The organism is Shinella sp. AETb1-6 (assembly GCF_009826875.1).
Lineage (GTDB): Bacteria > Pseudomonadota > Alphaproteobacteria > Rhizobiales > Rhizobiaceae > Shinella > Shinella sumterensis.
In genome coordinates this window covers 112615-343300 of the sequence record NZ_WUMM01000003.1, presented here as the reverse complement: position 1 = coordinate 343300, position 230686 = coordinate 112615, and the positions used below count along the sequence as shown (strand labels likewise).

At 62.9% G+C, this 230686-nt stretch carries 213 protein-coding genes, 2 pseudogenes and 2 riboswitches (1 of these 217 cut by a window edge); of the genes and pseudogenes, 95 read left to right on the top strand and 120 right to left on the bottom strand.

Going from position 1 to position 230686, the window contains the following annotated elements; genetic code table 11:
• Positions 1-299, bottom strand: the start of a protein-coding gene (locus GR158_RS07250) for a 5-oxoprolinase/urea amidolyase family protein (RefSeq protein ID WP_160870540.1). The gene continues 1294 nt to the left of window position 1, outside the view; the window shows 299 of its 1593 coding nt (coding positions 1-299); its start codon is at positions 297-299; its stop codon lies beyond the left edge, outside the window.
• Positions 300-349: 50 nt separating this feature from the next.
• Positions 350-1117, bottom strand: a complete 768-nt coding sequence (locus GR158_RS07245) for a LamB/YcsF family protein (protein WP_160870539.1) — start codon at positions 1115-1117, stop codon at positions 350-352.
• Positions 1118-1235: 118 nt separating this feature from the next.
• Here GR158_RS07245 and GR158_RS07240 point away from each other — a divergent pair, with 118 nt between their 5' ends.
• The gene (locus GR158_RS07240) at positions 1236-1898 is read left to right on the top strand and encodes a GntR family transcriptional regulator (protein ID WP_160870538.1); all 663 of its coding nucleotides are present in this window, start codon (positions 1236-1238) and stop codon (positions 1896-1898) included.
• Between the two features lie 108 nt (positions 1899-2006).
• Here the strand turns inward: GR158_RS07240 and GR158_RS07235 are convergent, their stop codons facing one another.
• On the bottom strand, positions 2007-3056 hold the full coding sequence (locus GR158_RS07235) for a D-alanyl-D-alanine carboxypeptidase family protein (protein ID WP_160870537.1): 1050 nt from the start codon (positions 3054-3056) through the stop codon (positions 2007-2009).
• A gap of 190 nt (positions 3057-3246) precedes the next feature.
• A riboswitch (cobalamin riboswitch) is annotated at positions 3247-3475 on the top strand.
• A 158-nt stretch (positions 3476-3633) separates the two neighbouring features.
• On the opposite strand from GR158_RS07235, the gene GR158_RS07230 reads away from it, so the two are divergent.
• The 9 genes from GR158_RS07230 (at position 3634) to GR158_RS07190 (ending at position 13799) form a co-directional block, all read left to right on the top strand.
• A complete protein-coding gene (locus GR158_RS07230) occupies positions 3634-4650 on the top strand; it encodes an ABC transporter substrate-binding protein (RefSeq protein ID WP_160870536.1) in 1017 nt (338 codons plus the stop codon).
• The gene (locus GR158_RS07225) at positions 4647-5687 is read left to right on the top strand and encodes an iron ABC transporter permease (RefSeq protein ID WP_160870535.1); all 1041 of its coding nucleotides are present in this window, start codon (positions 4647-4649) and stop codon (positions 5685-5687) included. The genes GR158_RS07230 and GR158_RS07225 overlap by 4 nt, the downstream gene beginning before the upstream one ends.
• Positions 5684-6448 carry an ABC transporter ATP-binding protein gene (locus GR158_RS07220; protein WP_160870534.1) on the top strand — a complete coding sequence of 255 codons (765 nt, stop codon included), beginning with the start codon at positions 5684-5686 and terminating at the stop codon, positions 6446-6448. Before GR158_RS07225 ends, GR158_RS07220 begins: the two co-directional genes overlap by 4 nt.
• Before the next feature lie 3 nt (positions 6449-6451).
• Positions 6452-7225, top strand: coding sequence for a class I SAM-dependent methyltransferase (locus tag GR158_RS07215; RefSeq protein WP_160870533.1), 774 nt, complete (start codon positions 6452-6454; stop codon positions 7223-7225).
• Between the two features lie 110 nt (positions 7226-7335).
• Complete coding sequence (locus GR158_RS07210) at positions 7336-9744, top strand: glucan 1,4-alpha-glucosidase (protein WP_160870642.1); 2409 nt, start codon at positions 7336-7338, stop codon at positions 9742-9744.
• A 44-nt stretch (positions 9745-9788) separates the two neighbouring features.
• A complete protein-coding gene (gene gnd / locus GR158_RS07205) occupies positions 9789-10796 on the top strand; it encodes a phosphogluconate dehydrogenase (NAD(+)-dependent, decarboxylating) (protein WP_134648737.1) in 1008 nt (335 codons plus the stop codon).
• Positions 10797-10817: 21 nt separating this feature from the next.
• Complete coding sequence (zwf, locus tag GR158_RS07200; RefSeq protein WP_160870532.1) at positions 10818-12233, top strand: glucose-6-phosphate dehydrogenase; 1416 nt, start codon at positions 10818-10820, stop codon at positions 12231-12233.
• Entirely contained in the window at positions 12214-12915 is a 702-nt protein-coding gene (locus tag GR158_RS07195) for an ROK family protein (RefSeq protein WP_160870531.1), read from the top strand. Before zwf ends, GR158_RS07195 begins: the two co-directional genes overlap by 20 nt.
• A 122-nt stretch (positions 12916-13037) precedes the next feature.
• Positions 13038-13799, top strand: a complete 762-nt coding sequence (locus GR158_RS07190; RefSeq protein ID WP_134648835.1) for a DeoR/GlpR family DNA-binding transcription regulator — start codon at positions 13038-13040, stop codon at positions 13797-13799.
• Positions 13800-13809: 10 nt separating this feature from the next.
• On the opposite strand, the gene GR158_RS07185 is transcribed toward GR158_RS07190, so the two are convergent.
• Positions 13810-14679: a LysR family transcriptional regulator gene (locus GR158_RS07185; RefSeq protein ID WP_160870530.1), complete on the bottom strand. Its 870-nt coding sequence runs from the start codon at positions 14677-14679 to the stop codon at positions 13810-13812.
• A 93-nt stretch (positions 14680-14772) separates the two neighbouring features.
• On the opposite strand from GR158_RS07185, the gene GR158_RS07180 reads away from it, so the two are divergent.
• A complete protein-coding gene (locus tag GR158_RS07180) occupies positions 14773-15762 on the top strand; it encodes a bile acid:sodium symporter family protein (protein WP_134648733.1) in 990 nt (329 codons plus the stop codon).
• 27 nt (positions 15763-15789) lie between these two features.
• Here GR158_RS07180 and GR158_RS07175 read toward each other — a convergent pair whose 3' ends face one another.
• Positions 15790-16746, bottom strand: coding sequence for a LysR family transcriptional regulator (locus GR158_RS07175; RefSeq protein WP_160870529.1), 957 nt, complete (start codon positions 16744-16746; stop codon positions 15790-15792).
• A 130-nt stretch (positions 16747-16876) separates the two neighbouring features.
• Between GR158_RS07175 and GR158_RS07170 the strand changes: the two genes are divergently transcribed.
• The 10 genes and pseudogenes from GR158_RS07170 to GR158_RS25300 all read left to right on the top strand — a co-directional run.
• On the top strand, positions 16877-18277 hold the full coding sequence (locus GR158_RS07170; RefSeq protein ID WP_160870528.1) for an amidase: 1401 nt from the start codon (positions 16877-16879) through the stop codon (positions 18275-18277).
• A 54-nt stretch (positions 18278-18331) separates the two neighbouring features.
• Positions 18332-19627: an ABC transporter substrate-binding protein gene (locus tag GR158_RS07165; protein WP_246665562.1), complete on the top strand. Its 1296-nt coding sequence runs from the start codon at positions 18332-18334 to the stop codon at positions 19625-19627.
• A gap of 74 nt (positions 19628-19701) precedes the next feature.
• Positions 19702-20502, top strand: a complete 801-nt coding sequence (locus GR158_RS07160; protein ID WP_246665561.1) for an ABC transporter ATP-binding protein — start codon at positions 19702-19704, stop codon at positions 20500-20502.
• On the top strand, positions 20499-21224 hold the full coding sequence (locus tag GR158_RS07155; RefSeq protein ID WP_134648728.1) for an ABC transporter ATP-binding protein: 726 nt from the start codon (positions 20499-20501) through the stop codon (positions 21222-21224). The genes GR158_RS07160 and GR158_RS07155 overlap by 4 nt, the downstream gene beginning before the upstream one ends.
• A 5-nt stretch (positions 21225-21229) precedes the next feature.
• Positions 21230-22117, top strand: a complete 888-nt coding sequence (locus GR158_RS07150; RefSeq protein WP_134648727.1) for a branched-chain amino acid ABC transporter permease — start codon at positions 21230-21232, stop codon at positions 22115-22117.
• Between the two features lie 9 nt (positions 22118-22126).
• On the top strand, positions 22127-23197 hold the full coding sequence (locus GR158_RS07145; RefSeq protein WP_160870525.1) for a branched-chain amino acid ABC transporter permease: 1071 nt from the start codon (positions 22127-22129) through the stop codon (positions 23195-23197).
• 9 nt (positions 23198-23206) lie between these two features.
• Positions 23207-24790, top strand: a complete 1584-nt coding sequence (locus tag GR158_RS07140) for a GMC family oxidoreductase (protein ID WP_160870524.1) — start codon at positions 23207-23209, stop codon at positions 24788-24790.
• Between the two features lie 12 nt (positions 24791-24802).
• Positions 24803-26308, top strand: coding sequence for an aldehyde dehydrogenase (locus GR158_RS07135; protein ID WP_160870523.1), 1506 nt, complete (start codon positions 24803-24805; stop codon positions 26306-26308).
• Between the two features lie 11 nt (positions 26309-26319).
• A complete protein-coding gene (locus GR158_RS07130; RefSeq protein ID WP_160870522.1) occupies positions 26320-27426 on the top strand; it encodes a class II histone deacetylase in 1107 nt (368 codons plus the stop codon).
• Positions 27427-27432: 6 nt separating this feature from the next.
• Positions 27433-27634 (top strand): annotated as a pseudogene (locus GR158_RS25300) (L-2-hydroxyglutarate oxidase); the annotation flags it as partial.
• A gap of 53 nt (positions 27635-27687) precedes the next feature.
• Here GR158_RS25300 and GR158_RS07125 read toward each other — a convergent pair.
• Positions 27688-28920: an acyl-CoA dehydrogenase family protein gene (locus tag GR158_RS07125; RefSeq protein ID WP_160870521.1), complete on the bottom strand. Its 1233-nt coding sequence runs from the start codon at positions 28918-28920 to the stop codon at positions 27688-27690.
• A gap of 492 nt (positions 28921-29412) precedes the next feature.
• Here GR158_RS07125 and GR158_RS07120 point away from each other — a divergent pair, with 492 nt between their 5' ends.
• Genes GR158_RS07120 through GR158_RS07110 form a run of 3 tightly spaced genes read left to right on the top strand, consistent with a single transcriptional unit; the run spans position 29413 to position 32787 of the window.
• Positions 29413-30444 carry an amino acid ABC transporter substrate-binding protein gene (locus GR158_RS07120; RefSeq protein WP_134648721.1) on the top strand — a complete coding sequence of 344 codons (1032 nt, stop codon included), beginning with the start codon at positions 29413-29415 and terminating at the stop codon, positions 30442-30444.
• 16 nt (positions 30445-30460) lie between these two features.
• Positions 30461-31732, top strand: a complete 1272-nt coding sequence (locus GR158_RS07115) for an amino acid ABC transporter permease (RefSeq protein ID WP_246665560.1) — start codon at positions 30461-30463, stop codon at positions 31730-31732.
• The gene (locus GR158_RS07110) at positions 31729-32787 is read left to right on the top strand and encodes an amino acid ABC transporter permease (protein WP_160870520.1); all 1059 of its coding nucleotides are present in this window, start codon (positions 31729-31731) and stop codon (positions 32785-32787) included. The genes GR158_RS07115 and GR158_RS07110 overlap by 4 nt, the downstream gene beginning before the upstream one ends.
• A 40-nt stretch (positions 32788-32827) precedes the next feature.
• Here GR158_RS07110 and GR158_RS07105 read toward each other — a convergent pair whose 3' ends face one another.
• The 10 genes from GR158_RS07105 to GR158_RS07060 form a co-directional block, all read right to left on the bottom strand.
• Positions 32828-33604 carry an ABC transporter ATP-binding protein gene (locus tag GR158_RS07105; RefSeq protein ID WP_160870519.1) on the bottom strand — a complete coding sequence of 259 codons (777 nt, stop codon included), beginning with the start codon at positions 33602-33604 and terminating at the stop codon, positions 32828-32830.
• Between the two features lie 49 nt (positions 33605-33653).
• Positions 33654-35003 (bottom strand): ABC transporter substrate-binding protein, encoded by a 1350-nt coding sequence (locus GR158_RS07100; protein ID WP_134648717.1) that lies wholly within the window; start codon positions 35001-35003, stop codon positions 33654-33656.
• Between the two features lie 54 nt (positions 35004-35057).
• Positions 35058-36386: an ABC transporter substrate-binding protein gene (locus GR158_RS07095; protein ID WP_160870518.1), complete on the bottom strand. Its 1329-nt coding sequence runs from the start codon at positions 36384-36386 to the stop codon at positions 35058-35060.
• Positions 36387-36402: 16 nt separating this feature from the next.
• On the bottom strand, positions 36403-37455 hold the full coding sequence (locus tag GR158_RS07090; RefSeq protein ID WP_134648715.1) for a branched-chain amino acid ABC transporter permease: 1053 nt from the start codon (positions 37453-37455) through the stop codon (positions 36403-36405).
• A 3-nt stretch (positions 37456-37458) separates the two neighbouring features.
• A complete protein-coding gene (locus tag GR158_RS07085; RefSeq protein WP_134648714.1) occupies positions 37459-38340 on the bottom strand; it encodes a branched-chain amino acid ABC transporter permease in 882 nt (293 codons plus the stop codon).
• On the bottom strand, positions 38337-39131 hold the full coding sequence (locus GR158_RS07080) for an ABC transporter ATP-binding protein (protein WP_160870517.1): 795 nt from the start codon (positions 39129-39131) through the stop codon (positions 38337-38339). Before GR158_RS07080 ends, GR158_RS07085 begins: the two co-directional genes overlap by 4 nt.
• A 123-nt stretch (positions 39132-39254) precedes the next feature.
• Complete coding sequence (locus GR158_RS07075; RefSeq protein WP_160870516.1) at positions 39255-40661, bottom strand: LLM class flavin-dependent oxidoreductase; 1407 nt, start codon at positions 40659-40661, stop codon at positions 39255-39257.
• A 189-nt stretch (positions 40662-40850) separates the two neighbouring features.
• A complete protein-coding gene (gene ribB / locus GR158_RS07070; protein ID WP_134648711.1) occupies positions 40851-41486 on the bottom strand; it encodes a 3,4-dihydroxy-2-butanone-4-phosphate synthase in 636 nt (211 codons plus the stop codon).
• A gap of 84 nt (positions 41487-41570) precedes the next feature.
• A riboswitch (FMN riboswitch) is annotated at positions 41571-41717 on the bottom strand.
• A gap of 54 nt (positions 41718-41771) precedes the next feature.
• Positions 41772-43106: a DUF4038 domain-containing protein gene (locus tag GR158_RS07065; protein WP_160870515.1), complete on the bottom strand. Its 1335-nt coding sequence runs from the start codon at positions 43104-43106 to the stop codon at positions 41772-41774.
• A 29-nt stretch (positions 43107-43135) separates the two neighbouring features.
• Complete coding sequence (locus GR158_RS07060; RefSeq protein ID WP_160870514.1) at positions 43136-44335, bottom strand: glycosyltransferase family 4 protein; 1200 nt, start codon at positions 44333-44335, stop codon at positions 43136-43138.
• A 216-nt stretch (positions 44336-44551) separates the two neighbouring features.
• Here GR158_RS07060 and GR158_RS07055 point away from each other — a divergent pair, with 216 nt between their 5' ends.
• From GR158_RS07055 to GR158_RS07045, 3 genes are all read left to right on the top strand, one after another.
• Positions 44552-45790, top strand: a complete 1239-nt coding sequence (locus GR158_RS07055) for a polysaccharide pyruvyl transferase family protein (RefSeq protein WP_160870513.1) — start codon at positions 44552-44554, stop codon at positions 45788-45790.
• A gap of 130 nt (positions 45791-45920) precedes the next feature.
• Positions 45921-47378, top strand: coding sequence for an oligosaccharide flippase family protein (locus tag GR158_RS07050; protein WP_160870512.1), 1458 nt, complete (start codon positions 45921-45923; stop codon positions 47376-47378).
• A gap of 3 nt (positions 47379-47381) precedes the next feature.
• Positions 47382-48353, top strand: coding sequence for a glycosyltransferase family 2 protein (locus tag GR158_RS07045; RefSeq protein WP_160870511.1), 972 nt, complete (start codon positions 47382-47384; stop codon positions 48351-48353).
• Between the two features lie 3 nt (positions 48354-48356).
• On the opposite strand, the gene GR158_RS07040 is transcribed toward GR158_RS07045, so the two are convergent.
• The 6 genes from GR158_RS07040 to GR158_RS07015 all read right to left on the bottom strand — a co-directional run bounded on the left by GR158_RS07040 (position 48357) and on the right by GR158_RS07015 (position 55458).
• Complete coding sequence (locus tag GR158_RS07040; protein ID WP_246665559.1) at positions 48357-49613, bottom strand: polysaccharide biosynthesis/export family protein; 1257 nt, start codon at positions 49611-49613, stop codon at positions 48357-48359.
• 12 nt (positions 49614-49625) lie between these two features.
• A complete protein-coding gene (locus GR158_RS25565) occupies positions 49626-51809 on the bottom strand; it encodes a polysaccharide biosynthesis tyrosine autokinase (protein ID WP_160870509.1) in 2184 nt (727 codons plus the stop codon).
• Positions 51810-51835: 26 nt separating this feature from the next.
• Positions 51836-52636 (bottom strand): response regulator transcription factor, encoded by an 801-nt coding sequence (locus GR158_RS07030; RefSeq protein WP_134648703.1) that lies wholly within the window; start codon positions 52634-52636, stop codon positions 51836-51838.
• Between the two features lie 67 nt (positions 52637-52703).
• Positions 52704-53357, bottom strand: a complete 654-nt coding sequence (locus GR158_RS07025; RefSeq protein WP_160870508.1) for a PIG-L deacetylase family protein — start codon at positions 53355-53357, stop codon at positions 52704-52706.
• Positions 53354-54166 carry a glucose-1-phosphate cytidylyltransferase gene (locus GR158_RS07020; RefSeq protein WP_134648701.1) on the bottom strand — a complete coding sequence of 271 codons (813 nt, stop codon included), beginning with the start codon at positions 54164-54166 and terminating at the stop codon, positions 53354-53356. Before GR158_RS07020 ends, GR158_RS07025 begins: the two co-directional genes overlap by 4 nt.
• Positions 54163-55458 (bottom strand): class I SAM-dependent methyltransferase, encoded by a 1296-nt coding sequence (locus tag GR158_RS07015; protein WP_160870507.1) that lies wholly within the window; start codon positions 55456-55458, stop codon positions 54163-54165. Before GR158_RS07015 ends, GR158_RS07020 begins: the two co-directional genes overlap by 4 nt.
• A 288-nt stretch (positions 55459-55746) precedes the next feature.
• On the opposite strand from GR158_RS07015, the gene rfbC reads away from it, so the two are divergent.
• Complete coding sequence (gene rfbC, locus GR158_RS07010; protein ID WP_160870506.1) at positions 55747-56292, top strand: dTDP-4-dehydrorhamnose 3,5-epimerase; 546 nt, start codon at positions 55747-55749, stop codon at positions 56290-56292.
• Here the strand turns inward: rfbC and GR158_RS07005 are convergent.
• The 4 genes from GR158_RS07005 to GR158_RS06990 all read right to left on the bottom strand — a co-directional run bounded on the left by GR158_RS07005 (position 56283) and on the right by GR158_RS06990 (position 60942).
• The gene (locus tag GR158_RS07005) at positions 56283-57602 is read right to left on the bottom strand and encodes a DUF4910 domain-containing protein (protein ID WP_160870505.1); all 1320 of its coding nucleotides are present in this window, start codon (positions 57600-57602) and stop codon (positions 56283-56285) included. The genes rfbC and GR158_RS07005 overlap by 10 nt on opposite strands.
• 9 nt (positions 57603-57611) lie before the next feature.
• A complete protein-coding gene (locus GR158_RS07000) occupies positions 57612-58682 on the bottom strand; it encodes an NAD(P)-dependent oxidoreductase (protein WP_160870504.1) in 1071 nt (356 codons plus the stop codon).
• A 131-nt stretch (positions 58683-58813) separates the two neighbouring features.
• Positions 58814-60190, bottom strand: coding sequence for a glutamate-1-semialdehyde 2,1-aminomutase (locus GR158_RS06995; RefSeq protein WP_160870503.1), 1377 nt, complete (start codon positions 60188-60190; stop codon positions 58814-58816).
• Positions 60191-60294: 104 nt separating this feature from the next.
• Complete coding sequence (locus GR158_RS06990) at positions 60295-60942, bottom strand: response regulator transcription factor (protein WP_230639961.1); 648 nt, start codon at positions 60940-60942, stop codon at positions 60295-60297.
• A 364-nt stretch (positions 60943-61306) separates the two neighbouring features.
• Between GR158_RS06990 and GR158_RS06985 the strand changes: the two genes are divergently transcribed.
• Complete coding sequence (locus tag GR158_RS06985; RefSeq protein WP_160870502.1) at positions 61307-64597, top strand: response regulator; 3291 nt, start codon at positions 61307-61309, stop codon at positions 64595-64597.
• Here the strand turns inward: GR158_RS06985 and GR158_RS06980 are convergent.
• Both GR158_RS06980 and gmd read right to left on the bottom strand, forming a co-directional pair.
• Positions 64588-65577, bottom strand: coding sequence for a GDP-L-fucose synthase (locus GR158_RS06980; protein ID WP_134648693.1), 990 nt, complete (start codon positions 65575-65577; stop codon positions 64588-64590). The two genes, GR158_RS06985 and GR158_RS06980, sit on opposite strands and share 10 nt — an antisense overlap.
• On the bottom strand, positions 65561-66631 hold the full coding sequence (gmd, locus tag GR158_RS06975; RefSeq protein WP_134648692.1) for a GDP-mannose 4,6-dehydratase: 1071 nt from the start codon (positions 66629-66631) through the stop codon (positions 65561-65563). Before gmd ends, GR158_RS06980 begins: the two co-directional genes overlap by 17 nt.
• 272 nt (positions 66632-66903) lie before the next feature.
• Between gmd and GR158_RS06970 the strand changes: the two genes are divergently transcribed.
• From GR158_RS06970 to GR158_RS06960, 3 genes are read left to right on the top strand one after another with little or no spacing between them, the layout of a single operon-like run.
• Positions 66904-68166, top strand: a complete 1263-nt coding sequence (locus GR158_RS06970; RefSeq protein ID WP_160870501.1) for a glycosyltransferase family 4 protein — start codon at positions 66904-66906, stop codon at positions 68164-68166.
• A complete protein-coding gene (locus GR158_RS06965; protein WP_160870500.1) occupies positions 68163-69395 on the top strand; it encodes a glycosyltransferase family 4 protein in 1233 nt (410 codons plus the stop codon). The genes GR158_RS06970 and GR158_RS06965 overlap by 4 nt, the downstream gene beginning before the upstream one ends.
• A complete protein-coding gene (locus GR158_RS06960; protein WP_160870499.1) occupies positions 69392-70588 on the top strand; it encodes a glycosyltransferase in 1197 nt (398 codons plus the stop codon). Before GR158_RS06965 ends, GR158_RS06960 begins: the two co-directional genes overlap by 4 nt.
• A 13-nt stretch (positions 70589-70601) precedes the next feature.
• On the opposite strand, the gene GR158_RS06955 is transcribed toward GR158_RS06960, so the two are convergent.
• The 4 genes from GR158_RS06955 to GR158_RS06940 all read right to left on the bottom strand — a co-directional run bounded on the left by GR158_RS06955 (position 70602) and on the right by GR158_RS06940 (position 74510).
• A complete protein-coding gene (locus tag GR158_RS06955) occupies positions 70602-71195 on the bottom strand; it encodes a putative colanic acid biosynthesis acetyltransferase (RefSeq protein WP_160870498.1) in 594 nt (197 codons plus the stop codon).
• Entirely contained in the window at positions 71192-72472 is a 1281-nt protein-coding gene (locus GR158_RS06950) for a hypothetical protein (protein ID WP_160870497.1), read from the bottom strand. The genes GR158_RS06955 and GR158_RS06950 overlap by 4 nt, the downstream gene beginning before the upstream one ends.
• A gap of 117 nt (positions 72473-72589) precedes the next feature.
• A complete protein-coding gene (locus tag GR158_RS06945) occupies positions 72590-73423 on the bottom strand; it encodes a glycosyltransferase family 2 protein (protein ID WP_160870496.1) in 834 nt (277 codons plus the stop codon).
• A 10-nt stretch (positions 73424-73433) separates the two neighbouring features.
• A complete protein-coding gene (locus tag GR158_RS06940) occupies positions 73434-74510 on the bottom strand; it encodes an MraY family glycosyltransferase (protein WP_160870495.1) in 1077 nt (358 codons plus the stop codon).
• Positions 74511-74561: 51 nt separating this feature from the next.
• Between GR158_RS06940 and GR158_RS06935 the strand changes: the two genes are divergently transcribed.
• The 8 genes from GR158_RS06935 to GR158_RS06900 all read left to right on the top strand — a co-directional run bounded on the left by GR158_RS06935 (position 74562) and on the right by GR158_RS06900 (position 79468).
• Entirely contained in the window at positions 74562-74765 is a 204-nt protein-coding gene (locus tag GR158_RS06935; RefSeq protein WP_160870494.1) for a hypothetical protein, read from the top strand.
• 219 nt (positions 74766-74984) lie between these two features.
• A complete protein-coding gene (locus GR158_RS06930; RefSeq protein WP_134648684.1) occupies positions 74985-75194 on the top strand; it encodes a cold-shock protein in 210 nt (69 codons plus the stop codon).
• A gap of 131 nt (positions 75195-75325) precedes the next feature.
• Positions 75326-75550: a hypothetical protein gene (locus GR158_RS06925; RefSeq protein ID WP_134648683.1), complete on the top strand. Its 225-nt coding sequence runs from the start codon at positions 75326-75328 to the stop codon at positions 75548-75550.
• A gap of 36 nt (positions 75551-75586) precedes the next feature.
• Positions 75587-75967 (top strand): DUF6481 family protein, encoded by a 381-nt coding sequence (locus GR158_RS06920; RefSeq protein WP_160870493.1) that lies wholly within the window; start codon positions 75587-75589, stop codon positions 75965-75967.
• Positions 75968-76045: 78 nt separating this feature from the next.
• Positions 76046-76855 carry a transglutaminase family protein gene (locus tag GR158_RS06915; RefSeq protein ID WP_160870492.1) on the top strand — a complete coding sequence of 270 codons (810 nt, stop codon included), beginning with the start codon at positions 76046-76048 and terminating at the stop codon, positions 76853-76855.
• A gap of 112 nt (positions 76856-76967) precedes the next feature.
• Positions 76968-78041, top strand: coding sequence for an AI-2E family transporter (locus GR158_RS06910; protein WP_160870491.1), 1074 nt, complete (start codon positions 76968-76970; stop codon positions 78039-78041).
• Positions 78042-78233: 192 nt separating this feature from the next.
• On the top strand, positions 78234-78971 hold the full coding sequence (locus GR158_RS06905) for a cytochrome c oxidase assembly protein (RefSeq protein ID WP_160870490.1): 738 nt from the start codon (positions 78234-78236) through the stop codon (positions 78969-78971).
• Positions 78968-79468 (top strand): CopD family protein, encoded by a 501-nt coding sequence (locus tag GR158_RS06900; protein WP_160870489.1) that lies wholly within the window; start codon positions 78968-78970, stop codon positions 79466-79468. The genes GR158_RS06905 and GR158_RS06900 overlap by 4 nt, the downstream gene beginning before the upstream one ends.
• Here the strand turns inward: GR158_RS06900 and GR158_RS06895 are convergent.
• The gene (locus GR158_RS06895; RefSeq protein ID WP_370340779.1) at positions 79446-79946 is read right to left on the bottom strand and encodes a DUF2231 domain-containing protein; all 501 of its coding nucleotides are present in this window, start codon (positions 79944-79946) and stop codon (positions 79446-79448) included. The two genes, GR158_RS06900 and GR158_RS06895, sit on opposite strands and share 23 nt — an antisense overlap.
• Before the next feature lie 78 nt (positions 79947-80024).
• On the opposite strand from GR158_RS06895, the gene coxB reads away from it, so the two are divergent.
• Genes coxB through GR158_RS06880 form a run of 3 tightly spaced genes read left to right on the top strand, consistent with a single transcriptional unit; the run spans position 80025 to position 83490 of the window.
• The gene (gene coxB / locus GR158_RS06890; RefSeq protein WP_160870488.1) at positions 80025-80678 is read left to right on the top strand and encodes a cytochrome c oxidase subunit II; all 654 of its coding nucleotides are present in this window, start codon (positions 80025-80027) and stop codon (positions 80676-80678) included.
• The gene (ctaD, locus tag GR158_RS06885; protein ID WP_160870487.1) at positions 80675-83176 is read left to right on the top strand and encodes a cytochrome c oxidase subunit I; all 2502 of its coding nucleotides are present in this window, start codon (positions 80675-80677) and stop codon (positions 83174-83176) included. The genes coxB and ctaD overlap by 4 nt, the downstream gene beginning before the upstream one ends.
• Positions 83173-83490 (top strand): hypothetical protein, encoded by a 318-nt coding sequence (locus GR158_RS06880; RefSeq protein WP_160870486.1) that lies wholly within the window; start codon positions 83173-83175, stop codon positions 83488-83490. Before ctaD ends, GR158_RS06880 begins: the two co-directional genes overlap by 4 nt.
• Positions 83491-83505: 15 nt before the next feature.
• Here the strand turns inward: GR158_RS06880 and GR158_RS06875 are convergent, their stop codons facing one another.
• From GR158_RS06875 to GR158_RS06850, 6 genes are all read right to left on the bottom strand, one after another.
• Positions 83506-84570 (bottom strand): ABC transporter ATP-binding protein, encoded by a 1065-nt coding sequence (locus GR158_RS06875; protein ID WP_160870485.1) that lies wholly within the window; start codon positions 84568-84570, stop codon positions 83506-83508.
• Positions 84567-85490: a PfkB family carbohydrate kinase gene (locus GR158_RS06870; protein WP_160870484.1), complete on the bottom strand. Its 924-nt coding sequence runs from the start codon at positions 85488-85490 to the stop codon at positions 84567-84569. Before GR158_RS06870 ends, GR158_RS06875 begins: the two co-directional genes overlap by 4 nt.
• Entirely contained in the window at positions 85491-86507 is a 1017-nt protein-coding gene (locus GR158_RS06865) for an SIS domain-containing protein (protein ID WP_371731625.1), read from the bottom strand.
• 2 nt (positions 86508-86509) lie between these two features.
• A complete protein-coding gene (locus tag GR158_RS06860; RefSeq protein ID WP_160870482.1) occupies positions 86510-87355 on the bottom strand; it encodes a carbohydrate ABC transporter permease in 846 nt (281 codons plus the stop codon).
• Positions 87355-88239, bottom strand: a complete 885-nt coding sequence (locus tag GR158_RS06855) for a carbohydrate ABC transporter permease (RefSeq protein WP_160870481.1) — start codon at positions 88237-88239, stop codon at positions 87355-87357. Before GR158_RS06855 ends, GR158_RS06860 begins: the two co-directional genes overlap by 1 nt.
• A 67-nt stretch (positions 88240-88306) precedes the next feature.
• The gene (locus tag GR158_RS06850; protein WP_160870480.1) at positions 88307-89545 is read right to left on the bottom strand and encodes an extracellular solute-binding protein; all 1239 of its coding nucleotides are present in this window, start codon (positions 89543-89545) and stop codon (positions 88307-88309) included.
• A gap of 197 nt (positions 89546-89742) precedes the next feature.
• On the opposite strand from GR158_RS06850, the gene GR158_RS06845 reads away from it, so the two are divergent.
• On the top strand, positions 89743-90948 hold the full coding sequence (locus tag GR158_RS06845; protein WP_160870479.1) for an ROK family transcriptional regulator: 1206 nt from the start codon (positions 89743-89745) through the stop codon (positions 90946-90948).
• A 120-nt stretch (positions 90949-91068) separates the two neighbouring features.
• Here GR158_RS06845 and GR158_RS06840 read toward each other — a convergent pair whose 3' ends face one another.
• The gene (locus tag GR158_RS06840; RefSeq protein ID WP_160870478.1) at positions 91069-91968 is read right to left on the bottom strand and encodes a LysR family transcriptional regulator; all 900 of its coding nucleotides are present in this window, start codon (positions 91966-91968) and stop codon (positions 91069-91071) included.
• A 159-nt stretch (positions 91969-92127) separates the two neighbouring features.
• Between GR158_RS06840 and GR158_RS06835 the strand changes: the two genes are divergently transcribed.
• From GR158_RS06835 to GR158_RS06805, 7 genes and pseudogenes are all read left to right on the top strand, one after another.
• Positions 92128-93738, top strand: a complete 1611-nt coding sequence (locus tag GR158_RS06835) for an ABC transporter substrate-binding protein (protein WP_246665558.1) — start codon at positions 92128-92130, stop codon at positions 93736-93738.
• An 89-nt stretch (positions 93739-93827) separates the two neighbouring features.
• On the top strand, positions 93828-94802 hold the full coding sequence (locus GR158_RS06830; RefSeq protein ID WP_160870476.1) for an ABC transporter permease: 975 nt from the start codon (positions 93828-93830) through the stop codon (positions 94800-94802).
• A complete protein-coding gene (locus GR158_RS06825; RefSeq protein ID WP_160870475.1) occupies positions 94802-95752 on the top strand; it encodes an ABC transporter permease in 951 nt (316 codons plus the stop codon). Before GR158_RS06830 ends, GR158_RS06825 begins: the two co-directional genes overlap by 1 nt.
• A gap of 11 nt (positions 95753-95763) precedes the next feature.
• Positions 95764-96744 (top strand): ABC transporter ATP-binding protein, encoded by a 981-nt coding sequence (locus GR158_RS06820; RefSeq protein ID WP_160870474.1) that lies wholly within the window; start codon positions 95764-95766, stop codon positions 96742-96744.
• Positions 96741-97571 (top strand): annotated as a pseudogene (locus GR158_RS06815) (ATP-binding cassette domain-containing protein); the annotation flags it as partial. The gene GR158_RS06820 and the pseudogene GR158_RS06815, both read left to right, overlap by 4 nt.
• Before the next feature lie 98 nt (positions 97572-97669).
• The gene (locus GR158_RS06810; RefSeq protein ID WP_160870472.1) at positions 97670-98893 is read left to right on the top strand and encodes a M20 aminoacylase family protein; all 1224 of its coding nucleotides are present in this window, start codon (positions 97670-97672) and stop codon (positions 98891-98893) included.
• Position 98894: 1 nt separating this feature from the next.
• The gene (locus GR158_RS06805) at positions 98895-99764 is read left to right on the top strand and encodes a shikimate dehydrogenase (protein ID WP_160870471.1); all 870 of its coding nucleotides are present in this window, start codon (positions 98895-98897) and stop codon (positions 99762-99764) included.
• A 25-nt stretch (positions 99765-99789) separates the two neighbouring features.
• Here the strand turns inward: GR158_RS06805 and GR158_RS06800 are convergent, their stop codons facing one another.
• The 3 genes from GR158_RS06800 to GR158_RS06790 all read right to left on the bottom strand — a co-directional run bounded on the left by GR158_RS06800 (position 99790) and on the right by GR158_RS06790 (position 102172).
• Positions 99790-100668 (bottom strand): nitrilase family protein, encoded by an 879-nt coding sequence (locus GR158_RS06800; protein WP_160870470.1) that lies wholly within the window; start codon positions 100666-100668, stop codon positions 99790-99792.
• A 27-nt stretch (positions 100669-100695) separates the two neighbouring features.
• The gene (locus GR158_RS06795; protein WP_134648657.1) at positions 100696-101466 is read right to left on the bottom strand and encodes a glutamine amidotransferase; all 771 of its coding nucleotides are present in this window, start codon (positions 101464-101466) and stop codon (positions 100696-100698) included.
• A gap of 97 nt (positions 101467-101563) precedes the next feature.
• Positions 101564-102172: a cupin domain-containing protein gene (locus GR158_RS06790; protein WP_134648656.1), complete on the bottom strand. Its 609-nt coding sequence runs from the start codon at positions 102170-102172 to the stop codon at positions 101564-101566.
• Between the two features lie 170 nt (positions 102173-102342).
• Between GR158_RS06790 and GR158_RS06785 the strand changes: the two genes are divergently transcribed.
• Genes GR158_RS06785 through GR158_RS06765 form a run of 5 tightly spaced genes read left to right on the top strand, consistent with a single transcriptional unit; the run spans position 102343 to position 106996 of the window.
• Positions 102343-103656 (top strand): Zn-dependent hydrolase, encoded by a 1314-nt coding sequence (locus GR158_RS06785; RefSeq protein WP_160870469.1) that lies wholly within the window; start codon positions 102343-102345, stop codon positions 103654-103656.
• Entirely contained in the window at positions 103653-104648 is a 996-nt protein-coding gene (locus tag GR158_RS06780; RefSeq protein WP_160870468.1) for an ABC transporter substrate-binding protein, read from the top strand. Before GR158_RS06785 ends, GR158_RS06780 begins: the two co-directional genes overlap by 4 nt.
• 16 nt (positions 104649-104664) lie before the next feature.
• Positions 104665-105381 (top strand): M24 family metallopeptidase, encoded by a 717-nt coding sequence (locus GR158_RS06775; protein ID WP_160870467.1) that lies wholly within the window; start codon positions 104665-104667, stop codon positions 105379-105381.
• A 21-nt stretch (positions 105382-105402) separates the two neighbouring features.
• Positions 105403-106191: an ABC transporter ATP-binding protein gene (locus GR158_RS06770; protein ID WP_160870466.1), complete on the top strand. Its 789-nt coding sequence runs from the start codon at positions 105403-105405 to the stop codon at positions 106189-106191.
• A complete protein-coding gene (locus GR158_RS06765; protein WP_160870465.1) occupies positions 106184-106996 on the top strand; it encodes an ABC transporter permease in 813 nt (270 codons plus the stop codon). The genes GR158_RS06770 and GR158_RS06765 overlap by 8 nt, the downstream gene beginning before the upstream one ends.
• Before the next feature lie 38 nt (positions 106997-107034).
• Here the strand turns inward: GR158_RS06765 and GR158_RS06760 are convergent, their stop codons facing one another.
• A complete protein-coding gene (locus tag GR158_RS06760) occupies positions 107035-108348 on the bottom strand; it encodes a four-carbon acid sugar kinase family protein (protein WP_160870464.1) in 1314 nt (437 codons plus the stop codon).
• Between the two features lie 2 nt (positions 108349-108350).
• Positions 108351-109607 carry a 3-oxo-isoapionate-4-phosphate decarboxylase OiaX gene (gene oiaX, locus GR158_RS06755; RefSeq protein ID WP_160870463.1) on the bottom strand — a complete coding sequence of 419 codons (1257 nt, stop codon included), beginning with the start codon at positions 109605-109607 and terminating at the stop codon, positions 108351-108353.
• A 150-nt stretch (positions 109608-109757) separates the two neighbouring features.
• Here oiaX and GR158_RS06750 point away from each other — a divergent pair, with 150 nt between their 5' ends.
• Positions 109758-110504: a transcriptional regulator NanR gene (locus GR158_RS06750; protein WP_160870462.1), complete on the top strand. Its 747-nt coding sequence runs from the start codon at positions 109758-109760 to the stop codon at positions 110502-110504.
• Here GR158_RS06750 and GR158_RS06745 read toward each other — a convergent pair.
• The 16 genes from GR158_RS06745 to GR158_RS06670 all read right to left on the bottom strand — a co-directional run bounded on the left by GR158_RS06745 (position 110477) and on the right by GR158_RS06670 (position 127524).
• Positions 110477-112339: a hypothetical protein gene (locus GR158_RS06745; RefSeq protein WP_160870461.1), complete on the bottom strand. Its 1863-nt coding sequence runs from the start codon at positions 112337-112339 to the stop codon at positions 110477-110479. The two genes, GR158_RS06750 and GR158_RS06745, sit on opposite strands and share 28 nt — an antisense overlap.
• Positions 112336-113370 carry a Gfo/Idh/MocA family protein gene (locus GR158_RS06740; RefSeq protein ID WP_160870460.1) on the bottom strand — a complete coding sequence of 345 codons (1035 nt, stop codon included), beginning with the start codon at positions 113368-113370 and terminating at the stop codon, positions 112336-112338. Before GR158_RS06740 ends, GR158_RS06745 begins: the two co-directional genes overlap by 4 nt.
• A gap of 2 nt (positions 113371-113372) precedes the next feature.
• Entirely contained in the window at positions 113373-114440 is a 1068-nt protein-coding gene (locus tag GR158_RS06735; RefSeq protein ID WP_160870640.1) for an ABC transporter permease, read from the bottom strand.
• Entirely contained in the window at positions 114440-115984 is a 1545-nt protein-coding gene (locus GR158_RS06730) for a sugar ABC transporter ATP-binding protein (protein WP_160870459.1), read from the bottom strand. Before GR158_RS06730 ends, GR158_RS06735 begins: the two co-directional genes overlap by 1 nt.
• 1 nt (position 115985) lies before the next feature.
• Positions 115986-116624, bottom strand: coding sequence for a DUF2291 family protein (locus tag GR158_RS06725; RefSeq protein WP_160870458.1), 639 nt, complete (start codon positions 116622-116624; stop codon positions 115986-115988).
• Positions 116625-116694: 70 nt separating this feature from the next.
• A complete protein-coding gene (locus tag GR158_RS06720; protein WP_134648642.1) occupies positions 116695-117636 on the bottom strand; it encodes a D-ribose ABC transporter substrate-binding protein in 942 nt (313 codons plus the stop codon).
• 122 nt (positions 117637-117758) lie between these two features.
• Positions 117759-118586, bottom strand: coding sequence for a phosphogluconate dehydrogenase C-terminal domain-containing protein (locus GR158_RS06715; RefSeq protein WP_134648641.1), 828 nt, complete (start codon positions 118584-118586; stop codon positions 117759-117761).
• A 473-nt stretch (positions 118587-119059) separates the two neighbouring features.
• Positions 119060-119485, bottom strand: a complete 426-nt coding sequence (locus GR158_RS06710; RefSeq protein ID WP_134648640.1) for a heme-binding protein — start codon at positions 119483-119485, stop codon at positions 119060-119062.
• Positions 119486-119624: 139 nt separating this feature from the next.
• A complete protein-coding gene (locus tag GR158_RS06705; RefSeq protein ID WP_160870457.1) occupies positions 119625-120761 on the bottom strand; it encodes a mannitol dehydrogenase family protein in 1137 nt (378 codons plus the stop codon).
• Between the two features lie 55 nt (positions 120762-120816).
• Complete coding sequence (locus tag GR158_RS06700; protein WP_160870456.1) at positions 120817-121812, bottom strand: Gfo/Idh/MocA family protein; 996 nt, start codon at positions 121810-121812, stop codon at positions 120817-120819.
• Entirely contained in the window at positions 121809-122690 is an 882-nt protein-coding gene (locus tag GR158_RS06695; protein ID WP_160870455.1) for a sugar phosphate isomerase/epimerase, read from the bottom strand. Before GR158_RS06695 ends, GR158_RS06700 begins: the two co-directional genes overlap by 4 nt.
• A 52-nt stretch (positions 122691-122742) precedes the next feature.
• Positions 122743-123576, bottom strand: coding sequence for a carbohydrate ABC transporter permease (locus GR158_RS06690; RefSeq protein WP_134646725.1), 834 nt, complete (start codon positions 123574-123576; stop codon positions 122743-122745).
• The gene (locus tag GR158_RS06685; protein WP_134646723.1) at positions 123573-124496 is read right to left on the bottom strand and encodes a carbohydrate ABC transporter permease; all 924 of its coding nucleotides are present in this window, start codon (positions 124494-124496) and stop codon (positions 123573-123575) included. Before GR158_RS06685 ends, GR158_RS06690 begins: the two co-directional genes overlap by 4 nt.
• A 74-nt stretch (positions 124497-124570) precedes the next feature.
• Positions 124571-125770, bottom strand: a complete 1200-nt coding sequence (locus GR158_RS06680; RefSeq protein WP_160870454.1) for a sugar ABC transporter substrate-binding protein — start codon at positions 125768-125770, stop codon at positions 124571-124573.
• Positions 125771-125794: 24 nt separating this feature from the next.
• Positions 125795-126694, bottom strand: coding sequence for an alpha/beta hydrolase (locus GR158_RS06675; RefSeq protein ID WP_246665557.1), 900 nt, complete (start codon positions 126692-126694; stop codon positions 125795-125797).
• Positions 126695-126774: 80 nt separating this feature from the next.
• Positions 126775-127524 (bottom strand): GntR family transcriptional regulator, encoded by a 750-nt coding sequence (locus tag GR158_RS06670; protein WP_230639956.1) that lies wholly within the window; start codon positions 127522-127524, stop codon positions 126775-126777.
• A gap of 28 nt (positions 127525-127552) precedes the next feature.
• On the opposite strand from GR158_RS06670, the gene GR158_RS06665 reads away from it, so the two are divergent.
• Positions 127553-128629 carry an ABC transporter ATP-binding protein gene (locus GR158_RS06665; RefSeq protein ID WP_160870452.1) on the top strand — a complete coding sequence of 359 codons (1077 nt, stop codon included), beginning with the start codon at positions 127553-127555 and terminating at the stop codon, positions 128627-128629.
• Between the two features lie 102 nt (positions 128630-128731).
• Here the strand turns inward: GR158_RS06665 and GR158_RS06660 are convergent, their stop codons facing one another.
• From GR158_RS06660 to GR158_RS06640, 5 genes are all read right to left on the bottom strand, one after another.
• Positions 128732-130531, bottom strand: a complete 1800-nt coding sequence (locus GR158_RS06660; RefSeq protein WP_160870451.1) for an NAD(P)/FAD-dependent oxidoreductase — start codon at positions 130529-130531, stop codon at positions 128732-128734.
• A gap of 65 nt (positions 130532-130596) precedes the next feature.
• Entirely contained in the window at positions 130597-131670 is a 1074-nt protein-coding gene (locus tag GR158_RS06655) for a 2,3-butanediol dehydrogenase (protein WP_160870450.1), read from the bottom strand.
• Positions 131671-131835: 165 nt separating this feature from the next.
• Positions 131836-133707, bottom strand: coding sequence for a sigma-54-dependent Fis family transcriptional regulator (locus GR158_RS06650; RefSeq protein WP_160870449.1), 1872 nt, complete (start codon positions 133705-133707; stop codon positions 131836-131838).
• An 87-nt stretch (positions 133708-133794) separates the two neighbouring features.
• Positions 133795-134157 (bottom strand): ribbon-helix-helix domain-containing protein, encoded by a 363-nt coding sequence (locus GR158_RS06645; protein ID WP_134646710.1) that lies wholly within the window; start codon positions 134155-134157, stop codon positions 133795-133797.
• A 95-nt stretch (positions 134158-134252) separates the two neighbouring features.
• Positions 134253-134813 (bottom strand): DJ-1/PfpI family protein, encoded by a 561-nt coding sequence (locus GR158_RS06640; RefSeq protein WP_134646708.1) that lies wholly within the window; start codon positions 134811-134813, stop codon positions 134253-134255.
• Between the two features lie 238 nt (positions 134814-135051).
• Here GR158_RS06640 and GR158_RS06635 point away from each other — a divergent pair, with 238 nt between their 5' ends.
• From GR158_RS06635 to GR158_RS06625, 3 genes are all read left to right on the top strand, one after another.
• Positions 135052-135513, top strand: coding sequence for an MgtC/SapB family protein (locus tag GR158_RS06635; RefSeq protein WP_134646706.1), 462 nt, complete (start codon positions 135052-135054; stop codon positions 135511-135513).
• A 104-nt stretch (positions 135514-135617) separates the two neighbouring features.
• Positions 135618-135839 (top strand): hypothetical protein, encoded by a 222-nt coding sequence (locus GR158_RS06630; RefSeq protein ID WP_134646704.1) that lies wholly within the window; start codon positions 135618-135620, stop codon positions 135837-135839.
• Positions 135839-136636, top strand: coding sequence for a Ku protein (locus tag GR158_RS06625; protein WP_134646702.1), 798 nt, complete (start codon positions 135839-135841; stop codon positions 136634-136636). Before GR158_RS06630 ends, GR158_RS06625 begins: the two co-directional genes overlap by 1 nt.
• Positions 136637-136638: 2 nt before the next feature.
• Here the strand turns inward: GR158_RS06625 and ligD are convergent, their stop codons facing one another.
• Positions 136639-139191 carry a DNA ligase D gene (ligD, locus tag GR158_RS06620; protein ID WP_160870639.1) on the bottom strand — a complete coding sequence of 851 codons (2553 nt, stop codon included), beginning with the start codon at positions 139189-139191 and terminating at the stop codon, positions 136639-136641.
• Positions 139192-139193: 2 nt separating this feature from the next.
• Entirely contained in the window at positions 139194-140045 is an 852-nt protein-coding gene (locus GR158_RS06615; protein WP_160870448.1) for a Ku protein, read from the bottom strand.
• A 122-nt stretch (positions 140046-140167) separates the two neighbouring features.
• Here GR158_RS06615 and GR158_RS06610 point away from each other — a divergent pair, with 122 nt between their 5' ends.
• From GR158_RS06610 to GR158_RS06575, 8 genes are all read left to right on the top strand, one after another.
• Positions 140168-140863, top strand: coding sequence for a DUF72 domain-containing protein (locus GR158_RS06610; RefSeq protein WP_160870447.1), 696 nt, complete (start codon positions 140168-140170; stop codon positions 140861-140863).
• Positions 140863-141435 (top strand): DNA-3-methyladenine glycosylase, encoded by a 573-nt coding sequence (locus GR158_RS06605; protein ID WP_160870446.1) that lies wholly within the window; start codon positions 140863-140865, stop codon positions 141433-141435. The genes GR158_RS06610 and GR158_RS06605 overlap by 1 nt, the downstream gene beginning before the upstream one ends.
• Before the next feature lie 245 nt (positions 141436-141680).
• Entirely contained in the window at positions 141681-141767 is an 87-nt protein-coding gene (kdpF, locus tag GR158_RS25600) for a K(+)-transporting ATPase subunit F (protein ID WP_370340835.1), read from the top strand.
• Between the two features lie 14 nt (positions 141768-141781).
• Entirely contained in the window at positions 141782-143491 is a 1710-nt protein-coding gene (kdpA, locus tag GR158_RS06595) for a potassium-transporting ATPase subunit KdpA (protein WP_160870445.1), read from the top strand.
• A 10-nt stretch (positions 143492-143501) separates the two neighbouring features.
• Positions 143502-145553, top strand: a complete 2052-nt coding sequence (kdpB, locus tag GR158_RS06590; RefSeq protein WP_160870444.1) for a potassium-transporting ATPase subunit KdpB — start codon at positions 143502-143504, stop codon at positions 145551-145553.
• A 2-nt stretch (positions 145554-145555) separates the two neighbouring features.
• Entirely contained in the window at positions 145556-146125 is a 570-nt protein-coding gene (kdpC, locus tag GR158_RS06585; RefSeq protein WP_160870443.1) for a potassium-transporting ATPase subunit KdpC, read from the top strand.
• A gap of 7 nt (positions 146126-146132) precedes the next feature.
• Complete coding sequence (locus GR158_RS06580; protein ID WP_160870442.1) at positions 146133-148820, top strand: sensor histidine kinase KdpD; 2688 nt, start codon at positions 146133-146135, stop codon at positions 148818-148820.
• Positions 148820-149509, top strand: coding sequence for a response regulator (locus GR158_RS06575; protein ID WP_160870441.1), 690 nt, complete (start codon positions 148820-148822; stop codon positions 149507-149509). Before GR158_RS06580 ends, GR158_RS06575 begins: the two co-directional genes overlap by 1 nt.
• 39 nt (positions 149510-149548) lie before the next feature.
• On the opposite strand, the gene ehuA is transcribed toward GR158_RS06575, so the two are convergent.
• The 11 genes from ehuA to GR158_RS06520 form a co-directional block, all read right to left on the bottom strand.
• Positions 149549-150328, bottom strand: a complete 780-nt coding sequence (ehuA, locus tag GR158_RS06570) for an ectoine/hydroxyectoine ABC transporter ATP-binding protein EhuA (RefSeq protein ID WP_160870440.1) — start codon at positions 150326-150328, stop codon at positions 149549-149551.
• Positions 150325-151017, bottom strand: a complete 693-nt coding sequence (ehuD, locus tag GR158_RS06565; RefSeq protein ID WP_134646682.1) for an ectoine/hydroxyectoine ABC transporter permease subunit EhuD — start codon at positions 151015-151017, stop codon at positions 150325-150327. Before ehuD ends, ehuA begins: the two co-directional genes overlap by 4 nt.
• 12 nt (positions 151018-151029) lie before the next feature.
• Positions 151030-151695 carry an ectoine/hydroxyectoine ABC transporter permease subunit EhuC gene (ehuC, locus tag GR158_RS06560; protein WP_134646680.1) on the bottom strand — a complete coding sequence of 222 codons (666 nt, stop codon included), beginning with the start codon at positions 151693-151695 and terminating at the stop codon, positions 151030-151032.
• A 61-nt stretch (positions 151696-151756) separates the two neighbouring features.
• Complete coding sequence (ehuB, locus tag GR158_RS06555; RefSeq protein WP_160870439.1) at positions 151757-152608, bottom strand: ectoine/hydroxyectoine ABC transporter substrate-binding protein EhuB; 852 nt, start codon at positions 152606-152608, stop codon at positions 151757-151759.
• Positions 152609-152669: 61 nt separating this feature from the next.
• Complete coding sequence (gene doeB, locus GR158_RS06550) at positions 152670-153683, bottom strand: N(2)-acetyl-L-2,4-diaminobutanoate deacetylase DoeB (protein WP_134646790.1); 1014 nt, start codon at positions 153681-153683, stop codon at positions 152670-152672.
• A gap of 7 nt (positions 153684-153690) precedes the next feature.
• Entirely contained in the window at positions 153691-154869 is a 1179-nt protein-coding gene (doeA, locus tag GR158_RS06545; protein WP_160870438.1) for an ectoine hydrolase DoeA, read from the bottom strand.
• A complete protein-coding gene (gene eutC / locus GR158_RS06540; RefSeq protein WP_160870437.1) occupies positions 154866-155879 on the bottom strand; it encodes an ectoine utilization protein EutC in 1014 nt (337 codons plus the stop codon). The genes doeA and eutC overlap by 4 nt, the downstream gene beginning before the upstream one ends.
• Positions 155876-156895 (bottom strand): hydroxyectoine utilization dehydratase EutB, encoded by a 1020-nt coding sequence (gene eutB / locus GR158_RS06535; protein WP_160870436.1) that lies wholly within the window; start codon positions 156893-156895, stop codon positions 155876-155878. Before eutB ends, eutC begins: the two co-directional genes overlap by 4 nt.
• 68 nt (positions 156896-156963) lie before the next feature.
• The gene (locus tag GR158_RS06530; RefSeq protein WP_160870435.1) at positions 156964-158412 is read right to left on the bottom strand and encodes a PLP-dependent aminotransferase family protein; all 1449 of its coding nucleotides are present in this window, start codon (positions 158410-158412) and stop codon (positions 156964-156966) included.
• 188 nt (positions 158413-158600) lie between these two features.
• Entirely contained in the window at positions 158601-159257 is a 657-nt protein-coding gene (locus tag GR158_RS06525) for a hypothetical protein (protein WP_160870434.1), read from the bottom strand.
• Positions 159258-159300: 43 nt separating this feature from the next.
• Entirely contained in the window at positions 159301-159534 is a 234-nt protein-coding gene (locus GR158_RS06520) for a hypothetical protein (protein ID WP_160870433.1), read from the bottom strand.
• Positions 159535-159844: 310 nt separating this feature from the next.
• Between GR158_RS06520 and GR158_RS06515 the strand changes: the two genes are divergently transcribed.
• Complete coding sequence (locus GR158_RS06515; protein ID WP_160870432.1) at positions 159845-161059, top strand: MFS transporter; 1215 nt, start codon at positions 159845-159847, stop codon at positions 161057-161059.
• Between the two features lie 95 nt (positions 161060-161154).
• On the opposite strand, the gene GR158_RS06510 is transcribed toward GR158_RS06515, so the two are convergent.
• The 17 genes from GR158_RS06510 to GR158_RS06430 all read right to left on the bottom strand — a co-directional run bounded on the left by GR158_RS06510 (position 161155) and on the right by GR158_RS06430 (position 178825).
• Positions 161155-161952 carry an aldolase/citrate lyase family protein gene (locus GR158_RS06510; protein WP_160870431.1) on the bottom strand — a complete coding sequence of 266 codons (798 nt, stop codon included), beginning with the start codon at positions 161950-161952 and terminating at the stop codon, positions 161155-161157.
• Positions 161949-163373 carry an FAD-binding oxidoreductase gene (locus GR158_RS06505; RefSeq protein ID WP_160870430.1) on the bottom strand — a complete coding sequence of 475 codons (1425 nt, stop codon included), beginning with the start codon at positions 163371-163373 and terminating at the stop codon, positions 161949-161951. The genes GR158_RS06510 and GR158_RS06505 overlap by 4 nt, the downstream gene beginning before the upstream one ends.
• Before the next feature lie 75 nt (positions 163374-163448).
• A complete protein-coding gene (locus tag GR158_RS06500) occupies positions 163449-164456 on the bottom strand; it encodes a DctP family TRAP transporter solute-binding subunit (protein ID WP_160870429.1) in 1008 nt (335 codons plus the stop codon).
• Positions 164457-164511: 55 nt separating this feature from the next.
• The gene (locus GR158_RS06495) at positions 164512-165789 is read right to left on the bottom strand and encodes a TRAP transporter large permease (RefSeq protein ID WP_160870428.1); all 1278 of its coding nucleotides are present in this window, start codon (positions 165787-165789) and stop codon (positions 164512-164514) included.
• The gene (locus GR158_RS06490; protein ID WP_160870427.1) at positions 165786-166307 is read right to left on the bottom strand and encodes a TRAP transporter small permease; all 522 of its coding nucleotides are present in this window, start codon (positions 166305-166307) and stop codon (positions 165786-165788) included. Before GR158_RS06490 ends, GR158_RS06495 begins: the two co-directional genes overlap by 4 nt.
• The gene (locus GR158_RS06485; protein WP_160870426.1) at positions 166304-167026 is read right to left on the bottom strand and encodes an SDR family NAD(P)-dependent oxidoreductase; all 723 of its coding nucleotides are present in this window, start codon (positions 167024-167026) and stop codon (positions 166304-166306) included. Before GR158_RS06485 ends, GR158_RS06490 begins: the two co-directional genes overlap by 4 nt.
• Entirely contained in the window at positions 167023-167883 is an 861-nt protein-coding gene (locus GR158_RS06480; RefSeq protein ID WP_160870425.1) for an oxaloacetate decarboxylase, read from the bottom strand. The genes GR158_RS06485 and GR158_RS06480 overlap by 4 nt, the downstream gene beginning before the upstream one ends.
• A gap of 4 nt (positions 167884-167887) precedes the next feature.
• Entirely contained in the window at positions 167888-168580 is a 693-nt protein-coding gene (locus tag GR158_RS06475; RefSeq protein ID WP_160870424.1) for a GntR family transcriptional regulator, read from the bottom strand.
• Positions 168581-168841: 261 nt separating this feature from the next.
• Positions 168842-169510 (bottom strand): class II aldolase/adducin family protein, encoded by a 669-nt coding sequence (locus GR158_RS06470; RefSeq protein WP_160870423.1) that lies wholly within the window; start codon positions 169508-169510, stop codon positions 168842-168844.
• Between the two features lie 8 nt (positions 169511-169518).
• Positions 169519-170559 carry a 2-hydroxyacid dehydrogenase gene (locus tag GR158_RS06465; protein ID WP_160870422.1) on the bottom strand — a complete coding sequence of 347 codons (1041 nt, stop codon included), beginning with the start codon at positions 170557-170559 and terminating at the stop codon, positions 169519-169521.
• Positions 170556-172115 carry an FGGY-family carbohydrate kinase gene (locus GR158_RS06460; RefSeq protein WP_160870421.1) on the bottom strand — a complete coding sequence of 520 codons (1560 nt, stop codon included), beginning with the start codon at positions 172113-172115 and terminating at the stop codon, positions 170556-170558. The genes GR158_RS06465 and GR158_RS06460 overlap by 4 nt, the downstream gene beginning before the upstream one ends.
• 1 nt (position 172116) lies before the next feature.
• Positions 172117-173241 carry an ABC transporter ATP-binding protein gene (locus GR158_RS06455; protein WP_160870420.1) on the bottom strand — a complete coding sequence of 375 codons (1125 nt, stop codon included), beginning with the start codon at positions 173239-173241 and terminating at the stop codon, positions 172117-172119.
• Positions 173238-174356: an ABC transporter ATP-binding protein gene (locus GR158_RS06450; RefSeq protein ID WP_160870419.1), complete on the bottom strand. Its 1119-nt coding sequence runs from the start codon at positions 174354-174356 to the stop codon at positions 173238-173240. Before GR158_RS06450 ends, GR158_RS06455 begins: the two co-directional genes overlap by 4 nt.
• 4 nt (positions 174357-174360) lie before the next feature.
• Complete coding sequence (locus GR158_RS06445) at positions 174361-175218, bottom strand: carbohydrate ABC transporter permease (protein ID WP_160870418.1); 858 nt, start codon at positions 175216-175218, stop codon at positions 174361-174363.
• 10 nt (positions 175219-175228) lie between these two features.
• Positions 175229-176152, bottom strand: coding sequence for a carbohydrate ABC transporter permease (locus GR158_RS06440; protein ID WP_160870417.1), 924 nt, complete (start codon positions 176150-176152; stop codon positions 175229-175231).
• A gap of 139 nt (positions 176153-176291) precedes the next feature.
• Positions 176292-177734: an extracellular solute-binding protein gene (locus GR158_RS06435; RefSeq protein WP_134646631.1), complete on the bottom strand. Its 1443-nt coding sequence runs from the start codon at positions 177732-177734 to the stop codon at positions 176292-176294.
• A gap of 122 nt (positions 177735-177856) precedes the next feature.
• Positions 177857-178825 carry a sugar-binding transcriptional regulator gene (locus tag GR158_RS06430; protein WP_160870416.1) on the bottom strand — a complete coding sequence of 323 codons (969 nt, stop codon included), beginning with the start codon at positions 178823-178825 and terminating at the stop codon, positions 177857-177859.
• 385 nt (positions 178826-179210) lie between these two features.
• On the opposite strand from GR158_RS06430, the gene GR158_RS06425 reads away from it, so the two are divergent.
• The 5 genes from GR158_RS06425 (at position 179211) to catE (ending at position 186177) form a co-directional block, all read left to right on the top strand.
• On the top strand, positions 179211-179990 hold the full coding sequence (locus GR158_RS06425; RefSeq protein ID WP_160870415.1) for a hypothetical protein: 780 nt from the start codon (positions 179211-179213) through the stop codon (positions 179988-179990).
• A gap of 172 nt (positions 179991-180162) precedes the next feature.
• Positions 180163-182154 carry a BCCT family transporter gene (locus tag GR158_RS06420; RefSeq protein WP_160870414.1) on the top strand — a complete coding sequence of 664 codons (1992 nt, stop codon included), beginning with the start codon at positions 180163-180165 and terminating at the stop codon, positions 182152-182154.
• Positions 182155-182377: 223 nt separating this feature from the next.
• Positions 182378-183280 carry a hypothetical protein gene (locus tag GR158_RS06415; RefSeq protein ID WP_160870413.1) on the top strand — a complete coding sequence of 301 codons (903 nt, stop codon included), beginning with the start codon at positions 182378-182380 and terminating at the stop codon, positions 183278-183280.
• A gap of 145 nt (positions 183281-183425) precedes the next feature.
• Entirely contained in the window at positions 183426-183932 is a 507-nt protein-coding gene (locus GR158_RS06410) for a ferritin-like domain-containing protein (RefSeq protein ID WP_134646621.1), read from the top strand.
• Between the two features lie 94 nt (positions 183933-184026).
• Complete coding sequence (gene catE, locus GR158_RS06405) at positions 184027-186177, top strand: catalase C (protein WP_160870412.1); 2151 nt, start codon at positions 184027-184029, stop codon at positions 186175-186177.
• 59 nt (positions 186178-186236) lie between these two features.
• On the opposite strand, the gene GR158_RS06400 is transcribed toward catE, so the two are convergent.
• The gene (locus GR158_RS06400; RefSeq protein ID WP_160870411.1) at positions 186237-187568 is read right to left on the bottom strand and encodes an NAD(P)/FAD-dependent oxidoreductase; all 1332 of its coding nucleotides are present in this window, start codon (positions 187566-187568) and stop codon (positions 186237-186239) included.
• A gap of 136 nt (positions 187569-187704) precedes the next feature.
• Between GR158_RS06400 and GR158_RS06395 the strand changes: the two genes are divergently transcribed.
• The 5 genes from GR158_RS06395 (at position 187705) to GR158_RS06375 (ending at position 191442) form a co-directional block, all read left to right on the top strand.
• Entirely contained in the window at positions 187705-188343 is a 639-nt protein-coding gene (locus GR158_RS06395) for a sigma-70 family RNA polymerase sigma factor (RefSeq protein ID WP_160870410.1), read from the top strand.
• Entirely contained in the window at positions 188340-188993 is a 654-nt protein-coding gene (locus GR158_RS06390) for a ChrR family anti-sigma-E factor (protein ID WP_160870409.1), read from the top strand. The genes GR158_RS06395 and GR158_RS06390 overlap by 4 nt, the downstream gene beginning before the upstream one ends.
• Positions 188994-188996: 3 nt before the next feature.
• Positions 188997-189812, top strand: a complete 816-nt coding sequence (locus GR158_RS06385) for a DUF1295 domain-containing protein (protein ID WP_160870408.1) — start codon at positions 188997-188999, stop codon at positions 189810-189812.
• Complete coding sequence (locus GR158_RS06380; RefSeq protein ID WP_160870407.1) at positions 189809-190846, top strand: cyclopropane-fatty-acyl-phospholipid synthase family protein; 1038 nt, start codon at positions 189809-189811, stop codon at positions 190844-190846. The genes GR158_RS06385 and GR158_RS06380 overlap by 4 nt, the downstream gene beginning before the upstream one ends.
• A gap of 77 nt (positions 190847-190923) precedes the next feature.
• The gene (locus GR158_RS06375; protein WP_371731624.1) at positions 190924-191442 is read left to right on the top strand and encodes a hypothetical protein; all 519 of its coding nucleotides are present in this window, start codon (positions 190924-190926) and stop codon (positions 191440-191442) included.
• Here GR158_RS06375 and GR158_RS06370 read toward each other — a convergent pair.
• Entirely contained in the window at positions 191407-191808 is a 402-nt protein-coding gene (locus tag GR158_RS06370) for a DUF2177 family protein (protein ID WP_160870406.1), read from the bottom strand. The genes GR158_RS06375 and GR158_RS06370 overlap by 36 nt on opposite strands.
• Positions 191809-191929: 121 nt before the next feature.
• Between GR158_RS06370 and GR158_RS06365 the strand changes: the two genes are divergently transcribed.
• Together GR158_RS06365 and GR158_RS06360 are read left to right on the top strand one after the other, a co-directional pair.
• The gene (locus GR158_RS06365; RefSeq protein ID WP_160870405.1) at positions 191930-192310 is read left to right on the top strand and encodes a DUF2147 domain-containing protein; all 381 of its coding nucleotides are present in this window, start codon (positions 191930-191932) and stop codon (positions 192308-192310) included.
• A 22-nt stretch (positions 192311-192332) separates the two neighbouring features.
• A complete protein-coding gene (locus GR158_RS06360) occupies positions 192333-193157 on the top strand; it encodes a DUF1365 domain-containing protein (RefSeq protein ID WP_160870404.1) in 825 nt (274 codons plus the stop codon).
• A 9-nt stretch (positions 193158-193166) separates the two neighbouring features.
• Here GR158_RS06360 and GR158_RS06355 read toward each other — a convergent pair whose 3' ends face one another.
• Complete coding sequence (locus tag GR158_RS06355) at positions 193167-193547, bottom strand: response regulator (RefSeq protein WP_160870403.1); 381 nt, start codon at positions 193545-193547, stop codon at positions 193167-193169.
• Between the two features lie 221 nt (positions 193548-193768).
• Positions 193769-195217 carry a PLP-dependent aminotransferase family protein gene (locus GR158_RS06350; protein ID WP_160870402.1) on the bottom strand — a complete coding sequence of 483 codons (1449 nt, stop codon included), beginning with the start codon at positions 195215-195217 and terminating at the stop codon, positions 193769-193771.
• Between the two features lie 189 nt (positions 195218-195406).
• Between GR158_RS06350 and GR158_RS06345 the strand changes: the two genes are divergently transcribed.
• Together GR158_RS06345 and GR158_RS06340 are read left to right on the top strand one after the other, a co-directional pair.
• A complete protein-coding gene (locus GR158_RS06345; RefSeq protein WP_160870401.1) occupies positions 195407-196990 on the top strand; it encodes an ABC transporter substrate-binding protein in 1584 nt (527 codons plus the stop codon).
• Positions 196991-197048: 58 nt separating this feature from the next.
• On the top strand, positions 197049-197888 hold the full coding sequence (locus GR158_RS06340) for an alkaline phosphatase family protein (protein WP_134646596.1): 840 nt from the start codon (positions 197049-197051) through the stop codon (positions 197886-197888).
• Between the two features lie 106 nt (positions 197889-197994).
• On the opposite strand, the gene GR158_RS06335 is transcribed toward GR158_RS06340, so the two are convergent.
• From GR158_RS06335 to GR158_RS06280, 12 genes are all read right to left on the bottom strand, one after another.
• Positions 197995-198900, bottom strand: a complete 906-nt coding sequence (locus GR158_RS06335; RefSeq protein WP_134646594.1) for a homocysteine S-methyltransferase family protein — start codon at positions 198898-198900, stop codon at positions 197995-197997.
• Positions 198901-199182: 282 nt separating this feature from the next.
• Complete coding sequence (locus GR158_RS06330) at positions 199183-200610, bottom strand: aldehyde dehydrogenase family protein (protein ID WP_160870400.1); 1428 nt, start codon at positions 200608-200610, stop codon at positions 199183-199185.
• A 44-nt stretch (positions 200611-200654) separates the two neighbouring features.
• On the bottom strand, positions 200655-201812 hold the full coding sequence (locus GR158_RS06325) for an FAD-binding oxidoreductase (RefSeq protein WP_160870399.1): 1158 nt from the start codon (positions 201810-201812) through the stop codon (positions 200655-200657).
• Entirely contained in the window at positions 201809-203275 is a 1467-nt protein-coding gene (locus GR158_RS06320; RefSeq protein WP_160870398.1) for a 2Fe-2S iron-sulfur cluster-binding protein, read from the bottom strand. Before GR158_RS06320 ends, GR158_RS06325 begins: the two co-directional genes overlap by 4 nt.
• Before the next feature lie 20 nt (positions 203276-203295).
• The gene (locus tag GR158_RS06315; protein WP_160870397.1) at positions 203296-204402 is read right to left on the bottom strand and encodes an ABC transporter ATP-binding protein; all 1107 of its coding nucleotides are present in this window, start codon (positions 204400-204402) and stop codon (positions 203296-203298) included.
• Entirely contained in the window at positions 204399-205178 is a 780-nt protein-coding gene (locus GR158_RS06310) for an ABC transporter permease (RefSeq protein WP_160870396.1), read from the bottom strand. The genes GR158_RS06315 and GR158_RS06310 overlap by 4 nt, the downstream gene beginning before the upstream one ends.
• 1 nt (position 205179) lies before the next feature.
• On the bottom strand, positions 205180-206070 hold the full coding sequence (locus GR158_RS06305; protein ID WP_160870395.1) for an ABC transporter permease: 891 nt from the start codon (positions 206068-206070) through the stop codon (positions 205180-205182).
• A 69-nt stretch (positions 206071-206139) separates the two neighbouring features.
• Positions 206140-207150: an ABC transporter substrate-binding protein gene (locus tag GR158_RS06300; protein ID WP_160870394.1), complete on the bottom strand. Its 1011-nt coding sequence runs from the start codon at positions 207148-207150 to the stop codon at positions 206140-206142.
• Between the two features lie 54 nt (positions 207151-207204).
• The gene (locus GR158_RS06295; RefSeq protein ID WP_134646578.1) at positions 207205-207558 is read right to left on the bottom strand and encodes a RidA family protein; all 354 of its coding nucleotides are present in this window, start codon (positions 207556-207558) and stop codon (positions 207205-207207) included.
• Positions 207559-207575: 17 nt separating this feature from the next.
• Positions 207576-208424 (bottom strand): IclR family transcriptional regulator, encoded by an 849-nt coding sequence (locus GR158_RS06290; RefSeq protein ID WP_202402171.1) that lies wholly within the window; start codon positions 208422-208424, stop codon positions 207576-207578.
• A gap of 109 nt (positions 208425-208533) precedes the next feature.
• Positions 208534-209889 (bottom strand): FAD-binding oxidoreductase, encoded by a 1356-nt coding sequence (locus tag GR158_RS06285; protein WP_160870393.1) that lies wholly within the window; start codon positions 209887-209889, stop codon positions 208534-208536.
• 349 nt (positions 209890-210238) lie between these two features.
• Complete coding sequence (locus GR158_RS06280) at positions 210239-211135, bottom strand: LysR family transcriptional regulator (RefSeq protein ID WP_160870392.1); 897 nt, start codon at positions 211133-211135, stop codon at positions 210239-210241.
• Between the two features lie 105 nt (positions 211136-211240).
• Here GR158_RS06280 and GR158_RS06275 point away from each other — a divergent pair, with 105 nt between their 5' ends.
• The 6 genes from GR158_RS06275 to GR158_RS06250 all read left to right on the top strand — a co-directional run bounded on the left by GR158_RS06275 (position 211241) and on the right by GR158_RS06250 (position 216114).
• Positions 211241-212323: a 4-oxalomesaconate tautomerase gene (locus GR158_RS06275; protein WP_160870391.1), complete on the top strand. Its 1083-nt coding sequence runs from the start codon at positions 211241-211243 to the stop codon at positions 212321-212323.
• A gap of 40 nt (positions 212324-212363) precedes the next feature.
• Positions 212364-213365: an ABC transporter substrate-binding protein gene (locus GR158_RS06270; RefSeq protein WP_160870390.1), complete on the top strand. Its 1002-nt coding sequence runs from the start codon at positions 212364-212366 to the stop codon at positions 213363-213365.
• A gap of 65 nt (positions 213366-213430) precedes the next feature.
• Positions 213431-214198, top strand: a complete 768-nt coding sequence (locus GR158_RS06265; protein WP_160870637.1) for an ABC transporter ATP-binding protein — start codon at positions 213431-213433, stop codon at positions 214196-214198.
• On the top strand, positions 214185-214961 hold the full coding sequence (locus GR158_RS06260) for an ABC transporter permease (RefSeq protein ID WP_134646568.1): 777 nt from the start codon (positions 214185-214187) through the stop codon (positions 214959-214961). Before GR158_RS06265 ends, GR158_RS06260 begins: the two co-directional genes overlap by 14 nt.
• 24 nt (positions 214962-214985) lie before the next feature.
• Positions 214986-215243, top strand: coding sequence for an FCD domain-containing protein (locus tag GR158_RS06255; protein WP_160870389.1), 258 nt, complete (start codon positions 214986-214988; stop codon positions 215241-215243).
• A gap of 199 nt (positions 215244-215442) precedes the next feature.
• A complete protein-coding gene (locus GR158_RS06250) occupies positions 215443-216114 on the top strand; it encodes a LysR substrate-binding domain-containing protein (protein WP_160870636.1) in 672 nt (223 codons plus the stop codon).
• A 65-nt stretch (positions 216115-216179) separates the two neighbouring features.
• On the opposite strand, the gene mtnA is transcribed toward GR158_RS06250, so the two are convergent.
• Both mtnA and mtnK read right to left on the bottom strand, forming a co-directional pair.
• The gene (gene mtnA, locus GR158_RS06245; RefSeq protein ID WP_160870388.1) at positions 216180-217274 is read right to left on the bottom strand and encodes an S-methyl-5-thioribose-1-phosphate isomerase; all 1095 of its coding nucleotides are present in this window, start codon (positions 217272-217274) and stop codon (positions 216180-216182) included.
• Positions 217271-218542 (bottom strand): S-methyl-5-thioribose kinase, encoded by a 1272-nt coding sequence (gene mtnK, locus GR158_RS06240; RefSeq protein WP_160870387.1) that lies wholly within the window; start codon positions 218540-218542, stop codon positions 217271-217273. Before mtnK ends, mtnA begins: the two co-directional genes overlap by 4 nt.
• Before the next feature lie 146 nt (positions 218543-218688).
• On the opposite strand from mtnK, the gene GR158_RS06235 reads away from it, so the two are divergent.
• The 5 genes from GR158_RS06235 (at position 218689) to GR158_RS06215 (ending at position 223100) form a co-directional block, all read left to right on the top strand.
• On the top strand, positions 218689-220203 hold the full coding sequence (locus tag GR158_RS06235) for a sugar ABC transporter ATP-binding protein (protein ID WP_160870386.1): 1515 nt from the start codon (positions 218689-218691) through the stop codon (positions 220201-220203).
• Positions 220200-221246, top strand: a complete 1047-nt coding sequence (locus GR158_RS06230; protein ID WP_371731623.1) for an ABC transporter permease — start codon at positions 220200-220202, stop codon at positions 221244-221246. Before GR158_RS06235 ends, GR158_RS06230 begins: the two co-directional genes overlap by 4 nt.
• A gap of 50 nt (positions 221247-221296) precedes the next feature.
• Positions 221297-222340 (top strand): substrate-binding domain-containing protein, encoded by a 1044-nt coding sequence (locus GR158_RS06225; RefSeq protein ID WP_160870385.1) that lies wholly within the window; start codon positions 221297-221299, stop codon positions 222338-222340.
• A 101-nt stretch (positions 222341-222441) separates the two neighbouring features.
• Entirely contained in the window at positions 222442-222687 is a 246-nt protein-coding gene (locus tag GR158_RS06220; protein WP_134646556.1) for a type II toxin-antitoxin system VapB family antitoxin, read from the top strand.
• A complete protein-coding gene (locus GR158_RS06215) occupies positions 222684-223100 on the top strand; it encodes a type II toxin-antitoxin system VapC family toxin (RefSeq protein WP_202402183.1) in 417 nt (138 codons plus the stop codon). Before GR158_RS06220 ends, GR158_RS06215 begins: the two co-directional genes overlap by 4 nt.
• Before the next feature lie 6 nt (positions 223101-223106).
• On the opposite strand, the gene GR158_RS06210 is transcribed toward GR158_RS06215, so the two are convergent.
• From GR158_RS06210 to GR158_RS06185, 6 genes are all read right to left on the bottom strand, one after another.
• Entirely contained in the window at positions 223107-225161 is a 2055-nt protein-coding gene (locus GR158_RS06210) for a bifunctional aldolase/short-chain dehydrogenase (protein ID WP_160870383.1), read from the bottom strand.
• A gap of 55 nt (positions 225162-225216) precedes the next feature.
• On the bottom strand, positions 225217-226212 hold the full coding sequence (locus tag GR158_RS06205; protein WP_160870382.1) for a sugar-binding transcriptional regulator: 996 nt from the start codon (positions 226210-226212) through the stop codon (positions 225217-225219).
• A 107-nt stretch (positions 226213-226319) separates the two neighbouring features.
• Positions 226320-227120 carry an ABC transporter permease gene (locus GR158_RS06200; RefSeq protein WP_160870381.1) on the bottom strand — a complete coding sequence of 267 codons (801 nt, stop codon included), beginning with the start codon at positions 227118-227120 and terminating at the stop codon, positions 226320-226322.
• 1 nt (position 227121) lies between these two features.
• Positions 227122-227985, bottom strand: coding sequence for an ABC transporter permease (locus GR158_RS06195; RefSeq protein WP_160870380.1), 864 nt, complete (start codon positions 227983-227985; stop codon positions 227122-227124).
• A complete protein-coding gene (locus GR158_RS06190) occupies positions 227972-229063 on the bottom strand; it encodes an ABC transporter ATP-binding protein (RefSeq protein WP_160870379.1) in 1092 nt (363 codons plus the stop codon). The genes GR158_RS06195 and GR158_RS06190 overlap by 14 nt, the downstream gene beginning before the upstream one ends.
• Before the next feature lie 79 nt (positions 229064-229142).
• Positions 229143-230294, bottom strand: a complete 1152-nt coding sequence (locus tag GR158_RS06185; protein WP_160870378.1) for a PotD/PotF family extracellular solute-binding protein — start codon at positions 230292-230294, stop codon at positions 229143-229145.
• Between the last annotated feature and the right edge of the window lie 392 nt (positions 230295-230686).

Genomic DNA, 230686 nt, shown 5'->3' with positions numbered 1-230686 from the left:
AGACCCGTCAGTTCCGCGACATCGGCAAGGTCTTCGCCATCATAGTGCACAGGGATCTCGACCAGATGCCGGGACGGTTCGATGCGGGCCGACAGATCGCGCCGGCCGACCTGTTCGGCAAGCGCCGCCGGAGAAATCACCTCGGGCCGGAAACGGATCATCAGCGTACGGGCGGCCGGCACCATCTCCTCGACGCCGTCGATCGGCTCAGCCTGCAATGCCGCGAAGAGTGCGAGCGTCTCGTCGAGATCGGCAAGTTCGACGAGAACCGTGGTCAGGCTGACGGGGAGAACGCGCATCGGAGCCTCGCGAAGGCGATGTTTCAGGACAGTCCCGGCGAGGACGACGTTCAGGCCGGTTCGGCAAAGGAACGGATGGCAATGCCTTCCGCCTCGAAACGACGCCGGATCTCACGCGCGATGGCAACGGCGCCCGGGCTGTCGCCGTGCACGCAGATCGACTGCGCCTCGATCTGGATCGTGCTGCCGTCGATGGCCTGAAGCGTTCCGCCGCGGGCAAGCTGCACCATCCGGTTTGCGATGACGGTCTCATCATGCAGAACCGAGCCGGCTTCGCGACGCGAGACCAGTTCGCCCTTCGGCGTATAGGCTCGGTCGGCAAAGGCCTCGGCAACGACGGAAAGGCCCGCGCGTCGGGCGAGATCAAGGATCGGGGCATTGGCGAGCCCCATCAGGATGAGCGAGGGATCGACCGCAAGAATGCCATCGATCACCGCCTGCCCCTGCCCGGCATCGTAGGCAATGCGATTGTAAAGCGCTCCGTGCGGCTTCACATAGCGGACCGTCGTCCCCGCCGCCGCCGCGATGCCCTTCAGCGCGCCGATCTGGTAGATGACGTCGGCGGCCAGGTCTTCCGTGGTGATATCGAGATCGCGCCGTCCGAATCCGACGCGATCAGGGTAGGAAACATGGGCGCCGACCACCGCACCATTCGCGGCGGCAGCCTTCACCGTGCGATAGATGCCGGCGGGATCGCCCGCGTGGAACCCGCAGGCGATATTGGCGGAGGAGACGATGGCAAGCATCGCAGCGTCGTCACCCATGCGCCAAGCGCCGTAGCCCTCGCCGAGATCGCTGTTGAGATCCATCGCCGTCATGTTCCCTCCATGGGTATCTTTCAGATATGGAGACTTTACATGAAAGAACAAAAACATCAATATTGTTCAACAATCAATCCTTAGTGAAGAGCGACATGATGGGGCGAGGAAACACGCAATGACAGAGGATGGACCGGGCCTGCCGCTTGCCGACCGCCTGGCGCGGCGTATTCGCGCACTGCTGATCGCCGGAGAGCTTTCGCCCGGCCAGCGCCTGTCCGAGGCAGCATTCAGCGAGCGCTTCGACGTATCGCGCAATTCGCTGCGCGAGGCGTTCCGCCTGCTGACCAAGGACGGCCTTCTGCGCCACGAGGCCAACCGCGGCGTCTTCGTCGCGGTCCCGACCATGGCCTCCGTCATCGACATATACCGCGTGCGGCGCATGCTGGAATGTGCTGCCCTGCGCCAGGCCTGGCATCAGCATGCGGCCATCGGGGCGATGCGCGATGCGGTCGCCGAAGGACGCGAGCGGCGCGACGCCGGTGACTGGACGGGCGTCGGCAGCGCGAATATGACCTTCCACGCCGCCATCATCGATCTCGCGGACAGCACGCGCATCAGCGAATTCTACGAGCGCATATCAGCGGAATTGCGGCTCTGTTTCGGGCTGCTGAAAGACCCGGCGCACCTGCACGCGCCCTTCGTGGACATGAACGGCGAGATCGCGACGCTGCTTGAACAGAACAAGCGCGAAGAGGCCGCCGCGCAGCTCGATGCCTACCTCAACCTGGCGGAACGGACGATGCTGAAGACGCTGGAGCGCGCCTCCGAGCCATCATGACGCCGGACTAGAGCATTTCCAGCCGAAGCGAATTCGCTTTGGCGTCGGATAATGCGGTAAAACAAAACCTAAAGCATTTCCGGTGAACCAGAGTTCACCGGAAATGCTTTAGGACGGCCGGCGTGCCGGTATCGGCACATCCACGGCCGTATCGTCCGCCCATGTGCTGATGGTGTGAACCTCGCCTTTCGTCTCGCCCTGCAGATAACTCTCGTGGCCGGGCAGCCCCATCGGGTAGAGCGCGTCGCGGCTTGCCTCGTAGGCTGCGCTCTGATCGGTGCAGAGGCGAACGCGCATGTCCTGCGGGGCGACATCCTTGCGGTTCGCCAGGTCCTCTACGCGTGTCCCGCCGGAAAGCCGCCCCTCGAAGGCCTGGGTCATGTATTGGGCGGAGCGTTCGTTGCGCTCACGCTCTGTCGTCGCCCCCAGAATGACCACCATCACCCGCTTGCCGTTTCGCGCGGCGAGCCCGACGATATTGCGGCCGGATGCGCACAGGAAGCCCGTCTTCATCCCCGTCGTGCCCGGATAGCGGGTCAGCAGCAGATTGTTGGACTTGATCTCCTTGCCGTCGATGGTGACCGACGACGCGAGGAAGAAGCGTCGGTATTCGGGAAACTGCCGATCCACTTCCATGCCGAGGATCGCGAGGTCCCGTGCAGTCGTATAGTTGGTCTTGTCGAACAGACCGTTCGGGTTGGCGAAATGGGTGCCGGTCAACCCCAGACGCGCCGCCGCGTCATTCATGCGCTTGACGAAGGCGGCCTCGTTGGGCGCGACCGTCTCGGCGACGGCGACAGCGACGTCGTTGGCAGAGGCGGTGATCATGGCGAAAAGCGCATCCTCGAGCGTCATCGCCCGGCCGAAGGTCAGCCCGGATTCGAGGAACGCCTGCTTGGTCGCGTTGCGCGTCATGGTCACGGGCGTCGTCAGCGTCACCTCGCCCGCCTTCAGCGCTTCGAACGTCACGAAGGCCGACATCAGCTTGGTCGTCGACGCCGGATACCACGGCACGCCGGCATCCTCCTCGTACAGCACCTGATGGCTATCGGGATCGACGACGAGAACGGGCGTGGCACTGGCGGCGCTCGCCATGAACAAGGACGCCGCCACTACCAGACATTTCCACGCTCGCCCGAGCACCGTGCTTTCCGCCATGTATTCGTCTCCAGAAATCAAGCTATTCTAATGGCATGGCATCGCCTTGAAGGGCAAGATGCCGATGCGACGCACGCTCGCGCAGCAGGCGAAGCCATCCATCGCGGCCTGCATACGTCCCGTTTTCGACGAAGACGCGGCAGTGTCTTTTGCAAGCGAGCATCTGCGCCTTGACGCGGGTATGGGCGCATCATAAGGGGAATGCGACGGTTCCCGGAAGACGACTCCGAAGGGATTAATAGGGAACACGGTGCGGACGACCCAAAAGGGACCAAGACCGTGGCTGCCCCCGCAACTGTAAGCGGATTGTCGACCATCCCCGGGCCTTAAGGGCCATGCCACTGCGAAACATCGCGGGAAGGCAGATGAGCGACAGACATCCGTGAGCCAGGAGACCTGCCGTCGAACACGATCCAATCAACCGGGCGGGGATGCCTGGAAAGGAGCAGTATGTCTGACCTGAACCTTCTCCGTATGACGGCATCCATCCGCCTCGATTGGGCTTTCCGCGCGAGCTGACACTCACGTCGCCCGCTGCGCTTCGCAGCGCTCGCCTTCTCCCGGAATCGAGGTTTCCATGCGCCAGATCATCGCCACCGTTTCGTTCGCCGTCGGCCTGACCGCCCTAGCCGGTACCGGCTTCGCCGCCACCCAATATCCGCTCACCATCAACAATTGCGGCCAGCAGGTCACCTTCACCAAAGCCCCCGAAAAGATCGTCTCGATCGGCCAGGGCATGACCGAGGTCCTGTTCTCGCTCGGCCTCGCCGACAAGATTGCCGGCACCGCCGTGTGGGTCGGCCCGGTTTTGCCCGCCTATGCCGAAGCCAACGGCAAGATCAAGCGGCTTGCCGACAACGATCCGAGCTTCGAATCCGTCGTCGGCGAGGAACCGGATCTGGTAGCCGCCGAATTCGAATGGCATGTCGGCGTGCAGGGCGCGGTCGGCAAGCGCGAACAATTCGCCGATCTCGGCATCAACACTTACATCGCGCCGGCCGATTGCGTCGCCAAGATCAACACCGACGGCGGCGACGGCGTTCGCAAGGAGTTGTTCACGATGGACCTGATCTATCAGGAAATCGCCGAACTCTCCGAAATCTTCGACATCAAGGAGCGTGGCGACGCCCTGATCGCCGACCTGAAGAAGCGCGAGGCCGACGCCGTCGCCTCCATCGAGGGCGCCGCCGGCAAAAACCTTCCCGTCGTGTTCTGGTTCTCCAGCAAGGAGGTGAGCGGGGACGCCTTCATCGCCGGCAAGAACAGCGCACCGGCCTATATTCTCAAGACGATCGGCGCGAAGAACGTCGTCACCACCGAAGAGGAATGGCCGCTGGTGGGCTGGGAAACCATCTCCCAGGCAAATCCCGCCGTCATCGTGCTCGCAACGATGGATCGCCGCCGCTATGCGGCCGACGACCCGCAGACGAAGATCGACTTCCTTGAGAACGACCCTGTCACCAAGGAACTCGATGCGGTGAAGAACAAGCGCTTCGTCATGATGGATGCCCAGTCGATGAACCCGACGATCCGTACGATCGACGGTATCGAGACGCTGGCGGCCGGCATCAAGTCCTTCGGCCTGTCGCAGTGAGGGCTGCCGTATCCAGGCAACATCGCTGGTGGGCGCTTGTAGCGCTCACCGTTGTCGCCGTCGTCCTGCTCGCGATCATGATCAGCCTCGCCGTCGCGATCGGCGAGATCGCCATTCCCCTGTCCACGACGGCCAGAGCGGTGTCGAACCGGATCTTCGGCACGTCCTTCGAACTCAACCGCATTCATCAGGGTATCGTCTGGGATTACCGGCTCAGCCGCGCGCTCGTTGCCGCAAGCACCGGCGCGTCGCTTGCCTTGTGCGGCGTCGTGCTCCAGGCAATGCTGCGCAATCCGCTTGCCGAACCCTATGTGCTCGGCATCTCGGCGGGCGCCTCGACGGGCGCTGTCTGCGTCATGATCCTCGGCCTCGGCTACGGCGCGCTGACCCTTTCGGGCGGCGCCTTCATCGGCGCGATCGTCGCCTTCCTGCTCGTTGGTGTCCTTGCGGCCGGTGCCGGCCGCTCGAGCGAGCGCATCATTCTGTGCGGTGTCGCCGGCTCCCAACTCTTCAACGCACTCACCTCCTATATCGTCACCACATCCGCCAATGCCGAGCAGGCGCGTGGCGTGCTGTTCTGGCTGCTCGGCTCGATGAGCGGCGTACGCTGGTCCGACGTCTATCTCTCCGTACCGGTCGCCATTGCCGGATATCTCGCCTGCCTGTTCCACGCCCGCGCGCTGGATGCCTTCGCCTTCGGCACGGATGCCGCCGCCGCACTCGGCATCGCCGTGCGGCGCGTTCAGGTCGTATTGTTCGGCATCACCGCGCTGATGACGGCCGCCGTCGTCAGCATGGTCGGCTCCATCGGTTTCGTCGGGCTCGTCATCCCGCATGCCGCGCGCTTCATCGTCGGCCCTTCGCACCACCGTCTCCTGCCGGCAACGGCGCTGGGCGGAGCGATCTTCATGGTTTTCGCCGACATCGTCTCGCGCATCATCATCCCGCAGCAGATCCTGCCCATCGGCGTTGTCACCGCGCTGTTCGGCGCGCCGGCCTTCGCCATCATCCTCTTTCGTGCCCGGAGAAGCGTGTGAGTATCGCCGTCGAAAACGTCGCCTATGCCGCCGGCAAGACCATCGTCGTCGACGGCATCACGCTGGCGGTCGAGCAGGGCAAGGTGCTCGGCCTTCTGGGACCGAACGGTTCGGGAAAATCCAGCCTGCTCAGGCTGATCTGCCGACTGCGCAAAGTCGACAGCGGCATCATACGCCTTGCCGAACAGGATATCGCCGCCATCCCGCGCGCAAATCTCGCGCGTCGCATCGCCTTCGTGGAACAGCAGGCGACGACCGATACCCAGCTGACGGTGCGCGACGTCGTCCAGCTCGGGCGAACGCCGCATCGCGGCCTTCTGTCACCCTGGGGCGTGGATGACGACCTCGCCGTCGAAGACGCGCTGGCGCGGGTGGACATGGCCCATAGGGCGGACCAGTTCTGGCACACGCTTTCGGGCGGCGAACGTCAGCGGGTGCACATCGCGCGGGCACTGGCACAGACGCCGAGCGAACTTCTGCTCGACGAGCCGACCAACCACCTCGACATCCAGCACCAGCTGGAAATCCTGTCGCTCGTCACCCGGCTCGGCGTCACGTCGATCATCGCCCTGCATGATCTCAATCTCGCGGCGATGTTCTGCGACAGTCTCGCCGTCCTTCAGAACGGCAAGGTCGTGGCCGCCGGCGCCCCGCAGGAGGTGCTGACCGAGCACCTTATCGCCCGGGTGTTCGGCGTGCGTGCGCATATCGAGCGCTCCGCCGTGCACGGCCGCTACAATATCCAGTACGCGATGGGCTGACGGATGGACGGCCGGAACTTCGATCTCAAGGAAGAAATACGGGACTATTGGTCGAGACGATCCAGGACGTTCGATCTCGCCTTCGGTCACAGGATTCCCGCCGGGCCTGAGGCCGACGCCTGGCAACGGCCGATCCGGGACCTGCTGGGGCCGGCGCCGAAACGCGTTCTCGAGCTTGCCTGCGGCACCGGCGAGGTGACGCGCCTGATCCATGACCTCGGCCACGACGTCACCGCCCTCGACTTCTCCGAGGCCATGCTGGCGGTCGCGCGCGCCAAGCATGCAGGCAAGACCAGGCTTCGCTTCCTGCTGGCGGATGCCGAAAACACCCTTGAACCCGATCAGTCCTATGACGCCATCATCTGCCGGCACCTCGTCTGGACGCTGACACGGCCGGAAGAAACCTTCCGCGAATGGTTCCGCCTCCTGTGTCCAGGGGGGCGGCTGCTCGTCTTCGACGGCGACTGGGCCACGCCGAAATTCACCGGGCGCGTGGCCGGCCTGCTGATCTCGCTCATAGACCGCATCATCGGACCCGATACCAATTACGACGGCGCCATGAGCGAGCGCCATGCGGCTATCATGAACGCCCTGCCCTTCGGCGCAGGACTGCGGCCCGCCACGATCGAGCCCTTGCTGGCATCCGCCGGCTTCCGCGACATCGCTCTGCATTCGCACGGACCGATCGCGCGGGCACAGCGCCGGAACGCCAATCTGCGCAACCGGCTTCGAACCTTCGTGTATCGCCGCTTCATTCTGACCTGCCGCCGGTCCTGAGCGCGACCGAATGGCGCACCGTCCTGTCGCGCCGCGCCCTCTGGCCAAGCAGTTGCAATACCCTACATTAGGGATAGCATCAGCCGCCGCGTGTGGAGCAGAACGTGGACATAGCCGCCAGCCATAATCCCGCCCCCGGTGCGCCGGGAATTGATGCCCGGTGGACATCCAGCGCCAAGAGTGGAGTGGGAACGGCATTGACCGCGGCCTCACGCACCTGGTTCACCATCAGCCACGGCATCCTGAACGAGGTCTACCATCCGCGCCTCGATCACGCCTGCACACGCGATCTCGGCCTGATGGTGACGCGTGACGACGGTTACTTTTCCGAAGAGAAGCGCCACGCGGCACATGATGTCGCCTGGTTTGCGGACGGCGTTCCGGCCTTCCACCTCACCAACACCGCCCTCGACGGCGCCTACCGGATCGAGAAGCGCATTCTCGCCGATCCCCTGCGGCCGACGGTCCTGCAGGACATCCGGTTCACCGCGCTTTCCGGCGCTGCCTCGGACTATCATGTTTACGCCCTGCTTGCGCCCCACCTCGTCAATGCCGGGATGGGCAATTCCGCATGGATCGGCGAATACAAGGGTGTAACGATGCTCTTTGCCAGCGGGCGCGGGGAGTTCCTGGCACTCGCCTCCTCGCTGCCCTGGAGGGAGGCGTCCGCGGGTTATGTCGGCGTGTCGGACGGCTGGCGCGCCCTGACGGCTTCGGGCAGGCTCGACACCCAATATACCAGCGCTCCGGATGGCAATGTCGCGCTGACGGGCGAAATCGGCTTTACCCCGACGCAGGACCTCGCCCTCCTTGCACTCTCCTTCGGACCGAGTGCCGATGAAGCAGGCTACAACGCCCTTGCCAGTCTCAATGCGGGCTTCGACAGCGCAGCACGCACCTATGTCGCCGGATGGCACGACTGGCAGAAGGACCTTCTGCCCCTCGACCAGCCCGGTCACAAGGGCCCCAACCTCTACCGCACCAGTACGGCCGTGCTGGGCACGCACCGCTCATCGAGCTTTCCCGGGCCCGCCATCGCCAGTCTCTCCATCCCCTGGGGCTTCAACAAGGGCGACGACGACCTCGGCGGCTATCATCTCGTCTGGCCGCGCGATCTCGTCGAAACGGCCGGCGGTTTTCTTGCCGTCGGTCTGGTCGACGATGCACTGGAAATTCTAGCCTATCTCCGCACCATTCAGGAGGCCGACGGCCACTGGCCGCAGAATGTCTGGCTCGATGGCACGGCCTACTGGAACGGCATCCAGATGGACGAATGCGGCTTTCCGCTGCTGCTGGCCGATGCGCTGCATCGCGCGGGCGCGCTTTCGGGCGAAATGCTCCTCGCCTACCTGCCCATGGTGGAGCGCGCCACAGCCTATCTCGTGAAAAACGGCCCCGTCACCGGCGAGGACCGCTGGGAGGAGGACAGCGGGTACTCCCCCTTCACGCTGGCCGTCGAAATCGCCGCCCTGCTTGCGGCCGCCGATGTCCTCGACGCGTGCGACAGGCGGGAGGCAGCGCACTTCGCTCGTGAGACCGCGGACTGCTGGAACGACCAGGTCGAGAAATGGACCTATGCCAGCGGAACGGATACGTGCGCGGCGCTCGGCGTATCCGGCTATTATGTGCGCATCGCTCCGAGCGATCTTTCCGGCGCGGCCTCTCCCCGCGACGGTTTTGTTCCCATCAAGAACCGCCCGCCCGACGACGCCGACCGGCGGCCCGACCTCATCGTCAGCCCGGATGCGCTGGCGCTGGTGCGCTTCGGCCTGCGCGCGCCCGACGATCCCCGCATCGTCGATACGGTCAAGGTCATCGACGCATCGCTGCGCGCCGACCTGCCGCAGGGGCCGGTCTGGTATCGCTACACCGATGACGGCTATGGCGAACACCCCAATGGCGGCCCCTTCGATGGAACGGGCCAGGGACGACCCTGGCCCCTGCTGACCGGCGAGCGCGCGCATTACGAACTCGCCGCCGGCCGACGGCAGGCCGCGTTCGATCTTCTCGGCACCTTTGCCGCCTCCGCCGGGCCCGGCGGATTGCTGCCCGAACAGGTGTGGGACGGCGCCGACATGCCGGAGCGGGAACTGCTGCACGGCCGCCCGTCCGGCAGCGCCATGCCGCTGGTCTGGGCGCATGCGGAATATGTCAAGCTGCTGCGCTCGCTGCGCGACGGCCATGTCTTCGACATGCCGCCGCAGGGCCCGGCGCGCTATATCAAGAACCGGACCACCGCACCGTTCCGCTCATGGCGCTTCAACAACAGGATCCGCACACTCGCGGAAGGCAAGATGCTGCGGCTCGAGCTTCTGGCTGCCGCGACCGTTCGCTGGAGTGCCGACGCCTGGATGACTGTCGAGGAAAGCACCACGCGCGAAAATGCCTTCGGCGTCCATGTCGTTGACATTCCCGTGTCGCATCTGAGCGTCGGCCAGGGTGTCGAATTCACGTTTTTCTGGCTTGACGCGCAGCACTGGGAAGGCCGCAATTTCGGCGTGATCGTCGCGCCGGAATAGCGGTTCGACCATGCCAAACCATTCTTTCAAAAAAGGACTTAGCAATGCAGATCGGTATGATGGGTTTGGGGCGCATGGGCGCCAACATGGTGCGACGCCTGATCAAGGACGGCCATGACTGCGTGGTCTACGATATCAATCCCGATGCCGTGGCGGCGCTCGTTGCCGAAGGCGCGACCGGCGCGACGTCTCTCGAGGATCTCGTCGCGCGGCTCGCCAAACCCGCCTGCCTCTGGCTGATGTTGCCCGCGGCCATCACCGGCAAGGTCGCCAAAGAGGTTGCCGCAGAGATGCAGCCGGGTGACATCATCATCGACGGCGGCAATTCGCATTATCAGGATGCCGTGGATCTGGCCGCAGAGCTTTCCGGCCGCGGCATCAGCTTCGTCGATGTCGGGACGAGCGGCGGCGTCTGGGGGCTGGAGCGCGGCTATTGCCTGATGATCGGCGGTCCCGAGGCGGCGGTACGCCACCTCGACCCCATCTTCGCCACGCTCGCGCCCGGCGCGGACAAGGGCGCGGTGCCGTCCGCCGAACATGGCACCGCCCCTTTCGGCTATCTCCATTGCGGCCCGAGCGGTGCGGGGCACTTCGTCAAGATGGTGCACAACGGCATCGAGTACGGCATGATGGCCGCCTATGCCGAGGGCCTGAACATCCTCAAGGCAGCCAATGCCGGCAATAGACCGCGCACCACCGATGCGGAGACGAGCCCGCTGAAGAACCCGGAATACTACCGCTTCGACATCGATCTGGCTGCGGTAACGGAAGTGTGGCGGCACGGCAGCGTCATCGGCTCCTGGCTGCTCGACCTGACGGCAGGCGTTCTCAAGAACGACCAGACGCTTGCGGGCTATGGCGGGCGCGTCTCGGATTCCGGCGAGGGACGATGGACGTTGAAGGCTGCGATCGACACCGGCGTGCCCGCCCCCGTTCTTTCCTCGGCCCTCTTCGACCGCTTCACGTCGCAGGGTGAATCGGCCTTCGCCGACAAGCTGCTGTCGGCCATGCGCTTTGCCTTTGGCGGCCATGTCGAGAAGAAGGCGGAGTGATATCCGTCCAGGGAGGCTTTCATGACGACCAACCGTTCGGATGCCCTTGTGCTCTTCGGCGCAACGGGAGACCTCGCGCACAAGAAGATCTTTCCCGCGCTGTACCGCATGGTGGCGCGCGGGACGCTTGCCGAGCCGATCATCGGCATCGCCTATGACGACTGGCCGCGCGAAAAGCTGGTCGAACGCGCCCGGGACGGTATCATCACGGCCCTCGGCACAATCGACGAGGCCGTCTTTGCCCGATTGGCCGGCCTCATGAACTATGCCAGTGGCGACTACCGCGAGCCCGGCACCTTCGAAACGCTGAAGACTGCGCTTGGCGGCGCCCGCAGGCCCCTGTTTTACCTCGCCGTGCCGCCCAGCATGTTCGAACCGGTGGTACAGGGCCTGCAGCATTCGAACCTCGCAAAGGGCGGACGGTTGATGGTGGAAAAGCCGTTCGGCCGCGATCTCCAGTCCGCCCGGCAGCTCAACGCCATCCTGCATACGGCCTTCGCGGAGAAATCGATCTTCCGCATCGACCACTATCTCGGCAAGGAGGCGATCCAGAACCTGCTCTATTTCCGCTTCGCCAATTCCTTCCTGGAGCCGATCTGGAACCGCGATCACGTCGAAAGCGTCGAGATCACCATGGCGGAAGATTTCGGCGTGGAAGGCCGGGGCAAGTTCTACGACGAGGTCGGATGCCTGCGGGACGTGATCCAGAACCACCTGCTCAACGTCCTGCTGCTGCTGGCGATGGAACCGCCGGCCGGCCGCACGGTCGATGACCTGATCGATGAAAAGGTGCAGGTGTTGAAGGCCGTGCGCACGCTCAAGCCCTCCGATGTGGTTCGTGGACAGTTCAAGGGATATCTCGACGAACCCGGCGTGCGGCCGGGCTCGACCGTCGAGACCTTCGCGGCGGTGCGCTTCCACGTCGATACCTGGCGCTGGAAGGACGTGCCGTTCCACATCCGCGCCGGCAAGAACCTCCCTGTCCATATGACGGAGGTCGTGGTGCGGCTGAAACGACCGCCCATCGATGTCTTCGACACGATCCGTCGCGAAGACGCCAACTATCTGCGGTTCCGCATCTCGCCGCAGGTCGCGGTCGCACTGGGTGCACGACGCAAGGCGGCCGGCGACGCCATGGTCGGCGAGCCTGTCGAACTCCTGGCGGTCGATGACGATACGGGCGACATGACACCCTATGAGCGCCTGATCGGCGATGCCATGAATGGCAATGCCCAGCTGTTCACGCGCCAGGATGCAAGCGAGATCGCCTGGCGCATCGTCGAGCGCGTTCTCGAAAACCCGTCGCCACTCCATGGTTACGATCCCGGCACATGGGGTCCGCCGGAGGCCTCGAACGGTTTCGGTCCGCCCGGCGGTTGGTACGCTATGCTTGCCCCTGACAGTGAGGAGGGCCGCCATGACGACACGAGAGGATGACGCCTCACCGGCCGATCCGGTCGTTCTGTCGATCGATGTCGGCGGCTCGCATGTAAAGATCATGACGAGCACGCATGTCGAGGAACGACGGGTGGAATCCGGTCCTGCGATGTCTGCGGCACAGATGGTCGACGCGGTCCGCGACCTTGCCAGGGGCTGGTCCTATGACGTCATCTCCATCGGCTATCCCGGTCCCGTCAGGGAAAACAAACCGTCGCGGGATCCCGCCCATCTCGCGAGCGGATGGGTCGGCTACGATTTTGCGGATCATTTCGGCAAGCCCGTCAAGGTTGTCAACGACGCCCTCATGCAGGCGATCGGCAGCTATGAGGGCGGGCGCATGCTCTTCCTCGGTCTCGGCACGGGGCTTGGCACGGCCATGATCCTCGACAATGTCTGTCATCCCCTGGAGGTGGGCCACCTTCCCTTCCGGAAAGGCGGGAGCTTCGAGGATTATGTCGGCGAGCCCGCCCTGGAGAAACGCGGAAAGAAGAAATGGCGCAAGGCCGTCGCCGCGGTGACGGAATGCCTGAATGCCGCCCTGCTGCCGGATTACATCGTCATCGGCGGCGGCAATGTCGCACATCTCTCCGACCTGCCTGGCAACAGCGTGCGCGGCGACAATACGCGTGCCTTCGCGGGCGGCTTCCGGATATGGAAGGATGCTCAACTTCGCCTGTGAGGCGATGGCGCCACTGCTTGGGGGTGTGGCTTTTTCTGTTTTTGTGACCGTTCATGCGGCTTTTCTTGTCAGCGTGCACCGAACGGATTATGGAAGCAGGAAAGCACCGCGGAATGACTGCCATGAACCCTTCCAAGCGCCACAGCGACATTCTTCGCCTTCTCCAGCAGGACGGCACCGTGACGATTGCCGAACTCGCCAGCAAGCTCGGCGTTTCGCTCGAAACCGTGCGCCGGGACATCAAGCCGCTGACGTCGAACGGCAGTGTCGTGAAGATGCACGGCGCCGTGGCACTGCCTTCCACCGTCGGCGAGGCGCCCTTCGAAAAGCGCATGCGTGAGAACAGCGAGGCGAAAAAAGCGATCGCCGCCGCCGTGGCCCTGACCATTCGTGATGGCGATTCCGTCATGCTCGATACGGGCACGACCACGAGCTATCTCGCCCGCGAGCTGCTCGGACACCGGCGACTCACCGTCATCACGAACTCCTCGGATATCGCCCGCACGCTCTCGACGGTCAATGACAACCGGGTCTACATGGCCGGCGGCGAACTGCGCAGCGACAACGGTGCGGCTTTCGGCGTCTCGGCGATCGATTTCGTCAGCAACTTCACCGTCAGCCACGCCGTCATCACCACGGGCGCGATCGATGCCTCTATCGGGATCATGGATTACGATTTGGAGGAAGCGGAGTTCGCGCGAACGGTGATCTCCCGCGGCAAGCGTGCGATCGTCGTGACCGACCACAGCAAATTCGGGCGGCAAGGGCTTGTCAGGGTCTGCGCGTTCAACGCGCTGACCGACCTGTTCACCGACAAGGCGCCACCACGCGATATCGCCTCGGCGCTGAAGACCGCCGGCGTCAGCCTGACCCTGGCCGGTTAGGCGACAGGCTTCAGACGGCATTCCCAACCGAAACGAAGCCTTTTCCAAACCGCTCCCGCACCCGTCGCGAGAAGGCGGAGACGGTGGCGCGGTTGGCGGACGCCGATGTCACGAGCACGAATTCGACGTCCTCCAGAACCGGAAGATGCGGCGGTGCGATCTCGCGCAGACCGGCGGGCGCGAGGCTGCGGGGTTGCACGAGCACGCCCATGCCGGCACGGGCGGCGGCCGTCAACCCGCTGAGGCTGGGGCACGAGCAGACAATGCGCCATGCCGTACCGCTTCGCTCAAGCGCCTCCATGAGCAGCACGCGCGTCAGGCTCGGCGGCGGAAAAACGATCAGCGGCAGAACGGGTTTCGCCAGCACGGTCTCGGGATCGCTCGCCAGCCAGACCAGAGGCTCGCGCAGCACGCTATCGCCTCGCTTGTCGCCGATGCGACGCTTGGCCATGACGAGATCGAGCTCACCACGATCCTGCATCTCGCCAAGCGTCCTGGAAAGCGCGACCGAAAGCTGGAGGTCGACGGAGGGATAGTCCGCGATGAAATCCTCCAGAAGGCCTGGCAACTGCGCGCTCACGAGGTCCTCGGAAACGCCGAGCCGGAACGTGCCGCGCGGGGTCTCCGTCTCGAATTGCGCAATCGCCTGGCGCTCGAGGGCCAGTAGCTGCCGGGCATGCGGCAACAGCGCTTCGCCATCCGGCGTCAACCGCACCGAGTGCGTGTCGCGATGGATGAGCCGTCGCCGTAGATCGCGCTCCAGGCGCTGCACATGCTGGCTGACCGTCGACTGGCCGAGTTGAAGACGTTCCGCGGCAAGCGTGAAGCTTCTGGCCTGGGCCACCGTCAGGAAACTGCGCAGCTGCACGAGATCAAGCATATCACGATCCTCGATAACTGTTATTTCTTGCATCTCGATTCAGGATATCCAAGATCGCGCGATAGTCGAGACCCGATCGATCTGGATGCTCCCGTGAAGAACCTTCTGCCTGATACGTTCACCCTGCTGCTTCTCGCAGCCGTTGGCCTGGCCTCTGTCCTGCCGATTTCCGGCGAACCGGCGGATTGGTTCGGCATCGCGACGATGCTTGCGATTGCCGGGCTGTTCTTCCTGCACGGCGCGCGTCTCTCCACCGATGTGGTGATCGCAGGCTTCCTGCACTGGCGGCTTCAGCTGTTCATCCTGGTCACCACCTTCGTGATCTTCCCGCTGCTGGGCCTCGGGCTTGGCGTGCTTTCGCCCTGGCTCATTCCGCAGCCGCTCTATCTCGGCCTGCTGTTCCTCTGCGTTCTGCCTTCGACGGTGCAGTCGTCGATTGCATTCACCTCGATTGCGGGCGGCAACGTGCCGGCGGCGATCTGCGCCGCCTCGACCTCGAACATTCTCGGCATCTTCCTCACCCCGGTCCTGGTCGCCATGCTGTTTTCGGCCGGCGGCCATGTCGGTGTTTCCTTCGATATGGTGTGGAAGATCATGCTGCAGCTCTTCCTGCCCTTCGTGGCCGGCCAACTGCTGCAGCCGTTCATCGGCAACTGGGTGCGTGCCCGCAAGGCGCTGCTCACCCCTTTCGATCGCGGCTCCATCCTGATGGTGGTTTATCTCGCCTTTTCCGAAGCCGTGGCGCAGGGCGTCTGGCATCAGCTGGACGGAAAGGACCTGGCGCTGCTCGTTCTGATCGACGTCCTCCTGCTGGCGACGGTGCTGCTGATCACCAGCCTGGGCGGCAAGCTTTTCGGCTTCAACCGCGAGGACCGGATTACCGCGCTGTTCTGCGGCTCCAAGAAGAGCCTGGCGAGCGGCGTGCCTATGGCGGGCGTCATCTTCGCCGGCCAGTCCGTCGGCGCGATCGTGCTGCCCCTGATGCTGTTCCACCAGATCCAGCTCATGGTCTGTGCGTGGCTGGCCCGGATCTACGCCCAGAGGAAGGCCGAGGCCGTACCGGAACCCGCCCCTGCATCGTGACGGCCGCACTGGCAGCCTTGCTTTCGGCTAGTTGAAAATCAGGGACGGGTGCCGCTCCTCGACGCAGACGGAAAACCCAGACGGCCCGACCTCGCGGAAGAACCGGCGTATGATTTCGATGAACAGCCGCACGAAAAGCGGCTTGGCATTGCCATAGAGGTCCAGGACGATAACGGATGGCGGCGGAAGCTCGTCGAGGATCGGCCGTCGCACGATACCCTGCCCGTCAGATGTCGCCCGGCCGATCGGCCGCATGTTGAGGATCGACATGCCGAATCCGGACGCCACCGCGGAACGGACCGTCTCGTAGGAGCGCGTGTGAAAGCGCACGTCCGGTCGTTTCGCGAGGATATCGAACAAAGTCAGCAGGTAAGTGGCCGTCTGCGGCATGTCCAGAAGCACGAATGGGCGCGTCGCGATCTCCGACAACCAGACGGCATCCCGGGCCGCCAGCGGGTCATCGACGTGCAGGAGCGCATGCGCCGGTACCTTGCAGATCTTCGTCATCGTGCCGGTCGTGATCGAACCGATATCGTAGAGAACGGCCAGATCGATCAGCCCTTCGCCGAGCCAGGTTTGCAGCTGCACCTGGTCGCCTTCCAGAAGGTCGATTTCGACATCTGCCACATTGTCGATGTACATGCGCAGCATTTCCGGCATGAACAGCGCCCCGAACGGCTCGAAGCAACCGATGCGCAGCACCTTCGGCACGCGGTCGGCGAGGTCGCCGATCGCCCTGTCGAACTCCGTGGCAGCCGACAGCATGATGCGGGCGGCGCTGATGAAGCGCTCGCCTGCGGGCGTCACCTGCACCCCGCGCGCCGGGCGCCGCTCGAAGATGCGTGCGCCCATTTCCCCTTCGGCAAGCGTGATGGCCGCAAGAATGGATGATTGCGAGATATGCAGTGATTTCGATGCGGCCTGTACGCTGCCGAGGTTCGCCACTTCGCAGACATAGCGAAGCTGCCGGATTGTCAGGTTCATCGCACCGCGCTCTCCACAAAATGTATGAAGTTATGCGAGAGAATACATTTTGTGCGTTGGAAGGAAAGGTCCATTCTGCCTGCAACAAACCGCCTGCCGCAAAGATGCAGGGAACCAGGGGAACGAGCGAATGCCTTTACAGAACCCGCTCGAAGGGGCGGCGGAGCTGTGCCGTCTGGACGCCGCCGCGCTGACGACTGCTTATCGCAACCGCACGCTTTCGCCGGTCGAGGTCGCCAAGGCCGCGATGGCGCGCGCCGAGGAGGTCAACCCGGAGCTCAACGCCTTCACCTTTATCGACCATGACGGCGCGCTTGCGGCGGCCGGCGCCTCCGAGAAGCGCTGGGCGGAGGGTGCGCCTCTCTCGCAGGTCGATGGCGTCCCGACCACGCTCAAGGACATTGTATGGGTTAACGGGTGGAGCGTTCGCTACGGCAGTGCCACCACGCCTGCACGTCCTTACAGCGAGGACGCGCCATCCGTGGAACGGTTGCGCAGGGCGGGCGCGGTCTTCATTGCACAAACCACGACCCCGGAATTCGGCTGGAAAGCCGTCACCGACAGCGCGCTTTTCGGCGTGACCCGCAATCCCTGGAACACGCAGAAAACCCCCGGTGGTTCATCCGGCGGCGCGGCCGTGGCCGCAGCGGTCGGCGCGGGCGTGTTCCATCTCGGAACCGATGGCGGCGGGTCGATCCGTGTTCCCGCATCCTTCACCGGGATCGTCGGTCACAAGCCGACATTCGGCCGGGTGCCGGCCCATCCGGCGAGCGCCTTCGGCACCGTCGCCCATATCGGGCCGATGACGCGAAGCGCGAGCGATGCCGCAGCCATGCTGCAGGCGATGTCCGGCAGGGACATCCGGGATTGGGCGCAGGGTGCCGGCCAACTGGCAAGCCTCGACCGACCAGCAGAAATCGATCTTGCCGGCAAACGCATCGGATACTGGTCGACGCCGGCGAGCGGCACCGTCGACCCTGACATTGCCGCGGTCGTAGACGCCGCGGTCGCACGCCTGTCTTCCGCAGGCGCGCACGTGGAGCCGATCACGCTGCCGGCAGAGGGCCTTCTCGACCTCTTCCATCATCACTGGTTCACCGGGGCCGCGGCGCGTCTCTCCGCGATCCCCGAGGCCGACCGCGCGTCGATCGATCCGGGCTTTCTGGAAATCGCCCGCGCCGGTGCTGCCTACAGCTCGACTGCGCTCGTGCTCGCACAGGTGCGGCGTGGCGACTACGGCGCGGCGATGGATCGGCTGCTCGCCGAATACGATTTCGTGGTGTCGCCCGGCACGGCGCTACCGGCCTTCGATGCAGGACTTGAAATACCTGCGGGAAGCGCCTTTGCACGCTGGACGGAATGGGCCGGCTTCAGCTTTCCCATCAACCTCAGCCAGCAGCCCGCCTGCGTCATACCCTGCGGGTTCACGCCGGGTGGCCTGCCGGTCGGTTTCCAGATCATCGGAGCGCGCGGCGCAGATGCCGGCGTTCTTTCCGCCGCTGCCGGCCTGGAGGTGATCTTCTCCAGATAAGCATCGATACACGCATGACGAACACAACCAAATATAAAAGGGGTAACCGTTATGATGAACAGACGTGCAATGCTTCAGGGCGCCCTGGGAGCCGGCGCCGCCGGCGGAATGCTTCTCGCCGACATGAACAGGTCCGCCAAGGCGCAGGATACCTCGCCGATCGCAGTGGGCTCGGCACTGCCGATGTCCGGCATCGCGGCGGCTGACGGCATCGAGTTCAAGAACGGGCTCGACCTTGCCGCCGAGGAGATCAATGCCGCCGGCGGCATTCTGGGGCGGCCTGTCGAGATCCACATCGAGGACACCAAGGAAATGGGGGCAGACCTCGTGTCCCAGTCCATGCAGCGGCTGATCGACCGCTTCAACACCCCGGTTCTCATCAACGGCTATAATCTCGGCACCAACATGATCGAGATGGACGTCGCGGCCGACAACGACGTCATCATGATGCACTACAACACGCTCATCTCGCACAATGAGAAGTTCAAGACCGATCCCGAACGGTATTATGGTTCGTTCCAGGGCGATCCGCCGGAATTCTGGTACGGGCCGGGCTGCCTGAACTTCCTGAAGTCGCTTTCGGACGCCGGCACGTGGAAAGCGCCGAACAAGAAGATAGCCATCATTCCCTCGGCAAACGAGTATTCGATCGTCATCGCCAACGCGATCCGCGATCAGGCCAAGGATTACGGTTTCGAGGTGAGCCTGTTCGAGACCGTGCCGTTCCCGACGAACCAGTGGGGCCCGACACTGGCAAAGCTGCGCCAGGACCCGCCGGCTGCCATTATCGTCACGCACTTCCTGCCTCAGGACCTTGCCCAGTTCATGGTTCAGTTCCTCACGCAGCCGACCAACAGCCTCGTCTACATGCAGTATGGCCCGTCCCTTCCCGCGTTCCGCGAGATCGGCGGCGAGATGATCAACGGCGTCATCTATTCGACGGTCGTCGGCTGCCTGCCGGACGACTTCTCGAAACCGTTCCGCGAGTCCTATCGCGCGAAATTCGGCCCCAACTCCGCCTATATCACGGGCTCGCAGACCTATGACGGGCTGTGGATGTGGGCGATAGCCGCTGCCATCGCAGGGGGGCCGGGCGAGCCCTTCAACAAGGAGCAGGTCAGCAAGGTCGCCGCCGTCATGCGACGCAACGTCTATCGCGGCGTCAACGGAACCTACCGCGCCGATCCTGCCGGCCAGTCGGCCTATTGCTACCCGACACAGACCGCCGATCCTTCGCTGGGCATGCCGCACCAGTTCCTGCAGCATCAGGACTACAAGACCGATCCGAAGCTCATCGCACCGGCGCTCTACGCAACAGACACGTTCCTCCTGCCGCCCTGGATCAAATAGGTCCCGGCAGCGCAGCCCTGAACGGGGTATCGGCCGTCGGAGCGGCCGGTACCGATGGCGAAAGGAGCGGAATGATGGAAAGCAGCGGGACAACCTTGCTGGAATGCGAAAACGTCGTGAAGCGCTACGGCTCGCTTGCGGCGGTCGATGGCATGTCGCTGACCGTGAACCGCGGCGAGATCGTCGGCATCGGCGGCCCGAACGGTGCGGGCAAGACGACCTTCTTCGATGTGGTGACGGGCGTGACCCCCGCCACCGAGGGCCGGATGGTTTTCGACGGCCACGACATTTCAAAGCTTGGCGCCGACAGCATTTGCCAGCATGGCATCGCGCGCACATTCCAGCTCAACGCCGCCTTCGAAAGCCTGACGGTGCGCGAAAACATCGACGTCGCCGCCTATTTCGGCAGGAGCCGAAGGGCGATCCCGGGCCTGAAGCTCGGTCAGGATGTGCGCCGACAGACGCAAGAGGCATTGGCTTTTGTCGGTCTTGCCGACAAGGCGGATGCCACGGTGGGGCAACTTCCCGTGCTCGACCGCAAGCTGCTGATGATTGCCGGCGCGATCGCGACACGGCCCAAACTGCTTTTCCTGGACGAGCCGGTCGGCGGGCTCAATTCCAGCGAGATCGATCACATCATCGGTCTGGTCGAACGGCTGAAAGCGAACGGGATGACCGTCGTTCTCATCGAACATGTCATGCGTTTCCTGCTGGCGCTCTCCAGCCGCGTCATCATCATGCATCACGGCAAGAAAATCTTCGAAGGCCCGCCACAGGCGGTGGCGGAAGACCCCGTGGTCGTGGACTCCTATCTTGGAGAAGGCACCCGCAAGCGGCTCACGACATATTTTGCCGAAGGCGAGGTACAGCCGTGAGCGCATCCACTCAACCGCCTGTCCTCAGCCTTTCCAACGTGGTTTCGGGCTACAAGGGACTGCAAGTCCTCAAGGGCATATCCTTCGACATTGCCGCCGGCGACTTCGTGACCGTCGTCGGCCCCAACGGCCATGGCAAGTCCACCCTGCTGAAGACCATTTCCGGCCTCGTGCCGCTGACGTCAGGCGCGATCCGCATCAACGGCGAACCGGCGCCGGGAAAGCCGCATACCATCGCCGGGCTGGGTGTTGCCCACGTGCCGCAGGGCGACATGCTGTTTCCGGAAATGAGCGTGCTGGAAAACCTGCTGATGGGCGCCTATCTCGCGCCCTCGAAAGCCGAGATCGACCGGCGGCTGGACGAGGTCTATACGCTCCTTCCCAAGCTTTCGGATCGCCGCGACCAGGTGGCCTCGTCTCTTTCGGGAGGCGAGCGACGGATGGTCGGCATCGGTCGCGGGCTCATGATGGGCGGGCAGATCCTGCTGATCGACGAGCCGTCTCTGGGGCTCGCACCGCTGATCATCGAGCAGATCTACGGCGTCATAACGGAGCTCTCCAGAAGCGGCAGGACCATATTGCTCGTCGAGGAAAATCCGGCCCGTGTCGCCGACCTCGCCGACCATCTTCATCTGCTGGATGACGGCATCATCGTGTGGTCGGGCCCACCGGCGGAACTGCTTGCCCGCGATGAACTCCTCGCAACCTATCTCGGAGGCTGACGATCATGCTCGACATCCTGACCGCCATCCTCATCGCCGGCCTGACGACAGGCGCGCTCTACGCGCTCGCGACCGTCGGCCTCTCCCTCGTCTGGGGTTCCATGGGCATGCTCAACATGGCGCATGCCGCCATGTTGACGCTCGGCGGCTACTCGGCCTTCACGCTCTGCACCGTGCTCGGACTTCCCGTCATCGCCGGCTTTGCCGGCGCGATTCTGGTCGGCGCCGTCGCGGGCGGACTGCTCTACGTGCTGATCGTGCGCAACCTGCTCAAAACCGACAAGGCGACATTCGAATCCAACGTGATGATCGCGACCGTCGGCATCGGCATCGCGCTCGAAAACGCCATTCTCCTGACCTATGGCGGCCAACCGTTGAAGCAGCCGATCTCCGCGACCGGATCGTTCATCCTCGGACCGGTCAGCCTGCCCTATCAGAACATGCTCATCGTGCTGGTCGTCATCGCGCTCATGGCCGTCATCGCACTGCTTCTCGGCAGGACGCGCATGGGTCGCGCGATCCGCGCGACGGCGCAGAACCGCGAGGCGGCCCAGCTGATGGGCGTGGCCGTCAACTCGGTCTATTTCCAGGTTCTCGTCCTGTCGGGCGCCATCGCCGGCATCTGCGGCGTCATGGTCAGTTCCATGACCCAGCTTTCGCCGCCGCTCGGCAACGACCCCATGCTGAAGGCCTTCATCATGTGCGTGGTCGCAGGCCTCGGCAACCTTCCGGGCGCGGTGGCGGCCGCCTTCGGGCTCGCCCTGCTGGAAGCCTTCGTCCAGTACGTCGCGGGCGCGCGCTGGGGTTTCCCAACCCTGCTCTTCGTGGTCATCGCTGTTCTGATATGGCGGCCCGCCGGCCTTTTCGGCCGTGTCCAAATCCGTCGTATGTGAGGTGGCGCCATGAACAAGACTTGCAACTCCAAGGGCATGTCCGGCGACGCCCGGATCGACCTCTTCGTCAGCCTGCTGCTGATCGCAGCCGCGATCGCGCTCCCCTTCATGATCGACAGCCGCTACGTGCTCGGCCAGATCGTGCTGGCGCTGTTCTACGCCACCATCGCTTCGCAGTGGAACCTGCTGTTCGGCTTTGCCGGCGTCTTCTCCCTTGCCCAGATGGCGATGTTCGCCTTCGGCGGCTATGCGACCGCGATGATCTGCTTCTACTTCGGCTGGAATGTCTGGGCGGCCTTGCTCCCGGGTGCCTTTTCCGCCGTCGTCTTCTCGCTGGTCGTCGGCCTCGCCTGCCTCCGCCTCACCGGTGTTTACGTGGCGCTGCTCACGCTTGCCATCGCGCAGACCATGTATCTGCTGATCGTCACGGATACCGAATGCTTCACGATGGTCGGCTCGATCTGCCGGCAGTTTACCGGCGGCGCGGTGGGCTTCGCCCGCTTCGGCGATCTTGGCACGCGCGCCCTCCTCAAGGGCCAATGGCTCGTCGGCAACTATGCCATCATCGCAACGCTCTTCGCCATCACGATGATCGTCACCTACATCATCGTCAAAAGCCCGATCGGCCTTGCGTTTCGCGCCCTCAAGGACAATCCCGGCTATGCGGTGGCCCGCGGCGTCAACCGGTTCCAGGCGCAGCTTCTGGTGTTCGGCATCTCGGCCTTCTTCACCGGCCTTGCCGGCGGTTTCTACGCCGCGCATTTCCAGGCCATCGGCCCGGGCATCCTGTCGATGTCGCAACTGATGTTCATCATCGCCATCACGGTGGTCGGCGGCGTCGGTACATTCTGGGGGCCGCTCGTGGGCACCATCGTGCTGGTGGCGGCTGACGAACTGATGCGTGAAGCCGGCGAGTTTCGCACGCTCGGGCTTGGCCTCATCATCGCGCTGTCGATCCTGCTCATGCCGAAGGGCCTCGTCGGACGGCTCGGCGATCTCTTGTCCTGGCTGCGCCACCGCAACCGCGCCGCCGCATCTGCCATCACGTTTCAGGAAAAGCCGGCAACCACCGGGAAGTGAGGAGTTTCCATGTACGACACGATCATCATCGGCGCCGGTTCCGCCGGCTGCGTGCTTGCAAACCGGCTGAGCGCCGATCCGAACCGCAAGGTCCTGGTGCTGGAGGCCGGGCGGGCGGCCCCGCTGGCCTCGGATATTCCGTCCGACTGGGTGACCATGTTCAACACGGGTGCCGACTGGGGCTATTACACCGAGCCTCAGGCGGGCTGCCGCGGTCGCCGCATCTTCTGGCCGCGCGGCAAGATGGTCGGCGGCTCCGGTGCGCTCAACGCGATGATCTACATCAGAGGGCTGCCGTCCGACTACGATGCATGGGAAGCGATGGGTTGCAGCGGCTGGGGCTGGAAGGATGTGTTCCCGGTGTTCCTCTTTTCGGAAGCCAATGCCGATATCAAGGACAGCCCCTATCACGGCAACGACGGCCTCCTGCATATCGGCAATGTGCCCTATGTCGACAAATATGAGCGCATGTGGATCGAGGCCGCCGAGGCGGCGGGTTACCCCTACAACCCCGATTACAACGGCGAAAGCCAGGAAGGGGTCGGTCTTTTCCAGTTCACCATCAGGAATGGCGAGCGCTGGGGAACCGGCAAGGCCTATCTGCGGCCGGCCCTCGAACGTCCCAACCTCACCGTGGAAACCGGCGTTCTCGTCACGAAGCTCGTCGTCGAGAACGGTCGCGCGAAGGGCGTCAGCTATCTCATCGACGGTGTTGCGCACACGGCCTATGCCGAAAGCGAAGTGGTGCTCTCGGCGGGTGCGATCGCCTCCTGCCAGCTGCTGATGCTGTCGGGTATCGGTCCGGCGGACGAACTGAAGGCGGTCGGCGTCGATCCCATCCATGACCTTCCCGGCGTCGGCAAGGATTTGCAGGACCACCTCAACATTCCCATCACCTTCTACACCAAGGAACCGCTCGGCATCGGTGCCTGGACCGACGAGGTGATCGCAGACAGCTTCGAGGAATGGCGCGACTACCGTACCGGCATCCGCTCGTCTCCCTGGGTCGCGTCCGGCGGACATGTGTGCAGCCGACCCGGTGTCGAGCCCGACCTGCAGCTTTACGGCGCGATGAGCCCGCATCGCGATTATGCCCGCTTCCTGGGCGGCCAATCCGGTATCACCGCGCATTGCACGCTTCAGCGCCCGAACAGCCGGGGTGAGATCAGGCTCCGCTCGGCCAACCCGATCGAATACCCGTCGATCGACCCCAAATATTTCGTGAGCGACCCGGATGGGCTCGACCTCGCCACCATGGTGGAAGGTGTGAAGATCAACCGCCGCATCATGGAACAGTCGCCGATCCGCGAGCTCGTCGATTACGAAGTCAGCCCCAGCGCCGAGTGCAAGACGGACGCCGAAATCGCCAACTACGTCCGCGGCCACATGACGACGCTCTATCACCCGTCTTCATCATGCCGCATGGGGACCGATGCGATGGCCGTCACCGATCCCTCGACCCTGAAGGTGCACGGTCTCGAAGGCCTGCGCGTCGCAGATGCATCGGTCATCCCGAAGATGGTTTCGGGCAACCTCAATGCGCCGACGATCATGGTCGCCGAGCGTGCCGCCCAGATGATCCTCGCCGGTTAAGGAGACGCATCCATGAACATCGCCCCATCCACAGGCAGCTGGCACGACAGGGCCGCGAAACTCTCTTTCGAAGGAAGGCTCTTCATCGACGGCGACTACCGCGAGGCGGTTTCCGGTGCGAAATTCGAGACGGTCAATCCGGCGGATGACAGCATCATCGCGGCGGTGTCGCGCGGCGACGGCGCCGATATCGACCTTGCCGTATCGTCCGGGCGCAAGGCCTTCAAGTCGGGCGTCTGGTCGCGCATGGCGCCGCGTGCCCGCATGGCCGTCATGCTGCGGTTCGCCGACCTTGTCGAACAGCACGCGGGCGAATTCGCTGTTCTCGACACCCTCGATATGGGCAAGCCCATCCAGGAGATGCTGGCCGTCGATATCCCGCTGGCATTGACCTGCCTGCGCTTCACGGCCGAATGCATCGACAAGATCGAAGGCAGCGTCGGCGCGACGGCAAGCGACGTGCTGTCCTATGTCATCCGTCAGCCGCTCGGCGTCGTCGGCTGCATCGTTCCATGGAATTATCCGCTGCTGATGACGGTGTGGAAAATCGCCCCCGCCCTTTCGGCCGGCAATTCCGTCGTGCTGAAGCCGGCCGAACAATCCCCGCTTTCGGCGCTGCTGCTTGCGCGGCTCTTCATGGAGGCCGGCGGGCCGGCGGGCGTGCTGAACGTCGTCAACGGCTTCGGCGCAGAGGCCGGCAAGGCGCTCGCCTTGCACGACGGCATCGACAAGATCGCCTTTACCGGCTCGGCAGAGGTCGGCAAGCTGATGCTGATCTATGCCGGCCAATCCAACATGAAGAAGGTCGCGACGGAGTGCGGGGGCAAATCTCCGCATATCGTCCTGGCGGATGCGGAAAACCTCGAAAAGGCGGCCTGGTGGGCGGCCATGGGCATCTTCGGCAACCAGGGAGAAGTGTGTTGCGCCGGTTCGCGCATCATCGTGGAAAAGTCCGTTGTCCCCGACTTCATCGATGCACTGTCGGCGCAGGCGAAATCCGGCTACGTGCCCGGCGACCCGCTGGACGAGGCCACCACGATGGGCCCGCTCGTTACCCGGGAACAGCAGCAGCGCGTGCTGAACTATATCGACATCGGTCGCCGGGGCGGCGCGGACTGCATCCTCGGTGGCGGCGTGCCCGACGGTCTGGAGCACGGCGCCTATGTCGCCCCCACCATCTTCACCGGCGTCGATAATAACATGACGATCGCGCGCGAAGAGATCTTCGGACCGGTCGCCAGCGTCATTCCGGTGTCCGGTTACGAGGAGGCGGTCGCCATCGCCAATGACAGCCCGTTCGGTCTCGCCGCCGGCATCTGGACGAGCGATCTGGGCAAGGCGCATCGTTTCGCACGCGATGTCGAGGCCGGCATGGTCTACGTGAACAGCTACATGAATGGCGACATGCAATTGCCGTTCGGGGGCTGGAAGGAAAGCGGCAACGGCCGCGACAAATGCATGGATGCGATCCTCTCCTACACGCAGAGCAAGGGCGTGTGGGTCACGGTCGGCGAATGACGAGAACAGAGATGACGAAGACCGGATGGAATTTTCATGAACTCTACCTCTGGCACGATACCGGCGCGGCCGCGCAGTTCTTTCCGGCCAGCCTGACCGTCGAACCCGGCGAGCATGCGGAAAACGCCGAAACGAAGCGGCGTTTCCGCAATCTCATGGAGGTCTCCGGGCTCACCGAGCAGCTTACGAGCGTCAAGTCGGTTCCGGTAGACGAGGACGACCTCGCGCTGTTCCACACCCGCGACTACATCCGGCGCATCAAGGCGCTCAGCGACGATCGCGGCGGCGATGCGAGTTATCTCACGCCGTTCGGGCGTGGCAGCTACGAGATCGCCTGCCTTGCGGCCGGCGGCACGTTTGCCCTTATGGACAAGGTGCTTTCCGGCGAGCTCGACAATGGCTATGCACTGGTCCGTCCGCCGGGCCACCACGCGGAAAGCGACAAGGGCATGGGCTTCTGTCTGTTCGGCAATGTCCCGGTGGCCATCCTCAAGAACCGGAAAAAGCACGGTTTCGAGCGTGTGGCGACGGTGGATTGGGACGTCCACCATGGGAACGGCACCCAGGCCGCGTTCTGGACCGATCCCGCCGTGCTGACGATCTCGCTTCACCAGGAGCGGCTCTATCCGCATGACAGCGGCGACCGCGAGGAACGTGGCGCCGGTGCGGGTCTCGGCTACAACCTCAACATTCCGCTTCCGGCCGGCAGCGGGCACGGCGCCTATATCGCGGCCTTCGAACAGGTCGTGCTTCCGGCATTGAAGACCTACAAGCCCGACCTCATCGTCGTTCCCTCGGGTTTCGACGGTTCGGGCGCCGATCCGCTCGGCCGGATGATGCTGCACAGCGATACCTATCGCGAGATGACCCGGATGCTGATGGAAGCGGCCGCTGACCTGTGCGGCGGGCGTCTCGTGATGTCGCACGAAGGCGGCTATTCCGCCGCCTATGTGCCCTATTGCGGCCTCGCCGTGCTGGAGCAGCTTTCGGGCATCAAGACCCATATCGACGATCCCTTCCTGCCCGTGTTTCGAAATTACGCGGGCCAGGAGCTCCGCCCTTGGCAACAGGAGGCGATCTCGGCCGCCGCCGAACTTCTGGCCGGCATTCGCCCATAGCGCTTCATCGAGAAGGAGGACGCGCTCGGCCGGCACCAGACCGGCCATGACAGCGGCGTCATCCATGCAGGCATCTCCTATCCGACGGGCAGTCTCAAGGCCGAACTGTGCCGCGGCCACAAGGGCGTTCTGCCAGGAAAACGGCATTCCTTTCGGGGTCGGCGGCAAGCTGCTGGTCGCGACGTCCGCCATACCCGTTGGCGAGATGATAAGGAGCCGGCTGGAGGCATAGCCGGCCCCGCAGGACTGCCGTTCCGCTTGTCAGCCTGGCGCCGCGCCGATACGCCACTGGTAGGGCGGCGGCGTGCCGTTGACGGCGAAATCGCCGATGATCCGGTGTTTGTAGATGCGCGGATTGTGCGAGGCGAGCGTGCGGGCGTTGCGCCAGTGACGGTCGAGGCCAGCGGGCTTCTTGGTGGCGGAGGCGCCGAGCGCATCGAAGAGCAGCGTCGAGGCTTCGAGGATCAGATCGGAAACGACCGTCTGGGCCTGTGCCGCTTCGAGTTCGGCTATCGCATTGGCTTTCTCCTCGGCAGCCTCGTCGTCCGCGAAATGTGCGTCGAAGGCCCGCTGAAGGCTCGCTGCGGCCTGGAGCGTGATCGCCGATGCCGCATAGGCAGCGGCCCGGATGCGCCCGACAACCTGCAAGACCTGCGGGTCCTCGCTGGAGCGCGCCGCGGCGGCGTGCGTGTAGGTCCGCCGCCGCTCGGCCACCGCCTTGGCGACATCGGCCGTAATCGCGCGGCCGATGCCGGCAAGCGTTGCGAGATGAACGAGCTGGTAGAAGGCGGCCGAGTATCGGAAACGCGCCTCGTCGACGACGATGTCTTCCGGCGTCACCACGACATCGCGGAAGGTGGTGGTGCCGCTTGCCGTCAGCACCTGGCCGAAGCCGTCCCAGTCATCGACGACATCGACGCCTTCGGCGTGACGACGCACCGCCACCGAAATGCCCTCGCCCTCGGCGTTGGAGGCCCCGACGTCGATCCAGTCGGCGAAGAGGGAGCCGGTCGTGTAGTACTTTGCACCGTTCAGGACGAGCCTGCCGTCCTTCTCGGCGACATGGGTGGCGAAGCGGTCGAGTGCGGCACCCGCACCGATCTCGCTCCAGGCGTTGCCCGTGATCTCGCCGCCGCCGATACGCCCCAGCCAGAGCGTGCGGCGCGCGGCATCCCGGGTGTTCAGGATATCTTCCGTAAAGCCGAAATGCCCGCGCAGCGCCTGCGTGATATTGGAGTCCGCCGCCGAAAGCTCGATCAGCAGGTTGAAGAACTGCGGCAGGCTCGCGCCTTTGCCGCCCGCTTCCACCGGAAGCCGCACGGCACCGAAACCCGCCTCCTTCAAGTCGCGGATCGCCTCATGCGGCAGGTCGCGCCCCAGGTCCCGCGCAATCGCGTTTTCAGCGATCCGCGTAAAGATTGGCCGGAACGGCGCGGCAATGGTCTCGTAATCCTCTCCGGGGCCAGCGCCCCAGGCATTCTCGATCTGCGTCATCTATCCTGCTCGTTGCTATCGTGCCGACCATCGCCGGTCACGCTTGGAATTGCCGCGAGGGTAGCTGCGCCAGATATGAAATAAAGAAATTCCATATCTTTTATGTACTATTCGGCAAAATGCTGTTCCGCCTTCGGCTGAAAAAAGCGCAACCGGAAAACGGACGGCAACGGCTTATGCCGTTCGTTCGGGGAAATGACGATACGAGCCGGGCACGCATTGCCTGTTCAGAAGGCGCGGCAGGTCGCGTATCAAACTGTCCCGGTCCCTTCGAAACCGGACGGCCATCAATAGGTGTCAATGTCAACGCGGCCCATGACTTGACCTGTCTTTCCGCGGCGCGCTGGTAGCAATTTTCGTGTCTTTGCCGAAATTTGGAACATCCATTTCTTAAATATAGTAATTTTATAGATAATATGAAAATTACTTTCACTGCCCGGCAGAGTCTCGCTGTGGTGGAAGCTCTTTTTTCGAGAATGGGGACATTTCCATATGAGTACACAGACCACCTTCCGGCGGGCCGTACAGTCCGTCGCCGCCGCTGCCTTCCTCGCCACGACCATGCTATCGGGCCTGGCTCACGCCGGCCCGACGCTCGACAAGATCAACCAGCGCGGCACCATCAAGGTCGGCGTCGGCACCACACCGGGCTTCTTCACGCCCGACAGCAACGGCAAGTGGCAGGGCTTCTTCATCGATTACGGCCGCGCCCTGTCGATCGCGGTCTTCGGCACCCCCGACAAGGTGGAGTTCACGTCGTCCTCGCCGCAGCAGCGTCTTCCCGCCCTTCAGAGCGGTGAATTCGACATCCTGCTCTCGGGCGTCACGGTCACCGCCACCCGCGCCTTCAAGCTCGGCTTCCATTTCGGCCCGACGGTCTTCTATGACGGCCAGGGCATCCTGGTCCGCAAGGACCTCGGCGTAACGAAGGCCGCGGATCTCGACGGCGCGACGATCGGGGCGCAGAGCGGTACGACGGGCGAACTGAACGTGGCCGACTTCTTCCGCAAGACGGGCAAGACCTTCACGCCCGTGACCATAGAGGATACCGGACAGTTCATCGACGCACTGGAATCCGGCCGCGTCGACGCGATCACGCAGGACTCCTCCGATCTCGTCGGCAAGCGCACCCAGCTGAAGAAGCCGGATGACTATGTCCTCCTGCCGGAACGCCTTTCGAAGGAGCCGCTCGCACCGGCTATCGCCGGCGGCGACGATCGGTGGCTCGAACTTGTGAACTGGACCGTGAATGCGACCATCCAGGCCGAAGAATGGGGCATCACATCGGCAAATGTGGACGAGTTCCTCAAATCGGAAGACCCGGCAATCCAGCGCTTCCTCGGCGTCGATCCGTCCTTTGCCAACGATATCGGGCTCGATCCGAAATGGGCCTATAACATCATCAAGACGGTCGGAAACTACGGCGAGATCTTCGACCGCAACCTGAAACCGCTTGGCTGGGAGCGCGGTTACAACAGTCTGTGGACCGACGGCGGCCTGCTCTATTCGCCGCCCTTCCGCTAAGCCGTGATGATGACGAATGACCACCTGTCTGGAATTGCGTAAAGGCGAGGACATGGAGCATTTTCGCGATTCCGGGCGAAACGCGCCGGTTGCAGGTCGACGCGTTTTCCACATCGTCCTGTCGGGCCCGCCGCGGCCCGGCCTGGCCGCGAAAATCCAGGCATGGTGGGGCGGCTGGCCATGGGGCCAGCTTGCCCTTCTGGCCGTGTTTGCGGCTTTGGGCACGCTGTTCATCGGCAATGTTCTGGAGAACATGGCACGCATCGGCATCCTGCCGGGTTTTGCCTTTCTTTCGAGTTCCGCCAATTTTGAAATCGGCGAAAGCCCGATCGCCTTCCGCGCGGGGGATACCTATCTGCGCGCGCTCGTTGCGGGCCTTCTCAATACGCTGAAGGTTTCCCTGCTCGGCTGCCTTCTCGCGACGATCCTCGGTGTCGCGGTGGGCGTGGCGGGGCTCTCGCGCAATTTGCTGCTCTCCCGCCTCGTGCGCTGGTTCATCGAGATCACCCGCAACACGCCGCTCCTGCTGCAGCTGTTCTTCTGGATGGCGCTTGCGAAGGCGTTCCCGGCGCCACGCCAGGCATCGGGCGTGTTCGATGCGGTCTTCCTCACCAACAGGGGTGTCTACATACCCTCGCTCTACTTTGTGGGCGGTCCCTTCGGCATCGTCGCAGCACTCGGAATTGCCGCGATTGCAACTCTGGTCCTCATCGTCCTCCTGCGGGCCACCGGCCGGCTGACGCGTCGTTCCGGCATGGTCGCCACCGGGCTCGCCGTTGCCGCCCCCTTCGCCTTCCTTCTTCTGGTTGGTGCACGGCCGGCGGCGGAACTGCCGGCGCTGTCAGGCTTCAACATCAGAGGCGGCCTCAACCTCTCCCCGGAATTCGCCGCACTGCTGACCGGCCTCGTGGTGAAGTTCGCGGCGTTGATCGCGGAGATTGTCCGCGCAGGCATACAATCGGTCGGCAAGGGTCAGTGGGAGGCGGCGCGGGCGCTCGGGCTGCACGACGGCCATATCATTCGCCTCGTCGTGATGCCGCAGGCACTGCGCGTGATAACGCCGCTGACGACATCGAGCTACCTGGACCTCACCAAGGATTCGAGCCTGGCCGTCGCCATCGGCTTTCCCGACCTGGTCAGTATCGTCAACACGACCGCCAACACGACCGGCCAGTCCATGGAGGCGCTGATCATTCTCATCGGCGCGTTCCTCACCATCAATCTCGCGCTTTCGGCCCTGATGAACATCTACAACAACCGTGTCGCGCTCAAGGGAAGCAGACGATGACCACACGCCTTGCCCGTGCGCTGCCTGGCCTGCGCGCCGGCCTCTTCGGAACGCGCGCCAATACACTCGTCACGCTGGCGACACTCCTTCTGCTGTGGCAGACCGTTCCGCCGCTTTTGCGCTGGGCGGTGCTCGACGCCACCTTTACCGGTGACGCGAATGCGTGCACGCGGGCGGGCGCCTGCTGGGCCTTCGTGACGGCGAAGCTCCGCTTCATCCTCTTCGCCTTCTATCCGCCGGACCTGCAATGGCGGCCACTGCTGGTGATCGTGTTGCTGTGCGCGATCCTTGCGGCAAGCGCCCTTCCGCGCTTCTGGGGACGTGGGCTCATCCTTGCCTGGCCGCTGACGATCGTTGCCTGCTGGCTGCTCATGCAAGGCGCCTTCACGGCAACGCCCATTCCTTCCAACCAATGGGGCGGCCTGCCGGTAACGCTGTTCGTCTGGGCCTTGTGTTTTGCCGCCGCGACGCCCATTGCCGTGCTGCTGGCGCTTGCCCGCCGCTCGAACCTCGGAGGGCTGCGCACCTTCGCCGTCCTCTATATCGAACTCATGCGCGGCACGCCGATGGTCGCCATTCTCTATGTCGCCATGCTGATCCTGCCGATGGCGCTGCCGGACGGGCTTTCCATCGACAAGATGCTGCGCGCGATCATCATGGTGACGCTGTTCTGGGCCGCCTACATTGCCGAGGTCATCCGCGCCGGGCTTCAGGCCGTGCCGAACGGCCAGGCGGAAGCGGCGACGGCGCTAGGGCTCGGATACTGGCGCATACAGGGCCTCGTCATCCTGCCGCAGGCCTTTCGCATCGTTATCCCCGGCATCGTGAACCTCGCCATCGGCTTCCTGCTGGCGACCTCGTTGCTCGCCGTCATCGGGATATTCGACCTCCTGAACGCCGCCCGCGCCTCCGCTGCCGATCCGCAATGGCTCGGCTTCTACAACGAGGCATACATCGTCGTGGCCGTCATCTACTTCGTGATCTGCTTTGGCGCCTCGCGCTACAGTCAGTGGCTCGAGCGCCGGCTGGGAAATAACGGGGCGACCCCCGCATAGGCGCCACCCCGCCGCCCACAAACTGCCGAACCCTTGGCGCTCAGGCCCCGGACCCCAGATAGATGTGATGCAGATCGTCACGCTGGGCGAGGTCTTCCGCCTTGCCCTCCAGCGCCACGCGACCGCTTTCGAGAAAATAGGCGCGGGAGGCATGGGCAAGGGAAAGCGCGGCGTTCTGCTCGGCAAGCAGGAAGGCCACCCCCTTCTCGCGGTTGAGCCGGACGATGATCCTGAAAATCTCCTGGACGATGGTCGGCGCCAGCCCCATCGAGGGCTCGTCCAGCAGGACGAGGCGCGGCTGCGTCAAGAGTGCGCGACCGATCGCGAGCATCTGCTGCTCGCCGCCGGAGGTAAGCCCTGCCAAAGTTCGCCTCTTGTCCTTCAGGCGGGGGAACCAGGCATAGATGTCGTCCAGCTGGCGCAAGAGTTCGCCCCGCGCCGGCTTGTGAAGAAACGCGCCCGACAGCAGGTTTTCCTCGACCGTCAGATGCGAGAATACCCGCCGGCCTTCGAGCACATGCACGATGCCGCGTTTCGTCAGGCGGTTTGCCGCCGTCCTCAGGATGTCCTGACCGTCAAAACGCACATGTCCTTGCCGCACCGTCGCCCTGTCGGCAGCCGCCAGCCCGGATATCGCCTTGAGCACCGTACTCTTGCCCGCACCATTGGCGCCGAGCAGCGCGACGATCTCGCCCTGGCCGACGGTCAGTGAAACATCCGCGACCGCCAGGATGGCGCCGCCATAGACGACCTCTATGCCCGACACGTCCAGAAGACGACGGTCGGCGACGACAGGCAGTTCAGACTGAAGGGTCATTTTTCTCTCCTTGTGGGACCGGGGCGGCTCCTGCCCCGGTCCTGATGGATCAATTGGTGCCGACGTCGCGCGGCGTGATGCCGTGCTCCTTGGCATAGGCGGCGGACTTGGCATCGATCAACGGGCGCAATGCCTCGCGGTCGGCCTGAACCCAGTCGCTGACAAGATTCCAGTTCTGGCCGGTCCACTGCTGGACACGCACGGCGCCGCCACCCTCGTGGTCGGCAGGCGTCAGTTGGAGGTTCTGGACGAGACCGAGGAAACCGGCCTTATCGAGTGCGGCGTCGTCAAGCTTGAGGTGTTCCAACGCCCACTGACCTTCCTCACCCGTGATCGGCCTGTTGCCGAATTTCGCCTGCGCCTGCCGGACGATTTCGACCGAGATGAGCGCATCGACGAGGCCGGAATTGTAGTAGACGCTGCCGAACGCCTTGGTGTCGCGCAGATCCGACTTGCCGGTATCGATGATGTGCTGCTTGAGACGCTTGTGGATCTCGAAATCGGCGCCGGCCGGATAGGGCGTCAGCGCGAGATAGCCTTTTGCGGCATCGCCGGCGGGAATGACATCTTCTTCCGAGGATGCCCAGACATCGCCGATGATGCGGTCAGCCGGGAAGCCGAAGCGTTGCGCCGTCTTGATGGCGACCGGCGTGGAAACGCCCCAGGTGCGCAGGAAAACCCAGTCCGGCTTCTGCTCACGGACCTGGCGCCACTGCGAGGACTGCTCGCTGCCCGGATCCGGCACCGGAATCTGGATGTTCTCGAAACCGTACTTCTCGGCAAGCAGCGCCAGCGGATCGAGCGTTTCTCGGCCATAGGCGCTGTCATGGTAGACGGTGGCGATCTTCTTGCCCTTGAGCTTGTCAAAGCCGCCTTCCTTCTCGGCGATGTAGTTCACGACGGCCGAGGCCTCGCTGTAGAACGTCACCATGACCGGGAAGATGTAGGGAAAGACGCGTCCGTCGGTCGCTTCGGTGCGGCCATAGGCCAGCGTCACCAGCGGAATCTTGTCCTGCGCCGCACGGTCGGACAAAGCATAGGCGGCCGGTGCGCCGTTGGGGAAATAGGCCGAGACCGGCGCGCCGTTCAGGCCGCGCTTGAAGCGCTCGTAGCATTCGATGCCCTTTTCGGCCGTCCATTCCGTCTCGCATTCCTGCCAGACGATCGGCACGCCGTTGATACCACCCTCCACTTCATTGATGTAGCGGTAGTAGTCGATGCGACCCGCCCAAATCGACGCGCCGGAGGCCGCATAGGGACCGACGCGATAGCTGGCGATCGGGAAGAACTGCTTGTCGCTGTCCGGTCCAGGTGTCGTGTCGATTGCCTGTGCGGAGCCCGCAAGCACCAGCACGGAAGCGGCTGCGACGATCGCGCCGCGCAGAAATGTCTTGAACATACCCATCTCCTGTTGGGGGTCGAGACGTGGCACCCGCCACGCCCCGCCATGGAATCAATTGGTTTCGGTTTCCGGCGTGCGCGGCGTGATGCCGTTGTCCTTGGCGTAGGCCGCGGCGCCCTCCTTGATCAGCGGATTGAGAAGCTCGTGGTCGGCCTTGATCCAGTCGGTCTGGAGCACCCACTTCTCGCCGTCCCAGCTCTGGATGCGGGCCGCCCCGCCGCCCTCGTGATCGGTGGGCGTGATCCTGATCTGCTGAAGCAGGCCCTTGAAGCCGATTTCCTCCAGGCGCTTGTCATCGATGGTCAGGTGTTCGAAGGCCCAGCGGCCCTCCTCGCCATTCAGCGGGCGTGCGCCGAAATGCTTGTAACCGGTGCGCAGCGCCTCCACGGCGAGCGCCGCATTGACGAGGCCGATATTGTAGTTGACGGCACCAAACAGCTTCTGGTCCCGCAGGTCGGACTTGCCCTTGTCGAGGATCTCGGCCTTCAGGCGCTTGTGAATCTCGAAATCCGTTCCGCCCGGATAGGGTGCGAGCGCCGAATAGCCGATGGCCGCGGTGCCCGCGGGAATGGCGTCGGATTCCGACCCCGCCCAGACGTCGCCGATGATATGATCGGCCGGGAAGCCGAAGCGCTGCGCCGTCTTCAGCGCAACGACCGTCGAGACGCCCCAGGTGCGCAGGAAGACCCAGTCGGGCTTCTGCTCGCGGATCTGGCGCCACTGCGGCGACTGTTCGTTGCCGGGATCGGCGACGGGGATCTGGATATTCTCGAAGCCGTACTTCTTGGCGAGCGCCTCGACGGCCGGCTGGCTGGCGCGGCCATAGGCGCTGTCATGATAGACGGTCGCGATCTTCAGGCCCTTGAGCTTGTCGAATCCGCCGACCTTGTCGGCGATGTAATTGATGCCCGTCGAAGCCTGGCTGTAATAGCTGAACAGCAGCGGGAAGGCATAGGGGAAGACCGTGCCGTCGACCGTCTCCGTCTTCCCGCCGGCCGGATCGATCAACGGGATCTTGTCGGCTGCCGCCTTTTCAAGCAGCGCATAGGTCGCCGGCGTGCCGTGGGTGAAGAAGAAGGCGAGCGGCGAGCCATCCTTGCCGGCCTTCACACGCTCATAGACCTCGACGGTGCGGTCCGGGCTCCATTCGGTCTCGAATTCTTCGTAGTTGAGCTTCACACCCTCGACGCCGCCTTCCACCTCGTTGATGTAGCGGAAATAATCCCGCTCGCCGGCCCACCAGAGTTCGCCGGATGAGGCATAGGCGCCGACGCGATAGGTCGGCAGCGGGATATACTGGCTCACCTCCTCGGCCGAAGCCGGGATGAAGCTGGAGAAAAGCGTGCCGGCTAACAACGCGGCGACAAGCAGACGTTTCATGGTTCAACTCCTGGGTTCAAGATGGGAAGAGACGGCGGCGCGCACCCTGCGCTCGCTGCAAGCCGAGAAGCCTCGCCAATCCTTCCGGCTCCTTGATCAGGAACCAGATGATGAGGAGGCCGAAGATCGCTTTCTGGATGTTCTGGAGCAGGCCGGCATCGACATGGCCGCCGAAGACGTGCTGGAACAGCCAGTCGAGTGCCAGCGGCAGAAGACTGACGAAAGCCGCGCCGAAATAGGCGCCGCGAATGGTGCCCAGACCGCCGATGATGATGATGAAAAGGATCTGGTAGGAGCGCGTGAGGCCAAAGCTCTGCACGCTGGCCGATCCGAGATAGGCGAAGGCCCAGAGCGCGCCAGCGATGCCGAGAATGAAGCTTGAGACCGCAAAGGCCTGCAGCTTCGCGCGGAAGACCGGGACGCCGATGACTGCGGCGGCCGTATCCATGTCACGGATCGCCATCCAGTTCCGCCCCGTCTGGCCGCGGATCAGGTTGAAGGAGAGGAGCGTCAGGAGCGCGACGATGCCGAGCGTCAGGTAATAGCGCCCGTGCGGCGTATTGGCCTCCAGCCCGAAGAAGGAGAGGCCGCGCGACAGGGCGATGGTGGCGGACGAGTTGCCATTGTAGAACCAGGGAAACTTCAGGAACAGCCACTCGAAGAAGAACTGGGCGGCGAGCGTGCTGACGATCAGGTAGAAGCCCTTGATGCGCGTCGACGGAATGCCGAAGAGAAGCCCGACGGCACCCGCGATGAGACCCGCCACGACCAGCGCCAGCGGCAACGGCAGATCGGGAACACGCAGTTGAAGGGAGAAGGTCGCGTAGGCGCCGACCATCATGAACGCGCCGGCGCCAAGGGAAAGTTGGCCAGCGTAGCCGGTCAGGAGATTGAGGCCGAGGCCAGCGAGGGACAGGATCAGGAACGGCACGATGATCGCGTTGATCCAGTATTCCGAAGCGAGGAAAGGGGCGGCAAGAAGCACGGCGATTGCTGCGGCAATGCCGACCGCCTTCAGGCCGACGGGATCGACAGGTTCGGCGGCAGCGGGCAGGTTGATCTCGGACATGGCTCAGACCCTTTCGATCTGTCGTTCGCCGAACAGGCCGGCCGGGCGGATGAAAAGGAAGACGAGCGCCAGCGCATAGGCAAACCAGGGCGTGATGCCGCCGCCGAGATACGGGCCGATATAGGTTTCGGCCAGGCTCTCGCCGGCTCCCACGATCAGCCCGCCGACGATGGCGCCGGGGATCGAGGTGAAGCCGCCGATGATGAGGACGGGAAGAGCCTTCAGCACCACCAGCGACAACGAGAACTGCACGCCCTGGCGCGCGCCCCACAGCAAGCCGGCGACGAGGCCGACCAGTCCGGCGACCGCCCAGACAATCTGCCAGATGCGGTTGATATCGATGCCGAGCGACAGCGCCGCGCGCGTATCGTCCGCCACGCCCCGCAGCTGGATGCCGATGCGCGTGCGGTTGAACAGCAGCGACAGGACGACGACGATCGCAAGCGCCACACCGGCGGCGATGAGGTCGAACTGGCTGATCATGATATCGCCGAGGAAGATCGGCAGGTCGTCGATGCCGAGGTTCAGGGCCCGCACCTGCGATCCCATGATGCCCTGCGCGACGCCCTCCACGACATAGGAGAGGCCGAGTGTCGCCATGAACAGCGTCATGGGGCTGCGGTTGGTCAACGGACGCAGCAACAGCTTTTCGATGGCGATGGCGGTGAGGATCAAAAGAGCGATCGTCACGGCAATCGCGCCGAGCGCCGGCACGCCCTGATCGGTGAGCGTGACGAAGGTGAGCGCGCCAAACAACAGCAGGGAGCCCTGGGCGTAGTTGAAGACGCCCGACGCCTTGTAGATCAGCACGAAGCCGATGGCGACGAGAGAGTACATCGTGCCGGCAAGCAGGCCGCCGATCAGGGTTTCCAGGAACATGTTCATGCCGCGGCCTCCGCATGTTGGGCGCCGAGATAGGCAGCGATGACATCCGGATTGTCGCGGATGGTTTCCGGCGGGCCGTCCGCCAGCTTGCGTCCGTAGTCGAGCACAACGACATGGTGGGCGAGTTTCAGGACGATGCCGATGTCGTGCTCGATGAGAACGACGGTGAGGTCCAGCTCCCTGTTGAGCCGCGCGATGACCGCCGCGATCTCCTGCTTTTCAGCGGCGTTCATTCCGGCCAGCGGCTCGTCCAGCAGAAGCAGGCGAGGCTTTGCGACGATTGCGCGGGCGATCTCCACCTTCTTCTGAACGCCATAGGGCAAAGTGCCGACGACAGTTTCGGCATGTTTCTCAAGGTCGAACAGCTTGAGCACATCCAGAGCCCGCGCGCGAAACGCCTTCTCCTGCGAGAGCGCACGCGGCAGCCGGAACGCCTCCTCGACCAGCGTCACGCGGGACTTGCGCGACAGGCCGGCAATGACATTGTCCAGCACGCTCATGCCGGAAAACAGCGCATTGTTCTGGAAACCCCGGCCGATTCCGCGCCGCGCGGCCTCGAGCGGCTGCATGCGCCGGAAGTGTTCGCCCTCAAACACGATCTCGCCGGAATCCGGTATATAGACGCCGTTCAGAATGTTCAGCAAAGAGCTCTTTCCGGCGCCGTTCGGACCGATCAGAGCGCAGATTTCACGGCGCTCGACCTGAAAGGACAGGTCCGAAATCGCCTTGACGCCCTTGAAGGAGAGCGAAACGTTTCTGACTTCCAGGGCGGGACCAGCAGAAGTGGTCATCGTATCATGCTCCTCATTGCGTCCTGAGGCACACGCCCGCGCTCGCCCGATCAGTGACGGGGCGTCCGGTCTGTGTGCTGGGAAGGGTTGGCGGCTACGGCCGCGCGTGAAACTAGATCGGCGTCATGCAGCCTCGCCGGCGGCGGCATCCGCCTCCTCGCGCTTCACCCGCTCGATATCGCGGAAGCGATGGGCGGGATGGCTTTCCGGAAGGTACGGGCCATCGCCGAAGAGTTTTTCGCGAAGCGTGCCGTCCCGGTAACCGGTGGCGTAGACACCGCGCTTCTGGAGCTCCGGTACGAGATAACCGATCACATCGGCAAAGGTCTCGTGTGCGAGGGCATAGGCCAGGTTGAAACCGTCGATATCGGTCTCTTCCACCCATTCCTGCAACAGGTCGGCAACCGTCGCTGCGGACCCGACAAACAACGGCCCGAGACCGCCGATGCCGCCCCACTTCGCCAGTTCCTCGATCGTCCAGACCTTGCCGCCTTCCGCCAGATGCTCGACGGCCGAGATGATGGCGTTCGTCTTGACCTTCTTGACCGTGTCGGCGGGCTTGTAGTGGCCGAAATCGATGCCCGTCCAACCGGACATCAGGACCAGCGCACCGTCATACGAGGCATATCTCGCGTATTCTTCGTATTTCGCCCGTGCTTTCGCATCGGTTTCATCGACGATGATCGTCGCCATCGCATAGATCAGCACCTTTTTCGGGTCCCGGCCCTGAGCCGCGGCGCGCTGTCGGATATCGGACACATAGGCCCGCGTCGCATCCTTGAGTGGTGTCGAAATAAAGACGCATTCCGCATGGCCTGCCGCGAACTGCTTGCCCGCGCCCGATGCGCCCGCCTGGAAAAGAACCGGCGTACGCTGTGGCGACGGTTCGCTCAGGTGATAGCCGGGCACCTCGAAATATCTGCCCTTATGGCCGATCTCGTGAATCTTCGTGGGGTCGGCGAAGATGCCGCGCTCCTTGTCCCTGACAACAGCGCCCTCTTCCCAGCTGCCCTCGAGGAGCTTATAGAGCACCTCGACATACTCGGTCGCCACATCATAGCGGTTGTCGTGGGAGCGAAGCCCGCCCTGCCCGACATTCTTGGCACCGCTTTCGAGGTAGGAGGTCACGATGTTCCAGCCGACACGGCCCTTGGTGTGGTGGTCTGCCGTCGAAAGCCGCCGCGCGAATGTGTAAGGGTGTTCGAAGGAGGTGGATGCAGTAATGCCGATTCCAAGATGCTTGGTCGCCTGGGCGATGGGATTGGCCAATTGCAGCGGATCATTGACGGGGATCTGCACGCCCTGGAGCAGGGCGTTGTCCAAATTGCCCTTGTAGACATCATAATAGCCGACGACGTCGGCGATGAAGACGGATTCGAAAAACCCGGTTTCAAGGAGCTTCGCGAGATCCGTCCAGTAGTCGAGATCCTTGTATTCCCAGGAGCGGTCGCGCGGATGACGCCATAGGCCGGGGGATTGGTGTCCCACGCAATTCATCTCGAAGGCATTGAATCGTATCGTCTTGCTCATGAAGTCTCGTCCGTTTGGCTGGACGAGACATTATGATCCCAAAACGATGCCGGACAGGCATTCTATATTTTTTATAGAATTTATCTTGAAACAAATTTCCGCTGCGCTTCGGGCCCAGGGTGCCGGCCTTTCACCAAGCCGATACCCTGCGTTCAAAGCCCTTCATCGTTGACTTAGCAACAGACCCGATCAAGCCGCGTTCGCGGACGCGTCGGATTGGCGTGCCTCGATGAAGCCGATCAGATCCTCGATGCTGATGAGCGGCAGTTGATGCTGTTCTGCGAAGGCGATCAGCTCCGGCAGGCGCGCCATGGTGCCGTCATCGTTGGCGACCTCGCAGATCACACCCGACGGCGCCTTGCCAGCGAGACGCGCGAGATCGACGGCAGCTTCCGTGTGGCCCGGTCGGCCGCGCACGCCGCGCGGATGGGCGCGCAGCGGGAAAATGTGGCCCGGCCGGGCAAAATCCTGCGGCCGTGCGGTGGGATCCATCAGCGCCTTGACGGTTACGGCCCGATCAGCCGCCGAAATACCCGTCGTCGTGCCGGAAAGATAATCGACGGAGACGGTGAAGGCGGTCTGGAGATACTCCGTGTTCTGGGGAACCATCAGCGGAATGTCGAGCGCATCGAGACGCTCGCCTTCCATCGCCACGCAGATGAGGCCGCGGGCGTGTTTCATCATGAACGCGATGATCTCGGGCGTCACCGCCTCCGAGGCGACGATGATGTCACCCTCGTTTTCACGGTTTTCGTCGTCGACGACCACGATCATGCCACCACGTGCCAAGGCCGCGATTGCGTCTTCAATTTTCGACAGTGCCATTTCATTGCCTTTCAAGGGTTGCCGTAGCGGCGATTCATCCCTTGGGCGAACAGGCCTGCACCCGCACGGACGAGCGGTTTGCAGACATGCCCTCTTCCATCCGGACTTTAACCGTCGGCTCCGGCATCGCACCGGATCTGCTGACCCCTTCATTCACGAAAGGCGCTCGCGGGCTCCGGGCTCTCGCCCGATACCGCCGGTGGGGAATTTCACCCCGCCCTGAGAACATCTCTAGATAAGAAATTTTGATAGGAAAATGCAAGAGCGGCGTTAGGCATCACCGATCTAATTGTCCCGCAAGCCACCCGCCGCCCGCAGAACGACCAGCCAGTCCGTGGTCCCGGATGCTCTCGAGGATGTCGGCACCACCAGTTGTCGCAGGTCGGCGTCAGGCTTCGTGGCGGCGAGTGCACCGGTGGCGGGATCGTACCATTCGACGGCGCCGGTTGCGGCCGCCAAGACCGTAGGGTCGAGATCGAGCGAGGCGACGCCCTGGATGTAGGCGGCGGCAAAGGTTCCATCGCCTGCGACGGCGGATATGGTAGTGGCGGACGGTATGCCCTCGATATGACGCACGAACCGCCCATCGTCCGGTTTCAATTTCCACCAGTCGAAGCGCTCGAACAGGCGCGCCAGATGGCCGATGCTTTTCGCCCCTTCGCTATCGAGCGCCTGCCGCCATCCCTCCGGCGTGTCGTAGAGCGCGGGGCCGCTGAAATGCCAGACGGGGTTGTTGCCGAAAACCTGGCCGCTCGCACCCGACAGAAGCGCACCATAGGCGATCTTGCGGATTTCGTCCGCCTTGACCCCATGCTCTCCTTCATAGCGCGACTCGATCATGAAGAAAGGCCGGTGCGGCCCGGCGCGATAGCGTGCCTGCACGGCGGCCGCGACATCCTCGTAGGTATAGACCGTATCGATCGATAGCCATTTCGCATCAGGCCAATAGGCGGCCGTCGCGCTGTCGCGATTACCGTGGACGGTCTGCATCGCGCCCGGCGCTCCCTCCTCGATGCCCAGCGCCAACGCATCGACCAGCGCACGGTCCGGTGGATCATAGTCACCGCCCTGCACCCAGATGATGTTGGGATAGCGGGCATAGCGCTTGCCGATATAGCGCCCGTAAGCACGCAAGGTCTGCGGACCCGCCGCCGCCATCTCGGCATACCAGCCCTGTGGCCCGCCGTTCGCGCCGGCATAGGCCGGTGCCAGCAGCACCAGCATGCCGGCCCGAAGCGCGGCATCAAGGACGTGCTCGGCATCGGCGAAATAGCGATCATTCGGTCGCGCGAAGTCACCCGGCGTCAGAAATGGCGCGACGCCGGCTGCATTGTTCGGCGCGTTGCGCGCGAATTCATGCTCGATCAGCGAGACCAGGATGGTGTTGAACCCCCGCGCCTTTCGATCGGCAATGTAGAGGTCGGCATCCTCGGGCGGAAGATCGGCGATCAGCGACCAGGCCGCATCGCCCGTGATGAGGAACGGTTTTCCGGCCGCATCCTCCAGATATGTGCCTGAAGCGGCGATGCGCAGGGGAAAGCGCGCCTCGGCACCAGCCGGCATGACGCGACCGGCCAGCAACATGAGGCCGATCAGCAGGGTAAAACCAATGGTCCGCATCTTCCCTCTTCCTTGTTGGATACCATGGCTCAAAGCCGCTCCCGGACACCCCGCAGCCAGTTCTTCAGCGGCCGCGGCAAAAAGGTGCGCAGGCCGGCACGCAGTCCGCGCGGCATCGACCAGCCATTGATCGAAAGGGGGGCGGCGATTAATGGCGGGTCTGCTGCGATCCCGCGAAATATCGTGGCGTAGCCCGCCGCCATGTGCTCCACCGTGAAAGCGCCTTCGACCTTGCGACGCGCAGCGACCGAGAGGCTGCAAAGCTGCGCATGATCCGTGTCGAGAGTGCGAACGATCTCGGCAGCACTTGCGGTGTCGCCGACCGGGAATAGCAGCCCGTCACGCCCATGCTCCACGATCATGTCGGTGACGCCGCGAAGCCGCGAGACGACCGGCACGCATCCCGCCGCCATGGCCTCCACCAGCGCCATCGGCAATCCTTCGTAGCGCGATGGCATGAGGAAGATATCATGGCGCGCCAGCAGCGCGGGCACGGCCTGTGCCGCAACGGATCCGGCATATACGACCCGCGGGGCCCGCTCCGGCATCGCAGCCTTCAGTCGTTTGAGATCAGGGCCGTCGCCGGCGATGGTCAGGGTCGATGACGCCGGCAGCCGCGCCAGGATGTCGGGCAGCCAGAACACACCTTTGGAGGCGTCCTCGATCCGTCCGAGAAAAAGAAGGCGAAGTCCCTGCCCGCTCGGTGGTGGCGACCGTCCGGTTTCAGGGAAGGCATCCAGCGCAACGGCGTTGGCGATGACACTGGTGCGCCCGGCGGGGAAATGATGGTGTTTCACAAGATCATCGCGGCAGCGCTGCGACACGCAGACCGCCGCATGCACATGAGGCCGGATCGCCTCGGCCGCCGCGTAGGTTCCCGGCGTGATGTTGTGCACGACCATCAGGCGAATGAGATCGGCGGGAAGATAGCGCACGATATTGGTCTGTATGCGGTCGCTGAGCACATTGACCACCACGCCGTCAAACCCGCCCGCAAGGATCGCCCTTTCCAAGAGGCGCGCCGCGGCTCTGTCGTCCACCTGGGACGGCACCTCCACGAGCGTGCCGAATGCCGCTTCCTGCTCCAGCCCTGAAGCAAGCCCTTGGCCCGCCGGCGCGAGGCCGAGCCAGCAAAGCTCGATCCCGTGCGGGGCGAGGCCCGCACGCAGGTTTCTGAACACGGTGTAGGTGCCGCCGAGATGCGGCAGGACGAAATAGGCGATCTTCATGGTGGCCCCTCTGCTTCTTTTGTAAGCCGGATGGGTCATCGGAGAAGCTGGGCGTTGGAGGCCCCGGGCGGCTCTTGGCAGGAGATCGCCTGCTTTCTACCTCTTTTGGCGCAGATCCTGTCTCCGAATATCGGCGTTTTCCGCACTGCATCACGGCGCGATAGTGCGGCCGCTTGACTGTCCCTTCAACGCATATTCGACAGCGGCGGACACTCCATGAAAATCGCCTTGCTCGGGCAGTTCGGATCCGGAAACTCGGGAAATGACGGCTCGCTTGAGGCGATGCTTGGCTTTCTGCGCGGCGCGCTTCCCGATGCGAACCTGTTATGCGTCTGCTCCAATCCGGCAACGATCCGCGAGCGGTTCAGACTTGACGTGATCGGCCTGCGCGCCCGCAGGGCCTCTGTCTCACGAACGCGGCGCTGGCTCGAAAGTGGGCTTGGGCGCAATTTCGGCCGGCTGGTCAGCCTTGTCTCGATCCTGCGCATAATGGGCGATGTCGATGTGATGGTGATCCCCGGGACGGGTATCCTGGACGACTTCCAGGAGTCGCCCTTCGGCTGGCCGTTCATCGTTTACTGGTGGTGCCTTGCCGCCAGGCTGCGCGGCGCCCGCATCGCCTTCGTCAGCATCGGTGCCGGCCCGATCCGCGGTGCGCTCAGTCGCTGGTTCCTCACATCGGCCGCGCGCATGGCCACATATCGCTCCTATCGCGACGACTTTTCCCTGCGCTACGTCCGGGGCCTGGGCATCGACACCGCGCCCGACCATCGCTTTCCCGATCTTGCCTTCGGGCTGCAGGCGCCGGCGCAATCCGACGCCGTGCGTGACCGGCAGAAGCCTGCAACGATCGGCATCGGCGTCATGCGATATCGCGGATGGGAGCGCGATCATGCCGATGCGGAGGCCATCTACGCCACCTATGTCGAGAAGATCGCGGAGGTCGCACGCCGGCTCATGGATGGCGGCCACGACGTACGCCTGTTCATGGGCGACACATCGGATGAAAAGGCGCTCGACGATATCCTTGCCGCCCTTCCGGAAACCGGCAGCCGCGGGCGGCTTTCGGTGGCCCGTACGACCTCGCTGCAAGCGGTCATGGATGAGGTCTTGAAGGTCGATGTCGCTATCGTTTCGCGCTTTCACAATCTACTCTGCGCCCTCAAACTCAATCGCCCTGCCCTGTCGCTTGGATATGCGGAGAAGAACGACGAGCTGATGGCCGCATTCGACCGCGCCGAATTCTGCCAGCATATCGAGCGCTTCGACGTGGAGCTGGTGCTGCGACAGGTGGCCATGGTTCTGGACGATCTCACCGCCACCGAAAACGTCATCGCCCGGCACAACACGGCAATTCGTGCCGAACTCGTGCGTCAGCAGAATCTGCTTCTCGCACAAGTGCTGGTCCGTCGACGCGGCAAGACCCTACCACTTGTACAGGATGCCCTACGCTGAATGGACAAGTGGGCATCGCCGCGCGTGCGCCTATCCTGCTTGCAACCATCGGAATGAACCTCGTGATCCAGACACCGCAGACCTCCAGCCATTTTCCGAAAGTGTGAGCCGCATGGTCCGACGCGCGTATATGATGGCATCACTGGAGCAGTACTTCGCGCTCCTTATCAATTTCACCGTGCTGGTGATCGTGGCCCGCATCCTGACGCCCGGCGAGATCGGCGAGGCCGTGACGGGCCTGGCTATCGCCGTCGTCGCCTTCTCCGCGCGCGAATTCGTCACATCGGAATTCCTCATCCAGCGCGGCACGGTGGACGTCGAAACGCTGCGCACCGCGCTGACACTTCAGGTCGCAGTCAGCGTGATAATCGCCGCGGCCCTCGTCGCCCTCTCCGGCCTCATCACCCGCTTCTATGCCGCGCCGGATCTCTCCTTCTTCCTTTCGCTGGCAGCGGTGGCAGGCGTCATCGAGGCGCTCGCCCAGCCCGTTATCGCGCTCCTCCGACGCGAGATGGGCTTCGGTGTCCTCGCCTGCATCCGCACGGCGGTTTCGGTGACCGCGGCATTGTTCACGATCATGCTAGCCGCCCTCGGCTTCGGCCCCATAGCCTTCGCATGGGGTATGCTCTCGGGATCGTTGATGCTGGCAATCCTCGCCGTCACCTGCTCACCCTTACCCGCAGCCGCGATCTTCCGCCCGGGCCTTGCGCGCTGGCGTGAAGTGCTGAGCTTCGGCCTGTTCAAGGGCGCAGCGCTCGTGGTGGAACGCCTGCACGAAACCGTGCCGCAGCTGATCCTGGGGCGCATCGCCTCCATGACCTCGGTCGCGCTTTACAATCGCTCGAACACCCTTTGCGGTATACCCGACCGCATCATCATGTCGGCCTTCTACAGCATGGCCTTTCCCGCGCTGGCAAGCCGCGTGCGCGACGGTCACGACATCGAGAAGACCTATCTCGGCGTGCTCGCCTACCTGTCCGTCCTCTACTGGCCGGGCGTGGTGCTGATCTCCCTCCTCGCCCCCTCGATCGTCGGTATCGTGCTTGGGCCACAATGGACCGAGGCCGTGCCCGTCGTTCGCGTGCTGGCGCTCGCGGCCGTCTTCTGGTTGCCCGTCATCGTGACAGGACCGCTTCTGCTCGCGCTCGGCCGCAACAGGGACGCCTTCCTGGCAAGCCTGGTCTCGCGCTGCCTTGCCGCCGGCATCCTTTGCGCCGCCAGCCTTCATGGCGTGATGGCCATGGCACTGAGCCAATTCGTCTCGCTGCCCCTCCAGATGGTGGTCGCGCTCGCCTTCGTGCATCGCCACGTCCGCTTTTCCCTGTCCGGCCTTGCGGCGGCGCTGATGCCAAGCGCCGTCGTCACCGGATTTTCGCTGGTCGGGCCTGTCGCATTACTCGCGATGCCCCGTCATCAGGAGGCAGGGCTTCTCATTTTTGCCGGTGCAATCCTTCTTGCCGGCGGTGGCTGGCTGACTGGGCTCCTTGCCACGCGCCATCCGTTTCTCATCGAACTCCAGGTTCTGCTGAATGCCGGCCGCGACCGTGCCCGCCGGCTGCGCCGATTTCTCGTGGCATCGGGAGCATGAACCATGGCGAGCGTCGACGTCGTCATCCCCAACTACAATTACGGCCGCTATCTCGAAGCCTGCGTGAACAGCGTGCTTTCGCAGGACATGGCCGAGATCCGCGTCCTGATCGTCGACAACGCCTCCACGGACGACAGCGTCGACGTCGCCAGACGCCTCGCCGCCTCGGATTCACGGGTCAAGCTGCTTCTGCGGCCGGAGAACCTCGGCCCTCATGCCTCCTTCAACGCGGGGATCGACTGGGCGCGCGCCGATTACTTCCTCCTGCTCTTCGCGGATGATTTTCTGGTCCCGGGCGCGCTGCGCCGGGCGACCGCGGTCATGGAACGGGATTGCGGCATCGCCTTCTGCTACGGCCGCGACGTGGCGATCCGGGGCGACGTGCCGATCCCGGAGATCGAACCACAGCCTGCCGATCCGCCACTCAGGCTGATGACCGGCCGAGCCTTCATCGAGCGCTTCTGCCGCCTCGGCGTCTTTCAGATACCTGGACCGTCCATCGTCGTGCGCACCAGCGTCCAGAAGCGTGCAGGCCACTACCGGACCGCACTGCCGCACAGCGACGATTACGAACTCTGGCTGCGGCTTGCGCTGTATGGAACCGTGGCCGAGCTGGATTGCGTCCAGGCCGGCATCCGTTCGCATGACGCCAACCGCTCGACCGAGCTTTGGGCGCACCAAACCCTGCACATCCGCCACACGGCCGATGCCGCCGAGAGCTTCTTCTACCATGAAGGGCGATGGCTCGACGGAGCGGAGACGCTGCGCCGTCGCGCCCGGCGCGGTATCGCCGAACGCGCCTACTGGTCGGCGGTGTCACATGCGCTCAGGGGAAACGGGGAGGCGTGGAAGCTGCTGATGCTCGCCTTCCGCATGGCACCGGCGACCGCCGTGCTGCCGCCTTTGGGCTACCTGCTGCATCGAGCTGACACACTGCCGCGCATGCGCTCCCTGCTCTCCAGGATCCAGCGATAGACCTCAGCGTTCCGCCACATCGCCCGTATCGAGGGCAAGGCTCACCCGCAGAATATCACCTGCCCGCACCGGATCGGTCTGGCCGACCGGCACTTCGCGGTACTTGCCGTCGACCAGCCGCACGGCGGAGAAGCGGAAAGCCGTCTGGCGCGCGCCGCCTTTTCGTTCAATGGCGATGCCGGCCTCGGCCATCGCCTGCAGGCTGTAGGTCATCTTGCGCCGCAGGCGCAGGATATCGATGTTCAGATCACGCAACTCCGCTGCGACTTCGCCCCGGCGCTGTTCTCGCAACGAACCGAGGCGACTGTCGATCACGACCAGGTTCTGCCGGGCGCGGGCGAGAAAGGAGCCGAATTCCAGCACATCGCGGTTGGTGGCGGAAATTTCCCGTTGCTTGTCCCGCAGCTGCGTCTTCGAGGTAAGACCCCGCGCCACCATGCTTTGCGCGAGCTTCACGTCCTCGTCCAGCAAGGTGAGTTCGCCATTGCGCAGCTTGCCGCTCTTTTCCAGCGTATCGATCTCGTCGACATAGCCGGCGCGCTGCTGCTCCAGGCTCTTCAGCTCGGCGTCCAGCGTCGTGCGGCGCAGCTCGAACAGCGTGCGCTCGGCTTCCACGATCTGATCGACGATCCGCGGATCGGGCGTGCCGATTTCCTCGCTCGGACGATAGGTGAACGGCTGACCGTTCAGCTCCGCCTCGAGCCGGACGCGCTTCACGTCCTGGCCGAGAAGCTGCGCGCCGAGATCGACGTAGTCCTGGCGCAGGCCGGCGAGCCGCACGCCGGCGTTGTCGCCCTGCGCCAGCACTTCCTTCTGCCCGCCACCGAGCGCGAAGAGCTCCAGCGCGATCATGCCGGGACGGAATTCATAGCGGCCGGGCCTCTGGACTTCACCCACGACGAACACCGGCGCGTAGGTTTCCACGACGACCGAAACCGACAGATTGGCGATATGCTCTTTCAGTCCCGCATCGATGGCCTGGCGTACCTCTTCGACGGGCCTGCCACTCACGGCGACGTTGCCAAGCAGCGGATAACCGATCGTTCCGTCAGCCCCGATGGGGAAGGATCCGCTCAGCCCGGGATCACCATAGACGGTGATGCGCAGCACGTCGCCGCTCGCCACCCTGTACTCCTGTCCCTGCGCGTTCGCCGGAGCAACCGAGCCGGCAAGGAGCAGGATGCAGGCGCATGCCTTCAGAAAAAGGATGTGCCACCGGGAACGTTGGTCATCACGTGGCGTAGCGTGAAGATGTGCCATGGCGTCCAGACCTCACATACCGACGATCGAGGGCAAGTCGACGGGCATTTCCATGCGCTTGCGGCCGTCGGCGGTCGAAGCGGCATGATCGTTGGCAAAGGAAACGACATTGCTGCGCTCCAGCGTGGCGCGGCATGCCCCGTTGACGACGAGGCCATCGATGGTAAGGCCGGCGGTGCCGAACTTGCGGATGGCGCGGTCGGTTTCGGTGCGGTCGGCGCCCTGGGGGACGACAAGGATCGTCCGGTCAGCGAGCGCGGAAACCAGCAACGCGCCGGAACCATTCGATACCGCCGTGGAGTCGATCACCACGACGTCATAGGCACTTCTCAGCGTGGTCAGGAGGCGCGCAAAGCCGCCGTGCCCGAGAATATGTTCGGCGGGACCGTTCGACGTGCCCGCGCAGATCAGGTCGATCCCCGAGGGACCATCGTGACGAACGAAGTCTCCGATCTCCACCTCTTCGCGCGGACCGATCGTATCGACCGTGCGCACCGGTCGCGCACCGAATTCGGCGGCGACACCGGGTGCGGTGAGGTTTGCATCGAGCAACAGCGTGCGCAGGCCCGTTGCGGCGAGCGAGCGGGCAAGACAGGAAGCGACGAGTGTCTTGCCCTCGCCGCCGGCACCCGATGTCACCGCGATCACCGGCGTTTTCCCAGGCCGTGCGGAAAGACGCAGACGGCTCTGGATGTCGGCGACGGCATGGGCGAACGGTTCGCGGGCATGGCGAACGAGATCGCCGATGCCGGCACGCTGCAACGGGGACAATTCAGGAAGACGCCCGAGGACCGGAATGCCGGCACCGCCCTCCTCCGGATCGGCGCGGCGCAGGTATCCGGCGCGCAGCTCGAGAAGAAGGGCTGCAAGCGCGCCGCCGGAAAGGCCGAAAACCAACCCGCCCAGGAGCCAGGCGGACGCGCTCGGGCTTGATGGCGATGAGGACGGCACCGCGCGCGAGATGATGCGCGCTTCGGCCATCGCGATGCCATCCTGTTCGATCGTCTGTTTGTAGCGCGTCAGATAGCTCTCGTAGATCGCCCGGTTGGCGCTGGCCTCACGATCGAGCTGGTCGGCCTGCACGAGGGCATCGTTGGCGCGCGACATCTCGGCCTGGAGCTGCTTCAGGCTCGCCTCCAGCCCGGTCTGCTGGCGTCGCGTAACCTCGATTTCCGTGCGCAGGCTGTCGACGATCTGGGCCACCTCCGCGTCGATCTGCTTCTGGATCGTCTCCAGCTGCGAGGTGAGTTCCGGGATTTGGGGATTCTTGATCGCACCGCTTTCGTTGATGGCGGAAAGCTGGCGCTTGAGGCGCGCTTCCTCGCTGCGCAACTGCTGGATCGCGGCCGAATTCAACACCTCGGGAAGAGCAAGGCCGGCTTTTCCATCCGAGATGTCGACCGCTGTCGCAAGACGCGCGAGCGAGCCGGCGAGTTGGGCCCTCAGCCGGGCCAGCTCGTTGTTCAGCCCGGCGATCTGCTGGGCGAGCAGCGTCGTGCCGTTCGACTTGGCGACGCCGGATTTTTCACGGAATATGGTCGCCGCATGTTCGGAGCGCTCCAGCTCGCTGCGCAGGCTGACAAGGCGCGTTCCGAGCCAGTCGCTGACCCGCCGTGTCGCCGTCGTCTGCACGTCGACTTGGTAGTTGATGTAGGCCTCCGCATAGGCATTGGCCACCGCAGCCGTGAACTCCGGCTCCATGCCGGTGAACGCGACATAGATCGTATAGGAGCGGCCGTCATTGGTAACGCGCACTCCGGACATGAGGCTGTCGAGAAGGGCGCGCCGGTCGGACGCGACACGGTTCACGCGGCCGGAGGCCGGCTGGCCGGTTGCGTTCTCCTTCGTGAGGCCGAAACCCTTGGCGGCATCGATGCCTTGCGCCTGCAGAAGCGCCAGAACCCGCTCGGCCATGGAGCGGGAACTGATGATGTCGACCTCGGTGCGCAGCACCGGACTTTCCTGCGGCAGCGGCGAAACGACCGATTCCGTCGGCAAGGCCTGGAACTTGCGCATATCGAGCGCCAGCACCGCCTCGGCGCCGTAGCGCGACGGCTGGTCGAGATAACCGACCAAAGCAAGGGCTACACCGCCGGCAAGGCAGGCGAGGATCGCCCGCCGCCGTTCGACAACAACTGTCAGGACCCGGGGAAGGACAAGCTCCTCCGGGTCGGCCGGCTTCATCGACCAAATCATGGCTTTATTCCCGTTATAGGAACCGGTTACATCCGGCTGTTCTGATAGGCATCGTCCGACATGATCTCGCCGAACTTGCAGGCAACCTCCGTGCGATTGGTCGCACCGAGCTTCTTCATGATGTTGCGGATGTGAACCTTGACCGTGCTTTCACACAGATTGAGTTCACGGGCGATCATCTTGTTGGCCTTGCCCCGCCGCAACGCTTCGGCGATGGCCGCCTGTCGCACGGTGAAGGCATCCCGGCTGCAGAATTTCTGCGGATAGCTGCCGAGCAGGCCGCGCATCGCCAATATGCTGCTGGCCGGCACGAACTGCCCGCCGGCAATGGCGAGCCCGATCGCCTCGATGCAGACATCGATATCGACCGAACTCGGAATGAAGCCGTGCACCCCGAGATCGATGACATCAAGCACATGCTCAAGCGTCTGGTTGTCCGACAGCACCACGACCGGCACCGGTTCCAGTGTCGTCAGAAGCTGCGTGATCTCATCCCTCAGGCCGGGATCCGAAACACTCTTGCTGCCGATATTGACGAGACTGGCGCGAAGGGTGCCGAGATTTGCCTTGCTCTGCTGCCAGGCGGCCAGCCCTGAAAAGGTGAAGACATTGATGCCGATACGGTGAGAATGCAGGCTGTTTGCCAGACATTCCCGATCGAGATTGCGCTTGTCGAAGATCGCGACATAGTCGCTTGCGGCATATTGCTGAGGCCGCCGATCGACCGGCACCCTGATTTCCGTCTCCTGATCGCTGTCGACCGCGTTCCTTGCCCGGAAAATATCGATCGACTGGTCGTCGAAATCCGCTCTGTCACTTCTCGCCATGGTACCCCTCACTAATTTCCTGGTCAGAATTACGAGTCCGGGCCTGCGTTCGAATGTGTTGTCGGTCCTATGCCAGGGCCATCTTGCGTATTGTGAAAGCCTCCGCGAAAAGCGAGGGCGATCTGCACTCCATCCCGCGCATGCGGGCCAAACCCCGAAAGACGTCCGCGTCGAACCAGTCCTTGGACCGTTGCGTCGCGAAATGCGCCATGAGCAGATCGATCTTGCGATCGATCACGCCGGGCTGGAGAGGCACGTAGGCATTACGCTGCGTGATATCCCCGTCCCATTTCGGGATCTCATATTCTAAGACGAAATGGTCCCTGAATATATTCATTGTTAACTTATTTAGCTCTCGATGATCTTGATGTGCGTCATGGCGGCTGTGGGTGAAAATGACGTCCGGCTCCACCTTGTCGCGCAAGGACAGCATGAATGTCTTGATCTCGCGGCTCTGGCTTGGAAAATAGCTGTCCTCGAAGCCGCAGACCTCCACCATCGCCGAGGCTGCGCCTTCGAGGAAGGCGGCCGCGGCGAGCCGCGTTTCGGTCGCTCGCTCCGGCGTTGCACTCATCACGCACCAAAAGACCTCCAGCTCCACGCCGGCAGCGATCAGGCCGAGGATCGTGCCGCCGGCTCCGATCTCGATATCGTCGGCATGCGCGCCGAGGCAGAGGACCCGTAGCCGGTGCCCGGCAGAGGCAAGGGGCAGCATTTTCATGATCGACCGACCTTGCGCAGCCGGGAAACACGCTCCCCTTCCGTCTGACGCACCCAAGGCATCTCGCCGCGCTCCACCATTTCCTCGAGCATCTGCCAGTCGCGCAGCGTGTCCATCGAGCGCCAGAAGCCCTCGTGCTTGTACGCCATCAGCATGTCGTCCCGGATCAGCCGCTCGAAGGGTTCGAGAACCAGCTCCTCACCTTCGCGCATGTAGTCGAAGATCTCTTGACGCATCAGGAAATAGCCGCCGTTGATCCATATCTCCGACCGGTCGGACGAACGGAATTCCCGCACCTGGCCCGCCTCATCGATATCGGCAAGATGGTAGGTGAGCGGCGGCCGCACCGCGAGGAAGCAGGCGATCTTGCCGCTTGCCTCGAAGCGGGCGATCATGTCGTCGAGATCAACATCGGTGAGGCCGTCGCTGTAATTGGCCAAAAACATCCGCTCGCCGCGCACCTGCTCGCGCACGGCCCACAGGCGTTCGCCGATATTGCGCCAGATTCCGGTATCGATCAGCGCGATGCGCCAGTGTTCCTGTGCATCCCCGAGGAGTTCGACCCGTCCCTCACCAGACACGATGCAGTCCGAAAATGTCTGCGGCCGGCACGTCAGGAAAAAGTCCTTGATGACATTCGCCTTGTAGCCGAGGCACAGGGTGAAGTCGTCGTGGCCGTAGGACGCGTAATATTGCATGACATGCCGCAGGATCGGTTGCGCGCCGAGCGGGATCATCGGCTTGGGAATGGCCTCGGAATATTCGCGGATGCGTGTTCCGCGCCCGCCGCAGAAAAGAACGACCTTCATGACAGATCCTCCAGCGGATCGATGACGGAGACCTCGGGAATGGGAACGATGAACTTCGCGCCCCATTCGCCGACATGGCGCATCTGATCGACGATCTCGGCCTTCAGGTTCCAGGGCAGGATCAGGATGTAATCCGGGCGGTGGCGATCGATCGCCTCGACGGGCAGGATCGGAATATGCATGCCCGGCGTAAAGCGGCCGTGCTTGTAGGGATTCCGGTCGACGGTGAAATCAAGGAAGTCCGTGCCGATGCCGCAATAGTTGAGAAGCGTGTTGCCCTTGCCGGGCGCGCCGTAGCCGCAGATGCGCGCTCCCCTCTCCTTCACGCTGATCAGGAAATAGAGGAGGTTGCGCTTGGCCTGTCGTGCACGGTCGGCAAAGGACGTGTAGGCCGCAACGCCATGCAGGCCCGCCTGCTGCTCGCGTTGCAGGAGCGCCGCGACATTCGCGCTGATCACACCGGACCGTCCGGCATGGCCGAGATAGACCCTGAGCGAGCCGCCGTGGGTCGGCAATTCCTCGACATCGAAGATCTCCAGTCCATGCATGCGGGCGGCAACCTGCACCGTGAACAACGAGAAATAGGAGAAGTGCTCGTGGTAGATCGTATCGAACTGGTTCTGCGCGATCAGCGTCGCGACATGCGGGAACTCCAGCGTGATCACGCCCTGTGGCTTGAGAATCTGCTTCATGCCGCCCAGGAAATCGTTGATATCAGGCACCTGCGCCAGCACGTTGTTGGCGACGATCAGGTCCGCCGTCTGGCCGACCGCTGCCATGTCGCCCGCAAGCCGTTTGCCGAAGAACGCGATCTTCGTGGGTATGCTGCGGGAGATCGCCACCTCGGCCACGTTGATCGCCGGCTCGATGCCGAGAGCGGGAATGCCTCGCGCCACGAAATGCTGCAGCAGATAACCGTCATTGCTGGCGAGCTCGACGACGAAGCTGCGTGCATCGAGGCCGAAGCGATCGATCATCTTCTCGCAGTAGCGCTCCGCATGTGCGACCCAGCTGGTGGAGTAGGAGGAGAAGTACGCATACTCCTCGAAGATGCTTTCGGGACTGACATACTCCTCCAGCTGCACCAGCAAGCATTCTTCGCACACACGCACATGCAGGGGATAGTAGGCCTCCATCAGGCCGAGTTCGCTTTCCTGGCGAAAGCTTTCGCACGGCGGCGACATGCCGAGATCGACGACGGTATGTCTCAAGGTCCTGCCGCACAGGCGGCACGGCGGCCGAAGCGACAGGCTGGGAGACGGATCAAGCGAATGGCTGGCCTGAAAATTCATGACAATGCCTCCATGGAGATATCCGGTCGGGACCGACATGGGAGGCGATCGAAGCTAGCCTAACCGCGAAGGGACCGTTTCTCGACGTGGTGCCAGATTAGGCATGGCGGACGAAGCCGGCCATACTACCTTGCGAATACCGCAACTGTCCGAAAGGCGTAGCAACATGAAACGCACTTAAACGAACATTGACCATCCTACCCGCTACGCTCGAAAGATACGTCGGAAACCGCACTTGGCAGTCTGGCTGCGGTCGTCACACTCAGGCAAACGGGAGAGGACGAACCGATGCTGTTCACCAGAACCGACCTGGAAGGCGTATGGCTGATCGAAGCGTCGCCGATCCGTGACGAGCGAGGCTCGTTCGCCAGGACCTTCTGCATCGACGAGATGAACGTCCGCGGGCTCGAACACCGCTTCGTCCAGCACAGCCTTTCGCGCTCCACGGCCAAGCACACGCTGCGTGGCCTGCATTTCCAGCGCGCGCCGCACGCGGAGGTAAAGGTGGTGTCCTGCCTGAACGGCGCGATCTGGGACGTTGCCATCGACCTTCGCCCGCAATCGCCGACCTATCGCCGCTGGACGGCAGCGGAACTCAGCGCCGACAACATGCGCCAGCTCTATATTCCCAAGGGATGCGCCCACGGTTTCCTGTCGCTGACGGAGGATGCGGTGGTCGGCTATCTCATATCGACGCGTTACGATCCATCCGCCGCCGCCGGCCTGCGCTACGATGATCCCGCCCTTGCGATCGACTGGCCGGCAGCACCGGCCGTGATGTCGGAAAAGGACAGGAGCTGGCCGCTGCTTGCGGACAGCGGACATCACGCCTGAGCATCTTCGACCAGCCCGCAGGCCTCCAGTCGCGTTGCCGCGGCGGCGATCGCCGAGAAAGGAAGCCCGGATCGACAGGCAATGTCGAGCAGGGAATGTCTGCCGTCGGCGAGATTCAGCACCCAGAGGTATGCCATGGTAACGTCAGGCGTCGTCTTGTGGCCGCCGGTCGTCGCGTACAGCCCGCGCTTTCCAAGCTGCGGCTCACCCTTCGGTGACAGGTTTAGCGGTATCCTGTCGGTTTCGATGACCTCGATAATGTCCATGATCATGCGAAAGGAGGAGGCAAGATGCTCCGGGCGCACGAAGTCCAGATCGTCCGCCGATGTGTGGTATTCGGGAAAGGTGCCGAAGACGCTGCGTTGCAGGAGGCCGACAGGCAGGTCGAAACCCGGGGAGCAAAATTGCCGCTCGTCATAACCAAACGGACTGAAATCGATCATCGCGATCTTCCGGCCATCACACCGGATGACCTCCATCACCCGGTCGATCGTCGCATCGCCGCGCCTGCTGCGCTTGTAGACAGGCCCGCCGCCGTCGCCGATGCAGGAAACCACGAGGCCAAGATCGATCCGCGAAAGCCGCTCCTCGTTTGCCGCGAGCCAGCAGAGCGCCCCGATCGTGCCCGGCGCAAAGAGAAAACGGTAACCGAACCGCCTGCGCCGTCCGGTCAGCGCCCGCGCCAGGAAGGCTAAAACCGCGAGCCCGGAGCAATTGTCGTTGGCGAGCGAAGGGTGGCAGATATGCGCACTGAGGAGCACCTCGCGATCGGTCTCGCCCGGCAGGAAGACTTCTCCATAGGTCAGCGAACCGTCAGAAAAGGTGGTGTCTATGACGACGTCGTAGTCTCCATCCTCGAGCACCAGATACTCCCGATGCGCCATGCAAAAGCCCCAGTCGCGGCTGTAGTAGCTCGTGCGGTAAGGGATGACTTCAGGCTGGTCCGGCAGCGTGTGGATATGGGTCCGAAGCTCCGAAAGCGGCATGCGGCGGGCCACAGGCTCGCTGTAACCGACAAGGTGGAGGTTGGAGTCCGCGATATCGACCACGGCCTTGCCGCTCGCATCGCGGATGGAGGCCGCACGGACATTCCATTCCTGCGGCACGGTCCAGTCGAAGACCCGGGTGCCCGAGGGCACCTCACGGACCGCAACGTCGACATGCTCCGACAGGATCGCGAGCGTGCGGCGCACGCCCTCGCCCGTGATACTGCGGCAGATCGGAAAAAGGCGGGAAACCAGCGCGTGGATCTCCCCGCCGATATCGGCCGTGGCCTCTGCCGATGGAGCGAACCGCGCCGCCTCGTTCATCGCCGTCCCTCAGGCACGCATTTCCATCCTGTCAGCGAGCACCTTCGCCGGCGCGCGCCATCTCAGGTTCCGGTCGAGCGTATTGCTGGCAAGAAGCGAGCGGATATGGCCGATACGCTGGTAGCGCGGACCCTCGAATTCCTCGAGCGTCAGGCCGGAAGCCCGATAGGCGCCGTAGAGCTGCTGCGCCCCAGACACCACGTCCCACTTCGGGCGGAAGGCCGGCAAGGTGCGTGCGATCTTGCCGAAATCGACGCGGTAGGAGCGCGGGTCGGGGCCGGCTTCGCTGGCATAGTCCAGCCGGCACCCCGGCACGGTCCGCGCCACCACATCCGCGATATCCCTGACCTGATAATTGTGCTCCGTGCGGCCGACATTGAACGCTTCTGCAAAGACCGCATCCCTCGGCGCCTCGAGTGCCGCAAGAAATGCCCCCGAGATATCCTCGATATGCACGATCGGCCGCCACGGCGTACCGTCCGACTTGAGCAGGATAACGCCCCGCGTGACCGCCCACGCGACCAGATTGTTGAGCACGATATCGAAGCGCAGCATGGGTGACAGGCCATAAGCCGTCGCCGGCCGCAGGAAGACCGGGCAGAAACCGGTATCGGCCAGCTCCGCGATGTCGGCTTCTGCCACCACCTTGGAGCGACCGTAGGCCGAGACCGGATTGAGCGGCGCGTCTTCGTCGACAAGGCCCTCGCCGGCAAGGCCGTAGTTGCTGCACGACGAGGCGAAGAGAAAGCGTGGGACGCCGGCCTGCCTTGCCGCACGCGCAACGCGCACGCTGCCTTTGTGGTTGATGTCATAGGTGACATCGGGATCCAGATTGCTGAGCGGGTCATTCGACAGGGCCGCGAGATGGATCACCGCGTCGAAGCCTTCGAGGTCGTAAGGCGTTACATCCCTGACATCTTTCAGCGTGGCGGGAACCTCCGTCATGGGCCCGCCGGGCGCATAGGTGCATCGCCGGTAGAGCCTGCTGTCATAGCCATGCACCTCATGCCCCGCCGCCAGGAGGATCGGCACCATGACGGAGCCGATGTAACCCTGATGTCCCGTTACAAGCACTTTCATGTCCGTGTCTCCCCAACTTCTTTGCCAAGGGAGATGCTACGTCGGCGCGATGCGGACCACGATTGACGACAATGACGGCGGCACGCACCCGAATGGCGTATCGGCAGTTCGTCCTACCGCTTTCGGGCAGGTCAGGCCGTCTGTGCCCTCGCGAGCGGCCCAATGCTGTCAGGCCTTGGCGCAATGTTGAAGCGGCGGAAAACGACGTCCGAGGGGCGGCCGACCAGATAGTTCTCGACGCCGTGATCAAGTGCAGCACGATAGACGCCGAGCGCGCCGTCGAAGGCCTCGATCGTCTGGTCTATCTCGTCGTTTCCGTGTGTATAGCTCACCACGAGCGACGGCGCGAGGACGCCGCGGCGGATGGTTTCCTGCAGCAGCAGCGTCCTGAAGGCCTGGGAAGGCGTTCCGCTCCCGTCCTTCGTGACGTAGCTGAGACAGGCGGGATGACCGGTGACACCGACGAAGCCTGCCAGACCATGCCGGGCGACCGCTTGCTCGATGCCCGCCTTGAGCCGCGTTCCCTGGCTGCGCAGATGCGGGATGACGGGCTCCTGCGCATAGACATGCATGGTCGCGATCGCCGCCGCCATGGCGTGGGTTTCGGCACCGTGGGTGGTGGACAACAGGAAGACGCGCGGCTTCTCGGTCTGCTCGATGCCGCCGAGCGCCATGAATTCACGCTTGCCGGCGAGCGCGGATATTGCGAAGCCGTTGCCGAGCGCCTTGCCGAAACAGGAAAGGTCCGGCCGCAGCCCGTAATATTCCTGCGCGCCGCCGCGCGCCCAGCGGAAGCCGGTGATCATCTCGTCGAGAATAAGGAGGGCGCCATTGGCATGGCAAAGTGCTTGCAGGTCCTGCAAATAGCCTTCGGCAGGATCGTCGCCGCGCGAAGCCTCCAGAATGAGGGCGGCGATCCTGCCGGGGTGCCGGGCGAAGAGGTCGCGCGCGTCATCGAGATCGTTGTAGCGGAAGCCGAGCGTGAGATCCCTGACAGCTTCGGGAATGCCGGCATTCATCTCCGTCGTGCCGATAAACCAGTCGTCGGTCGAGAAGAACGGATGGTCCCGGCAACGCGCAATAAGATCCCGGCCCGTTGCGGCCCGCGCAAGGCGCACCGCCGCGGAGGTCGCGTCCGAGCCGTCCTTGCAAAACTTCACCATGTCCGCGCCGGGAACCATCTGGAGGAAGGTCGAGGCGCATTCGACCTCTATGCTCGCAGGCCGCGTGAAATTGCAGCCGAATTCCAGCTGCCGCGCGACGGCCTCCACGACATGGCGATAGGCGTGACCGAGACCGACAGCACGGTTGCCCATGCCGTATTCGATATAGGCGTTGCCGTCGACATCCCACACATGGCAGCCGTATCCGCTGACGATGAAGCCGGGCGACAGGATGGGATACTGGTCATCGCCCTTGGCATAAGTATGCGCGCCGCCCGGGATGAGCCGATGCGCGCGCTGGCGAAGCCGATCCGAATTCTCGAAGTCGTGAATGAAGGCATCCATCGCAGTCTCCTCTGCCCCGCCAGCCCGTCCGGGCACTATCGCGCCATGCGTGGCAGGCGCATCCGCGCTCTTGGTGGATAGGGCATGGCCGATAGGCGTAGGGATCAGCCGTAGAGATCGTTGAGCTTGAAGATAACTTCCGTCCGGTTGCGAACCTTGAGCTTCTTCATGATGTTGCGGATGTGGACCTTGACCGTGCTTTCACGCAGGCCGAGCTCATAAGCGATGATCTTGTTTGCCTTGCCGAGCTTGAGCATGGCGATGACATTCTCTTCCCGGCAGGTGAAAATCTCGGCCCGCCTGCGCTCCTGCTGGTCGGCTGCCGACATCAGTCTGCGCAGTTCAGGCAGGCTCTCGGTGGAGATGAAGACGCCCCCCGACAGCGCAAGCGAGATCGCCTTCACGCACACGGAAATACCGACCGCCGAGGGAATGAACCCTTTGACCCCGAGATCGAGCGCCGTCAGAACCTGGCGCAAATCATGATTGTCGGAGAGGATGATGACCGGCAGATTCGGGAACCGCGATACCAGCATGCGAATGTTGTTTTCGATGCGCGGCTCGGTACAATCGCGACTGCCGATATTGATCAGAACGCCGCTCGACGCCTCTGCGTATTTGGACATCCATGCTTCGATGGAGTTGAAAAGCACGATCGTCATGTCGAGACCATGCGATACGAGGCTTTGAGAAAGACACTCGCGATCCAGCGCCCGTTCGTCGATCACGTCCAGGACACGCAGGTCCGTCAAAGCGTTTTTCGCAGTATCGGCAAGTTTGAGAGCCGGTAACCGGACAGCCCCGTTTGCTACGGGCCGATGACTTAATCCGTTGGCACCCCCAATTTCAACCATCGTGTCACCCCCAGCGATTGGGAAAATAAATCAAGAGAATCGCTCTCTAATAAACAAGCCCCCAGCGGGATAAAATTCTCCCAGGACGGCACATCAGATAAACGTATATGGAATAAATTTTATTCTTTTCTTCATTGCCTTTTACAATTTTAAATCCATATCAAAATGGGATTCCCGCGAACAGATTCGGAAAATACGTATGTCCGCGGGTATGCAATCAGGATAACGGCGCCTATACTATGACGAGCTCAATATAAGCCTGGTGAATTCTCACTTTGCGTGCATTATTATTGAGATTGCACCCATGGGTTTAGTTCGACCTTTTCCGGGAACTTCGTCTGGAGGCAACTCTGCCCCCGGAGACCCTATTGCTGGCGTCGTCGCGATCAGCGCGTCAGCCGGCGAACTCGATGCCTGCCGGACCCTGCTGAGGGCCGTGCCATTGGGTGGTGGCAACGCCTTTGTCCTCGTGCAAAATGAGGACGGCGCTCCCCAAACCCGGTTGGTCGAGTTCTTTTCGAGCAATATGAACAGGACGGTCGCCCACGCGGCGGATGGCCTTGCGCTGGCGCCGGACCATCTCTTCATAGTTCCCCCCGGCCGATACATCGTTCTGAAGAACGACACGATCCGTCTCATCAAACCGCCTTTTTCCCAAGGCATGCAGACGTCTTACGATATCCTGCTGCGTTCTCTCGCCGACGAGTACGGCGCGCGCGCCACGGCTGTTGCCCTTTCCGCCACCGGCGTTCGCGCAAACATCGGCATCCGTCTTCTTCGAGAAGCCGGCGGGCGCATCTATGTACGGGATCCAGCCGAAATCGACGGTGAGCGCGTTTCCGGAAACACGATCGATCCGGACTTTGCGGAACATCTCATGCCGCTATCGGCGATCGCGCAGGCCCTGCACCCGCAGGGCACTGAGGCAATTTGTCCCAATATCGTCGTACAAACGGAACGGACGCCTTTATCGGAGCAGTCGGAGCTAGCCGACCTCTGTCGCCGCGCGATCCTGGAGGGCTACGCCCCGGCCACGGTATTGATCAACCGGAAGCACCAATGCCTCTATTGGCTCGGTCCGGTGCAACGCTATCTGCGCGCCTTACCCGACAATCCAAAACAGAACCTTTTCGCCATCATTCCGCGCAGCCTGCACGCCGAGCTCCGCTCCGCACTGCATCGGGCGGATGAGGAAAAGGGACGCACGATGGCCGTCGGCCTGCACCAAGGCATCTCTGACGCACGAATGCGCTACGATATCGCCGTGCAGCCGATTACGAGCGACGGCGAGGATCTTTTTCTCGTCAGCTTTCTCGATACGGCCGGGCCAAGTCCGGTGGCCGCAGCCCTGCCCTTTCGCGAAGAGCAGAGCGATGAACCGCTTCAGGGCGCAACGGCGAGCGACATCGAGAACATGCTGTACAGCACTGACGTCGCCATCGTCTTCCTCGATCGCCACCTGAACATCCGCTATTTCACGCCGGCAACACGCTCGGTTTTCGATGTCACGATGGAAGATGTCGGCCAGCATTTGGCGGACATCAACGCGCGCGCGCCGGATCCGGCCCTGCTCGGCGACGCTGCGGCGGTCCTGAACGACGGCGTCGCCAGGGAGCGCGAAATCCGCATGGCGAACGGCGCCTGGCATATGCGCCGCGTCGTGCCGTACAGAACCCGTGAAGGCGGCACGGAAGGTGTCGTCATCACCTTTTCGGACGTATCCGCGCAACACCGCGCCCATGAAGCGCTCACGCGGGCAAAGCGGGCGGCGGAACGCGCAAATGCGGCAAAGTCCCGCTTCCTCGCCACGGCAAGCCACGACCTGCGCCAACCGCTTCAGTCGCTCGCGCTCCTGCAAGGCCTCTTGGAGAAATCGGTGGAGGGGGAACGCTCCCAGAAGCTCGTTCGTAGCTTCCGCGATACACTCATGTCGATGTCCGGCATGCTGAACGCCCTGCTGGACATAAACAAGATCGAGGCGGGCACGGTCTATCCGCGCATCATGACATGCAGGGTCAACGACGTTCTGCAACGCCTGAACGACGAATTCAGCTACGGTGCGATGGAAAAGGGGCTCTCTCTCCGCTTTGTACCGTCAAGCCTGCTGGTTCGGACCGATCCCCGGCTTCTCGAACAAATGATCCGCAATCTGATGTCGAACGCCCTCAAGTACACGCGGCGGGGCAAGATCCTGCTAGGGTGTCGCAGGCACGAGGACGCGCTCACCATTGAAATCTGGGACAGCGGCGTCGGCATTGCGGCACATGAACTCCAGACCATTTTCGACGAGTACCATCAGGCAATCGGCGATGGAACCGACATGGAAGTCCAAACCGATCTCGGCCTCGGCCTCGGCCTTTCCATCGTCAAGCGCCTGAGCACGCTGCTCGGCCACCGCATTCAGGTTCGCTCCGTGCCGGGCAAGGGTTCGGTCTTCTCCGTCCATGTCGCGCTTGGCCGGGAAGACGTACAGCACGCACCACCACCGATGAAGGGACGCAGCCAGCCGGGGCCGGCTCTGCATGGCACAATTCTCGTGGTTGAAGATGACAGGAAGGTCCGCAGCCTGATCGAGATCGGGCTGCGCGACGAACAGCACCTTGTCTATGCCGCAGACGATGGCGCAACCGCAATGGACCTCGTTGCCAAGGGCACCGTGGCTCCCACGTTGATCCTCGCCGACTACAATCTTCCAGACGGGGCGAACGGTATAGATGTCGCCAGGAGGATTCGCTCGATCCTGGGCCGCAGCATCCCCACGATCATCCTTACCGGGGACATCACGGCAGAAGCCCTGCGCATTCTGTCGTCCGAGGATTGCCTGTACATGCCCAAGCCGGTGAGCCTCGGCGATCTCCTCAAGGCGATCCAGCTCCTGCTGCAGGCGAGCAGGATCGAGCACACCGCAGCGCCGCCGCCGGACATCCGGGCTCCTTCGCCCGATACACCGACGATCTTCGTCGTCGAGGACAACCGCGACACGAGAGAATCCTTGCAGGAGTTCTTCGAAGCAGAGGGGCATCGTGTACAGACATTTCCCAATGGCGAGACCATTCTTGCGACGCTCGACAGCGCGGCCATGGGATGCCTCGTGATCGACATGAGGCTCCCGGGCATGAGCGGACTGGACGTTCTGCGCACACTGCGCGGGCGCGGGGTGAAGCTGCCGATCGTCATGATCACCGGTGCGGGCGATGTCGCAACCGCAGTCGCGGCGATGAAGGCAGGGGCATCCGATTTCATCGAGAAACCGGTCAGCCCCGCCGATCTGCTCGCGAGCATCACCGACGCTCTTTCGCACAGCTCCAACACAGGCGCCGAGAACAAAAGACAGTTGGAAGCGCAGTCCCGGCTGGCACGCCTGACGGATCGCCAGCGGGAAATCCTCGACCGGGTGCTTGCCGGCCAGCCCAGCAAGATCATCGCCCAGGATCTGGACCTCAGCCAGCGCACGGTCGAAGCCCATCGTGCGGCGATCATGCGGCGCATGCAGGTCAGCTCCCTTCCGGCGCTCGCACGGCTGGTCATGCTGGCGCAGACCGATCAGGGATAATCCTGTCGCGCGGCGGGCTTGCGGTCGCTTTCTCTCCATCGCTGATACAGGTCGCGGATGCCGGTGCGAAGCTGCGTCTCATGCGACCAGCCGAGCGCGCGGAGCCGGGACGTGTCCAGAAGCTTGCGGGGCGCGCCGTCCGGCTTGAAGGCATCGAAGACGATGTGGCCGCGATAATCGACGATGTCGGCGATCAGGAACGCCAGTTCGCCGATGGAAATCTCCTCCCCCGATCCGACATTGATCGGCTTCGGGCTCTCATATGCCTTCATCAGGAAAACGCAGGCATCCGCAAGGTCGTCGACATGCAGGAATTCCCGCTTCGGCGTGCCCGTTCCCCAGACGACGACGCTGTCGCGGTGGGCCACCTTCGCATCATGCATCTTGCGGATCAGCGCGGGGATCACATGGGAATGGTCGAGATCGAAATTGTCGTTCTGGCCGTAAAGGTTGGTCGGCATGATGGAGATGAAGCGGCGGCCATATTGCTCCGCATAGGCGGCGGCGAGCTTCAGACCGGTGATCTTGGCAAGCGCGTAGGCTTCATTCGTCGGCTCCAGGCTGCCCGTCAAAAGCGCATCCTCGTGGATGGGCTGTTCGGCATGTTTGGGATAGATGCAGCTCGATCCCAGGCACATCAGTTTCTCGACGCCAAGTTCCGACGCCGTCCTGATGACATTGACGAGGATGAGCACGTTTTCCGACAGGAATTCCGCGGGATAGCGCGCATTCGCCCCGATGCCGCCGACGCGCGCGGATGCAATAAAGATTGCTTCGGGGCGCGCCTTGCGCATCCAGTTTTCGGTCTCGGACTGGCGCGTCAGGTCCACCTCGGCATGCGAGACGGTCTGGATATCACACCGCTCCCGCTTGAGCCGTCGCAGAAGGGCGGAGCCGACCATTCCCGAATGACCGGCGACCCAGACCCGCTTGCCGCGCAGATCGTACGATAGCGCCGTCTTGTCATCCGTGGAGATCATTGCGGCCTTCCTCCCTCGTGATGACGCGCAGATCCGATTCCACCATTTCCGAGATGAGATCCTCGAAGGACACGGTCTGCTGCCAGCCCAGCCTGTCGCGCGCCTTGCTGGCATCGCCGAGCAGAATATCCACCTCAGCCGGCCGGAAGTAGCGCGGGTCGATCTGTATCAGGGTGCGGCCGCTGCGGCGGTCGTAACCGATCTCGTCGACGCCGACGCCATCCCATTCGATGGACTTCCCGACGACTTCGAAGGCACGCTCGACGAATTCCCGCACGGTATGGGTGGTGCCGGTCGCAAGTACATAATCGTCGGGAACGTCCTGCTGAACGATGCGCCACATGCCCTCGACATAGTCACGCGCATGGCCCCAGTCGCGCTTGGCGTCGAGATTGCCGAGGAAGAGCTTGTCCTGCAGCCCCCATTCGATCGCGGCGACTGCCCGGGTGATCTTGCGTGTGACGAAGGTTTCCCCGCGACGCGGGCTTTCATGGTTGAAGAGAATGCCGTTCGAGGCATGGAAGCCGTAAGCCTCGCGATAGTTGACCGTCATCCAGTACGCGTAGAGCTTGGCCGCGGCATAGGGGCTGCGCGGATGGAAGGGCGTACCCTCCCGCTGCGGCGTCTCACCGAGGCCGCCGAAGAGTTCGGAGGTCGACGCCTGGTAGAAGCGGCAATGATCTCCTACCTTCAGCAGGCGCATGGCCTCCAGCAGACGCAGCGTGCCGAGCGCGTCGGTATTGGCGGTGTATTCCGGTGTCTCGAAGCTCACCTGCACGTGGCTCTGCGCGCCGAGATTATAGATTTCGTCCGGGCAAACCTCCTGTATGACCCGGCAGAGGTTCGTCGCATCCGTCAGGTCGCCGAAATGCATGTGGAAACGCACATCGGGCGAACGTGGGTCGACATAGAGGTGATCGACGCGGGCCGTGTTGAAGGAGGATGAGCGCCGCTTGAGACCGTGCACCCGGTATCCTTTTTCCAGAAGGAGTTCGGTGAGATAGGAGCCGTCCTGGCCCGTCACGCCGATGATCAAGGCTTTCTTTTCAGACATGCGCCACCAGCTTTCACACGAGGAAATGCCGTGCACGATCCTCCGCACACCGTCGGCTGAGTTAGCGGCAGGATAGTTTGACCGACAAGGTGACCGTTCGGGGGATGGACGACGGTTCGCCGACCGTCGGATGGGTGATGTCACCGCCCGATACGCCGGAAGGCGTAGGCCGGGTGGGAGGACAAGATACCCGCTAGCGCCATTGGAGAACTTGTCGCCCGCGGCTCCGCTGCCAAGATCACGGCTCGCAGGAGAACATGCGGGGCGGCTCCATGAGGACGATCTTCGTAAACCGGTACTTCCATCCGGACCAGTCGGCGACGAGCCGAATGGTATCCGCGCTGGCATTCGGCCTTGCGCGGCAGGGCGGCAGGATCACCGTTCTTGCCAGCCGTACGCTGCACGACGACGCCGGTGCCACACTAGCCGGGCGCGAAACCTGTTCGGGCGTCGACGTCGTGCGGCTACCCACCTCGCGCTTCGGTCGTGGCAGCTTGCCCGGCCGGGCGGCCGATTACCTGTCTTTCCATCTTTCGGCCTTCGCCTGGCTCTCCCGCAACATCAGGCGCGGCGATGTCGTCGTCGTGTGCACCGATCCGCCGCTGATCTCGCTTGCCTGCGCACTGCCCATCTGGCTGCGCGGCGGCCGGATGGTGAACTGGGTCATGGACCTCTTTCCGGAAACGGCAATCGAACTCGGTCTTCTGCGCACGGCACCGATCCTCGGCCGGTTTGCGGCATGGCTGCGCGACCGGTCGATCACACATTCGCGGTTGACGATCTGCCCGACGGAGCGGATGGCGGACTATCTCGTGGCGCGCGGCCTGCCCGCGAAACGGATCCGCGTGCTGCACCATTGGTCCGACGCCGCCGAAATCCACCCCGTCGCGAAGGAAGATAACCCGTTGCGCGCCGCCTGGGGCTATGCGGGAAAGTTCGTCGTCGGCTATTCCGGCAATTTCGGCCGCGCCCACGAATTCGAGACGCTGATCGAAGCAGCAACGCTTTTGAAGGACCATCCGAACGTCCGCTTCCTCATGGTCGGGGGCGGCCACAAGCTGCAATCCGTCATGGAAGCCGTCCACGCGCGCGGCCTTGCCAATGTCGAGTTCAAGCCGTTGCAACCGGCGAGGCAGCTATCCGAAAGCCTCGGCGTGCCGGACCTCCACGTCGTCTCCCTGCTGCCCTGCCTTGAGCACTGCATCATTCCCAGCAAGTTCTACGGCATCTTGGCCGCCGGAAAACCCACTCTTTTCATCGGCGATCCCAGGGGTAGTGTCGCGGCTGTGGTGGCCGCCGAGCGGTGCGGCGTCAATATCGAAATCGGCGAAGCGGAAACGCTGGCCGAAACCATATCCGATCTCGCCGCCGACCCCGAAAGGGTTGCGGCAATGGGTGCAACCGCGCGAGCCGTGCTGGAAGCCGACTATGCCTATGACCGCGCTTTGACCACCTGGAGCGCTCTTCTCGCCGAGATCGCCGAAAAGGAACCCGTTCCGGCAGGCACCATCATGCTGGAGCACCGACCGTCATGACCCAGACCGTCGTCGTCAGCCAGCTCGGTGCCCGCATGCACTATGCCGTCGCCCGCATCCTGGCGAAGGAAGGGCGACTTGGCCATTTCTTCACCGATATCTGCGGCACGAAAAGTTGGCCGGCGCTGCTGCGCCTCCTGCCACCTGCCCTGCTACCCCGTTCGGTGCAGCGGTTGGTCGGGCGGGTCCCGAATGGCGTGCCGCCGGAGCTGATTACGGATTTCCCCCTGTTCGGCGTCCGCTCCGCCATCCGCCGCCTGCGCATCGAGGATGCAGCGGAAGAAGCATCGCACGCCGTCTGGGCCGGCAGCCGGTTCTCGACCCTCGTCGCAACGCACGGCTTTCACAATGCCGCGGGCCTCTACGCCTATAGCGGCGACGCACTGGAGCAGATGCAGGCGGCGAAGCGGCAGGGCCTTTGGGTGGCCGTGGAGCAGATGATCGCGCCGCGCGCCGTCGTGGAAAATATTCTCGCGGAGGAGATGCGCCGCTTCCCGGAATGGGCTGGGCCGGTGCAAACCAATCCCCATGCCGAGGCCTTCGCGGCGCGCGAGCGCGCCGAATGGGCGCTGGCCGACCGTATCGTTTGCCCTTCGGAATTCGTGCGCGACCATGTCGTCGCCGAGGGCGTTCCGGCAGAGCGCTGCGTGGTCGTCCCCTACGGCGTCGATGCGACGGATCATTCAAGCGCTAAGGTTCGTGCACCGGGACCGTTGCGCATATTGACGATCGGCGAGGTCGGCCTGCGCAAGGGCTCGCCCTATGTGCTGCAAGCCGCCGAACGCCTTGGCGCCGCCGTGCGCATGCGCATGGCAGGCCCCGACCGATTGCCTGAACCGGTCCGCCGCCGGCTGAGCCGGTCGATCGAGCTGAGGGGTATCGTCCCGCGTGCAGCGATCGCAGACGAGTATCGCTGGGCGGACGTCTTCCTGTTGCCCTCGCTTTGCGAGGGATCGGCGACTGTCGTCTATGAAGCACTGGCCTGCGGGCTTCCCGTTATCACCACCTACAGCACCGGAAGCGTCGTGCGCGATGGCGTGGAAGGGTTGATCGTGCCGGAGCGGGATCCGCAAGCCATCGTCGATGCGGTGCGCTACCTTGCCGACAACGAAGATGTGCGCGCGACCATGGCCGCGAACGCCCGGCTTCGCGCAAAGGAGTACACCGTCGAACAATACGGCGCGCGCCTTCTCGGCGTGCTGTCCTCACTCAACGGATCCACTGCATGAAGATCGTCCATGTCATCACTTCGATCGACCCTGACAGCGGCGGGCCGCAGGCCGTGGTGATGCGGCTCGCCGCAGCGCAGGCAAGCCTCGGGCACGATGTCCGCGTGGTCAGCCAGGCGGATGACCGGACCCTCGCCAGCGTCGCGCGGCTCGGGGCGGCCATTCCCGGCTTCCAGCGGGTCGTCTGGCACATCCTGCCGCCGCCGGGCACGATCGAGGCGATCCTGTGCCTGAAGGCACGCCCCTTCCTCGCCCGCGTTCTCGCCGACAGCGCGCAGGTGCATCTGCACGGTATATGGGAACCCATCCTCGCCTGCGCGGCGGCCATCGCCACGCGCAACGGCATTCCCTATTGCGTCTGTCCTGCGGGAATGCTCGATAGCTGGAGCCTTTCCCAGAAGCCCTGGAAAAAACGTCTCGCCCTTGCAGTCGCCTTCCGGCGCATGCTCGACGGTGCTGCCTTTCTCCATGCTCTGAACCGCGACGAAGTAAAGCTCATGCGGCCGCTCCATCTGAAGGCGCCGGCCGAGATCATTCCCAACGGTGTCTTCACCGAGGAATTCGAAACCTTGCCGGCTGCGGCTGACTTTCCCGCGCTGATCGGCTTGCCCGCCGGGCGGCGCTTCGTGCTCTTCCTGTCGCGGCTGCATTACAAGAAGGGGCTCGATCTCCTCGCAAGTGCCTTCCAGCTGGTGGCACGGCAATGCCCCGATGTCGATCTCGTCGTCGCCGGCCCCGATGGCGGCGCCGAGGACGACTTCGGCGACCTCGTGCGCCGCTTTGGTCTGGAACATCGGGTGTTCATGGTCGGCCCGGTCTATGGGGACACCAAACTGAAAGCCTTCGCGGCGGCCGCCTGCTTCTGCCTGCCCAGCCGCCAGGAGGGATTCAGCATCGCCATTACCGAGGCGCTTGCCTGCGGCACGCCCGTCGTCATCACCGATGCCTGCCATTTTCCGGAGGTCGCCGCCGCCGGCGCGGGCGCTGTCGTCAGCCTCGATCCGATGGAGATCGCCACCGCCTTGATCGATGTGCTTTCCCATCCTCTCGCGGCGACAGCCATGGGATACAAGGGCCGCCGACTGGTGTTCGAGAACTATACCTGGCCGCAGATCGCGCGTCGGACTATCAGCCTCTACGACGCCTACAGCCCAAAGACGGAAAACCCCGGCCTGACGGCAGCAACACGATAGGGCAGGACTTGGGTCAGATGCCGTCTGCGCTCCGCCGGCGGCTGGCGACAGCCTTTGCCGGATTGCCGGCATAAACCGTCCAAGGCTCCAGTGACTTCACCGCCACGCCCCGCGCACCCAGCACCGCGCCCTCACCCACGTCCGTTCCCGGTCCAACGAAGGCTTCGGCGGCCACCCATGCCTTGTGACGCAACATGATGGGCCGCGCCACCAGCGGAAAGGAAGCCTTGTGGATGTCGTGGGTGCCCGTGCACAGATGCGCGCGTTGCGAGACGACGGCGAGCGCCTCGAGCGTCACCGGCGCCACATTGTAGCAGATGACACCCGGCCCCATCGAGGCGTTGCGTCCCATCGTGAGATTGCCCGGCCACCAGATGACCGTGCTGCCATGCACGATCGCGGTCGGGTGAACCTTCGCACCGAACAGTCGCAGCAGGAGATTTCGCCAGGGATGGAAGGGCGACGGCGTCCAGGCCGCAAGGCAGCGCCACGCAACCAGCCACGCAAGCCGCATCAAGCGGAAGCGCAGCGCATAAGTCGGTCCACCGAGAAGCGGTGTGGCTCGGCCGCCCGCATCGAAGGCGGGATCGTCATAGCGCGATTTCATGAATGAACGAGCCTCCTTGATACGAACGGGTCAGCATGTCCGCTGCGGCCTCGTCTTGCGGGAACGGCCGCCAGCGCCAGCGACGGGACAAGAAACAGCACCATATGTACCCAGGCCATGATGACCCAGTCGGTCTGGTGTGACACGACATGCATCGCCGGCACGATCGACAGCATGTAGACGACCTGCCCTGCCGCCTGCCCTTCCTTGGCGCTCGCCCAGAGCCGCGCCAGGAGATAGGCGATGAGGAAGAACTTCAGCGCGCCGAAATACCAGAAAGACTGAAATGCATCGGCCATGCCGGTCTCCGTCGTGCCGGTCAGCGCGTTGTAGTCACGCGCCATGGCAGGCGTTCTCAGCATCAGCGACCGCTTCACCGCCTCACCGACGAGCTGGGAGGGGACATAGTTGAACACCAGCCGGTTCCAGTGGAACTTGCCGTAGTCGAATTCGAGCGTCTCGGCGGCATGGTCGATGCGCAGGATCGCATTGCGCACTTCCAGCCCGCCCTCTTTGAGGGTTGCCCTGAAATTCGCGGTGACGTCGATCTGGCTGATGTCCTGCCAGATCGGACTGGCGTTCTCACGCGTGATCGCGCGGTAATCGCCCATGCTGTTCATCAGGAACGTGCCCAGCAGGACACCCGCAAGTATGATCGTCCGCGGCGCGAGCCACCCGCGATGGAACCAGAACGCGACGGCAAAGATCGCGAAAAGCTCGACGGCTTCCGCACGTTTGCCCGTGACGACGATGCGGTCGAGATAGAAGACGAGATCGAAAACGACAATCGACAGGGCGAAGAGCGATGTCCGTCTCGCAAGGCACAGGACGCCGATTGCAAGCCCGTAGGTCATGAGACGGGCCACGAAGAGATAGATCACCGGCACGCCACTCATCTGCACGCCGACCACCATGTCGCCCGGCAGGCGGCTCAGCTTGAAATAGAAGTAGGCGCCAATGACGGAAAGCCCGGCCGAAACGATCAGAAGCCGTCCCTCGCTGAAATTCCCGCGCAGGAAGGCGACCGGCTTGCGTGTCGAAATCCAGCCGAGCCAGGCCGCCACCAGGCACAGGATCGTGAACGCCACCATCCGGTCGTAGGCGCCGCGCGGCAGGAAGCGGTCATCCATCAGGCCGGGAAGCTGCGGCAGAAGAAAACTCACGGCCATCACACCGACGAGGAAGGGAAGCTGGTAGATGCGGCCCGGCGCCAGCATGCCCCACACCAAGAGCAGGGCGACCGTCAGGCAAAGAAGGCAGGTCAATAGCAGGGTCACGGGCGGCCTCCTTCCCGGATGCGCGGGATCGCAAAACTCAACCGCCGGAAGGGGAGCCTCGTGCCTTCTTCTCCCGGCGGCGGCCGCAACACGGCTTGCGCCGGCTGCGACAATCGATCAGACCGGCAAACCTTCTTCCCGGCGCCGCAACTCTTCGGTCTTGATGACGATCATGTATTCGTAAGCGGCGAGCAGCCGGCAATAGTGGTAGCCTTCCTTGCCATCGAGAAAACCGCCGCGTAGAACATACATGTAGAGAAAGCGCGCCGTCGGCCGGAACGGCAGACGCATGGCCAATTCCTTGAGCGCCCGTCGTCGCACCTCCGGCACGCCGCTCAGGACATCGTGCCACGGCACGCGCTTCTCGCGCAGGCTGACGACGGTCTCGCGCGCTTCCGACGAGGAGTAGCGGTTGTGCTTGTCGTACCAGGCATTCATGCCCTTGTTGAAGCTGTAGTGGATGAAATGCGCATTGAGCCGGCCTTCCGGTCCTTCGGTCAGACAGCGGGAATGGGCGTCGCGCTCATAGCGCACGCGATCGGGCCGGACCAGCCGCGTGATCCAGGTCGGGTAGAGGCTGCTGTGCTTGATCCACCGCCCCATGAACATGTTCTTGTAGCGGATGCGGAAGGCGCTTTCGGGCCGCTTCCGATCGCACGCAATCGCAAGCATCTCGTCGCGCAGATCCGGCGGCGTCACTTCGTCGGCATCGGGCGTGTAGACCCAGGGATACTTGTATTCGATCTCCTTCAGCCCGTAGGTGCGCTGGTTCGATTCCGTATCGTGCACCCGTTGGTAGACGCGGGCGCCGGCAGCCCGCGCGATCTCCACGGTCGCATCGGTCGAATAGGAATCGAGCACGACGATATCATCGCACCAGTCCAGCGAGGCGAGGCAGGCGGGCAGGTTCTTTTCCTCGTTCAGCGTCATGATCAGCACGGAGATCGACATCGTGCTCCTCCTATATCTGCAGCTTGATGGATGGGCTGGCGGCCCGGTCGGCGCGCCGGTGCGTGGCGGTTTCGACGGCGAGCACGAAGGCACTGTGCGTAACCGCGACGAGGAGCAGGCCGCCCACCATCACCTGCTGCGGCACCGTAAACAGCAGGCCGAGATAACCAATGCCTCCACACAGGAAGGAGACGAGAATGATGATGTAGCTGGTCGCGGCCGGCGACAGACCGGAATCGATCATGAGATGGTGCAGGTGCCGACGGTCCGCCGACATGGGGCTGCGGTGATCGAGAAGGCGACGCACCATGAGGCTCAGCGTATCGATGACCGGAAGGATCACCAGCCACAACAGGGATGGAAACGGCAGTCCGTCCGCGCCATCCGACAGGCGCAGGATCAGATAGGCGATGATTGCGCCCAGACCGGTGCTGCCGGCATCGCCGAGATAGACGCAGGCGCGTGCGCGCCACGGGCTGCGCAGGTTGAAGACGAGAAAGCCGCCGACCGCCGCAAGCAGAGCGGCAACCGGAAAGACAAGCCCCTCCTCCCCGGTCAGGAGCACAAGCGCAAGGATCCAGACGAGAGTGGACGCGGCAATCCCGCCGGCAAGCCCATCGACGCCATCAGCCATGTTCCAGGCATTGATCAGCCCGACGACGAAGACGACAGAGATGACGAAGAGCAAGCCGTAGGCCGCGGGACCGGCCATCGGCAACAGGTCACCGAGCGAAATCCGTCCGAGGCCCTCGGCGGCGATCAGCGCCAGCGCAATCAGGACCTGCGCCGCGAACCGGAGACGCGCCGGCAGGGTGAAGCGATCATCCAGCACTCCAAGCGCGACGACAAGCATGGTCCCCGGCCAGAAACCCGGCCCGACGTCCATTCCATTGGCCGTGATCAGGTTCATGCCGGCAAAAGCCATGAAGATCGCGATCCCGCCGCACAGCGGCACGGCCCCTTCATGGATCTTCCGGTGGTCCGGCAGATCGATGAGATGAAGCGGCACCGACAACCAGCGTAACAGAACCACGAAAACCGTGCTCAGCACGAGAGATGCCGAGCTTTCGAGCAGCAAGAAGACCATCTGACGCCCCTGCAATCGCGCCGATGCCCTGACCATAAGCGGTGAGGTCGCATGGGCGACGATGCAAGCATAGCGTTTGATTCGCCGGTCACACCATTCGAGCAAAAGGCCGAGGCGAGCGACGCGAAGGGTGAATTCAACGGCGTGGCCATCCCTGCCTACGCCCTTTCCACCCCCTATATCCTCCCTTTGGTTGAGGGCGCCGGGATGTCGGCCAATGATCAAAGCGGTGGCGGAACGGGCCAGCGAGTGTAAGTCACCACATCACAACCAAATGACGAGATGGAATGGCGAAAAAACTAATAGTTGACGCACCTGTCTTGCGCAGGTACAAGTGCACATCGAATTTGCTTTGAGCTTTGCTTGTTGCGCGTCTGGCACCGCGCCCTGAACGAACTTCCTTTCAAAATCGCTATCATCCTCCGGCGCGCCTCGGCGCATCGGTTTCTCAATGTTGCTACGAAAGGGTTCATCATGACCACTGGCACAGTTAAATGGTTCAATTCCACCAAGGGCTTCGGCTTCATCCAGCCTGATAACGGCGACGCCGACGCGTTCGTTCACATCTCTGCCGTCGAGCGCGCCGGCATGCGCGAACTCGTCGAAGGCCAGAAGATCGGCTACGAGCTGGAGCGCGACAACAAGTCGGGCAAAATGTCGGCCTGCAATCTCCAGGCCGCCTAATTTCGGGTAGCGCTTCGCCTTGACCACGGATGTACTGGCACTGCCGGACGCGCACCACCCAAACAAGGCCAGGCAAATCGCCTGGCCTTTTGTTTTCAGCTCGACTGTCGAGCATCACCAAAGGAAATCCCATGACAGAGAAATATAGCCTGTCACGCCAGAAGGCCGAGATCGCGTTCAATGCGATCCAGACGCCCTTCTTCTCCAAGGCCGAGGCGGTTGAGGAGCTGGCCGCCATCAACGAGTCCCGCGATGCCAAGACGCAACGGCTTCGCGAAGCGCGCCTTGCCAAGAAGATGGAGGACAGCGCGTCCGCCACTTCCGCTCTCCTCGCAAAGCGCGCCGCTGCGCGATGACACCTCCCTTCCAATCAAGATAGACAGGACGAAAGTTTGAAGAACGCCAGAGATAACCAGCTTTCCGACCGCCGCACGGCATCTGCCGATGCGAAAGCAGCACTGCTGAAAGCCTATCGCAATGCCCAGGCCACCGCAGCACCCGCCAGAGCGGAGCGCCAGGCTGAACGCGCCATCGCCGCCGCAGCACGCGAAGAACGTCGTGTCGAGCGCGAGCGCGTGAAAAAAGAGGAACACGCCCGGATCGCAGCCGAGGAGGCCGCATTGCAGGCCGAAGCGGAAGCGGCGGCCGTTGCCGAGACACAAGCGCGAGAAAGCGCTGAAAAAGCGCGTGTTGCCCGTGTCATCGAGGATGAGGCGGCACGAAAAGCCGCCCGCGATCTACGCTATGCCAACCGGAAAGCCCGACAGGCATAGCATTCCCCAGCAGCCTGTCCGGAACGTCTTGCGTGCGAGAGCGTTGCGCCTGACCGCGGCTGTTCCAGGGGTATGCCAATGAAAATACGCGCCGGCTTCGATATCGGTTACGAATGCGAGAACGACACGGCCATGCTGCTGGTTCTCAACATCCATCCGAGCCGGCGCGCCGATCTGCTGACGGAGCAGGTCCTGACCTTCGACCGTCCGATCGAGGCATGGGAGTATCTCGACGGGTTCGGCAATGCCTGCAGCCGCATCGTTGCGCCGGCCGGCCTGACGACGATCTCCACCCGCTTCGAGATCTACGACAGCGGCCTGCCGGATCCCGTACCGGAAAACGCCGTCCAGCATGACATCAAGGATCTGCCCGACGACGTGCTGGTCTTCCTGCTCGGCAGCCGCTACTGCGATACGGATCGGCTGTCGGATTTCGCCTGGAAGCGGTTTTCCGCCATGCCGCTCGGCTGGCCGCGTGTGCAGGCCATCGTGGACTTCGTGCACGAACGCATAGAATTCGATTACGAGAAGGCCGATCCGCTGAGAACCGCCTATGGCGGGTTCAACGACCGAACCGGCGTGTGCCGTGATTTCGCACATCTCGCGATCACGCTTTGCCGCTGCATGAACATTCCCGCCCGGTACTGCACAGGTTATCTAGGCGATATCGGTGTCCCCAAGGATCCGCATCCCATGGATTTCAGCGCCTGGTTCGAAGTGTATCTCAGCGGTCGCTGGTACACGCTCGATGCCCGCCACAACACGCCCCGTATCGGTCGCATATTGATGGCGACGGGACGCGATGCGACAGACGTCGCGCTTTCGACGGCCTTCGGTCCCGCCCGCCTGACCCGCTTCGAGGTCGTGACGGAGGAAGCGGCAGGGTAGCTGCCGCCTTCGCAAGGACGGTTTCCCATTGTCCTTTGCTTGAATGTGCCTTTATTGTTCACCTGCGACGTCCTGCATCCGCAGGGTGAACCGCTCAGCCAGCAAGGCAACCATGTCTGTTCAACGTACCAGCTTCTACATTCTTCTGACGCTTCTGACGGTGGCGTTCGTCTGGCTCCTCCTGCCCTATTACACCGCGATTTTCTGGGCACTCATTCTCGCCATCATCTTCTTTCCGGTTCACGCGAAACTGGAACGGCGACTGCACGGCCGCAGCAGCATCGCGGCCTTGCTAACGGTGCTGTTGTGCGTCTGCCTCGTCATCGTGCCCGCCATGGTCATACTCGGCTCTCTCATCCAGGAAGGTACAAGCCTCTATGAGAAGATCAGCAACAAGGAAATCGACCTGAACGCCTATCTCACGGGCATTCAGAATGCGTTGCCGGCAAGCATCGAAAACTGGCTGACCTCGATGCGGCTTGGCGGCTTCGCGGAACTGCGCGAGCAGATCTCATCGGCCTTCATGCAGGCGGGTCAGTCCATTGCAGGAACCATTTTGAGCTTCGGCCAGAACACCCTGCAGTTCTTCGTCAGCTTCGGCATCCTCCTCTATCTGCTGTTCTTCCTGTTCAGGGATGGCGCCGCGCTCGGCGTGACGATCCGCAAGGCGATACCACTGAGCGACGACTACAGCCGCAAATTCGTCGACAAGGTGGCAGATGTCGTGCGCGCCACGGTCAAAGGCAACATCATCATCGCGATCGTCCAAGGCACCATTGGCGGCGTCAGCTTCTGGGCCCTGGGTATCGAGGGCGCGCTCTTATGGGGCGTCGTCATGACGTTCCTGTCTATGTTGCCCGCCGTCGGTGCGGCGCTGGTCTGGATTCCGGCCGCGATCTGGCTCTTTCTCGCGGGCGCCTGGCTGAAGGGCGTGATCCTGGTTCTCATCGGCGTGTTCGTGATCGGGCTGATCGACAACCTGCTGCGTCCGCCGCTTGTGGGCAAAGGAACACGGCTGCCCGATTATGTCGTGCTGATCTCGACGGTCGGTGGCATTTCACTGTTCGGCATCAATGGCTTCGTGATCGGTCCCCTGATCGCCGCCCTCTTCATCTCCGCGTGGTCACTCTTTACCGAGGAGCAGAACGCCCAGAAAGCAAGGCCCACGGATATCACCGCCCCGTAGATTTCTCGCATACTCCAGCTATCCGCATCGTCGGCCGAAAAAAGCAGCCAATTGATGGACTTGCCGCAGCAGCGACCTATGTCGCTTCGGACAGGGGCAATTCGGGCGGCGCGGCGACGCCGGCCGAAGCACGCGGGCCAGTCGGCCCGCTTGTGACGACGCCCAGGCGTGAAGCACCGAGCGGAGAGAACGATGCCGAACGACGAAATCTATTGCGGACCGGCGCCGGATCTTCTGTCGCTGCCCTGGCGCTGGAACTTCGATCCCGTTCTGCTTGCTGCGCTGGCGCTGCTCTCGTTCGCCCTTTATCGACATAGCCGCGACGGGGTTCATCGCAGCTATGCCGCCGCCGCCATGGCGGTACTGCTCATCGCCTTCGTGTCGCCGCTCTGCGCGCTGGCGTCCGCGCTGTTCTCCGCCAGGGTGCTTCACCACATTCTGCTCGTCGCTGTCGCAGCGCCTCTTCTGGTCCTTGCTCTGGGCCGACGGCCGTGGCGCCCTCGCGCGCCGCACGTGGCGTTTGCCGCCCACACACTGCTGTTCTGGCTCTGGCACTCTCCGGTTGCCTATCAGTTCGCGCTCTCCTCCCATGCCGCCTACTGGCTGATGCAGCTTTCGCTGCTCGGCTCGGCGGTCTGGCTCTGGATGGTCGCACTCGATCAGCGCACGTCGGCCGGCAATGCCTGCGCGCTTTTGTTCGGCACGGTCCTGCAGATGGGCATGCTGGCCGCCCTGCTCACCTTTTCACGCGGTCCGCTCTATGACGCGCACGTGTCGACGACTGCGGCTTTCGGCCTTTCACCGCTCGAAGACCAGCAATTGGCGGGTGTTCTGATGTGGGTTCCGGCCGCCGGTTCCTATCTGGTCGCCATGCTGTGGCGCATCCGCATTCTGCTTTCGCAGAACAGCCTTGACAGGCCGGCGTCGTGATTGCGCTTACCAAATTCGTGCATATCGCCGCCATCGCAATCTGGGCGGCCGGCATCGTCAGTCTGCCGGGACTTTATGTGCAGCGCGCCCACGCAAAGGATGAGGACGCGCTCCTGCGTTTGCAGCGGCTGGTGCGGTTCGCCTATATCGGCATCATCTCGCCGGCAGCGTTCGTGGCCGTTCTGACCGGAACGATGCTGATCTTCCTGCGCCAGACCTTCGAGCCCTGGTTCTCCGTCAAACTCGCGCTCGTGGGCCTCCTCGCCATCCTGCATGTGCTGACGGGCCTCGTCGTCATCAGGCTTTTCCGCGAGGGCGAAATCTATCCGACCTGGCGCTTCATCACGGCCACGATCCTCAGCGGCGGGGTCGTCATCGCGATCTTCTTTATCGTTCTGGCCAAGCCGGCGATGGATCTCGCGCTGTTCGACGTGCTCTCCGAACCGGGCGGCCTGAAGCGTCTCTACGATGAATTCAATCCTTTGCGGAAACCATGAGGCCGACGCCGTGATCGAAGATGAGCTTGCCGCCATGCCAACCCGCCATTCCCGTCAGGACTGCTGCCAGGCCGGAAAGCAGGAGGCCCTGCGGCAGAACGTCGAGTGGGTTCATGACGCGCGTGCCCCAGTTGGCGCCCATCACGGCAATGAGGGTCATGGCGGAAATGGCATGGGCCCAACTGGCCGCGCGCGCGCGAATGCCGGGTACCAGCAGCAGTTCGACCGTGCCGACGAGGCCCGCCGCCATTCCAAGGAAAAATGCGCCGCCGGAAGACCACAGCCCGACACGAAGCCAGAACGTATCGCCCGTCCACCAGTAGAGCATGTCGACGCCAAGCGTGGCGAAGACGAAAGCGATGGGAAAGTGCACGCTCATGGCATGCAGCGGATGCCCGCTGATGGCGACCAGCGAACTGGCGTCCTTCTCCTCGACCTTCTGGATGACGGGATTGTCCTTGTCCTGCGTTTCTTCCATGCGCATTCTCCCTTCCCGCCGATAACCTTACGACAAGCAATCGGGTTCCGTGCCGTCCTTGCCTTTTCGTTCCCCCTCATGCTCACCGGCTGCACGGGCGACCTTTCCGCGCTCGATCCGGCCGGCCCCTTTGCCGGCGCCATCGCGAACCTCTGGTGGCTGATGCTGGCTGGCGCGGCGGCGATCTTCCTGCTTGTCCTCGGGCTTTTCCTGCTTGTCATTTTCCGGCCGGGGAGCGGACGGCGGGTATCGCCTTCCCGCTGGATCTGGATGGGAGGGATCGCCTTTCCGCTCGTCACACTGATCGCGCTGATCGGCCACGGACTGATGCGTGGCGAGTATATCCTCAACCTGGGGATCGGCGGCGCGCCGTTCGAGGTGGAGGCGCGCGGCAGCATGTGGCGCTGGGACTTCCGCTACGCCGAGGATGCGCGAACGAGCGAAGCCATCCTTCACATTCCGACGGGCAGGACGGTCGTGGTGACGGCGACCAGCTATGACGTGATCCACAGCTTCTGGGTGCCGCGGCTTGGGGGCAAGATCGACGCGATCCCGGGTCACGCCGCCACAGTGCGCATCCTCGCGGACCGTCCGGGCATCTATGGCGGCATCTGTTCGGAATATTGCGGAACCGGTCACGGCGGGATGGTGTTCGAAGTGCATGCGCATGCACCCGAGGACTTCGCGGCCGTTCTGGCCGGTCTGCCCGAAGCGCAGGAGCCAGCCCGATGACGCAATCCCCCCGCAAATCGGCGCTCCGCCTCCATCGTGAATTGACGGCCATCTGGGGCACGCCGCCGGGATGGGGCCGCCTCCAGGCGGTCAACCATACCATCATCGGCAAGCGCTTCATGATGACGGCCCTGGTCTTCTTTGCCATCGGCGGCATCCTGGCCATGTTGATCCGCACGCAGCTCGCCACGACGCAGAGCGCGTTTCTCGACGCAGCCAGCTACGCGCAGGTCTTCACCATGCATGGCGTGGTGATGATGTTCCTCTTCGCCATTCCCTTCTTCGAGGGGTTGGCGATGTACCTGCTGCCGAAGATGCTGGGCAGCCGCGACCTCGCGTTCCCGCGCATGTCGGCCTACGGCTACTGGTGCTACCTTTTCGGCGGCACGTTTCTCGTCGGTGCGCTCGTTGCGGGCGTCGCGCCCGATGGCGGCTGGTTCATGTACACGCCGCTGTCGTCATCGACCTATTCGCCCGGCGTCAATGCCGATGTCTGGCTGCTCGGCATTACCTTCGTCGAAATCTCGGCGCTGTCCGCCGCAGTCGAGATCCTCGTGTCGGTGCTGAAGCTTCGCGCGCCCGGCATGTCGCTCACGCGGATGCCGATCTTCGCCTGGTACATGCTCATCGTGGCCGGCATGATGCTGATCGGCTTTCCGCCGCTCATTCTGGGGTCGATCCTGCTGGAGGCAGAGCGAGCCTTCGGCCTGCCCTTCTTCGATCCGACCCGCGGTGGCGATCCGCTGCTGTGGCAACACCTTTTCTGGCTGTTCGGCCATCCCGAAGTCTATATCATCTTCCTGCCGGCGGCCGGCGCGCTCTCAACGATCATTCCGACGCTCGCGCGTCGCCCGCTCGAAGGTTACGAAATCGTCGTGGCGGCGGTCATCGCCCTCGCATTCCTCTCCTTCGGACTTTGGGTCCACCACATGTACACGGTCGGCATTCCCCATGTCGCGCTTTCCTTCTTCTCGGCCGCCAGCGGGCTGGCGGCGGTTCCGACCGGCGTTCAGATCTTCGCCTGGCTTGCCACGCTCGCTCACGGAAAGCCGCGCATGTCGGTCCCCATGCTTCACATATTCGGCTTCATGTTCGTCTTCGTCCTGGGCGGGCTGACCGGCGTCATGCTTGCCATGGTGCCCTTTGACTGGCAGGCGCATGATACGCATTTCGTCGTCGCACATCTGCATTACGTGCTGGTCGGCGGCTTCGTCTTTCCCATGCTTGCCGCCGCCTATTACTGGCTGCCGCACATCTTCGGCCGGCAGGCCGTGCAGCATCTTTCGCACGCCGCCTTCTGGATGATCTTCATCGGCTTCAACCTGACCTTTTTCGCCATGCACCTGACGGGACTACGCGGCATGCCGCGGCGCATCTCGATCTATCCGCCGGAGGCAGGCTGGGAAACGCTCAATTTCGTCTCCTCGATGGGCGGCTTCATCATGACGACGGGCTTTGCCCTCGTCGCACTGGACCTGCTGCTGCTCGCCGTTTTCGGAAAGCCCTTCCGCCGCAATCCGTGGCAGGCCGGCACGCTGGAATGGGCCATGCCGACACCGCCGCCCGCCTATGCCTTCGCGTCGCTTCCCGAAATCTCGGCGCGCGCAGACCAACTCGATCCGGACAGGCTCGGGCCGGTGCTGGCTTCGGGACAAGGATATCTTGGTGCGACACGGCACGGCTGGATGGAGATTATCGGCGTCGACATGGTGACGGGAAAGCCCGAACAGGTCGTCGTCCTGCCGAAGAGAACCTACCTGCCCTTGTTGACGGCGATCGCGACCGGCAGCTTCTTTGCACTTATCCTCGTGAAGCTCTACTGGCTCGCGCCCCTCGCGCTGCTGATCGTCACGGCGCTGTTCCTGCTCTGGACCCGCGATTGCGGCCTGAAATCGGATCTTGCCGATCTCGCTGTCGGCCACGGCACCGACCTCCCGCATCACTACCAGACGGCGCAGCCTCCATCCTATTGGGCAATGGTCTTCACCCTTACCGCTGATGCCACGCTCTTCGCGTCGTTGTTGTTCGGCTCGCTCTTTCTCTGGCTGTCGGCCCCGAACTGGCCGCCCGAAAGCGTCATCCCCATAGATGCCACGACATCGGTGATTTCGGCGGTCGCCCTCATCGTGGCCGCAGGCTTCGGGCGTGGGACCTTCACGAGCCGAACCGTAGGAAATCTCTGCATCGTCGCGGTCGCCTATGCCGTCGCGCTTCTGGCTCTCGGCTATGTCCTCATCGAGATCCACGCCGAGGCGACACGGCACGCGGCGGTGGCCAGCATCTTTGCCGTCAAGGCCTATGCGGTCCTGCATGTCTTCATCGGCCTCATCCTGTCGCTGTTCTGTCTGTGGCGTGTCAGACGCGGATATGTCTCCGCCCGCAGGGACCTCGATTTGCGTCTTGGCCGCCAATGGCACCTGTTCACGCTCACCACGGGCTTAGTCGCCCTGGCATTTCCGTTCGTCATCAACCTCCTCGCCGGAGGGACAGGCCCATGAGCGGACGCGCGGTGTTTGGCATTCTCATCGGCTGGATCGGCTGGGCGGGCGGGTTCTTGCTTCTTTATGTCCTCCAGGCGACAGGGTGCCGGGCCGGGTGGGACGGGCATCTGCTCGGCCCGATCTCTGCGCTGCGCCTGTTGCTGATCATCACGACGGTGGCAATCGTCCTTGTGCTGATCTGGTTCACCGTGAAGGCAAACCGGCATGGCTCGACGTCTTCGTTGGCGAGGATCGGTGTCCTGGCAAACAGCGCGGCAATCCTCGCCGCCCTGTGTTTTACCGGCGTGATTTGGCTGCGGCTCTGCGCGTGAGGTGACAGAAAACGGTCAGTTGAGACGCTGCTCGGTTTCGGCGTCGAAGACATGAAAGGCCGTGGCATCGGCATTGATGGTGATCTCGTCCCCGGCCTTTATGCCCGCGTCCGCCGGCATGGCCGCCACGACACGCTGATCGCCGATCCGCGCGGTGACGACGAGCTCCGGTCCGGTCAGCTCGGCAACCTCGCAGCGCGCGTCGCGGAACAAGGGCTCGCGCGATTTGCCGATCGCTTCCGGGCGGATGCCGAGTGTGACGCGACGGCCCGGCGCGATGGCTTCCAGCCCCGCGACGGCTACCGTCGCCGTCGTCCCGTCGATCGTCACGCCACTGTGTCCCATCGTTCCGGCAAGCAGGTTCATGGGTAGCGCGCCGACAAAGGTCGCGACATAGAGCGTCGCCGGACGATTATAGATGTTTTCAGGCGTGTCGAGTTGCTCGATGCGTCCGTTACGCATGACCGCGATGCGCGTCGCAAGCGTCATTGCCTCGATCTGGTCATGCGTCACATAGACGACCGTCGTCTTGGTCAGCAGATGCAGGCGCTTCAGCTCGGTGCGCATTTCCAGGCGCAGCTTCGCGTCGAGGTTGGACAGCGGTTCGTCGAACAGGAAGACCTTCGGGTTGCGCACCAGCGCGCGGCCGATGGCGACCCGCTGGCGCTGGCCGCCTGAAAGCTGGGCCGGCTTGCGATCCAGCAGGTTTTCGATCTGCAACAGGCGTGCCGTCTCCAGCACCGCCCTGTCCCGCTCGGCCTTTTCGACCTTGCGCATTTCCAGCCCGAAGCCGATGTTTCGATGCACGGTGAGATTGGGATAGAGCGCGTAGGACTGAAAGACCATGGCGATGTCCCGGTCCTTCGGATGCACGCCGATGATCGAGCGCTCATCGATACGCACGTCGCCGCTGGTCGGTTCGCCGAGGCCTGCGATGATGTTGAGCAGGGTGGACTTGCCGCAACCGGAAGCGCCGAGCAGAACAAGGAATTCGCCGCTTTGCAGGGCGATGTCGATGCCCTTCAGCGTCTCGACCGGACCGTAGCTCTTGCGGATTGCATCGATGGTCAGGGTGCTCATGCCAGGGCTTTCTGCTGGGTGGCTTCGTAACGTCGCGGATGGGTCGAAATGGCGCGCGAGGCAACGCCTGTTCCTGCTTCAAGGCTCGCCTTCACACCCTTGCCATCCGCATAGGCCGCAAGAAAGGCCGCATTGAACACATCGCCGGCGCCGATCGTATCGACCACGGCGACCCGCGGCGCGTCCACATGGGTCACGGCACCATTGCCTTCGATGGCAATCGCCCCCTTTGGCCCGCACTTCACAACCACGAGACTATCGGCCGGCATTCCCTGCTGCATGATACGACCGGCCTCGACGGGATCGGAAACGCCGGCGAGGTTCGTCGTTTCCACTTCGTTGAGCAGCGCGATCCGGCAACGTGACAGCCATGACGCGGCGGCACGCCGGTTGCCGTCGGTCCATCCTTCCAGCGGCCAACCCGTATCAAGTGCGACGCAGATGTCATGGCGATCAGCCCAATCGAACAGGGCGAAATAGTCCTCCACCAGCTTGTCGGTGAGGAAGGAGCCGCAAAGAAGGGCAATACCGCCGCGAAGGCGTTCGCCGTCGAGCACCGCGAAGACATCCTCCAGGCTGAACAGCGGCAGGTGGCCACGCGTCGTGAAGAAGGTTCGTTCGCCATCCGGATGGGTGATGCCGACGGACAGCGTGGTGCTTTCGCCATGCACGGGCCAATGTCGTGCGTGGTCGCCGAAGCTTGCGGCAAGCCAAGTGCCGAACTGATCCCGGCCGATGCTCGCGGCGATCTCGAAGGGTGTGCCGAGCGCCATCCACGCCAGCGCCGTATTGCCCGCCGACCCGCCGACCCGCAGTTCGTCGTGATCGACGATAATTTCGGTGCCCGGCTGCGGCCAGGGCGCGGCCGGTCCCATGATGAGGTCGACATTGACGTTTCCGATGACGGCGAGCGGTCTCACTCATTCGCTCCGGGTAATCTTGGTCGACCGCACCGGCGTTCCCGCGTCGGGAACGCGTGCTTCGGCGAACGCGATCATCAGGCGCTGCGCCGTCGGCAACATCGCGAAGATCGCGGCAAGGCCGTTCGATGCCGGAAAGGCGATCGTCGAGGCGCCCGCAACCGGAGGCCGGCCGAAGCAATCGAACATCACGAGTTTGGCGCCGGTACCGGCAACGGAAACCGCCATCGCGGTCACCAGATCGGCGGTCTCGTCGTCACCGCGAAAGAGGATGACGCCCATCTCGGGAGAGAGCATTTCCATCGGCCCGTGGCGCAACTGCCCGCCCTCCAGCGAGAAGCTTGGTATCCGGGAGAGTTCCGCAAAGCCAAGCGCGATGGCTTCGGCCATGCCCTGCAATCGGCGCCCGGACGTCACGACCGATTGCACGTCCGAAAGGGTGGCGACAGCCTCGTCGATCGACGGCGCCAGGGGCGTCTCCAGGGCTGCGAGCGCCGTTGACATGTCCTCGCCCAGTGCTGCGAAAATGGCCAGATGCAACGCAAAACTGATGGTGAGGCTGCGCGTCGCGGCGAAAGCCTGCTCGGTGCCCCCCGCACCCACGAGGCAGGAAGCACTGCGGCCGAGGAAGGAGCCGCTCTCGAGCGTAAAGCCGAAGGTATCGGCATTGCCGCCCGTCTCCGCAAACCAGCGCAACACTTCCGCGCTTTCGCCGGACTGCGAAGTGATGAAGACCGTCCGCCCCTCCAGGGAAAGCGGTGCGGAAAGCTGCTCCGACAGGGGCACGGCGATGGCATCGATGCCAAGGGCGCGGTAGAGTGGCTCGACGGCCCGTCCGACGGCGTGCGAACCGCCCATGCCGAGCAGCAGAAGCTTGCCGGTCCGCTTCAGGCTGGCAGCGGCCTTTCCGGCCACCTCGGCGCTGCTGCGGAAGGATGCGATGGCATCGGCATGCTGGCGTGCCATCTCGCGATCGATTGCCTGAAGCCCCTCCGGCCGGTTTGTCGTCTCGATCATGGTCATCCTTTCACACCGCCGCTGGTAAGGCCCGAAATCAGGGCCCGTTGCATGATGAGGCCGACCAGCACCGGCGGCAGCGCGGCAAGCACGCCAGCCGTCGCGATCAGCCCGTAATCGGAAACCCTGCCGCCCGCGAGTTCGGCGATCGCCACCGTGAGGGTTCGGGCGCGCTGATCCGAAGTGAACAGCAGCGCATAAAAGAACTCGTCCCAGGCCAGCAGGAAGGCGAAGAGCGCCGAGGTCGCGACGATGGGCATGGCGAGCGGCAGGGTAATGATGCGCAGGGTCGCAAACAGGCTCGCGCCATCCATCATCGCCGCCTGCTCGATCTCGCGGGGAATACCGTCGAAGCCGGACTTCATGAGCCACGTCGTGAAGGGTGCCAGAATGGTCAGATAGACCAATGCCAGCCCGAAGACGGAGTTGAGCAGTCCGAAGGACGCGAGCGCCATATAGAGCGGCACGGCAAGCGCGACCGGCGGCAGCATGTAGGTGGCGATCACGAGCGACAGGGACCAGCTGATGGCGGGGGTGCGCGAGACGGCCCACCCGGCCGGCACCGCAAGCGCAATGGCAGCAAGCGTTGCCATGCCGGCAACGAGGACGCTGTTGACCAGCGATGCAACGAAGTTGGCGCCCGCACTGTTGGGTATGCTCGAAAGCAATGTCGCGTAGCGCGAGAAATCCATCGCGCTCGGCCACCAATTCAGCGGTCGGGCAACGAGATCGGCGGCCGGCGAGATGCTCATCACGAAGAGCCAGAAGACCGGCGCGACGATGACGACGGCGAGAAGCAGCGCCGCGGTATGAATGAGGATGGAAGCGAGAAGGCTGCGGCGTTCCATCAGGCGGCACTCCCCGCCGTGCGGCGCACCAGCATGCCGTAGCCGACCGCAAGCACCGTCACGATGAGCGTGACGACCAGGGCAAGCGACGCCCCGGAGCCCGCGCGCTGGAAGGAAAACGCCTCCTGGTAGACGAGGATCGACAAGGTCCGCGTCGAATTGGCCGGACCGCCGCGCGTCATCACCCAGATAATGTCGAACACCTTGAACGCCTCGATGGTGCGCAGCACCAGCGCAACCATCAACGGGCCGGCGAGATAGGGCAGGATGACGAAGCGGAAACGCGCGAAGGGGCCTGCGCCATCGACGAGCGATGCGGCCGTGATATCGCGCGGCACCGCCTGGAGCGCGGCAAGCGCGATGAGCGCCACGAGCGGAAAATTCTTCCAGCAGTCCGCGACGATGAGCGCGGTCATGGCCGTGCCCGGCTCGCCCAGCCAGGAACGATAGCTGTCGAGCAATCCGACCTGCGTGAGCGCGGAATTCAGCGCGCCGTATTCGGGATTGTAGATCAGCCGCCACAAAGTTGCGTTGACCACGGTCGGCAGCGCCCAGGGCAGGATCAGCAGGGCGCGCAGCACGGCACGGCCGTAGAACTGCTGGTTCAGAAGAAGAGCGGCCAGAACGCCGATCACCATTTCCGCGGTGACGGAGATGACGGCAAACCATGTCGTGGCAAAGAGCGCACGCTGGAAGTTGCTGCTCGACAACATCTTCACATAGTTGTCGAATCCGACGAAGGCGCCACCGGTCCCGACGAGCTTGGCGTCGGTGAAGGAAAGCCTGACGGTATCGACCATCGGCCAGCCGATGACGGCGGTCATGATGATCAGAAGGGGCAGCATGAGAAGCCACGCCCGGGTCGTCATCCAGGTGCTGGACATCACGTCTCTTCGTCGCTTGTCGGGTAATATCGTGCGGGTGGCCGAAGCCACCCGCAAGCGCTCAAGATCAGAGCCCGCTGTTTTCCGCGGCGGACTTCAGCGCCTCTTCAGGCGTCGCCTGATCGAGCAGCGCTTCCTGAATGCCCTGCTGCAGGGCCGTGGAAAGCTCCTGGTATTTCGGCGTCGTCGGCCGCGGATACATGGCCGCAAGGCCGAGCTTGGCGGCAGCGATCAACTCTTCCTGGCCAGCCGTCACGGCGGGATCCTCATAGGAAGAGGCCCAGATCGGCAGGCTCAGCTTCGCATAGGCGTTCTGCGTTTCCTGCGACGTCATGTGGACGATGTACTTCCAGGCTTCTTCCTGATGCTGGCTCGTGGAGGTGATGCCGAGGCCCATTGAGCCGTTGACGGCCGAAACCTCGCTCTTGCCCTCGACGCCGGGGGCGGGAACGATGCCCACCTTGCCGGCAACCTTGCTGTCCTTGCCGCTATTGGCCATGTTGTACATGTAGGTCCAATTCAGCGCGAATGCCGCCTCACCGTTCTGGAAGACGTTGCGCACGTCCTCCTCCAGGAACTCCTTGGAGTTCGGATTGGTGAGGCCGGACTTGTAACTGTCGACCATATATTTCAGCGCATCGAGACCGCCGCCTTCAGCGAAGGCCGGCTTGCCGTCCTTCAGGAATTCGCCGCCGTAAGCGCTGACCAGCGTGGTGTAGTCGCAGATCACCGCCTCGGCCTGCGCCCAGCTCCAGGCAATGGGCGTTGCCAGCAGGCCCTTGTCCTTGATGATCTGCGCCTGATCGGACAGTTCGGCCCAGGTCTTCGGCGGCGTCTTGATGCCGGCTTTCTCCAGGATTTCCTTGTTGTAGAACAGGTATTTGGTGTCGAGGATCCACGGCATGCCGTAGGATTTTCCATCATAGTTGACGGTCGTCCAGGCGCCCGGCAGCACACCCTTCTTCATGTCATCGGTAACGCGGCCGGTCACATCGACCAGAACGTTGTTGGCGGCATATTCGGCCGGCCAGATCACGTCGAACAGAACGACGTCGTAGCCGCTGCCGGACCCCTGTGCCAGCACGGTCTTGTCGTGCAGGCCCTCATAAGGAACGAATTCAAGGTTCACCTTGATATCGGGGTTCGCCTTCGTGAAGGCATCCGTCATGGCGCGCACATCGGCCTCGCTATAGGCGGCCTGCGCCATGAACAGAGCATTGAGCGTGGTTTCGGCGAACGCGTGCGGAGCCGAAACGGCCGCGACCAGCGCTGCGTACAACAGGGTCTTCTCCATCGATTTCAACATGCCTGCCTCCAGTTTGGTTTGAATCCGGAATGTCTTGCGGACACTCGTGATCGTTGCGCCTTATGGCTTCCGCCGGATCGCTCTGGGCTTGGCTTCGCCTCGCCCTTGTTCCCCGGAACTCTCTGGTTCCTTATTAAGTCAAATGTATTGACTTAAGTCTTGTGTAATATCCAAATGGTGTCAAGAGGGAATTGTCGATGAACGAATTGCGGACGATCCGCGCCAGGAGCGGGACCAATCAGGAGGGCACGAGCGCGCATAACCGGCGCGTGCTCATCGAGGCCATCCGCGTCAATGGCCCGCTCTCGCGCGCCGCCCTCGCCCGCGCCACGCACCTGACCAAGCAGACAGTCTCCAATCTCATCGAAAGCCTGGAAGCCGACGGTCTCGTCGCGTCCGAAGACGTTGTGCGCGGCGGGCGCGGCCAGCCTTCCACACCCTACAGGCTCGTTCCCGAAGGCGCCTTTGCGCTCGGCGTGCAGATCGACCGGGAACTGACACGCATCGTCGCCGTGGACTTTCTGGGGCGGGAAGTGGCGCGTGCCGTTGCGGACCTTCCGCCGGGCGAGCCTGAGGAAGGCAGCAAGGTCATCCTCCACCACATCGGAAACGTGCGGCGCGAACTTGCCGATCGTGTGCCGATGTCCACGCAGCGCCTGACCGGGCTCGGCATCGCCATGCCCGGCCCCTATGGGCTGAAGCCTTCCGGCGACGACCCCTGGATGATGGCCAAATGGCAGTCGTTTCCGCTTGTGGAAACGCTGGCCGCGGGCACCGGCCTTGAGACAACCCTGCAGAACGACGCCACTGCCTGCGCGACAGCCGAACGCATGAACGGTGTGGCGGACGGCATCGACCATGCCGTCTGCCTCTACTTCGGCTATGGCATTGGCGCGGGCCTCATTCTCGGCGGCGAGATTTATACCGGCAGCAACCGCAATGCGGGCGAGATCGGCATGGTCCTCTTCTCGCGGGGCGGCACGGTCGCGCCCTTCGAACATCGGTCCTCGTTCGCCTCGTTGCTCCAGCATCTCGGCCTCGGCACCGCAACGACCGATGCTTATGAAGAGGTCGAGCGGCTGACGCTCGCGGACGATCCGCGCATCCGCCAATGGCTGGAAGGCGCCGGCGCCGATTTCCGGCAGGCGGTTCATATGGTCGAGACGATCTTCGACCCCGAAACCGTCATCCTCAACGGCAGTGCGCCCCCTGCCCTCTCAAGAAGGCTGTTCGAGGCGATGCACCCGCCGCTGCCGTCGATCGCCGAACGTCCCGGCCGCACCATTCCGCGCGTCCAGCTCGGAATGATCGATCCCTGGGCCGTCGCACTCGGCGCCGCCGCGGCCCCCATCCGCCGCGCATTCGACCCGCTCTTTTCCGCGATCCTGAAGGAAGCTCCCTGATCTGCAGGATAGTCGCGCGACGCCGAGAATGACGACAACCATCGCCACCACCCTAGGATAAGCGGTGGATTGGCAGCGAAGCGCATCCAGAGCAGAACGCTGCGTCGCCGTTCGCCCCGTCTACCCGAACTGGCCGCTCTCGATCAGGGACTTGATCAGCATGCGCATCGCATTCGTCAAATGGCGTTCGCTTCGCGTGATCACCTGCGTTTGCGATGTGACTTTCGATGCGTAGTCGAGCGGCAGCGGCACGAGTTCGTCGTCCAGTTCCCGCTGCGGCGATGGGCGAAACGGCATCAGGAAGACACCTTCGCCGAGCAGCACGAACTTTCGCACGATCGCGTAGGAATTCGCCGTCAGCGACGGCCGGAGCACCACGTTTTCGGAGCGCGCGATTAGGTCCGTGACCTGCCGGCCGCCGAATTCGGGGTGCAGCATGCCGATCGGATAGTCCACCACGTCCGTCAGCCTGGGGTCACGTCCGAGACGTGTCAGCGGATGGTCCTGATGGACGACGACACAGATCGGCACATCGGACCGCGCATGGAACTTCAAATCCCGGTCATTCGGCGCAAAGTAGGTGACGCCGATATCGGCCTCATCCTCCAGAATGGCGCGGACGGTCTCGTCCGTCGGATGAATGCGGATATCGAGGTCGATACCGGGATACTGCGTCTGGAAGGCCCTAAGCGGTCCATTCACCACCCATTCCCCGAAGCCTTCCCCCATCGAGAGGCGGATGAGGCCGCGCTTGATGTTGCGAAACTCGTCGAGGCGCGCCCGCAACTGGATGTCGGCAGATCGCTGCGTACGGTAGTACTCGCACAGCGCGCTGCCAGTCTCGGTCACCTTCACCTTGCGGCCATGTTTTTCAAGGAGAGTAAGCTGGAGTTCCCCTTCCAGGACTGCGATCTGGCGGCTGATCGACGACGGATTGACCTTCAGCTCCTCCGCTGCCTGGCGGATACCGCCACAGGCATCGGTGTAGAACAGATAGCGCAGGCGGGTGGGGTCGAGCATTGTTTCTCCGGTCGACTGTTGCGCAATCGTTGCCTTTTGCGCAACATGCAATATGCCGCTCGGCAATTGTTCGCAACAGAATTTCCTTTTATGGCTGGCGACGAATGCGATGAAGGTCACGTCGCGTCCAACACGACCATCAGCGATTGGGAGATAGCTTTGCGTATCAGAAGAATTTTGGCGGCGGCGGCACTGGCGCTCGCCACGTCGGTTTCGGCTCTCGGCGGCACGGTGGGCACAGCCCAGGCCGAAACCTTCCGCTTCGCCTCCCAGGGCGATCTGAAGTCGCTCGATCCGCATGCGCTCGCCGAGACCTTCTCGCTGGCCATGATCGGCGGCGTCTACGAGGGCCTTGTGGCCCGCGACGAAAATCTCAAGCTCGTGCCGGCGCTTGCCGAAAGCTGGGATGTCTCCGAGGATGCCCGCACCTGGACCTTCCATCTGCGCAAGGGCGTGAAGTTCCAGGGTGGTCAGGATTTCACCGCCGACGACGTCATCTTCTCCGCCGACCGCGTCCGCTCGGCAGGCTCGGATCTCAAGACCCGCGTTCCCGCCAATGCGGTGTTCAAGAAGATCGACGACTACACGGTCGAAGTCACGACGCCTGAGCCCTCTCCGCTGCTGCATGCCGTGTGGGACACGTGGTACATCGTCTCCAAGTCCTGGGCCGAGGAACATGGCGCGGCGGAAGTCGCGAGCGCGTCATCGGCACCGTCCTATATCTCTCTGAATGCAAACGGCACGGGACCTTTCAAACTCCAGCAGCATCAGCCCGGCGTTCGCACGACATGGGTCCCGAACCCGCAATGGTGGGGCACGCCCAAGCACAATCTCGACGAGGTGGTGCTGACGCCGATCGCATCCGGCGCGACCCGCGTTGCGGCGCTGCTTTCCGGTGAGGTCGACATGATCGACCCGGCGCCGCTGCAGGATGTCGACCGCATCAACGCGAGCGGCAATGCATCGGTTCTCCAGGGACCGGAAGTCCGCACGATCTATTTCGGCTTCGACCAGCGCCGCGATGAGCTGCTGTTCTCGTCGGTGAAGGGCAAGAACCCCTTCAAGGACGCCCGCGTGCGCCGTGCCGTCTATCAGGCCATCGACATCGAGGCGATCCACAAGCGCGTCATGCGCGGCGCGTCCGTGCCGACGGCGCTCGTCGTCGCCAAGGAACTGTTCCCGCTGGCCGACCAGTTCGAACGCCCCGCCTATGACCCGGATGCGGCCCGCGCGCTGCTGGCCGAGGCAGGCTATGGCGACGGCTTCGACGTCACGCTGGACTGCCCGAACGATCGCTACGTCAACGACGAGCGTATCTGCCAGTCGGTCGTTCCCATGCTGGCCCGCATCGGCATCAAGGTGAACCTGAACGCCGAGCCGAAGGCCACCTATTTCGGCCGCATCTTCGCCAGCGGCGGCTACCGCACCTCGTTCTACCTGCTCGGCTGGCAGACGAACGGCTCGGGCAGCCTCGGCGTTCTCCAGGACCTCTATCGTTGCCGCGACGATGCCGGCAATGGCGGCGGCTCGAATGTCGGCGGCTACTGCAATGAAGAGGTCGATGCGCTGATCACCAAGATCGGGCATGAGCCCGACGAGGCCACGCGCAACGAACTCATTCGCCAGGCCTACGACATCGCCCAGAACAAGGAGACGGCCTATCTGCCGCTGCACCAGCAGTCCCTGTCCTGGGGTGTCTCGAACAAGGTCAAGGTCGTGCAGCGCGCCGACAACGACTTCCGCTTCTACTGGGTCACGAAGGGCGAGTGACGCGCCGTTCGCCGGCGGCTTTCCGGCCGCCGGTCGATCCGATCGGGCGCCTGGGGCAGTCTTGCCCGGCGCATAACAGGATGAATTGAATGATTGCCCTTGTCATCCGACGGCTTCTGCAATCGCTTGCCGTGATGCTGGTCGTCTCGCTGCTGGCCTTCGTGATGTTTCGCTATGCCGGCGATCCCGTCAACCAGATGGTCGGCGCGGAGACCACGGCGGCGGAACGACAGGCCGTGCGTGAAAGCCTCGGCCTCGACCAGCCGACCCTCGTGCAGTTCGCCCGCTATGTCGGCCGCGTCGTCACGCTGGATTTCGGCGTTTCCTACCAGTTCCGCCAGCCGGTGACGAAACTTCTCGCCGAGCGGCTTTCCGCCACCCTGGAACTCTCCTTCGTTGCCGCGCTGATCTCGCTCTTTGCCGGCATCGTGCTCGGTGTCTACAGCGCGCTCAATCCGCGCGGCCGCATCTCGTCGCTGCTGCAGAGCGTGTCGCTGGTCGGCGTGAGCCTGCCAACATTCCTGATCGGCATTCTGCTGATCTACATCTTTTCCGTATCGCTTGGCTGGCTGCCCGCCTTCGGCCGCAACGGTCTCATCCCCGTGACCGAAAACTGGTCGACAGGCCTCCTGACGATCGAAGGCTGGAAATCGCTGCTCCTGCCGGCGGTCACGCTCGGGCTGTTCCAGATGACGCTGATCATGCGCCTCGTGCGCTCCGAAATGCTGGAAGTTCTGCGCACTGATTTCATCAAGTTCGGCGTCGCCCGCGGCCTGCCGCGCGCCCGGCTCTACTTCCGTCATGCACTCAAGAATACGCTGGTGCCCGTCATCACCGTCGTCGGCCTTCAGATCGGCTCGATCATCGCGTTTTCGATCATCACGGAGACCGTGTTCCAGTGGCCGGGCATGGGGCTCCTGTTCCTGCAAGCCGTGCAGAATGTCGATATCCCCATCATCTCCACCTACCTGCTCCTGATCGCGCTGCTCTTCGTCACGGTCAATCTCATCGTCGACCTGATCTACAACTTCATCGATCCGCGCCTCAAGGACGCTGCAAGCTGATGGCAGAGGCCTCTTCCGATACGACAAAGCCCGCCGAGCAGAGCCTGCGCGCGCGGATTGCCGATAATGACGTCTTCATCGACTTCAAGCGCAACCGGCTTGTCATGTTCGCCACGGCGCTGCTGGTGGTCATCCTGGGCGCATCGCTTCTGGCACCATGGATCGCACCGACGGACCCGTTCGACCCGCTGTCGCTCGACATCATGAACTCGAACCTGCCGCCAGTCTGGCAGGCCGACGGGCAATGGCCCTTCCTGCTTGGAACCGACGACCAGGGTCGCGACATGCTGTCGGCCGTGCTCTACGGCCTGCGCGTCTCGATCATCATCAGCGCGCTCGGGGTGTTTCTCGCCGCAGCCATCGGCATCTGTCTCGGCGTGCTCGCCGGCTATTTCGGTGGCTTCCTTGATGCTTTCATCATGCGCGTCGCCGATATCCAGCTCACCTTCCCCGCCATCCTGATCGCGCTCCTGATCGATGGCCTGCTGCATGGCATGCTGCCGTCGCTGTCGCGTGAGAGCAGTGCGTCCTGGGTGATCATCATATCGATCGGCCTTTCCTTCTGGGTGCAGTATGCGCGAACGATCCGCTCCTCGACCATGGTGGAGCGCAAGAAGGATTATGTGAACGCCGCCCGTCTCTTCGGCCTGCCGCCCGTCGCCATCATGGCGCGCCACATCCTGCCGAACGTGATGGGGCCGGTCCTCGTAATCCTGACCATCAATTTCGGGCTGGCGATCATCACCGAAGCGACGCTGTCCTATCTGGGCGTCGGCCTGCCACCGATGCAGCCTTCGCTCGGCACGCTCATCCGGATCGGCCAGGAGTTCCTGTTCTCCGGCGAATGGTGGATCGTCGCCTTCCCCGGCATCGCGCTGGCGGCACTGGTCCTGACCATCAATCTCCTGGGCGATTGGCTGCGCGACGCGCTCAATCCCCGACTGCGGTAAGGAGGAGAACCATGTCCGAGACGATTCTTTCGGTCGAAAACCTGCGCGTCGAATTCGAGACGCGCCGCGGAACGCTCGTCGCCCTCGACGACATCAGCTTCTCCATCGCCAAGGGCGAGGTTCTTGGCGTCGTCGGTGAGTCCGGTGCGGGCAAATCGATGACGGGTGCTGCGATCATGCATCTCATACCGCGCCCGGGCCGCATCGCCGGCGGCCGCATTCTGCTGGACGACCAGCGGATCGACAACCTGGACCGAACGGGCATCGAAGCCATTCGCGGCCGGCGCATCGGCATGATCTTCCAGGACCCACTGACCAGCCTCAATCCGCTGATGACCGTCGGCGATCACCTGACCGAGACGATCCGGGTGCATCTGCCGCTCAACCGGCGTCAGGCACGCGCCCGCGCGATCGAATTGCTCGAGGAAGTGGGCATTCCCGATCCGGCGGTGCGCATCGATTCCTACCCGCACGAGTTTTCCGGCGGACAGCGGCAACGGGTGGTCATCGCGCTGGCGCTTTGCGCTGAGCCGGAACTGGTCATCGCCGACGAGCCGACGACGGCGCTCGACGTTTCGGTTCAGGCGCAGATCATCAAGCTGATCCGCAAGCTGTGCTCCACGCGCGGCACCGCCTTCATGCTCATCACGCACGACATGGGCATGATCGCGGAGACGGCCGATCGCGTGGCCGTCATGTATGCGGGCAAGGTCGCAGAGATCGGACAGGTCAGCCAGGTCGTGGGCGCGCCGCTCCATCCCTATGCGCAGGGCCTGATGGGCGCCATTCCCTCGCTCGACAACGAGGAGCCGCGGCTTCGCCAGATTCCCGGCTCCATGCCATCACTAACGGCGCTACCGGGCGGCTGTTCGTTCCATCCGCGTTGCGAGCGCGCCATGGATATCTGCCGCCAGCGCGCACCCGCCCTTCTTGGCGCCATCGACCACAAGGTCGCCTGCCATCTTTACGAGCGCGAAGAGGTGGCAGCATGAGCAACAGCAGCAAATTCGTCAGGGTCGAGAAGCTCAACCGGGTCTTCGACGTCTCAAAGCCGCTTCTGAACCGCATCATCGAGCGCCAACCCAAGCGCTTCGTCCATGCCGCGACCGATGTCAGCTTCTCGATTGCCAAGGGAGAGACCTTCGCGCTTGTCGGCGAGTCCGGTTCGGGCAAGTCGACGGTGGCAAAGATGGTCGTGGGGCTCCTGCCGGCCACGTCCGGCACCGTGGAAATCGACGGCGTTTCGATCACCGGCAAGCATGACCGGGCACAGATGCGCGCGCTGCGCCGCCGTATCCAGATGATCTTCCAGGATCCCTATGCCAGCCTCAATCCCCGCTGGCGCGTCGCCAGCATCATCGCCGAGCCGATGCTTGCCCTCGGCATCGTGAAATCGAAGGCCGAGGCACAGCACGAAGCGGGCGAACTTCTCAAGGTCGTCGGCCTCAATCCGCTCGACGGGCGCAAATACCCGCACGAATTCTCCGGCGGCCAGCGGCAGCGTATCGCGATCGCACGTGCGCTTGCGGCCAAAGCGGAATTCATCGTTTGCGACGAGCCGACCTCGGCGCTCGATGTGTCGGTCCAGGCGCAGATCCTCAACCTCATGCGCGACCTGCAGGAGCAGTTCGGCCTGACCTATCTTTTGATCAGCCACAACCTTGCGGTCGTGCGCCACATGTCCTCGCGCATCGGCGTCATGCACTTCGGCAAGCTGGTGGAAGTGGAGGAATCCCGGGCCCTGTTCAAGAATCCCCGCCAATCCTACACGCGCATGCTGATCGACGCGGTACCGGACATTTCTGCGGCAACCCGCAGATAACCGCGCAACCGGTGACCCGCAAAACAATCCTGCCTCTCGCCGTCTCGCCACGGCGCAAGACCTTGTCGTCCTCCAATTCAAGGAAATGACCTTCCATGTCCTCCATCGACCGCAGCAAGCTCGACGCCTACATGCCGGACCTGATCGCCCTGCGCCACGACATCCACGCCCATCCCGAAACGGCTTTCGAGGAGGTGCGCACCTCTGCGCTGGTTGCCGAGAAACTTAGGGAATGGGGCATCGAGGTTCATGAGGGCATCGGCCGGACCGGCGTGGTTGGCGTCCTCAAGGGGTCGCGCCCCGGCCAGCGGCGCATCGGCCTGCGTGCCGATATCGACGCCCTGCACATCTTCGAACGCAACGCGTTCGACTACGCCTCCACCGTCGAAGGAAAGATGCATGCCTGCGGCCATGACGGCCACACGACCATGCTTCTCGGCGCGGCCCGTTATCTCGCGCAGGATCCGGATTTCGCCGGCACCGTGCACTTCATCTTCCAGCCGGCAGAAGAAAGCGCCGGCGGCGCACCGGCCATGATGAAGGATGGCCTGTTCGACCGCTTCCCCTGCGATGCCGTCTATGGCCTGCATACGGAGCCGGGTCGCCCCGTCGGCGAAATCGCCTCGCGCATCGGACCGGCGCTCGCCGGCTCGATGTCGTTCCACGTTACCTTCAAGGGCACGGCCGGCCATGGCGGCGCCGCTCCGCATCTGGCAGACGATTGCACCATCCCCGTCGCCCATTTCATTCTGGGGCTCCAGTCGATCGTCGGCCGCAAGGTCGCGGCAATCGATGCCGCGGTCATTTCCATCGGGCACATTTCCGGCGGTTCGAAGGGCTCGCCGAATGTGATGCCAGCGGAAATGCTGGTCTCCGGCACCGCGCGCTACTTCCGTGACGACGTGCAGCAGATCATCCTGCGCGGCCTGCGCGACCAGGCGGAACTCTTCGCAAAGGCCAGCAACTGCAGCGTCGACATCCAGATCAATGAAGGCACACCGCCGCTGGTGAACCACCCCGAGGCGTTCGAGAGCGCGCTTGCCGCAGCCGAAAAGACCTTCGGCAAGGACAAGGTCGAACGAGAACGTCCGCTGTCGACAGGGGGCGAAGATTTCGCCTACTTCGCCAATACGGTGCCCGGCACCTATATGTGGATGGGCGGCGGCGTCGGCCCCGATGGTCTGGTGCACGATGTCCATACGGACCGTTTCGACTTCAACGATGCATCGATCCCCTATGGCGTGTCCTATTGGGTCAATCTCGTTCATACCGAGCTGCGTTCCGATGAGACGCCGACGCAAGACGGCGAGGTCGCGTGACATGCGCGCATCTGAAGCGCCGCGCATCCGGCTCGGCCTGATCGGCGACAACATCGCCCGTTCCCAATCGCCCCGCCTGCATCGGCTGGCGGGCCGCATGTGCGGACTGGACGTCAGCTATGCCTCCCTCATCCCCGCCGATCTCGAAATGGACTTCGACGCGGTCTTCGAGCAGTGCAGGGCGGAAGGCTTTCGCGGTATCAACATCACCTATCCCTACAAGGAAACCGTGCTCGACAAGGTGAAGGTGGACGATCCCGCGGTGCGGGCGCTGGGCGCCTGCAACACGATTCTCTTTGAGCCGGATGGTGCGCGCGGCCACAACACGGATAGCAGCGGCTTTGCCAGCGCCTTCCTGGCCGCTTTTGGCAACGTTTCGCCTGGTCGCGTCGCGATGGCCGGCGCTGGCGGGGTCGGCAAGGCGATCGCCTTCGCGCTCGGCAGGCTTGGCGCCTCGCACCTCGCGCTGATCGATCCTGATCAGTCGAAATCCGAGGCGCTCGCGACGTCCCTGACGGCCCATTTTCCGGACCTTGAGGTCAGCCGGCCGGAAACGCTTGCCGAGGCCGTGGACAGTGCGGACGGACTGATCAACTGCACCCCGATCGGCATGGTCGGCCATGACGGCAACGTGTTCGATGGCCTTGACCTCAGGCATAGCCGCTGGGCATTCGATGCGGTCTATACACCCGTCGAAACGCGGTTCCTCGCGGCCGCGCGAACAGCCAAGGCCGAAATCCTCTCAGGCTACGAACTGTTCTTTCACCAGGGCGTCCAGGCATTCCGGCTGTTCACCGGTCAGGAACCGGTCGAAGCGGCCTTGCGTGCCGCTATGCTCGTCCCGGAACACAGCGAGGGTGCTCGCGCCTAGAGCAGAATGGCCCGCCGCTACGCGATCAATACCAGCCCGGCTTATAGCCTGTGCCGAGCATACGGTCGTAGACGTCCGTGCGCCGGTCGCGCAGGACCTGGTTGAAGTCGTTCCAGTTGCGCTTCCGGCGGGCGTCGGCAAGGTTTACCTCGGCGACCAGAACCTCTTGCCTGTCGGAACTTGCGGGACCGGCGGCGGGCCAGCCGGTGTGGCTGACGATCAGGCTCTGGCCGATGAAGGGCTGGCCGCGCTCGGTTCCGACCCGGTCTGCCGCCACGATGAAGAGGGAATTGCTGTGCGCGGCCGCCATGACGAGGATGTTGGCCATCGCCTCGCGCTTGGGGTCCTGTCCGGGGATCGGCACCCAATTGGTCGGAACGCACATGAGTTCGGCCCCCTGAAGCGCCGCCAGGCGAAAGCTTTCCGGGAACCAGCAATCATAGCAGATCTGGCAGCCGATCTTGCCGACGGGGGTATCGAAAACAGGAAATCCAAGATCGCCCGGCGTGAAGTAGAGCGCTTCCTCGCCCCAGAGATGGACCTTTCGGTAACGCCCGATATACCCGGACGGCCCGACGATGACGGCGGAGTTGTAGAATACCTCCCCGTCACGTTCGGTGATGCCGGCGACGATGTGCATGTCGAGGCGGCGGGCGGCTTCGATCCATGCCGCCGTCGACGGGCCGGCCGGGATTTCCTCCGCCAGCGCGCGCAGTTCGGAGCGGCTCTCGAAGACATAACCGGTGTTGCAAAGCTCCGGCAGCACCGCAAGCCTTGCACCCTTCTCCGCCGCCTCCTCGAGAAGCGCGATGGAGCGCGCAACGTTTCCGGCAGTCTCGCCGAAGACCGGTTCCATCTGGATGCTGGCGACCTTGAGGGCCGCTTCCTTCACGCGTTTGGCCATTGCGCACCTGCCGGCTTGAGTTGAAGATCAGTCGCGGCCGATCGCCCAGAGAATTTGCTGTTCGAAGAGTTTCTTGTAGCCCTGCCAGGCGATGAATTCCGGCGGCAGCCAGTGCGGACCGACGTCGGACGTCCAGACGACCGTGCGCCCCTTGCCATATGTGCCGGATACGAGCAGCGGCAGCGAACCGTAATCGGTGGAAACCGTGGCCAGCACCTCGGCGCCGTCCTTGACCACGACCTCGTTGAAGCCAAGCAGCATCGGCCATTCCGTGCCGAGACCGGCCAGGATCGGGTGGTCGGAGGAGCCTGTGACGACAGGCAGGAAGCTTTCCGGCACCTCGACGCGGTCGTCGACCGGCAGGCAGGAGACCGGAAGTATCTCCTCAATAGCGGTCTTATGATAGCGCGCGCCGCCATTGATGCCCTGGAAGCTGTAGTATCCGCCAAACATCAGCAGCGCACCGCCTTCGCGCACATAATCGCGCAGCAGGCGCAGACGGTTCGGCGTCGGCTTCGACTTGATCCAGGTATCGGGATGCAGAAGCAGCGTGTTGGCGCCGATGTCGGACAGCACGATGGCGTCATATTCCTGCATGGCTTCAAGCGATTGCGGGAAATCGGCCTGGGCCTCATGCGAGGGCATGAAGCGCACGTCGAGCGGCCCACCCTTCAGCGCCGCGAGAAGTTCGTCGGCGCCCGTGTGGTAGGTCGCTGTCGGGAACTGGTCGAAGCCCTTGATATGGGTGGAGGTCGAAACCCAGGATTCACCTGCGAGCAGGACTTTGTGAGCGGACATGACTTTCCCCGAATTCGGATTGCTTGTGGCGCGAGCGCCGGTTCATGGCCCATCAAGCAAGTTGCTTGAATTTTTGTCAAGAGACTTGAATGAAATCTCAGAAGGTCGGCGGTGTATTGACCCAGAAGATGCTGGCCCGCCCCTTTCCCACGTTGCGATAGTGATGCGGCAATTCCGACTTGAAGACGAAGGCGTCGCCCGGATTGAGCCGGAACACCTCGTCCCCGACGATGAGCTCGATCTCGCCAGCGATCACATAACCGACCTCCTCGCCCACATGTTCGATCGGCCCGGCACTTTCGCCATCCTCCTCGACATGGTGGATATTGCACTGGAGCAGATGGCCCGGAGAATAGGGAATGATCCGCTCGAGCGAGATGCCTTCGCCGCGGCGAAGCGGATCGAGGGAAATCAGCGGTCGCGTTCCGGCGCGGAAGACGATGCCCTCTTCGCCATCCGCCTCCTCGAACATCCAGCCGATATTCGTACCCAGCACCTTTACCAGCTTGTGCAGCATGGGCAGCGACGGTGAGGCCTTGCCGTTCTCGATCTTGGAGAGAAGGCTCTCGGAGCAATGCGCCTCGTCTGCCAGCGCCTTGAGCGTCAGGCCGCGCGTCTGGCGGGCGAGCCGCAGGCGCGTGCCGAGACGCGCCGCATTGGTCGGCAGAGCCGTGCCGTCACCATCGTTCAAGTCGTTGCGCTTCATCAAGTCCTCACATCCCCGCCGTCCGTTCAGGCGGACGACAAGCCGCACCGAATCCATATTCCTGAAATCGAAGCGGAATGCAATTCAAACGTATTGACATGAATTCAAGTCTCTTGAATATTGAGAATGGGCATTGCGCTGGTGCCCCTGATGCGAGCCGGGACTATGCCATGCTTATCACACCCTCGATCAACGGCACCCGGTTGCTCGGCAGGCTTGATGCCTTCGCCGCAATCGGCGCGACGGCTGACGGTGGTGTCGACCGGCAGGCTTTGACGGAGGGTGACCGGCGCGCACGCGCCGCCATCACCGAAATCGCCCTCGCCCGCGGATTTGCCGTGTCCCAGGATGGAGCCGCCAACCTCTTCATCCATCGGCCAGGCGGGCACGTCGGCACACTGCCCCTCCTGATCGGCAGCCACCTCGATACCCAGCCGACAGGCGGCCGTTTCGACGGCGCGCTCGGTGTTCTTGCCGCCCTTGAGGTCTTGGAAAGCCTTGAAGATGCGGATATCCAGACCGCCGCGCCGATCGAGCTGGTGGTGTGGACGAACGAGGAAGGCTGCCGCTTTGCCCCGGGCAGCATGGGCGCGCAGGCCTTTGTCGATGGCTCGCTCTCCGATACGCTGCTTAAAAGCCGATCGACCGATGGCTTGCGGCTCGCCGACGAACTTGCGACCACGCTGAAAGCCCTGCCGCAGGCGCGCCCATGTACGCTTGGCAAGCCGATCGCCGGATATCTCGAACTGCATATCGAACAGGCGCAGCGCCTGGAGCGCGCGGGAATACCGATCGGCGTGGTGACGGGCGTGCAGGCCACGCGCTGGCTTCAGGTAAGCGTTACCGGCGAGGCAGGACATGCGGGCACGACACCGCTTTCTGCCAGACGCGACCCCATGCACGCGACCAGCATGGGCCTTGCCCGCCTCTATGAAACGATCATGCGGCGCGACACGGATGCACGCTTCACGGTCGGCCGCATGACGGTGGAGCCCGGCAGCGTCAACGCCATTCCCTCGACCGTCGCCTTCTACATCGACATCCGCCATCCGGGTCTCAAAGAGCTTGATGCGATCGAGGCGCAGATCACCGGCACTCTTCACGACGCCGCGACCGGGACCGGTTGCACGATCGCCATCGAACGGGTCTTCGACATGGAGCCCGCCCGGTTCGACGACACCCTGATCAACGCCATAGAGGATGTGGCGAAAGCGCGCGGTGTCGCCAGCACGCGCATGGTCTCCGGTGCCTTCCACGATGCGCTGTTCGTCAGCCGCGTCGCGCCGACGGCAATGATCTTCGTGCCCTGTCGTGACGGCATAAGCCACAATCCACGCGAATTCGTCGAGCCCGAATTCTGCATCCTGGGCGCCGACATTCTCTTCCACGCGGCCCGGCGCGCCAGCGAGATGACCGTATCAGCGGCCGAACCAGGCATAAGAACAACAGCAATCTCCAACAACCATAAAGGAGTGGGAACATGAGCATGACATTGACACGCCGAAGCTTCGCTGCCGCCGCCATGGCGCTGGCGGCGATGATCGCTATGCCGCAGAAGACATTCGCGCAGGACCTGACGAAACTGACCTTCATCCAGGAATGGCCCGTGCCGGACGGGTTCTGGATCCCTTGGATTCTCGGGTCCAAGAAGGGCTTCTACGCCGAAGAGGGCCTCGAAATCGAGATCGTGACGCCGCCGACCGTCGCCGACACGATGAAGTTCCTCGGCACCGGCCAGGCACAGGTCGCCTTCACCACCGTCATGGATGTCATATTCGCCAAGGAGCAGCAGGCGCCTGTCGTCGCGATCGGCCGTTATGGGCGTAGCAACAACTGGGGCATCCTCAGCCCGGAGGGCAAACCGCTGACGATCGCCGATCTCAAGGGCAAGACCATCGGCATCTACAACGACGCCTGGACGCTGGCGCAACTCTCCATGATGCTCTCCGATGGTGGCATGACGATCGACGACGTCAAGACCGTCGCGGCCTCCGATGACACCGTACCGCTGCTTCTGCAGAACCGGGTCGACGCGATCACGGGCATCACCAATGCCGAGGGCACCGGCATGTTGACGACAGGTGGCCAGAAGGCGGAATTCCTGCCCGCCACCGCGCACGGCGTGCCGAACACGCCGATCTTCATGCTTGCCGCCAACGAGCCGTGGCTGAAGGAAAATCCTGAAAAAGCCAAGGCCTTCCTGCGCGCCACCCGCAAGAGCATCGAATATGCGGTCGCTAATCCCGAGGAGGCCATCGCCGCGTTCGCCGAACTCTATGCGAAGGCCTATGACGGCAAGTTCATCGACCAGCAGTGGAAGGACACGATCCCGCTCTTCGGCGCGATGGATGCGAGCCTGATGGTGAACGACGAGGCCGACTGGACGGCACTTCTCGCGGCATTGAAGAAATTCGATGTGGTGAAGAAGATCGAGGCTCCCTCGGCCTACTATACTAACGACTACATCGCCCAGTAAGCGACGGGAGACCGCCATGACCGCCACCGCCTCTTCGCGCCGCGTCGTTCCCGCCTGGACCTATCGGCCCGGTCCCGACGTCTCGGACCTGCCGCCGCCCGGACTGGTGGCGGCACAACGGATCGCAAAGGGCGCGGCGGCGGCAGGTCTCGCCGCCGCCTCCGCCGGCATCAGCGAGCAGGATGTCGAGCTTGCCGTGAGCGACTATCTCACCGCCCAAGGCATCGCCCATGTCTGGACGATCACCAATGTCGGTCTGGGCGAGAACACGCTCGTCTGCTTCCCGACCAACCCGCCGACGACGCTCAAGGCCGCCGAGCGGGATGTGCTCATGGTCGATGTCCACCCCATAACTGCCGATGGCTCCTGGGGCGACTGCACGCGCTGTAGCGTGATCGGCGACTGGCCGGAGGCGCGCAAGGCGCTGTCGGACCTCGAAGCGATCCATTACGAAACGCTGGAGAAATGCCGGCCCGGCATGCCGGCGAACGAACTTTTCGGCATGAGCCACGAACGGCTTGTCTCGGAAGGATATGTGCTGCTCGACCAGCTCGGCAATATCGGCCACTCGCTTACCGCCGGGGCGGCCTATCTTCACCAGTTCATCGATGCCGGCAATGCGACGCCGATGTGGGGCGCATGGGCGATCGAGCCCTTTGCGGCCCGAGACGGCATCGCCGTAAAGGTGGAGGACCTCGTGTGGTTCGGCCGCGAACGCTGCATCACGCTCTAGGGAATCGGGAACTTGAACGACATGGAACAGGCTCAAAAACTCGCATTGATGGGCGTATCACGCACCTTCGGCGACTTGACCGCGCTTTCCTCGACCGAGCTTGCGGTCAAGCCCGGAGAGTTCATCTCCGTTGTCGGCCCGTCCGGCTGCGGCAAAAGCACGATGTTCAACATCATCGCAGGTGTTCTCCAGCCCAGCACCGGAAAGGTGCTGATCGACGGCAAGGACGTGACGAACCAGTCCGGCCATGTCGGCTACATGTTGCAGAAGGACCTGCTGCTGCCGTGGCGGACCGTCCTGGACAACATCGTGCTCGGCGCAGTGCTCAAGGGCGGCGCTTCGCGTGCCGAGCGCGATGAGGGCGTGGCCCTCGCCCGGCGTTACGGCCTCGGCGACTTCATCAACCACTATCCGGCCGCCCTTTCCGGCGGCATGCGCCAGCGCGTGGCGCTGATGCGGACGCTCGCCATGCATCACGACGTGATGCTGCTGGACGAACCCTTTGGCGCGCTCGACAGCCAGACGCGTCTGTCCATGCAGCAATGGCTGCTCAGCGTGTGGGAAAAAGAAAAACGGACCATCGTCTTCGTCACCCATGACATCGACGAAGCGATCTTCCTGGCTGACCGCGTCGTGGTGATGACGCCGAGACCGGGCCGCATTCACGAGATCATCGATGTGCCGATCGAACGGCCGCGGCCCGTCTCAAGCCTGACGCGCCCGGAATTCGTTGCGCTCAAGCAGCGCATCTTGGGCACCATCTACAACAATGCATCGCCTGCCAACGAGGAGGCCGCACCCCATGCATGATCTGACGGAAAACAGAAGCGTGCTTCTCAAGATCTTCTATCCGGTCGCCGCACTCGTGCTCGTCGTCGTCGCCTGGGCTTTCCTCGTCTGGTTCTATGAGGTGCCGCGCTACGTGATGCCGTCGCCGTCGGACGTCGCGAACCACATTTCCGAGGATTGGCAGACACTGGTCAAAGGCTTCGGCGTGACCTTCCTGGAATTCCTGCTCGGCTTCACGCTGGGCGCCGGGACCGGTTTCGTTTTCGCGGTGCTGATGGACATGTCACGGACGGTGCGTGGCATCCTCTATCCCATCCTGATCCTCAGCCAGGCCATCCCGATCATTGCGATTTCAGCAGCGCTGACGATCTGGCTGGGCTTCGGGCTCGCGCCGAAACTTGTCATCGTTGCGCTGGTCGTCTTCTTTCCCGTCGTCGTCAACGTGCTCGACGGCCTTGCTTCCGTCGACAAGGACGTGCTCAATCTGGTGCGCTCCATGGGCGCGTCGAAGATCAGCACATTCCGCCACGTCAAACTGCCCGCGACCTACTCGCCGCTGTTCTCCGCCCTCAAACTCTCTGCCACCTTCAGCGTTACAGGCGCGGTCATCGCGGAATGGACGGCCTCGACCAGCGGTGGCATCGGCGCCTATCTGCTGCAGGCGAATTCCCGCCTCAATACGGCCGGCACCTTTTCGGCGATCACCTTCCTCGCCGCGCTCGGTATCGTGAGCTTCCTGTTGGTGGTGGCGGTGGAATATCTGCTGACACCCTGGAAAAGCGGCCACAAGGCCCGCCGGTGGTCGCGATCGTACTGGCAGGAGTAAACGGACGGATGCGGCGTGCGCGATCCCGCGTGGCCCTGTCACATCTGCCCGCCTGCCCCGCCGGCCCTGATCATGCTGAAATAGTCGTCGCCCCCGACCTGACCGCCCTTCAGGGCGATCTGCAGGCCGTCTGCGACGCCGCCATGCGCAATGCAGAGCGGCGAGCCCGGCGTCTGCGGAAGCGGCATTTTCAGCGTCAAGGCGCTGATGCCCATTTCGCCGAGCGCGTGGCTCGACGTGTCGCCGCCGGCGACGACGGCGCGCGAAAGGCCGGCGCGTGTGATCAGTTCGGACTGGATGCGGCCCAGTGCCCGGCCGAGCCGGTGGCGCGCGCCCGTTGAGGAATCGAGCTCGCCGCCGCGATCGGCGGATGGTCCGAGCGCGGTGTAGAGCACCACGCTTCGGCCACTCTCCAGCACCTTGAGACCGGCATCGACCGCTTCCGTGATGGTGCTTGCATTTTCTTGCACGGACAGCGCGACCGGATCGACCGTCACGCCTTCGAAGCCGTTTGCCAGGGCATGCCGAATCTGGCGTTCCGTCGTCGGGGACACGCTGCCCGACACGACGGCGATGCGATCCACCGGGCCGGCAGCGGCAAAAACCGGCGCCGGACCGATCAAGCCACTGTCCCGCCACGCGGGTATAAGCGCATATTCGACGCCCGAGGAACCGCAGACGAAACGGCTCTTCGCGCGCAAATGGTTCCAGAGCAGAGTACCGGCCGCCCGCTGCGTCCTGTCGTCAAGCACGTCGAGCAACAGGATGTCTGCTTCAGCCGGATCAGCGTGGCCGAGCAAAGCGACATTATCCACCAATGCGGAAGACAATGAGGTCTGCCGTGCGAGATGCAGCAGCACGTTCGCCTCATCCATCGGCGTGACGGGATGGCGTGACATGACCGGATGCCTGTCGATACGATAATTGCGGCCCTGATAGGCCGCGAACAGCTCGCCGAAGGCCGTGTAGCGACGAATCTGCGGCGCACCGACGATGAGAGGAACTGTAGCCTCGCCGAAAACCTTCCGGCCGATTTCCATGGCGCGGCCGATGCTGCCGACATGCGGCGCGGAATCGAAGGTCGAGCAGACCTTGTAATGGCAAAGTTCCGCGTCCAGCGACTTCAGCCAGGAAAAGGCCTCGGCCAGGTTCACATCCATCCATTCGGGCGTTTCGCTGCGGCTGGTGCCGGCAAGGCCATAAGCATGCACACCGGAAAAGCGCGAGAGCAGGTCCGCGTCCGGCACCTTCAGGAAAAGCACGGTCTCGACGCCATTCGAGGCAAGCGCCTCCATGACATCGGTGGAGCCGGTGAAATCGTCGCCGTAATAACTGATGAGGGGTCGCTTCATGCTCAGGCCGCCTTGCCGTCGGCAAATTTCTCGATGGATTGCGCAAGTTCCGGATGCTCTTTGGCATAGGCGTCGAGCGGTATACCTTCCACCGCCGCCTCCCAGGCCTGCTTCACGGCCTTGACCCCGGCGCCCGGTCCGCCCGGATGGCTGACGATACCGCCTCCGCAGAGATAGAGCAGGTCGGTCGAGCCGCCGGTGGCGGCAATCGTGTCGGGCGCCTGTCCGCCCCACTGGCCCGAGCCGATGACAGGAAGCGCCACGTCGCTTTCCGAGAAGAGCGGCGTGGTAACGGCCTTGTAGGATCGCACGAAACTCTCATCGGGCTCCCAGTACTTCACGCGGATGCCGTTGATCTGGAACTGGTCGACGCCGAGCAGACGCCAGAACTGCTGCCAGACCGAGAATTCGAAACCCAGGCCGGCATGGCGCGTGAGGATGTCCCAGCCATTGCGGTGAGCGTGCAGGACGAGGCCGGAACGCTTGCGCAGAAACGCCATGCCGCCAAAGCCGATCGAGTTGATGTTGACGACGGCGCAATTGCCGCCTGCCGCCAGAACCAGATCGTGATTGCGCATCATCTCGTCGGGATCGGCATGGCTGATACCGAAGGCGTACATCACCTTCTTGCCGGTCTTCTGCTCACGATCGAGGATCTTCGGCATGATCGCCGCCACGCGATCGCCCAGCGACGAATAGGCAGGGCTCATCAATTTCTCGTCGTCCTTGATGAAATCGACGCCGGCGTCGATCAGTTCGCCGACCATCTGCGCCGTCTCGTGCGGTCGAAGGCCGAGCGCCGGCTTGACGATGGTGCCGATGATCGGCCGGTCCTTTACCCCCGTCAGCGCAAAACTGCCGGGAACGCCGAACTGCGGGCCGGGATGGGCTGTGGCGAATTCCGGCGGCAGCTTCATGTCGACGATGCGGATACCCGTCATGCCCTTGATCGAAAAGACACCGCCGATGGCAATCGTCATCAGCGCGGCAAGATCGGTGCCGACAGCATCCAGCGGGAAATCGATATCGACATCGGCTCGGTTGAACCGCGTCGCGCCGCCCGCTTCGTCGGGAAACGAAGGACGATCGGCCGATGGCAGGGCGCGGATGTCGACGACTCGCGCCGCCACGCGGGCCTTCAGCTCTTCCGTCTCGCCCGGCAGCGCAACGAAGGTGCCGGTCGACTGGTCGCTGGCGATCTTCGCCGCCATCTTCTCCACCGAACCTGCTGTCTCTATCCGATAGGTCAGACGGATCATGTTTTCTCCTCCGCGGTTCGGCGCAATCAGCTTGTCCGGCATGAAAAACTGGTATAATGAGTATTCATGTTATTGCAAGCCGTTTGCGGCGAAAGCTGTTGCGACGATTGAACTTGATGCATATTCAAGCCTGTCGAAATCAGGTGACTCATGACCGTCGTTTCCGAACCGATCATCCGCAAGAAACTCTCCGATGAAGTCTTCGCGCGGCTGAAAACCATGATCGAGACCGGCGAACTGCAGGCCGGCGACGACATGCCCTCCGAACGTGAACTCATGGAGCGCTACGGCGTCGGCCGCCCCGCGATCCGCGAAGCCATGCAGGCGCTCGCCGGCAAGGGACTGGTCGAGATTTCGCAGGGCGAGCGTGCCAAGGTACTGCGCATCACGGCCGAGTCCATCATCCGGCAGGTCGACCTGCCGGCCAAGCTGATGCTCTCGGGTTCTTCCGACTCGCTGGAACACTTGAAGAATGCCCGCATCTTCTTCGAACGGGGCATGATCCGCGAGGCCGCCGTCAAGGCGACGCCGGAGCATATCGCTGAGCTGCGCACCCTTCTCGACAGGCAGAAGGCAAATCTTGGCGATGCGGATGCCTTCATCGAGGCCGACATGGATTTTCACCAGTGCATCGCACGCATTTCCGGCAATCCGATCTTCGCCGCCGTGAGCGGCGCGATGCTGGGCTGGCTGAAGTCCTATCACACCGAAATGCTGATCTGGACAGGCCGCGAGAATGTCACCCTCGCCGAGCACGAGGAGATCATCCGCGCCATCGAGAAGGGCAATGCGGATCAGGCCGAGAAGGTGATGATCAAGCATCTCGAACGTTCCCGCGCGCTCTATACGCTCAAGGGACAGAAATCGCCTCAGAGCACGGCTTCCACGCAGCCATAGGGCGGCAGGACGACCCTTTCGGCGGCCGGCAGCCCCTCGCCGCCGATCAGTGAAACCCGGTGCGGCGGAGAGGGCAGCACCACGGTCTGCGGTTCCGGCGTGATGTTGGCGAACAGGATCACCCTTTCCGACGCAAGACCCAGAACAGCGTCCGGCCGTGACGTTTCGACAGACCACACATTGTGCCCCGCCAGCGCGCCAAGGCGTGCGAGGACGTGGGCAAGCGGCCGCAGTTCGCCAGGAGCCGTCGCCTCGCCCGCCCCTGCCACCAGCCCGAAGGGGCCTGCGAGTGTGGAAAGCGTCAGCACTTCGAGCCCGGCCGTAGCAACCGTTGCGGCGTAAGCCAGCGTCCAGGCGGCACCGAACTGACCATTGTGGCGCGGATCAACATTGGCCATCGGAATGCGCCGGCCGGCAGGGTTCTCCTTGGTCGCACTGCCATAGGGGTTCTGGCGCATCGCAATCGTCGAAGGCCCGATGCGATAGGGCTTCTCGCCATAGAGTGCACGGACCGAGCCGACGACATAGCGCAGGGCCTCGAAGGTCTGCATGACCGAGAGATCGTCGGCCGCGTGCACGATGGGGTTCGTGCAATGGCTCACATAATCGATGCGGTCGCCCGGCACGCGCTTGCGGTTGAGCTCCGTGAAATAGCTCATCATGCCGCCGCCAAGCCGGACATTCGGCAAGGCAGCCCGTGCGGCGGCGTAAACATCCTCCAGCGGCGGGCATTCCGGCCATGCACTTCCCGGCGGCGTCGACTGACGGTCCACCGACGGGCAGACGAACAGGCTGTCGAGCGTCAATCCCGCTTCGCGAACCAGCGACGCGAGTTCGGACATTTCCTCGTCCAACGCACGCTGGCAGGCGACGGCAACCTCCAGAGTGACCTTCAGTCCCGATTTTTCCGCGATGTCGGCATAGCCCTTCAATGCGGGCAAGCTATGCCCCGCACCGGGATCGAAATACGCGATCAGGTGGCGTGCGCCGACGGTCTCTAACACCCCGAGCGCCGACCGTTCCTCTGCAAGGCATTCCGGACGCAGGCCGACGCCGATTTCGGGGAAGCGGCGGTCCGTCCGCGCGAGCGTCAACGTGACCGCATCGGACGCGTCCTTGGCGAAACCAGCATCGCCGACCGACTGAATTTCAACGAGAACCTTCTGGCTGAACGGCTCATGCTGCGCGATGCGGTAAGGCCAGGGCCGAGCCAGCGGGCGCACATAGGTCTTGTAGGAGCCATCCGTCCAGTTGCGCTGGTCTTCCATCTCGAAGATATCGCCGACGAACTCTGTCACCGCCGAGACGCCAGGCGCGACCTGGTGGGTGATCGCCGCGATATCCATGAAGGGCTGCCAGGGCTCAATCCGCTCCGGCCAATGCGCATGCTCGACGCTGCCATCGCCATGACGGACCGACACGGGTTGCCCTGCGACACCGGCGACGGGGTGCAATACCACAAACCCCGCACGCGCCGTCTCGAACGCCGCGTCGCTGACGCAATCGGCGGAGAAGGCAACGGTTTCGGCCGTACCGGATATGGCAATGGCGCAATCGAGATTGGCACCGTCGGGAGCGCTGAAGCGAGCCTTGTAGGTGACCGAGAAACCCGCGTCCGTCGCCCGCACCTCAAGATCGTTGATTGCGGCGCTGCAGGTACCCCAATCCTTGTCACGCACGAGGAAGGCCACGGCCCGCAGCACCTCATGGCCACGGAACCGCAGGGTCCGCAGATTGCCGTCCTGCAAGACCACGCTCAGGTCGCCGGCCACGAGCGTGCGGCTTTCCGGCTCGCGCTCGTTCGTGCCGTAAAGCCTGAGCAGGTCGCCGCTCATGCCAGCAAATCCGCAATCACGACGGTCTCGCCACTTTCGGCACTGAGATAGGCGGCCTCGACGAGGGCGAACGTCTTCAGGTTGTCGCGCCCGGACGTATCCGGCTCGCGGCCTTCCGCCAACCGTTCGGCCCAGTGTTTCTGGATGAGCGCGACACTTTCCTGAATGTTGTGCCAGGGCCGCGACGCCCAGGGCAGCAGGTTCGGCGCGACGACGCTTTGTACCGTGCCGTCAGGGCCATGGACCGTCAGCTTGTAATCCTTGCCCAGACGCAGCGTGCCCCTGGTACCGTCGATTTCGACGAAGGTTTCCGGGAACGGCTCTTCCGGCAGTTTCGTCGCATAGCTGACATCGACGATCGAGGTGATGCCGTTGTCATGGTCGAGCAGCATGGTCGCGACATCCTCGCCGGCGATGTCAGGATTGACGCGGCGCGTGCGGGCGGTCATGCGGCTGGCATCGCCGAACAGGAAGCGCGCGATGTCGAGCGAATGGATGCCGAGGTCCTCGATGATGAAGCGCTTGCCTTTGGCGAGATAAGGCTGGCCGGAGAAGACATCGAAGCCGGAGCGGAAGGAGACGCGCCCCCAGAAGGGCTCGCCGATGGCACCACTGTCCAGCACCGCCTTGACCGAGAGGATCGGCGTCTGCCAGCGGAAATTCTCGTGGATCATCAACGGAATGCCGGCGGCATCCGCAGCGGCGACCATGGCCTTGGCGTCGGCCAGCGTCGGCGCGAACGGCTTCTGGCAGATCGCCGGCACCTTGTGGCTGGTCGCAAGCTCGACCAAGGCGCGGTGGCTGCCGACGGTCGTTGCGATATCGACGAAATCGAAGCCGCCATCGGCAAACAGCGCCTCCGCCGACTGGTAGCGCCTTTCGACGCCAAACTGGTCGCCGACGACGCGCAGGCGCTCGGGATCACGGTCGCAGATCGCGACGATCTCCACGTCATCGAGATCCTGCCAGCCATGCATCTGGTTCACGGCGAAGAAGCCGCAGCCGATCATCGCACCCTTGGTCTTCGTCATGCTCAGCCTGCCTTTGCCATCTGCATCAGGGTGACGCGCTGCTGGAGGCGGCGCTGCGCCTGGTCGACCACAACCGCCACGATGATCACGAGACCCTTGATCACCATCTGCCAGAAGGAACTGACACCCATCATCACCAGACCATCCGAGAGAATCCCGATCACGAAGGCGCCAATGATCGTGCCGCCGATCGTGCCGCGCCCACCCGACATGGATGTACCACCCAGAACCGCTGCTGCAATGGCATTCAGTTCGAGATTGGTGCCGGTCGCCGGGTGGGAGGCCATAAGTTCCGAGGAGATGACCAGGCCAACGATGGCCGCGCAGAAGCCGGAGAACATGTAGACGAACATCTTGACGCGGTTGACGCGGATGCCGGACATGCGCGACGCGCGCTCATTGCCGCCAACCGCGAAGATATGCCGACCGAGCGGCACGAAGCGGGCGAAATAGGCCGCTCCGAGCGCCACGACGATGAGGATCCAGACGGAAACCGGAAGCCCGAGGATGGAGCCCGAGCCGAGATAGGCGAAGCCCTGGTTTCCGAGGTCTTCGCGTCCCGTCAGATTGGGCAGCGTCTGACCATCGGAGTACAGCAGCGCCATGCCGCGTGCCACATAGAGCGTGCCGAGCGTCGCGATGAAGGGTGCGACGTTGAGGCGGGTGATAAGCAGGCCGTTGATCGCCCCGATCGCGATACCGACGATGGCCACGATGATCGCAACCTCGACGACGTTGAAATAGACGGTGTAGCCGAGCGGCAGCGCCACGCCATACATGATGAGGCCACCGGCGATCATGCCGCAGAGGCCGACGATGGAGCCCACCGACAGGTCGATGCCGCCGGTGATGATGACGAAGGTCATCCCGATGGCGAGGAAAGCGTTCTGCGTCGCATGCTTCGACATCAGGATCATGTTGGCGGTCGACAGGAAATTGGGCGCGAAGATCGAGAAGAAGATGATGACCGCAAAGAGCGCGATGAAGGTTCTGAGCTTCATCAACGTCAGCAGGGCGGCGCCGGTGGAGAGGTGGTTGCCGGTGGCGGCAGTGTGCGTTGCTGTCGTCATCACGCATGCATCCTTTTGGTTTTGTGTCCCTCCGCGGAGGCCGAAATCACCATGTCCTCGGTCGCGTCCTTGCGGTCGACCACCATCACCAGCCGGCCGTTGCTCATGACGGCGATGCGGTCGGAGAGCGCCATGACCTCTTCGAGGTCGGAGGTGGAGAAGAGGATCGCAAGCCCCTCGCCCGCCAGCCGCCGCATGGTGCGGAAAACGTCCGCCTTGGCGCCGACATCGATGCCGCGGCTCGGCTCGTCCATCAAAAGCACCTTCGGCCCTGTCATCAGCGCCTTGCCGATGACGACCTTCTGCTGGTTGCCGCCGGACATGGAGGTGACGTCGAGGTCGGGGTTCTTTGCCTTGATCGAGAGGTTGCGGATCGCATTGGCAATTGCCTCCTTCTCGCGCTTCAGGTCGATATGAAAACCCGCCTTCAGGAACTGGCCGAGGCTTGCCATCGACAGATTGTCGGCAATCGACATGGACTGCACGAGGCCTTCGCGCTGCCGGTCTTCCGGGATCAGCGACAGGCCCTCGCGGATGCGTCGGGTCGTGTCGCGCCCCTTCAACTCCTCGCCCTCGACGAAGATCTTGCCGCTGGAATGCTCGTGCCGGCCCATGATGCATTCGAAAAGCTCGGAACGCCCCGCACCCATCAGGCCGTAGATGCCGAGGATTTCGCCCTTGCGCACACCGATCGAGACATGATCGACGGCGTAGCCGCCCTGCGCGCGGGGGAGGCAGATATCCTCGGCACGGAAGACCTCTTCGCCGGGTTCGTGATCCAGCTGCTTGGCGAAATCCTTGGCATCCGAGCCGATCATGGAGCGCACGATCCAGCGCGTGTCGATGTCCTTGACCATCGCATGGCCGGTAATCTGGCCGTCCTTGAGGACGGTGATGTAGTCGCCGATGCGCATCAGCTCTTCCAGCCGGTGCGAGATATAGACGATGGCCACGCCACGCGCCTTGAGATCGGCGATGACGCGGAAGAGCACGTCGACTTCCGCAGCGCTCAACGCCGAGGTCGGCTCGTCCATGATGAGGATACGTGTGTCGAGCGAGACGGCACGGGCGATCTCGACAAGCTGCTGCTGGCCGATCGGCAGGTCTTCCGCCAGCGTGTCGGCCGAAATGCCGGCTTCGAGGCGATTGAGGAATTCGTTGGCCTTCTCGACCTGCGCCTTGTGATCGATACCGCGCAAGCCGCGTGTGATCTCGCGCGTCGCAAAGATGTTTTCGGCGACCGAGAGATTGCCGAAGAGGTTCAGCTCCTGGAAGACGATACCGATGCCGTGGCGGACCGCGTCCGCAGGACTGTCGAGATGAATGCGCTCGCCATCCATCCAGATTTCGCCGAGCGTCGGGCGTTCGACTCCGGCGATGATGCGCATCATGGTGGACTTGCCGGCGCCATTCTCGCCCACAAGCACGTTGACCGCGCCGCGGCGCAGTTTCAGGTCCGCCTTCTTGAGCGCCACGATGCCGGAATAGGCCTTGGTGATGTCCTTCAGTTCGAAAATGACGTCGCCGTCATCGGTGGCGCTCATGTCAGCCTCCGACCGTGATGGTGACGGGCACGAAAAGCGGCAGCTGTCCCTTGGCCGGCAGCGGATAGGCGCCGAGCGCCTTGATCGTCTTGCCCGTCAGGTTTTCACGCGGCAATTTTTCGAGCAACAGGCCGTTGACATGGGTGTTGAACGACTTGCCGTACTGCGCCCATTCGATCTGGTTCTTGAATTCATTGAAGTTGACGAATTTCAGGCTGTCGCGGATCGCCGTGCCGCGGATGGCCGGGCCGATGGCAACGCGCACGTCAGCCTTCCGGTCGCCGTCGACGTCGACATCGACATAGCCGGCGCGGGACTTGGTTTCCTCTGCGACGATGACGCCGTCGATCCTGGCGGCAAAGGTCCAGGGCGCGTTGCCCTGCTTTTCCTTGTGGCCGTATTTTTCAGCTGCGGCGTCGAGATTTTCGGCCGCGAGTGCCGAGACCTCCTGGAAGGTGCCGGCGCGCTCCTGAAGAAAGGGCACGACCTTGGCATCCCAGATCTCGGCGACCATCTTGTCCGGGTTGAAGGCGCCGGCCGCCGCCTGTTTCTGCTCGTCTTCCGTTTTGACGAGCTTGCAGCCCGAAAGCGCGAGCATCCCGGCAAGCACGAGTGTCCAGGCAGCCTGATACCTTGGCATTCCGATTCTCCGTCATGGAACAAGGAACGCGAGGCGGGACCGCACCCCGCCTCGCGCCATCGTGCGACGATTACTCTGTCAGCGCGAAGGTCTCGAGCTTGTCAGCGTTGTCGGCCGTGATGAGCACGCAGTCCATGAGCTGCTTTTCCTCGGCCGGCGCCTTGCCGGTCGTGATGTACTCATGCGCCTGGGTAACGGCGAGCTGGGCCTGCGCATAGGCCGGCTGCATGACGGTCGCCTTGATGCCGCCCGCCTTGATGGAGTCGCGCACGTCGTTGGATCCGTCGAAACCGACGACGATGACATCCTTGCGGCCGGCAGCCTGCAGTGCGGCGATCGCACCCATGGCCATTGTGTCGTTGCCGGCGATGACGCCCTGGATATCGGGGTTCGCCTGAAGGATGGTCTCCATCTTGGAGTAGCCTTCGGTCTGGCTCCAGTTGGCCGACTGCTGGGCGACCATCTTCATATCAGGATATTCGTCGATGACGTCGTGGTAACCCTTGGAGCGGATGCCGGCATTGAGATCGGCTTCGCGGCCGAGCAGCTCGACATAGTTGCCCTTCTCGCCCATCAGCTTCACGAACTCTTCGGCGCCGAGCTGCGCACCCTGGTAGTTGTTCGAAACGATCTGCGAGACGGCGACGCCCGTGGCGTTGATTTCGCGGTCGATCAGGAAGGACGGGATGCCGGCATCCTTGGCCTTCTGCACGGCGGCGATCGAGGCTTCCGAACCGGCATTGTCGAGGATGATCGCCTTGGCGCCGCGGCCGATCGCCGTGTCGACAAGCTGCGACTGCTTGTTGGCGTCGTCGTCATGCACCAGAACCAGTGTGTCGTAGCCTAGTTCCTTCGCCTTGGCTTCCGCGCCGACGGCTTCCGCCTTGAAGAACGGATTGTCGTGGCTTGGCGTGATGATCGCAATGAGGTCTGCGGCGAAGGACGGCATGGCGACGCTTGCGGCCATGACGGCAGCAAAGCCGACGGTAATCAGTCTGCGGGTAATATTCATAGGTCTCCTCCCGGTTAAGCACCGGCTCCCTGCGACCATCCCTCCATGAAAATGGCCGCACCGGTGCAATCTTTACCCGGCACACATGGCGCCGGATGCGGCGGGCCAGGCCCGCCGGAAAATCAGGTGATGCGCTGGATGCTGGCCGCGATTTCCGCGGGCTCGAACACACGCTTCCAGTCATCCTTCATCAGCACGGGCTTGCCGAACTCGATGGCCTTGTTGCAGGCATCGGAGAATACGCCCGGCGTCTCTTCGAAGATGACGGCGCCAAGCACATTCATGTGGCCGAGCAGGAAGTCGCGGGCGGCCTCCTTGGCAACGCCGCGACGCACGCACTCGTCCATGGCTTCGCGCATCACGACGAGCAGCGAGGCGCAAACGGTTTCCGAAAGGCCCGGTTCCAGCAGCGCCATCTGCTCGACGGTCACGCGATGCGAGCGCATGACCGGCGCCCAGATGACCTTGGCGATCTCTTCGCCGAGCACGTAGGCCTCCTCGGGACCCTGCATCAGCGCGGAAACGATGTGCTGCTTGGCGGCGATACCGCCGAAGAAGTCCCGCTTGGCCGCCGGGTCCGTCTCGTCGTTGAAGATCGGCGGATGGCAGGGATGCGTGACGAAGTAGGTGAGGTCCGCACGCTCCGGCAGATGACCGGCAAAAGGCGCGGCAGCATCGAGCGCCACGACCATCGTGCCCGGCTTCAGCTTGTCGACAATGCCGGCGGCAACCTTGCCTATTGCCGTGTCGGGAACGGCAAGAATGACGACGTCCGCGCCATCGAGGCCTTCATCGGCGGCGACGCAGGTCAGGCCCAGATCGTCTGACAGGCGCTTCTTGCCCGCCTCGCTCACCTCGATATGCCGCACATCGAACCGCGAGCCCTTAAGGTTCTTTGCGAGCCGATAGCCCATTTTGCCGCCGGCGCCGAACAACGCGATCGATGTCATCGAAATCTCCAAATGCGAGCGGCTGACCTGTAATTGGCCAGACCGAATTTCCTCCACCGGCAACCCGGCCTGAAGCTATATTTCGCAACTGGTATAACAAGTCAATAACTATCTCATGGAATATGTGATGCGGTGTCGACATCGTTGAAGAGCCGCCGCGAAAATCCGGCGACGGCCATCGCAACCGGACGAAAATGCATAACGGTGGGGATCCCGCAGCTGCGTATCCCACGGATTTCGGTATTGGGGCACGCCGACCACCCACCGCCGCGACGCACGACGGGGTTTGGCCACCTCTGACAAAAGGTAAGATTCGGTCACCGCGCGGCTATGCGCGCGAACCGCTCATTCCAGCCAAGGCCGCCGGGCCGGCCGCTGAGCGTTTTCCGGAGGCCGAAATGCCGGCCTCCGATGGCCCGGCAACCTCGTTGAGTTATCGGACCACAATTGCATGATGCCGCTTTACGGCTTCCTCAGGCTCTCGACGCCAGGAAATGGTCGATGCCCGCCTGGGCGCACTGGGTGTCCTGCGCGGGAGTGCCCGAGCTGAGGCCGATGGCGCCCACGACATCGCCATCGACTATCACCGGCAATCCGCCCGCGACCACCATCAGACGACCGCCAATTGCCGAATTGATGCCGTAGGCCGGGCTACCAGGCTGACTTGCCGAACCGTAACTCTCGGTCGTCCGCTTTGCGCCGGCGGCCGTGTAGGCCTTGTCCTGTGCGATGATCGTGCTTGTGATCTTCCCGCCATCCATACGCTCGAACGCGATCAACTGGCCCGATTCATCGGCGATGGCGATGCACATCGGCACCCCGATCTCCTCTGCTTTGGCGCGCGCGCCCGCAATCAGGATGCGGGCATCTTCGATGCTCAAACGGCGGATAGTCAACATGATGAAGGTCCTTCCCTCGCGAAGTCCGGGTTTCAGTGATCAGCGATTCAATAACACAATCGGCGGCACGCCGATCCCAGCAGATACACTGGTTTGGGTATCCGGCCGATGCAAATTCCTGATGCAGACCTTGCTGTCATCACGCATGCGAAGCCTCCAAGGCGGCGGCGAGAAGAGGTTGGGAGATCGGCGGCGTCGCCGCATGCCCCCTGTCGAGCATGGGCTTGATGCGCCGCAGTTTCTTTTCGGTATGGTTGCCGGCGATATCGGCCAGCCGGTGGTCGAGATAAGGATTGAGGAACCGCTCGCGCACTTCATCCACGTATCGCAGGGCGTCGTTCCGCATTCCCTCCAGAGCGAAAACAGGCACAACCTCGTCACGCCAGACGGCTTCCAGGTCGCGCCGGACGTGGGGATCGGCCATGATCTCGCGCACCGTCTCGCCTGCCGGTCGATTACCCGCGAGCCAACGTTCGGCCAGGTAGCTGTGGCCAAGGTTGAGGATATGCAGCTTGAGATGTTCGTAACGGTCGAGATTGTCGGTGACGACCAGCGAAGGGTGTCGGCAGGGCAGAACCAGACCTTCCTGCGCCTCGATGGCCCAAAGCGCATAGGGTTCGGCGACCGCCCCGACCGGCTCAAGCGGCTCGGATACGATGCGGTCGACCAGGCCATTGGCAAAGTGGCACCGCGCCTCGATGTAACCGAGAAAGTCGGATGACAGTTTCCAATTCCTGGCGATCGTCAGGACGATCGCTTTCAGCTTGTCGCCGTTGCGCTGTACGAGTTCGCACGGAAAAATCGAAACGGGCCGGCCCGGGCGCGCGCGCCAGCGCGCATACAGCAACACCAGGAGTTTTGCGGGAAAACTCACCGGCACCCTATCCGGCTCGGACAGGAGCACGACATCGTCGCTTTCGTCCAGATCGTAGCCCCGGTCCCCGGTATTGCTGAGGATGACGTCCGCGACGATCCCGGCGCTGACGATCGCAGGCCAGTCCGCGCCGGCAAACAATGCCCGCGCTATGGCCCTGCCTTGCCGCATCTCGTCGATCGTCTTCCCGTCCTTCAAGCCGCGTATCCGCACAGGATAGGCCCCACCATCGGCGAGAGCCTGGATCCGGCGGGCACTGGCTGGATTGCCGGTCGTCTGGACGACCGTGACGGGGCCGAGCGCCTCATCACGGTCCATCGCCTCGGATATGAACAGATCGGCATGGGCAAGAAGGAAACGGCTCGTTCCGAACTGGAGTATCGGGGTCGGGGCAACAGCCATCATCTCGTTCCTTGTGAAGAGGCGGGCCCGGTTGCCCGGAACCGCCGATCCAGATCTAGAGAGCCAGTTCGCGGCGCAGGGTTTCCAGACGCTCCATGGCGATGACACCGTCCGCGATCGTCGGCGCCGGGGTGGCTGCCCCACCAAGCGCCGGCACGACATCGGCCAGGAGTGAATGGTATCCCTTCGGATCTTCGTTGGCGGCCGCCGTGAAATTCGGCTTCCACGTCAGCGTGTCGCAATCTTCCGACAGGGTCGCACCGAGATCGTCGATCTTGAAGGGCGGATTGCGGTGCCACTTGATCTCGATCACGTCATCCACCTCGATACGCTGATGATCGCCCATAAGTTCGATGCGTTCGACCGGCGTGCCGCGCGACTGGATCGTGCCCATGGCGATGTTGCCGATCGCACCGCACTCGAATTCGAAGCCGACGTGGAAGAGCACCCGGCCGGGCGTCTTTTCAACCTTGCGGGCAGAGATCGAACGGACCGGCGAGACGAGGAAGGACACCAGGTCCATATAGTGCACGCAGTGGTGCAGGAAGAATCCCGTGTAGTCGACATTGCCGGCGAAATAGCCCGGCGCCGTCATGTAATAGCCGGTCAAACCGAGCACATCGCCGAACCGGCCGGATTTGACGATGTTGGCCGCCATCCGGTTGCCGATCGAGTAGCGCTTCATGAAGCCGAGCAGCAGCGGCTTCTTCGCCTTTTCGGAGGCTGCAAGGAGTTCGCGCGCACCGGCCGCCGAGCCGGACGGCGGCTTTTCCATGAAGACCGGCAGGCCGCGCTCCAGCGCCGCCTTGCCGAAGGCAAGGTGCTGGTCCGGCCCGACCGCCATACCGACGGCATCGATCCCCGGTGTCTTCAGGAGATCGTCGACATCGGCCACGAGGTTCCTGACGCCGAACTGGCGACCGGCATTCCTGAGGCGCTCGGCATCAATGTCACATAGCGCGATGATCTCCACGTCGTGACGCACGAGCTGCGGCAGCAGCATCTGGGTGGCGTGGATGCCGCAACCGATCCAACCGATTTTTATAGTCATCGACGATATTCCGTAAGCAGGAGGTGGGATTTGATGAAGGCACTGGATGCGGCGAGGCGATCGCTCTCGTCCTCATGCGGCGCGCGCCATTGGGCAAAAGGCACGCCGAAACGGTCATCGCTACGACGGAAGGGTTCAAGCGAGATCGGCCCCTTGTAGCCGACGTCATGAAGCGCGCGGCACACCTCCACCCAATCGGTCTGTCCCGTACCGGGAAAGCCCCTATGGTTCTCGTTGGCCTGGAAATGCACCAGACGGTCGCCGCCGAGCCGAATGGCTTCGCCGAGCGAGCTTTCCTCCATATGCATGTGGAAGGTATCGAGCATCAGCTTCACGGCCGGATGATCGACAGCGTCGAGCAGTTCCATTGCCTGCTGCGTGGTGCAGAGCACGTCGCTTTCGAAGCGGTTCAGAGGCTCGACTGCCAGAAGGACGCCGGCCTTGGCCGCATAATCGCCCGCCTCTTTCAAGCCTCTGACGCAACGATCCTTTCGAGCGAGGCGTTCGGCCTCGTCGACCGGCTGCGGAGGGCGGCCCGCAAACACGAGCGGGTTCCCGGTGAGTGGCCCGCCGACGATTGTCGCGCCAAGGCCGGCGGCGCAATCGACCGTGTATTTCAGATAATCGATCCCGGCGCGATGGGCTTCGGGTTCGGCCGAGGACAGGTTGCGCTGCAGGTTGACACGGGCGGCGAGAACGACGCCGAGGCCGGCATCGTCGAGCGCTTTTTTGGCCTCGGCGATATCGAGTTCACCGACTTCGGGAACAAGAAGTTCGACGAAATCATAGCCGTGGTCGCGCATCTTCGCAAAGAGCGGGAAGTGCTCCGCGGTGAACGGCCTGGCATACTGCATGGAAATCAACCCGACGGGGTTCATCTGTTTTTCCTTTTCAGTGCATACAAATTCAATTGCTGGCGGACTTTCGCAATCACCCTTTCACCGCCCCCTGGGTCAGGCCGCCGATCAGACGGCGCTGAACGAGCAGGAACAGGATCGTTGCCGGCATCGCACCGACCACGGCGCCTGCTGCCAGCAGGCCCCATTCGATCTGGTATTCCCCGATCAGTGTCTGGATCGCGACGGTCACCGGCCGGACGTTTCGGCCGCCAAGCGTCAAGGCGTACAGATATTCGTTCCACGCTGTGATGAAGATGTAGATGCCGGTCGAGATGATGCCCGGCATGGTCAACGGCAGGACCACCTTGCGAAGGGCGGTCAGACGGGAGCATCCATCCGTCATTGCCGCCTCGTCGAGGCTTTTGGGGATCGCGGCGATGTAGCTCGTCAGCATCCACACGGCGAAGGGAATGGCGACGGTCGCATTGGCCAGGATCAGGCCGAAATGCGTATCGAGAATGCCGACGCTGCGCATGAGAACGAAGAGCGGCAGGATCAGCAGCACGATCGGGAACATGTTGATCAGCAGAAACTGCATCATCAACAGCTTGCGGCCGGTGAAGCGAAAACGGGAGAAGGCATAGGCAGCCGTCACGGAAACAAGCAACCCGACAACGACCGTTCCACCGGCGATGATGAGGCTGTCGAGCATGTTCTTCAGGAACGACGTCTGCTCGATGAGCCTGACATAGTTGTCCATGCTCCAGCCCATGGGCGAAAGCGAAACCCCGGTGGCCGACAGCGTCGCCGTCGGCGTCAGCGATGTCAGGATCATCCAGACGAATGGAGCCATGGCGAAGAGAACGATCAGGAGAACCGGTAGGTCGGTGGTAATGATCCGGCGAAATGTGCTTTGCTGCGTCATCGTTCGACCTCACGCATGGTGCGGGCGAGATAAAGGACCACGAACGCCCCCAGAAGAATGGTGAAAGTGACGGCTATAGACGTGCCGTAGCCGAAATCGAGATTCTGGCGGGCCTTGATGAAGGCGTAGAGCGGTAGCGTGTGCGTCGCATAGCCCGGTCCGCCACCGGTCATAACGAAGATGACGTCCATCGAATTGGCCACCCATATCACCCGGAGAAGACCGGCCGTCGCTAGGACCGGCGCGATGCCCGGCAATGTTATGTGGATGAATTGCCTCCAGGCGGACGCCCCATCGATCGATGCGGCCTCGTACTGGCTTTTCGGAATGCCCTGCAGGCCCGCCAGGATCATGACGGCGAAGAAGGGAAAGCCCTGCCACGTCAGCGTCGCGATAATTGCGTAGATCGCGACATCGGGATCGGCGAGCCACGGCACCGCGGTTTGAACGATCGAGAGGTAGACCAGGATATCGTTCAGGACGCCCGTGTTCGGATCATAGATCCAGCGCCACATCAGCGCGATGACGACACTGGGAAGCGCCCACGGGATAATGATCAACGCACGCGCCAGCCCGCGCCATGGAAATTCCCTGTTGAGAAGCAAGGCAGCGAGAAGGCCAAGCCCCATTTGCAAGGGAACCGTGAGGCCGATCCAAAGCAGCGTGTTCCACAGCGCGGTCCAGAAGACCGGATCGTTGAAAAGTTTCACATAGTTGCCAAAACCGACGAATTTGCTGGCGTTCGGCTTGAACAGGATGAGGTCGTAGAAGCTCGTCCAGACCGCCTGCACCATGGGCATGAAGACGATGACAAGGGTGACGACGACGGCAGGCGCAAGCAGAAGATAGGGAAGAAGCCGCTCCGACCGCCACGCGAAGACCCAATGACGCTGTAGGGGGGAAGTATTCGACAAAGACATGAGTGCTCCTGCCTCCATTTCAAGGCCGGGAAAAGCGCCCCGACACGGATGCCGGGGCAATGCGGTAGCGTGTGTTACTCGGCAAACAGCGTCTGAAGTTGTTCCATCATCTGCGCCGCGGTGATCTGCCCGGTGAGCGCCTGCTGCATGTGCGTCTGCCATGCCGTGTTGACGAACTCCGAAACGGCGGAAGTCTGGGGCAGAACCTTTGCAAACGGCAGAGACTCGATCGTTGCATCGACAAATCGCCGTTCATGCAGCTTCCAGTCGGCGGAGCCGCTCTTGGTGACGGTCATCTGGCCTGTCGCGCTGTTGAATGCGACATTGTTCTCGCCTTCGGCCAGGAAGGATATCCACTTCCATGCGGCATCCTTCACTTCGGAATTCGAGAAGATCGCGAGCGACTCGTCACCGTAGGACGTCCAGCGTCCTTTTCCGCACGCCGGCACCGGCACGGCGGAAACCTTGTCGCCCAACGCGGCCACCAGGTCCTTCGAAGAGCCGATATGGTGAATGGTCATCGCCGTTTTGCCGGATTTGAAGGCGGCGATGATTTCCTGGAAACCATCATTCGGGGCGGACGGCGGAATGACCTTGTCCTTCTGGAACAGGTCGATCAGCCACTGGTTTGCCGCGATCGCTTCGGGATTGACCAATCCGCCCGGCTTCAGTTCGGCGCCCTGCGACATCACGAATGCGCCCCACTGGTCCCAACCGCCTTTGCCGCCGCGCAGGCCGAAGCCGTAAGTCTCGGGCGCCTTCGTCAGCTTGATGGCCGCGTCGCGGAACTCCTCGCAGGTCTTGGGCGGTTGCAAGCCGGCGGCCTCGAACAGGTCCGTCCGGTAGTAGAGATAAAGAACGACATACTGTATCGGCAGGTAATATTGCGTGCCGTCGGGCCCCTTGTTCAGATCAAGCAGGTTGTCGAGCAGGTCGGCTTTGCCTTGCCAGGCATCGATCCGCTCTGCGAGCGGTTCGAGCGCGCCCATCTCGACAAGACGAGGCTGGGCGAAAAGCTTGACCATCGCCGCGTCGGGCGCGTTACCGCCGACCAGCGATGTGTAGAGGTTGTCATAATAGCTGTTCCACGGCACGTTCTCGGCTTCGATGGTGATGCCCGGATTGGCAGCCTCGAACTTCTTGACAAGATCGCCCATGGGATTGGCCGGATTGTCGAAGTGATACCAGAAGCGAACGGTTTCCGCCTGGGCCTGGGTAAACGCGGCGGATGCCGCCAAAACCGCGCCGAGCGCCAATGTCTTCAAAAATTTCATGTGTTCCTCCTCCGAGTTGATAGTTCAAGAGCGGCCGGTTAGCCGCCTTGCTGCACGCCCCGCCGCCGCCAGAGCCTCCCGTGCGGCAGACAGTTCGTATGTGTTTTGCAGGAAGCCATGCATGACGCCGGGCACGATGCTCAGTTCGTCGTCTCGACCGAGCGCCTTGAGACGATCGCTCAGCATCAAGGTGTCCGACAGCAACGGATCGACTGCCGCCGCCATCAGATGCAGCGGTGGCAAGGCTGCCAACTCGGCATCGCCGGCAACCAGCGGGCATGCCAAAGGGTCCGCCTCAATTTCCTGCCCGCCGGCATAGAAAGACCAGTAGCGCTGCATCTTACCCCGGGTCAGGCCGGGCCCCTCGCTGAAGCGGATGTAGGACGGCGTCTCGAACGAGCGGGCGTAATTGCCATAGAAAAGCAGCGCGCCGTCCGGAAGGCCGCGTCCTGCGACCTGCTCGTGCAACATCGCCGCAAGCGCGAGGTTCGCACCGGCGGAATCACCGGATACCAGCAGGGGACCGCGCGAAACGCCAACGCTCTCCGTCGCATCGAAAATGCTGCGAAGGACCGAAATGACGTCCTTCAGGCCGGCCGGAAAGGGATGTTCGGGGGCCAGCCGGTAATCGGGCAATACGACAGGCAGGCCGCTTTCGATCGCCAATACGCGGGCGCAGCGCTCATGCGTTTCCGGCGAGCAGAAAGCGAAACCGCCGCCGTGTACAAAGAGTATGGCGCCCACGCCTGCATCCGGCGGCACAAGGACCCTCACACGACACCGCGCAGCGCCGAGTTCGGCATCTTCGTCGAGCCATATCTCGGACGCCCGGTGCATGGGCGGCAAGTCGACGTTGCAGCGCGCGTTGGCAAGCAGGGATTGAGCCCGCCCTTCGGCCGGCGGCAATGTCGTCGGATCCGGCAAAGGCCCGAGCTCCGCCAAAGTCCTTTCGACCAAGGCAACGGTTTCAGGCGACAGCACGCCGGTCAGGCCCGGACCGTCGCTCACTGCACCGCCTCCGGGAACACCTCCGGACCGAGGTCGACGATGGTTGCAATATGATGCTGCATGGAGACCGTTGCGCGGCGCGGGTCTCCGCTCTCGATCGCCTCGATGATGCTGCGGTGGCGAAGTGCGGTCGCTTCCAGATCGCGGGACATCGGACTGCGGGAGATCTTGAAACGATGGTTGTGAACCAGGCAACGATGCAGGATCGGATCGAGCGCCGGCAGATTGGCATCCTCGAAAATACGGCGATGGAAATCGCGGTCGAACGAAGCGAGCTCCAGCTCATCGGCGGCGGCGGCTGCCTTCAGCATCTTGTTCAGCAACTCACCGAGATCCTTGATCAAGGTGCGGCTCGGCGAGCGCATCACCCGCACCATGCCGTTGCCCTCGATCTGCTGGCGCAGCCGAAACATCTCGATCGCCTCGTCCTCCGTACACTCGGACACCTGCGTTCCGCGACGGCCCTTCCGCAGGACAAGCCCCTCTTCCTGCAACTGCAGCAACGCTTCGCGGACCGTCCCCTGGCTGCACTGGAAATGGGCGGCAAGCTCCAGCTCGGTCAAACCGGTGCCAGGCTCGAGCACGCCCAACATGATGTCGCGCTTCAGCGCATCGAACGCCGCGCCTGACTTTAGCGATTTGGTGTTCGTCTGCCGTGGTGGAAAATACGCCATCATGACCTGCCTGAGCTGTTGCGTATTCTTGAACTTATCATTATCGATATTGACATCGATAATGATCGTCAAGCACGAAAGTTGCGCTTAGGAGGAAATCGTGGCTGGAATTGCACTGAAGGAAATCCAGAAGTCATACGGCAATCTGAAAGTCATTCATGATATCGACATCGACATACAGAGCGGCGAGTTTCTGGTGCTCATCGGTCCGTCCGGCTGTGGTAAATCCACCCTTTTGCGCATGATTGCCGGCCTGGAGGAGATCACGGGGGGAGAACTCAATATCGAAGGCAGGGTGGTCAACCTGCTGCCGCCCGCCGAGCGCAATATCGCAATGGTCTTCCAGGATTATGCCCTTTATCCGCATATGAGCGTACGGGAGAACATGTCCTTCGGCCTCAAGATGCGGGGAAACAAGGACGAGGACATCAACGGACGCGTCCAGCACGCCGCGGAAATCCTGAAGATCACGGATTACCTCGAACGGCGGCCGGCCCAGCTGTCGGGCGGACAGCGCCAGCGCGTCGCCATGGGGCGCGCAATCGTTCGCGAGCCGGCCGCATTCCTCTTCGATGAACCGCTTTCAAACCTCGATGCCGCGCTGCGGGTCGAGATGCGCCTGGAAATCGCCAAGCTGCACAACCGGATGAAGGCGACCACCATCTATGTCACGCATGATCAGGTGGAAGCGATGACGCTCGCAGACCGCATCGTCGTCATGAACAGCGGGGTTGTCGAGCAGATCGGCAAGCCGCTGGAACTCTACCACAACCCGGCCAGCCTCTTCGTCGCGCGTTTCATCGGCAGCCCGACCATGAACACAATTCCTGCAAACCTCTCGGCGGGCGCGATCGAGGTCCTTGGCCGGACGGTCAAATTCGACGGAGCCGCGGGCGCTTCCAACGCGGGCAGACCGGTTGTTGTGGGCCTGCGGCCCGAAGATCTCGTGCAATGTTCGCCCGAGGAGGCATGGTTCAGCGGGGAACTGGTTGTCGCCGAACGCTTGGGAAGCCAGACATACGGCTACATTGAAATCGGGCATTCGAAGATGCTGAGCGTCGAATTTCCCCGCAACAGCACGCTTCAGGTGGGTGAGACCCTTCATTTCCGCGGCAACCCGGACAGCGTCCATCTCTTTGATGCGAAAACCGAGAAACGGTTGCCGGCAACCCACTAGAGGTTCGTGGTTCTGAAATGGTTGCGCACTTGCGTCTCCGGAAGCTTGCCTATCGGCAGTGACGGCAGGCGGCCCTCGGCGGGCCGCCTGCTTTGACGCACTCTACTTTCGGTGATGAACGGCCTGGAGGCCGTAGACCGGAGTGGGAATGTTCTCCAGTCGCGCCTTCAGTTGCAGGGCGAGGTACTGCGAATAGTGGCGCGACTGGTGCAGATTGCCGCCATGGAACCAGAGGGCTTCCTGCTGTGTCGGCTTCCACATGTTGCGCTGCTCGCCTTCCCACGGACCGGGATCCTTGGGCGTATCCGAGCCAAGCCCCCATACCTTGCCGACCTTGTCGGCCGTCTCCTGGTCGATGAGATCGGCGACCCAGCCGTTCATCGAGCCGTAGCCCGTCGCATAGACGATGACATCGGCCGGGATCTCCTTGCCGCCCGAGAGCTTCACGGAATTCTCCGTGATTTCCTCGACCTGGCCCGCCGCCAGCTTCACCTTGCCATCGATGATCAGCTGCGAGGCGCCGATATCGATGTAGTAGCCGGAGCCGCGGCGCAGATACTTCATGAAGAGACCCGAACCATCCGCGCCCCAATCCAGCTGAAAGCCCGCCTTTTCCAGCGCCGCGTAGAAGTCGGCGTCGCGCTCGCGCATCTTGTCATAGAGCGGGATCTGAAACTCGTGCATGATCCGGTAGGGCAATGACGCGAAGATGAGATCGGCCTTCGCCGTCGTCACCCCATTCGCCAGGGCCTGCTCGGAATAGAGCGAACCGAGGCCGATATCCATCAGCGTGTCGGATTTGACGATATGGGTCGTCGACCGCTGGATCATCGTGACATCGACACCGGCCTCGTAAAGGGCGGCGCAGATGTCGTGCGCAGAGTTGTTCGAGCCGATCACCACGACTTTCTTGCCCTTGTAGCCATCCGGTCCGGGATGCTGCGAGGAATGGTGCTGCTCGCCGCGGAACCGCTCGCGGCCCTTGAAGTCAGGGATATTAGCCTTTCCGGACATGCCGGTGGCAAAGACCAGCTGCTTCGGCCGCAGCACCACCTCTTCGCCATCGCGGTCGACGACGATGGTCCACTCTTTCGTTGCCTCGTCCCATTTCGCTGACTTGGCGGTGGAGCGCGTCCAGTAGTTCAGCTCCATCACCTTCGTATAGAATTCCAGCCAGTCGCCGATCTTGTCCTTCGGCGCGAAGACGGGCCAGTTCTTCGGGAAGTCGATATAGGGCAGATGATCATACCAGACGGGGTCGTGCAGGCAGAGCGACTTGTAGCGCTTGCGCCAGCTGTCGCCGGGCCGGTCGTTCTTCTCCAGGATAATGGTGGGCACGCCGAGCTGGCGCAGCCGCGCGCCGAGCGCGATGCCGCCCTGCCCGCCACCGATGATCACGACATAGGGCTGCTTTTCGTAACCGAGCGTGCGCTCCTCTTCTTCACGCTCCTCCTTCCAGGTCTTGGCACCGAGGTCCTGGCCATGCTTGGCGCCGAGCGGGCGGGTGAAACCCGATTTTTCCTCGTGGCCCTTCAGCTCGGAAAGTGCCGTCAACAACGTCCAGATCAGACCGTTCTTGAAGCGCACGAGGCCATAGCCGCGCCCGGTGGCCGTCTCGAAGGTAATCCAGCTTTCCAGCACGCCGTCGGCTTCCGTCGCCTCCTCGCCGGCAGCGACGCGCCAGCTGGACGGTTTGGCCGTCGACAGCTGCGCTTGCAGCATGTCGCGCACCTGATCGCGTCCCTCCACCGTCTTGATGTTCCAGGTGAAGGCGACGAGATCGCGCCAGTAGCATTCCTCGGCGAAGAGATTGACGGCCTCGTCAATACGGCCGGCGGCAAGGGCGGCGCCGAGCGTATCGAGAAGCGTCTGGACGCGGGTCGTGGGGGTTTTCTCGAGCATAGTTTCTCCTCCTGCTCAGTGGGAAAACGGGACGGCTCCTCAACCGTCCCGCAGAACGGACCGACCTATCGCGACAGGTCGATCAGGATCTTCAGATGTCGGCCGGCAGGGTCGAGCAGCTGGTCGAACCCTTCGGTGACAGCCTCGCCGAGCGAGACATACTTCGTGACGATCCGGCTTGCCGGGATCTGGCCGCTGGCAATCAGCCGGGCGACGCGCGGCCAATAATGGGTCGGATAGGCCCAGGACCCGCGGATATCGATGTCCTTGAACGTGACGTCGAACCAGTTCAACGGATTCTCACCCGGATGAAGCCCGGTCTGCACCACGACGCCCTGTTTGCGTACCGCATCGGCGCAGTTCTTCAGCGCATGCTCGTTGCCGACGCATTCGATGGCGACGTCGCAACCCACGCCGCCTTCGGTCTCGGCGCGGATGACGTCTCCCACCTTCTCCGTCTTCGGATTGATGGCGCGGACCTCGCCCAGCGCTTCACGGGCCAGCGCCAGCCGCGTATCGTTGAGGTCGGAAAGAAATATCTGCGAGGCCCCGGCCGCCCGCGCCGCCATGGCGACGAGAATGCCGATCGGCCCCGCACCGGTCACAAGAACGCTGTTGCCGGCGGTCACACCGGCGCGGTCGCAGGCGTAGACGGCAACCGCGGTCGGCTCGATGAGGGCGGCCTCCTGATCGCTCAATTCGTCGGGAATGGGTTGGACGTTGTAGTCGTTCAGAAGCGCGGCTTGCGCCATGCCGCCGGAATGCCAGGAAAGGCCGACGAGCGCGAGGTCACTGCTCAGGTGGAAGAGACCGCGGTCGGCGTAGTAGTCGCCGCGGCGCGGCATGATGAGCGGCTGGACCGAAACCCGGTCGCCCGGCTTCACGTGGCCGACGCCCTCGCCGACCGCCTTGACGACGCCGCCGAATTCATGACCGAGAACCTGCGGACCGTGCGCGCCGGTAAAGGGATGCGGTTCCCTGGGAACGAAGATCGGACCATAGGCATATTCATGCAGATCCGTGCCGCAAATCCCGCAAAAGCGGTTTTCGACCAGCACCTCGCCCGGGCCGGGCGATGGCGGAGGATCGATCGTATCGATACGCAGATCCTTGGCAGCGTGAAAGCGCAGAGCTTTCATGGGTATTCCCTCCTGATGTTGTCCTTGCACAGGAGGGACAGCAAGCGTCGTGCCAGAAACCGGAGTGCCTATTTGTTTAACATTATCAGGATCTTGCAAGGAAACGCCCTACACGCTTCCGACAAATGCAACAGATCGCCTGCAACAGGTGTTGCAGGTGCTGCATCAGTTGAGCCGCTTCAGGCGGCGATGGATCGTGGACCTGTTGACGCCGAGTTTGCGGGCGAGCGCCGAGACATTGTCCCCGCACTCGCTCAGGGCGCGGCGCAAGGAGGCATCATCGTCCGCAGCGATGGGCGCAGGCACGGTGAAGATGTGATCGGGCAGGCAATCCAGCGTGATGTGACCGCCGTCCGAAAGGGCCGCCGCAACCCGCAGCGCATTGGCAAGCTCCCGCAGGTTGCCCGGCCAGGCATGCGCCAGAAGCGCCGCGCGCGCATCCTTGTCGAGGCGATAGGCCTCGCCATTTTCTTTCTCGATGCGCCCGAGGAGTTGCCCGATCAGCCAGTCGAGATCGGTTCGGTCGCGCAACGGCGGCAGGCTGAGCGTCGCGGCGTTGAGCCGATAATAGAGGTCCTGCCGGAAGCGGCCCTCCTTCACAAGTTCGGCGAGATCACGATGGGAGGCGGAGACCACGCGCAGGCGCACCGGCCGCGCCTTGAGCGCGCCGACAGGCTGAACCTCGTTTTCGGCGAGCACCCGCAGGAGCCGGCTTTGCAGGGCAAGCGGCATATCGCCGATCTCGTCGAGGAACAGCGTTCCGCCGCTCGCTTCTTCGATCAGGCCGCGCTTGCCCTTCGGATTGGCACCGGTGAAGGCGCCGGGGGCATAGCCGAAGAGTTCGGATTCGATGAGATGCTCCGGGATCGCCGCGCAGTTGACCGCAACAAAGCTGCCCGGATTTGCGCAGCTGTCATGGATCGCGCGCGCCAGAAACTCCTTTCCGCTGCCCGTCTCGCCCTGAATGAGGATCGGAATGTCGCGGGCGGAAAGTTTTGCCGCACGCGCCTGCACGCGCTCCATGGCGACATCCCCGCCGCTCAGATCGCGCAGCGCCCGCGGCAGGCGCGGTTCGGGAGCGACGGGCGTTCGCAGATTGACGGCGGGCGCGATGGCGCTGGCAAACAGCACAAGTCCGTTGCGCGCCTGGATCAACCGCTCACCGTTGGGCCGGCCGCGCATGAACCGGGGCAAATCGTCGATATCGATATCGAAAACCTGCGAAATCGGCTGCCCCAGGAAATCCCGCGTGGAAAGGTCACGCAGGTTCATGGACCGCGCGAGCGCACCGAAGCCCCCGTGGGTCATACCCGTGATGCGGCCGCTGCCATCGAGCGCGATGGCCGCATCCGGGTCGACATCCAGAAATTCAGGCGAGCGTGCAAGCCGCAGCACCCAATCGTTGCGGGTACGGGTCATCAGGTTGGCAAGCTCTATGCGCCGCGCGGTGGAGGCCACGAGATGCAGCGCAAGCTGCTGACTAGCCTTGGCCGTCGGCGAGCGGAGCTGGGATATGTCGAGGACGGCGGTCAGGTCGCCCAGCGTATCGAAAACGGGTGCGGCGGTACAGGTGAGGCCGATATGGCTGGTGTCGAAATGGTCGTCCTGATGGATGATCACCGGCTCGCCGGAGACGAGGCAGGCGCCGACCGCGCAGGTGCCCGCCCGGCTCTCCGACCATTCAGACCCGAGATAGAGACCCGCCCGGCGCAGCTGGTTGTCGAAGGTCGGATCACCCATGAAGTCGACGGTCACGCCGCGCGCGTCCGACAGGAGCAGCACATAGTTCTGCTCGGCGATCTGGTTGAACAGGGTTTCGAGGCCGGACCGGCCGATGCGGATCAGCTCCTCCGCCTGCTCGCGATGTTCGCGCAGCTTCAGTTCGGGAACGATGTAGGCTTCCTGCGCGACCGTCGGGTCGAGCTTGTAATCGTTGAGGCAGCGCAGCCAGGACTGGACGACGGGCGCATCCCGCGGGCTGACCGCGCCCATGCCGACGCGCTCGATCTCCCGTATGTGCGACAATGTCGACACCATCCGCTTTTCCTCCTGCACCCATCGTGGCACAGGATCGGTTTGGCGGCAATTCGAAGAATGTGCGGAAGCCGCTGGGCCGCGATCCGGTCAGTTGATCACGGCATGACGGCGCTGAGCTTCCCGGGCGAGGATTTCCCGCGCCGCGTGGTCGGCGATGGGAACGTTGAGGTCCGCCGATATCTCGCCGGCTGCGATGAGCGCATGATATCGGGCACAGCACACCCGCAGAAACGAGGTGAAATTGCCGAGGTCGTGATCGGCATCCATCGCCTCGTGCCACAACCTCGTGATCAGCTGCGCGACGGTCATGCCGTCGCGCAGTCCGATTTCGGTCAGCGTATCCCAGAAATGGTTCTCGATGCGGATCGAGGTGGCGACGCCGTCTATTCTCAGGCTGTGCGTTCGACTTTGCCATTGGCTGGCATCGGCCTTGATGAAGAGTTCGCACATTGCAAAGGCCTCCTTCCCTTGAATGCCGGCGCAGTCCGGATATGTCTCGATCCGATGGAGCCACGCTGTTCGCATCACTCCACAGGTAACAAGCTCTACAGGATTGCCAGAAACTGCTTGAGCCATGCCGGATGCGCGGGCCATGCCGGTGCTGTCACCAGATTGCCATCCGTAACGGCTTCTGTCACCGCGATATCGGCGAATGTTCCACCCGACGCCGTCACCTCATAGGCGCAGGCCGGATAAGCCGAGCAGGTGCGCCCCTTGAGAACGCCGGCGGCTGCCAGCAGTTGCGCACCGTGGCAGATCGCGGCGACCGGTTTGCCCGCGTCGAAGAAGTGCTTCACCTTGGCGAGCACATCCGGGTTCATGCGCAGATATTCCGGCGCCCGGCCGCCGGGAACGACCAGTGCATCGTAGCCGGCGGGGTCGGCGGCGGAGAAATCGGCGTTCAAAGCGAAATTGTGCCCCGGCTTTTCCGAATAGGTCTGATCGCCTTCAAAGTCATGGATCGCGGTCTTTACCGTGTCGCCAGCCTTCTTGCCGGGGCAGACGGCATCGACACTATGGCCGCAGGCCAGAAGCGTCTGGAACGGGACCATGGTTTCATAGTCTTCCGTGAAGTCGCCGGTGATCATGAGAATCTTCGCCATCATATATCCTCCCTTGCCTTGATGGTTACCGCGGCAGGATAGGTCGTGTGACGTCGAAGCGGGTGTTATTCCGATACTACCGGTGCCTCCCAGGCCAATCTATGAGCATTGGAGCGACGATTTGCGTCAGATCTGCTTTCCGCCAAGCACGCAAATGAAATATGTGAGCCCTGGTGATCTTGCCGTGAGGCGCAGCGACAATATCTGGAGGTCTAATCCAACCTGACTCAAGGATCCCCTCATGCAATGGCTGCAGAGCATTGGTATCAATCTCGACGTGCTGCCTCATCTCGGCGCCCTGCTGACCGCCTATGTTCTGGCACTGCCTATTGGCTGGGACCGGGAACGTCATGAGCGCAGTGCGGGATTGCGGACCTTCCCGCTTGTGGCCATCGCAAGCTGCGGATTCGTGCAGGCGGCGGAACCGCTCATCAACGGCAACGCCGAGGCGACGGCGCGCATCGTCGAAGGGCTGATCACCGGCATGGGGTTCATAGGGGGCGGCGCGATCCTCGTGGTGAAAAACAGCGTGCGCGGCACCGCGACGGCCGCAAGCCTCTGGGCGACGGGCGCCATCGGCACCTCCGTCGGGCTCGGATCCTACGACACGGCAATCGTGCTGTCCGTCGTGACGCTGCTGACCCTTCGCGCCATGTCCACGTTCAAGGAAGAGCCGGAGGACTTCACCCGCGAACCCGACTGATTCCTCTTGCGAAACGAGCAAAACGAAAAGCTGGCGCGCCGGTTTGAGGAACCGATGGGTCCATTCGGCATTATCTCCGGAAGCATGCGACTGCGGAGGTTTTCATGGACAACAAGGACAGGCTGATCCTGGCGCTGGCGGCTTTGCTGCGGGCGGAGCGTGAGACCCGCGGTGCGCTTATGGACGCGATCGAAGAAGACTCCATTTCCCGCGAAACCCTGCTCGCCATCCTGTCCGATCCCATCCCGATCGTGACGCAGGAAGACATCGCGTTCGCCGAGCGTTTTGCTCTGTCCAAGCATCTGCCTCTTGAAAGGAAGGATTGATGGCACCGCGTGCCTTCTGGAAGGGCTATCTCAAGCTTTCGCTGGTGACATGCCCTGTGGCCATGTCGCCGGCGATTTCCCAGGAAGACAAGGTTCGCTTTCGCACCTTGAACGGCAAGACCGGCAATCCGGTGGTCAGCCGCTATGTCGATGCCGTCACCGGCAAGGAAGTCGGTGAGGACGACGAGGTGAAAGGCTATCCGCGCGGCGAAGACGACTACGTCATGCTGGAGGACGACGAGATCGAGGCGGTGGCGCTGGAAAGCACGCGCACGATCGATATCGAGACCTTCGTGCCGCGCGAGACGATCGAGTGGATCTGGTACGACTCGCCGCATTTCCTCGTACCGAACGACACGGTCGGCGAAGAGGCGTTCTCCGTCATCCGCGAAGCCATGGCATCGACAGGCACCGTCGGCATTTCCCGGCTCGTCCTCTATCGCCGCGAACGGGCAGTGATGCTCGAGCCGCGGGGCAAGGGCATCGTGCTGTGGACCCTGCGTTACGGCGACGAGGTGCGCAATGAGGCGGAGTATTTTTCCGATCTCAAGCAGGCGAAACCGGACTCGAAGGCGCTCGCCCTCGTCAAGACGCTGATCAAGGAGCGCACCAAGGCCTGGGATCCGAAAATGGTCGACGATCCCGTGCAGGCGAAATTGCTCGATATCATCGCCGCCAAGAAGAAGGGGCGCAAGCGCCCGGCCGCGCGCAAGGCTCAACCGAAAACGTCCGGCAACGTCATCAACATCATGGACGCCCTGCGCAAGAGCATCAAGGCCGAGGGCAAAGGCAAGTAGGATCAGGCCTTCTGCTTTGAAGCCTTCAACGGCCGGGCGGCCTCGGTGAAATCCGCCCATGGATCAGCCTTTAGCGACTGGAGACGGGTCGGTGTGTTGTCGACCGTGAAGTAGGCCGGGCCGATATCGGGGCTGAGTTCCTCCCAGGCCAGCGGCATGGAAACGGCGGCACCGGGCCGGGCTCGGGTCGAGTATGGCGCGACCGCCGTCATACCGCGCTGGTTGCGCAGGTAGTCGATCAGGATTTTTCCGCGGCGCTTCGACTTGGTGATGGTCGAGACATATTTGCCGGGGCTGTCTTTTGCCATGGCATCGGCGATGCCCTTGCAGAATGCCTTGACGGCCGGCCAGCGCGCAGACGGCTTGAGCGGTGCACAGACATGCAAACCCTTGCCGCCGGAGGTTTTTACGAAGGCATTCAACCCGGCCGCTTCGAGGCGCTTTCGCGTCTCCTCTGCAGCGTCGATGACAGCCTGCCAGTCGACGCCTTCACCGGGATCGAGATCCATGATGATGCGGTCGGGCCGCTCCCAGTCGGCGAGCGTCGAGCCCCAAGGGTGGATTTCAAGCACCGCAGCCTGAACGAGACCCATCAGGCCGTCGAGCTCGTTGATGGCGACATAGGGCTCGTCGTCCTTTTCCGCGGGGTCCTGCACCTGGAGAATGTTCGCATTGATGCCCTTCCAGACATGTTTCTGGAAGAAGGTCTGCCCATCGATGCCGCTCGGCGCGCGCAGGAGCGCGAGCGGGCGGCCGACGATATGCGGCGCGATATAGCGCCAGACCTCGGTATAATAATCCGCGAGCCCTTCCTTTGTGACGCCTTCTGCCGGCCAGTAGACCCGGTCCGGATGCGTGAGGCGCACGGTACGGCGCTGCGGCTTTGGCGCTTTCTCCGCCTTGGCTTTCGTCGACTTGGGCATCTCGGCAACGACCTCCTGTGCGGGCTTGTCTTCCCTCAGACCGCGGAAGGATGCGTGCCGAAGGTGGCCATCGGCCGTCCAGGCCCGGAATTCCACCTCCGCCACCAGCTCGGGCCGCACATAGCGGGCCTGGCGCGCCTCCTCCGCCGTCAGCTTTCGTCCGAACGGGCTTTCCTCCGTCCGCAAGCGCGAGAGACGCTTGAAGATATCCTCCGCGACGAGTGCGGAAAACCCCGTGCCGACACGACCGACCGGCTCCAGCTTACCCTTCTTGTAGACGCCGAGCACCAAGGACCCGATCGCCTTGCGGGAGACGGTGGACGGCACGTAGCCGCCGATGACGAACTCCTGTCGGGCCGAGCATTTCGATTTGATCCAGCCCTTGCTGCGGCCGGCCCGATAGGGCGCATCGCGCAGCTTCGATACCACGCCCTCCAGACTGAGGCGGCACGCATGGCGTAGAACGAGCGCGCCATTCTCGTCGAAATGGCCGCTGTAGCGCAAAGGTCCTTCTGTTCCCATGACGAGCTTTTCGAGCAGGCTTTTGCGTTGCTCAAGCGGCAGACGGGTCAGGTCGTACCCGTCGAGATAGAGAAGATCGAAAAGATAGAAGGTGAAACGATCGTCGCGGCCCGCGCTGAGATCGGCTTGCAAAGCGGAAAAATCGGATGCGCCGGCGCCAGTCTCGACGACAAGCTCGCCATCCAGGATGGCCGTACCGACAGGCAGGTCCCGCAGGGCATCCGGTACGGCCTTGCCGAATTTCTTCGTCCAGTCGAGGCCGCTGCGGGTGAGCAGCTTGACTCGGCCCGCCTCGATGCGGGCCTGAAGGCGATATCCGTCGAACTTGATCTCATGCAGCCATCGCTCGCCGGCCGGCGGCGCGCTGGCGAGCGTTGCCAGCGTCGGCGGCAGGAAATCCGGCAGTGTCGCCTTGCGCGCGCCCTTGATATCGGATGGGTCCGGCGCCGGCTCGGCCGTGTCCTCCCGCGTCGCGGTCTTTTTTTGCGTTTTCGCTCCCGATGGCTTCCGGATACGCCCGGTCTTCGACGACCACCCGGGCTCCTCTCCGGCGACATCCGCGATCTCGCGTCCCGTTTTCACCGATTCAGGCCGCTCCTCGAGCAGGTCGTCCTGGCCTTCAGGCATGGCGAATTCGTCATTGCCCTTGATCAGCAACCAGTTTTCGCGCTTCTCGGCGGGTTTGCCGTGCATGCGCACGAGATGCCAGCGCCCGTGCAGCTTTTCACCGTCGAGCGTGAATTCGAGATGTCCCTTTGCATAGGCTTTTCGCACGTCGCCGATCGGCTCCCATGTGCCACGATCCCAGACGATGACGGTGCCGCCGCCATATTCACCCTTGGGAATGGTCCCTTCAAAGTCGCCGTAGTCGAGAGGATGATCCTCCACATGCACGGCAAGTCGTTTTTCGGTCGGGACCAGGCTCGGACCCTTCGTCACCGCCCAGCTCTTCAGCACGCCGTCCATTTCGAGGCGAAAATCATAGTGCAGCCGTGTGGCATCGTGCTTCTGGATGACAAAACTGTTGCCGCCCGTTCGCACCTTCCTGCCGCGCGGCTCCGACGTGGCCTTGAAATCCCGCTTCTGCCGATAGACATCCAGCGTCGCCATGCTCATCCTGCCTTCCGACGGCCCGCCGCCGGTTTGCGCGCGGCCGCAGGCTTCTTCGTTTTGCGTTTTGCCGGTTTCTCGCCCTTGCCTGCGCTCTGGCGAAGCGCCTCCATAAGGTCGATGACCTTGCCTTCAGCCTTCGGCTTGACAGGCTTGATCTTCCGTCCCTCGATCTTCGCCTTCACCACCTCCGCCAGCGCCGCGTCGTAGCGATCATCGAAGCCCTTCGGATCGAACCGGCCCTTTTTCGTGTTGATGATGTGTTCGGCAAGCTCCAGCATTTCGCCCTTGAGCTTGACGTCGGGTACATCTGAGAATGCCGCCTCGGCCGATCGCACTTCGTAGTCATAGTTGAGCGTGGTTGCGACAAGGCCCTGGCCCTCCGGGCGGATCAGCACCGTGCGCATCCGTCGGAAGAGAACGGTTTCCGCAAGGGCGGCCACGTTCGACTTCTTCATTCCTTCACGGATCAACGCAAAGGCCTCATCGCCGTGACGGTCGGAGGGCGTGAGATAGTAGGGCTTGTCGAAATACAGGTCGTCGATGTCATCGCAGGCGATGAACGCCTCGATCTCCAACGTCTTGTCGCTCTCCGGGAGGGCGGCCGCGATTTCCTCCGGGTCGAGCGCGATATAATCGCCATCGCCGACCTCGTAGCCCTTCACCTGATCCTCGCGTTCAACGGTTTTGCCCGTCTCGCTGTCGATGAATTCCCGATGAAGCCGATGACTGGTCTTGCGATTGAGCATGTGAAAGGCGATGCGATCGCTGGTCGACGCGGCGGTGTAAAGCGCCACCGGACAGACCAGCTCGCCCACTTTCAGGAAACCTTTCCAGTTCGCTCTCGGCGCCACGCCCATTCTCCAGCTTCGACATCGGCAATGCTGAAGCAAACAGAATGTTCCGACTTCCGCCCGGAACCAAAGCCGCAAATCGGAATTCCGTCTCGCACTTGTGAGGAACAGCGGAGGACGGGGTGCCCTTCATCGCGACAGCAGCGTGGTCCATTCCCAAGACGGTTGCTCAACGATTTCCGGAGACGGGCACCGGCCTGGAACGATATGCCGCCGTCTTTAACGGCGTCGAAATCAACTCAACCTTCTATCGCCACCATCGGGCCAAGACGTTCGAACGATGGGCCGCCTCGGTGCCGGAGCAATTCCGTTTTGCTGTAAAAGTACCCCGCGAGATTACTCATGACGCAAGGCTGCACGACATAGGCGGGCTTTTCGACACGTTTCTGAACGAGATCCAGGGCCTGAACGAAAAGCTCGGTCCGCTCCTGTGCCAGCTGCCGCCAAGCCTCGCGTTCGACGCGAAGACCGCCAATGAAGCCTTTGCTGCCATGCGCCGCAATCACGCGGGTACGATCGTGATAGAACCACGCCACAAAAGCTGGGCGTCGGAGCCGGCAAAAATGCTTCTGCAACGCCATGCCATCGAGCGCGTTCTTGCCGACCCGGCGCCCGTCTGGCCGGAAACCGGTTTCGACGAGCCTCCGAAATATGTGCGATTGCACGGCACGCCGAAAATCTACTATTCCAGCTACAGCGAGGCAGACATCAGGCGCTTCGGCAAACGCCTCGACGAAGACAGCTGGTGCGTCTTCGACAACACGGCGTCCGGCGCCGCCATCGAAAACGCGCTGACGATGCGGGATCTTTTGAATTGATGGTCTTGGACGAACATTTCTTCGCACGCGACGTGCTCACGGTCGCGACCGACCTGCTTGGGGCGGACCTGCAAATCGACGGGGTCGGCGGGATCATTGTCGAGACGGAAGCCTACCATCGGGATGATGAGGCGTCGCACAGTTTCAGGGGGCCGACGGCTGCGAATGCAGCGATGTTCGGCGCGCCGGCGCGCGCCTATGTCTATCGCTCCTATGGGCTGCACTGGTGCCTGAATTTTGTCTGCGAGGAGGGCAGCGCCGTGCTCATCCGCGCCCTGGAGCCGGTGCATGGCATCGAGACAATGAGAGCACGCCGGGCTGTGAGCGAAATACGAAAGCTGTGCGCTGGCCCCGGAAACCTGTGCAAGGCGCTCGGCGTCAGCAGCGATATGAACGGGCTTTCCGTTCTGGCCCCTCCGTTCTCCGTGGAACTGCCGGCCGCCGTTCCCGCAATTACGAGCGGCGTGCGTATCGGCATCAGCAAAGCCGCCGAGCGGCCGTGGCGCTTTGCGGTGACGGGATCACCTTATCTCAGCAAGCCTATCCGACCTAAACGGACCGTCACGGGCTGACTGTTGCGCCCCCCTGGTTGGCAATGGTGTAACGCGTGAGCGCTCGCCAAACCGTCCTTATGTTTTCTTTATTTCCGCCGCCGGACTTCCCAATCGAAGCCTGAGCCGTAAGGCGCCTATCCTGCTCCTGCATCAACAGGAGACACTGATATGTCCGATCTCTTTTTTATCGCGCTTGGCGGAGGCACCCTTCTCGTGCTTGCGCTCTATGCCCGCGCGCTCGGCCGGCTTTGAGGAAGGCGACGATGATTGAACCTCTCTTCGGCTTTCTTGTCGCCGTCGGCCTCGGCGCCTACCTCGTCGTGACGCTGCTGCGTCCCGAGCGTTTCTGATCGGGAGTAGATCCATGACAACAGTCGGATGGCTGCAGATCAGCCTCCTCTTCCTTGCCGTCCTCTTCGTGATCAAGCCGCTCGGGCTCTACATGGCGCGGGTCTTCAGCGGCGAGCGGACCATTCTCTCGCCGGTGCTCGGGCCCATCGAGGGGGGCTTCTATCGCATGAGCGGGGTCGACCCGAACAAGGAGCAAGGATGGCTCGCCTACACCCTTGCCATGCTCGCCTTTTCGCTCGCTGGCTTTCTCGCACTTTACGCCATGCTTCGGTTCCAGGCCCATCTGCCGCTGAACCCGCAGGGTTTCCCCGCCGTTCCCGCCGATCTCGCCTTCAACACCGCCGTTTCCTTCGTCACGAACACCAACTGGCAGAACTATGCCGGCGAGACGACGCTCAGCCATTTCAGCCAGATGGCCGGGCTCACCGTCCAGAACTTCCTGTCGGCGGCGACAGGCATGGCGCTCGCGGTTGCCTTCACCCGGGCGCTCGCCCGCTCCAAGGTCACGACGCTCGGAAATTTCTGGGTCGATATGGTCAGGGCCACGCTTTACGTGTTGCTGCCGCTGTCCATCGTGGTCGCACTCACCTTTGTCGCCATGGGCCTGCCGCAGACACTCGATGCCTCGGTGACGGCCCGGACACTGGAGGGCGCAAACCAGGTCATCTCGCTCGGGCCGGTGGCCTCGCAGGAAGCGATCAAGCAACTCGGCACCAATGGCGGCGGCTTCTTCAACGTCAACGCGGCGCATCCCTTCGAGAACCCCACCGCCTGGTCGAATTACCTGAATATCTTCGCCATGCTGTCGATCTCGGCGGCCCTCGTCTACAGTTTCGGCCAGATGGTCGGCAATCGCCGGCAGGGCTGGGCCCTGATCTCGGCCATGGCGATCCTCCTGATTGCCGGCGTCACCGTCACCTACTGGGCAGAGGCGCAGGGCAACCCCATCCTGACTGCGCTCGGCGTCGACCCGGCTCTCGGGAACATGGAAGGCAAGGAAGTCCGCTTCGGTCAGGCCATGACCGCGCTCTATGCGGCGGTGACCACCGGCCTTTCGGATGGTGGCGTCAACGGCATGCACGGCTCCTTCACGGGCCTCGGCGGCCTGGTGCCGATGTTCCTCATGCAGCTTGGAGAGGTACTGCCCGGCGGTGTCGGCTCGGGCCTCTACGGGATGCTGGTCTTCGCGCTGCTTTCCGTTTTCGTGGCCGGCCTGATGGTGGGACGCACGCCGGAATTCCTCGGCAAGAAGATCGAGGGACGCGAGATGACGTTCGCCATGCTGGCCGTCCTGATCCTGCCACTGGTGATCCTCGGCTTCACCGCCATCTCGGCGATGCTGCCTTTCGCGGTGGCCAGCATCGGAACAGCGGGGCCGCACGGGCTGTCGGAAATCCTTTATGCCTATACCTCGACGGCGGGCAACAACGGCTCGGCCTTCGGCGGGCTCACCGGAAACACGCCCTGGTACAACACCACGCTCGGGATCGCGATGCTGCTTGGTCGCTTCGCCTATGTCGTGCCGGTCATGGCAATTGCCGGATCGCTTGCCGCCAAGGTGAAGGCCCCGGCCTCGGCCGGCACCTTCCCGACCGACGGCCCGCTCTTCGTCGGGCTCCTTATCGGCATTATCCTCATCCTCGGTGGCCTGCAATTCTTCCCTGCACTGGCGCTCGGCCCCGTTGTCGAACACCTCGCCATGCTCGCCGGCCAGACCTTCTGAAGGAACTCCCATGTCCCAAGCCAACAAGCCGAAAGACCACAGGGCGCCCGGTCTCCTCGATCCGTCGATCCTGTTTCCGGCAATGCGTGACGCCGTCGTCAAGCTCGATCCCCGCAAGCTCCTGCGCAATCCGGTTATCTTCGTGACGGAAGTCGTCGCTGCGGTCGTGACGATCCTTTTCATTCGGGACCTCGCCGCCAATCCTGCCGAGGCCGGCTTTTCCGGCCAGATCGCTGCGTGGCTCTGGTTCACCGTGCTGTTTGCCACCTTCGCCGAAGCCGTGGCGGAAGGTCGCGGCCGAGCCCAGGCCGACAGCTTGAAAAAGACGAAGTCCGATCTCGTCGCCCGCAAGGTTGGCGCAAGCGGGACGACGGAGACGATCCCGGCATCCAGCCTCAAGGTCGGCGATGTCGTGCTGGTTGCCGCCGGCGAGCTCATTCCCGGCGACGGAGAGGTGATCGAAGGCGTCGCCTCGGTCAACGAGAGCGCCATTACCGGTGAATCCGCACCCGTCATCCGCGAATCCGGCGGCGATCGCTCCGCCGTCACCGGCGGCACGCAGGTGCTGTCCGATGAGATCAGGGTGAAGATCACCGTTCAGCCCGGCTCCTCCTTCGTCGATCGCATGATCGCGCTGATCGAAGGGGCCCAGCGCCAGAAAACGCCGAACGAGATCGCATTGTCGATCCTGCTTTCCGGCCTCACGCTGATCTTCCTCTTCGTCTGCGTCGCGATCTGGGGGTTGGCGGGCTATTCCGGAACCGTGCTCTCCGTGACCGTGCTCGCCGCGCTTCTCGTCACCCTGATCCCGACCACCATCGGTGGCCTGCTCTCTGCCATCGGGATTGCCGGCATGGACCGCCTTGTGCGCTTCAACGTCATCGCCACGTCCGGCCGCGCCGTCGAGGCCGCCGGCGACGTCGATACGCTTCTTCTCGACAAGACGGGTACCATCACCTTTGGCAACCGCATGGCGAGCGACTTCCTGCCTGCCCCCGGCGTGACCGCCGGCGAACTGGCGGAGGCCGCCCTCCTCGCCTCGCTTTCCGACGAGACGCCGGAAGGCCGCTCGGTCGTGGCGCTCGCCACCGGCGAGTTCGGTGTCGCCATGCCGAATTCGGCCTTCGATGCCGTCATCGGCTTCACCGCGGAGACGCGGCTTTCGGGCGTCGACATGGGCACGCGCCGCCTGCGCAAGGGGGCCGTCGACGCCGTTCTGCGCTTCGCCGGCCTCACGGAACGGGACGCACCGGCCGATTTCCATAGCGCTGTGGAAAAGATCGCCCGCACCGGCGGCACCCCCCTCGCCGTCGCGGACGGCGAGCGCCTGCTCGGCACCATCCATCTGAAGGACGTGGTGAAGCCGGGGATCAAGGACCGTTTCGCCGCGCTTCGCGCCATGGGCATCCGCACCGTCATGGTCACCGGCGACAATCCGGTGACGGCTGCGGCCATCGCCTCGGAGGCGGGCGTCGACGATTTCCTCGCCCAGGCCACACCGGAGGACAAGCTTGCCTATATCCGCCGCGAGCAGCAGGGCGGCCGTCTCATCGCCATGTGCGGCGACGGAACGAACGACGCGCCAGCGCTCGCCCAGGCGGATGTCGGGGTCGCGATGCAGACCGGCACCCAAGCCGCCCGCGAAGCCGCCAACATGGTGGATCTCGACTCGAGCCCGACCAAGCTCATCGAAATCGTCGAGATCGGCAAACAACTCCTGATGACACGCGGCTCGCTGACGACCTTCTCCATCGCTAATGATGTTGCCAAATACTTCGCCATCATTCCGGCGCTGTTCGTCGCGACCTATCCGACCCTTGATACCCTCAACGTGATGGGGCTCGCCTCGCCCCAATCGGCCATCCTGTCGGCCGTCATCTTCAATGCACTGATCATCGTCGCGCTGATACCGCTGGCGCTGAAAGGGGTGGCCTATCGTCCCTCGGGTGCGGCGGCACTCCTGCGCCGAAACCTGCTGGTCTATGGCGTCGGCGGCCTCATCCTGCCCTTCGCCGGCATCAAACTCATCGATGCCGCCATCAGCGCTCTACATCTGGTGTAACCATGCTCAATCATCTCAGACCCGCCCTCACCCTGGTCGTTGCCCTGACCGTCCTCACCGGCCTTGTCTATCCGCTTACTATCAACACCGTCGCCCAGGCGGTGATGCCTCAAAAGGCCAATGGCAGCCTGATCGATCGCGGCGGCACGGTGGTCGGTTCAACGCTTATCGGGCAGAACTTCACGGCCGACCGCTACTTCTGGCCGCGCCCGTCTGCCACCGGCCCGGATCCGTACAACGCCGCTGCCTCGTCCGGCTCCAATCTCGGCACCACCTCGGCCAAGCTCCGGGATCGCGTCGCAGCCGATATCGCCCGTTTGAACGCCGCAGGCATGCCCTCACCGATACCGGCTGACGCAGTCACGACCTCAGGCTCCGGCCTCGACCCGCATATCTCGCCGGCCTTTGCCGAAGCGCAGGTCGCGCGCGTCGCCAAAGCACGGGGGCTGGAGCCAGCGAGCGTTGCCTCGCTCGTCAAGCAGCAGATCGAAGAGCCGACCTTCGGTATTATCGGCGAAGCGAGGGTGAATGTGCTAGAGCTCAACCTAGCGCTCGATGCGTTGAAGATGTGAGAGCCTGATGGCGGATGACGACCGCAGGGACGCGCGACGTCCCGACCCGGATGCCCTGCTTGCCCTGGCGGAGAAAGACCGTCGGGGCAAGCTCACCGCTTTCCTCGGCGCAGCACCCGGAGTCGGCAAGACCTATGCCATGCTGTCTCGGGCAAGGCGCCTGAAGGCCGATGGTGTCGATGTCGTCGTCGGGCTTGTCGAAACCCACGGACGGAGTGAAACGGCAGCACTGCTCGACGGGCTTGAGGTCCTGCCCAGGCGGCGGATTGCCTATCGCGGACGCATGCTCGACGAGTTCGATCTCGACACGGCACTGGCAAGGCGGCCGCGGATCGTCATCGTCGATGAGCTCGCCCATTCCAACCCCGACGACAGTCGCCATCCGAAGCGATACCAGGATATCGAGGAACTCATCACCGCCGGTATCGATGTCTGGACGGCCTTGAACATCCAGCATCTCGAGAGCCTGGCGGATGTCGTCGCGCAGATCACTGGCGTGACTGTCCGCGAGCGCGTGCCTGACATCGTGCTGAAGCGGGCCGACGAGGTGCTGCTGGTCGATCTTGCGCCGTCCGAACTGATCGAGCGGCTGCGGGACGGCAAGGTCTATCTGCCGGAAAGCGCGAACCGTGCGGTCGACCGCTTCTTCCGCCTCGGCAACCTGACGGCGCTGCGGGAACTGGCTCTTCGCCGCACGGCCGACCGTGTCGATGACCAGATGGTCGACTATCTCAAGCAGAACGCGATCGACGGCCCCTGGGCCACGGCCGAGCGGCTGCTGGTCTGCGTCGGTTCCGACCCGCTGTCGGAAAAGGTCGTGCGAGTGGCAAGTCGCCTCGCCTCCGGGCTCAACGCGCCCTGGCTCGTCGTATCGATCGAGCGGGCCGACCGGGAGGCAGACACGCCGGGGCACGTACAGCGAATCGAGACGCTCTTCCGGTTGGCCGAGCAACTCGGCGCAGAGACGCGCCGCGTGATCGGCAACGACTTCGTCGACGAGATCCTGAAGCTTGCGCGGCGAGAACATGTCACCCAGATCGTGATCGGCGCACCGAAACGCGCCGGCTGGCGGAAGCATGTCAAACAGGCCCTTCCAGAGGCGCTGGCAAACGATGCGGCCGGCCTCGGCATTCACATCGTGACGCCGGACAGCCCTTCGGGCGAACGCATGCGGCGTCCGCTCGCGCTCCCCAGGACGCAGGCGTGGCGACAATCGGCACTGAGCGCCGCAGGTTTCGTCGCGCTGACCGTGCTGCTGGGCAAGACGATCGATCTCTTCGTCGATCTGCCCAACATCTCGCTGCTCTTCCTGCTCTCGGTGCTCGGTGCCTCCGTCACTGGGGGCTACGTCGCCGCATTCCTGGCGGCGGTTCTTTCTGCCCTCGCCTACAACTTCTTCTTCATAGACCCGCAGCGCACCTTCACGATTGCCGCGCCGCATGAAGTCTTTGCGCTTTTCGTGTTTCTGATCGTGGCGATGATCGCGGGTGGTTTCGCCTCCCGCATCCGGCAACAGGCAGAGGTGGCAGGCCTGCGGGCAACCGAGCTTCAATCGCTTCACGACTTCTCGCGCAAGCTCGCAACGACGGAAAAGAGCGAGGATGCGATCTGGCTGGCCGTTTCGCAACTCCAGTCGCGTTTGCGGCGCAACGTCGTTTTCCTGCTTGCCCGGAAGGACGACCTCGGCGTGGCGGCGGCCTGGCCACCGGATACGGACCTTGACGTTACCGACCTCACCGCCGCGCGCTGGACCCACGACAAACGCGAGCCGGCGGGCCGCGGCACCGGGACGCTTCCCAACAGCCGTTTCGAGTTCCGCCCGTTGCTTGGCCCTCACGGCATCGTCGGTGTCTGCGGTGTCGAGCACGCCGACGAGCCGCTCGATCTGAATGCGGAGCGCATGCTGAGCGCCGTTCTCGACCAGACGGCTATCGCTCTCGATCGCGCCCGGCTGGCGGATGAGACGATCGTCCAGGCGGCGCGGCTGGAGGGGGAACGCTATCGCGACGCGCTGCTGTCATCCATCTCGCATGACCTGCGGACGCCCCTCGCCACCATCACCGGCGCCGTCACCGCGCTTCGCGAGCTCGGCGAACGGATGAGCGCGGAGAGCCGTAGCGACCTCCTGCAATCGATCGAGGAGGAAAGCGGCCGGATGAGCCGTTTCGTCGCCAACCTGCTCGACATGACGCGCATCGAGGCGGGCACGTTGAAACCGAAACGGGACTGGATCGACGTCACCGACGTGGTGCAGTCCGCCGTCGAGCGCACGCGCAAGCACGCCCCGGGACAGATCATCGAAACCAGCATTGCGACCGATCTGCCGTTGATACGCGGCGACAGCGTGCTCATCTCGCAGGTGCTGTTCAATCTGCTCGACAATGCCATCAAATATGGTGCCGGGGAGCCGGTGAATGTCTATGCGCGTCGTGAGGGCAAGGATGTCATCATCTCCGTCACCGATCTCGGCAAGGGCATTCCGCCAGAGGACCTGGACCGCATCTTCGAAAAATTCTATCGCCGTGGAAACCCGGACGGGCGCGCGCCCGGCACGGGGCTCGGGCTATCCATCGCGCGCGGCTTCATCGAGGCGATGGGCGGAAAGATCCATGCCGAAAGCCCGGCTCTCAGGAAGCGGGGAACGCGCATCGTGATGCGGTTTCCCGGAAGTGCAGAAGCAAGGGGCAATGCCTGATGAACCAGTCCCGTATCCTTGTCGTGGATGACGAGCCGCAGATCCAGCGCTTCCTGAAGCCCTCGCTGACCGCTGCGGGCTACGAGGTGATCGAAGCCGTAAACGGCGGCGAGGCTCTCAAGTTCGTTGCCACCCAGGCGCCCGATCTCGTGATCCTCGATCTCGGCCTGCCGGACATGGACGGCAAGGCGGTGATCGCGAGCCTCCGGGCATGGTCGGACATCCCGATCGTCATCCTCTCGGCCCGCGACCGCGAAAGCGAGAAGATCGCGGCCCTCGATCTTGGCGCCGACGACTACGTCGAAAAACCCTTTGGCATCGGAGAGCTGACCGCGCGCATCCGCACCGCGCTGCGCCATCGCGGCCGGCAGGACGCTATTCCCAGCGTCATGGACGTGGATGACCTGACGATCGATCCGATCAAGCGGCTCGTCTCGCGCGAAGGCGAGACCTTGCACCTGACGCCCAAGGAGTATGACCTGCTGCTTCTGCTTGCTCGCCACGCCGGCCGCGTGGTCACCCATCGAACCCTGCTGACGAGTGTCTGGGGTCCTGCCCATGGCGAGGACCTTCATTATCTGCGGGTCTTCATCGGTCAGCTTCGCCAGAAGATCGAACGGGATCCGACCCAGCCGCGGATCGTGCGCACCGAGCCTGGCGTCGGGTACCGCATGGCTGAGCCGGATTAATTCACGAACCGTCCGCCAGACGGCGGTCTAAGCATCGTGCTAAGCCAGAACCGACGACAGGAATTCGCGTGTCCGCGGCTCGCGTGGCGCGCCGAATATTTCGTCAGGCGAACCCTGTTCGCAGATACGCCCCTTGTCGAAGAAGCAGACGCGGTCGGAGACCTCGCGGGCGAAGCGCATTTCGTGCGTCACCAGCAGCATGGTCAGGTCATGTTCGTGCGCGAGGCCGCGAATGACCGAGAGCACCTCGCCCACCAGCTGCGGATCCAGTGCGGATGTCGGCTCATCGAAAAGCAGGACCCTCGGGCGCATCGCGAGTGCGCGGGCGATCGCGACGCGCTGCTGCTGCCCGCCGGACAGCTGCGAGGGGTAGAAATCCTTCTTGTCCGCCAGCCCCACCATGTCCAGCAATTGCAACGCACGGCATTCCGCTTCCGCGCGCGCAATGCCGAGAACGCGCAGCGGCGCTTCCACTACGTTGCGCAGCACCGTCATGTGCGGAAACAGGTTGAAGCTCTGGAACACCATGCCGACATGGGTGCGGATCTGGCGCAGATGACGTTCGGACGCCTTGAAGGGACCTTTGCCGTTCGGCTCGTGATAGGACATGCCCGACAATGTCAGCCTGCCGTCCTGAAAGGGCTCGAGCGTCATCAGGATGCGCAGGACGGTCGACTTGCCCGAACCGGACGGACCGATCAGCGTGACCTTTTCTCCCTTCCTGACAGTGAAATTGAAGTCGTCCAGCACCGTCAACGGGCCGAAGCGCTTGGCGACGTTCGAGAATTCGATGATGGGCGCGGTATTATCTTCGGTCATCGCAAGGGGATTCCTGCTTTTGGCAACGCTTTCTGCAGCCGGTGGAGACCGGCCGAGCAGATCAGCGTCAGGAGGAGGAAGATCAGGCCGACGAGCGTCAGCGGAACGAGATATTCGAAGGTGCGTTCGCCGATCATGTTGGCCAGCCCCATCATTTCCATGACGGTGACGACGGACAGGACCGGCGTTTCCTTGATCATCGCGACGAGATAATTACCCATCGCCGGCACGATCCGCGGAATGGCCTGCGGAATGATGATATCGCGATAGGCCTGCATGCGGGTGAGGTTGAGCGCCGTTGCCGCCTCCCACTGGCCGCGCGCCACGGCCTCGATGCCGCCGCGATAAACCTCCGATGTGTAGGCGGCATATTGCAGGCCGAGTGCCAGCGCGCCCGTGAGGAATGCCGGCAGCACGATGCCGAACTCCGGCAGCACATAGTAGAGGAAGAAGAGCTGGACCAGGAGTGGCGTGTCGCGCAGGAACTCCACGATGACAGCCGTCGTCCAGGAGATCGCGATCAGCCGGCTGCGGCGCAGCAGGGCGAAGGCCAAACCGAGCACCAATGCGATGGCAAAGCCCGCCGCAGCCGCCTTCAAGGTGACGGTCAGGCCGATCAGGATAATGGGCAGGATCGAGGTCGTGTAGGTGAGCCACGTCGTCGTATCCCATTCGTATCCGTACATCATCAGATCATATCCTCACGAACGGGGCATCTGCGGGAACGCCTGGCCGCGTCGCACGAGGCGTTCGACCACGCGGATCGCCACCATGAGGACGAGGGACATGGCGAAGTAGCAGAGAAGCGTGATCGAGTAGATGCTCGTGCTATCAAGCGTGATGTTGCGGATCGACTGGGCCGCGAAGGTCAGATCGGCAATCGAAATCAGCGATACGAGCGATGAAAGCTTGAGTGTCTCGATGGCCAGGTTCCCGAAGGCCGGCATCATCTCGACGATCGCCTGCGGCAGCGAGACCCGAAAGAGCGTCTGCAAGCGGCTGAAATTCAAGGCGCGCGCAGCCTCGAGCTGCTGCGTCGAAACGGAGGACAGCGCCCCGCGCACGATCTCCGCGCCGTATCCACCCGCATGGGCCGCCAGCACCAGGATCCCGGTCGTGATCGGATCGAAGCTCAGTCCGACAAGCGGCAGCGCGTAATAAAACCAGAAGAGCTGAACGAGCAGCGATGTGCCGCGAAACACCTCCGTGTAACACAGCGCGATGGTGGAGAGGATTGGTCCTCCTTCCACGCGCATGATGCCGAACACGAAGGCGAGCACCGCGCCGACGGCAATCGACGCGAGCGTGATCGTCATCGTGACGAATGCCCCTTGCCAGAGCATCGGCAGGTAGGCTGTCCAGTCCATGCAGAAGTCTCCCGGTCCTAAGGAGTGGCGCCCGACCGACGACGATCGAGCGCCTTTGCCGTTACTTACCGGCGCAGAGGTCTTCGACCTTCTTGCCTGCAGCCGCTTCGATACTCTGCTCGGACAGGCCGTACTTGGCGAGGATCGTCTTGTACTCGTCCGTCTTGCGGAACTCGACAAGCGCGGCGTTGAAGGCGTCGCGCAGGTCCTTGTCTTCCGGACGGAACGCGAAGCCACCATAGTTGCGAACCGGCGCGCCGTCGACGACCGGATCTTCGAACGGTGCGACCTGCTCGACCTGGGCCTGATCCTTTGCGAGCGCGGCGACGGTCAGTTCGGTTGCCGCATAGGCATCGGTCCGGCTTTGAACCGTCGGGATGGCGTCCGCGTTGGCCGGAATGAAGACGATCTGCTCGTCCTTCACGCCGACGGCGCGCAGGAAGTCGACATTGTTGGCGCCCGAGACGACGGCGACCGTCAGCGACGGGTCCTTGGCGATGTCGGCATAGGTCTTCAGGCCCTTCGGATTGCCCTTCTTGACCAGCAGGCCCTCGCCATACGACGAGTTCGGCTCGGTGAAGGCGACCTGCTTGCAGCGCTCCGGCGAGATGTTCTGCTCGGCAGCGGCGAAATCGAAGCGCTTCGCCTTGAGGCCGGGGATCAGCGTGCCGAACGGTGTGACGGTCCAATTGATCTCTTCGACCCCCATCGATTTCAGAACGGCTGTGGCGACATCCGGTCCGATACCCGCCGACGTGCCGTCGGGCTGCATGTAGGAATAGGGGACTTCATTGGCTGTTGCGGCGCGGATGTATCCCTGTTCCTTCACTTCCTCGAGCGTCAGCGCATTGGCCGACGTAACGGCGAAGATCAGCGCAAGGGCGGAAAGGCCGGCGATTTTCTTGATAGGCATGTGCATTCTCCTCTGGTTGGGGTTATGCGGTCCGTTTTCGGATCTCGCTGTCGTTTACGGGCTAGGTTTCCTCCGTGACGGTGGCGATCACGGAAAGGCAGTCGCCGGCCTTGATCAGGCCGGGTACGTGGCGCGCCGCGAGCACGCCATCCATGGCGGCACGATACGCGATGGGCGCAATGCCGGTTTTGCCGACAGGATAGACATGGGCGATCACGTCGCCCGTGCTGACCGCATCGCCGAGATCGGCGGCAAAGGCGATCAGCCCCTCGTCTTCGGCAAAGGTGAAGCAGTCGCTCGAGGGCATGTCCAACCAACGAGTCGGCCCCCTGTCGGGTTCGCCCGAGAGGATGCCGACATGTCGCAGGAGGTTGAGGCTCCCCTTGCGCGCAATCTCTATCGAGCGCGCCGTGGCAGTGCCGGCGCCGCCAAGCTCCGTCGTGACGAACACCTTGCCCATATCCTCGACTGTGGTGTCGAGCATCCCGACCGCATCGATTTCCAGCATCTTCATGGAAAATGGCGCCGCAAAGGCGGCGACGGCCGCAAAACAACGGGCTTCCTGATCCTTGTCCGGAAGTTCGTGCGCGGCGGCATAGGGGAGAAAATCCAGCGTCCTGCCGCCGGAATGAAAGTCGAGCACGATATCGGCGAGCGGGATGAGATGGCGCGTCACGTAGTCGGCGATCTTCTCCGTCACCGTTCCATCCGGCCGGCCCGGGAAGCTGCGGTTGAGGTTGCCGCGATCGATGGGCGACGTACGCGTGCCGGCCCGAAAGGCGGGATAGTTCAGTGCGGGAACGATAATGATGCGCCCGTTCACCTCGGACGGTTTGAGCGCCTGCGCCAGTTCGAACAGGGCGGCCGGCCCCTCATACTCGTCACCGTGGTTGGCGCCGGTCAGAAGGGCCGTCGGCCCCTCGCCGTTGGCGATGACGCAGATCGGGATCATCACCGAGCCCCAGGCGCTGTCGTCACGGCTGTAGGGCAGGCGCAGGTGCCCATGCTGCACGCCCTTCGCGTCGAAATCGACGGAAGGTGTGATAGGCGACGGACGCAGCGCGGCATTGTTCAGCATACCATCAGCCCTTCACGAACAGCTGGCGCGGCACATTGGACAGGCATTCGACGCCCGTCTCGGTAATCGCGATGCTCTCGGTGATCTCGAGCCCCATATCCTCCAGCCACAGGCCGGTCATGAAATGGAACGTCATGCCGGGCTTCAGCTCCGTCCGGTCGCCGGGGCGAAGGCTCATGGTGCGCTCGCCCCAATCCGGCGGATAGGAAAGCCCGATCGGGTAACCGGTGCGGTTGTCCTTGATGATCCCGTATTTCTTCAGCACGCCGAAGAAGGCATTGGCGATGTCTTCGCAGGTATTGCCGGGCTTTGCGGCGGAAAGGCCTGCTTCCATGCCCTCGAGCGTCGCCTTCTCGGCGTCGAGAAAGGCCTGCGTGGGTTTGCCCAGGAATACGGTGCGCGACAGCGGGCAATGGTAGCGCTTGTAGGCACCGGCTATCTCGAAGAAGGTGCCTTCTCCCAACCGCATCGGCTTGTCGTCCCAGGTGAGATGCGGCGCGGAGGCGTCGGCGCCCGACGGCAAAAGCGGCACGATCGCCGGATAATCGCCACCGAATTCCGGCGTGCCGCGAATGCCTGCGTCATAAATCTCGGCGACGAGATCGCATTTGCGCATGCCCGGTTCGACGACATCAACGATACGCTTGTGCATCAGCTCGACGATCTTGCCGGCCTTGCGCATGTAGTCGAGCTCGGTCGGGCTCTTGACGGCGCGCTGCCAGTTCACCAGACCGGCCGCGTCCTTGAAACGAGCGTTCGGCAGGTGCTTCAGCAGCGAGGCGAAGGCCGCGGCCGAGAAATAGTAATTGTCCATCTCGACGCCGACGGTGAGGCCCGACCATTTGCGCTCGTCGATGATCTGCGACAGCAGGTCCATCGGGTGGCGCTCGGTCGATTGCACGTAATGGTCGGGATAGCCGACGATATTGTCTTGATGGAGATAGGCGGTGCGCTTGGCGCCGTTGGCATCCTGCTTGCGGCCATACCAGATCGGCTCGCCGCTCGGCGGCACCAGAACGCATTGGTGCACGTAGAAGGACCAACCGTCGTAGCCGGTCAGCCAATGCATGTTGGACGGGTCCGTGACGACGAGGAGATCGATCCCGGCCGCCTCCATGGCATGGCGGGTCTTGGACAGACGCGCGGCATATTCCTCGCGCGTAAAGTTCAGCGTCACGCTCACGCGTCACCTCCCATTTCTCTTTCATTTTCGATTGTCTGCCCGCTACCGGCACCCGCTGCACGGCTGACGGCGAGATTGGCGATCGCGGTGTCCTGCACGCCGGTGCCGGTCAGGTCGGCGAAGGTAACGCCATCGGCGCTCGTCCGGCCCTTTGCCGAGCCGGCGATCACGGCGCCGAGTTCGGCGAACGGATCATCGGCACCGACCAGGCCCGCCTTGATGGCGTGGTGCAGCTCCCCGAGTATGCGGGTCTGCGGCAGACGGTCGGCAACATATGTGGCGCGGGCGAAGACGGCGGGATCGATCTCGTTCTTGTGCTCGGAATCCGATCCCATCGCGGTGAGATGCTGACCCGCTTCCAGCCATTCAGCCATCAGGATCGGCTTTTCCGCCGGCGTGGTGGTGACGACGATATCGCTGCCGCGCATCGCGTCGCGCGGATCGGCGACGGCGGTAACGTCGATGCCATACTGGTGTATGCATTCGGCGGCCAGCGTCTCCGCCCTGGCATGGTCACGGGCCCAGATTCGCGCCGACCTTATCGGACGAACAAGAGTCAGCGCTGCGAGCTGCATCCGCGCCTGCATGCCGGCACCGAAGATTGTGGCGACGGAGGCGTCCTCACGCGCCAGATGCCGGGCGGCGACGGCACCGGCCGCTGCCGTGCGCACATCCGTCAGATAGCCATTGTCGAGCAGAAGGCCTTCCACGAGACCGGTCTTCGCGCTGAACAGGATCATGAGACCGTTGAGGCTGGGCAGGCCGAGCTTCGGATTGTCGAAGAAACCGGGGCTGACCTTGATGGCGAAACCGTCGAAGCCCGGCACATAGGCGGTCTTGACGTCCACCTCGCCGCGAAACTCAGGAATATCGAGCCGCAGGATCGGCGGCATGGCGACCGGTTTGGTGGCGAGCGCCAGAAAGGCCTGTTCGACGCAATCGACGGCCGATGCATCCAGCCGAACCGCCGCGCGCAGGTCCTTTTCCGTCAGGATGAGAATGCGGCTCATGCGGCATCTCCCTCGATGATATGCCGATGAACGTCTGGGGCGATATTGCTTCCGGAGAGAATGGCGACCGTGGGGCCGGACAGCTTTACCTTGCCGGCGAGAATGGCGCCGACACCGACCGCGCCGGCCCCCTCCACGACCTCGTTCTCCTCGCGCGCGATATGGCGAATGCCCTCGGCAATCTCGTCCTCCGTCAGCAGCACGATATCGTCCAGCAATGCGCGGCAGATCGGGAAGGTCACATGGTTCGAAAGGCCGATGCCGCCACCGAGCGAATCCGCCAGCGTCTGCTCCTCGCGCACCGCAACCGGCCGGCCGGCAGTGATGGAGGCATGCATCGCCGCACCGCGCTCCATCGAGATACCGATGATCCGAGCCTGCGGCCTCAACGCCTTGACCGCGACTGCAATGCCAGCCGCCAGGCCTCCACCGGAGAGCGGAATGAGAACGGTGGAGAGGTCGGGCAGGTCTTCGACGATTTCGAGGCCGATCGTGCCCTGCCCGGCGACGATATCGACATGATCGAAAGGCGGGATCGGCGTCAGCCCATGATCCGCGACGAGGCGGTCGACCTCCTCCTGTGCGTCGTCCTGCGAGACGCCGACGATGCGGATGTCAGCGCCGAGCGCCCTGATGGCCTCGACCTTGTTGGCCGGAACCAGCGAAGACATGCAGATCGTCGCGGGAATGCCGAGCATCTGTGCAGCATAGGCGACCGCCCGGCCGTGATTGCCCGTGGAGGCTGTCACAAGGCCGCGTTCGCGCGCCGTCCGATCGAGCGCAACGATCGCGTTCGTCGCACCGCGCAGCTTGAAAGCGCCGATCGGCTGGTGCGTCTCGAGTTTCAGGTGAACGGGCTGGCCGGTCAGCCGGGACAGGGATGCAGAGCGAACGAGCGGCGTGCGCGTCACACGATCCCGGATGCGCGCGGCCGCGCGCTCGATGTCGGCGAGGCATACCGGCAGCGTCTGGTCTTCGATCGATCGGGCCTGGATTTCGCTTTTCATGATTGTCATGTTGAGAGCGAAATAAAATCATGTCAATTATTATATTGTAATGATTCAATGATTGTCTGTGAGCGCCGTCAGCCGATGGCGCCCACGTCGTAGACCGGGGGCAACTGCTCGAATGCATGCCGCACCGTCGTCAGCGCCTTTCTCAGATTCGCATGGCTCATGCGGCCGCCGAGGCAGATGCGGATGCCGCCGCCATGGCCGGGACCGGCGATGAAGGGTTCCGACGGCGTGACCGCGACATTCTGGTTGGCGAGCGAACGCACAAGGCCGTCCTCGGTCCATTGCTGAGGCAGCTTCAGCCAGGCACACAGGGAAAGCGGATGGCTTGACGCGAAATGATCACCCAGGATCTCCGCGGCGATGCTTTGGCGCACCCTCGCCTCCGCCCGCTGCAGCGAAAGCAGGTGCCGCGCCGTGCCGTTTTCGACCCAGCGCGCGGCGATCTCGGCGGTCAGGTAAGTGCCGCTCCAGCTCGACACACGCAGGATGGACGCCGCGCGGATGGAATAGGCGGGCGGCACGACGAGATAGCCGACACGCAGGCCGGTCAGCACGGTCTTGGTAAAGCTCGTGACGAAAAAACCGAGTTCCGGCAGCAATTCGGTGATTGACGGCAGATCCTCCTCGATCATCGGCCTGTAGACCTCGTCCTCGACGACGAAGACCCCATGACGCTGCGCGATCTCTGCGATGGCGCGCCTGCGCTCGGCGCCGGCAACATGGCCTGTCGGGTTGTTGAGCGTCGGGATAAGGACCAGTGCCCGAACACCACCCGCGGCACAGGCCGCCTCCAGAGCCTCGGGCAGAATGCCTTCCCCGTCGGTGGGCAGGCCCTTCAGGCTGAAGCCGAGGATGTTGGACAGGCCGATGATGCCGTGGTCGGTCAGATTCTCGCACAGGACGACGTCTCCGGAGCGAATGACGCAGCTGAGCGCAAGGAAGATGCTATGCGCGGCACCGTTCGTCACCAGGATGCGCTCTGCGCCCGCGCTGACCCCCAGCGGCTGCAACCAAAGCCGCGCGATTTCGCGATGGCGCTCCAGCCCCGCTATCGGACGGCAGGGGCGCATGAAGCTTGCGATATCGCTATCGGCAAGCTCATGGAAGATCTCGCGCGAAGCGGCGTCATGCGCGTCGAGATAGACGGCACGGATGATCGAAAGGTCGAGCACCTCATTGTGGCTCTGGTCGAGCATCATGCGACCGGCGCGATCCGTCACCCGCGCCTTGACGAAGGTCCCCCGGCCGATCTCACCGCTCAGATACCCGAGCCGCTCCGCCTCCTTGTAGGAGAGGCTGACGGTCTGCACCGACAGGCCGAGTTCGCGGGCCAGATCACGATGGGTCGGCATGCGGTCCATCGGCTTGAGAAGGCCGGAATCGATGTCGGCGATGATACGCTCCGTGAGGGCGGCATGTTTCGTCTCACCCTTCTGCTTTGCCAGGACCGGGCGCCACGCCACAGCCTTTGTGGCAGGAACCGGATCGACGGCAAGGGGATTGGCGTGACGACGCATAAATTGTCTCGCTTCAAAAGCAACTATTTCATGACATTATGCACTTTTGAAACAAAAGATGAAGCGTCGTGCGCCGCATTGGCATGACTTACTTTCGAAGTTTCTCTGAAAGAGCCCTTAGTTCGCCGCGCCGGCACACAATTCATCAACGCAAAGAACACTCGATCTCCCGTCTTGGCCGTTGCCGTTCAAGGCTCCCCTTCCAGCATCTCCTGGATATCTTGTCCCGCATCACCAGCCATGGAATCGGCTTTGGCGGCCGCATCGAGGAAGTCTTTCTGCGAAGCGACCGTATAATTGCAGCCGACAAACATCGTCTTGGGTTTTCCCGCGTCTGCCGGCATGCCGAGCATCATGGCCAAGGCGTCATCGGTTGGCGCAAAGGCGCCGATCATCGGCCCACTCTCGGGATCGACGAAACGATAGTACTGCTCGGTCAGCTTGATCGGCGCGCGTTTCATGTCCTGCGTCCGGATCGTCGCGAGGGCAGCATCATAATCCCGTTCCGTCACGACCCATTCCTGGAGGAACGCGATCCGTGTCGCTGATGCGCCAAACACGGTGATCGGCGTCTTGAGGTCGAAGGTCTCGAGCCCCATCATTCCATCATGGCCGTCATCATCGACCGGCGAGAGCCATTCCGGAATGGCGCCGCCCATGAAGAGCGCCATTCCGGCTTCGCCGAGGGTTTCGCGAGGCGCGCGACACTCCGCGAGCGCAGAAAGGATTTCGGGCGTAAGCTCGAACGCATCCTGCTCCGCGGGCAGGTCTTCGGCACGGGCGCTGCCTGCCGGCTGGCACAGAAACGCAACAGCGATGAACGCGCTCAGGTAGGATTTGATCACGGCCACTCCGTTTGCACCTTTCGGATTGAGGTCGTCGCAGGCTTTACGACCCGGAATACTTCACGGTGACGCCACGCTGGCGAAAGTAAGCCTGCATGAGCTTTCTGCCGGAGCGGTTGTTCTGCACGAGCCTGGCGGGGTCGAACACGGCCTCTCTCACCCCTTCCCGCGCCAACGCGGCCTTCAGGGTCGCGATGTGCACATCGATGTCTGCATTATCGGCTTGAAGCGATCCATAAATGCGCTCCACTGCCTCTGCCACTGTCGGTTCGCTCATGTCGGTACTCCTGTCGTTATCCGGCGGAGGACCGCCACATTCCCCGCATTAGCAGCCCTGGCCATCCCGATCTACTGGCCTGCATGGACTTCAACAAGGGATTCCGGAAACGAAGCGTCGGCAGATATGCTGAAGATGCGATCGTCAGAACGCCGTTTCCAACCGTGCCTGCCGATGCCGTGTTGAAAAAATTGCGTGTATGTCGGGAATTGACGCCGGCAAACGTCTTTATCACAGTCGCGTCGAACTGCGCCCACCCAAACGCGATGCAAGACATTCTGCCCGGCCAAAACCGTCACGGAGAAACAGCATGCGCAAGAACGGATATCGTTGGGTTGTCGTGGCTGCCGGCGGTCTGCTCGGCTGCGTGGCCATAGGCTCCATGTTCACCCTGCCAGTCTTCATCCGCCCGATCGTGACGGAGACCGGCTGGTCCGTCACCGGGATATCCACCGCCATGACGATTGCCTTCCTCGCGATGGCGCTGGGCAGCATCGTTTTCGGCTCTCTGTCCGACCGGATCGGCGTGCGGCCGGTCGTGCTGGGAGGATCGGCGGCGCTCGCCGGCAGCCTGGCATGGGCGAGCCGCGCGACCTCGCTTTACGAATTCCAGCTGATTTTCGGCCTGCTGGTCGGCCTGTCGATCGCAGCGATCCTCCCGCCGCTGATGGCCTCGGTCATGGGCTGGTTCGATACGCAGCGCAGTCTGGCCGTTTCGCTCGTGTCAGCGGGCATGGGCATGGCGCCGATGACGGTGTCACCCCTCGCGGCCTGGCTGGTCTCGACCTACGACTGGCGCTCTTCAATGCTTGCGATCGCGGTCCTCGCGGCAGCCACCATGTTACCGATCTCGCTTTTCCTCCGGCAACCTCCGGAGACCGGCGAGGAAGGCAATGCGCCCCTTGCGGAAAGCGACGCCGGCACCCCAATGTCCGTTGGAACGGCGCTCAGATCGCAACCCTTCATCATCCTGATGCTGGTCAACTTCTTCTGTTGCGCCACCCATTCCGGTCCGATCTTCCATACCGTCGGCTATGCCGTCAGCTGTGGCATCCCCCTGATTGCGGCCGTGACGATCTACAGCGTCGAGGGCTTCGCCGGGTTGGGCGGTCGTGTTGCCTTCGGATTGCTGGCCGACCGCTTCGGCGCCAAGAACATCCTTGTTCTGGGTCTTCTCGCGCAGGCGATCGTGGCATTCTTCTTTTTCTTCGTCCGCCAACTGGAGGGATTCTATGCCGTCGCAGCCATGTTCGGCTTCATCTATTCCGGCGTCATGCCGCTCTATGCCGTTCTGGCGCGTGAAAACTTTCCGCAGAGAATGATGGGCACGATCATCGGCGGCACCGGCATGGCAGGCGGGCTCGGCATGGCGCTCGGCCCTTGGGCCGGCGGCCTGATCTACGACACCTTCGCCACGTATACCTGGCTCTACCTCGGCGCCTGCGGCATGGGTCTCGGAGCCTTCCTCATCGCCATGACCTTCAAACCGTTCCCGAAGACCGAAGCCCAGATGGTAACGGGTTAGCGGCGTAAGCGAGGCTGCGCGCGAACCGGCATCCGCGGACGCCCGACGAGGCGCGCCGGATACCGGACATGCGCAGCGGCAGCCTCCTCCACCGCTCAGTAGCGGTTGATGGCCGTGGGTTTGCCTTCCGCACCGAGTTGCCTGTCGCGTTCAGCAGCAGCCTGCCGCGCGCCGTTGACGATCAAAGACACGTCGTTGGGACCGATGATGAAGCGATAGCCGAGGCGTGCCAGATCGGCGAAATCGCGGCCCGCGCCAACAATCGTGCCGAGCGGTTTACCGGCTTTCGCCGCGCCGTCCTCGATCGTTTTCAGCAGAGCCTGGGGCTCAGGCTCCAGCATGCGCTCCATCTTGCCGATCGATGCGGCGAGGTCGTTCGGCCCGACGAAAAGCATGTCGATGCCCGGCACCGCAGCGATTGCCGCAAGGTTTTCGACCGCCTGGTGATGCTCGATCTGCACCATCAGCAGCAATTCGTCATGTGCATTGCTCGCATAATCGGGCCGCGCGCCGTAGCGCGACGCCCTGACGATCGGAGCGGCATAGCCGCGGCGTCCACGGGCCGGATAGGTGCAGAATTCAGCGATGGAACGCGCATAGTCGGCTGTGTTGACCTGCGGGACGATCAGGGATCGGATGCCCCGGTCGAGTACGCGTTTCAGCGTCGTCTCCGAGCCATCCGGTACGCGCATGACGACCTCGCCGCCGGCGGCTTCGACCGCGCGCGCGACATGAACCGCCTCCTCGATTCCGCCGATGCCGTGTTCACCGTCGATGACGATGACCGGCCAGCCGTTCATCACCATGGCCTCTGCATTGTCCGGGCTTCCCATCTCCGACCAGGCGGCGGTGACTGTTTCGCCAGCGAGGATGCGCTGCTTGATCGGGTTCACGATGCGGCCTCCACATCAAGGTCGATGACCTTGCCTGGGTTGAGGATGTTCTTCGGATCCAGCGCCTTCTTGATGGTCGCCATCAGGGCGAGTTCCTCGGCGCTGCGCGAATAGGGCAGATAGGGCTTCTTGACCGTGCCGATGCCGTGCTCTGCCGAGACAGTGCCCCCGAAGGCGCGCACCGTCTCATAGACGATCCGGTTGATATCGGCTGCAGGCTGCGTCGCGGCACCTTCGACGAGCGCGACGATGTGAAGGTTGCCGTCCCCGATATGGCCGTAATAAACCGACAGGCAGCCTGGAACTTCAACTTCCAGGCGCGACCGGCACGCCTTGGCGAAATCGTCCATGGCGTCGACCGGCAGGCCGATGTCGAAGGCGCAATGCGCGCCGAGCACGGTCTGGAATTCACCTGCAGCATCGCGGGTGCGCCAGAAGGCCAGCGTGTCCGCCTTGCTCTGGGAAATCGCCGCATCGGCGATAAGCCCTGCCTCGAACTGGCTCTCCAACCAGCTCTGGAACCGTCCGCCGTCCACCTGCTCGTCAAGGCCCTGCGCTTCGACAAGCACATAGAACGCGTGGTCGCCCTCGACCGGGCGGCGGATACCGGGCACACGCACCGTCGCGGCATGCCAATAGTCCGGCCACATAACCTCGAAGGCCGACAGGAGCGGACCAAGTCCGCGGCGCGCGCCGTTCAGGAGCTTGACCACGCTGCCGTAATCATCGACGCCGCAAAGCGCCGCCATCGTGCAGCCGGGTTGCGGATGGAGACGCAAGACCGTGCGCGTGATGACGCCGAGCGTGCCTTCCGACCCGATGAACAGCTGCTTCAAATCGAAACCGGCGTTGTTCTTGATCATCTTGTTGAGGCTGGTCATCAGCGTACCGTCGGCCAGAGCCACCTCGATACCCAGCACCATTTCGCGTGCCATACCGTACCGGATGACGCGGTTGCCGCCGGCGTTCGTTCCGAGATTGCCACCGATGGCGCAGCTGCCCCGCGCGCCGAGATCGAGCGGAATGAAGAAGCCGGCCTCATCCGCGGCCTTCTGGATCACCTCGAGCGGCGTGCCCGCCCTGACCGTCATGGTGGCGGCTGCGGCGTCAATCTCCTCGATGCCCTGGAGGCGCTCAAGGGAAAGGGCAACCGCTCCTTCGATTGGATGTGCGCCGCCGGCAAGCCCGGTCAGGCCGCCCTGCGGCACCACCGGGACATCATGCGCGGCGCATATGCGCAGCACATCGGCAACGCCTTGCGGGGTGTCGGGACGTGCGACCGCGAGGGGGCGGACAGGCGGCAGAAAGCTCGTATCAGCCGTGTTGCGGGCGGGAATGTCCGCTCCGGTCAGAAGCGCATTTCGATCCAGAATGGCGGAAAGCGCCTGAATGCATTCACCGGCGCGGGCTTGGGCGATCATATCGTGATGGGTCCTGAAACTGTTGACTGCGTCCGACGGCGCGGCGGACCGCGCCGTCGGTTGGGAGGATCGCGCTTATTGGCCGCGCATGGCGGCAAGCTGGTCCTGAACGAGTGTGAACGGTTCTTCGCCGATGGACGCCTTGTTGGCGTCGTAGACGGGCTTGATCGCTTCGCGCAGGCGCTCCATCTCGGCGTCACTCAGCGTTTCCACGACTTCGACACCGTGGCCGCGCAAGGCTTCGAGAGCCTCGAGGGCGGCAGCGCGGCTGCGTTCCAGCTGAGCGGTACGTGCTTCCTTCGCGCAGGTCTGCAGCAGTTCCTGTTCCTGCGGCGTGTAGCTGTCCCACACCTTCTTGGAGAACATGACCGGCGTCGGCGAATAGGCATGACGCGTCAATGTCAGATACTTCTGCACCTCGTAGAACTTCGAAGCCTCGATCAGCGGCAGCGGATTTTCCTGGCCATCGACGGCGCCGGTTTCCAGTGCGGTGAACACCTCTCCGAACGCCATCGGTACCGGATTGGCGCCGAGACGGCGGAAGGTATCGAGGAAGATGTTGTTCTGCATCACGCGGAAGTTGAGGCCGCGGAAATCGTCGAGCTTTTCGATCGGATGCTTTGAATTGGTGGTGTTGCGGAAACCGTTCTCCCAGAACGACAGAAGCACCAGCCCGTGATCGGGCATGCGCTTGGCGAGGTAGTCGTAGAAGGGGCCGGTCAGGACGGCATCCGCTTCGGCATCCGAGGCAAACAGGAACGGCAGGCCGAAGACGTTCATGGCCGGCTCGATGCCGGCAAGCGCGTCGGCTCCGGCGACAACCATTTCGAGCGAGCTGGACCGCACGGACTGTGTTGCATCCAGATCGTCGCCCAGCGCACCGGAATAGAAACCGCGAAGCTTCATCTTGCCGTCGGAGCCGGCTTGCAGGCACGCCGACATCGCATCGACGCCAGCCGCGACCGGATGGTCTTTCGGCGCACCGTTGGACACCTTGATATTGCGGCTGTTGAACTCGGCCGATGCCGCTCCGGCAAACATGGTGGCAGCCATCAAGGCGGCCGCGAAAATCTTGAGTTTCATTTTCACTTTCCTCCAAAGTGTGGCGTGGCGAAGGATTTCGCCACGCCGAAAAGCCTCACCGCAGGAAATCCAGCGGGACGAGAACGAGCTGCGGGAACATGACCAGCAGGAACAGCACGATGATCTGCGTCAGGATGAAGGGCAGCGAGCCCTTGATCACGTGGTGCAGCGGAATGCGCGCGACACCGCTTGCCACGCTCATCACGATGCCCACCGGCGGCGTGATCAGGCCGATCGCGCAATTGATGACGAACAGCACGCCGAAGTAGACGGGATCGATCCCAGCTGCGGTAACGACGGGCAGAAGCACCGGCGCCAGGATCAGGATGGTCGGACCCATGTCGAGCGCCATGCCAATAACGAGGATGATCAGCATGATCACCGCCAGCAGCAGTTTCGGATTGTCGGCGAGCGGCTCGACGAGATCCATCACGACGCCCGACAGATCGGCAATGGCAATGAACCAGGCCGTCGTGAGCGCGGCTGCCGCCAGCATCATGACCACGGCTGTCATTACGGCTGCGTTGCGAAGCGCCTCATACATCGCCGACACGGTCAGTTCGCGATGGACGAAGATGCCGACGAAGATCGCGTAAACGGCGGCAACCACGGCAGCTTCCGTCGGGGTGACGATCCCAAAGCGGATGCCCCCCAGGATGATCACAGGCATGCCGAGCGACCAGCCGGCTGCGCCCAACGTCTTCAGGCGAACATCCCAGCCCTGCCGGGGCATGACCTCGACATTGTCGGTGCGAGAGACGATCGCCCAGGCGATGGCAAGGCCGACGCCCATCATCAGGCCAGGCACGATACCGGCCAGGAAGAGCTGGGTAATCGACACGTTCGTCGCCACGCCGAAGATGATATAGGCGATAGACGGCGGCATGATCGGCGCGATCGTCCCGCCGGCAGCCATGAGGCCGACGGATCGACCCTGTTCATAGCCGGCCGCACGCATCATCGGCAGGAGCATGGCGATCAGCGCGGCCGTATCGGCGGCTGCCGAGCCGGACAGGCTTGCCATGATGACGGCGGCGAGGATCGCCACGAAACCGAGGCCGCCGCGGCGGTGGCCAAGGAACGAGCTCGCGAAGGCGATGATACGCTTCGACATGCCGCCGGCATTCATCAGCTCGCCCGCCAGCAAAAAGAACGGAATGGCCAGCAGCGGGAAGTTGTTGGCACCCACAACGATGCGCTGCGCGATGATCTGCGTGTCGAAGAGATCGAGATAGAGGCCCATCGTCAACGCACACAGGATAAGCGCGAATGCGACGGGGACGCCGACGGCGAGAGCGCCGCCGAGCGTGGCAATGAAGATCACAAGGGTCATAGCGCGCGCTCCACCAGCTCTTCGGTCGTCTGCGGGACGGCATAGGGATCGTAGGTGCCGCGCACCGCGCCGATCATGCGGTGGATGGCGATGATGCCGATACCGATGGCCGACGGAATGACGATGCCGAACACGAAGATCATCGAAAGCCCGGTGACCGGCGAGCGGTCGGTGGCGGTGACGCCGGATTGCTGCCACGCTCCGTCAAGGAGCAGCCAGCAGACGAAGACGATCAGCCCGTTCGCGATGAACAGAAGCACCCGCCGCGCAGCCGGGCCGGACGCGCTGACAAGCAGATCGAAGCCCATATGCGCGTGGTTGCGCATGGCAACGACGCCACCGATAAAGATCAGCCAGACGAAAAAGAAGCGCGACAGCTCCTCGGAGACATCCAGACCTGAACTGAAGACGTAGCGCAGCACGACATTGGCGAACACCATGACTGTCATGCCGGCCAGCAGCAGCACGAGAAGAACCTCGAGCAGCTTGAAAAACACATTGATCGAACGGTCGATCATTTCCTTCCTCCCGAAACGGTAACCACCTCTCCCGTGGTGTATGCAGCGCGGAAAAGCAGCCATGCGGCGGCTTCCGCAACGTCCGCGGCCTCGCCGAGACGATGAAGCGGTATGGTCGCAGCACGCGCATCCATCTCGGCGCGGTCAGCAAAGACATCCTTCTGGATGTCGGTGTCGATGATCCCAGGCGCGAGCGCATTGACGCGAATGGCCGGCGCGAGCTCGCGGGCCATCGCGAAGGTCAGCGACTGCAGGGCGCCTTTGCTCGCGGCATAGACCGCGTTGCCTGCCGCCCCGCCGTTTCCAGCCGCGATGGACGACAGGTTGACGATCGCAGCCTCGGGATGGTCAGCCCGGGCGCGCAGGAAGGCTTGCGTAACGACGAAGGCACTGCGCACATTGATGCCGAAAACCCGATCCACCTCTGCCGGGTCGATGTCGACGAGGGACATGCGGCGACCGATGATGCCGGCATTGTTGACGAGATGGGTCGGAGCCCAATCGTCGCCGATCCGGCCCGTCGCTTCCTGAACGGCCGCAGCATCCGAAACGTCCACCCGTTCCACGCGGACTTTCTCGCCGAGTTCGTTGCGAGCGGTCTCAAGGCGCTGCGCGTCGACATCCCACAGGATCGCGCGGGCGCCGCCGGCGACGACGGCGTCAGCAATGGCACGGCCGATCCCGGCCGCACCGCCTGTGATGAGAACGACGGCGGTCATCGTCCGTAACTTTCATCCAGCTGCTGATGGAAGCCGAGGTCGACGATCTCGCAGAACTCGGCGTAGCTGTGCTTGGCCGGGCCACCTTCCGGCGCACCGGTGGCGCGCAGCTCCGTCAGGGCGTCGTGCATGGCACGCGTGGCGCTGAGCAGTGCCGTGAGCGCGTAGAAGACGACGCTGAACCCCATTTCCTGAAGGTCGGCCAGTTTCAGCGCGGTGGTTTCGTTGCCATCGACGATGGAAACGACCTTCGGTCCTTCGATTGCCTTGGCAACGGCCTCGACATCGGCGATCTTCTTGATGCCGTCGACGAAGACGAGATCCACGCCCGCGTCCTGATAAAGCCTTGCCCGGTAGAGAGCCTCCTCGATGCCTTCCGCCTGCAGCGCATCCGTCCGGCCGATGATGACGAGATCGTCCGTCGCCCGTGCCGATATCGCCGCCTTCAGCCTCAGCGCCGATTCCTCACGGCCCATCAGTTTCACGCCGGCCATCTGCCCGCAGCGCTTCGGTGCGACCTGGTCTTCCAGATGGATCGCGGCAACGCCTGCCTGGATGTATTCACGCACCGTGCGATGAATGTTCGACGGACCGCCATAGCCGGTATCGGCATCGGCGATGACCGGAATGGAGACGGCGCGCGTCATGTTGCGGGCGTGCTCCGTCATTTCGGTCTGCGTCAGCAGACCGATATCGGGCGTGCCCAGTCGCGTCGCCGTTGCGCCGAAACCGGTCATGTAGACCGCCTCGAAGCCGGCGCGCTGCACGAGCCGGGCGCTCAGGCTGTCGGGTGCGCCGGGCGCAGCAATGATCCGCCCACCGTCGAGAAGACGGCGCAGGTTTTGTGCTTCATTCATGATTTCAGGATCTCCTGCTACCCGCATCCTCGGGCAGCGCATCGCGAGCGACACGCAGTGTTCGCCAGACATGTTCATCCATGACGGCGGCGAGAGCGTCGATATCCTTGGCGGCAATCAGTTCCGCTATCTGCTTGTGTTCCGCGTAGCTTTGATCGCCGGGCCGACCATAAGCCACGCTGAGAGAGCTGCGGATGGCGCCGAGCTGGCCCTCCGCGACCGTGTAGGCATCCCTGATCAGCCGATTGCCACAGAGATCGAAAAAGGCGCGGTGAAACGCGGCGTCGGCGCGGGCATAGGCGAACTGGTCGCTGGCTTCGAGCGCCGCGGTCATCGCCGTGACAGCGGACTGGATCGCGTCCGTGAGGTCACCATGGTTGCGCGTCATGGACAGTCGCAACGCCTGCATCTCAAGCATCAACCGGTATTCACAGAGGATTTCCACATCGGCAAGCGTCGGCGAGAACACGAAGGTTCCACGCTTCGGGCGCACGATGACGAGTCCGGACTGTTGAAGCTGCAAGAGAGCATCGCGGATTGGCGTCCGGCTGACCCCGAACGTCTCGGCAAGCTTGTCCTCCGAGATATTCTCGCCAAGCCCGAAATGCCCGTCGATGATGGCTTCCCGCAGTCGTTCCACCACCATCTGCGCGATGGATTGGGGCTGCTTGATACGGAATTGGCGAGTGCCTACCAACCGCGACCTCCTCCTGTCCGGTTCATGTTATGTGTTACATACAACAGAAAATGCGCGCACGTAAACAGGCAAATTCATTTGCGCGACGACGATGCAATTTAAGAGCCGCGACGAGCTTGAACTCGACATCTTGGAGAAATGACAGGAAAAATCAGGCCCGAGCGGCCACGATCGAGGGATCGACGGCAATATGTCGCCACAAAAAGACCCGGAGCTGCGCATGAGCACCGGGCCAACAAGCGTTCCAGCTATCTGGACGCGTCAGGCAGCCTTGCCGCCTGTCTTTCCGTCTTGGAGACCGTAGGTCGCGAAACCCTGGAGCACGCCGACGATCTCCTCGTCGGGCAGGATCATCGGGCCGCCGATGAGAAGCGTGTGGTAGTACTGCTTTGACAGCGTTTCGAGTTCGACCGCCGCCCACATGGCCTTTTCCAGCGTCGCGCCGGTGGCGATCATGCCGTGGTTCGCCATCAGGCAGGCCGAACGCCCTTCCATGGCCCGAAGCACACTGTCCGAAAGCGCCTTCGTGCCGTAGCGGGCGTAGTCGGCGATCCTGACATCAGGGCCGCCGAACGCCGCGATCATGTAGTGGCAGGCAGGGATGGGCTTGCCCGCCATCGCGAGGATCGTCGCATAGGTGGAATGCGTGTGCACGACCGCACCGACATCCGGCCGCGCCTTCATGATATCGAGATGGAACGGCCATTCGACGGACGGCTTTTTCGGGCCGTCATAATCCCCGTTCCCGGCGACCGGGAGCGACGCGATCATGTCCGGTTGCATCGTCTCGTAAGGGATGCCGGAAGGCGTGATCAGCATGCGGTCGCCGAAGCGCACGCTGATATTGCCAGACGTGCCCTGATTGAGCCCGGAGGCGTTCATGCCGCGGCAATGGTCGATGATCGACTGGCGAATGGAGAGTTCTGTCATAGGAGGCCTCAGCAGGGATTGACCGGCGGCTGGCCGGCGATATAGCGGCGCACCTCGTCGGCTGCCATCTCGGCAGCATATGTCACGGTGCGCACGGACGCGCCAGCAATATGCGGCGTGAGCGTGACATTGGGCAACTGCAATAGCGGCCAATCGGCCGGTACCGGCTCGACCGCGAAGGTCTCCAGCATGGCACTGCCCAGATGGCCGCTCGTCAGTGCATCATAGAGCGCGTCATAATCGCAAAGCGGCCCGCGCGCTGTGTTCACGAACAAAGCGCCGGGTTTCATTTTTGCAAAGGCGTCAGCGTTCATCATGTTGCGTGTCTCCTCCGAAACACGAGGATGCAGCGTGACGACGTCCGAGCGGGACAGCAACGTGTCCAGCGAGACATGCTCGACGCCGGCGTTCCGATCGTCGGCGGAAAGCTGGACATAGGGATCGCAAACCAGGACCTTCGTTCCGAAGGCCCGCAGCAGCCGCACGACCTTCGTGCCGATATTGCCATAACCAACCACGCCCACGGTCATCTCGGAGAGTTCGCGCCCGGTCACGTCTGCACGGTAGAGTTCGCCGCGCCATTCCCCCTTTCGCAGCGATTCGTGCCCGCTGCGGATGAGCCGCGTCTCGGCGAGGATCGCGCCGATGGTGAATTCGGCCACCGCGCTGGAGTTGCGACCGGGTGTATTGACCACGGTAACACCGGCCGCACGCGCCGCCTTCATGTCGATGTTCACAGGACCGCCGCGGGAGACGGCCACGAACTTCAGGCCCGGCATGCGCTCGAACATCGCACGCGAAAGCGGTGCCAGCTGCGTGATGAAGACTTCCGCGTCGCCGATGAAGTCCACGATCTCGTCGGCTGAGCCGAGATACTCCTTGAGCCCGTCCATGCCCGCGACTTCATAACCGTGCTCCATCGGCACGTCCGGCCAGGGCAGCTCGAGCAGCCGGATGTCGTGGCCGTCACCGCAGACTTCCACGAGCTTCTCCTGAAAGACCTGCGGAAGCATGAAACGGTCGCCCGCGATGGCTATCTTCTTCGTCATTGAACCTTGTCCTGTTGTTTGGTCATCGTCTCCCAGACGGGCCGAAGCACCTCCCGCGACTGGCGATAGGCGGGGAATACGGCATCGAAATGCCGGGAGAGCTTTTCGTCGACGGGTTCGGCCGGCCGCTGGCAGGGCGTCACCCATTCCTGAATGCATTCCGCCATCGATCCGTAAAGGCCAAGGGAGACTGCGGCGATCATCGCGGCACCCGCCGCGCCCGCCTCCTCCCGCTCGCTGGTCTGGATGCTGGCGCCCAGCGCACCGCCGAGGATGCGCCGGAGCGCGGCGCTGCGTGCGGCACCGCCGGTCAGCCGCACGCGTTGCGGCAACGGTCCCATGGCGAGATAGCAGTCGCGCGCGGCAAGCGCCAGACCGTCGAACACGGCGCGCACCATGTCCGGGAAACCGCTCGACACAGTAAGCCCGATAAAGGATGCCCGCGCCGATGCATCGACGAACGGCCCTCTCTCCCCGGCTTCCGATATGTAGGGATGAAAGATCGGCGGACGATCGTTCGCCTCGGCGAGCCACACTTCCATCTGTGCCAGAAGTTCCGCCTTCGTCTTCTCGACCCCCATGCTTTTAAGCAATCCGCCCGCCACCGACAATATCCAGTCGATATTGAGCGTCGCGGCCATGTTGGATTGCATCTGCGCATAGACGCCGGGGATCGGCATGCACATCGTGTAGCCGGTCAGGTCGTCATTGAGCCGCACGTCGTCGGGGCTCGTCGCAAGCCGCATATGCATGCCGGTCGAGCCGATGATCGAGCATCCCGTGTCGCTTCCAGGATCGTAGAGGCCAGCGCCAAGCGACGTGCAGACCACGTCGACATAGCCCAGCACAACGGGCGTGCCGGCGACGAGGCCGGTCAACGCCGCCGCGCTTTCAGACAGGCCATGATGCGTGACCGCACCGTCGACGATGTCAGGCAGAAGGTATTTTTGCCCGCGCAGGCCCAGAACGTCGATCACGGTCTCGGAATAGGCCCGCGTGCGGAAGTCTCCAAAGGTGAAGCAGGCTTCCGAGGGATCCGTCGCGCGTATTCCCGTCAGCTTGAAATAGAGCCAGTCCTTGCAATGGAAGCCGGTCGCCGCCCCTTCAAGCATTTCCGGCGCCTCGTCCAGCATCCAGCGGAGCTGCGATCCCTGCTGGCAGGCGGCAAGCCCGGAGCCCGTACAGCTGAAACGTTCGGCATCCCTGCCCTCGCCGCGAAGCCGCAGGACGGTGTCTCCCGCCCGCGCATCGAGCCAGAGCCACCCCTTGCCAACGGGATCGCCGGCCTTGTCGATGAGCCAGGTCCCGTCGCCCTGCCCGGTGACGGCGATCGCCACGACACGCGCGCCGAAATTCTCGATCTTCCCGGAGAGCTCGGAAAGCGTGCGGGCGGTGTCCGCCCAGGTCCGCGTCATGTCCTGGACCGCACCCGTCCGCCCTACGGTCTCATAGCTGTTGGGGACCGCCGCCGCCGCGATCTGCCGGCCCTTCAGATCGAAGGCGACCGACTTGATGACGGACGTTCCCGCATCGATGCCGATCAAGATATCGCGCATGTCAGGCGAGCTCCGGGCCGTGGCTGACGGCGACGCCGGTCTCGCCGTCGAAGACGTGCAGGCTGTGCGGATCGAGCTTCAACGCGATCGTGTCGCCCAGGCCGAGACGCACACGGTCGTGCTCGACGAGCACCATCGTGCCGCCTGCGAAATCCGCAGCGATATGCGTCTGGTCGCCGAGCCACTGGCTGACGGATACCTTCGCAGGCACACCGCCTTCCGCACGTCGCACTGCATAGGGCCTGATACCGAGAGACACCTTCTTTCGGTTCCGCAGCTCGGCAAGAACGGCCGGCGAGAAATCGGATACCGCATATTCGAGCCGCACACCCTCGTTGAGGCCGAAGACCGCGGTGTCGGCACTGACCGTCACGCTGGCATCGAACACGTTCATCGGCGGCTCACCGACGAAGGTGCCGGTGAAGAGGTTCGCCGGCCGCTCCTTGATCATCTGCGGCGTATCGAACTGCTGGAGCACCCCACCCTCCATGACGGCGATCCGGTCCGCGAGCGCATTCGCCTCGGTCTGGTCGTGGGTCACAAGGATGGCGGTCAGCCCCTTTTCCTTGATGTAGTGCTTGATACGGCCGCGCAGGACGGCGCGCAGCTGCGGCTCGAGCTGCCCCATCGGCTCGTCGAGCAGGTGCAGGTCGGCATCGCGGATCAGCGCGCGGCCGAGCGACGCACGCTGCTGCTGGCCGCCGGAGATCGAACTCGGGTAACGGCCGAGAATATCCTCGATCTCCAGAAGCTTTGCGATATAGGCAACCTTTTCGTCGACCACGTTCTGCGGCAGCCTGGAGGCCTTGAGCGCAAAGGCGATGTTCTCACGCACCGTCAGCGGCGGATAGAGCGAGTATCCCTCGAAGGCCATCGCGACATTGCGCTTGACGGGCGCGAAGGTATGGACCTCGCGGCCCGCAAGCGAGATCTGACCGCGCGAAACCGCCTCGAAACCGGCGATCATGCGCAGCGTCGAGGTTTTTCCGCAGCCGGAAGAGCCGAGCAGCGCGACGATCTCGCCTTTTTCGATAGTCATCGAAAGCTTCTTCACGGCGTGCACGCCGTAATCGACCGGCCCATAGAACTTGTCGACGCCCTTGATCTGAAGTCCTGCGCCGCTCATGCCGCTTCTCCTTGCGTCCCCGTATGGCTGCCGTGCCGGGCGATCAGTGCGCCCGTCTCCTTGTCGAAGAGGAATGCACTCGCGCAATCCACCGCGATATGTGCAGACCCGGACGCCGGTCCGGGCGTTCCCGCCGGCCGCGACACCAGGATTTCCCGGCCGCGCACCGTCAGGGCGAGCGTCACGGTCTTCTCGTTAAGCGGCGTTTCCGCTTCGACGCTAACGGGAATGGCGCCCGGCGTTCCTGCCGGCACGAAACGCAGCGCTTCGGGACGAAGTCCGATCACGCAGGACTTACCGGCGGTGTTCGCGGGAATGCCTGGCAATACGATCCGCACGTCGGAAAGCAGCACCGACACGCCGTCCGCCTCTGCATTGGGCGTAACGTCCAGCAGATTGATGGTCGGATCGCCGAAGAGGCGGGCGATATCGATATCCGCCGGTGCGTTGTAGATGTCCTCCGGCGTGCCGATCTGGCGGATGCGGCCGTCCGACATTACGGCGATGCGGTCGCCGAGCGCCATCGCCTCCTTGTAATCCTGGGTGACATAGACGACCGTCGCCCCCTGCGCGGCCAGAACACGCGGCAGCTCCAGCCGCATTTCGAAGCGCAGCTTTGCGTCGACGTTCCTGAGTGGATCGTCGAGCAGCAGAAGCGGTGGCGAGCCAGCAAGTGCTCGCGCGAGCGCCGTGCGCTGCTTCTGGCCGTTCGAAAGCGCCTTCGGCCGGTGCGTCAGCACATGGTCGATCTTGAGGAGCTTTGCCACGCGGTGCACACCGGCCTTGATGGCATCCGCAGAGGAGCGTTTCGCCTCGAGCGGCGTCGCAATGTTTTCGAAGGCGTCCATATGCGGGAAGAGCGCGAAATTCTGGAAGGCCATGCCAATGCCGCGATGCTCGGCATCGACATCGGTCATGTCCTCACCGCCGATGAGGATGCGGCCCTCCTCGGGGTCGATGACGCCGGCGACGAGCCGCAGGAGGACCGTCTTGCCGGCACCCGACGGGCCGAACAGCACGAGCGTCTCGCCGTCCTTCACGTCGAGCGACAGGTTGTCGAGCACGGTGTGGTTCTTGTAGCGCTTGACGATGTTTTCGAGTTGAAGCGTGGTCATGGTCTCACCCCTTCACCGCACCGAGCGACAGGCCTTCGACGAGGTAGCGCTGGGCATAGAGTGCGAGTGCGAGCGTCGGCGTGACGGACAGCACGATCGCGGCGGCGATCTGTCCGTACTGGATGCCCGAGGAGGTGACGAAAGCGAGCGCGCCCACCGTCACCGGCTGCTTGTCGGCAGACGCCAGCACCAGCGCGAAGACGAAGTTGTTCCAGGCGAAGATGAAGGCCAGCAGGCCTGCGGCCGCAATGCCGGGGCCGGCGAGCGGCAGCGCGATCCGGCGGAATGTCGCAAACCAGGAATGACCGGCGATGCGATAGGCGTATTCCACATCGGCCGAGATGTCTTCGAAATAGCCGCGCACGATCCATAGGATCAGCGGCAGGCAGATCAGCTGGTAGACCCATACGAGGCCGATATAGGTGTTCGCGAGGCCGAGCCACTGGAAATACTGCGTCAGCGGAAGCAAGACGAGGAGCGGCGGGGCAAAGCGAAAGGACAGGAGCGTGAAGGCGATGTCTTCCGAACCCTTGAACTTGTGCCGGGCAAAAGCGTAGGCAGCGGGAACGCCGAGCACCAGCGCCAGGGCGACCGAGGTCACCGACAGGAAGACGGAGTTGCCGAGGTTCTTCATGAAGGCGATGTCGAGCGTACCGGCGGCCGATGTCAGCTTGCCGGTTATCAGCGCCGTGTAGTTCGACAGCGTCGGCTCGAAGATGACCTGCGGGGGAATGCGCAGGATCGTCTCGTTCGTCTGGAACGACATGAGGAAGATCCAGACGATCGGGAACATGAAGAAGATGACGACGAGCGTGAGCGCGAGGAGGCGCAGCGTCTTTTCGAGTGTGGACGTCGTTTCCATGGTCAGGTCCTCATGCCTCACCGCGCGCGCGTTCGCGCAGGCGCAGCCAGTTCTTGATGAAGATGTTGGACAGGATGTAGGTGATGGCCCACAGGATGATGAGCAGCGCGGCCGATCGCCCGACATTCGTCGACTGGAAGAAGTTCAGATACGCCTCGACCTGGAACACCGTCAGCGTATTGCCCGGTCCACCTTGGGTCATCGCATAGATGATGTCGAACTGCTGGATGCTGTCGAGCAGGCGGAACAACGTCGCCGTCAGGATATAGGGTGTCAGCATCGGCAGGGTTATGCGGAAGAAGACGAAGAGCCGCGGCACGCCGTCGAGCGCGGCAGCCTCGAAGGGCTGGGTCGGCAGCGAGCGCAGCCCGGCAAGCAGCAGGATCATGATGAAGGGCGTATAGACCCAGATGTCGACGAGCACGACCGTCAGCAATGCCGTGGATGGCGAGGACGCCCAGCGGAAATCGTGCAGTCCGACGAGGCTTGCGAGATAGCTCAGGACGCCGAAACCCGGATTGGTCATCAGCTTCCACATCAGCGCGGCCAGGGCCGGCGCGATCATCAGCGGCAGGAGAAGCATGATCGAGATGAAGTTGTTGACGGTCGACCGACGCTGCAGAAGAAGCGCGATGCCGAGGCCGAGCAGCAATTCGAGCACCACCGTGAAGCCGGCATAGAGCAACGAGACCTTGAGCGTGTTCCAGAAAGCGGGATCGCTGAAGAAGTTGAGATAGTTCTCACCCCAGTTGAACTGGCGCGCCCAGGGCTGCGACAGCCGGTAGCGCTGGAACGAATAGACGACGGCGGTGAAGAATGGGATGAGGATACCGATGCAGACGAGCAATGCGGGAAGGCTGAGCACATAGGGCAGCGCCTTCTTGCTGATCCGGAAGCCGGGGCGCCTGGATTCGGGTGTTGCCGGAGAAGCCATGACAAGTCTCGTTCGATGGTCCGGCGCGGCGTCACGGTTCGCCGGGGCCAAGCCCCGCGTCCATCCTGCGCCGACCGGTTCTCATGTTCTGGTAATGGAGCCCGGCATGTTGCCGGGCCCCTGCGAGCGATGTGCGGTCTCAGCCGAGGCCGGCTTCCTTGAGCTGCCGGTTGATGCTTTCGGCCAGCTGATCGAGACCCTCGTCCACCGGAACCTGCTTGGCGACCATGCGCTGCAGCGTGGCGGCCCATTCCGTCGTCACGTCGAAGAACAGCGGCTGTGGGGTGAACTTGATCGAGGCGCCCGCGGCCGAAGCGTCGAACATTTCCACATAGCCCGGATACTTCTTGTTCAGCTTCTCGCGGAACGCCTCGTCCTTCCAGATCGAGTTGCGAACCGGATCGACGAAGTCCATCTCCACCGCACCGAAGAGCGCATGTTCCGGACCCGACGCCCATTGCAGGAAGTACCAGGTGGCGTCCTTGTCCTTCGAGAAGTTGGACATGGCGAGCGACCAGATCCAGATGTTCGGCGTGGACTGGGTGGCTTCGGGATTGGCGACGAAGGCGGCATAGCCGAGTTCGCCGGCCATCTTGTTGTCGCCGCCGTTCATGAAGTATCCGAGGCAATCGGCGTCGTAGATCATGGCGGATGCGCCGGCGCCGAGATCCGTGCCGACCTGATACCATGTATAGGTCGACCAGTCCTTCGGGCCGCTCTCCTGGATGAGCTGCACGAACTTCTCGTGATAGGCCTTGGAGCCGGCCGTGTTCATGGCAGCCGAAAGCTTGCCGTCGGCATCGACGTTGAGGTCCTTCTCGTTGAAGTTCGCATAGCCGGACAGGAAGCCCGGATGGATCGTCGCCCAGGAACGGGATCCGCGAAGACCGATGCCGTAGATGCCGGGCACGTCCTTCTGAAGCTTGGCGGCAACCGCGATCATGTCGTCAAGGTTCTTCGGAATCTGCACGCCGGCCTTGTCGAACATCGCGCGGTTATACGTGATGTTGTTCTGCTCGAAGGCCCACGGAATGCACCACTGCTTGGCGTCTTCCGATCCCAGCGCGCCGCCGGGCTGGCCATTCCAGGCGCAGGAATTCTTCACGCCCTCGACGAAGTCGCCCCAGTTGTAGTTTGGATTGGTCTTCGTCGGATCGTTGATCCATTCCTTGAGGTCGGTGATCCACCCCGCCGGACCGTAGGTCCAGGTCATGTAGGCGCCGGTCATGAACGCGTCGTATTCCGACGAACCCGAAGACAGCGCCGCCGTCACCTTGTCGAAATACACATCTTCCGGGAAGACGTCGTAGGTGACCTCGATGCCGGTCAGGTCCTTGAACGCCTTGAGATTGGCGATCATCGCGTCGGCATAGGGGTGTTTGTTGAGCAGCAGCTTCAGCGACTTGCCGGAATGCGCCTTCCAATCGAAATCGGCCGCGAGCGCTCGGGTTGCCATCATGTTGTAGAGCGTGCCGGCAGCCGCCGTGGTCATGCCGGCGGCCGCGATGCCCTTCAAAAGGTCGCGGCGGCCCATCTGTCCGCGCATGAATGCGCCGATAAGATCTTTCTCTTTATCATACATTCTTGTTCTCCTCCGTTGCGGGTACTTCTTGCTTGGACAAGCATGTCACCGGCTACCCAGACCGGTATTCCTCCCACCGGGGTGGACCAGCGCCCTGCCCCGGACCTGTTTTCAGAACGCCCTCACCTGTCGTGTCCCACCAGCGCGGACGCGGTCGCCTCGTCGGTGATGAGGCCGCTGAGCAGCCCGCTCGCCAGAACCGCCTTCATCGCCGGCAGCTTGATCCTGCCGCCAGAGACCGCCACCATCCGCCGGTCTCGAAGTTGGTCGCGCCCGAGCGTGAAGGTGCGGTCGGACAGCGCCGTCTCGACGGTTCTGCCCTTGGCATCGAAGAAATGACCGAGGATCTCGCCGACGCCTCCCGCGCGCTTGATCTCCTCGAGTTCCCCTTTCTCGATCATGCCGGTCGCCACTAGCGAGGCCTCGCGCTCGACGGTACCGACACCGACCATCAGAAGGTCGGCGCTCGCGGCCAGATCGAAGACATCACGCACGCCACGCTGGCTGAACAGGATGTCGCGATCCTCAACCGAGTTGGCGAAGAACGGCACCGGCATCACATAGGCCTCCGCGCCCGTGCGCTCGGCCAGCCGATGGATGACGTCATGCGGGTTGGCCGAGAACTTGCGGGTAAGGCCGCCCAACAGCGAGACGAAGCGCACGCCGCCCGTCGTGGTGCGCGGCAGGTATTCGACACAGGCAGCCAGTGTCCTGCCGTGTCCCATGCCGATCAGCATATCGCCGCCGCGCTCGATCTCGCGCTTGAGAAACTGTGCGCCTGCAATGCCGAGCGCCTTCAGCGGCAAAGCGTCCTGATCGAAATCGGGAACGACTTCGCAATAGTCCAGGCGATAGCGCTCGATCAGCGCCTGCTCCAGCTCCACGCATTCCGACACTTCGCCATCGATATAGACTTTGACCAGCCCATCCTGGTTGGCCTTCGTGATCAGCCGGTGCGCCTTCAGCGATGTGAGGCCGAGCCGTTTGGCGACTTCCGACTGCGTCAGGCCGCCCGCATAGTGCAGCCACGCCGCGCGCGCCGCCATGCTCGCCTCGTCATCCCGAAGGGATCCGCCACCGCCCGCTGCCATGCCTCCACCCTGGTCTGATAATTTTTGCTTTTCTTGAAATAATTTTCAGTCGAAAATTTTCACGACGCGTGGACAGTGTCAAGCAGATTGCATTCCGCGAATGCGAAGCGTGAGAAGCGAAATCGCGCGATAATTGGGCAGAAGCCGTCGCTATATGCATGAACAATTCGTGAATTCAGCGACTTGCCGCAGCGCGAACGCTGTGTGCACTGCAAGGTATTTTCTGCGCGACATTGAACAGCGCGGACCTATCACGCAGCGATGAGCAAGCCTCGCGAATTATGGCGATGTCGAAACCGTTGTTGTAGGCAAAGGTGCACCACGGCGATGCAATCATCGGAACGGCGGATGAGCTCAGATGTCGTCGTTATACAGGAGGTCAGGCATGTTCAACCAAGCACCGCGGAGAGCCATTGCGCTCACGGTCATGCTCATGGCGGGCAGCGCCGGGGCATCGGACGCCGATCTCACGATCGAGGTCGGTGGCGCATTGTTCGAACACGGCGGCGTGGTGACCATTTATCCGATCCCTGTGCCGTCGAAGGAGCTGTCCGTGCAGGAGGGTAAAGCCGCCGGCCGGGTTACGGTCACATCGCGCTATGCCGAGGTGCAGCTGAAATATCCCAAGGACGGCAAGTACGTCTTCCGGTTCCGGAACACGGAAGGGGCCGCAGATGATCAGAAGCTCGGCACGCAGGCGCTCTCCGTCATCGGCACCGATATGGAAGACCGCGGCCCGCAGATGACCGTCGGCTTCAAGGATGCCTACTCGTCCGGCGGACAGGTCATCCGCGTGCTGCCCCGCGCCGAACATGCCGGGGAAAGCGACGCGGCACGGACAAATGCCCGTTGGGGGAAACTGGAAGGCAAGGACGCGTTGCCACCGGCGGACGAACGCGGCGCCCGCTCCCTGGCGGCAATCCTTCGCTACGGCGTCTCCGATTTCACGTTCCATTGCGCTGGTAACACGAGCGTGCAGGTCTGCACGATCCCGCAGAACCAGTGGCCGACGCTCGACATGCGCTGGTGGCGCGATATCGCGGAAGCCCGGCTCGAACGGCTGGATTACCACGCGCTGCGGCGCTGCTACGACAGTTCATGGCTGGGCGGCGGCACCTGTGAGCCAGATCCCAAATCCGACGAGCCGGCCTATTTCCGCAAGTGAACTCGCCCGATCGAACGGCTCTCAGGCAAGCCCGCGGTGTGGAGGCACGCTCGGCTCTCAAACGTGCCGCTCTTGGTCGACCTTTTGATTTTTGCTCTATATCTGCTGTCCCGGAATACAGGTCCGATCACGTCGTCAGGTGTGCGGGCCGTCAGCAGTGGATGCCAGCATCATGTTCAAGCCGTTCGTCATCAACCCGCCCGTCTTCTTCGGATCGCTCGCGATCATCGGACTGTTCCTGGCGGTCGGCATTGTGTTTCCATCGCAGGCTGAGGACATATTCAGAAGCCTTCAGGCACAGATCCTGTCAGGCTTCGGCTGGCTGTACCTTCTTGCCGTCGGGGTCATTCTCGTCTCCATGCTGCTCTTGTGTTTCAGCCGGTATGGCGACCTGAAGCTCGGCCCCGACGATTCGACGCCGGATTTCAGCTTCCTGTCGTGGATCGCCATGCTGTTCGCTGCCGGCATGGGCATCGGTCTGATGTTCTACGGCGTGGGCGAGCCGATGACCCACTATCTCGCGCCGCCGACCGCCGAACCGCGCTCGATCGCCGCTGTTCGTGAGGCCATGTCCGTCACCTTCCTGCATTGGGGCATTCATGCATGGGCGGTCTACGCGGTGGTCGGCTTGTCCCTCGCCTATTTCGGCTATCGCTATAACCTGCCGCTCACCATTCGATCCGGCCTCTATCCACTGCTTAAAGAACGCATCAACGGCCCGATCGGCCATGCGGTGGATATCTTCGCCATTGTCGGGACCATCTTCGGGCTCGCCACGTCCATGGGTGCCGGCGTGACGCAGATCAATTCCGGCCTCAACTTCGTGCTGGGCGTGCCCATCGCGCCTGCCGTGCAACTGCTCATCATCACCTTTGTCACCGGCCTCGCCACGGTGTCGGTCCTGACCGGGCTCGACAAGGGCGTCCGTATCCTCTCGGAACTCAACCTGCTGGTGGCGATCCTCCTGATGATGTTCGTTCTCGTGGTGGGTCCGACGACCGAACTGCTGCGCGACTTCGTCCAGAATCTCGGCCTGTATCTCGATGGCCTTGTGCTTCGAACTTTCAACATATACGCCTACAACCCGACGCCGTGGATCGACGCCTGGACGCTCTTCTACTGGGCCTGGTGGATTTCCTGGTCGCCCTTCGTGGGCATGTTCATCGCCCGCATTTCGCGCGGGCGGACCGTCCGCGGCTTCATCACGGCCGTGCTCTTCATACCGGCCGGCTTCACCTTCATCTGGATGACGGTGTTCGGCAACACCGCCATTTCCATCGACAATGGCGTCGCCGCCGGCGCGCTTGGACAGGCGATCGTCAACGATCTTTCGGTCGGGCTCTTCGAGTTCTTCACCTACCTGCCCTTCACGGCCGTGACCTCGACACTCGCCATTCTCCTGGTGGCAATCTTCTTCGTCACATCGGCGGATTCGGGATCGCTTGTCGTCGATGCCATCGCGGCCGGCGGGGAAACCGAAACGACGACGCTGCAGCGCGTGTTCTGGTGCGCCTTTTCCGGCGTCGTCGCCGCCGTGCTACTGCTTGCGGGAGGGTTGTCGGCCCTTCAATCGGTCACGATCGCGAGCGCGTTGCCCTTCGTGATCGTCATGCTGGCGCTGCTGTGGTCTCTCCTGGCGGGCATGCGCGCCGACATGGCACAACAATGGGCAGGCCGATCCGCGGGCGGCGGCATGCCCGCCTATCCGGCTGCAGGGGTCTCCTGGCAGCGACGCCTGGGGCACATGCTGCGTGCGCCGCGCGAAGGCGAGGTCAGGGCCTTCATCACGACCCAGGTCCGTGCGGCACTGGAACAGGTTGCCAAGGAGCTCTCGGCTCGTGGCCGCCCGACTCATGTCGAAGAGGGCGAAAACGGCGCCATCGCCCTGCGGTGCCAATCCGAAGGCGTGCGCGACTTCGTTTACGGCGTCGCGGTCGCCAGCCATCCGCTTGCCGTCCTGTCGCCGATGGCCGCCGGCAAACCGGAAATGCGCTTCGAAGCACGCACCTATTTTTCCAGCGGCAGCCGTGGCTACGACGTCATGGGCATGGAACGAGACCAGATCATCGCCGATGTCCTGGGCCAGTTCGAGCGCTATCTCAGTCTCGTCCAGCTACCTGACGCGCAACTGGTCCACGGCGCGCCTGAACACGCGGGGACCTGACGCTGGACGCCCACCCTCGAACGGGCGTGACGTCGCTTCGCATTTAGCGATCACGCCTCATGGAACATCGAACGATTCAATGAGTTTGGCCACCATGCTGCGGGCCGTCGCCCGCGCTTCACAGGAGGTCTCTAAAATGGGTCGTGGTATTCTTCTCTGGCTTCTGGGTATTCCCCTGCCGCTCGTCATTCTGCTTGTCCTGTTTCTGCGATAGGAGGCGGACATGGCGCTTTACAGTTCGGATGTTTCCGACGTCGGTGTCGAATCCGGCCGGCCGGCCCTCGCATGGGGTCCGGTGATCGGGGGCGCGGTCGCAGCCGCCGCCACCACGATCATTCTGCTTCTCCTCGGCTCCGGCGTGGGCCTGACGATGGTGTCTCCATGGTCAGGTGACAGCGCCTCCCTCGCCACGGTGGGCGTCACGGCGGCGATCTGGTTCGTCGTCGTCCAGTGGCTCTCTTCCGCACTCGGCGGCTATCTCACGGGACGCCTGCGGACCAAGTGGGCCAATGTTCACACGGACGAGGTGTTCTTCCGTGACACGGCCCACGGCTTTCTGAGCTGGGCGCTCGCAACGGTTGTCGTCGTCGGCATGGCTGGCTCGGCTTTCACCGGGCTCGCCGGCGCAGGTGTCCAGGCGGCATCATCCGCCGCTGCGACCGCCACGGTCGCGGGCACGGCAGCCGCGGCAAACAGCGACGCTGCCACGCCTGATGCGGCGACGGGCTATTTCACGGATATCCTGCTGCGTCCGCAGGACGTCGCCAGCCGCGCCCAGGCGGACGACGCGTCGGCGGCAGCCGAGATCTCGCGCATTCTGATGCGTGGCGCCTTCAATGACGGCGTGCCGGAGGCCGACCGGGCCTATATCTCGTCCATCGTCGCTTCGCGCGCCGGCATTTCGCCGGAAGAAGCCCGCGCACGCGTCGATCAGGTCCTGACCCAGATCGAGGATGCAAAGAACGCTGCCCTCAAGGCGGCCGACGATGCACGCAAGTCCGCGGCCACGGCTGCCATGCTTGGTGCGCTGTCCTTGCTGGTTGGTGCCTTCATCGCCTCTGCCGCCGCCGCCCTCGGCGGACGCCAGCGCGACGATGACGAAGCAGCGGTGATCGTTGAACGTTGATGACCGTAGAAGCCGCCCGTTGGGCGGCTTCTCGCCTTCTGCGGGTTGGTCGCCAGCGGCGCGGTCGATTTTATTTCCAGCCTGAGGAACATCGCTTCAGTTCCATGGTTCAAACCTCGTCTCTCAAACTAGAACGGATACTCTCATGGCCACGGAAAAAACTTTGAACGACCTTTTCCTTGATACCCTCAAGGACATCTACTTCGCTGAAAAGCAGATCCTCAAGGCCCTGCCGAAGATGGCGCGTGCGGCCCAGTCGGAAGAAGGCAAGGCCGGCTTTCTGCAGCATCGCGACGAGACACAGGGCCAGATCGAGCGCCTTGAACAGGTATTCGAACTGCTCGGCAAATCGGCGCGCGGCAAGACCTGCGAAGCGATCCAGGGCATTATCGCGGAAGGCGAGGAGATCATGGAAGAATACAAGGGCACGGCTGCCCTCGATGCTGGTCTGATCTCCTCCGCGCAGGCGGTCGAGCATTACGAGATCGCGCGCTACGGCACCCTCAAGGCCTGGGCGAAACAGCTCGGCTTGAAGGATGCCATCCCGCTGCTCGACGCCAATCTCCAGGAAGAGATCGCCACCGACCAGAAGCTGACCGCGCTCGGAGAATCCTCGGCAAACGCCAAAGGTTCCATGAAGAAAGCCAGCTAGACCGTCAGCACGAACAATCAGGCCGCCCTCAAGGGCGGCCTCTTTGCTTCCGGGCCCTCGTTGCCCATCGACTTGTTGAGAGGGAGCCAGATCCATGGCCAAGAAAACAATTGCCCTGTCGCAGCGCCGTGCGGCCGATACCGCCACCATCCACGATGTGAAGCTGCAACGGGGGGAAGGCGGCGAACTTCACCAGACTGCTGATGACGGCGACACGCCGATCCTGACCACCGCCCAGGGCGGACCTGTCGCTGACGACCAGAACTCCCTGCGCGTCGGCCCGCGGGGTCCGCTCGTCATCGACGATTTCCATTTCCGCGAGAAGCTTTTCCACTTCGACCACGAGCGCATTCCCGAGCGTGTCGTTCATGCCCGCGGCTATGGGGCGCACGGCTTCTTCGAAACCTACGCATCGCTTGCCGCCTATACCAAGGCCGATCTATTCCAGCGGCCCGGCGAGCGGACGCCAGCCTTTGTCCGGTTCTCGACGGTTGCCGGCAACAAGGGCTCGGCAGACCTTGCACGCGATGTTCGCGGCTTCGCCGTCAAGCTCTATACCAAGGAAGGCAACTGGGACCTCGTCGGCAACAACATCCCGGTTTTCTTCATCCAGGATGCAATCAAGTTCCCTGACCTGATCCACGCCGCCAAGCAGGAGCCCGATCGGGCCTTCCCGCAGGCGCAGACGGCGCATGACACGTTCTGGGATTTCATCAGCCTGACTCCGGAGAGCATGAACATGGTCATGTGGATCATGTCGGACCGGACCATTCCGCGCTCGTTCCGCTTCATGGAAGGCTTCGGTGTCCACACCTTCCGCTTCGTCAACGCCAAGGACGAATCGACCTTCGTGAAGTTTCATTGGAAGCCGAAGCTGGGGCTGCAATCGGTCGCCTGGAACGAAGCAGTCAAAATCAATGGTGCCGATCCCGATTTTCACCGTCGCGACCTCTGGCAGGCGATCCAGTCGGGCAATTTCCCGGAATGGGAATTGCAGGTCCAGCTGTTCGACCAGGATTTCGCCGACAGCTTCGACTTCGACGTACTCGACCCGACGAAGATCATCCCCGAGGAAATCCTCAAGCCGCAGCCTGTCGGGCGGCTGGTGCTCGATCGCATGCCGGACAACTTCTTCGCCGAGACCGAACAGGTCGCCTTCATGACGCAGAACGTGCCGCCGGGCATCGATTTCAGCAACGATCCGCTGCTGCAAGGTCGGAACTTCTCCTATCTCGACACCCAGCTGAAGCGCCTGGGAAGCCCGAACTTCACACACCTGCCGATCAATGCGCCCAAGTGTCCGTTCGCGCATTTCCAGCAGGACGGCCACATGGCAATGCGAAATCCGGTTGGCCGGGCGAACTACCAGCCGAATTCGTTCAACGAGGGACCGCGCGAATCCCCCATGCGCGGCCATCGCCCCTACCCCGTCGAGGAGCAAGGCATCAAGGCGCGCTTGCGTCCCGAGAGCTTTGCCGACCACTACAGCCAGGCCCGGCAGTTCTATCTCAGCCAGACTCCGCCCGAGCAACGCCATATCGCAGCCGCGCTCACCTTCGAGCTGAGCAAAGTCGAAACGCCTACGATCCGCGAGCGTATGGTCTCGCATCTCCTCAATATCGATGAGACGCTGGCAGCGACAGTCGCTCAGAAACTCGGCTTCCAGTCGATGCCCAAGCCCGCCGACGCGGCGGTACCGACGCGGCAGGATCTCGAGCCGTCGCCGGCACTCAGCATTGTCGAGAAGGGCCCCAAGCGCTTCGAAGGCCGCAAACTCGGCATCCTCGTCACCGACGGCGTGGACGCCAAACTGCTGAAGGGCATGATGGCGGCGGTGGAAAAGGAAAAAGCCGTCTGTGAACTGATCGCTCCGAAGGTCGGTGGCGTGACGGCGTCGGATGGATCATGGGTGGAGGCACATCACATGATAGACGGCGGACCGTCCGTCCTGTTCGATGCCGTCGCACTCCTGACGTCCGCAGAGGCCATCGACGACCTTGTGATGGAAGCGACCGCTCGTGACTTCGTCGCGGATGCTTTCCAGCACTGCAAGTTCATCGGCTATGACGCATCGGCGGTCAAACTGCTGGAAAAAGCGGGGATCGGCGATACCCTCGACGAAGGCGTCATCATGCTTCCGGGCGAGGACGGCCTGGCAGGCTTCGTTTCCGAACTCGGCAAGCTGCGTGTCTGGGGACGTGAACCCTCGGTCAAGCTCGGCAAGGCGTCACCGCCAATCAAGTAGATCGACATCGGGCGCGGCAGAAATGCCGCGCCTCTTCTCTGTTCGTACGCCAGGCGAAATCAAGCGTGTTGCGGGGCGCAGAATATCCGGTCGGAATGCCCCGGCACGGTCCATGGCCTGCTGGCTCCCCCCAGGCTTTCGCCGACCGCCAACCCGGCCTGGATGGCATCCTCGTGAAAACCCGATCCGAAGTACGAGCCGCAGAACCAGGTGTTGCCTTCGCCTTGGAGTGACCAGAGCCGCTTCTGCGCGGCAAGGGTCGCGGCGTTGAAAAGGGGATGCTGATAAAGTCCCCGCCAGATGACCTTGTCCTCGGCCGGCGCATGGAGCGGGCTGAGCGTCACGAAGAATGGACGCTCATCGGAAATACCCTGTAGCCTGTTCATCCAGTACGTCACGCAGGGCTTGCGGGGCGCGGTACCATCGCGCCCGGACTTCGCCAGATAATTCCAGCTCGCCCAGACGCGGCGCCGGCTCGGCATGAGGCTTTCGTCCCGGTGCAGGACGGTTTCGTTGTCGCCGTAGGCGAAGGCGCCCAGCAGGTCGGACTCCCGTTGCGAGCGATCGGCCAGCATGCCGAGCGCCTGGTCGGCGTGAGCGCCGATCACGACATGATCGAACCATTCGGGCTCGGCACCCGGCGTGGAAATCTCCACGGCACCGTTCACCCGGCGGATCGACTTCACCGGCGCATTGGTGCGGATGCGATCGCGGAACGGAGCGATCAACCGTTCGACATAGGCACGGCTGCCACCATCGACGGTGCGCCAGACCGGCCGACGCGCGAATTTCAGAAGACCATGGTTTTCGCAGAAACGCACGAAGGAAAGAGCCGGATAATTGCCGATCTCCAGCGCGGGCGTCGACCAGATAGCGGCCGCCATCGGATAGAGATGATCCTCACGAAAGGCGCGGCCGAAGCCCGCACTGTCGAGATATTCGTTGAGGCTCGCCGACGGATCGAGATTTCTCACACCGCTCGGCGCCTGTCGATAAAAGCGCACGAGATCGCGCAGCATCGACCAGAAACGCGGGCTTGCCAGATTGCTGCGCTGCGCGAAAAGGCCGGCAAGATTTGTCCCCGCATATTCGAGCTGCCCCCCATCCATGGAAACGGCGAAGGACATGTCCGACGCCCGGGTGGGTACGTCGAGATGCGCAAACAGCGCCGTGAGGTTGGGATACGTCGCCTCGTTGTAGACGATGAAGCCGGTGTCGACGGGGGCGCCACCCGCCTCTACAGTGTGCGAATGGCCGCCCACGCGATTGTCAGCCTCGAAAACCGTTACCTCATGGCGCTGCGACAGAAGCCATGCAGCGGAAAGACCGGCAATGCCCGTGCCCACCACCGCAATTTTAAGGGGACGGTCCGATTGAGGAAAATGGCGCATGACAATCCTTCTGCGGCTGCCGAACTCATGAGAAACTAATAGAGCTCTTTACGAGCCCGGGCTTCTGACGGATCACTGCCGGAAACCTATTTCGTCCGGTGTGATCCACTCCGGAAAACGCCGCGTAGAAGGACGCATGAATGAAGTTTCGAGCCCCGTTGAGATTGATCACAAACCCATTGTGCCGACAGGCCGGCGGCTTGCCGTGGTAAGTTCAAGGGATACACAACAGACACCGTCGCCCGACGCGCTCGTGGAAATGATGATGCAGGTCGCCCAAGGCCGGGACCGTCAGGCCTTCGCGTTGCTCTTCCGTTATTTCGGCCCGAGGCTGAAGACGTTCTTCCTGCGCTGGACGATCTCTTCCAGTGTGGCGGAGGATCTTGTGCAGGAAACGATGCTGACGGTCTGGCGCAAGGCTACCTATTTCAATGCGGAGCGGGCGGGCGTCGCGACCTGGATTTTTACCGTCGCGCGCAACATTCGCATCGATCATCTGCGCCGGCAGCGTGATCCATCGGCGCTGCCGCCAGACCCCGAAGACGGGCCTGAGACGGTCGAGGACGAATTGCTCGGAGCCGAGCGCGACGCGCAGGTGCGCCGGGCGTTGACGGCTCTCTCGCCGGAGCAGCAGACGATCATCCGGCTTTCCTACTTCAGCGAGAAATCGCAGACCGAAATCGCCGATGAGCTGGGTATCCCCCTCGGCACCGTGAAATCTAGAACACGCCTGGCAATGAATCGCCTGCGCGCGCTGCTGGAAGACAAATCATGACCACCACACATCACGCAACCGACGAAACTCTGATGCGCTTTGCCGCCGGCACGCTTGCCGCGGGACCAGCCATCGTGGTCGAGGCGCATCTGGCGAGCTGCCCGACCTGTCGCGCCCGCATCGGCACGTTCGAGGCGCTCGGCGGCGCCGTCCTGGAAGATATGGCCCCCACCCCGCTTTCGGCGAAAGCATTAAACGATACGCTCGCCATGCTCGATGACGAGGAGGACGCAGCGGCGATCACACAGCCGCCGCTCGCGCCCGTGGAAATCGAGGGCATTCGCCTGCCGGACGCTTTGCGCGGCTGCGATATCGGGCGCTGGCGCTGGATCGGTCCCGGCATGAAGATGAGCCGCGTCGGCGTTCCGCAGGATCCCGACGCCAATCTCATCCTGCTGAAAGTCGGCCCAGGTCGCGCGCTTCCCGATCATGGCCATGTCGGCACGGAGTTCACCTACATCGTCTCCGGCTCGTTCTCCGACAAGTTCGGAACGTTTCGTCCCGGCGACCTCGCCGAGATGGACGACGACGTCGAGCACCAACCCGTGGTCGACCCTGATGGCGAATGCATCTGCCTTGCCGCCATGGAGGGCAAGATGCGTTTCAAGAATGTCATCGGCCGCATGTTGCAGCCGATTTTCGGGATCTGAATCATGACGGCGGCGGTGCTTTTCCTTCTCCTGGCTGCCGCCGCCGCGCTCGTGATGACCGCTGTGTGGTTTGCCGTCGTCAAGGGGGCGGCATCCGGCTGGGTGGACGCGGTCTGGTCGTTCCTTGTCGGCGCTGCCGGCGTTACGGCAGCACTCGCGCCCGTTGATGGCTGGGAAGGCGACTGGCAGCGCCGGCTCCTCATCGCCGCGGCCGCCGGGCTCTGGTCCTGTCGGCTGGGCATCCATATCCTGCGGCGCACTTTGCAAGGCGGTGAAGATCCGCGTTATGCCCGATTGCGTGAGGGATGGGGGGAAAGCTGGCGCTTTCGCCTGTTTCTCTTCCTGCAGATCCAGGCCGCAGCAGCCCTTCTCCTGGCCGCGACCATCTTCATTGCGGCGAGAAACCCGGCGGAGGGGCTGCAATGGAGCGATATTGCCGGCATCGCCATCCTCGCCCTGGCCGTGATCGGTGAGGGTATCGCCGACGCGCAGCTGTCACGGTTCCGCGGCAAATCCACCAACAAGGGGAAGGTCTGTGACGAGGGGCTGTGGAGCCTCTCCCGTCACCCCAACTACTTCTTCCAGTGGCTCGGCTGGTGCGGATATGCGGTCATCGCCATCGGCCCGGCTGGCGCGTGGAGCTGGGGCTGGGTGGCACTCGCCGGTCCGGCCTTCATGTACTGGCTGCTCGTGCATGTCTCGGGAATTCCGCCGCTCGAAGCTCACATGATGCGCTCGCGGGGCGCTGCCTTCACCGCCTACGCCGATCGCGTCAATGCGTTCTGGCCCGGGCTGCCAAACAGGGAGAAGACGTCATGAACCTTGCCGTTACCGCCATCACTGCCGCCGAGCGTTTGCCCGTTCCCGACCCTGCCCTTCGCTTCGGCATCAGCCGGCTGGTCGGCCGCACGCGACGCCTGCTGGCTGAGACCGGCGGCCCGACCGATCACGACTTTGCCCGTTCGATGACCGATTGGCCGATAGCCGTTCACACCGATGAAGCGAATTCCCAGCATTACGAACTGCCGGCGGCATTCTTCGCGCTGACGCTCGGTCCGCGCCGAAAATACTCCTCCTGCCTCTATTCCTCGCCCAACACCACGCTGGCGCAGGCGGAGATTGCGGCGCTTGAAGAAACGTGCGGCCATGCGGACCTTGCCGACGGGCAGGACATTCTGGAACTGGGATGCGGCTGGGGCTCGCTTTCTCTCTTCATGGCCGACCGCTACCCGGCCGCCCGCATCGTCTGCGTTTCGAACTCCGCCTCGCAACGCGCCCATATCGAGGCGCAGGCTGCCGCGCGGGGTCTTGGCAACCTCTCGGTGGTCACCGCCGATATGAATGTCTTTTCTCCCGAAGGCACTTTCGACCGGATCGTTTCGGTCGAGATGTTCGAGCACATGTCCAACTGGAAATCTCTTCTGGACCGGGCGCGCGGCTGGATCCGCGACGACGGCCGGCTTTTCCTGCATGTCTTCTCGCACCGCAAGACCGCCTACCGTTTCGACCATTCCGACAAGGCGGACTGGATCGCTCAATATTTCTTCACCGGCGGTGTCATGCCGAGCCACGGTCTCGTGTGGGAATTCAGCGACAGCTTCATCGTCGAAAAGGACTGGCGCTGGAACGGCAAGCACTACGAGCGCACTGCGCTGGACTGGCTCGATAATTTCGACAAGAACCGAGACGAGATCCGAACCATTTTCAATGCGACCTATGGGCCTGATGCCACGCTCTGGATGCGGCGCTGGCGACTGTTCTTCCTCGCCACGGCGGGGCTCTTCGGCCATGCCAATGGCGAGGAATGGGGTGTCAGCCACTATCGCCTCCGCCCCGCCGGCGCAGGACGGTGATCTTTCTTCTTGCAAAGGCAGCCGAGGTGGTTCGGGCCTACGCCCGCCATCCCGACCCGCGCGTCGCTGCCGCGAACGTGATCGCGTTGCTCGTCGCCTCGAACCAGCCCTTCTATCCGCTTTATCTTTTCTGGCTGGTCAGTGACGACATCACCGCGGCGTGGTTCACATTCCTCTCCACGCCCCTCTTCCTCGCCGTGCCCGCCGTTTCACGCCGGAACGGCGCGGCCGGCCGGGCGCTCCTTCCGTTGGCGGGCATAGGCAATACGGTGCTTTCGGCCTGGCTTTTCGGCACGGCCTCAGCGGTCGAGATCTTTCTCATTCCCTGCGGGGTCATCGCATTGTTGCTGTTTCGCCCTTGTGAGCGTCTGGCCGCGCTGGCGATCACCGCAATTGCTTTCGGCGTGTTTCTCTTGCTGCATGATGGCTATGGACCGCCGCTCGCCGTCTACGATGCGGTTGAGTATGCCGCGCTGGCCCGCCTCAATCTCCTAAGCGCCAGCACGCTGACAGCCTTTGTCGCTCTGCTGTTCTCCGGCATACTGGCCGAGGCGGAACGATCACCCGACGCGGCTGGCGACGAGAAAACCGGCTGACGCGCCAACGGCGGTCACGAAGGCACCCCAGGGAATGTCGGCAAGGGTTACGGCAAGCGGCCAATCCTTCAGCGTCGCTTGGTTGGTCAGGTCGTAGGTCGCATAGGCCACAAGCCCGAACACCGCGCCATTCAGCGCAGCCTTGGCGAGGCCGCCACCATCGAGTGCGGGCATCACGGCAAAGAAGACGATGCCGGCGACATAGATCAGATAGAAGACGATGGCCGGCGCCAGATGAAACTGCGGTGCGAGCTTATCCCCCATCAGCGGCCTGTATAGCATGTCCGCCATGGTCGACAGCCAGATGGCATCGACGATCAGGAATGCGATGCCGGTCGCCAGGTAAGCCGTTGCGATCGTTTTCATGGCGGTGTCTCCTGCGGTTTCCTCGTCTCTGACTACGCCATCCCGACTTCGGCGGATCACCGAAAGTGAACCGATTGGCGCGCACTTGCGTATTTCAAGCAAAGGCAAGGAGGATGGATCGATGAGAATAGCCGTTCTGACTGCATGCGCCGCCTTGATGTCGACCACCGCTGTGTCCCACGCGCAGCAATCTGCCGATCCCAGCGGCGTATGGCTGCGCGACGATGGCAATGCGCGCGTGCGCATCGCGCCCTGCGGCAACAACATCTGTGCCACCAATCTGTGGATTGGCGATACCAGCAAGGGTGAAGAGGCAGGAGACCGGCTGGTCATGTCGCTCAAGCCGAAATCGGCGGACACACTCGCCGGTACCGCCTATGATGCCAAACGCGACCGAACATATGCGATCACGGTTCAGGTCTCAGGCAAATCGCTTGTCACCCGCGGCTGCATCCTGGGCGGTGTGTTGTGCAAGAATGTCCACTGGCAACCGGCGCCGTAAAGGCTCGGCCAAGAGGAAAAAGATGAGGCAAGACCGCATTACCAGCATGGCCGAGAACGGACCGGCGCCAACGGCGGCGGGCACGCTTTATCCCGGTAAGGTCATGCACCAGCGGCTCAATCCGTTCGGACACCGTTTCAGCTACAGCGTCTTCTCCCTGCTGGTGGATATCGACCGTCTCGATGCGCTTTCCCGGAGCACCCGTCTCCTCGCCGTGAACAAACCGGGCATTCTTTCTTTCCGCGAAAGCGACCACGTCGAGGAAAAGGATGAGACGCTGCGCATGTTCGCAGACCGCCTGCTGGCGCGTGCCGGGCTCTACGAGCGGGTGGCGCGCGTTTTGCTGCTCGCCTATCCGCGCATGTTCGGGTATGTCTTCAACCCTCTCTCGACCTACTTCGCCTATGATGCAGACGAACGGCTGGTCGCGATCATCTACGCCGTGCGCAACACCTTCGGCGAGCGGCACAGCTATGTCGCGCCGGTGCTCGAGGATGAGAAAAGCCCTGCCGGCATCCGCCAGTCCCGAACCAAGATCTTCCACGTCTCGCCCTTCATGGACATGGGACTGCGCTACCACTTCCGCGTCCTGCCGCCCGGAAAAGCGCTGCGCATACGCATCCATGAAACCGCGGGCAAGGAGCCGGTCCTGGCCGCCACGTTCCATGCGCAGGCCGCGCCGCTGACCGACGTCAACCTCGCGCGATACCTCCTGCGCTTTCCCTTCATGACACTGAAGGTAATGGCCGGTATTCACTGGGAGGCGCTCAAGCTGTGGTTGAAGGGCGCGCGTTTTCGCACCAGCCCGCCTCCCCCCGAGACGGCGAGCTATCGGGATGCCGCTTGAACTGGCGGACTACGCCTTCATTCGACGCGCCTCCCGGAGGCCGTGGAGGTTCAGGTGGACGATGATCTCGTCCAGCCGATAAGGCTTGGGGATGAAAGTCTCGCCGGGCTCCAGATCTGCATCCGTGGGATGACGTCCGCCGGATGCGACGATGACGCCCACCCGGTTATCGTGGTGCCGAACGAAGCGCACGAGATCGAACCCGTTGAGCCCCCCCGGCATATCCACATCCGTTATCAGAAAATCGATAGGGTGCGTGCCGAAGGCTGCAACGGCCTCAAGCACGCTTGACGCCTCGATGACGTCATGCCCCTCATCCAGAAGGGCATCGGCCAGGGCCATGCGAATCAGCGGTTCGTCTTCCACGACGAGCACGGTTAGATGGGGCATGCTGAGACCTCCGTACTGCGGTTACGCGTTCAACGCGGTCTCCCCACAATCAGTCGGCCCCTGGAAAAGAGTTTTCTCCAACAAACTTAATAAAATGAGAATAAAAGTTTAAGCGATGCTTAACCCTGTCGGGCTGTCATGAACCGCCTTCGAGTTTGCTTGGCCGGCTAAAAGGCATGTCTACGTCCGAAGCCACGCGGATCGATACGACCGGAACAGCGCTATTTCATGTCGATACAGTGCTTTAGCAGCTTTGTTGCATGTTCGATTTCATCTTCGTTCGAGGCGGCGAAGCCGACGAGGAGCGCTTTGCGCGGTGATGTTCGATCCGCATAGTAGTAGGATAGTTGCTCGACCCCGAGATTCTGCTGACGGCACCGGATCAGAACTGCATTCTCGTCAATGGATTGATCCTTGAAGTAGCACAGGTTGTAGAAGCCTGATGCGAATTCCGGCGGCTCGAAAATGTCGGAGAAGTCCGACCTCAGGATTTGCAGCAGACGGGTCTGGCGCTTGGCATAGATCCGCCGCATGCGATGAAGATGCCGCGTATAGTGACCATCCTCGATAAGACGGCCGACGATCTGTTCGGTGAACTGCGGCAACGCCCTGTAGCGGACCTGGATCAGCCGGCGGCATTGCTCCGCCAATGCTCGCGGCATGATCATGTAACCGACGCGCAGCGATTGCAGCAGCGTCATGCTGAAGGCGCCGACATAGATAACCTGCCCGGCCTGGTCCAGGGCCTTGAGCGGCGGGATGGGTCCGCCGCGGTATCGGAATTCGCTTCCCAGGTCGTCCTCGATGATCAAGGTGTCACGGTCAGCGGCCCAATGCAGCATCTCCAGTTTGCGTTTCAGCGGCATGGCGACCGTCATCGGCTGCTGCTTGGCCGCGGTGACGAAGGCGAGCTTGATATCCCGATGTGCGACCGTCTCGGGATTTGGGCCTGATACGTCGACATGCATTGGAACGATATTGCAGGCAGCGGACTGGAAAATCGACCGAATGGCCGCCATTCCCGGTTCCTCGAACGCAACCGTATCTCCGGGGTTCAGCAGCAGTTCGGCAAGAAGCGTCACGGCGTGGTGCCCACCCAGCGTGGTGACCACTTCCTCCGGTTCGCAGCGGATACCGCGGCTTACCGCGATATGGCGGGCAATCTGCTCTTCGAGCAGAGAGGGTTGAAAGATTTCCCGATAGTTGACGATGCGGAAATCCCCCTCCGCATAAACTTCCCTCGTCAGCCGCGACCAGATGTCCACCGGAAACAGCCGGTGATCGGGGCTTGCCATATGGAGGTGCTGGGAGCCGTCGTTCAGCGTCAGTGAAGTGCGCCATGTCAGCGCCTGTCCGCGCCGCGACAGCATTTTTTCAAAGCGTCCGGTAGCAGCATCGTCTGGCTGCCTCCCCAAACCCGTTCCGGCCTCCTGCCGCCTCGGGACGGTTTCCACATAGGTGCCGCTGCCCCTCGCGGAGTGGAGATACCCTTCCGCGGCAAGTTGATCGAGTGCCGTGACCACGGTGAAGCGAGAGACGCCGAGGCTTTCTGACAGGACGCGTGATGATGGAATGCGTGTTCCCCCGGCAATTGCGCCCGAAAGGATCATTTCCCGCAGCCCATCATAAAGCTGAAGATAGAGAGGTCGAGCGCCCTGGCCATCAAGCATGAGCCCGTCCAGACTAAAACCGTCAATTGTTCGGCCCATGCCAGCACTCCACGCAGACGTGCCGGCCCGAAAGTGGACTGGTCATTCTTGCGATTTCTGGACATATACACGGTAATCTTGCCGTTTAGTATCCGCCCCGAAAACGATCGGCCGCGCGGCACGCGCACCGCTGTATCAGGGGAAAAAGCGATGGATGAACTGACCTATCTTTCCAAGCTCGTCGCAAAGGGCCGGATGTCGCGGCGCGATTTTCTCGGCCGCAGCGCGGTGCTCGGCCTGGGCCTCGCCGCGGCAGGATCCTTGCTGTCCACGGCGGCACGCGCGGAAGGCCCGGTGCGCGGCGGCACGATCAAGGTCGGCATGCAGGGTGGCGCCTCGACGGACAGCCTCGACCCCGGCCTGGCGACAAACCAGGTGAGCGCCATGGTGAACCATCTGTGGGGCGAAACCCTCGTTTGGCTGGCGCCGGACGGCTCGCCCGTCCCGGTGCTGGCTGAAGAATGGACGGCCTCCGCCGATGCCAGGACCTGGACCTTCAAGATCCGGAAAAACGTGCAGTTCCACGATGGCAAGACGCTGACGCCCGATGACGTCGTGGCAACGATCGAACGGCATTCGGACGAGAGCGCGAAGTCCGGCGCCCTCGGCGTTCTCAAGGGTATCCAGACCATCAAGGCGGACGGCGATGCCGTCGTCATCACGCTCAGCGAAGCCAATGCCGATATGCCCTTCCTGATGAACGACTATCATCTGGTCATCCAGCCGAATGGCGGAAAGGACAATCCGGAGGCCGCGATCGGAACCGGACCTTACAGACTGGACAGCAGCGAGCCCGGCGTCCGCTACAACGCGACACGTTTCGAAAACTATTGGGCGCGCGAAACGGCGGGCTTTGCCGAGCAGGTCGAGATCATCGTCATCAATGATGCGACGGCCCGCATCGCCGCGATGCAAAGCGGCCAGGTTCACATGATCAATCGCATCGAGCCGAAAACGGTCGCCCTGCTCAAGAACATGAAGAAGGTGATGATCAAGAACGTCTCCGGGCGTGGCTTCTATCCCTTCAACATGTTCTGCGACACGGCCCCGTTCGACAACAAGGACCTGCGCCTCGCCCTGAAATACGCCATGGACCGCGAGACGATGATCGATCGTATCCTGATGGGCTACGGAAGCGTCGGCAACGATACGCCGATCAACAAGGCCTATCCACTCTTCGAGGAGATCGAACAGCGGACCTTCGATCCGGAAAAAGCAGCCTTCCATTTCAAGAAGTCCGGTCATAGCAGCGGGATCGTGCTGCGCACGTCGGAAGTCGCATTTCCCGGCGCCGTCGATGCCGCGGTTCTCTATCAGGAGAGCGCGAAGAAGGCCGGAATCACGATCGATGTGAAGCGCGAACCCGGTGACGGATACTGGTCGAATGTCTGGAATGTCCAGCCCTTCTGCACCTCCTATTGGGGTGGCCGTCCGACGCAGGACCAGATGTATTCCACCGGCTACATTTCCTCGGCGGACTGGAACGACACGCGCTTCAAGAACGAGGCTTTCGACAAGCTCGTCGTCGCCGCCCGTGCGGAACTCGACGAGACGAAGCGGCGCGCCATGTATCGCGACCTCTCGGAAATGATGCGTGACGAAGGCGGTCTCATTTCGCCGATGTTCAACGATTTCATCGACGGCGTCAGCGAGAACATTCTCGGCTGGGAGGACAATCCGGCCGGTGAACTCATGAACGCCGATGCACCGTTGCGTTGCTGGCTGAGCGCCTGACGAACCGCATGTGGCGCACCGCTTCAGGCGTTGCGTCCTTCACTATCAGGGATACATGATGCCGCTTCGCAACAAACTCCTCATCATCATTCTCGACGGACAGCCGTGGCGCAATGCGCGCCGGCTCATGGGCAACCTGGAGGGCTGGGTCCAGGCCGGCGAGGCGCGCGTCTGGCGCATGCGTTCGGTTCTGCCCTCCACCTCCGCGTCCTGCTACGCATCGATCCATACGGGGGTCCCGCCGCAGGTGCATGGCGTGCTCTCCAACGAGACGCTGTTTCGCGTGGCACAGCCGGACATCTTCTCGGAGGTGACGAAGGCCGGCGGCAAGACAGGCGCCGTCACGCACTCCTTCTGGTCCACCTTCTTTCGCCGCGCGCCCTTCGACATGGTCGAGGACATCGAGTACGACGACGCGGAAGGTCCGATCCATCATGGCCGGTTTCACACCATGGCGGGCTACAACCATCAGAACCAGATGACGCCGAGCGACCTCGACCTGTTCGCGACGCTGACAATGCTGACCGAACGCCATCACATCGATTACGGCATCCTGCACACCTGTACGCTCGACAGCATGGGGCATCGCTACGGGCACGACTGCTCGCAGATGGATCATGCCTGTTTCGCCATCGACGCGCAGCTTGCCGCCTTCCTGCCGCGCTGGCGCAAGAACGGTTACGAGGTCATCGTGACGGCCGATCATGGCCAGACCGATCGCGGCCATCATGGTGGACATGACCCGGAAATGCAGGACTTCGCTTTCTACTGGTTCGGCGGCGGCGAAGGCCCGCCCGAGGATACGCTGCTCAACCAGTTGCAGGTCGCACCGACGATCCTGTCACGCCTCGGCGTCGCCGTGCCCACGAGCATGACGCACGCCGGTTTTCTCGAATAAAATATCTCCAACCTGGATCGAGCGGAATCTGGTCTGGCCATCGCTGGCGTCGGGTGACCGCCGGCGACGACCGTGAAGCAATAGGAGACGGGCGCGGTTCGGCTTCTCAATCCGCCGATAAACGCTGCTTCACGCGATGGATATGCGCGGCGCCGACACCGCAGCAGCCGCCGATCATCGTCGCACCGCTTTCCACCCAGTCACAGGCGAAGCTTGAATAGCGATCATCCGAAAGATCGTCACGAATGGCATGGAGCGTTTCGTTCGCTGCCCCCTCGTCGTCCGTCGTGAAGGCGTTGGCATAAACGCCGAGCGGAACGGTCCGGCCGTCTTCCGCTAGGACCCTGCTTGCCACGGCGATGGCGTTTCGCATCACTTCTGGACGGCTGCAATTGAACAAGAGCGCAGCGGCATTCGAGCCGGCTATCCAGCGCGCTGCCTCTTCGACACTTTCACCCGAGCGCAAGACGGGCGGCCGCGCCTCGGCCCCGGGGTCGTCCTGCAGCGTGAAAGAAATCCAGAACGGCTTTCCAGTCGGAGCGACGGCCTGCTGGACCGCTTCCGCCTCTGCAATCAAGCTGAGTGTTTCTCCCAGGAACACGTCGACCGAAGCATCCAGCTCCTCTACGAGAACGGAGAGGTAGTCGTGCACACGGTCCGGTCGGAACAGTTGCGGTTCATAGGAGCCGAAGATCGGCGGCAGCGAGCCGGCGACGCGGACCCGGCCGTCACCGGCGGCATCCGCCGCCTCACGCGCCAACTGTCCCGCAAGAGCGATCAGGCGCCTGCCGTCCTCGCGAAAACGGGTCTCGCCGATATGAAATGGCACCAGCGCATAACTGTTGGTCGTAATCACATCGGCGCCCGCCGCGATGAACTCCTCATGCACGCGCCGAACGATATCAGGGCTTTCCATAAGAGCCAGCGCCGACCATTCGGGTTGCCGGAGCGTCGCGCCGAGACGCACCAGTTCACGGCTCATGCCGCCGTCGAGGATCGTGATTGATGGCATGTTTTTCTCCTAGGTCCGGCATCAGCGATGCAGGTCGACGTGACCTCGATGCAGTTGGCCGCAGCGAACATATCCATGAAAGCCGACGGTACCGGCCGTTTTAGTAAGCCGGGATGGATATGGCAAATCGCGACGATGTGCTCGAAGGCAAGCCGCCGCTAGCCTCGATGTTACAGCTTTTTCCGAAGAGAGCGGAGCGTCTCGGATCGCAAAGGACCTTTTATCGTCACTGCGAATCAAAGACGTAACGGAGGCACGGGACGTCCCGTGCCTCCTCGAGTATCAATCGCCGAAGCCGACGATGCTCTTGATCTCCAGGAAATCGTGGATGCCGAAATCGGCATATTCGCGACCGTTTCCGGATTGCTTGTAGCCACCGAACGAGGCCATCGTGTCCCATGCCGGATAGTTGAGATAGACCGAACCGGCGCGCATGCGCGATGCCACCCGGCGGGCGCGTTCGATATCGGTCGACTGGACATAGGCAGCGAGACCGTAGAGGGTATCGTTTGCGATGCGGATTGCGTCGTCCTCATCCTCGTAGGAGATGATGGAGAGAACCGGTCCGAAGATTTCCTCGCGCGCGATGGTCATATCGGGTGTGACATTGCCGAAAATCGTCGGCCGGACATAGTAGCCGCGATTGAGACCGTCGGGGCGGCCGAGACCGCCGGTCACAAGGGTCGCACCCTCTTCGATGCCTTTCTCGATCAGGCCCTGGATCTTGCTGAACTGCACGTCGCTTACGACGGGGCCGAGATTCGTATCCTCCGAATTCGGGTCGCCGGTGCGGAATTCTTCCGCCGCCACCTTGGCGATCGCGAGCGCCTCGTCATGGCGATCGCGCGGAACGAGCATGCGGGTCGGCGCATCGCAGGACTGTCCGGTATTGCTGAAGCAGCCGCGCACGCCCTTGGTGACGGCCATTTCGAAATCCGCGTCGGGCAGGATGATGTTCGCCGACTTGCCGCCCAGTTCCTGGGCCACACGCTTCACCGTATCGGCCGCTGCCTTCGCGACGATGATGCCGGCTCTGGTGGAGCCGGTGAAGGACACCATGTCGACATCGGGATGGGAGGCCATGACCTGGCCGACATCCGGGCCCGTGCCGTTCACCAGATTGAACACGCCCTTCGGCACCCCCGCCTCATGCATGATCTCGGCGAAGACGATGCCGGAGATCGGCGCGATCTCCGAGGGTTTCAGGACAACGGTGCACCCTGCCGCAATGGCCGGAGCAACCTTGCAGACGATCTGATTGAGCGGCCAATTCCAAGGCGTGATCAGCGCGCATACACCGATCGGCTCCTTGACGACCGTCGTCGTGCCGCGCTTTTCGCCGAATTCGTAGGTCTCGAAGGCCTTGATGGTGGATTCGAGATGTCCGCGGCCCGCCCAGGCCTGCGCATCCCTTGCGAAGGCCAGCGGCGCGCCCATTTCGGCCGATACGGCCCGTGCGATATCCTCGAAGCGCTGGAGATAGACCTCGTGGACGCGCTTCAGAAGGGCAAGCCGTTCGGCGGGCGTCGTCCGCGAAAAGGTCTCGAAGGCCGTCTTTGCGGCGGCGACAGCCTTGTCCACATCGGCGGCGGAACCGACGGAGATGCGGGTGAAGGCCTCTTCGGTTGCCGGATTGATGACATCGAGCGTCTTCGGCGAAACCGGCGATACCCATTCGCCATTGATGTAGAATTGTTCGTGATGGCTCATCGAGCTGTCCTTCCTGTTATTGTTTCAACGCGTTTTGCGGCATCTCACGCAAGGACGATGCCGCCTTCGATGATCGGCCCCGTCGTCTCGAACCGGTCGAGCGCGAACGGTTTCATGCGGTGATCGATGCGGCCCTTGGCAATGGCTTCCGCCAGCAGCCGGCCGGCCGCAGGCGCGCCGGCAAACCCGTAGGACCACCCGGCCGAAAACCAGAGATCCTTGAGATCAGGATGCTCGCCCATGAGCGGCGCATAGTCCGTCGAAGCATGGAACTGCCCCGCCCAGTGGCGCAGGATGCGCACCTCGCCAAGCTGGGGAAACATCTCCAGATAGACCTTCGCCATGTTGGCCATCACGGGCAGGTCCACCTTCAACGACATACGCGGCCTCTCCGGCACCTCCGTACCGCCCACTACCTCGCCGCGCGAGGTCTGGTGGAAATAGGCAAGGCTATCGATCAGGGCGATCGCAGGCTTGATGAGCGGGCGTGTCGGTTCGAGCGCCATCGCTTCAATGCGCATGCCGAAGCCGTTCAGGGGAACCTCAGCCATTGCCGCGATATCGGGGTTGTTCGGGCCGGCACAGGAAACCACGCAATCGGCCTCGATCCGGTGATCACCGACGAGCACCGCGCTGATGCGTGACCCGGTCCGCTCCAGACCGGAAATCGCAGTGCGGTAACGAACGTCCACGCCGTTCCGCTGGCAGAAGGCCAACAAGCCCTTCATCACCGCGTGGTGAGGTGCCACGCCGCCATCCGGCTGATGTTGTACTGCCTGCACGCGGGATTTGTTGATTGCGGGAAGCAGGTCATCGATCTCGCGGCGCGACAACATCCAGCTGTTGACGCCAAGACTCCGCTGCACCTTCAACCCTTCGCGCAGCATGGCCTCACTCTTTTCGGTTTCTGAAACCACCGAGTAACCGCGCTGCGTGAACATGACGTTTTCACCCAGCCGCCTCGACCAGCTGCGCCATTCATTGACCGTCAGAACGAAAAGCTCCGTCCACGCCACGGATGCGAAGCCGGGGCGGATGAGCGTGCCGTTGCGGCCGGAAGCTCCGCCCTGCCAATAGCCGGCGTCAAGCACCAGAATGTCCTTCTGGCCCTGCTCGACGAGGTTGAAGGCAACGGAAAGCCCTTGAACACCGCCACCGATGATGACGACGGATGCCCGTTTGGGAAGCGGCAACGTGTTCATCTGTCGGGCTCCACCAATGAGGCGAGACCCGCGGCCTGCGCGACGGTGATCGAACGGCGCGGTGGCCGGTGGGTCGGACGGGCAAACACTTCGGGTTCTGCACCCACCCGAGCCGCGAGCAAAGCAAGCATGTTGTCCCAGCAGGGGAAACCCTGGCAGGTTCCCATGCCGCACGAGGTCAACCGCTTCAGGACCTCCGGATCCGTCTCGCCGGCGTCGATATGGCTGTAGAGCTCGCCGGCCGTCACGTCCATGCACGGGCAGATCAACGTGTCTGGGTGCACATACCGTGATGCGTGGATGCGCTCGTCGCCACGCGCGGCGGCGCCTGCGATGGACACTGAGTGCGGCAGAGGGCGAGCCTGCACCTGGTAAAGGCCCTCGCCAGCGGTCTGGAAACCGAGGCTAGGATCGGCCCGCCAGGATCCGGCATGCACGACCGCATCGCACCGGATGTGCGCATCGGCGCGGACGCCCGTCACGCGGCGGCGTCCCGAAATTTCGATGAGGTCTGAGACCGGGCCGCGGTGGACCACATCGACACCAAGCGCGATCAGCTTTTCTGCTACGTCCACCTCCGCTCCCGTGCCAACGACCGCGACACGCTCGCCCGGCTTGACGCCGTGAACGGCAGCCAGTTGCAGTGCGGAGTGAGCATCGAACACACCCGGCAGCTGGCTGCCCTTCACCAGCGGCGGGATCGAACGGCGACCCGTTGCAAGTACCGTCTCTTTCGGAAGGAAGGCGACAGCGCCGCGACGGTGGTCATGCGGCGCCGCGACCATAAGAGCGCCGTCGCGATAGGCGCCGAAGAGTTCCATCCCGGAAAAAAGGCGCACATCGGAGTTCAGTTCCTCTAGGGCCGCTCCCATGGATGTGGCGAACCGGGCAAGGCTCTCGCCGCGGGTAACGAGCACCACCGTCTGACCAAGCGCGACGCGCCTGTTGGCTTCGGCAATCCCAGCAGGACCGCCGCCTACGACAAGGCAGTCCATCTCCAAACGTTCACCGGGGACGACTGCCGGCACAGTGGCGACGTCCGCAGGGCGTGCGACACCGGCAAGGTTTGCCATTGCCCGTTCCGCAAGACGATAGGCCACACCACTTTTCGGCATCCACGCGCCATGCTCGAACCCGCCGTAGACGAGTTTGGCCGGCAAGGCCTGCGCCAGACGAAGAACATCGAAACGCGGCGACGGCCACGTGTTCTGCATTTCGACGACAAGCCCTGTCTCGACGGATAGCTGATCGAGGCGCACATTCGGTCGGCCGTTGACGCGCGCCAGCACACCGGTCGGGTAGGAGCCGCTAAAGCCTAGCGGGCGATGGACCTTCCGCGAGCGGGCGAGCGTGGTAATGCCCGCTCGCCACAGCGCGGCCGCAACAGTATCCCCGCGCTGCCCGATGACAGACGCGCCGTTCCAGAAAAAGGTCACCGCGGGGTGACGGCTGTCTCGATCCATCTCTTTGCCTGTCCGTCTCTTCATGCACCGATGATGACGATGTCCTCGGGGGCCCAGGCCATGCCGATCCTGTCTCCCGCCTTCATGCCGGCGATGGCCGCAACGTCACGGCTACGGATATTGACCTTGCTCCCGTCGTTCATGCGCACGACCAGTCGATACTCAACGCCCAGGTAGATCTTGTCTTCGATCACACCTTCGCCGGCATTGCCGCCCGGCGATCCGGCCGCGACAGCGCGGATGCGCTCCGGACGAAGGACAACGCAAGCTGTGTTCGTCGCCGTGAGGGCCTGCCGCTGCGGGTCATCCTTCGGCAGGCTGACATTCCAACCGTCGCCTTCGACGACTATGCCGTCCGGCGTCACGCGCGCCTTGCCGTGCAGGAGGTTCGCCTCGCCGATGAAATCCGCCACGAACTCGGAACGCGGCTGCTGGTAGAGCTCGTGCGGGCTGCCGATCTGCTCGAGGCGGCCATCCTTGAAGATGGCGATCCGGTCGCTCATGACCAGGGCTTCTTCCTGGTCATGCGTGACGGAGACCACGGTCGCGCCGACCTGCCGGGTAATGTGCATGATTTCGATCTGCATCTGCCCGCGTAGCTTCTTGTCGAGGGCCGCCATCGGCTCGTCCAGCAGCACGATATCGGGCTTGAAGACAAGAGCGCGTGCAAGCGCCACGCGCTGCTGCTGGCCACCGGACATTTCTTTCGGATAGCGTGTCGCGCAATGTGCCAGACCGACGATCTCCAGCATTTCCATGCTGCGCTTCTCGCGCTCCGCACGCTTGATGCCGCGCGTTTCGAGAGGGTAGCCGATGTTCTCCAGCACCGTCATATGGGGGAAGAGCGCGTAATCCTGGAACATCATGCCGATATTGCGCTTCTGCGGCGGAACGCCGGTCATGTCACGCCCGTCGATCAGAAGACGACCGGCCGTCGGCTGGATGAAGCCCGCAATTGCGCGCAACGATGTCGTTTTGCCGGAACCCGACGGGCCGAGCATCGTCAGGAACTCGCCCTTCCTGAGCTCGAAGGATACGTTGTCGAGCGCCTTCACGGGGCCGTACAGTTTCGAAACGCCTTCGAGCTTCATTGCCGTTGCGGCGTTGTTCTGGAGAACAGCGTTCATGATCTCGCGTCCCTGAATTTATATGAAAGGAGGACGCCGAGCGCCGATAGCAGAATGAGAATGGCCGCAACGGCGGCCGTTGCCGGATCGAGATTGGTGCGAACCTGGTTCCAGATCATGATCGGCACGGTACGGGTCTGTGCATCGGCAAGGAAAAGCGCAATGACGACCTCATCCCACGACGTGATGAACGCGAACACCGCACCGGAAAGCACGCCCGGCATGATGAGCGGCAGCGTGACGCGCCTGAAGGTGAACCAGCGGCTCGCACCAAGGCCAAGGCTGGCGGGCACCAGTGAGGGGTTCACCATGCCGGCGCTGGCCAGCACGGAGACGACGACAAACGGGATCGCCAGCACCGTGTGGGCGAGAACGAGCCCGAGCCGCGTGGCGACGAGGCCCCATCCCGAAAATACCATATACATGCCGACGGCAAGCACGATGACCGGCGTGACCATCGGGCTAAGCAGCAGTCCCATGACGACGGCCTTGCCCGGGAAGCGATGCGCGTGCAGTGCAAGGGCGGCCGCCGTGCCGACGACAGTCGCGAGCGCTGCCGCAGCAATCGCGACGACGAGGCTGTTGATCAGCGCGCTCTGCCAGTCGGCCGCGCCGATGACCTTGCCATACCAGTCCAGCGTGAAGCCGACAGGGGGGAACTCCAGCGTGGTGGTCGTCGTGAACGACATCGGCACGATGATCAGCGTGGGCAAAAGCAGGAACAAGGCCGTGAGGCTGACGATGAGCCAGAAGAGCGCGCGTCTCAGACGATCCATGTCACACCCCGCCCTTCGCGCGGCCACGCGACTGGAGCGCAGCACGCGCGGCGCCAAACAGCCCGAAGGCAACGGCCGTTAGAACCATGAGGACAACGGCGAGCGCGGCGCCGAGGCCAAAATTAAGCTGCTCGTTGAATTGCCCGGCGATCATCTGCGCGATCATCATGTCTCGTGGACTGCCGAGAAGTGCGGGCGTGATGTAGAAGCCCAAAGCAAGTGTGAAGGCGAGAATGGCGGATGCGGCCACACCCGGAAGAGACAGCGGGAAATAGATCCGCATGAACCCCTTGAGCCAGCTGGCGCCGCAGATGGAAGAGGCTTCCATCAAACGCAGATCGATCTTCTTCATGACGGTATAGAGCGGCAGGACGGCATAGGGCAGGAGAATGTGGACCATACCGATCATTACGCCGAAGGGTGTGCGTATCAGGCGAACGGGCTTCTCGATCAGACCCATAGCGATCAGGAAATCATTGATGAGACCGCTGTTCTGAAGCAGCACGATCCAGGAGAAGCTGCGCAGCAGCAGGCTCACCCAGAACGGAATGAGCAACGCCACGGTGAGGAGCAGGAGAACCCTGCGTCCGCCGTGCGCCATGGCGTAGGCATAGGGATAGGCCACCGCGATGGTGACAAACGTCACGATGAGCGACACCCGAAAAGTCTCACCGATCACCCGCAGGAAGACCGGGGTCGTGAAGATCTGCTCGTAGTATTCCAGACTTCCGCCCGGCAGCGAGATCGCGACGAGCTTCAGCAAGGGGAATACGAAGAAGAGCGCGAGAAACAGGACCGCCGGTGCAATCAGCCAGAACGCTGATGGCACAGGAAGCGACCATGGTGCACGCGCTGATGCCGGCGCGCCGCCATCCTGAGCTGAAACGTTCATCTTAAACCCGAAATACGAGGTTGTGCCTTGGACCCGCCCGCTTTCGCGGGCAGGTCCCTGCCATATCCGTTACTGAAGAAGCCATTCCTGGAAGCGCAGGTCGACCTTCGCGCCGTTTTCGGCCCACCAGTCAGCATTCATCATGACGCGCGTGTCGAGATGATCCGTCGGCAGGCTACCCTTGAACTTGGCATCAACAGAAGCCAGCGCGTTCTTGTTGGACGGGCCATAGGGCATGTACTTCGTGAAGGCGATCTGCTGGGCCGGCTCGGTGAAGAAATTGATCGCCTTCATCGCCGCTTCCTTGTTCTTCGTGCCCTTGGGCACGACCCAGTATCCGGTCTGCGACGTCCAATTGGTCCAGTCGATCTTGATGCCCTTCTCGGCAACGTTGACGGCACGGCCGACCCAGACGAGCGCCATGCTCGCTTCGCCGCTGGAAAGAAGCTGCTCGGACTGCGAACCGCTTTCCCACCAGACGAGGTCCTCCTTGATCGTATCGAGCTTCTTGAGCGCACGCTCGACATCGATCGGGTAAAGATCCTCAGGCTTCACGCCATCGGCAATGAGAGCGGCTTCAAAAATGCCCGACGCCGCATATTTCCAGACCGCGCGCGAACCGGGAAACTTCTCGGTATTGAAGAAGTCGGCAAAACCCTTCGGCGCCTCGCCGCCGAATTCTTCGGCATTATAGGCAAGCACGGTCCCTTCGATATCGGCCGCCACACGATACGTGCCGGCAGCGCCTTCGATGAACTTGGACTTGTCGACCACGGAGTAGTCGATGGGCTCCAGCCACTGCGCGTCGGTGTCGAGGCCGAAACTGTCATCGGTCACCAGGAGGTCCAGCGTGACGTTGCCCGTTTCCACCATTGCCTTGAGCTTGGCATTGCTCGACGAGCTGTCTTCTACGATCTTGATACCCGGATTCTCAGCCATGAAGGGCTGGAAGTAGGATTTCGACTGGGCCTCCTGGTAGACGCCGCCATAGCTCGATATCGTCAGCGTCGTATCAGCAGCGTTGGCGACCGTACCGGCGAGAAGCGTCGCCATGGCAGTCATTGCAAGAAAAGTACGCATGTTCAGTTCCCCATCCTTTGCTTGGAATTCTTCGATTGTGAATGCGCTTGAACGTTACACAGCCGCCTGGACTGCGATCTCGACGAGAATGTTCTCTGCTGCGAGATTGGCCTCGACGGTTGCACGAGCCGGCAGCGCCGTTTCCGGAATCCAGTCTTCCCAGGCCTTGTTCATCGCCGCGAAATCCGAGACGACGTGCTTGAGCCAGACCTGTGCGAAAAGGATCTTGGACTTGTCGGTTCCGGCCTTGGCGAGAAGCTCGTCGATGCGCGCCAGAACCTGGCCGGTCTGGCCGGCGACATCCTGACTGCGATCGGCCGGCACTTGCCCGGTGACATAGGCGATGCCGTTGTGAACGAGCACATGGCTCAGGCGCTTGCCGTTCGGTTCAAAGCGTTGGATGGACATTCGATCTCCTTACGAAACTACGTTTGTTGCTTGATTGTGCCAGCGGGCTTCAGCCCCTTCGCGGCACTCGAAATCGCTCGTGCCGTGTTTACGAGCTGCGGGGCGAGATCGGACAGGACCTGTTCCGGCCGCCACCGGCTGAACGGCACGGAGATATTGATCGCGGCAAGCGGCTGACCATCTGCATTGACGATGCAGGCGCCGACAGCGATGTCGCCGACGTAGATTTCTTCGGTAATGAGTGAGAAACCGTCGGTGTGGGCGCGCTGCAGCAACGCCATCAAAGCGTCGGGATCCGTCACGGTGTGGGCGGTGAACGCCGTCCTTTTTGACCGCTCTATGTATGCGCTCGCCGCCTCCTTCGGCAGCGCCGAGAGATAGGCGCGGCCTGCCGCCGTGCAGTACATCGGAAGACGTTGACCGATCGGAACATGGATCGGCATTTCCTTGTGGCTTGTGAACCGGGCCACATACACCATGTCCGTTTCCCATGGCTCAAGCAGGTTACAGCTCTCGCCCGTCTGGCGGTTCAGCTGCTGGATGAAGGGGTTGGCCCTCTCCACCAATTCCGCGGTCTGGAGGTAGCCGGTCCCCATTTCCAGCGACTTGACCGTCAGCCGGTATCGCTTGGAGCCGCCGTCACGCGCGAGGTAGCCGAGCGCTTCCAGCGTGAACACGGAACGCTGAATGGTGCTCTTGTTCAGGCCGGTGGCATCCGCGAGTTCCAGGAGGTTCATCGCCGGCCGTGACGGACCGAAGGCCGTCAGAACGGAAAGGCCTTTTGCAAGGGCGGTGACGTAGAGAGGTGAATCTTCAGCTTCAGTCATGGTAGCCAATCGCGTCAGGTTGGAGAGACCTGCAGTCATAGCACTCCCCTCCCCGCTGTCACGATGCGATGGCGATGGGCGGTTTGCCCGTCCGCGTTGGATCGAACCGAGCTCGCGCGACGCTGCTCTGTAAAGCCATTGAGCATGTTCAACCTGCCCGACGCGCTTCACGCGCGTCCTTGGCATGCAACCAGCGATAAGCCATCCACTGGCCAAGCCGGATGAACGACGCGAACGGATAGCGCTCCGGTTCACGGGTCAGGAATGTCGCACCCGTCTCGAACGGCTTGCCGGCCGCCATCATCGCCAGCTTCGTGCCGAGATGAATGGAGAAGGAGACGCCGCTGCCCGCATAGCCACCGGCGGTGAAGACATCGCCGAGACCCGGGACCTGATAGCAGAACGGCAGGGAGTTACGGGTGACTGCGACCCATCCACCCCACCAGTTCTCCACGGCGATCCCGGCAAGCGCCGGAAACTTCCGCGTCATCGCCTCGTAGAGATATTGCCGGTGACGGGGCGCCGCCGCGTCCGCACCCGAAATCGCACTACGCCCGCCGAACAGCATGCGATTGTCGGGAAGACGGCGATAGTAGAAGAGCAGGCCACGGGTATCGAACATGCAGCTACCGGAGGGCAGGCTGGCATCGACTTGCGCTTGTGTCATCGGCGCCGTGACGATGATCTGGGAATGAACGGGCAGAACGCGGCCAGCTAGTCTCGAATGCAGGTGCGATGACGTGTAGCCATTGGTCGCAACGATGACCCGTCTGGCGCGAACGGTTCCGCCGGGTGTCGCGAGGTGATGTACATTGCCCTGCGTCTTCCAGCCGACGACGGGAGAATTCGTGTGAACGCGCGCACCATGGCTGCGCGCCATGTGATGGACTCCCTGCGCAAATTTCAGGGGATCGAGGGAGAACCCGTCGGGCAGATAGAGCGCGCCGTGACTTTCCGGCCCCTCATGAATGCCACGCACCCCCGCGGCATCGACATAGCGTGCGGAATAGCCGAGAACCGTGTTGTAAAGTTCCTCTTCCCGCTTCAGCGCAGCCGCATGGCTGGCAAACGTCGCGACCTTGTAGACGCCGTCCGGCTGCTTGTCGCAATCGACGCTGCCATCCGCGATTAACGCGCGAACGGTATCGAGGCCCTGCCGGAGTTCCCCGAAGTAGGCCCGGGCAACCTCCGCACCATATGTCTTCACCAACGTCGACCACGGCACACGCCCACCGGAAATGCGGGCAAAGCTGCCGTTCCGTCCGCTGCATCCCCATGCGGAAGACCGTGCCTCGAGAACAGTGGCCTTGATCCCGTGATCACGCCCCAAAGCCAATGCCGCCGACAGGCCCGTGTAGCCACCACCGATGATGGCGACATCCGCATCCAAATCTTCTGCGACGACACCATCATCCTCGGGTTCGCTTCTGCTGACCTTCAGCCAGTATGAGTCCGGATTGGACTGCTGCTGATCTGGAAAAGGGTGAACAAGAGGATCATACATACCGGCCTGCTATCGCTATGCGATATTTATATATCGATATACACATATCAAAGTAAAATTTTCAATTTGTCAACATCGATAATTCTGAAGCTGTTGACGGGTACGCAGAGTGCCCTGGGGAATGCCCCTCATGCGCTCAGGCAATTTCGTCGCCCGGAATTATCATGCTGGCCGTCAGATGGCTTTGAACGCACGCTTCGACATTCAAACCACCGCTTATCGATGGACGATAAGAGGGGCGTTCCGCATACGGAAAAAAGCGCCGTCAACAGGAGTTTGGTGGTCTTTCAGAAAGCTGGGCTCGCACGTGAGCCCGGACTGTATATCGCCTCCGCGATACGCAAAAATATCACCGTTTCCAGACGTTTAGCAGGACCTCGATGAACTTTTCAGCCGCAGGCGAAAGCGGTGCGCTGCGGCGGCGGACGATGCCGATGGTTCTGGTGACGACGGGGTCGATGATTGGGCGGGTCACCAGATAGGGGTGCTCCTCCTGGGGCGTGGCAAGCCGCGGCAGGACGGAGATGCCGAGCCCGGCTTCGACCAGGCCGAGCGATGTGTTCAGATGCGTCACCTCGTAGAACCAGTTGAGGCGCAGATTGTGCTTGGCAAGCGCGCCATCCAGAAGCGCCCTGTTGCCGCTGGAGCGGTCGACCACCACCAGGGGATAGCCGTCGAGCTGGCGCCAATGGATCTGATCGAATTCGGCAAGCGGATGGTCCTTGCGCATCGCCAGCACGAACGGGTCGTCGATGAGCGGCTCGAACGACAGGTCCGGATCCGAATTCCCCATCAGGTTGATGCCGAACTCGACTTCTCCGCGCGCGACGGCCTGCAGACCTTCATTGGCGGTGAGATCGCGGATGCGAAGCCTTATGTGTGGGTAATCGTTGCCGAATGTCTTGATGACCGTTGGCAAAAAATAAAACGCGGCGGTGGGTACACACGCCATCGTGATGAGTCCGCGGCGCTGGGAGCCGCCCTCCTTGAGAGCGAAAAGCGACCCGTCGAACTCCTCCAGCATGCGGCGCACAAGCGGCAGCAGTTCCTGTCCGGTCGCCGTCGGCGCAACGTGCCGGGTGGTGCGATCGAGCAGCGGCGCGCCAATGGATTGTTCCAGTTTTTGGATGCGCCGCGTCAACGCGGGCTGCGAAATATGAAGGGCCTCGGCAGCGCGGTGAAAACTTTCGAGATCGACGACCGCCTGAAAAGCACGCAGATCAAAAATTTCACAATTTATGCTCATGACGCATCAATCCCTTCAAACATTGCATTTCACAGCTATCCCACATTTCGCATATTGCAACAAGACACCCGATTAATCCGGGTTATGCAATATTGAGGTGAGGAAATGAACGATCTGATACGCATTCCATGCGTCCTGATGCGCGGAGGCACGTCGCGCGGTCCGTTCTTTCTTGCTTCCGATCTTCCTGCCGACAGAGAACAGCGCGATGCCGTACTCCTGTCCATCATGGGCTCCGGCCACCCTCTCCAGATCGACGGGATCGGCGGCGGAAATCCTGTAACATCGAAGGTCGCTATCATCGGTCCCGCCAGCGTGGACGGGGCGGACGTCGATTATCTCTTCGCTCAGGTGCGAACCGACAGGCAGATGGTCGACTATTCGCCGAACTGCGGCAACATGCTTGCAGCCGTCGGGCCCTTCGCAATCGAGGCCGGGCTTGTCCAGGCCACCGGGACGAGCACGCTCGTGCGCATTCACAACGTCAACACCAAGAAGATCATCGAGGCCAAGGTGCCGACCCGCAACGGCGAGGTGATCTATCTCGGCGACGCGTCGATCGACGGCGTTCCGGGGCTGGCGGCACCGATCGCCCTCACCTTTCTTGACGCGGCCGGCGCGAAGACGGGCAAACTGTTTCCCACGGGAAATCCTTCGGATATCATCCAGGGCATACCCGCGACCTCGATCGATTGCGCCATTCCGATGGTTCTGATGCGCGCGGAAGACGTTGGTGTCACCGGTTACGAAGATGCCGCCTCCCTGTCGGCCAACAGTGAATTGATCGCGAAGCTGGCATCCATCCGTACGGAGGCCGGGCGCTTGATGGGCATGGGCGACGTATCGGATATGGTGATCCCGAAACCGGTCATCCTTTCGGCGCCGCGAAAAGGCGGCACGCTGTCCGTCCGCTATTTCATGCCGAATGACTGCCATCCTGCTCTCGCGACCACCGGCGCTGTCGGAATCGCAACGGCGGTGGCGAGCATGGGTACCGTCGCTTCGTCGATTGCCGGCGCTACGAAACTGCCGGCCCTGATTCGTATCGAACACCCCGGCGGACGCATCGACGTCCAACTGGAGATACGAAACGGGGCCACTGTCGCGGGCCTGGTGAGGACCGCAAGACGACTTTTCGAAGGTTATGCCTTCGCAAAGCCCAAAGAGCGTGTGGATCACGCTGCTTAACGCGCTCTGGTGAGGACCGGAGCATTAACGGAGGAAATTCATGCGCAAACTACTTCTGGCGACTGCCGCTGTGCTCGCCCTGACCACTGCCGCCCACGCCGATTCCGTTCGTATGAGCGTCGGCTCCTATAACCTGAACAACCTGCCCTTCCCGGTTGCCGAAAGCCTCGGCTTCTACAAGGAAGAAGGTCTCGACGTGACGATCGAGAACTTCGCCCAGGGCGGTTCCAAGGTGCTTCAGGCGCTGGTTGCCGGCTCGACCGACGTCGCCGTCGGTTTCTACGACCACACGATCCAGATGCAGGCGCAGGGCAAGCACGTCATCGGCTTCATCCAGCTCGCACGCAATTCCGGCCTCGTGCTCGCAGGCAAGAACGACACGGATTTCGACCCGGCCAAGCCGGAAACGATCAAGGGCAAGAATGTCGGCATCACCGCGCCGGGTTCGTCGTCCGACTTCTTCATCCGCTACTATCTCAAGCAGCACGGCCTGACCGACGATGACATCTCGATCATCGGCGTCGGTTCGGGTGCTGCCGCGGTCGCGGCGCTCCAGCAGGGCAAGATCGACCTTCTGGTCAACTACGACCCGGCCGCGACGATCGTCGTCGAGCGCGGTCTCGGCAAGATCCTGATCGACGCCCGCAGCGACGAAGGTGCAAAAGCCGTCTACGGCGGCATCTATCCCACGTCCGTGCTCTATGCGAACCAGGACTATATCGAGGCCAACCCGCAAGTCATTCAGAAGGTCACCAATGCGACGCTCAAGGCGCTGCACTGGATGAAGGATCATTCGGCCGAGGAAATCGTCGCCAAGCTGCCGGAGGACTTCGTGTCCGGCGACAAGCAGACGTATATCAAGGCCGTCGAGAACGCCAAGGCGATCTTCTCCGAGGACGGCAAGTTCGTTCCGGCCGATCTGGAAACCCCGCTGGCCGTGCTGAAGAGCTTCAACGAAAGCGTCGGCAACGCCACCATCGATCTGGGCGCGACCTACACGAACAAGTTCGTCGAGGCTGCAGGCCAGCCCGCCAAGAACTAAGGAAAACCATCATGTCTATTGCAGCAGCTAAAATCGAGGCTGTGCCGCAGCCCGGTCTGCCCCCGATGGTCACGATCGACGACGTCACGATGGCGTTCGGGTCGTTCGTCGCAGTCGAGAACGTCAACCTCACCGTTGGAAACGGCGAGTTCCTGTCGATCGTCGGGCCGACCGGGTGCGGCAAGTCCACCATCCTCAACGCCATCGCGGGCCTTCTGAAGCCCGCGAAAGGCCAGGTTTCCATCGACGGCGCACAGGTCAAGAGCGTTCAGAACAACATCGGCTATCTCTTCCAGCAGGATGCCCTCCTGCCCTGGAAGACCGCGTTCCAGAACGTCGAGCTTGGCTTGATGTTTCGCGGCGTGCCCATCGAAGAGCGCCGCGTCAAGGTCATGGCGTGGCTGGAGAAGGTCGGCCTGAAGGGCTTCGAAGGCCGCTTCCCGCACCAGCTTTCGGGCGGCCAGCGCAAACGTGTCCAGATGGCGCAGGCGCTGATCACCGAACCCAAGGTCATCCTCATGGACGAGCCCTTCTCCGCGCTCGACATCCATACGCGCCACCTGATGCAGAACGAACTGCTGCGCCTGTGGCAGGAAGACCGCCGCGCCGTCGTCATGATTACCCATGACCTCGAGGAAGCCATTGCGCTCGGCGACCGCGTCGTCGTGCTGGCGGCAGGTCCGCGCAGCCGCGTCATCGAAAGCTTCGGCGTGGATCTCGAACGTCCGAGAAACGTCTCCGAAATCAAGCTCGACCCGAAGTTCATGACCCTTTACCGCGACATCTGGGCGTCGCTCAGGGGCGAAGTGGAGAAGTCCTATGCAAGCCGTTAACGTACGTCTCATCCAGATCACGCTTCTGGCCGTGATCCTTGGTGGCTGGCAGCTCGGTGTGACGACCGGCGTCATCGACCGCTTCTTCTTCCCGGCTCCGCTCGACATCGTCCAGCAGGTCGTCACCTGGGTCATCGATCCCGGCTTCTACAAGCATGTCGGCATCACGCTCAGCGAAACCGTGCTCGGCTACCTGATCGGTACCGGCCTCGGCGTCGCCGCAGGTGTCTGGCTTGGCCTGAGCCCCTTCACGGCCCGCATCCTCGATCCGTTCATCAAGGCCATCAACGCCATTCCGCGCGTCGTGCTCGCACCGATCTTCGTGCTCTGGCTCGGCCTCGGCCTGTGGTCGAAGGTCGCGCTGGCCGTGACGCTCGTGTTCTTCGTGACGTTCTTCAACGCCATGCAGGGCGTGCGCGAAGTCAACCCGGTCGTGCTGTCCAACACGCGCATTCTCGGCGCACGCCGCTCCGATCTGCTCCGCCATGTCTACTTCCCGGCGGCAGCCAGCTGGATCCTGTCGTCGCTGCGCACCTCCGTGGGCTTCGCGGTCGTCGGCGCGATCATCGGCGAGTATCTCGGCGCTTCCGCCGGCCTCGGCTACCTGATCGCCCGTGCGGAAGGCAACTTCGATGCGGTTGGCGTCTTCGCCGGGATCATCATCCTTGCGGTGTTCGTCCTGATCATCGACCTGCTTCTCGACGTCGCCGAAAAGCGCCTGATCACCTGGCGCCCCAAGGCCGGCGAAGAACGCCCGGCCTGAGCAAAATACCGGAACATCCAGTCTATGGGCGGCCTTGTGCCGCCCATTTTCTTTTGGAGGGACGCGCACACGCTCAGCAATCTGCGTGTCCACCTGAGCCTCCTGCCCGGCTCCACATACACGAGGGCCGAGCGCGTACGGTCCGCGCAGGCCGAGCGCGAGGAAATCGTGGACGCAATCGCACAAGGTGATGGCGATCGCGCCGAACGAGCCGCACGCCTGCACATTTCCGAAGGTTTTCGGATACGTCTGAAAATGCTGGCGGAGGGAAGCGACGATTGAGTTTCCAACGGCCACATGGTTTGACAGACTGCCGGCCACACCAGGCGTTTGGTGCGTTCAGCCGCTTTGGAACGCGAAAGCGATCAATACATGTCGTAAGCTAAAGCACGTACCTCAGCAACATTTCCAGCCCGAGAAGCGCGAGCGCGATCAGGAAGCAGCGCTTGAACGTTGCGGGACTGACGCGCCGTCTGACTGACTGCCCCGCCCACATGCCGAACAGTGCCGGGACAACGGCGGCCGACGAGAGCAGGAGCGTATACGAGCGACGATCCGCCTACGCGCCAACACGGCCGCCATCGCGGACGTCCTCCCGGCACGCCTCATTCCCTGGGTCGCGATGCATCAGCAGGTCGATATCGATCTGCAGGAGCGCCAAAGTCACGAAATCGCCCGAAGCGTTGCAGCAGGTTTCGCCGACATCGGCGTGTTGTCCGATGCCGCTGCCACGGATGGGCTGCGGCTCAAGCCCTTCACCGTGAGCAGGCTTGTCATGGTGTCGGCGCAGTCGCATTGGCTTGCGCAGGAGAAGGACGTTCCGTTCTACAAGGTGGCCGACGAGTATTTCATGGGGTTGGAAAACGGCGCGTTGCAGGATCACATAGACCTTCAGGCCGACAGGCTTGCGGTGAAGCTCCGATACCGGATCCGGCTGCGCACATTCGAGTCCATATGTTCCGCGGCTGCCGCCGGTATCGGCGTGGCGGTCGTTCCCGAGACGATCGCCCGACGATGCAGGCGCTCGCATGCGCTTGCCATCACGCCGCTCGTGGACAGCTGGGCGAAGCGGCATCTTTCGGTCTGCATACCCGCAAGCCTCGACATCACGCCGATGACCCAGGACCTTTTCCAGCATCTGGCAAAGGCGTGACAGATGAGAGGCTTGGCTTCACCGAGCCTCATCTTCGACATCCCATGGACAGGGTTTACCGTGTGTCAGCCTCGTTCGGGAAAGAGTGTCTTCAGACCCTCCGGCGATGGCGTGGCGATGCCGCGTTCCGTGATGAGGCCGGTGATGAGGCGGGCGGGCGTCACGTCGAAGGCGGGGTTGGCCGCCGGGCTGCCCTCCGGCGAGATGCGCACGCTGGCAATAGAGCCATCGGCGGCGCGGCCCTGCACGAAGCTCACCTCGTCGCCGGCACGCTCCTCGATCGGGATTTCCTTGACGCCGTCATGCACCGTCCAGTCGATGGTCGGCGACGGCAGGGCCACATAGAAGGGCACGTCGTTGTCCCGTGCAGCGAGCGCCTTGAGATAGGTGCCGATCTTGTTGCACACATCGCCATTCGCCGTGGTCCGGTCGGTGCCGACGATCACCATGTCGATATCGCCGTGCTGCATCAGGTGGCCGCCGGCATTGTCGACGATCAGCGTGTGCGGCACGCCGTGGCCGTTCATCTCCCAGGCGGTGAGATACGCACCCTGGTTCCGCGGGCGGGTCTCATCGACATAGACGTGGACGGGGATGCCCGCCTCGACGGCCATGTAGATCGGTGCCGTCGCTGTGCCGTAGTCGACCGTTGCGAGCCAGCCGGCATTGCAATGGGTGAGGATGCGCACGGGCTCGCCCGGCTTCTTGTTGGCCGCGATCTTGCGGATGACGTCGAGACCGTTGGCGCCGATGGCGCGGTTGAGCTCGATATCCTCTTCGGCAATCTCGGCGGCGCGCACATAGGCGGCACCGGCGCGCTGGTCTTCCGGTAGCGGGGCGAGATGATCACGCATCGCATTGAGCGCCCAGCGCAGGTTGATGGCGGTCGGCCGGGTTTCGTTCAATTCCTCCCAGACGGCATCGAGATGGGTGTCCGACGGATCCTTGGCCATGGCGATCGCGACGCCATAGGCGGCGGTGACGCCGATCAGCGGCGCGCCGCGCACCCACATATCCCGGATGGCGATCGCGACATCGGCGACGGTCTTGAGCGTGACGACACGGAATTCATGTGGCAGCCAGCGCTGATCGATGATGTCGACGGAGCGGCCATCCTCGTTGAGCCAGATCGTACGGTAATGGCGTTCTTCGACTTTCACGCGATGATCTCCTTTTCAAGCCGCTCCACCGTCTCGCGGATATCGCGAAGACCGTGGATGCGCTGCCGGTTGACGGCGAGGTGACGCCCGAGCTTCAGGGCCTTGCTTTCGCAGGACGCGCGGCGGTTGGGGTCGGCGATGGTTTCGAAATCGGCATTGTGGGCAAGCCCGAGGATGCGGCGGTGGATCTCGATGCCGGCAAAGCCCAGCATCTCGCACCAGATCTCATCGATGACGATAATGAGCGCCTGTTCAGCGGCGAGTTGGTCGTTGCGGTCCTCAAAGAGGCTGGCCTGATAGAGGATGCCCTTGCGCTCGGTGCGCCAGAGATGGGAAAATTCCGCGCGAAACGTCTCCCACAGCGTATCGATCGTATCGAGGAGATAGGCGCGCATGCCGTCGCGCGCGCCGGGGGATGCCTCGTGGCCGGCCTGCGAGAAATAGCTCATCCAGAAATTGGCGATCAGCATGCCGACGTCGAAGCTGATCGGGCCGTAGAAGGCGAATTCCGGGTCGATGACGCGGGTCTCGTCGTCGGTCACCATAACGGAACCGGTATGCAGATCGCCATGGCAGAGCGTCTCGGCCTTGGCGGAGAACAGATGCTTCAGCCGCTGCGCTTCGACCTTGAGGTCACGGTCGGCGCGCAGTTCGGCAACGAGCGGATCGAGCTGCGGCGTTGTGTGGCGATTCAGTTCAGCTTCGAAATAGGGATCGGAAAAGACGAGGTTTTCCGTGATGTCGCAGAGCTCGACATTGTCCGAAAACAGCGCGACATCCGCCTTCTTCTCGCGTGTGACCATGGAAAGGTCGGAGCCGCGGAACAGCGTGCGGGCGACGAACAGGCCGAGGTCCCGACCGATCTTCGGCAACTCCCGGCCATCGATCAGCGCGCGGCGCAGGATGACATGCGGCGTCAGGAATTCCATGACGATGATGGCCTGCGCCTCGTCGAAGAACAGGATCTCCGGCACCATGCCGGGGTCGCGTGCGCCCTGGCGCTTCAACGCGTGATATTCGAAGAAGGAGCGCTTCAGCGGCAGCGGCCAGCTCTCGCCGACGAGGCGCACATAGGGCAGCGCCTGCTTGACGATGACGGCGCCCATCTCTCCCGTGACGATGAAGACCAGATTGAGGTTACCGTCGCCGACTTCCTTGATCGTCCAGCGCGACGAATCGTTGCCGATCCTGTCTTTCAGGGCGGCGTTGCCGCCAAGCCTATCTGGCAATGTCTCGGCGCTCAGCGCCTCGAAGACGGGACTGTCCATGATGCTCTCCTCCTGCGCACGGGGCTGCCTCCATCGCCTGCCGCCATGCCGTCCTTGCCCACAGCTAAGGCATCATTCTGTCAATTGTCAACGGCCTTGACATTTGATGATAGCCTATCCTAACGTGGCGTCATTGGGAGGAGTAAATGAGCGAACAGGCAGTGTTTCGCATTGAGGGCGTGCGCAAATCCTTTGGCCCGGTTCCGGTGCTTCAGGGTGTGAACCTCGACCTCAAGGCAGGCGCAGTGACGGTTTTGATGGGCGCCAACGGCGCCGGCAAATCCACGCTCGTGCGCATCCTCTCGGGCGTGTACACAAAGGACGCCGGCGCGATCACGCTGGCCGGCGCCGCCTTCGAACCGGCAACGCCGGCCGAGGCGATCCGCGCCGGTGTCGTCACCGTGCACCAGAACATCAATGACGGCGTGGTCGCCGATCTCGATGTCGCGACCAACCTGACGCTCGACCGGCTGAACGGGCGCGGCGCGCGGTTGTTCTTCAATCCGCGCCGGGTGCGCCGCGAGGCGGCCGCCGTCGCCTCCCGCATGGGCCTGTCGATCGAGCTTGCCGCCAACATCAACGACCTGACGCTGGCCGACCGCCAGATGGTGGCGATCGCGCGCGCCATGGCGCATGAGCCGAAAGTGCTGATCCTCGACGAGCCGACCTCGTCGCTGTCGAGCGCGGAAGCCGACCGCCTGTTCGAACTCGTCGACCGCCTGAAGGCGCGCGGCGTCGCCATTCTTTACATCTCGCACCGCATGTCGGATATCCGCCGCCTTGCCGACAGCATCCTTGCATTGCGTGACGGCCGCATCACCGGCCGTTTTGAGGGGCCGGAGCTCGATTACGAAGGTGCGGTCAATGCCATGCTCGGCCGCAAGGTCTCGGCCGGTGCCGTCGCGGTGCGTGAAGCGGGCCGCCCGGTCTTCAGTGTGCGTGGCCTGAAACTCTCCGAACAGACGCGGCCATTCGATTTCGATCTCGGTGATGGCGAGATCGTCGCCGTCACCGGCCTAGTCGGCGTCGGCAAGACGGCACTTGCGGAAACGCTTTTCGGCGTCCGTGCACCGGCAGCCGGCGAGATGACGCTGGACGGCAAACGCTATGCGCCGAAGACGACAGGCCAGGCGATTGCCCAGGGCGTCTTCCTTGTCGCCAAGGACCGCGCGATCAGCGGCATCGTGCCGGACTTCAATATCTACGAGAATATCAGCCTGCCGTTCCTGCGCCGTCTCTCGTCCTTCGGCATCGCCAGCCGGCGCGCGGAAAAGACCAAGGCGCGCCAGCAGATCTCTGCGCTGGGCGTCGTCTGCCGCAGCGAGCGCGACGAGATGCAGACGCTGTCGGGCGGCAACCAGCAGAAGGTCATGGTCGGCCGGTGGCTGTCCGAACCGTCGCGTCTCTTGATCCTCGACGAACCTTTCCAGGGCGTCGACATCGCCGCCCGCCGGGATATCGGCGAAAAGCTGCGCGCGTCCGCCGCCGGGCGCTCCACCATTCTTTTCCTCACGGAATTGGACGAAGCCTTCGAGGTCGCCGACCGCATCTTCGTCATGTCTGAACAGACCATCGTGGGCGAGCATCGCAATGCCGACATCGATGTCGAGCGGCTGCTCTCCGAGATCGCCGGACAATTCTATCAACAGGTCAGTGCATGATGACGAGCCAACAGAGCAATTCCACCGGCGCCGTCCCGCCGGCTGCCTTCAACATCCGGGAAACCGCGATCAAGTACGGCTTCCTCGTGCTGCTCGCCGGCATGGTGCTGTATTTCTCTCTCGTCACCGGCGGCTTCGCCTCGCCTCAAAGCGCGGTGTTCATACTGCAATCCGTGTCGATCACGGGTATTCTGGCGCTCGGCGTCACCGCAACGCTCGTGGTCGGCGGCTTCGACCTGTCGATCGGATCCGTTGCCACGACGGCCATGATGGCATCGTCCTATGTGATGGTCGTGATGGGCGGCGACGCTTTGACCGCGACGCTCGTCTGCCTTGCAGTCGGCGTGCTCGTCGGCCTCGTCAACGGCATCATCATCGTCTATATGCGCGTGCCGGATCTGCTGGCGACGCTCGGCATGATGTTCCTGCTGCTCGGACTGCAACGCATCCCGACCGAAGGGCGTTCGATCGCGACAGGCATGACACTGCCGGACGGCTCGACGGCGACCGGCGCCTTCAGCCCGGCCTTCCTGGCGCTCGGCCGCCACCGGTTCGACCTGATCCTGCCCAATCTCGTGCCGGTGTCGGTGGTCGTTCTGATCGTGCTCGCCGTCGTCATCTGGTTCTTCCTCGAATACACCCGCTTCGGCCGCATGATGTATGCCGTCGGCTCCAACGAGCGGGCGGCGAGCCTCGCCGGTGCGCCGGTCAATGCCTACAAGATCTCGGCCTATATCATCTCCGGCGTCTTCGCTTCGATCGGCGGCATCCTGCTTGCCGCCCGCCTCGGCCGCGGCGATATCGCCTCGGGCAACAACCTGCTGCTCGATGCCGTCGCCGCCGCGTTGATCGGCTTCGCCGTGCTTGGATCCGCCAAGCCAAATGCCTTCGGGACGGCCGTGGGCGCCCTCTTCGTCGGCATCCTGCTGCAGGGCCTGACGATGATGAACGCGCCCTACTACACACAGGATTTCATCAAGGGCGCCGTGCTTGTCATCGCCCTGATCTTTACCTTTGCGCTCTCGAAAAGAGGCAAACGCTGAGGCGGGAGGCCTGGCGGATCACCAAAGTTCACCAGTGGAGGAGACTGACCATGAATTTTACGCGTAGAACCCTGGGCAAGATGACGCTCGGGCTGATGGCCGCGGCATCGTTTGCCGTGCCGTCCTTTGCGGCTGACATGCCCAAGCCGTTCGACAAGCCCGGCGACGTGAAGATCGCGCTCGTGCGCTATCTCTCGACCGGCGACTTCTTCCAGTCCTACCTCGCCGGTGTGGAAGCGCAGGCCAAGGCGCTCGGCGTGCAGCTTCAGGTCTTCGACAGCCGCCAGGACGCGGCACTCCAGGCCGACATGGTCGATCAGGCCATCGCACTCGGCGTGCAGGGCATCATCATCCAGCACGGCCTGACGGAATCCATGAAGGAAGCCGCCCAGCGTGCGGTCGATGCCGGCATCAAGGTCGTCGCCTTCGACGTCAATGTCGAAAACGACAAGATACCGCAGGTCGAGCAGTCCGACCGCGACCTCGCCCGCCTCGCGCTGGAGCAGGCGATCAAGGACAATGGCGAAAGCTTCAAGGCCGGTTACGTCTACGTCGCCGGCATCGCGCCGCTCGACCGTCGCGACGAGACCTGGAAGGAATTCAAGAAGAAGTATCCCGGCATCAACGAGGCTGCCCAGTTCGGCACGATGGACAACCCGATCGCGAACTCCGTCGCCAACCAGGCGCGGTCGGTGATTTCGGCCAACCCCGATATCACCGTGATGTTCGCCCCCTATGACGAATTCGCCAAGGGCGTGAAGATCGCCGTCGACGAAGCGGGCCTGTCCTCCAGCGTGAAGATCTACTCGGCCGACATCTCGACCTCCGACATCGCCGCCATGCGTGAATCCGGCTCGGCCTGGGTCGCGACAGCCGCCACGAACCCGGCCGTGGTCGGCCAGGTCTCGGTACGCTCGCTCGCCATGCTGCTTGCCGGCGAAGACCCGGGCAAGCAGGTCATCGTGCCGCCGACGCTGATCACCCAGAAAGACCTGAACGATCAGGACATCAAGAACATGGAAGAGCTCGGCGCGAAGCTGCCCCAGTTCGCCCATGCCGACGTCGCCATGCCGGCATGGATGCCGAAGCCCTGATTTCGGCATGTGGATGAAGAAGGGCGGTCCATCGGGCCGCCCTTTTTGTTTGCACGCGAGATATCTGGCGTGTATATCTGGATATCTATAGGAGATATCCGATGGCGCTCTTTATTCGTGACGACGAGGTCGACGCGCTTGCCGCCCAGCTGCAAAAAGCCATGAACGCCCCGACGAAGAAGGAAGCGGTGCGCCGTGCGTTGCAAAACGAACTGGATCGCGAAAAGCACAAGGCGTCGCTGCGGGAGAGACTTGCACCTCTTCAGGAGAGGGTCGCGTCATGGGGCAAGCCCGATCCCAACTTCGACATGAAAAAGTTCACGGATGAGATGTGGGACGATCTCTGATGTTTATCGATGCCTCCGCCATCGTCGCGGTGATGACGCGCGAGCCGGGCTGGGAAGAGATTGTCGAGCGGCTTGACGCAAGTGAAACCAGCTTTTCGGTCAGTTCACTGGCTCGTTTCGAGGCCGTGCTCGCGCTCGCAAGAAAACAGCCTTCGAGCCCGGACAAGCGGCAAGCGATTGCATCCGCGCGGGACGCGGTAGCGAATTTCCTGTCCGAGATTCGAGCGAGCGAACTAACGGTAACGCCCCGGATCGGTGAACTCGCCCTTGATGCCGCAACGACCTATGGCAAAACCGCCGGTCGCCCGGCGGCTCTGAATTTCGGCGATTGCTTCGCCTATGCGTGTGCGAAGGCGCTTGGCGTCCCTCTCGCCTACAACGGCGACGACTTCGCGCAGACGGATCTCGCCTGATCCGCGCTAGCGCATTGCCGCTGCGATATTGCCGCCGTCGACGGTGGTGACATCCGCGGTCGTGCGTTCGGCGAGCGCGTGGTGCACGAAGGCGCGCGCCACGTCTTCCGCCGTGACCTCGAGGCCGAGCAGGTTGCCGCCCATATATTCCTTCACGGAAAGGCCACGCGCAGCGGCGCGGTTGGCGATCATCTCGTCATTCAGCAGACCGGAACGGATGCGGTCGGCATTGACGGCGTTGACGCGGATGTTGTCGGCGCCGTGCTCCAGCGCATATTGCCGCGACAGGAAGAGCGTTGCGGCCTTCGGCAGGCCATAGGCGCCGAACTTCGCGCCGGGATTGACGGCCTGCTTGGAGGCATTGAACAGCAGCACGCCACCGGTCTTCTGCACCTTCATGATCCTTACGGCATTCTGCGCCACCGTCTGGTGTGCGAAGAAGTTCAGCTCGAAACTCTTGCGCAAAAGCGCGTCGTCCATCGTGGCGATCGGGCTTTCCCAGGCCGCACCCGCATTGGAAACGACGATATCGACACCGCCGAAAGTGGCAACGGCTTTGTCGAACGCCATGCGGACGGAGACGGGGTCGGTGATATCGCAGGCGATGCCGATCGAGTTGTTGCCGGCCGCCTTGGCGACGGCCGCCGCCTTCTCGCCGTCGAGATCGAGGGCCACGACATGGGCGCCCTCGGCCGCGAAAGCCCTGACCACCGCGGCGCCGATGGCACCCGCCCCACCGGTAACGACCGCCACCTGACCGGTAAACGGCTTCGGCTTGGCGCCGGCGAGCTTCGCCTGCTCCAGCGACCAATACTCGAGATCGAAGAGATCGGGACGGCTGACCGGCTCGAAGCGGCCGATGGACTCTGCGTCACGCGCGGCTTCGATCCACATCTCGCCGACATCGACGGCAATGGTCGCATCCTTGAGCGTCCGACCGTGGCCGAACATGCCGAGACCGGGCACCAGCGTCAGGCGCGGCATCGGGTCGAGCATGATGCGCTTGACATCGTCGCGGGCGTCGTTGCTGCGGAAATATTCGGCATAATCGGCGGCGAAGTCGGCGACGTGCTGATCGATGACAGCGCGATAGCCGTCGAGATCATCGCTGGGGGGTGCCGGCAGCACCATCGGGCCGGTCTTGATGCGGATGGAGAGGTCGGGCGTCGAGACGCCGCGCGCCGCCATGTCCCGGACTTCCGCTGCATTGACAAAATCGAGAATGGCCGGCGACGAGCGAAAGACGCTGACCATTCGATCAAAGCGGCCCTCGCCCTTGTCGACGGCCACTGCGCCACGCAGCATCGGGGCGATATCGGCTGGGCTTGCCAGCTTCGAGGGGAGAACGGCCGGCGTGAACGGATTGCGGCCGTTGACCTTCACATGGTCTTCGGCGACCGTGACGTAGTGGATCATCCGGTCATAGGCTTCCTTGGCGGTGTCTCCAAAGGTGAAGATGCCGTGCTTGTCGAGGATCAGGCCTTCCACCGTCGGATCCTGCTCGAATACTTCCACCGCGGCCTTGGCGAGCGCGAAACCGGGCATGATATAGGGTACGAAACCCATTTTCTTGCCGAAGAGCGCGGCGCTCATCTCGCGACTCTTTGCCTGATCTGCGATGGCCAGGATCGCGGTCGAGTGGGTGTGATCCACAAACTTGTGGGGCAGGAATGCATGCAGCAGCGCTTCAACGGAAGGATTTGGCGCACCGGGATCGATGAGATTGGCACGCAGCAACGTCACCATGTCCTCATCCGACAGCTTGTCGAGCTTGCGGCTTTTGAGGAGCGGGGCGATCTTCACGGCCGGCAGGCCGGGCGGCTCGATCGTACCCATGTCCCAGCCGCTGCCCTTCACACAGAGCACCGCATGGGTGTCGCCGACGAGATCGGTCACTTCGGTCTTCACGGATGTATTGCCGCCGCCGTGCAGCACCAGCCGCGGCTCACCGCCCAACAGCCGGGTCGTGTAGGTGCGCAGCGCCAAGTCGCGGTTCACGCCCTTGGATGCGTAGCCGGCGACGACTTTTTCCGCTTCGTCGTCGCGCCAGAGATTTTCCATGTTTCATCCTCCCGATAACCGGTCCAGCCGGCACCGGCGGACCTTTAAACCTTCTTCAGACCTCGCTCGGCCCGCTGTCGGCCAAGCCCCTTCGGCCACGTCCTTCCTTGGACCAGCGCTCCAGAATGCGACGCGCCATCGAGGTGGTCACGACCAGATGCGAGGCAAATCCTCCCTTCAGCGCTGCCATCAACGGCTCGAACTTGTTGTCTTCCTGCACGACCAGCATGCGCTTCTCGATCGACCGGATGGAATCGAGGTCGGCGGAAATGCAGCGGCGGTTATGGTTGCAGTCCAGCCACTGGCCGTCATGATCGATGAGTTGGCCGGCGATGACGCCGGCTGCCCCGTTCTCTCCCAAGGCATGCATGTCGGCGGCGGACAACGCACCGCATTTGACGAGGTGGCTATCATCCTCGATGCCGCCGACGGAATAGAGCGCAAGGTTGCAGTCCGAGATCGTCGCAAGCTGATCCTTGATGACGGGCTCCCTTCGCAGCTCCTCGGCGAGACGTTCGGAAGACAGGACGAGCGGTGCGTAAAAATTGATGCCTTCGGCATTCAGGCGCCGGGCGATTTCCGTCGTGCACTGGTCGGGGCGATAGGAATAGGGTGCGCCGAGATTGCCGCAGAGCTGCACGACGGTGACGCCGCGCAGGTCCGCAAACGGCATGACATCGGCGATATGGTAGACCGTGCGGCCCCAGGCAACGCCCACCCTGTCGCCCTTGCTGAGCAATTCCAGAAAGACGGATGCCGCGACAACCGGCATCTCCGATGCAGGGTCCATTGCCTGACGGTCCTCAGGCACAAGCCAGGCCGTGCTCAGGCCCGTGGCATCCTCCAGCTCCCGAGCCAGGACATCATCCGAGAACAGCTCCGAAGATGTCGAGATGGTGACGATGCCCATCTCGCGTGCCTTGCGGAGATACATGGCTATGGATGCGCGGGAGATCCCGAGCCGCTGCGCCACCTCATCCTGCCGCAGGCCGTGCGTATAGTACAGCCAGGCGGCCTTATGGATGATCTGGTCGTTGACTCGGATTGGCATCGGGGCTCCATCGGCGGAGCTCTGACATTAGTCAACATGGCTGACAAAAGTCAACACATGGCTTCATTTTCACCGTGTCAGGTGAACGCGCATCGCAACGTCTTCTGCTAAACTGCCTTTCGTTTCAACCTGATCGCCACAAGCAATGCGATGATCATGGCAAACACGATGATGTTGATGAGGCTTGAAAGGGCATAGAGTTCCGGTTTGACGCCATATCGGAGCGCACCCCATGCGACGGACGGCATGGTCGGCGTCGCCCCCAAAAGGTAGAACGACACATCGAGACCGTTCAGGGAAAGCACGAATGCGGTGATCAGGCTTCCCATGATGCCCGGCCACGTGATCGGCAGCATGACCTCGAAGAAGGAACGCAAGGGCGAAGCACCGCAGACGATCGCCGCCTCATTCATGCGCCAGTCGTATTTGTAGAGCATCGCCGCCATGATCAGGAAGCAGAAGCTGAAACAATGCACGGCATTCGCGATGATCGCAGTCAGCATGTTCCCCTGAAGTTCGAACAGCATGTAGTAGAGCGCCATACTCGATATCCCCAGGAGAATTTCCGACACAAACAGCGGCGCGGCGAAGAATATCGCGTAAATCAATGCCCGCTTTCCAGCGAAACGCAAGACGCCGACGGTGGCGAGAAAGCCAAGCACGGTGGACAGTACAGCCGTGCAGGACGCGAGAAGAAGACTGTTGAGGAAGGCGCTTTGGTAGACGGTGTTGGTCGAAAGGCGGACATAGCTCGCAACGTTGAATTCCGGCGGATAGGGAAAATTCGGCCGTGTCGAAAGCGACGCGAACAAGATGTGCACGATCGGCATATAGAGGAAGGCGAAGACCAGGACGAGGAAGGCTGCCAGCGTCCATTTGATGAGGGAATCTGTAAAGCTCGGGCTCATGCTACTGCCTCCCCAATCCCGTAAAGCCAGTGCGGCGGAGATCCACGCCATAACTCAGGATCGCGAGCGCGATCGCCGAGAACAAGAACAGGACGACGCCCATGGCGGCTCCAAGAGCCCATGTGCCCGACTCGCCAAATTGCTGCGCCATGGACATGCCATAGAGCGTGCCGTTCGGTCCGCCGAGGAAGCGCGGTACCAATGACGCCGAGAGCGTCGGAATGAAGGCGAGCATGAAGCCGACGATCGTGCCCGAAAGATTGAGCGGCCAGACCACCTCGGTGAAGATCCGGAACCGGTTGGCGCCGCAGGCGCTGGCGGCGTGCGCCAGCCTGAAGTCGAAGTTGATCAGCGACAGGTAGACCGTCGTCACCACGAGTGGCAGATACAGATAAATAAAGGCGATGAAGGACGCGGCATTGGAATACATGATCATCCTGAGCGGTGCGGCGCCCATGCGGATCAGCGCACCGTTGACCAGGCCGGCCGGTCCAAGCATCCCCTGCAGCGCGATGAGGCGGAGAACCTCGCCCGACAGAAAGGGAATGACGAGAAGAAGCGAGAAGATGATGCGGTAGCGCCCACCGTAACGAACGATGAAATAGGCGATCGGCCACGACAGGGCCACCAGCGTGACGGACACGCCGACCGCCATGACAAGCGAGCGGAGAAAGAAGGTGATGTAAGCACCCTCCGTCGCGAGCGTGGTGTAGTTCATCAATGTCCAGTCATGGACGATCTTGTAGTTCTCGGTTTGCCAGAAGCTCAGGACCACCAGTGCGGTCAGCGGCATGACGAAGAAGAGCAGCAGGAAGGCCGTCGGGATATTGAGGATGAGGCGGCGCTGGAGATTAGCGTCTTGCATCGTCAGCTCCGTCCTTGAAGATGTGGCAATCGGCCGGGTTCCATGACAGCAGGACCCGCTCCTGAAGTGGGATCGGATCGTTCCGCTTCGGTTTGACGGCGATCACCGTATCGCCGCGATCGGTCTCGAGCACATATTCGAGGAAGGGTCCACGCAGCACGACGTCCACCACCTTGGATGGAATGCCTGTGCCGCCATGCTGTTTAAGCGTAATGTCAAACCGCTCGTTCTTGACGAAAATTTCGACCGCGTCACCCGGCTTGAATGTTTTATCGGACGGCAACGCGAATTCGTAATCGTGTCGGGTCAGGCGCACGGTCGCACCGTCCGGCTCGACGACACCCTGGAATTTGCTCGATTTTCCGACGAAACGAGCGACGAACGGTGTCTGCGGGTGATCGTAGATCGCCTGCCGCTCACCCAGGGCTTCGAGACGCCCATTGTTGATGACGGCGATGCGATCGCTCATCGAGAGCGCTTCTTCCTGGTTATGCGTCACATAGATGAAGGGAATGCCGAGCTGTTTCTGGTACCGCCGGATTTCGATTTCCATTTCCTGCCGGAGCTCGCGGTCGAGATTGGCCAGCGGTTCATCGAGAAGCAGGAGCGTTGGACGTGCCACAAGGCCGCGGCCAAGGGCGACGCGCTGTTGCTGGCCACCCGAAAGCTGGCTGGGATAGCGGTCCAGCATCGTGCTCAGCGACAGGATGCCGGCCACCCATTCGACCCGTTCCTCGATCTCGCCCTTGGCCTCGTTGCGCATTCTCAAGGGAAAGGCGAGATTTTCGCGCACCGTCCTGTGCGGAAAGAGCAGGAACTCCTGGAACACCATGCCGATCCCGCGTTTGTGTGGTGCGAGCTCGGTGACGTCCTTTCCCTCGAAATGGATGCGGCCTTCCGTCGGGCGATCGAGGCCGGCGATGAGGCGCAGCAACGTGCTTTTGCCCGACCCGCTTGGCCCCAGAATGGCGATGAATTCTTCCTTGGAGATGTCTAGACTGACATCGTCCAGTGCTTTGAAGGCGCCATAACGCCGCGACACGTTGTCGATGCGGATGTAGGAACTTGCGTTGCTCATGAGATTTCCTGCGTTGCAGGCGGCCAGGGCAACGGAATGCCCCGAAGCCGCCCTACCCCCGTGAGGATGAACCGATCGCTCAGGCCGCCTGAACGTTCGACCAGACGCGTTCCCACTTCTCGGGCGAGGAAGGCTGATCAAACATGAAGAGGTCGGCGATCTCGTTCGAGCGATCCATCAGGAAAAGCTTTCGCTCGGTTTCGTTGGAGATCGAGCGCAGATCGACTGTCGTCGAGCATCCCGCCACCTCGCCGATCTTCTTCATGACCGCAGGCGAGATCATGAGATCGATAAAGCTGTTGCAGAGATCGAACTTCGTGCCGTCCTGGACGCCTGAAGTCACCAGCCAGGTGTCCACCCAGCCGAGACCACCTTCCTTCATCTTCAGCGCATGCCGGAAATCGACTGGTGCGGCGCCTTGAGCTTCGGCCGTCAGCAACTGCCGGAAGACCTGTGCGAATTCGGTCGCGGCGACGACCGCGCCGCTCTGCAGAAGCTGGAACAGCGTCGGATTGTCCTGGTAGCGGGTGAGAAGCAGGCTCTTCTGCTGGATCAGAAGCTTCTCGACCTCCGCAAGCTCTTCATCGGACAGGACATACGGATTGAACGGCTTTCCGTCCGGACGCGGCTTGTCCCGGCTGCCGAGGCGATCCGTAACCAGGAGTGCCGCAAGCGCGATGTTCTCCTCGAAGCGCGCGCTGGTCGACAGCATGCCCGAGTAGTCGGAACTGAACATGCATTCGAGCGTCTCGGTTCGTTCCGGCGGGACCTTGCCGGCATCATAGGTAATACCGTACGCGCCCCAGCAGAACGGGAAGCCGATCTTCTTGCCGGATTGGGGATCGGAAAGGACCTTGAACGCTTCGGCTTCAAATTCCGGCAGATAACCGGAGGCGTTCGGGACCTTGGAATAGTCCACCGCCCGCAACAGCCCCTCACGGAAATACAGTTGCGGCCAAAATCCGTCGGCCTGCACGAGGTCGAATTCCTTCGAACCGCCAACGCGAAGCTTGTTGTAGGCTTCGGAATTGCCGTCGAAGAAGGAAGGGACGAACTTGACCTTGTTTGCCTCCTCGAAGGCCGTGATCTGGTCGGGAAGCAGATAGGCTTCCCACATCAACGCACGAACCGTATCCGGGGCCGCCCAGGACGGGCGCACAAAAGGCATAGCGAGCGCTGTTGTGGCGCCGGCGACAAGAACGCTTCTGCGCGTAAGCTTGGTGTCAAACATGTAGGAATTCCCCTTCGTTGTTCTGGTTCGACATATTGCCTGCAATTAAAGAATGATGCGCCGTTGCCACTTGGATGGCGGCGCCGCAACGTTGACCTGCGCCGATGGCGCGATGACGTCATAGGCACGGAAATCTGTTGCACTGGCGACATATGGCGGGCGCCAAGACAAAGTCTCCAATATCCTGACAGACCGTCATTTTCCCAGCACGCCCCAGGCCAATCCTCGACGCAATTAAGAACCAGAAAGCCGCTGGCAACAAGGACGATTGACGAATTGATTAATTCACCGAAATTATTAATTCGTCGACTCTTTTCGCCAACGTCACGATGCCACCTCGACCTGCTTTTATGGCCGGTTCGGGACGACGACAATTGACAAGGAAGGGTTCG

Excerpts from the sequence above, each read along its gene's own strand:
- GR158_RS07245 (WP_160870539.1), bottom strand. The coding sequence starts at position 1,117 with ATGACGGCGATGGATCTCAACAGCGATCTCGGCGAGGGCTACGGCGCT.
- GR158_RS07240 (WP_160870538.1), top strand. The coding sequence starts at position 1,236 with ATGACAGAGGATGGACCGGGCCTGCCGCTTGCCGACCGCCTGGCGCGG.
- GR158_RS07235 (WP_160870537.1), bottom strand. The coding sequence starts at position 3,056 with ATGGCGGAAAGCACGGTGCTCGGGCGAGCGTGGAAATGTCTGGTAGTG.
- GR158_RS07230 (WP_160870536.1), top strand. The coding sequence starts at position 3,634 with ATGCGCCAGATCATCGCCACCGTTTCGTTCGCCGTCGGCCTGACCGCC.
- GR158_RS07215 (WP_160870533.1), top strand. The coding sequence starts at position 6,452 with ATGGACGGCCGGAACTTCGATCTCAAGGAAGAAATACGGGACTATTGG.
- gnd (WP_134648737.1), top strand. The coding sequence starts at position 9,789 with ATGCAGATCGGTATGATGGGTTTGGGGCGCATGGGCGCCAACATGGTG.
- zwf (WP_160870532.1), top strand. The coding sequence starts at position 10,818 with ATGACGACCAACCGTTCGGATGCCCTTGTGCTCTTCGGCGCAACGGGA.
- GR158_RS07195 (WP_160870531.1), top strand. The coding sequence starts at position 12,214 with ATGACGACACGAGAGGATGACGCCTCACCGGCCGATCCGGTCGTTCTG.
- GR158_RS07190 (WP_134648835.1), top strand. The coding sequence starts at position 13,038 with ATGAACCCTTCCAAGCGCCACAGCGACATTCTTCGCCTTCTCCAGCAG.
- GR158_RS07185 (WP_160870530.1), bottom strand. The coding sequence starts at position 14,679 with ATGCTTGATCTCGTGCAGCTGCGCAGTTTCCTGACGGTGGCCCAGGCC.
- GR158_RS07175 (WP_160870529.1), bottom strand. The coding sequence starts at position 16,746 with ATGAACCTGACAATCCGGCAGCTTCGCTATGTCTGCGAAGTGGCGAAC.
- GR158_RS07170 (WP_160870528.1), top strand. The coding sequence starts at position 16,877 with ATGCCTTTACAGAACCCGCTCGAAGGGGCGGCGGAGCTGTGCCGTCTG.
- GR158_RS07165 (WP_246665562.1), top strand. The coding sequence starts at position 18,332 with ATGAACAGACGTGCAATGCTTCAGGGCGCCCTGGGAGCCGGCGCCGCC.
- GR158_RS07160 (WP_246665561.1), top strand. The coding sequence starts at position 19,702 with ATGGAAAGCAGCGGGACAACCTTGCTGGAATGCGAAAACGTCGTGAAG.
- GR158_RS07150 (WP_134648727.1), top strand. The coding sequence starts at position 21,230 with ATGCTCGACATCCTGACCGCCATCCTCATCGCCGGCCTGACGACAGGC.
- GR158_RS07145 (WP_160870525.1), top strand. The coding sequence starts at position 22,127 with ATGAACAAGACTTGCAACTCCAAGGGCATGTCCGGCGACGCCCGGATC.
- GR158_RS07140 (WP_160870524.1), top strand. The coding sequence starts at position 23,207 with ATGTACGACACGATCATCATCGGCGCCGGTTCCGCCGGCTGCGTGCTT.
- GR158_RS07135 (WP_160870523.1), top strand. The coding sequence starts at position 24,803 with ATGAACATCGCCCCATCCACAGGCAGCTGGCACGACAGGGCCGCGAAA.
- GR158_RS07130 (WP_160870522.1), top strand. The coding sequence starts at position 26,320 with ATGACGAAGACCGGATGGAATTTTCATGAACTCTACCTCTGGCACGAT.
- GR158_RS07125 (WP_160870521.1), bottom strand. The coding sequence starts at position 28,920 with ATGACGCAGATCGAGAATGCCTGGGGCGCTGGCCCCGGAGAGGATTAC.
- GR158_RS07120 (WP_134648721.1), top strand. The coding sequence starts at position 29,413 with ATGAGTACACAGACCACCTTCCGGCGGGCCGTACAGTCCGTCGCCGCC.
- GR158_RS07115 (WP_246665560.1), top strand. The coding sequence starts at position 30,461 with ATGACCACCTGTCTGGAATTGCGTAAAGGCGAGGACATGGAGCATTTT.
- GR158_RS07110 (WP_160870520.1), top strand. The coding sequence starts at position 31,729 with ATGACCACACGCCTTGCCCGTGCGCTGCCTGGCCTGCGCGCCGGCCTC.
- GR158_RS07105 (WP_160870519.1), bottom strand. The coding sequence starts at position 33,604 with ATGACCCTTCAGTCTGAACTGCCTGTCGTCGCCGACCGTCGTCTTCTG.
- GR158_RS07100 (WP_134648717.1), bottom strand. The coding sequence starts at position 35,003 with ATGTTCAAGACATTTCTGCGCGGCGCGATCGTCGCAGCCGCTTCCGTG.
- GR158_RS07095 (WP_160870518.1), bottom strand. The coding sequence starts at position 36,386 with ATGAAACGTCTGCTTGTCGCCGCGTTGTTAGCCGGCACGCTTTTCTCC.
- GR158_RS07090 (WP_134648715.1), bottom strand. The coding sequence starts at position 37,455 with ATGTCCGAGATCAACCTGCCCGCTGCCGCCGAACCTGTCGATCCCGTC.
- GR158_RS07085 (WP_134648714.1), bottom strand. The coding sequence starts at position 38,340 with ATGAACATGTTCCTGGAAACCCTGATCGGCGGCCTGCTTGCCGGCACG.
- GR158_RS07080 (WP_160870517.1), bottom strand. The coding sequence starts at position 39,131 with ATGACCACTTCTGCTGGTCCCGCCCTGGAAGTCAGAAACGTTTCGCTC.
- GR158_RS07075 (WP_160870516.1), bottom strand. The coding sequence starts at position 40,661 with ATGAGCAAGACGATACGATTCAATGCCTTCGAGATGAATTGCGTGGGA.
- ribB (WP_134648711.1), bottom strand. The coding sequence starts at position 41,486 with ATGGCACTGTCGAAAATTGAAGACGCAATCGCGGCCTTGGCACGTGGT.
- GR158_RS07065 (WP_160870515.1), bottom strand. The coding sequence starts at position 43,106 with ATGCGGACCATTGGTTTTACCCTGCTGATCGGCCTCATGTTGCTGGCC.
- GR158_RS07060 (WP_160870514.1), bottom strand. The coding sequence starts at position 44,335 with ATGAAGATCGCCTATTTCGTCCTGCCGCATCTCGGCGGCACCTACACC.
- GR158_RS07055 (WP_160870513.1), top strand. The coding sequence starts at position 44,552 with ATGAAAATCGCCTTGCTCGGGCAGTTCGGATCCGGAAACTCGGGAAAT.
- GR158_RS07050 (WP_160870512.1), top strand. The coding sequence starts at position 45,921 with ATGATGGCATCACTGGAGCAGTACTTCGCGCTCCTTATCAATTTCACC.
- GR158_RS07045 (WP_160870511.1), top strand. The coding sequence starts at position 47,382 with ATGGCGAGCGTCGACGTCGTCATCCCCAACTACAATTACGGCCGCTAT.
- GR158_RS07040 (WP_246665559.1), bottom strand. The coding sequence starts at position 49,613 with ATGGCACATCTTCACGCTACGCCACGTGATGACCAACGTTCCCGGTGG.
- GR158_RS25565 (WP_160870509.1), bottom strand. The coding sequence starts at position 51,809 with ATGATTTGGTCGATGAAGCCGGCCGACCCGGAGGAGCTTGTCCTTCCC.
- GR158_RS07030 (WP_134648703.1), bottom strand. The coding sequence starts at position 52,636 with ATGGCGAGAAGTGACAGAGCGGATTTCGACGACCAGTCGATCGATATT.
- GR158_RS07025 (WP_160870508.1), bottom strand. The coding sequence starts at position 53,357 with ATGAAAATGCTGCCCCTTGCCTCTGCCGGGCACCGGCTACGGGTCCTC.
- GR158_RS07020 (WP_134648701.1), bottom strand. The coding sequence starts at position 54,166 with ATGAAGGTCGTTCTTTTCTGCGGCGGGCGCGGAACACGCATCCGCGAA.
- GR158_RS07015 (WP_160870507.1), bottom strand. The coding sequence starts at position 55,458 with ATGAATTTTCAGGCCAGCCATTCGCTTGATCCGTCTCCCAGCCTGTCG.
- rfbC (WP_160870506.1), top strand. The coding sequence starts at position 55,747 with ATGCTGTTCACCAGAACCGACCTGGAAGGCGTATGGCTGATCGAAGCG.
- GR158_RS07005 (WP_160870505.1), bottom strand. The coding sequence starts at position 57,602 with ATGAACGAGGCGGCGCGGTTCGCTCCATCGGCAGAGGCCACGGCCGAT.
- GR158_RS07000 (WP_160870504.1), bottom strand. The coding sequence starts at position 58,682 with ATGAAAGTGCTTGTAACGGGACATCAGGGTTACATCGGCTCCGTCATG.
- GR158_RS06995 (WP_160870503.1), bottom strand. The coding sequence starts at position 60,190 with ATGGATGCCTTCATTCACGACTTCGAGAATTCGGATCGGCTTCGCCAG.
- GR158_RS06980 (WP_134648693.1), bottom strand. The coding sequence starts at position 65,577 with ATGATCTCCACGGATGACAAGACGGCGCTATCGTACGATCTGCGCGGC.
- gmd (WP_134648692.1), bottom strand. The coding sequence starts at position 66,631 with ATGTCTGAAAAGAAAGCCTTGATCATCGGCGTGACGGGCCAGGACGGC.
- GR158_RS06970 (WP_160870501.1), top strand. The coding sequence starts at position 66,904 with ATGAGGACGATCTTCGTAAACCGGTACTTCCATCCGGACCAGTCGGCG.
- GR158_RS06965 (WP_160870500.1), top strand. The coding sequence starts at position 68,163 with ATGACCCAGACCGTCGTCGTCAGCCAGCTCGGTGCCCGCATGCACTAT.
- GR158_RS06960 (WP_160870499.1), top strand. The coding sequence starts at position 69,392 with ATGAAGATCGTCCATGTCATCACTTCGATCGACCCTGACAGCGGCGGG.
- GR158_RS06955 (WP_160870498.1), bottom strand. The coding sequence starts at position 71,195 with ATGAAATCGCGCTATGACGATCCCGCCTTCGATGCGGGCGGCCGAGCC.
- GR158_RS06945 (WP_160870496.1), bottom strand. The coding sequence starts at position 73,423 with ATGTCGATCTCCGTGCTGATCATGACGCTGAACGAGGAAAAGAACCTG.
- GR158_RS06940 (WP_160870495.1), bottom strand. The coding sequence starts at position 74,510 with ATGGTCTTCTTGCTGCTCGAAAGCTCGGCATCTCTCGTGCTGAGCACG.
- GR158_RS06935 (WP_160870494.1), top strand. The coding sequence starts at position 74,562 with ATGGGCGACGATGCAAGCATAGCGTTTGATTCGCCGGTCACACCATTC.
- GR158_RS06930 (WP_134648684.1), top strand. The coding sequence starts at position 74,985 with ATGACCACTGGCACAGTTAAATGGTTCAATTCCACCAAGGGCTTCGGC.
- GR158_RS06925 (WP_134648683.1), top strand. The coding sequence starts at position 75,326 with ATGACAGAGAAATATAGCCTGTCACGCCAGAAGGCCGAGATCGCGTTC.
- GR158_RS06915 (WP_160870492.1), top strand. The coding sequence starts at position 76,046 with ATGAAAATACGCGCCGGCTTCGATATCGGTTACGAATGCGAGAACGAC.
- GR158_RS06910 (WP_160870491.1), top strand. The coding sequence starts at position 76,968 with ATGTCTGTTCAACGTACCAGCTTCTACATTCTTCTGACGCTTCTGACG.
- GR158_RS06905 (WP_160870490.1), top strand. The coding sequence starts at position 78,234 with ATGCCGAACGACGAAATCTATTGCGGACCGGCGCCGGATCTTCTGTCG.
- GR158_RS06895 (WP_370340779.1), bottom strand. The coding sequence starts at position 79,946 with ATGGAAGAAACGCAGGACAAGGACAATCCCGTCATCCAGAAGGTCGAG.
- coxB (WP_160870488.1), top strand. The coding sequence starts at position 80,025 with ATGCTCACCGGCTGCACGGGCGACCTTTCCGCGCTCGATCCGGCCGGC.
- ctaD (WP_160870487.1), top strand. The coding sequence starts at position 80,675 with ATGACGCAATCCCCCCGCAAATCGGCGCTCCGCCTCCATCGTGAATTG.
- GR158_RS06880 (WP_160870486.1), top strand. The coding sequence starts at position 83,173 with ATGAGCGGACGCGCGGTGTTTGGCATTCTCATCGGCTGGATCGGCTGG.
- GR158_RS06875 (WP_160870485.1), bottom strand. The coding sequence starts at position 84,570 with ATGAGCACCCTGACCATCGATGCAATCCGCAAGAGCTACGGTCCGGTC.
- GR158_RS06865 (WP_371731625.1), bottom strand. The coding sequence starts at position 86,507 with ATGATCGAGACGACAAACCGGCCGGAGGGGCTTCAGGCAATCGATCGC.
- GR158_RS06860 (WP_160870482.1), bottom strand. The coding sequence starts at position 87,355 with ATGGAACGCCGCAGCCTTCTCGCTTCCATCCTCATTCATACCGCGGCG.
- GR158_RS06855 (WP_160870481.1), bottom strand. The coding sequence starts at position 88,239 with ATGTCCAGCACCTGGATGACGACCCGGGCGTGGCTTCTCATGCTGCCC.
- GR158_RS06850 (WP_160870480.1), bottom strand. The coding sequence starts at position 89,545 with ATGTTGAAATCGATGGAGAAGACCCTGTTGTACGCAGCGCTGGTCGCG.
- GR158_RS06845 (WP_160870479.1), top strand. The coding sequence starts at position 89,743 with ATGAACGAATTGCGGACGATCCGCGCCAGGAGCGGGACCAATCAGGAG.
- GR158_RS06840 (WP_160870478.1), bottom strand. The coding sequence starts at position 91,968 with ATGCTCGACCCCACCCGCCTGCGCTATCTGTTCTACACCGATGCCTGT.
- GR158_RS06830 (WP_160870476.1), top strand. The coding sequence starts at position 93,828 with ATGATTGCCCTTGTCATCCGACGGCTTCTGCAATCGCTTGCCGTGATG.
- GR158_RS06825 (WP_160870475.1), top strand. The coding sequence starts at position 94,802 with ATGGCAGAGGCCTCTTCCGATACGACAAAGCCCGCCGAGCAGAGCCTG.
- GR158_RS06820 (WP_160870474.1), top strand. The coding sequence starts at position 95,764 with ATGTCCGAGACGATTCTTTCGGTCGAAAACCTGCGCGTCGAATTCGAG.
- GR158_RS06810 (WP_160870472.1), top strand. The coding sequence starts at position 97,670 with ATGTCCTCCATCGACCGCAGCAAGCTCGACGCCTACATGCCGGACCTG.
- GR158_RS06805 (WP_160870471.1), top strand. The coding sequence starts at position 98,895 with ATGCGCGCATCTGAAGCGCCGCGCATCCGGCTCGGCCTGATCGGCGAC.
- GR158_RS06800 (WP_160870470.1), bottom strand. The coding sequence starts at position 100,668 with ATGGCCAAACGCGTGAAGGAAGCGGCCCTCAAGGTCGCCAGCATCCAG.
- GR158_RS06795 (WP_134648657.1), bottom strand. The coding sequence starts at position 101,466 with ATGTCCGCTCACAAAGTCCTGCTCGCAGGTGAATCCTGGGTTTCGACC.
- GR158_RS06790 (WP_134648656.1), bottom strand. The coding sequence starts at position 102,172 with ATGAAGCGCAACGACTTGAACGATGGTGACGGCACGGCTCTGCCGACC.
- GR158_RS06785 (WP_160870469.1), top strand. The coding sequence starts at position 102,343 with ATGCTTATCACACCCTCGATCAACGGCACCCGGTTGCTCGGCAGGCTT.
- GR158_RS06780 (WP_160870468.1), top strand. The coding sequence starts at position 103,653 with ATGAGCATGACATTGACACGCCGAAGCTTCGCTGCCGCCGCCATGGCG.
- GR158_RS06775 (WP_160870467.1), top strand. The coding sequence starts at position 104,665 with ATGACCGCCACCGCCTCTTCGCGCCGCGTCGTTCCCGCCTGGACCTAT.
- GR158_RS06770 (WP_160870466.1), top strand. The coding sequence starts at position 105,403 with ATGGAACAGGCTCAAAAACTCGCATTGATGGGCGTATCACGCACCTTC.
- GR158_RS06765 (WP_160870465.1), top strand. The coding sequence starts at position 106,184 with ATGCATGATCTGACGGAAAACAGAAGCGTGCTTCTCAAGATCTTCTAT.
- GR158_RS06760 (WP_160870464.1), bottom strand. The coding sequence starts at position 108,348 with ATGAAGCGACCCCTCATCAGTTATTACGGCGACGATTTCACCGGCTCC.
- oiaX (WP_160870463.1), bottom strand. The coding sequence starts at position 109,607 with ATGATCCGTCTGACCTATCGGATAGAGACAGCAGGTTCGGTGGAGAAG.
- GR158_RS06750 (WP_160870462.1), top strand. The coding sequence starts at position 109,758 with ATGACCGTCGTTTCCGAACCGATCATCCGCAAGAAACTCTCCGATGAA.
- GR158_RS06745 (WP_160870461.1), bottom strand. The coding sequence starts at position 112,339 with ATGAGCGGCGACCTGCTCAGGCTTTACGGCACGAACGAGCGCGAGCCG.
- GR158_RS06740 (WP_160870460.1), bottom strand. The coding sequence starts at position 113,370 with ATGACGAAGACCAAGGGTGCGATGATCGGCTGCGGCTTCTTCGCCGTG.
- GR158_RS06735 (WP_160870640.1), bottom strand. The coding sequence starts at position 114,440 with ATGACGACAGCAACGCACACTGCCGCCACCGGCAACCACCTCTCCACC.
- GR158_RS06730 (WP_160870459.1), bottom strand. The coding sequence starts at position 115,984 with ATGAGCGCCACCGATGACGGCGACGTCATTTTCGAACTGAAGGACATC.
- GR158_RS06725 (WP_160870458.1), bottom strand. The coding sequence starts at position 116,624 with ATGCCAAGGTATCAGGCTGCCTGGACACTCGTGCTTGCCGGGATGCTC.
- GR158_RS06720 (WP_134648642.1), bottom strand. The coding sequence starts at position 117,636 with ATGAATATTACCCGCAGACTGATTACCGTCGGCTTTGCTGCCGTCATG.
- GR158_RS06715 (WP_134648641.1), bottom strand. The coding sequence starts at position 118,586 with ATGACATCGATCGCGTTGTTCGGCGCCGGCGGCAAAATGGGCTATCGG.
- GR158_RS06710 (WP_134648640.1), bottom strand. The coding sequence starts at position 119,485 with ATGTTGACTATCCGCCGTTTGAGCATCGAAGATGCCCGCATCCTGATT.
- GR158_RS06705 (WP_160870457.1), bottom strand. The coding sequence starts at position 120,761 with ATGGCTGTTGCCCCGACCCCGATACTCCAGTTCGGAACGAGCCGTTTC.
- GR158_RS06700 (WP_160870456.1), bottom strand. The coding sequence starts at position 121,812 with ATGACTATAAAAATCGGTTGGATCGGTTGCGGCATCCACGCCACCCAG.
- GR158_RS06695 (WP_160870455.1), bottom strand. The coding sequence starts at position 122,690 with ATGAACCCCGTCGGGTTGATTTCCATGCAGTATGCCAGGCCGTTCACC.
- GR158_RS06690 (WP_134646725.1), bottom strand. The coding sequence starts at position 123,576 with ATGACGCAGCAAAGCACATTTCGCCGGATCATTACCACCGACCTACCG.
- GR158_RS06685 (WP_134646723.1), bottom strand. The coding sequence starts at position 124,496 with ATGTCTTTGTCGAATACTTCCCCCCTACAGCGTCATTGGGTCTTCGCG.
- GR158_RS06680 (WP_160870454.1), bottom strand. The coding sequence starts at position 125,770 with ATGAAATTTTTGAAGACATTGGCGCTCGGCGCGGTTTTGGCGGCATCC.
- GR158_RS06660 (WP_160870451.1), bottom strand. The coding sequence starts at position 130,531 with ATGCTCGAGAAAACCCCCACGACCCGCGTCCAGACGCTTCTCGATACG.
- GR158_RS06655 (WP_160870450.1), bottom strand. The coding sequence starts at position 131,670 with ATGAAAGCTCTGCGCTTTCACGCTGCCAAGGATCTGCGTATCGATACG.
- GR158_RS06650 (WP_160870449.1), bottom strand. The coding sequence starts at position 133,707 with ATGGTGTCGACATTGTCGCACATACGGGAGATCGAGCGCGTCGGCATG.
- GR158_RS06645 (WP_134646710.1), bottom strand. The coding sequence starts at position 134,157 with ATGTGCGAACTCTTCATCAAGGCCGATGCCAGCCAATGGCAAAGTCGA.
- GR158_RS06640 (WP_134646708.1), bottom strand. The coding sequence starts at position 134,813 with ATGATGGCGAAGATTCTCATGATCACCGGCGACTTCACGGAAGACTAT.
- GR158_RS06635 (WP_134646706.1), top strand. The coding sequence starts at position 135,052 with ATGCAATGGCTGCAGAGCATTGGTATCAATCTCGACGTGCTGCCTCAT.
- GR158_RS06630 (WP_134646704.1), top strand. The coding sequence starts at position 135,618 with ATGGACAACAAGGACAGGCTGATCCTGGCGCTGGCGGCTTTGCTGCGG.
- GR158_RS06625 (WP_134646702.1), top strand. The coding sequence starts at position 135,839 with ATGGCACCGCGTGCCTTCTGGAAGGGCTATCTCAAGCTTTCGCTGGTG.
- ligD (WP_160870639.1), bottom strand. The coding sequence starts at position 139,191 with ATGGCGACGCTGGATGTCTATCGGCAGAAGCGGGATTTCAAGGCCACG.
- GR158_RS06605 (WP_160870446.1), top strand. The coding sequence starts at position 140,863 with ATGGTCTTGGACGAACATTTCTTCGCACGCGACGTGCTCACGGTCGCG.
- kdpF (WP_370340835.1), top strand. The coding sequence starts at position 141,681 with ATGATTGAACCTCTCTTCGGCTTTCTTGTCGCCGTCGGCCTCGGCGCC.
- kdpA (WP_160870445.1), top strand. The coding sequence starts at position 141,782 with ATGACAACAGTCGGATGGCTGCAGATCAGCCTCCTCTTCCTTGCCGTC.
- kdpB (WP_160870444.1), top strand. The coding sequence starts at position 143,502 with ATGTCCCAAGCCAACAAGCCGAAAGACCACAGGGCGCCCGGTCTCCTC.
- kdpC (WP_160870443.1), top strand. The coding sequence starts at position 145,556 with ATGCTCAATCATCTCAGACCCGCCCTCACCCTGGTCGTTGCCCTGACC.
- GR158_RS06580 (WP_160870442.1), top strand. The coding sequence starts at position 146,133 with ATGGCGGATGACGACCGCAGGGACGCGCGACGTCCCGACCCGGATGCC.
- GR158_RS06575 (WP_160870441.1), top strand. The coding sequence starts at position 148,820 with ATGAACCAGTCCCGTATCCTTGTCGTGGATGACGAGCCGCAGATCCAG.
- ehuA (WP_160870440.1), bottom strand. The coding sequence starts at position 150,328 with ATGACCGAAGATAATACCGCGCCCATCATCGAATTCTCGAACGTCGCC.
- ehuD (WP_134646682.1), bottom strand. The coding sequence starts at position 151,017 with ATGATGTACGGATACGAATGGGATACGACGACGTGGCTCACCTACACG.
- ehuC (WP_134646680.1), bottom strand. The coding sequence starts at position 151,695 with ATGGACTGGACAGCCTACCTGCCGATGCTCTGGCAAGGGGCATTCGTC.
- ehuB (WP_160870439.1), bottom strand. The coding sequence starts at position 152,608 with ATGCCTATCAAGAAAATCGCCGGCCTTTCCGCCCTTGCGCTGATCTTC.
- eutC (WP_160870437.1), bottom strand. The coding sequence starts at position 155,879 with ATGAGCCGCATTCTCATCCTGACGGAAAAGGACCTGCGCGCGGCGGTT.
- eutB (WP_160870436.1), bottom strand. The coding sequence starts at position 156,895 with ATGACAATCATGAAAAGCGAAATCCAGGCCCGATCGATCGAAGACCAG.
- GR158_RS06530 (WP_160870435.1), bottom strand. The coding sequence starts at position 158,412 with ATGCGTCGTCACGCCAATCCCCTTGCCGTCGATCCGGTTCCTGCCACA.
- GR158_RS06520 (WP_160870433.1), bottom strand. The coding sequence starts at position 159,534 with ATGAGCGAACCGACAGTGGCAGAGGCAGTGGAGCGCATTTATGGATCG.
- GR158_RS06515 (WP_160870432.1), top strand. The coding sequence starts at position 159,845 with ATGCGCAAGAACGGATATCGTTGGGTTGTCGTGGCTGCCGGCGGTCTG.
- GR158_RS06505 (WP_160870430.1), bottom strand. The coding sequence starts at position 163,373 with ATGATCGCCCAAGCCCGCGCCGGTGAATGCATTCAGGCGCTTTCCGCC.
- GR158_RS06500 (WP_160870429.1), bottom strand. The coding sequence starts at position 164,456 with ATGAAACTCAAGATTTTCGCGGCCGCCTTGATGGCTGCCACCATGTTT.
- GR158_RS06495 (WP_160870428.1), bottom strand. The coding sequence starts at position 165,789 with ATGACCCTTGTGATCTTCATTGCCACGCTCGGCGGCGCTCTCGCCGTC.
- GR158_RS06490 (WP_160870427.1), bottom strand. The coding sequence starts at position 166,307 with ATGATCGACCGTTCGATCAATGTGTTTTTCAAGCTGCTCGAGGTTCTT.
- GR158_RS06485 (WP_160870426.1), bottom strand. The coding sequence starts at position 167,026 with ATGACCGCCGTCGTTCTCATCACAGGCGGTGCGGCCGGGATCGGCCGT.
- GR158_RS06480 (WP_160870425.1), bottom strand. The coding sequence starts at position 167,883 with ATGAATGAAGCACAAAACCTGCGCCGTCTTCTCGACGGTGGGCGGATC.
- GR158_RS06470 (WP_160870423.1), bottom strand. The coding sequence starts at position 169,510 with ATGACAGAACTCTCCATTCGCCAGTCGATCATCGACCATTGCCGCGGC.
- GR158_RS06465 (WP_160870422.1), bottom strand. The coding sequence starts at position 170,559 with ATGACGAAGAAGATAGCCATCGCGGGCGACCGTTTCATGCTTCCGCAG.
- GR158_RS06460 (WP_160870421.1), bottom strand. The coding sequence starts at position 172,115 with ATGCGCGATATCTTGATCGGCATCGATGCGGGAACGTCCGTCATCAAG.
- GR158_RS06455 (WP_160870420.1), bottom strand. The coding sequence starts at position 173,241 with ATGAGCGGCGCAGGACTTCAGATCAAGGGCGTCGACAAGTTCTATGGG.
- GR158_RS06450 (WP_160870419.1), bottom strand. The coding sequence starts at position 174,356 with ATGACCACGCTTCAACTCGAAAACATCGTCAAGCGCTACAAGAACCAC.
- GR158_RS06445 (WP_160870418.1), bottom strand. The coding sequence starts at position 175,218 with ATGGAAACGACGTCCACACTCGAAAAGACGCTGCGCCTCCTCGCGCTC.
- GR158_RS06440 (WP_160870417.1), bottom strand. The coding sequence starts at position 176,152 with ATGGCTTCTCCGGCAACACCCGAATCCAGGCGCCCCGGCTTCCGGATC.
- GR158_RS06435 (WP_134646631.1), bottom strand. The coding sequence starts at position 177,734 with ATGTATGATAAAGAGAAAGATCTTATCGGCGCATTCATGCGCGGACAG.
- GR158_RS06430 (WP_160870416.1), bottom strand. The coding sequence starts at position 178,825 with ATGGCAGCGGGCGGTGGCGGATCCCTTCGGGATGACGAGGCGAGCATG.
- GR158_RS06425 (WP_160870415.1), top strand. The coding sequence starts at position 179,211 with ATGTTCAACCAAGCACCGCGGAGAGCCATTGCGCTCACGGTCATGCTC.
- GR158_RS06420 (WP_160870414.1), top strand. The coding sequence starts at position 180,163 with ATGTTCAAGCCGTTCGTCATCAACCCGCCCGTCTTCTTCGGATCGCTC.
- GR158_RS06415 (WP_160870413.1), top strand. The coding sequence starts at position 182,378 with ATGGCGCTTTACAGTTCGGATGTTTCCGACGTCGGTGTCGAATCCGGC.
- GR158_RS06410 (WP_134646621.1), top strand. The coding sequence starts at position 183,426 with ATGGCCACGGAAAAAACTTTGAACGACCTTTTCCTTGATACCCTCAAG.
- catE (WP_160870412.1), top strand. The coding sequence starts at position 184,027 with ATGGCCAAGAAAACAATTGCCCTGTCGCAGCGCCGTGCGGCCGATACC.
- GR158_RS06400 (WP_160870411.1), bottom strand. The coding sequence starts at position 187,568 with ATGCGCCATTTTCCTCAATCGGACCGTCCCCTTAAAATTGCGGTGGTG.
- GR158_RS06395 (WP_160870410.1), top strand. The coding sequence starts at position 187,705 with ATGAATGAAGTTTCGAGCCCCGTTGAGATTGATCACAAACCCATTGTG.
- GR158_RS06390 (WP_160870409.1), top strand. The coding sequence starts at position 188,340 with ATGACCACCACACATCACGCAACCGACGAAACTCTGATGCGCTTTGCC.
- GR158_RS06385 (WP_160870408.1), top strand. The coding sequence starts at position 188,997 with ATGACGGCGGCGGTGCTTTTCCTTCTCCTGGCTGCCGCCGCCGCGCTC.
- GR158_RS06380 (WP_160870407.1), top strand. The coding sequence starts at position 189,809 with ATGAACCTTGCCGTTACCGCCATCACTGCCGCCGAGCGTTTGCCCGTT.
- GR158_RS06370 (WP_160870406.1), bottom strand. The coding sequence starts at position 191,808 with ATGAAAACGATCGCAACGGCTTACCTGGCGACCGGCATCGCATTCCTG.
- GR158_RS06365 (WP_160870405.1), top strand. The coding sequence starts at position 191,930 with ATGAGAATAGCCGTTCTGACTGCATGCGCCGCCTTGATGTCGACCACC.
- GR158_RS06360 (WP_160870404.1), top strand. The coding sequence starts at position 192,333 with ATGAGGCAAGACCGCATTACCAGCATGGCCGAGAACGGACCGGCGCCA.
- GR158_RS06355 (WP_160870403.1), bottom strand. The coding sequence starts at position 193,547 with ATGCCCCATCTAACCGTGCTCGTCGTGGAAGACGAACCGCTGATTCGC.
- GR158_RS06350 (WP_160870402.1), bottom strand. The coding sequence starts at position 195,217 with ATGCTTGATGGCCAGGGCGCTCGACCTCTCTATCTTCAGCTTTATGAT.
- GR158_RS06345 (WP_160870401.1), top strand. The coding sequence starts at position 195,407 with ATGGATGAACTGACCTATCTTTCCAAGCTCGTCGCAAAGGGCCGGATG.
- GR158_RS06340 (WP_134646596.1), top strand. The coding sequence starts at position 197,049 with ATGCCGCTTCGCAACAAACTCCTCATCATCATTCTCGACGGACAGCCG.
- GR158_RS06335 (WP_134646594.1), bottom strand. The coding sequence starts at position 198,900 with ATGCCATCAATCACGATCCTCGACGGCGGCATGAGCCGTGAACTGGTG.
- GR158_RS06330 (WP_160870400.1), bottom strand. The coding sequence starts at position 200,610 with ATGAGCCATCACGAACAATTCTACATCAATGGCGAATGGGTATCGCCG.
- GR158_RS06325 (WP_160870399.1), bottom strand. The coding sequence starts at position 201,812 with ATGAACACGTTGCCGCTTCCCAAACGGGCATCCGTCGTCATCATCGGT.
- GR158_RS06320 (WP_160870398.1), bottom strand. The coding sequence starts at position 203,275 with ATGGATCGAGACAGCCGTCACCCCGCGGTGACCTTTTTCTGGAACGGC.
- GR158_RS06315 (WP_160870397.1), bottom strand. The coding sequence starts at position 204,402 with ATGAACGCTGTTCTCCAGAACAACGCCGCAACGGCAATGAAGCTCGAA.
- GR158_RS06310 (WP_160870396.1), bottom strand. The coding sequence starts at position 205,178 with ATGGATCGTCTGAGACGCGCGCTCTTCTGGCTCATCGTCAGCCTCACG.
- GR158_RS06305 (WP_160870395.1), bottom strand. The coding sequence starts at position 206,070 with ATGAACGTTTCAGCTCAGGATGGCGGCGCGCCGGCATCAGCGCGTGCA.
- GR158_RS06300 (WP_160870394.1), bottom strand. The coding sequence starts at position 207,150 with ATGCGTACTTTTCTTGCAATGACTGCCATGGCGACGCTTCTCGCCGGT.
- GR158_RS06295 (WP_134646578.1), bottom strand. The coding sequence starts at position 207,558 with ATGTCCATCCAACGCTTTGAACCGAACGGCAAGCGCCTGAGCCATGTG.
- GR158_RS06290 (WP_202402171.1), bottom strand. The coding sequence starts at position 208,424 with ATGACTGCAGGTCTCTCCAACCTGACGCGATTGGCTACCATGACTGAA.
- GR158_RS06285 (WP_160870393.1), bottom strand. The coding sequence starts at position 209,889 with ATGTATGATCCTCTTGTTCACCCTTTTCCAGATCAGCAGCAGTCCAAT.
- GR158_RS06280 (WP_160870392.1), bottom strand. The coding sequence starts at position 211,135 with ATGAGCATAAATTGTGAAATTTTTGATCTGCGTGCTTTTCAGGCGGTC.
- GR158_RS06275 (WP_160870391.1), top strand. The coding sequence starts at position 211,241 with ATGAACGATCTGATACGCATTCCATGCGTCCTGATGCGCGGAGGCACG.
- GR158_RS06270 (WP_160870390.1), top strand. The coding sequence starts at position 212,364 with ATGCGCAAACTACTTCTGGCGACTGCCGCTGTGCTCGCCCTGACCACT.
- GR158_RS06265 (WP_160870637.1), top strand. The coding sequence starts at position 213,431 with ATGGTCACGATCGACGACGTCACGATGGCGTTCGGGTCGTTCGTCGCA.
- GR158_RS06260 (WP_134646568.1), top strand. The coding sequence starts at position 214,185 with ATGCAAGCCGTTAACGTACGTCTCATCCAGATCACGCTTCTGGCCGTG.
- GR158_RS06255 (WP_160870389.1), top strand. The coding sequence starts at position 214,986 with ATGGGCGGCCTTGTGCCGCCCATTTTCTTTTGGAGGGACGCGCACACG.
- mtnK (WP_160870387.1), bottom strand. The coding sequence starts at position 218,542 with ATGGACAGTCCCGTCTTCGAGGCGCTGAGCGCCGAGACATTGCCAGAT.
- GR158_RS06235 (WP_160870386.1), top strand. The coding sequence starts at position 218,689 with ATGAGCGAACAGGCAGTGTTTCGCATTGAGGGCGTGCGCAAATCCTTT.
- GR158_RS06230 (WP_371731623.1), top strand. The coding sequence starts at position 220,200 with ATGATGACGAGCCAACAGAGCAATTCCACCGGCGCCGTCCCGCCGGCT.
- GR158_RS06225 (WP_160870385.1), top strand. The coding sequence starts at position 221,297 with ATGAATTTTACGCGTAGAACCCTGGGCAAGATGACGCTCGGGCTGATG.
- GR158_RS06220 (WP_134646556.1), top strand. The coding sequence starts at position 222,442 with ATGGCGCTCTTTATTCGTGACGACGAGGTCGACGCGCTTGCCGCCCAG.
- GR158_RS06210 (WP_160870383.1), bottom strand. The coding sequence starts at position 225,161 with ATGGAAAATCTCTGGCGCGACGACGAAGCGGAAAAAGTCGTCGCCGGC.
- GR158_RS06205 (WP_160870382.1), bottom strand. The coding sequence starts at position 226,212 with ATGCCAATCCGAGTCAACGACCAGATCATCCATAAGGCCGCCTGGCTG.
- GR158_RS06200 (WP_160870381.1), bottom strand. The coding sequence starts at position 227,120 with ATGAGCCCGAGCTTTACAGATTCCCTCATCAAATGGACGCTGGCAGCC.
- GR158_RS06195 (WP_160870380.1), bottom strand. The coding sequence starts at position 227,985 with ATGCAAGACGCTAATCTCCAGCGCCGCCTCATCCTCAATATCCCGACG.
- GR158_RS06190 (WP_160870379.1), bottom strand. The coding sequence starts at position 229,063 with ATGAGCAACGCAAGTTCCTACATCCGCATCGACAACGTGTCGCGGCGT.
- GR158_RS06185 (WP_160870378.1), bottom strand. The coding sequence starts at position 230,294 with ATGTTTGACACCAAGCTTACGCGCAGAAGCGTTCTTGTCGCCGGCGCC.